Here is a 230,686-nt window from a genome sequence, read left to right as displayed (position 1 = left end):
GCGGGTGGTGATTGAGGACGAGGGATTCCAGCGCGTTTTGCCACAGGTGCCGCTGTTCCAGCCGCAACAACACGAATGGCCAGACTTGCCAACCACAGAAATCGGGGCGCGTATCGCTGAGTTGCGCGAAGCGATGCTGGCTGCTCCGGCGGATTACCAGCGCTGGCCGCTTTTTGCCGCAGCCACTATTTTCGCGGCAGGGCAAATCCGCCTGCTATTGTCGATTGAGCTTATCCTGGTGGATTCAGCCAGCCTTTATCTGCTGGTGGATGAACTGGAGCAACTGCTGTTTTCGCCCGGAACGCTGCTGCCTGCGCCCTCGTTGGGTTTCCGTGACTACGTGATTGCCCGGCGCGCAGCGCGCCAGGGCGCACGCTACCGCAAGGCGCAGCAATACTGGCGGGAGCGCATCCCTGAACTCCCCAATGCTCCGGACTTGCCAGTTAGCGTCTCCGCTCAGAAAGCCACATTTGTCCGTCGCCATCTGCGCTTGTCCCATCCACAGCGTCACCGGCTGAATCAGCTGGCTGCGAAAGCGCAGGTGACGCTGAACGCGCTGCTGCTGGGGGCGTTCTCACAGGTGATGGGGTTCTACAGCGACAGCCGTCACTTTACGCTCAACCTGCCCATTTTCCGCCGTGAGGGGCAGCATCGTGACCTTGAACGGGTGGTCGGGGATTTCACGTCTGTCACGCTGCTGGAGGTCGATCTGCGCGGGGATGAAGCGTTTGCCCAACAGTTGCTGACCCTCAATCAGCGCCTGTTTGCCGATCTCGACCATAGCGCGTTCTCTGGCCTTGAGGTGTTGAGTGAACTGTCGCGCCATCATGGTGAGGCGGTGCTGATGCCCGTGGTGTTTACCAGCACGCTTGGCCAGGGGGAGCGGCAGGAGGCGCCGGCGCACTATCGTATCGAGCAGGGTTTAACCCAAACCCCGCAGGTGGTGATTGACTGCCAGGTTACCGCCCAGCCCGATGGCATGATGCTGGCGTGGGACTCACGCGAGGGGCTATTTCCCGAGCAGTTTATTGAACATGCATTTAATGCCTTCAGCGGGTTAATCCAGCGGCTGCTGGAGGACGGTGAGTCTTGTCTTAACCAGCGTCAACTGCTGACGCTGCCAGCGGCACAAGCCGCCATTCGCCAACAAACTAACGAGGATAGTCAGCCAGATTTCACCCAACTGCTACATCAGGGATTCCTGGACATGGCGGAGCGGCAGCCGGATGACATTGCGCTGTGGGACGATGAAGGAAGCATGACTTACGGCGAACTGGCCGCCCGGGCTTACGGACTGGCGGCGGATTTGCAGCGGGCGGGGCATCGTCCAGGCGAAGCCGTCGCGGTGATGTGCGGGAAAGGGCGCGCCCAGGCGCTCGCCCCACTTGCCATCCTGCTAAACGGCGGGTGTTATGTACCGGTTGATGCGCAACAGCCCGCCCGTCGCCGAGAGGCGATTTTGCGTAACGCCGGGGTGCGCCGGGTAATCTGTGACGATCCTGCACAATTGCCTGAGGACGTAGATCCGGTCGCCTGGCATACAGAGACGCCCGCTGGTGATTTCCAGCCGCTGAGAATCGGTCTCCATCAGCCCGCCTATATTATCTATACCTCCGGCTCGACTGGCGAACCGAAAGGCGTGGTTATCAACCATCATGCCGCCTGGAATACGATTGCCGATATCAACCGCCGCTTTGCGGTGAGCGCCCGGGATCGGGTTCTGGCAGTTGCTAACCTGAGTTTCGACCTGTCTGTGTACGATCTGTTTGGCGTGCTGGCGGCGGGAGGCGTCCTGGTCTATCCGCAGGAAGCGAGAAAAGCTGACCCTTCACACTGGGCTGAATGCATCACTCAATATGGCGTCACGCTATGGAACAGCGTGCCGGCCCAGCTACAGATGCTGGCCGATACGCAACAACCCCTACCGACGCTACGGCTGGCGCTGGTATCGGGAGACTGGGTTCCACTCAATCTGCTGGAACAATTGCAGGCCATCTCAGCTAATGGCCAACTGATAGCACTGGGGGGCGCGACTGAAGCGGCAATCTGGTCGGTATTCCATCCGGTCACGCACGTTGCTCCGGCCTGGCAGAGCATTCCGTATGGCAAGCCGTTGGCCAATCAGCAATTGCATATTGTTGATGAGAGCCTGCACGATCGCCCTGACTGGGTCAGCGGCGAGATCGCCATCAGCGGTGACGGGCTGGCGGATTGTTACTGGATGGACAGGGAGAAGACCGCCGCGCGTTTTGTGACCCGCGATGACGGACTGCGCCTGTACCTGACCGGAGATCGGGGGCGCTACTGGCCGGATGGCAACATCGAGTTTCTGGGGCGGGTCGATAACCAGGTCAAAATCCGCGGACACCGCGTTGAGCTGGGGGAAATCGCCGCGGCGATGCGGCAACATCCGGCCGTCGCCGATGCTGCCGTATGCCTGACGGAAGGTCATGGCACCACCAGTAATCTGCTGGGATTCGCAGAACTGGTGGCGGACGAACAGCCCAGCAGTCGGCCGGCGATGGAAAGCGCCCGGCAGCGTGCGCGGCATATTGAACAGCAGATTGATGGTGACGCTTTCGAGGCGTTAATGGCGGGAGCAGATCGCGTGGCGATTCTCGCGATGTCCTATCGCCTGCGCCAGGATGGCCTGTTCGCCACGACCGCCACCCGCCACTCGCTGGAGGAGATCTATCATGCGACCGGGGTGGCGGAGGTGCATCAGCGATTGTTGCGCCGCTGGCTGGCCGGATTGGTCAGCGTCGGGGCGCTTACGCAGGATGCGCAGGGATGCTACGCAGACCTGATCCCCTGCGATGCGGCCACTTTGCAGCAGGGCTGGGACGAGGTGGAACAGCTCGAGCAGCGTGCCGGGTATGGCAGCCAGACGTTGCACTATATCCGTGTTTGCAGCGATTGCCTGAGCGGGCTGCTGCGTGGCGAAACCGATGTCCGCGGTATTCTGTTCCCGGAAGGCGAGCTGTCGACCGCCCACGCGGCCTACCGGGATAACCTGGTCAGTCAGAGCATGAACGCGATTGTGATTGCGGCTATTTCGGCGCTGGCGGCGTCCAGTACCGGCCCGTTGCGGGTGCTGGAAGTGGGGGCCGGCGTGGCGGGGACCGCCAGTGATTTGGTGCCCGCTCTGGCGCCCTGGCAGCCTGAATACTGGTTTACCGATCTGTCAGAGTTCTTCCTCGTTGAAGCGCGTAAGCTTTTCGCCCCTTATCCCTGGATGCACTACGGCATTTTTGACATGAACGAAGATGCGGGGCGGCAGGGGATGGCGGCGAATAGCTTTGATGTGATTCTGTGCGCCAACGTGCTGCATAACGCCCGCAACGCAGGTGACGTGCTGGCGCAGTTCTCCTCGTTGCTGGCGCCCGGCGGCACGCTGGTGTTTATCGAACCTTTCCGTCGTCATAACTACCCGCTGCTGGTTTCGATGGAGTTTTTCCCGGAACTGACGGGCTTTACAGACCTGCGCGCCAACACCGATCAAACGTTCTTCACCCGCGAGCAGTGGCTTGACCTGCTGGCGCAGGCGGGGGCGACGATATCCGATTGCGCCCCGCTGGCGGAAAGCGCGCTGTCCAGCTCCGGGCAAGGGGTATTTATCGCCCAGTTCAAAACGGACCGCGCCAGCCTCCGCCGCGATGAGCTGCGGGATTTTCTGCGAGACCGGTTGCCGGGCTATATGGTGCCTGCGCATCTACATCTGCTGGATCGTCTGCCGCGTACGGCTAACGGTAAAACCGATCGTAAGCGGCTGCTGAGCGCCGCGCCGCAACAGCTGGCCAGGGTGGAGCAGGCTGGGAGCGGGAACGCCCCGCGCGATGCGCTGGAACAACAGATTGCCGCCGTCTGGGCGGAAGTATTGGGGTTGGCGGACGTGCAGCGCGATGCTGATTTCTATGCGCTGGGCGGCGATTCCCTGCTGTTATCACGCATGATCGGACGTCTGCGCACCCGGGTCGCGGCAGCAGCCCATTTCGAATGGGAAACCCTGCTGCGCCATCTGCTGCGTGAATCCACGGTGATGGCGCTGGCGGATTTGCTACGCAGCAGCGCAACGCAGAGCGAACAGCAACAGCGGACTAGCGCTCAGTTGGTTCCGTTATGGGGCCAACAGGATTATGACCGCCACTGCTGCGTCCTGCTTCACGCCGGGACGGGTAATCTCCAGCCGTATCAGCATCTGCTGGCGAGCCTGGACAAGTCGCTATTTGCCCGCGGTGTCGGTATCGAACTGCCTAGCCAGCAGACGTTTATGGCGCTGGCGCCGCATGAGGCGTTAGCCACGCTGGCCGGTCACTATGCCGATGCCCTGTCAGAGCAGGGGGAAAGCTTCACTTTACTGGGGTATTGCCTCGGTGGCTTGCTGGCTGCGGAAATTGCCCGCCAGCTCAGCGAGCGCGGCAAGAACGTGCGCGAGCTGGTGGTTATCAGCGCGTATCAGCCGCCGCAGGTGGATGACGCGCGGCTGGTGGATTACGTGTTTGCCCGCGCGATCGGGGCCGACCTGGAGAAACTGGGGCTGCCGCAGGAGCCGGCGCTGGCCGCTGCCGTGAGCGCTATCCTGCAACGGACCCCGCAGCGTATCGCCGAAGACGCATTTGATTGCCTCGACGGCCATCCGCAGGTCGCGCAGGCGCTGACGCGCTGGTTCGAGCAGCCGCTGGCCGTTCGCCTGCAAGCATTACAAACGGCCGGCATGGCCCAGGGAGCCTACCATCAGGAGGATGAAGCCAGCGCGTTGTTTGCGAGTCGTTACGCTCTGTTCGGACACAGCATGGCGTCAGTGGGGCAATATCGCCCCGATCCCTGGTTTGGTAAAACCATTCTGGTGCGTAACAGCGAGAGCGATCCTCTCTTGCCCGGTACGCCGGGCGACGTCCACGCTTACTGGCGCCGTCTCTGCCTGGGGGAACTCATTGTGGAAGACACCCCCGGCGACCATTTTAGCTGCCTGGCTCGTCAGCATGCGCCCACTCTGGCTGCGCTGATAGCGCGCCACACCGCGCCGGGAGAAGCCTGATGAACGACAACATCATCGCGGTACTCGGCGCCACCGGCGGCGCAGGGTGTAATGTCAGCCGCTGGCTGGCTCAGGCAGGATTTGCATTGCGGCTCGGCGGTCGCCGTCGCGATCCCTTACAGCAGCTGGCGACACGCCTGGATGCGGAAGCTCGGCCGGTGGATCTATGGCAGGAGGATGAACTTCGCGAGTTTTGCCGGGGTTGTGTCGCGGTGGTGAACTGCGCCGGTCCCTCCTATCAGGTGCTCGATCGGGTGGCGCGGGCCGCCGCCTCGGCGCAGGCGCATTATGTGGATGTCTCTGGCGATGGCCCGGCATGGCATCTGTTACAGCGGCAACCTGCCGGCGATGAGCACTGGACTGCGGTGCTCTCCGCCGGGATGTTGCCCGGGCTGGCGAATCTGGTGCCGGGCTGGATGAGCCAAAGTACTGGCGGCGAACTGACTGTCTACAGCGGCGGTATTGAGCGGGTGAGCGGCGCGGCCGCCGCCGATCTGGTGCTGTCGTTAAATGAACAATGCAATGCGTTGCAGGGCAGCGATTACTGGTACGGAGAAGCCGGTGCCGGCTGGCGGCTCGGACGTCGCGCCCGCCATGTTCTGTCAACGCAGCAGACGGATACGCTGGCGCATTTCGCCGGTCACGTTACGTTACTGCCCTGGCTGAGCGCCGATGCCGAGCGGCTGGCGCAGCGCCATCATCTCTCCGCTCTGAGCTGGTACAACGTTTTCAGTGGTCAATGCCTGCGGGAAACCCTGACCGGGCTGCGTGGCAAGCTGGATGGCACATCGCAGAGTCTCTCTATTGCCCGGGCAGCGGTGGAGAAGGCCAGTGAAATTGATCTGGCGGGCTACGCCCCTTATTACCAAATGGTGTTTGACTGGCAGAAGGAGGGGGAATGGCGTCGGCGCGTCGTGGTGCGCACGGACAGCAGCCTGGCGCTCACCGCTGCTACCGCCGTCAGTACCGTTCTGAGCCTGATGCGCGGTGAGATTGCGCCGGGAGTGCATTTTGCAGATCGTGTCCTGAACCCGGCAACCGTGCTGGCTGATATCACGCGGCTGCATGCGGGCACCCACATCAGCCAGTATCTGCCGGATATGCAGCCAGAACAGGGGGTGATATGACTCCAGCCTCAACACACCGCTGCCGTGCGATTGTATGTGGTACCAGCTTTGGCCGCTTTTATCTGCGCGCGCTGGCCAACAATCCGGCGATTGAACTGGTTGGGATCCTTTCCAGCGGCTCTGCCGTGTCCGCAGGTTACGCGCGTGAGCTGAATATTGCGCACTACACCTCGGCAGCAAGTCTGCCGGCCGATATAGACCTTGCCTGCGTGGTGGTGAGGGCGGCCGTCTCCGGCGGCAAGGGCGCAGAAATCGCCTGCAAGTTGTTAACGCGAGGTATCCATGTATTGCAGGAGCATCCGCTTCATCCTGACGAGCTGGCCGATTGCCTGCGCACGGCGCACCAGCATCATGTCCGCTTTGGCATCAATGCATTCTATCCCTTCGTTGCCCCCATACGTCGCTTTCTCGAGGCGGCCGAGATTCTGCGCCAGCACCAGCCGGTGCAATACATTGAAGGCGTCTGCGGCGCACAGATTCTTTACCCGCTGCTGGATGTGATTGCGCGCGCGCTGGGAAAATTGCGCCCGGCGCAGCTGGAACTGATGCAGCCCCGCCAGGTGGGGCCTTATACCTGCCTGCACGGCAGTATCGGCGGCGTACCGCTCACGCTGCGTGTTCAGAACCAAATCCACCCGGCAGACGCGGACAACCACGCGCTGTTGCTACACCGCCTGACCATTACCGCCGAAAGCGGCGTACTGGCACTCGCCGATACCCACGGCCCGGCGATCTGGAGCCCCAGATTACATACCCACCGTGATGAAACTCATCGCCTGGTGCTGGAGGGAGAGGGGACAGAACGTTTATTGGCGGCCAGCAGTACCCTTTTGCCTGGCAGCGAAGCCGTCAGCTTCAGCGAGATTTTCGAACAAATGTGGCCACAGGCTATTAATTGCGCGGTGGAGGATTTTCGGCGCTCCATCGATGCTCCTGCGCTGGCGCAGCAGCAGGTGCAATGGGCGCTGGGGGTGACCGGATTCTGGCATCGGGTGTCATCGGTGCTGGGGCCGCCAGAACTGATTTATCCCGACACGCCGGCCATTCTGCCGCTTATTGATAGGTTAACTGAGGAGGCCCCGCGATGAGCCAGCATTTTTTACGCTTTTACCAGCCCGCACCCGATGCGCCGCTGTTGCTGGTTTGCTTACCCCATGCCGGCGGGGCGGCCAGTACGTTTCGCCCGTGGCCCTACCTGTTCGATGCGTCTGAGGCGGAGCTCGCCGTGGTGCAGTATCCGGGGCGCGAGGACCGCTTCGCTGAGCCCTTCATCGATAATATGCCCGAGCTGTTGACCGCCTTGCAGGCGGAGCTGTTGCCGCATCTGGCGGAACGCCGCTTTGCCCTGCTCGGACACAGTATGGGCGGTGCCATCGCCCATGAGCTGGCGCAGTCACTGGCCGCCCACGGCCTGCATCCAGAAATGCTGATCATCTCAGGCCGCCAGCCGCCGAATTTTCATCCGCTGGATAGCGGCATTCATCTGGGGAGCGATCGGCAAATTATCGAGGAACTGCTGCGCCTCAGCGACGATAACCAGACGCTGCGCGAACAACCAGAGCTGGCAGAGTTGCTGCTACCGGCAATCCGCAATGACTACCGACTGATTGAGAATTACCGCCCGCAGCCTGCGCGTTTGCTCACCTGCCCGATAGTGGTGCTGAGCGGCGAAGGCGATAGTGAACTGCCTCTGTCGCAAGCCGAGGCATGGGCGGAATACACCTCAGCTGAAAGTATCGTGCATCGTTTTCCCGGCGATCACTTCTTTATTGCCAGCCAGCGTGCCGCCGTGGTGGCTTGCGTGCGGCAGGCATTACGCCAGTTCTCACCCTTGTTCAGTGAAGGATAATCTATGGAAGACTTCTACTCACCGGTCGCTGAGTTTTACGATCTGGTTGGTCGCGCGCACTCCGCGGGTGAAACCGCGCTGCGTGAGCGGCTATCGGCATTTACCGATATTGACGACCCGGTGCTGGATATTGGTGCTGGCACCGGACGAACTGTGCTGGCGATAGCCGAAACCGTGCCGCGGGTGGATATTCTGGCGGTGGAGCCAGCCCCGGCCATGCGTGCGGTATTGACTCATTGCGTGGTGCAAAGGCCGGAGTTGCGGCAGCGCGTCACGATTATCCCGGACACGGTGGACAAGCTGCAGCTACCCGAGCGGCTGGGCGCGGTCGTGGCCTTCGGGGTGCTGGGGCATCTGACGACAGAGGCGCGTCAGGCGCTGTGGTCAATACTGCTGCCGCGGCTTGCCCCTGGGGCGCCGGTGTTTGTGGAACTGCTGCCGGTCGAAAAACCGATGGTACTGCCGACGATGACGTTGGCCAGTGAAACAATTGGTCAGCGTCACTATCACGCGACCCTCGAGGGTGAGCCTGGACCCAACGACACCATGTTGCTGACTTCATGCTGGACGGTTAGCGGCGGCCCCTGCGCCACGCAGGTGATCCGTAACCGGAGCGTCTGGCACACCTTTGGCCTGGACGATCTTGCCCGTGAAACCGGGCTGCGTGCTGAACGCCTGACTGCGCAGGCGGGGGTGCTTTATGTCTGAACCGATTGCATCCCCCGATAGTCGTATCCTGCCGGAGGAGATGCGCTGGCCGGTAGCGTTGGCCGAGCGTTATACGCAGCGCGGCTACTGGCAGCCGGAAACGCTCGGTCAGTTGATTCTGCAATGGCGGCAGCACGGTGACCGCCCCGCCCTGATTGAACCGGGCCGCAGCTGGAGTTATCACCAGTTAATCACCCAGGCATGTCGTTTCGCCGGTGAACTCAGGCAGCGAGGGATGCAGAGCGGGGAGACGGTCGTTATTCAGTTGCCCAACGGGGCCGATTTTGTGGTGGCCTTGTTCGCGGCGATCCTTACCGGGGCGGTGCCGGTACTGATGTTACCGGCTCATCGCCAACGTGAAATTCTGCATGTGGTGGAGCTGGCGCAGGCGCGCTGGTTCCTGAGTGACGCAGAACAGGCGGGAATCGAGGCGCAGAGCCTGCGAGCTAAGGCACCTCACTGTCATAGCCTGTTTTCAACGGAGAAGCAGCGTTTTGCCGCCAGCCAGGCTCCGGCGATGGAGGGGTTGCCCTCTGGGGATGCGTCCCGGCATATTGCTTTGCTGCTGCTTTCCGGCGGCACAACCGGCTTACCCAAGCTGATCCCCCGTACCCATGCCGATTATCACTACAACTTTCGCGCCAGCGCCGCGCTGTGCAATGTCCAGCCGGATGACCGTTATCTGGCCGTGCTTTCAATGGCGCATAACTTTCCACTTGCCTGTCCGGGCATCCTCGGGATCTTTTCCCGCGGAGGCTGCGTGGTGGTCCCGGCCACTGCCGCCGCTGAAGATGCGTTTGACGCGATTCATCAGCACCGCGTGACGCTCACGGCGCTGGTCCCTTCGCTGGCAACGTTATGGCTGGAAGCGGCGGAGTGGGAACAACCAGACCTTAGTTCACTGAGGCTGGTTCAGGTGGGGGGCGCGAGGCTGGGAGCCGATGCTGCCCGCCAGCTGTTGGCTCGGTGGGGATGCCAGTTGCAACAGGTATTTGGCATGGCGGAAGGGCTGTTGAACTACACGCGGCTGGATGATTCACCTGAGCTGATTACTACCACGCAGGGCCGACCGCTATGCGACGATGATGAGATTCGGGTGGTTGACGAGCAGGGACTGCCGGTGATTAGCGGACAGGCCGGGGAATTGCTGGTTCGCGGGCCTTACACCATCCGCGGCTACTATCGCGCGCCGGAACACAATCGTCAGGCGTTTACCGCCGAGGGATTTTACCGCAGCGGCGACCGGGTACGGCAGTTGCCCGGCGGTGAACTGCTGGTGGAGGGGCGAACCCGCGACACTATCAACCGCCACGGAGAGTCGGTTGCCGCCGATGAAATCGAGGAGTGCCTGCGGGCGCATCCACTGGTACGCGACGTGGCGGTGCTGGCGGATGTAACCGGAGAGCAGCAGGCAGCGATCCATGCGGTCGTTATCGCCCATTCCCCTCTTACGCTTGCCGAGATGCGGGCGTTTCTTGAACAGCAGCAGGTCGCGCCATTTAAATGGCCAGATCGACTTACGCTGATTGATGCTTTCCCACTGACGCCGATTGGCAAAATCAATAAACAAGCGCTGGCAGCCCGGCTGGCGGTTTAACTTTCAGGAGTCAACATGACGGATACACGCACCGAACTTCGACTCAACCTGCCTGCAGATCGGACGCTGGCCGCGATTGTCAGCCTTATCAGGCAGAATCCGACAGAGGATTACTACGTCTATGAGCGACCACCATGCTGGTATGTGGGGCTGGGTAAACGGGCGAGTTTAACCCTTTCACCTGATGGCTCGCAGGCAATAACCGAAAGCGAAGAGGGCTGCCAGACAGTCCCCGTCACCGCATCGCTGGCCCATTACGCCCGTCAGTTTCGTGCGCAACATGCCAGCACGGGGCAACGTGTCTTCGGTATGGTCGGATTTAATTACGCGGCTTGCATTCGTGGGATCGCATTTCCGGCCGGAGAGTGGCCGCTGCTGTCTCTCCTGGTGCCGCGCGATGAACTGGTTTTTGACGCCGGGGAAGTGACGATCCTGGCGCAGAGTGATGACCAATGCCAGCGCCTCGCCCGGCAATTACAGGACATCACCCCGGCACCGGCTGGCAGCGCGCTCCTGGCCGACCTGACCGCGCAGGGTAAAGATTACCAGCAGCAGGTGACACGCGCGCTTGAAGAGATTGCCGCCGGTGAATACACCAAGGTGATTGTGTCGCGTGCTCTGACGCTTGCAGAACGCATCGACATGCCCGCTACCCTCTGGTGCGGCAGAATGTCCAATACCCCGGCACGCAGTTTCTTGTTGCAGCAGGGAGCGTATGCCGCAACCGGTTTTAGCCCGGAGATGGTGGTGACGGTAGAACAGGACATCGTCACCAGCGAACCTCTGGCAGGCACCCGCGCGCTATCCGGTTCGGCAAGTGAAGATGCTTACAATCGGGCCGAGCTGCAAAGCGATAGCAAAGAGATTGTGGAACACGTTATCTCGGTCAAAGCGGCAATTGGAGAGCTGGAAACGCTGTGCGTGCGTGACTCCGTGACGGTCACTGACCTGATGTCGGTACGCGAACGGGGAAGTGTGCAACATCTGGGGTCTCAGGTATGCGGCAAACTGGCGTCGGGGCGCGATGCCTGGGATGCTTTTGATGTGCTGTTCCCGGCGATCACCGCATCCGGTATTCCCAAGATCCCGGCACTGGCTGCAATCCTCCGCCTGGAAGCGGTGCCGCGTGAACTTTACTCCGGCGCGATACTGATGCTGGAAGGCGATCGATCCTTCGAAGCGGCACTTGTTCTGCGCAGCGCATTTCAGGATGCGCAGAGAAGCTGGATCCAGGCCGGAGCCGGAGTGATTGCTCAGTCGAATGCATTACGCGAACTGACAGAGACCTGCGAAAAACTTTCCAGCGTGGCGCCTTACCTGGTGGTTTCGCCAGCGAAATAAGAGATGGTAGCTGACTCAACTGTACGAGGTCTGTTGGTACTTTCTGGTTAATTAACCTGTTGCGGATGCGCTCTCTTCGGCCGAGGAGGGCGCATCTGCAATGAGGCTATCATAGAGTCTGACCCATTTTTTTGTTGCGTGGAGAGAGTGCCGGGAAAGATTTGTTAACTGATAATGATTATTATTTACATATCTGTAAACCCCAGTATGATGATTCCCTGAGTTTCGTTTCGGGAACTAAGCACCTGGCGAGTTCGCCAGCCGGGTACTTACAAAAGAGGGTTTTTTATGCAATCCACTCACCAGTTACATTCTCTGCAACAGTTAACCGATATGGCGCACAAATGGGGCTACGACTACGAGCTGGCAAATACCAACTGCTCGGTTCGTCAGTCTGGCGAGTTTGAAGGGACAATCAAAACGGTCACGCTGCCCTATGGCGTCAACCTCTGCCTCAATGAGCTGACCGCCAACGGGGACGACCATCGCAGCGGCACGCTTCACCATTGTTTGACTATTTTACTGACGCTCGGCGGCGATGAACCCAATTATCATCTTGATGACGGCAGCCCGTTGCCGGCGGAAAGGGGTATGGCGAAAGTGATTGCCACCAAAGACCGTATGCGCCTGTGGTGCCGCAATCCACGCGGACATCATTGCCGCAGCCTGGTGATTCAGGCGGCACCGGACCGGATTAATGATAAAGAGCTGGCGGAGCAGGTCGAACGTATTTTGCAGCGTAACCATGTCTTCAGCTTAATTATCCCGCAGTACACCATCGATAGGGCCAATGAGCTGTTTGGCTTTTGCGATAACTGCGTGATTGGCCGGCTACAGACCCATAGCTGCGTACTGGATCTGATGGCCCAGGTGCTGCGCGCGGCGAATCCGGATTTACCTCAGATGGGGGTGATGGCGCCACATCGCGATGTAACGCGGATGCTGAAAGTGCGGGATAAGCTGGTCACCGAACTGGACTGCAACCATTGCCTGTGTGACCTGGCGCGTGATGTTGGTATCAGCGTCAGCGCACTGAAAAGTAAGTTCCAGGCAGTCATGGGGCAGTCGGTTTTCGCCTTTCTGCGCGACCAGCGCCTGACCCGTGCCCGTCAGGGATTAGAGTCAGAAGGGTGGACGGTAAAACAGGCCGCCTACTATGTTGGCTATCAGCATCCAAGTAACTTTTCTACTGCCTATCGGCGTAAATTTGGTATGCCCCCGCGCGACTCTCTCAGCCTCTGACTGGCTGAAAACATAACTCATTTAGCTTTGCTCATAGCTGAGTTATCTAGGGTGTCCCATGACCACCCCCATATAATTGAGACAAATATAAAATTATTTTTTTGTTTCTGTTTCAGCACCATGGAGATGGTCATGCGCACCAGTTCACACCAGCTTAGCTTAAAACAAAATCTGCCTGTCGCCATTAAACCGCTCTGTCTTCTGTGCGGTCTGGCGATTTCAACCCCGGCTTTTACCGCGGAACAAACCACCGATAGCAAAAAAGAAGAAACCCTGGTGGTGACGGCCCGTAAAGTGAAAGAGGATCCGCTGAAAGTCCCGGTCAGCATGACCTTGTTCGATCGTCAGACGCTGGACGATCGCCGCATTGATGATGTGGGGCACTTAATCCGCGACGTGCCAAACATCAGCTTCAGCTCACTGGGGGATATGCGCTCAACGTATATGTCTATTCGTGGGGTCGGGCCGATGGCCCAGCCGCTCGGCTTTGATGATACATCGGTCGTGACCTATATCGACGGCGTGCCGCAACCGGCTTTCGGTTCGGATCTGCGTTTCCTGGATGTTGAACGGATTGAAGTCTTGCGCGGCCCGCAGGGCACGGTGTTTGGACGCAATGCGCAGGCGGGAGCGATTAACATTACCACCCGCCAGCCTGGCGATACCTTTGAAGGCATATTGCGTGCGGAAGCGGGCCTGAACAGTAAATCCGAGAACGTGGGCCAGTTGACGGTTTCCGGGCCGCTGATTGATGACCGCCTGGGCGGGCGCTTCTCCGCAGCCTATTCCAACCTGGGCGCTGATGTGGATAACAATACGCCGGGTGGCAAGCTGGGCAAGATGGAAACCGGGGTGTTCCGTGGTTCGTTGGTCTTTACCCCCGACGACCTTACCCGCTTTGTGCTGACCGGCAACTACGAGCGGAACAACAACACGCCGTCAAACTTCATTCTCAAGAAAGGCCCGAACTTCCCCACGGTAAAGCTGGATCCTAAAGGCTGGGTCGATCGCGAAGTTTCCGGTCTGTCATTAACCGCCAGTCGTCAGCTTGATGGTATGCAGTTTACCTCTGTATCCGCAGTGAACCATTACGATTTTAAAAACCTGACCAATAACTCTGAGGCGCTGACCTTTAGCAAAGTGTTCGGTAGGCCGGCGTCGGCATTTATTCCAGCCACCGACTGGAGTACTTATGACGAAAGCCAGAACAGCCTGTATCAGGAACTGCGCCTGAGTAGCCTCGACGACGCGAATATTGTCTGGGTCGGCGGCATCAACTATCTGCATGACAGCTACAGGCTGACTACCAAATATGATTCTGCGTTCTTCGCTTCCACCAACGGTACGCGTAATGGGGATTTCACTACCAACAGCTATGCCGCTTTTGGCGAGGTGACGGTCCCGCTGTTTGGTTCAGAGAAACTGAAAGGTACGTTAGGCGGCCGCTACACCCATGACCGTAAAACTTATGAATCGGTGTATCGTTCCAATGGTTTCCCCGGGACGGTGGCCTACTTCAATCAAAGTGGGGTGCTGAATTACGACATGGTGACAGGCCGCGCGGCGCTGAGTTATGACCTGACCGACGACTCGACAATCTATACCAGCGTCACACGCGGCGCGAAAAGCGGTGGTTTCCCTAATTATACCAACAACGCACCCAGCGGCTTGAAGGATACGCCTTATAAGGATTCCTCCTCCTGGAGCTACGAGATCGGCAGCAAAAACCGTTTCCTGAACGGGCGTGCCGAACTGAATGCCTCATTGTTCTATAACGTCGTAAAAGATGAAAACCTGTTCGCGATGGATTCCGCGTCATTCACCTTTGTGCCAAAACCGATTGATACCCGTAACTATGGCATGGAGCTGGAAGGCTCGCTGCAACTGACCGAGCACTGGAAGTTCAGCGGCGGGGCGGGTTACACCCATACGGCATTACGTAATGTTTCGGATGATGTCGCGGCCTCATCCGGCGCACGCTCTGGCAACCGGGTACCGGCGGTACCGAAATTCAACACCAACCTGACGCTGCAATATTACGATTCTGCCGCCTGGCTGGGACTGCCGGAAGCCAATATTTTCGCCCTGGCACAGCATCAGTATGTCGGCAGTCGTGAAGCGGATGTCGGCAGCCACTTCAAGCTTGATGCCTACCAACTCTACAACGCCAAAGTGGGCCTAGAGTTCTCCTCCTTCGATGTCTATGTCTTTGGTCAAAACCTGACGAATGAACGCCCGCAGTACATTGGTTTGTATTACGGCCCAGGCAGCGAGGCGGTCACCGTTGGGCATGGACGTGTGTTGGGCGTCGGTACGCAAATAAAATTCTGATTACGCGCCGCGCCTGGATTGGTTTCCGGGCGCATGATTCAGTTTACCCGGATGCAAATATGATGAAATTACGACTGCCAGGGTGGCTGTTCCTGGGGGTGGCAATGGCTCTGCCCGCCGCGCAGGCTGCAGGTGACCGTACTCTCCGGGTGGTGATGTTGGGTAGCCAGAGTGAAACGCTCGATTACGGGCGAGCGCAAACCTATTACCCCTGGGTGGTGACCGGCAATGTCTGCGATGTGCTGGTGGCGTATAAACAGGGCAATCTCGACTATCAGTTGAGTCGGGCCATTACCTCCAATCAGGATGCCACGCGCTGGACTGTTTCACTGCGCTCAGGGGTGCGCTTTTCCGATGGATCGCCGCTGACCGCAGATGATGTGCTGGCTAGCCTGCGCTTTCTGGCCGCCTCTCCCGGTTTTGCCGGATTCTTCAGCGATGTCGATATGCAGGCCAGCCATGTTGTGAATGCCGAAGAGCTGGAGCTGGTTCTTACCCGTCCACGAGCCGATCTGGTCACCACCGTGCTGACCGCCGCCAGTATGGTATGGAAACAGGGACGGGGGGATGTGGCGATCCCGATATGCAGCGGCCCGTATCAAGTCACCTCCTTCAATGCGCAGAACGGGGCGTTGCTCAGCCGCAACCCCTACGCATGGCATCCAGCGGCGTGGTTTGATCGTATTGAAATTCGCCCGCTGGCGGATGCCACGGCGCGGGTAAATGCGCTGCTGAGCGGGACGGCAGACTATGCCTTTGATATTCCGGTTAGCAGCGCCCGCAGCGTAGAAGGACGTCAGGGCTGGCAAATCATCCGCAGCGGTGTGGAAAATGCCAGTGGTTATTACTTTGCCATGAATACCAGGGTAAAACCGTTTGACGACGTTGAGGTTCGGCAGGCGCTGAAAACGCTGGTGAACCGTCAGCAACTGCTTGATGTGGTCCTCGGGGGCTATGGTTACCGGGGGAATGATGTTTTCGGCCAGGGGCTCAGTGGTTTTGACAACCAGCTCCCTCAGCGCCAGACCGATGCTGCTCTGGCGCAGGCGCTGCTGCGGAAAAAAAATATCACGCAGCTAACCTTGCTGACCGCCGACCTGACTCCCGGGCTGAACGACGCGGCAGAACTATTACGCCAGCAGCTGGCCGACGTGGGCATTACCCTCAGGATTGAGACGGTGGCTGCGGCCGATTATCTGGGTGATATTTCACGTCTCCATCAGGCGCAGATGCTGTCGATGTACGCGCTAAATCGCCCATTCCTGGCGGCGATCCCGATGCTGTTCGGCGATGACAACCCCTATAACTATGGCGGGTGGTATCCGGACGATTTTGCGGCAGGGGTAGAGCAGGCGCGTAAAACGCTCGATCCACAGCGCCAACAGCAGCAGCTCAACCAGTTGCAACAACAGTTGTGGCAACAGGGGCCGTATTTGCTCTGGGGGTATCGCGATCAGCTTTCGGCGGCGGTGACGGCTTTGCAGGGCGTTGAGCTCAACCAGGGGATCCCTCTGTTCCGCAGCGCCCGGATAGCGGGCGGCCAATGATGGCCAGATTTGTCCTCTGGCGTCTGCTTAGCGCACTGCTGTTGCTGTGGCTGGCGAGCATGTTGATCTTCTTCACTCTGACGCTGGCACCCGGAGATGCCGCAGTGCAGGCATTGGGTGAACACGCCACCCCGCAGGCGTTGCAGACGCTACGGCATCAGTTCGGTCTCGATAGGCCCGTCGCCGCAAGGTACTGGCAGTGGCTTAACGGTATTCTGCGCGGCGATCCCGGCATCTCTTTAACCAGCCAACAACCGGTAGTCGATATTATCGCTCCCGCCGCTCGGCGGAGTGCGCTGCTGGCGCTGCTGGCCGCCTGCGGGATGTTGCTGCTGGGGGGCACCGGCGGTGTACTGGCGGCGATGCATCGGGATCGCTGGCAGGATCGGCTGCTGTCATTTATCGCGATGAGTGGATTAAGCACCCCGGAATTTATTGTTGCCACGCTGATGATCCTGCTGTTGGCGGTTGGGGCGGGGTGGTTCCCGGCGGTATCCCTGTTGCCGGCTTCCGGCAATATCAGCGACCAGTGGTCTATTCTGGTTCTCCCCGCGTTGACTCTGGCGCTGATCGGCGGCTGTTATTTGCTGCGTATGATACGCGCCTCGTTGATAAGGCTGACTGACGCGCCCAACATTCTCAGCGCCCGCCTTAACGGTGTTCGCGGGCTGACGCTGGTGGCCCGCCATTTGCTGCCCCAGGCCGCGGGGCCGCTGGCCCAATTATTTGCCGCCAGTTTACCCTACCTGATTGGCGGTGCCGTGGTGGTAGAACGCGTATTTGGCTTTCCCGGCCTCGGCGAGCTGCTGCTGACGGCGCTGAATACCCGTGATGCCATTTTGCTTCAGGGGGTGGCGATGCTGCTGGCGCTGATTACCGCCCTGTGTTGGTTCGCGGCGGATGTCCTGGCGGTCTGGCTCGATCCCTGGCGGAGGCGCTCGTGAGAATCATCGCTTTATTGATGATTGCCCTGATTATCTGTAGCCCGTGGCTGGCACCCTATAACCCACAGCGTAGCCTCGGCCTGGCCTGGCAACTGCCGGATGAAACCCTGTGGCTGGGCAGCGATGGCCTGGGGCGGGATGTCTTGAGCCGGCTGCTGAGCGGTGGTCGCAATATTCTGCTTTTCCCCCTGTTGTGCGCATTGTGCTCCTCATTTTTAGGCAGCCTGTGCGCGCTGCTGCTGGTTGCTTTGCCCGATCGCGGCAGAAGGCTGGTGGTGTTACTGGATCCGCTCCTGTACATGCCCCCGCTGCTGGTACTGATTGGGGTTATCTATGCCTTTGGCAACGGGCTGGTCGCGCTGTTGATCGGGATTACGTTACTCAATATCCCTTTTACCCTGCGCTATATACGTTCGCTGGCGGATCCGGTCCTCGATACCGGTTATGTCGAGGTGGCGCGTGCGGCAGGCGATGCGCTGCCGGTACTGTTATGGCGCGAAGTCCTGCCGGTGATTGTTCCCGGTATCCTGGCTGATGGGACTACCCGTTTAGTCGCTGCGATTTACCTGCTCGCCTCGGCCAGTTTTCTCGGTATTGCCAGCCCCGGCGGGATCGACTGGGCATCAATGGTGCGCGACGGGTTACCCGGGCTGATGCTCAATCCCTGGGCGGCGCTGTTACCTGCGCTTGGTATCGCGCTGGTGGTGGTGGCGATGAGTTTGCAGACTGACCGCTGGAGCAAGAGCTGATGCGTTGGGTGGTGCAGGTTTCCGGCCTGACGATCCGCAACCCACAGGGTGATGCGGTGCTGCAGGATATTAATTTTGAGCTGGCCGCGGGGGATTCGCTGGCGGTGATTGGCAGCAGCGGGGCAGGGAAAAGTACCCTTGGGCGTGCGCTGCTGGGGGACTTGGCCTCCGGGCAGCGCCACGCCGGCGGGCAGATTATCTGCTGCGGATGCGAGGTATTGCAGGCCACGCCTCGCCAGCTCCGTCAGCTCAGATTCAGGCACACCGCCTGGCTTGGCCAGGACCCGGCACAGGAACTGACGCCAGGTATGTCAGTGCGGCGTCAGCTTAATGAATTTCATCATGGTGATGCCAGCGCCATTAGCGAGATGCTGGCTTCTCTCGGATTGCCGCAGGATAACGCTTTCCTGCAACGTTTCCCCCACCAGCTTTCCGGCGGACAGCGTCGCCGGGTCGCACTCGCTCGGGTGCTATTGAAGCGCCCACAGCTACTTATTCTCGATGAGCCCTTCGCCGGATTAGATCGCCGACATCGTGAGCAGATGATGGCGGAGCTGCACCAGCTACAGCGGCAACATCGGTTTGCCCTGTTGCTGATTGGTCACGAACTCAACGCCGTGGCGGAGATAGCGCAACGGATGCTGGTCCTGCATAACGGGCAGCAGCTGGAATATGGCTGCACCCGGCAGCTTTTTGCCACCCCCAAAAGCCCACTGCTGCGCGCGTGGTTGTCCCCTGTGACCTGGTCGCGACCGGTCACCACTCAAGGTGAGCCACTGCTGCGGGTTTCCCGCTGGCATCCGGGGCATTCCCGACAGACTGCGTTGCCAGCGCTGAGTTTCGCGCTGCATCCGGGGCAGTGCCTTGCGGTCACCGGGCCATCAGGCATTGGCAAAAGCACTCTCGCGCGATCGCTGGCGGGTTTAAATCCATCCCATCAGGGCGCTATCACCCTTGGCGATCGACCGCTGGCGAGCGATGTGCGCCGGCGCTCGGGTGAACAGCAGCGCGCCATCGCGCTGGTGCCCCAGGACCCAGCCCATTCACTGCACCCGTTACGCAGCGTTGGACAGCAGCTACAACAGGCGCTCGATAGGTACCGATTAACCCACCCAGGCAGCGTGGCCGCTCTGCTGCAGCAGGTCGGACTGCCTGGCGATTATGCCCGCCGCCTGCCACGAGAACTTTCTGGCGGCGAACAACAGCGCGTGGCGCTGGCGCGGGCGCTGGCAGGTCAGCCCTGTGTGCTTATCTGCGATGAAGTCACCTCGGCTCTGGATGTGCTCAGCACCCGCATGATTCTGCAACTGCTGAATCAGCTACTGACGCAGGGCATGGCAGTGCTTTTTATTACCCATGATTTACCGGCAGCCAGACAGATTTGCACCGCAGAGCTGCATCTCAGCAGCGGTGAGGCTGATTCAGGCGCTGTGTTTGATAAGGAGATTTGTGATGACTTCAACATGCGAGACTGAACCTCAGCCGGTCGGGCTATTACGACCGGTTCGCGGCTGGATTGCGCTGGCCGTGGTACTTCAGGTGGGCTCATCGGCGCTGGTACTGGCCCCGCTGATTGGTCTGACTGAACTGGCGCGGGTGCTGATGAGCGCGCAGGCAGACCGTGCGGCCCTGGCCTGGCATATCGTGAAAATATCCGCTTTCTGCCTGGGGGGAGGACTGGCGTTGCGGGGGCTGGCCGACCTCACGACGCACCTCGCTGATAATGCATTCTCCTTGTGGCTGCGCCGCCAGTTAGCGCGTCGTATGGCGCACGCGCCGCTCAGCTGGTTCAGCGCCAACAGCAGCGGCAGAATTAAGCAGGGTATGCAGGATGACGTGACGGCGATTCATCATCTGGTGGCGCACTCCTATCTGAATCTGGCAAACGCTGCCGCCACTCTTGTGTGCGTCTACGGCTACCTGTTGTTCATCGATTGGCGGATGACGCTGATCACCCTGATTCCGCTCCCGTTCTTTTTTCTGCTCTATCGCCAGATTATGCGTGCCAGTCAGGCCAAAATGGTGGAATACGGCCAGGAGCTGGAGCAGGTCAATCGCTCGGTCGTGGAGTTTGTCCAGGGCATACCGGTGGTGAAAACCTTCGGCCAGCCGGGCATTGCTCATCAGGCATATCGCCGGGCGGTAGACAGCTTTCGCGATTTCTTTCTCGACTGGGTGCGTCCGCTTATCAAACCGGAAAGTCTTTCAGGGGTGATTATCGCGCCGCTCACCTTATTGCTGTTGGTGCTGGTTGGCGGCGTCACCTTTATTCATCTCGGCTGGATGGATATCTGGCAACTCCTGCCGTTTGCGGTGTTGGGGCTGGGTATCTCGGTGCCAATTGGCACGTTAAGCAGCAGCGCACAGTCACTGCAGATGGCGAAGGGGGCTTTTACACGCCTGGCAGGGTTACTGGCGATCCCTCAACAAAAGGAGCCGGAGCGGGTGATGCTCAATACGGGCAACCAGGTGTGTTTTGATCGCGTCAGCTTCAGCTACGGACCCGATCGCCAGATTTTGCATGACATATCGCTGAGGCTGGAACCCGGTACGGTAACGGCGCTGGTTGGAGCATCCGGGGCGGGCAAGTCAACGCTGGCGAAGTTACTTCTGCGCTTTGCCGAACCCGATGCTGGCCGGATTATGCTGGGAGGGGTCGATCTGGCCAATATCACGACCGACCATCTCTATCGTCAGATTGGCTGCGTCTTTCAGGAAGTACGACTGCTGCGACTCAGTATCAGAGACAACATTGCCCTGGGTTATCCGCAGGCAACCGATCGGCAAGTGATTGCCGCGGCGCAGGCAGCCAATATCCATCAACGCATTATGCAATTGCCGCGTGGCTATCAGTCGGTTTATGGCGAAGATGCTTGCCTGTCGGGTGGGGAAGCGCAGCGCCTGAGTATTGCCAGAGCGCTACTCAAAGAGCCGCAGTTGCTGGTGCTGGATGAAGCGACGGCCCAGGCTGATGCGGAATCAGAAGCCGCCATTCAGGACACGCTCTCCCGGCTCATTTCTCAACAGGGTAACCGCTCGCTGCTGGTGGTGGCTCACCGCCTGGCGACGGTGGTTAACGCCGATAATATCGTGGTGCTGGCGCAGGGACGTATTGCGGAACAGGGAACGCATAGCCAACTGCTGGCTAACAAGGGTGAATACGCGCGTCTGTGGCAGGCTCAGTTCTCACCCTCAAAGGAGGATGTATGCTGCTGACCCGTCTCTCGTCACTGCTGGGCAAAGATAACGCGAAGGTTCTGCAACGTTACCTGAGCCTGATGGTGCTTTTCTGCCTGGTGCAGGGGATCGCTTTTGCGATGGTCGTGCCGATAGTCCAGGCGCTTTTGCAGGATGATATCACGCAGGCGACATGGTGGTTGTTGCCGCTCACGCTCTGTACGTTGCTCGCCTGGTATCTTAACTACGTTGCCTCGTTGGGCGGCTTCAAGGTGGCCATAGCGCTACTGAATACCTTACGTCACCGCATTGGCGACCACGTGGTGACTCTGCCGCTGGGATGGTTCAGTCCCGCCAATACCAGCCAGCTTGGCGTGCTGCTCAGCCAGGGGGTGATGGAAATCCTGGGGCTGCCCGCACACCAATTAAGCCCGTTAATGCGTGCCACCTTGACACCGCTGGTGGTGGTGGCGATTACCTTTTTCTTCGACTGGCGTATCGCGCTGATCGCGATGGTTATTTTTCCGCTGGTGGCGCTGGTTTATTGGTGGGCGGGCAGGCTGGGGCGCGCCGCAGATGAAGCCGTTCACCATGCTACGGCAGAAGCCAGCGAACGTATGCTTGAGTTTGCACAAAACCAAATGGTGTTGCGCACTCACGGCTGCGGCGAACAGGGACATGCCAATTTTGATCTGGCCTTAGTGGCACAACATCGGGCCAGTAAACGCCAGCTGTGGCTGGTGCTGCCGCCGTTACTGGCTAACTCCTGGCTGGCGCAGCTCAGTTTCCTGACGTTGATGGCAAGCGTCACCTGGCTGGGGTTGAGCGATAACGATCCGCAGCAGCTGGTCACGCTGCTGGCGCTGCTGGTGCTCATTAACCGGGTGATTGACCCCCTTACCGAAGTGGCCGCCTATGGAGCCGGGATCCGCATGGCTTCTGCCCAAATGGATGCGGTGGAGCGTGTACTGGCCGAGCAACCGCTGCCGCAGGCCGACGATCCTCAGCCATACAGCGGCGAGGCCAGCATTCAGTTGCATAACGTGACCTTTGGCTATCAACCCGAGCGGCCTATCCTGGAAAATGTGTCGGTTACGCTGCCCGCCAATACCACCACGGCGCTGGTGGGCCTCTCTGGCGCGGGTAAAACCACCCTTATGCGTTTGATCGCACGTTTCTTTGACCCTGACAGCGGCAGCATTACGCTGGGAGGCACCGACCTGCGACAGTTAAGCAGTCGGGAGCACATGTCACTGATCGCGCCAGTCTTTCAGGACAATTATCTGTTCAGCGGCACCCTGCGGGAAAACGTATTGATTGGCAATCCGCACGCCGACGCGCAGGAAATTGAGCAGGTAGTCAGGCTGGCACGGCTGGACGAGCTGCTGCAACGCCTACCGGATGGCTGGCAAAGCCAGGTTGGTGAGGGCGGCGGCCTGCTTTCTGGCGGTGAACGCCAGCGTGTCGCCATCGCTCGCGCATTGTTGAAAAACGCGCCGATATTGCTGCTGGATGAGGCCACCGGCGCTCTGGACGCAGAGAATCAGTCCGCGATTGCCGCCGGATTACAGTCTCTACACCATCGCTGTACGTTGCTGGTCATTGCCCATCAGCTCTCGACCATCCAAAACGCTGACCAGATTCTGGTGCTGGATCGGCAGCACATTGTTGAACAAGGCAACCACCAGCAATTACTGGCCGCAGGCGGTCGCTATGCTGATTTCTGGCAGGCGCGTAACCATGCTGAAGGCTGGCGTCTGCAATAAACCGGGGAGGTAATGATGTCCGAAGCGATTATCAACAGTGAACAGGCTGCGCAGTCTTGGCCCCTGCCTGACGTGGATCTGACCAATCTGGATCTGTTCAGCCGCGGGTTTCCACATCAGGTATTCACCGACCTGCGTAGCCACCACGGCGCATTGTTCCATCCCCGGACGGCGCTCACGCCCGATGGCGAAGGATTTTGGGTGTTTACGCGCTATCACGACATTGCGGCCATCGCGAAAGATAACGACACCTTCTCCTCCGCCGGCGGCGGCGATCGGCAGGGCGGCGGCACTATGATTGAGGATTTGCCCCGGGAAATGGGGCCAGGATCGGTAATCAATATGATGGACGATCCTCGCCATAAGGCGCTACGCAGATTGATTGGCCCGGCCCTCACCAATGCCCGCGTGGCGGCGATGGAGGATATTCTTTTTGCCGCAGCAGAGTCTGCCGTACAGGCCGCGCTCCAGCAGGAACGTGTCGATTTCGTCTCTGCCATCGCAGCAGAGCTACCGCTGTTTGCTATCGCCAGTCTGGTCGGTATCCCACAAGACGATCGCCATCAGATTTTTGCGTGGATTAACGCCGTCCTGGACTATTCGGACCGCCAGTTGGGTGAAACCAGCATCAGTAGCCAGCAGGGGATGAAAAACTTCATGGCCTACGGGCATAAGTTTGTCGAAGAGAAACGCCAGAACCCAGGCAGCGATATTGTGTCTCTGGCCGTGACGGGCGAACTCCCCAAAGGGCTGGGAAAACTTACGCCGCTGGAACAGTTGATGGTGTTCAGCGTGGTCATGGTGGCGGGGCTGGAGACCACGCGTAACGCGATTGCCGGTGGTATTCTGGCATTTATTCACCATCCAGAGCAGTGGCTGCGCCTGCAGCAGGACGGCGGCCTGATGAATTCAGCGCTCGACGAAATACTGCGTTGGACTTCCCCGACCCCCTATAACCGTCGCACGGCAACGCGCGATGTGATTATCGGCGACAGGCTTATTCGCCGCGGGGAGAAAGTCACGTTGTGGTGGGCGTCAGCCAACAGGGATGATGCTTATTATGAGCAACCTTTTACGTTCGATATTGGCCGCCAGAAAAATCTCCATTTGGCATTTGGGGGCGGGGGACATAGCTGTCTTGGCGCGCAGTTGGCGAGGCTTGAAATGCGCGTTATTTTGCACCATCTGCTGGAGCAGGTGCATAGCTTCAGTCTGGATGGCGAAGTTAATTGGGTGCGCAGCAATAAGCATACCGGGATTCGCAGTATGCCCGTGCGTTTTGTGAAGCGTGACTGAGAAATATCTCTGCGGAAAAGAGAAGGGAATTCCACATAGCGCGTAATCGGGCGGCTGGCAACGGGAAGACAGCCGGGGATTTATAAAAGCAAAAAGCCCGCTTAAGTTTCCTTAAGCGGGCTTCTCAAATATGGCTCCTCTGACTGGACTCGAACCAGTGACATACGGATTAACAGTCCGCCGTTCTACCGACTGAACTACAGAGGAATTGTTTCAACGGGGCGCATGTTATCGTTAGCCATAAAACCTGTCAACAGTAAAAGTAACGCATTAATTCATATGGTTAAATTTACGCCTCGTTGCTGGTTTAATGCACCGTATTTCCGGCGCTGCCGGGGGTGTTTTCTCGATCAACCAGACGCTGGAACGGATCTTGCCCGTAGAACTGGCAAAAGCGCTGATAAAGCGACGCGAAGCGCGGCGTAAAGAGCTGCGGTGCGCTAAAGAAATATTCGGAAAGCACGGCAAAACATTCTGCCGGATCGGTGGCGGCATAGGCGTCAATGCTGGCGGCATTTTCGCCAACCATATCGATTTCATCCTGAATGCTGTCCATCGCGGCGTGGAGATCGTGTTCCCAGCCGGCCACATCCCGCAAAGCAATTAAAGGCACGCCGCTGGCGCGGTCACCGTTGCGGCTGTCCAGTTTGTGGGCAACTTCATGAATAATCAGGTTGAATCCGGAGGCGTCGAAGGAGTCCTGCACGTCCAGCCAGTTCAGAACAATGGGGCCCTGTTGCCAGCTCTGCCCGGATTGCACCACGCGCTGGCTGTGCACCAGGCCGAAGTCGTCCTGCCATTCATCATCCACAATAAACGGTGCGGGGTAGAGTAAGATTTCATGGAAACCATCCAGCCATTCAATGCCCAGTTCCAGCACCGGCAGGCAAAACAGGAGTGCAATGCGGGCACACTTCAGGTCATCCAGCTCAAAACCCTGCAGCGGAACCAGCCGCTTTTGCTGTAAAAAACGATCCGCAAGGCCAATTAATTTCTGCTGCTCGGTTTCACTGAGTGATGCCAGCACGGGGATGGCTAATGCCTGCTCCCACGGGAACGCGGGGGCGGCGCTTGAATCAGTTGCTTTCCAGGGCCACTTAATCATGTTACTTGCTCGCAAAGTCATCGTTTGAACTGAAACGAAAGAACCCAGACTGTTAAAATGCCGCATAACCTGGCATGATGGCAACCACCAGAACGGAGAGATGCCGGAGCGGCTGAACGGACTAGTCTCGAAAACTAGAGTAGGGGCAACTCTACCGGGGGTTCAAATCCCCCTCTCTCCGCCAGTTCTTCTGCCCGGCTTGGGTCTCCATCCTTTTTCTCTGAAGCGTTATCATCGCGGCGGCTTATGCCTGCCCAGAGACCGTCCGACACGTTATCACCTGACTCGCCTCCTTGGGTAGCGCTTTGCGACTATCTCATTAATTTTGTGAACTAAGTCGTAGCATTGGCACCGACAATATCACCCCCGGTAAAAAGATTTTCTGCGAAAGAATGGCCATCATGCGTGCCCGATAGGGGCTGATTTCGGATAAGTGATATTTCAGACGGGACGTGAATTTCTTGTCCTGTATTAAATTAACGTGACGATGGGGTGACAGCCTCCTCTCCAAAAGCGGGCTCCTGAAGAATGATTCTGGCTGTCGGGCTTATGAGAAAATGTCATTGAGTCAAGGCCGGGTGGAATATTTCAAGCCTACTAATTTTGGTGGGGCGTGAGTCACGAGTGTGTCATTGGAGATAATATTTTCCGTTACATAGAAGTCAAATTCCCGGCCTCTGAAGTTAACTTGCGCTATTAATTAAAATTCAATTAAATCAGTATATTATGTCGATTGTTGGCAGGCGGGCGATCCTGTGACATTTCTATTGTTCATATATTAAATCCGAAAAATAGAATGTGTCACATTGTCCCGGCTGAGTTATGGATATTTACATTTAAATACTACAGATGCTCTCAGGAAAGAGTCCGCATGGTCGATAAATATTTAGAAAACCCGGCGAGTACATTTAAATGAGGAAAATGTTTCGTCGAACAAATTAACCTAAATTATTGCCATTAAGCGCATTTTAATGATAATGAGAAAAATAAAACTATATTTCATATTTCATCAGGGAAGGTGATATGCCGTCAGTGCATTCATTGCTTTTTAATTCGTTAGCCGTCCTTTGCGCAGGCAGTGTATTTCAGGCTCTGGCTGCTCCCGACAGCACCCGGCTTTTCGATCATCAACAGCAGCACCAGCAGGCTCAACAGGAGGCCCGTGAGGCGCAGCTCGCCCCCCAGACACCAGGTGTGCGTCTGGATGCTGACACTGTGCCAGAGGTGAATGGCCCATTTCCGTCCGAAACGCCCTGTTTCCCAATTACTTCTGTTGTACTGAGCGGCAAGCAGGCGTTCCCTCATTGGGTGCCGCTCTCCCGCATCGCCAACGGCGGCGTCGGGCACTGCCTGGGCATAAAAGGCATCAACCAGCTCATTAGCCGCCTGCAAAACAATCTGATTGAGCACGGCTGGGTTACCAGCCGGGTGCTGGCGCCTGAACAGGATTTACGCTCCGGCACATTGCAGCTAACCCTCTTTCCGGGGAAAGTCCGGGCGGTGCGCTATAAAGAGGGGGCCGACAGTCGGGCAATTATCACCACGGCCATGCCGGTGAAAGAAGGCGATCTGCTGGATCTGCGCGATATTGAGCAAGGGCTGGAAAACCTGCAGCGTTTACCCACTGTAGAAGCCAGTATGGAGCTGGTGCCCGGTGACCTGCCGGGAGAGAGTGACATTGTGATTGCCCGGAAACAATCCCGCCTGTGGCATACCAGCGTCTGGGTGGACGACTCCGGCACAAAAAGCACCGGGCGTACCCAGGGCGGCGTGATGCTGGCGCTGGATAACCCGCTGGCGCTGAGCGACCTGTTTTACATTTCGGCCGGGCACGATCTCGGTTTCCAGGGCAAAAAACAGAGCACCAGCCTGAATGCGCATTATTCGTTGCCGTGGGGCTACTGGCTGTTTGATATGACCGGCGGGCGCTCTAATTATGTCCAGTCCATTGCGGGCCTTAACGGTGATATCCGCTATTCCGGGCAAAGCAAAAATCTGAATACTGGCCTTAGCCGGGTGATTCAGCGAGGTAGCAACAGCAAAACCACGCTGCGCTATGGCGTGCTGTACCGCGAAACGCGCAACTACATTAACGACACTGAGCTGGATATACAGCGTCGGCGGACCAGCGCCTGGCAACTGGGGCTGAGCCATCGTCACTATCTGGGGGCGGCGACGCTGGACGCGGGCGTGAGCTATCAGCGCGGTACGCGCTGGTTTGGCGCGATGCCGGCCTGGGAAGAGCAAAATCCTGAAGGCGACTACGCGACAGCGCTGAGCAAAATCCTCACCTGGAATGCTTCTTTAAACCTGCCTTTTGCCCTCGCGAATCAACAATTCCGCTACCAGATGAGCTGGCTGCGGCAGACCAGCTCTACGCCTCTTACGCCACAGGATCAGTTCTCTATCGGTAACCGCTGGACGGTCCGCGGCTTCGACGGGGAGCGTTCCCTGAGCGCCAATCACGGCTGGTATGTGCAGAACACCCTGGCGTGGCAAACGCCGCTGCCTCAGCAGGAGTTCTACCTGGGGGCTGATTATGGCGAAGTTGGCGGGCGCGCGGACGGGTTTGCGCTGCTTGGGCGTCACCTGGCCGGCGCGGTAAGCGGGCTTCGAGGCAACATCAGCCGAACGGGGATTGGCTATGACCTGTTTGCCGGCATACCGCTCTCAAAGCCATCGGGTTTTCGCACCGATCCGGTGACCCTGGGCTTCAGCGTTAACTGGCAATATTAATTCAACATGGACTGCCTGAGGCAGAATGACGGGAAGTTATTGTTATGAACAAGCTGTGCTACCGCATCGTCTTTAACCGCGCCCGCCAGATGCTGGTGGTGGTTTCAGAATTAGCTCGTGCCTACGGCGGAGAGTCGACGCGCGGCACCGGGGCCACGCCTGGAGCCTGCCTCCGGCTCTCGGCGCTAACCTTCTCGTTATGGCTTGCCGGGGGAATTATTGCTCCCACCGCCTGGGCGGACGGCATTGTGGCGGATGGTTCCGCTGCCGGTCGCCAGCAGCCGACGGTGGTCAACACGTCCAACGGCCTGCCTCAGGTCAATATTCAGGCGCCGAATGAAAACGGCCTGTCACACAACCGTTACAGCCAGTTTGATGTGGGCGAACGCGGTGCGGTGCTCAACAACAGCCGGGTTAACAGTCAGACGCAGTTGGCCGGGGCGGTGGCGGGTAACCCGTGGCTCGCCAACGGCGAAGCCAAAGTCATTCTCAACGAAGTGAACAGCCGCAACCCCAGCCAGCTCAACGGCTTTATTGAAGTGGCCGGGAAGCGCGCGGATGTGATTATTGCCAACCCGGCGGGCATTACCTGTAGCGGCTGCGGTTTTATCAACGCCAATACCTCCACGCTGGCGGCGGGTAAAGCGCGGATTGAAAATGGCCGCCTTCAGGGATTTGACGTGGACAATGGCCGGATCCGCATCGAAGGTAAGGGGCTTAACGATGGGCAGAGTGATTACACCCGCCTGATTGCCCGCTCGGTTGACGTCAACGCCCAGTTACAGGCAAAAAATTTACAGCTGACGACCGGGCGTAACCAGACCGATGCCCAGGGCAATGTGTTGTCCACCAGGCCGGACAGCGCGGGAGATAAGCCCGAATTTGCGCTGGACGTGGCGGCGCTGGGCGGCATGTATGCCAATAAAATTAAACTGGTGGGCACCGAGCGAGGCGTCGGGGTACGTAACGCCGGGGAGATTGGCGCGTCAGCGGGAGAACTGTCGCTCAGCGCCGACGGCAAGCTCACAAACAACGGGCTAATGAGCTCGACGCAGGCGGTACACGTCGTAGCCGGTGATATTGATAATAGCGGCAATATTCGCTCGGATGGGCACGTTCAGCTTGATGCCCGCAACCAGACCACTCAGCGCGGTACGGTGCTGGCGGCAGGAAATGTGCAGGTGACGGCGGCCTCAATCGACGCGCAGCAGAACAGCGTCACTGCCGCAGGCGTGGATGAGAAAGGCAACCTGACGCGGCCTGGCTCGATGACGCTAACCGCAGGCGGCAAACTTCAGGCTCAGGGGCAACTCCAGGCCGGTGAACGGCTTGCGGCCAGCGGTCAGGCGCTGGATTTACAGGGCGCAAAGCTGAAGGCGAAAGACCTGTCCCTCACCGCCACTCAAGGGGACATTGACACCCGCAGCGCCACGCTGGCGGCGGATCGTAGCCTTAGCGCCAGCACCCAGGGTCAGATTCGCAATGATAAAGGCCATCTCAGCGCAGAAACCCTCCATCTTGAAGCGGACGAAATCAGCAACCGCGAAGGGCAACTGGCGCAAACCGGGGCCCAGGCTTTAGCGCTGAAAACCCGCTCCGTCGATAACACGCAGGGGTCGATCACCGCGGCGCGCGGTCTGGCGGTTGAGGCTGAGACGCTGAACAACACCCAGGGGCAGCTCGGCAGTTTTGATGGTGGCGTCACCCTTCAGGCAGCGCGCATCGACAACCAGCAGGGGCGTTTGATAGCGCAGAAGACTGGCGGGCTGGCCGTAACCAGTCAGGATTTCATCGGCGACAAGGGCGACATGCTCAGTGAGGATTTCCTGAGTCTGAACAGCGCTCGCCTGTCCCTGAACGGGGCCAGGACCGAGGGCCAGCGGCTGCAGCTTGAGGGGAATAGCCTGTTGCACCGCGGTGGCTCGTTGCTGCAGCGGGGGCCGGGAGAAGCCTCGCTCACGTTCAGCGGCGAAATCGATAACAGCGGCGGGCAAATTGCCAGCCAGAGCGGGGTGCGCATAACGGCGGGAGCGCTGAATAACCAGCAGGGAACGCTCAGCGGCGACGGAGATTTTAGCCTTAGCTACCGTGCCGGGCTGAACAACCAGCAGGGCAGCATCAGTGCGGCATCCATGACCCTTGCCGGGCAGGGGCTGGATAACACGGCGGGGCTGATTCAGGCCAGAGGCGACTTGTCGGTGAATACTCAGGGCCAGCAGTTGAATAACGCCCAGACCCTGGGCAACAAAACCGGCATTCGAGCCGGGGGCACGTTGACGCTGCACGCCGGGGAGGTGAATAACCAGTCCGGCCTGATCGCGGCAGATAAAGTTCACGCCGAAGGGAAAGGCTGGGATAACCGGCGCGGTGAAACCAGCGGCGCGAGCGAGCTGACGCTGGGTACGGAAGGGCTTGATAACAGCCATGGCCTGCTCAGTAGCCGCGACGGGCAGTTAAAACTGAACGCCAGCGAGTCCGTAAACAACCAAAGCGGCACCATTCAAAGCGGTAGCGGCCTCACCCTGGCCGGTGATGCGCTGGACAACCGGGCCGGAACCCTGATGGCAGCCAACGGCGCCGCCAATATCTCACTGGCACGGGGCCTGGATAACCGCGACGGGCGGCTGGTCGGGCAGCAGGGCATTGCGCTCAATGCCTCAGACTTGAATAACCAGACGGGGCGAATCAGTACGCCGCAGGGGGCGGTGAACCTGCTGATCTCCGGGGCAATCGATAACGGTCAGGGCACCCTTGAAAGCTTGCGCGCGCTGGGGCTTCGTGCCGGCAGCCTGAACAACGCCGGCGGGCTGATCCAGTCTGCGGCTGACGACGCCAGCCTGACGCTGGACGGGGCCTTGCTCAACGGTGACGGGCGCATTGCCGCCCGGCAGGCGCTGGCTCTCCACGGTGGCCAGGTGAACAACCAGCGAGGCAGACTGACCGGCAGCCAGCTGACGCTGACCAGCGAAGGGCTGGATAACACGGGCGGCCTGATCCAGGCGACCGGCGATCTTACCCTTGATACCCAGGGGGCGAGGCTTAACAACGCAGACACCCGCGGTGATACCACCGGCATTCGTTCGGGCGGTAAGTTGACTCTGCGCAGCGGGAATGTAGACAACCGCGCTGGCCTGTTGGCAGCGGGGCAACTGGACGGCAAAGGCGGGCAGTGGGATAACCTGGGCGGGCAGATTAGCTCGCTGGGGGATGCATCACTCACCGGTACGGCGTTTAACAACCAGACCGGCCAGATACAGGCCGGCGGGGCTATGCACCTGGACGCGCAACAGGGCGTGTTCAACAACCCGCAGGGCCAGATCCTGGCTAACCAGACGCTCACTCTGCTGAGCGGGCTGCTGAATAATCAGGGCGGAACGCTGCAGGGCAACACCATGCTGTCGTTGTTCAGCGGGCAAATCGATAACCAGAGCGGCAAACTGCTGTCGGGCGGTGGCCTGGCGCTCAGCGCCGACACGCTGAATAACCAGCAGGGCAAAGTTTTTGCCTGGAAAGACGGCGAGCTGAAGGTTAATCAAGATCTCAATAACAGCCAGGGCTTTATTAAAGCTAACGGGACGCTCACGCTCGCGGCAGACAGCCTGGATAACCACAACACGCGCACCAGCGGGCAGGGCATTGAGGCGGGCAACCTGCAGCTCACTGCGCGTGCGGTCAATAACCAGCAGGGAGCGCTGAGGGCGGCGAATCAACTTGCCGCCGATATTCAGGCGGCGCTGGACAACCGCGGCGGTTTGCTCTCTTCCCAACAACAGCTGGACATTGCACCGGTGAACGCCGGCGCGCTGGTGATGAGCAACCAGGGCGGGGAGCTGGTTTCGCAGGGCAACATGACCGTGCAGCTTCGTCAGCTGGATGGCGTGGGGCGCATCACGGCCGAGCAGGCGCTCAACCTGACAACGCTGGTGCATCTGTTACAGGACGGCACCCTCGCCAGCAACGGCGACCTGACCCTTGACGCTCGCGGGGGGCTGACCAATGCGGGCTTACTGACGGCGCTCAGAACGCTGGCCATTACCACGCCTGCGCTGAACAATAGCGGCAGCGGCGAAATCAAGGGCAGCACGGTCGCTGTCCGCGCCGGGCAAATGACCAACACGGGGCTGGTGGACGGCACAAATAGCCATCTTATCGCCGACACGCTGCATAACAGCGGCCCGGGGCGGATCTACGGCGATAACCTGCTGATTGACGCCCGCAGGCTAATCAACGACAAAGATGCGCCGCAGAATAAAGCCGCAACGATTGCGGCCCGCCAGCGGCTGATCGTCGCGACAGACAACCTGACCAACAGAGATCACGCCCTGATTTACAGCGACGGTGATATGGCGATTGGCGGGCAGATGAGCCCGGACGGCACCCTTTCCGGGCTGGCGCAAAAAGTGGAAAACTTTAGCGCCGATATCGAAGCCATGGGGGCTATGCACCTGGCGGCACAGCAAATCGACAACCGGGATATTCACCTGTTACTGAGCGATGCGCCGGGGCTGGTGTCGTCCTCAGGCGAAGTGAGTGAGTTCCAGTTCTGCACCGGCGATGGCGACGGTGCCTGTTTTGGCGGCGACGGGAAACGCTATCGTCTCGGGCCGTGGGAAGGTCGCTTCCGTTACGCCATTGATGAGAACGGCAACCGCATCCCGGGTGTTAGTCTGCAAAAAGAGCCGGGGAGCAATAACCGACTGCGCTTCTTTATCCCCGGCGGCGTGACGAAACACTTCTATGAATACCGCTACACCCGGCAGGTCTGGCAAACGCAGGTGGTGCACAAAGATCCGTCGACAATTCGCAGCGGCAGGGATCTGACGGTTGAAGGTGGCACCCTCACCAACCAGGACAGCCGCATCATCGCCGGAGGGGACCTGGTCACCCGCACGGGGCAGGTCTTCAACAATGAAACCCAGGGCGTGCAGCGGATTGTTGAGCAAGGCCAGACCATCTCTAACTACAAGGGCGGCGGCAAGTGGAAAACCCGGCAGTCCGTCTATGCCTATGCGGGGAATAACAGCGAAACGCCGCTGGCGATGGGGCTGATGCAGGTGGCCACGCGCGCCGGGCAAGGAGCGGGGCAGCTCATTGGGCCGCAAAATAATTCAGGGACAAAAATTGTTGCCGACGGCGTGACGCAAGAGGCGGCGGCAGGGGGCCGTGCCAGCGGCAGCGGGACGGTAGACGTGACGCTCAATAACCCGGCGGACCTTGACGCGCTGGCGGCCTCACAGCCGGGGGGGATCCTCGACCTGCCGTTGCAGCAAAACGGCCAGGCGAGCGAGCTGGTTGTGCGGGTCGTGCCGCCGGTGCTCCGTCTTCCGGAAAGCAGCCTGTTCGTGCTGCATCCGGGGAACAACAACCATTACCTGATTGAAACCGACAGCCGCTTTACCAGCGGTAAGGCTTTGTTCAGCAGCGCAGATGTCTGGGGCGACCGCCTGCAGAAGCGTCTCGGCGACGGTTTTTACGAGCAAAAACTGGTGCGTGACCAGGTTGCTCAGGCGACCGGGCAGCGCTTCCTGACGGGAATGAGCGACGACAATGAGCAGTACAAATGGCTGCTGAACAACGGCAAAACCTTTGCGGAACAGTACCAGCTTAAGCCCGGCGTGGCGCTGAGCGCTGAGCAGGCGGCGTTGCTCACCAGCGACATGGTGTGGATGGTGAATAAAACCGTCACCCTGCCGGACGGCAGCACTGAAGTGGTCAGCGTGCCGCAGCTTTATGTCCGGGTGAAACCGGACGATGTGACCGGCAGCGGCGCGCTGCTGGCAGGCAACCGAGTCCTGATGAATACCCAGGGCGATGTCACCAACAGCGGCACGGTGAAAGGCCGCGAGCTGACGCAAATCAGCGCGGAAAACCTGAGCAACGCAGGCTTCATTCAGGGTGACAAGCTCACGGTACTGGCGAAAAACGATATTACCAACACCGGCGGCAAACTGATGGCGGGCGACAGCCTGACGCTGGCGGCCGGGCATGACATCGTCAGCCAGACCCAGGGCGGCCGCCAGGGCACAGAAGCGTGGCTGGAACGTACGGCCGGGATCTACGTTGAAAACGACCAGGGGAAACTGATTCTTCAAGCCGGCAACGATATTCGCCTGACCGCCAGCGAGCTGGTCAACCGGGGCAAAGAGAGCGACACGCGGCTGACGGCGGGGCGGGATCTGACCCTGGATACGCGGCAGCTCAGCCACGGCACCGACTACACGCGGGATGCCAAACACTTCGACCGCACGCTGCAAACCAGCGAGGCGGGCAGCCGCATCGACGCCGGAGGCAACCTCCAGCTTTCCGCCGGTCGGGACATTAACGCCCGGGCGGCAGACATCACTGCGCAGGACGGTTTAATCGCCCAGGCGGGGAATGACATCAACCTGACCAGCGGCGAATCGACCTTTGACCATGAAGGCCGCAGCCAGTGGACGAAGAAAGGCTTCCTGTCGAAAACGACCTATGATTTTTACGGCAACACCAGCGAGCGCGACGCGCAGAGCACCACGCTCAGCGGCAACAGCGTGCAGATGCGCGCGGGGAACGATCTCACGGTGCAGGGCAGTAATGTGGTTGGCACGCAGGATGTGGCGCTTGCGGCAGGCAACAACCTGACGCTGACCACCGCCGATGAATCAATGCATGACACCCAGGTCACACAGAAGAAAAAATCTGGCCTGATGGGCACCGGCGGCATTGGCTTTACGGTGGGCTCGGCCAGCCAAAAGGTGACCACCGAGAGCGACAGCAACGTCAAAAAAGGCAGTACCGTGGGCAGCAGCGCCGGGAACGTCAGCCTGACGGCGGGCAACGCGGCGACAGTGCACGGCAGCGACGTGGTGGCCGGGCAGGATCTCAGCATTATCGGGCGTGAGGTCGCCATTACGGCGGCACAGAACAGCCACACAGAACTGACGAAAACCGAACAGAAGTCCAGCGGCTTCACGCTGGCGCTTTCCGGCACGGCGGGCAGCGCGGTGAACACCGCGGTGCAGCAGGCGAAGTCGGCCCACAACGAAAGCGACGGGCGACTGGCGGCGCTGAAGGGCACCCAGGCGGCATTGACCGGCGTCAGCGCCGCGCAGGCGGTGGCGAAAGATGAGGCCACCGGCGACGTGAAGGGGAACGACAACACCGTTGGTATTAGTCTCAGCTACGGCAGCCAGTCGTCAACCTCCGAGCGTAAACTGGACCAGCAGACGGCTTCGGGCAGCAAGCTGAACGCCGGACGTGATATCCATATTCAGGCCACCGGCGGGGATATTGCGGTGGTGGGCAGCCAGTTACAGGCCGGGCGAGATACGACGCTGGATGCCTCACGTGATATTCTGCTGTCTTCGGCGTCGAACACCGAAACGGTCAGTGGCAGCAACAGCAGCCACGGCGGTAGCGTGGGCGTTGGGATAGGCTATGGCTCTGGCGGCGCGGGGATCAACGTGTCGGCCAGCGTGAACGCCGGAAAAGGCAAAGAGAACGGCAGTACGGTCGCGCGCAGCGAAACCACGGTGGAAAGCGGGAACCGCGTGGCCCTGACCAGCGGGCGGGACACCACGCTGCAGGGCGCGCAGGTCAGCGGCAACAGCATTGTGGCTGACGTGGGGCGCAACCTGACCCTGACCTCAGAGCAGGACAGCGACCGCTACGACAGCAAACAGCAGAACGCCAGCGCGGGCGGGAGCTTTAGCTTTGGCTCGATGTCGGGGTCGGCAAGCGTGAACGTCAGCCGGGACAAAATGCACAGCAACTACGACTCGGTGAAAGAGCAGACCGGGCTGTTTGCGGGCAAGGGCGGGTTTGACGTGACGGTGGGGGAGCACACCCAGCTTAACGGGGCGGTGATTGGCTCCACGGCATCGGCAGACAAAAACCGTCTGGATACCGGCACGCTGGGGTGGGAGGATATCCACAACCAGGCCGATTACAAGGTGGAACACCAGAGCGCAGGGTTCAGCACCGGCGGTAACATTGGTGGCCAGTTCGTGGGGAACCTGGCGAACACGCTGCTGACCGGGGTCAACAAAGAGGGGCATGACAGCTCCACGACCCGGTCGGCGGTGTCGGCGGGCACCATCACGGTACGTGATACAGACAAGCAGCAGCAGGATGTGGCTAATCTGAGCCGCGATGCGGAGCATGCGAACCAGACGCTGAGTCCTGTCTTCGACAAAGAGAAAGAGCAGAAGCGGCTGCAGGCAGCGCAGCTTATCTCGGAGATTGGGAACCAGGCGGCGGATATCGCGCGGACGCAGGGTGAGATTGCGGGCCTGAAGGCGAAAAAAGACCCGGCGGCGCTGGAGGCGGCGAGAGCGGAACTGATTGCCAAAGGGAATAAAAAGCCCACGGCCGAACAGATAGCCGATAAAGCCTACCACACCGCGATGGCGCCTTACGGCACCGGGAGCGCCATTCAGCAGGGCATCCAGGCGGCGACGGCGGCAATACAGGGGCTGGCGGGTGGCGACCTGTCGAAGGCGATAGCCGGCGGCGCGGCGCCGTATCTGGCGGAAATAATCCATAAAAAGACCACTGACCCGATAACGGGCGAGGTGAACACCGAAGCAAACCTGATGGCCCATGCGGTGCTGGGCGCCGTGGTGGCGAAGATACAGGGTAATAATGCGCTGTCAGGCGCGGCGGGGGCGACCACTGCGGAATTCATCGCGCAGCAGATGTACCCGGGGATAAAGCGGGATGACCTGAGCGAAGAGCAGAAGCAGACCATCAGCGCGCTGAGCACGCTGGCGGCAGGGTTGGCGGGTGGTCTGACAGGCAACAGCCCGGCGGATGTGGTGGCAGGTGCGCAGGCCGGGAAGAATGCGGTTGAGAATAATGCTTTTAACTTAGCAGGAAGAACGCATAAAGAAATTGAATCCAGTATTCAAAAACAGGCTGAAGGTGTCGATCTTGATGATATTTATGGAAATGACCAAAGTAAAAAAGATGCTTTTAAAAAAGGTCGAGAACAAGGTGTTAAGGATGGTTTAAAAGACGGAGTATCAGAAAGCTTAGAAGGAGCCATCAACACTATTCTACATCCTATGGATACCATTGCTGACCTCGCAAGTGCCATTTGGAACTATGATAAAACCTATGATGCAATTAAAATCTCTATTGCTGAGTGGAATCAGCTATATGACTATGCGTTAGTGAATAACCCAGAACTTGCAGGACAAATGGTTGGATCTTTGCAAGGGAAAGTGTTGGGGAATATCGGCGGTAATACTATTGTATCTGGAGCGACGGTAAAAATAATTCAAAAAGTTGCTCGGATGGAAAGCGGTATTCAGATGTTGCCTGATGCAAATGGTAAAAACCATCTTACTGCTGTTAGAAATGACATTCATATACCTGTGGATAAGGTAGAAATATGGCTGCGTGGTGGAGCTTCTGGCGACTTAAATGCATCGAAAGCACGTTTGGAAGTTTTAAGAACAGAACAAATGGCAGACCAACGTGCTTTTGAAAAATCAGGTAAAAAGGCGGAAGTAAACGCGCTAAAGAATGATATCAGAAGAATCGAAAAGTCTCGTACAATGGGGGAGAACTTATCAAGGGCTGGTATCGATAATGAATCTAATATAAATAATAGTATTATTATTGAAAAGCTATTCGACTCGGCTAAAGAATTGACATTGGAAAACAGAATGAGTTCTGTTGTTTTAAAAGGACCTACTGGATCTGTTCGGCTTAATGCTGCATGGACGATACAGCCTGATGGAACAAAAAGATTGTCCACGGTAACTAGTCAACTCTTTGATGTGAAAGGGAGTGGTAAATAATGAAAAAATCAAAAGAGCAAATTATTTTAGAACTAAATAATTATTTGCATTATGGTTATACCAATGCTGATTCGTATGATGATTCTCGAGATGAAGTTGCCATCTTGCTTACAAGCTTACATTTTATCGACCCACAGGAGTGTGAGATTTTTTGCAAGAAAATAATAGGTTCAAAAGAAAATAGTGATGATTATTTAGACAGCTCTTGCCTTTCTCATCTTTTTGATCTTAATAAAGAGTATGCTTTGCAGTATGTTGAGCAGCATATAACAAATATGTCGACACCTATTTTAGATGAAACGATGGATGGGTTTATTAAATACAGCAAGACATCCTTTAGAATGAAATTTTCAGATGATTTAATCTCAAAAGTTTATACTAGATATAAAGAAATTTCTGCTGATCCATTTTATGCGGAAATGCTGGAGGCAACTTACAGATTTTTTAGTGAAGAGTATCCAGAAAATAATGCTAACTCACAGCGATAACCACTAATAACAATACAAGGCAATAATGCGCTATCAGGCACAGCGGGGGCGACCACTGCAGAGTTTATCGCGCAGCAGATGTACCCGGGGATAAAACGAGAAGACCTGAGCGAAGAGCAGAAGCAGACCATCAGCGCGCTGAGCGCGCTGAGCACGCTGGCGGCAGGGCTGGTAGGGGGCCTGACTGGCAACAGCACGGCGGATGTGGTGGCAGGCCGGGAAGAATGCGGTTGAGAATAATAATATACTGACAGTTGCAGCCAGAGGTTGCGCTATGGCATCACCCTGCCGGACGAAAGTTGCAGAGCAGTTACTGGAGCTGGGTGCAAAATTGGGAATAGCGGGTCTTGCAGGAGCAGCCATCAAGGACGTTTCCGACAAGATGACGCCTGATGAGTTAGAGCATTTTGGCATGCTGGAAATGCTGGGTAATGATGAGATTACCAGGAAATATTTTGGCCTGCTTCAGGACAAGTATGGCTCTGAAAATGCTTCGAATCCTAATGTTGCTAAAGACCTGACGGATGCACAGAAAGTCGAATTTGGTGGTACAGGGTCAGGAACACCGGGCGGCTGGGGGCCTCAGGATGAGGAGAATGCGCGGAATAATGGAGCAATTTCTCAGCAAAGCAAAGTTAATTTTGATGCTGCTAAAGATCGCTATCCTAAACAGTATGATCAATACAACAAACTCCCAGATAAAAATCTGGAAAAAGCTATTTCCAAACATGAAAAGCAGATAGCGGAACATCAGGGGTATTTGAATGATCCCGCAAAACGTCTGGAACATGTACCTGATTGGGAAAATCTAAGTCCACAGCACCAGGAAAACCTGCTGCATCACTGGCAACAAGATGTAAATAGGCATGAATCATATAAAGCTATTGCTGAAGGTATTCTAAAGGGTAGAAATAATGGAATTTAATGAATATGAAGCACTTGCTGTTACTTTAGGTGAAGCTTTAAGAGAGCTTGCTGAAGAGGCTAAAACCAAGAAAATTGCAGCATTAGGGACAGATAATGAAAACTTCCAAACTGGCTATCTATCAGCTTTCCACCGGGTCATAACTTTAATTCAGCAGCAAGCTGACGTATACGATGTTCCATTAGAAAAGCTAAGCTTGGACAAAATAAAAGAAACTGATCTTATTTAGCCAAATCCCTGCCATTTGACTCTGGTTTTACTTTATAAACCAGTTAGTTATCCTCAGTGCGCTGAATGCCTCACGTGATATTCTGCTGTCTTCGGCGTCGAACACCGAAACGGTCAGTGGCAAAAGCATTGTGGCTGATGTAGGGCGCAACCTGACCCTGACCTCAGAGCAGGACAGCGACCGCTACGACAGCAAACAGCAGAACGCCAGCGCGGGCGGGAGCTTTAGCTTTGGCTCGATGTCGGGGTCGGCAAGCGTGAACGTCAGCCGGGACAAAATGCACAGCAACTACGACTCGGTGAAAGAGCAGACCGGGCTGTTTGCGGGCAAGGGCGGGTTTGACGTGACGGTGGGGGAGCACACCCAGCTTAACGGGGCGGTGATTGGCTCCACGGCATCGGCAGACAACAACCGTCTGGATACCGGCACGCTGGGGTGAGGGGATATCCACAACCAGGCCGATTACAAGGTGGAACACCAGAGCGCAGGGTTCAGCACCGACGGTAACATTGGCGGCCAGTTCGTGGGGAACTATTGGTCAAAAAGACAAACGGCACAAGAAATTGAAAGTGCACTTAAAAATTCAACAAATATACCAAATACAGAAAGATGGACTGGATATTCGGATAGCGGTGTTAAGATAGAAGCTTATTATGGTAAGCCTGATGGTTCAGGTGCGACTGCATGGCCCGTATTTAATAGTAGGGATACCAATGCTAAATGATAGAATAAATTTCTGGTGGAATAATAATAGTAAAGATTTCACACCAGTAGGTAATAAATTTGGGTTATCAACAGATAAAACCACTTTAGGCTATGGTTCTCGAGAGTTAGCAGGTTGGTTATCTGATGATATTCAATATTCCCTAAATTCCATTGAGATTTGGATTGATAATTTAACCAACCTAGAATCCAGCAGGGCACCAGATGGCTTTTATGGTATAGGTAATGCTCATTGGGTAATGGTAACAAATAATTTAGTTTTTATTGCTTGTGAATACGTTAAAGAACAAAGAGTTATTCTTGTGATAGAACAGCTGGTTTATATTCTTGAGCAATATAAAGAATTCTTACAAGGAGATTTTAATAATCCAAACGTACCTCCTGAGCCCATTGATGTAGAGTACATAGCAGAAGGAGAAGAAGCGATGAATATTTATGCCTCTCTAGAAGGTTCTCATGGGGTGTATTATTTAGAAGAGTAATTTTCTTACCCTTGATTGTAGGTTGAGAATAATAATCTGGTAGCCTTAGCGCGTTTTGGAGCCACAGCATGCGCTAAGATCGCTTCATGCCGTAACTTGGTAGTGGAGAAAGGGCAGGGGGCGTTGCTGGGCATCGGCGTGGCGAAAACGGCGATGGACAATGTCTCAAATGCAGACCGCACAATGATACTGGCAGCGGCTATGACAAATAAAGCCGATGCAATAGAGCGGCTCACCCCGGAGCAGCAGGCAGCGTATAAGGAAATGGTCGAGGGGCAGAAAGGCACACTGCTTCCCTTACCGGCGCTTGATCGGCCGCTGGTTGACAGTACGCTGACGAACCCTGTCCCGGAGCAGAACAGAGGCACGACGCTGACCACGTCGGGTCAACACGATCAGAATGGCAGCAGCCATACCGGGAATACAGGTGGTAACCAGACTGTAGCGCAAGCACCTAATAACACAGGTAATACAGAAGGTGCGCCTGATTTACCGACGAACTGCGAGAGTAGTAATAAAATCACGCAAGGCCAGCCTGCGGAGATCCGAAATAGTGAGGGGCGTCCGGTTGGCGCTGTTATTAATGATGTACAGCAATCACGACCAGCAGACATTTTGCTTCAAGAAGATGGCAGTTGGATCGTTAAAGGTAGTGGTGCGAATATCCACGTCATTGATCCTAATGGGGAAGTTGTCACTTCATTCAAGAACTCTGACAAGAACACAGCGCAACGTTTAAATGATGGTCGATGGAGCAGGCCCGATAGCAGTCAACTATATGAATTTAAGAATAAATTATCTGACTATGTAAGGTGGTAATGATGGATGTTCTCAAGGTTGATTACATTCCAGGGGTAAACGTCACTTTGTTTGATGTTCGTCTCTCTGAGTCTGAAGTTGTAGTTTTTTCAGACTGTGTAAACTATGTTTTGAAAAATTGCTCAGACGAACAAATAGAGAAGTTAACTGAGTGTTCAGGCAAAGAAGAGCTATCTTGGTTTTTGGCTGATCTTTTAGATCTGATGAAATCTATGGAACATAAGGAATATATACCTGAGAGATATAAAAATCTGGATTAATATATAAATCAGGATCTTTATAAATATCTATGCCTCTAATCCCGGCCAACTGGACGGGATCTTTGCTTCTAAGCCCTGAAACCTTCTTTTTTACGCCGACGTAGCTGGATTAGGAGCTTGGGTGGGGGGGATATCCACAACCAGGCCGATTACAAGGTGGAACACCAGAGCGGAGGGTTCAGCACCGGCGGTAACATTGGTGGCCAGTTCGTGGGGAACCTGGCGAACACGCTGCTGACCGGGGTCAACAAAGAGGGGCACGACAGCTCCACGACCCGGTCGGCAGTGTCGGCGGGCACCATCACGGTACGTGATACAGACAAGCAGCAGCAGGATGTGGCTAATCTCAGCCGCGATGCGGAGCACGCCAGCCAGACGCTGAGTCCTGTCTTCGATAAAGAGAAAGAGCAGAAGCAGACCATCAGCGTGCTGGGCACCCTGGCAGCGGGTCTGGCAGGAGGCGTGGTCGGTAACGGTACAGCGGACGCGGTGGCCGGGGCGCAGGCGGGTAAGTTGTCGGCCGAGCACAACTTCCTGAGCGTGCAGAAAGCCGAAACACTGAATAAATCCATTAAGGATCAGAAAGCCGGTAAAAACCTGTTAGAAGCTTCACAGAATATTGTCAGACTGACGAATGAAGATCGAGCCAGCAATGTGTTGCTGCAACAGTTCCAATCAGGCCAACCACTGACAGAAGGCCAGAAGCAAGAGCTAGCTGGATTGCTTAACCAGTATGGTTATGAACTTCAGTCTATGTACGGATATACCCCACAGCAAGCGGCTGACGCTGTTCAGTCACTGGTTGCAGGAAAAGCATTTGTTGCCTCAACAGGAGATACCAAAGCATACAATGAGGCGCTGAGTTATCTGAAAGGGTATAGCGTGCAATCCGGCCAGGCTGCATTAGGAACCGATGCTTTACTCGCTTTGCCGGGTGCTCCGGGAATTATTGCACGTTCAACGCTGGCAGCAGGTGGGGGTTATCAAGCCGGTACTGGGATCGGCCAGATCGTTGATGGCAACCATGGTGAAGGTGCACTGAATATAGGCTTAGGGACAGCGGCAATTTTTGGTGGTGTTGCTGGAAATAATGTTATAGGTAAGACAGATGGCGCAATAGCGTCACCGGGTAACTCTACTATATGGCAAACCGGTTCTATCGGTAATGTGATTACGAAGTCTGAGGGGGCTTTAACAGGGCCTGTCACTAAGATAGAACCAGGTATGACGAAGGAGAATATTCGCTCCCTAAACCGAGAAAATGAGAGTGCTAAAATTCTCTCACAATCAGGGTTTTATGTAGAACAAAACCCTTCTGTAGCTGGAAACAAAAATCCAGATTACCGGATTAATGGTGAGATTTTTGATCACTATGCGCAAAAATCTAGTAGCGTTAGAAATATTTGGACTGAAGTAAAAGGAAAGATTGATGAGGGACAAACTACTAATGTCGTAATCAATATTTCTGATACTAAGGTGAGTATGAAAGCGTTACAAAACCAGTTCAGTCAATGGCCAGTGTTGGGCATGGATAAGTTAATTATTATCGATAAATCCGGTAATGCGATTAGGGTAAAGTGAGTAAATATGTCAATAAGTATAAGGTGTTACACTAAATTTTCAGTTTATGAGCTACAACCTCAGTTGGATCGTCTTTTATCAAGTAATCCAAAGGTATTCCCCCAACATTACATTTTGTATAAAGCAAGAACGTTGGGACCTTTTGACAAAGAGATATCTAATGAATTTGGTTTCGACCCTGAATCATATTTTTACATTGATGTGAACAATAAAGCATTAGAAATATCGACTGACGAAATGGCCGATATGGTTAGAAATGAGCTTGGTAAGGAAAATGTCATTGTACTGTTAAATGGTGAAGATCTGATCTGAGCCTGGTAGTAACCAGTCAACTTGAGGGGATTTTACTTTATACACCAGTCGGTTACCGCCTCACCGCTGCGGTTTGCCGATCACTTCGATCAGCTCCGTGACCTGCCGCTGCTTGCGGGCGGAGAACTTACAGACCCTGCGCAGCGTCTGTAAGTTCTCCGGCTCGGGCGGCGGAGGCGGCGGTGCCTCATTTGAGCATTTGCCGGATACAACGAATCAGTTAGTTAAGAACATAGATGGTATTTACGAAGTAAAAGTTAATGTCACACCACTTGAAGGGCATGGCCGACTTAATACTAAAGATGCATTAGGCAACGGAAAATATAATCCAGCAGAGGCGGCTGCAGCTGCAAGATTGGAAACCTCATTGGGAAAAATGGAAAGGCTACCAGAAGGAACCGTTGGTACAGCAAATGCAGATTTTGTTATCACAACTGGGGCGAATAAAGGCAAAACAGTTGATTTAATGTATACAGCAAAAAATCTAAAACAAGTGGAAATAGATGGTATTAACAAGTTCTATGAAACAAAACATGACGATTTCGAGAGAAGTCGGGGCGTTTCCTCCTGGTCAAGATCAAATCATTAAACATTTAAATAAGGCAGATATAGTTCCGGTTGATTTCAGTGTGTTAACGCCTGGGAATCAACTGATATTTATGTGTTATGTTAAAATACTTCCAAAATAACACCAGGATAAAATTATTATATTGAGGTGATTATGGGTTCATATATTGGTATTGGCTATGGTAAAAATAGTGGCGATAATTTAAGTGTTGTGTTAAATAGAAGTGCATCAGGAGCTTTGGAAGTATTATTTGATAAGGCATTAAATGCAAAGTATCCCGCGCTTTATGAAACAGTAATGGAAGTTTATGTTCTTGATCAAATTAATTTTTATGATCTGGAGAAAAAAGATTTCAACATAGCAATAAAGGCAGTTCGTAATTATTTAACAGAAATAATCGAGCCGACAGAAGCACAATTATTTCAAAAGGTAGTATGGAACAACGAAATTGAGCCTTTAATAAAACAAGATAAGCGTTACGAGGATCCTAATGCCTAGTTGAGGTGTCTCTTAGTCGTCTTACCTCCTCAGTTAGTTAGAATAGCAAATGTTTGGCTCGGCGAGTGAGGAGGTAGTTACTGCCTGCCTGAAATCTACTAATGCCATGAATAATACAAAGTAACAGCTAATTGCGGTGGGAATTTACAGTCACAACAAGTGCAGGTGTTAAATATGGCACAACAGGCAAAGTGAAACTGATTCATTAGCTCCTACAGAGATTAAAGAAATTCCTGGTGGCCGAGTGGGTAAACTTCCTGATGGTCGAACTGTTATTGTTCGTGAGCACTGATGGAAGACCAACATTAGAAATCCAGTCGGGCAAAAACAGGATCAAATTTAGATATGACGAATGATCTTATATGACTGAAAAATTGATGTATATCACCTGTGGTGAAAATTATGCTAAGATAAATCAATTGGTTGATCTTAGATATTTATCTGGAACTTTGGAACTGATTTTAGCTTCAGGTCATGCAGATGAAACGAAAAAAAGCCGTGTTGCATTTGATTGGGTACATTCTTTCCGTGTTACCGATGAAGGTGAACTGTTAAAAATGCAAGATGACTTGAATGGTCAAATGGTTATAGGGATCTATACAGTAGAAGGATCCCGATATCTAACATGGTTTAACGAACAAAGCGTCAATACTCATGACGGAGATAATATAACTCATTACTTGATAGTTACAGATAATGATGTGATTGATGTTCTATCTTCCGTTAGCCCAATAATATCATTCTGTTGAAAGAATCGTGGCCATCTTGCATATGCCGAGGGCAACAGCGCAGCGGCGGGCGGGGCAGGTGCAGGCAGCGCAGCTTATCTCGGAGATTGGGAACCAGGCGGCGGATATAGCGCGGACGCAGGGTGAGATTGCGGGCCTGAAGGCGGAAAAGGATCCGTCGCGCGGCGCCGTATCTGGCGGAAATAATCCATAAAAAGACCACTGACCCGATAACGGGCGAGGTGAACACCGAAGCAAACCTGATGGCCCATGTGGTGCTGGGCGCGGTGGTGGCGAAGATACAAGGGAATAATGCACTGTCAGGCGCCGCGGGGCGACCACTGCGGAATTCATCGCGCAGCAGATGTACCCGGGGATAAAGCGGGATGACCTGAACGAAGAGCAGAAGCAGACCATCAGCGCGCTGAGTACGCTGGCGGCAGGGCTGGTCGGGGGCGTGACAGGCAACAGCCTGGCGGATGTGCAGGCCGGGAAGAATGCAGTTGAGAATAATTATCTGAAGGTTGTTGCGGAAGGTTGTGCTATCGCTGCCCCATGTCGTAGCAAGGTTGCAGAGCAACTGCTAGAGATCGGAGCCAAGGCGGGTATAGTCGGTATCGTAGGGGCAGCTATCAAGGATGTTGCGGACAAGATGACGTCTGATGAGCTAGAGCATGTTGTCACGTTGTAGATGATGGGTAACGATGAGATCACCGGAAAGTATCTGAATTCACTTCAGCTCCTGCTCATAAAGGTGGTGACCAGATAGCTGGACCAGGCCCAATCAATACGGGCGGAAACTAACTACCAGATCAGGGTGTAAACCATACTTGAAATAATACAGGGCAAGCTGATGCGGGTCCCAGTAATACAGATGGTAACCAGACTGTAGATCAACCACCAAACAATACAGGTAATACCGAGGCCGTACCTGACTTGCCAAATCATATGGTAAGTGACGGGCACGATAATGGAGCGGAAAAGCCGTCTAATATAAAATGGCGGATGATAAAAATTTAAAAAATAATGACGTAGATGCTCATGCTTTGAAGGGGGATTTTTTGGGTGATGGGAAAAATACTAACTATGACATTTATGTAGAAAGAGATTCTGGGCAACTGTGGATCTTTAAGAAAGATGGTAAGTGGGATGGTATACCGACAGGCGAGTACATTAAATAGGGTATTATTATGGATAAAACAACTGTAATGGCATATTTTTCTATTTATGGTGACTCTTTTGACGTTGATGATGTTACCCGGAAACTTTGCCTTCAGCCTGATGAAGTAAGAATAAAGGGATGTATCCCTGACGGCCAAAAAAAACCAAGCATTGAGACGCGTTGAAAATTATCTACGGGTGATGAGGTGTCTTATGATATTAACGAACAGCTAGATAAGATAATTTCATTGCTTTATGGTAAGGAAAGTGACTTACAGTACGTTAAAATTAAACATAGCGTAAATTTTATTTTTACATTTGTCGTTAAGATTGAGAATGGTGAAAAGCCAGGAATGAGTTTTAATACGGAAAAACTGGCTTTTATAAGCAATATTGGGGCTGAGCTAGATATTGATTTATACATTTATAGTTAAAAGTGATATGACTTAGTTGTACGAGATTCCGGCCAATTGGTCGAGATCTTTGCTTCTACACCTTGAGGTGGTCTCATTGGCGAAAATCATCCATAAAAAGACCACTGACCCGATAACGGATGTCAAATGATATTTGTGGTTACGTATTTCCCCCTGTCGTTCACGAGACAAAAATAAACTTGGAAGAATATATGTCTAGTAGGGAAGTCGGTATCAGTAAGATAACTGAAGAGCAGTTATATAACTTTCCTGTGGAATTCATTCCATCAGATGATGTTTTTATTTTTATTATAGGGGATCGACCTGGTTATCCTAATGCAACATATCTAATTGATTATGATGAGTATGATCCAGAGACATCAGATATTGGTTTCCCGCCAGGAGCTAAAGCTCGTCTTGAGATACTACTTGATACCCTGGCTGATATGTACAGGATTACAAATGCAGAAAAAATGATAGTCGCATTGACTGAGTGCAACCAGATCGAAATTATAACGAAAATAAAATTATCTGAACTATATAATGTAATACATACGGATTTCGAAGCGTATCTGTCGCCACCTGATACACTCTACGAAATCACTGTGTAAAAATATGCTGGCCACTATGCCGGAATTTTATTCGATAAGGCAATCAGTTAGCGTTTTAACGCTGCGAAATGCCGGTGACCTCGAGCCGCTTCTTAAGTTGTTTTTGTTTACGGCAGGAGAACTTACAGACCCTTAGTCGGTCTTTAAGTGTTCCGGCTCGTGCTGCGCGATTTTCTAAGAGGTCACTATCAGATAATCCTGCATCATCCGCACCTTAAACTAAGTCCCGACCTTAAAGGCGGTGTATTCCAACCAGTTGTCGGTAGGTAGATTGTCTGCATAATTTCTGGATCTGACTGTGTGTAACGCCTTCTATTCCACCAGAAAATGAAGATTTTTTTGCATGCTAACTACCGAGGTTAGATGCAATCTAAAAAATGAATTATATGTAAAAATGTTAGGGCTTGTATTTCCCTACATACGAAATCTACGACTTCTGGAAGTGAAATTATATTGACTTTACCGTAAGGTTTATACCAATGGTAAGTATGTTTGCGATCCAAGATTGTCATTAAAACCGATCCCTAAGGGGGACTGGGAAAAGCATATCAAATCTATAAATTAAGGAATATGACGCTCTCCGAAAAATTACAGAGGTTAAAACAATGTTTCAGATAGGTAAGAAAGAAACCGTATTATTGGATTTTATCGAATCTTTAGGTGCTCTCGAGTGGCGTCGTTATCAGAGTCGGATTCAGGATGAATGGGTAAATGACCATTTTGAAAAGGTTGATCGTTCTAAGTATCCTCCTTACACCAGTTTTCGCTTCAAAGAAGAGAATCCGGAAGTTGTTGTGTTATTAGAAGAGGCCATTAAGTCTTATAAAGGAGAAGTACAGTGGTCTATGATTAGTCAAAAAAAAGAATATGGTTCAGGAGTTAATAGATGTATCTTGCCTAAATATATTGAAGAGCTTGGTAAGAAGATGGAGTCAGTTACACATGTAATAAACGAGTATGTTAGTGATTATTGTCCAGATTTTGGCCCGATGGCTTATGACGATCTTCATAGCCTTACTAAACATGTGCGTTCAGTGTTCAAAAATGCCGGATATGACGTATAAATTTGGTTTGAGTGCTCTTTAATAGTAGATTGGATTTGTAGCTACAATGTAGTGTTCTCCATCGAGATGGTAGGATACCGGGCATAAAATGTCTATGCCTGATGGCCTGGCCAGGAGTCAATACCTAAGGTTAAGGAAGGAAAATCTAAAGATACTCAAATCTGGACAGAGGCGAAGAAAAAAGAGCCTGTACCATAATATTTATGGATGTAAGTATCCCTGCAAAATGAACCATTCAATTTTAAAGATCTTCCGACATACTGAATATGTCCTTTAAGGAGATTACCATGCGTAAAGCCCGATTTACTGAGTACCACTGGCGACGCCGCAAGCGTTAAACCAGAGCTGGTCCATCGATTTTATGCACGATGCGCTGGTCTGCGGCAGACACTTTCGGACCTTCAATGTGGTGGATGATTTTAACCGCGAAGTACTGGCGATAGAAATCGACCTGAATATCCCGGCACAGCGGCTCGTGAGAGTGCTGGACAGGATAGTGGCAAACCGTGGATATCCGTTGAAAATGCGGATGGATAATAGCCCGGAACTTGTATCTCTGACGCTTGCGCAATGGGCTGAAGACCATGGTGTGGAGCTGGAATTTATCAAGCCGGGTAAGCCAACACAGAATGCGTTTATTGAGCGGTTCAACCGGACGTACCGGACAGAAATCCTGGATTTTTACCTGTTCAGGACACTGAATGAAGCACGAGAAATCACTGGGCGTTGGTTGGTTGAATATAACAGCGAACGGCCTCATGAATCCCTGAATAACATGACGCCGGAAGAGTACCGACTGATGGCTGAAAAACCGGAACTCTCAAAAAGTGTGTGGAACTAAAACGGGGGTGCTTACAAGATCGCTTCATGCCGTAACTTGGTAGTGGAGAAAAGGCTGGGGCGTTGCTGGGCATCAGCGTGGCGAAAACGGCGATGGGCAATATCTCGGATGCAGACCGCACAATGATACTGGCAGCGGCTATGACGGGTAAAGCCGATGCAATAGAGCAGCTCACCCCGGAGCAGCAGGCAGCGTATAAGGAAATGGTCGAGGGTCAGAAGGCACACTGGTTCCCTTACCGGCGCTTGATCGGCCGCTGGTTGACAGTACGCTGCCGAACCCTGTCCCGGAGCAGAACAGAGGCACGATGCTGACCACGCCGGATCAACGCGATCAGAATGGCAGCAGCCATACCGGGAATACCAGCGGTGTGCCGGATACAGGCGGCAACACCACGGTAACACCAATCCCGGATGGGGTGAATAAAGATGACTTGGCTTACCTTGATAAACCGGTCTCCCGAAGGGGCTGCGAGATCGGGGGCATTTAATAAGTCTAAAAGACGTTCTGGTATTCCTGTAAGTCAAAGCCCGAGCAAAGTGTATCCAAATGTTGATAGGCGACAAAAACTCAGCCTGGCTATATATATGAGTTTGAGATACCTAATCTGGTGGTGGAACTCAGAAAGTATATATTCGAGATGATGCTGATGGTCATTCTTTACAGATGATTCAAGCCAGAATCGAGACCCATATTTTAATGATGAAAAGGATAATCATTATGAATGTTAACTATGTTAAGCGTTATGCTAAAGATATCAATGTCAAAAATGACATTTGTAAGTTCGATGGTATACTTCCTTCAGAAGTTGGTGTTTCAGCTGTTAGTTGGGAATGGCACGGATATTCACGAAGAGAGTATGGAGGTGAGTTATTAAAAGAAATGTTTGCTGTTTTGACTGATAATAACAACGATAAAATTCATTTAATGGTTCAGTTGGTACCTGAGCAACCTAATACCGCGATTGTAAACTATAAAAAAACATGGGGATTAATAGAATCTTCAGGAGTAAAAATAGATGGTTTTTTGGATAAGAAATCATTTATTGATAAAGGAAGTGAAGGGTTGGTGTTAACAGGGTATTGTTGTACTATTAGTTCCCTTGTTAGTGATGTCCAGAGATTAATAAATGCAGAGGAAAGAATTTATTTTTCTAATTGCCCTCCAGATTTAAGTGATGTTGATACCCCCCCGGAGGGACGGATAATAAAATGGATTAAGGATATATTGCATAACGATGGGGTTATCTTTTTTCTCTTAGGTAGATTTGATGAAAGTGACTCAGAGGTTGTTGCCATAGGTAAAGAATTACCTTTGAGAAAAATCATATAATCAATTTATTTTTTAACAATGCCCTAATGATGGGCCAGGCCAGGGTGATTTGTCTTATTTGGTCCTTAAAGGAAAGAAGCTGAGAAGGTTGTAAAAAATCGTTTTTGGTCCACGGAACCCTTCACCTAAAGTTTCATTTAACTCATATGGCCAACTGGCATTCTTGAATGAAAAGGTTTATATTGTTCCAGATATAGATAGCCATAATGTCATTAATAGCTGGAAGATGTCAGGCCGAATTAGTAATCAATGAGTGAAAGACCTATCTACTACAGCAGGTCAGATTTTTGAATGGAAGAGTTACTCAAAAAAAGGTGCTATGTCTATGGAAAATAAAATTGCTTTCTATCAGGAAGTGAAAATATCTCCTGACAGCAAAGGAAAAAATAATAAGTATGCGGGGAAAAAAGGTGGTGTTATGGGAATAAGTGAAGAAGATGGAGTTCTCTATGGGTATTCAATAAAACTTTATGATGAAGAATATCTTTTATCTTTTGACAAAGATGAAGTTATCCCGACGGGTAAGCAGCTCACACAAGATGATTTTTTCAACTAGTAAAAACTAATCCTGGCCACTATGTCGAGATTTTACTTTATTTACCACCTAACGCGATGGCTTACACGATCACCTCGAACAACTCTGTAACCAGCTGTTGCTTGCGGACGTATTGGTAAAAAAAGTACGGTTGTAGATTTTCAGAAAAGGTGGGAAAGGTGAAGGTATCCCGACTGGCGAATTTATTAATAAGTAGGCTAATTACATGGATAAAACAATAGTAAAAGCAGAGTTTTCCATTTGCGGAGATGTCTTTGATCCCAATGAGATAACTGCTTTACTACAGATAGAGCCTATGGAGGTTCAGCTTAAAGATCTCATCAGTGGAACGAAAAAAAGACCGAGTACAGAGACTAGTTGGTCAATCTATACAGAGAAAGAAGAGTCCTGTGATGTAGATATGCAAACAAAAAAATTATTATCTTTGCTGAGATGTAAAATTGATGTCTTGAACGAAATAAAAGAGAAATATGGTGTTACGTTCTATTTTTCTCTTTTAATAGAAATAGAGAATGGGGAAAAGCCAGCCATCTATTGGTCAGCAGAGACGAATCGGTTTTTGGGTAGTATTGGTGCTGAAAGCTCTATTGATTTATATATTTATAGTTAAGCTCATATAGATTAATGACATAAGAACCCAGCCAATTGGCCCGGTTCTTTACTTCTACGCCTTGAGATGGCCTTATTGGTCCCAGGTCAGCGGCAACAGCCCGGCGGACGTGGTGGCAGGTGCGCAGGCCGGGAAAAATGCGGTTGAGAATAATAATATACTGACAGTTGCAGCCAGAGGTTGCGCTATAGCATCACCCTGCCGGCCGAAAGTTGCAGAGCAGCTACTGGAGCTGCGTATAAAACTGGGAATCGCGGGTCTTGCAGGCACAGCCATCAAGGACGTTGCTGACAAGATGACGGCTGATGAGTTAGAGCATTTTGGCATGCTGGAACTGGTGGGTTATGATGAGATTACCAGGAAGTATTTTGGCTTGCTTAGGGACAAGTTTGGTTCTGAAAATGCTTTGAATCCGAATATTGCTACAAATCTGACGGATGCACAGAAAGCCGAATTTGGTGGGACAGGGTCAGGAACACCGTGCGGCTGAGGACCACAGGATGAGGAGAATGCGAGAGATCATCAGTCCAAAAATATAGCCAAAAAAGATGTTGAAAATTTGGGGTATGACACTAATAAAGTATCTCATATTTTTGCTGATAAGCATCAGATGAACAGACTTGTAAAAGAATTTGATGTGCCTGAAGCTGCTCACAAAGACGGCGAGTATGTTTATGATCCTGGATTATCGTTAAAGCCCAATCCAAACTGGATTGGGAAAACACATGAAATCAATTAACCCTAATGGTATAACCATTATTGATAAATATAAGGGGTTGAAGTGATGAATACATCAAACGGCAAAGAGCTTTATGATGTTATCAGTAAGCTTGGGGATATTGAATGGAGAAGAATTCCATCAAGATATCCCGCCTTTAAATTTAAAAACACTCCTGAGTTTAGCGAAGATCGTTCATCCCGGCCCCCAGCGACAAGTTTTAGGTTTTCAAACGAAAATGACGAAATAATAGATCTTCTGGAAAAGTCAGTTAATTCATATAATGGATTGTTGAAATGGATATTAATAAGTCAAAAAAAAGAGTTTGGCAAGGGTGTTAATAGATGCATATTGCCAGAGTATGTTAATGACAAAAGAAATATTGCATGGTCTGAATGTCAACTTGCAGCTGATAAGTATATGGAAAAATATGAGCCGGATTTCGGGCCAAAAGCTTATGAGGATCTTGTTGGATTAGCCAGGCATGTGCGTTCAGTGTTCAAAAATGCTGGATATGACATATAAATTTAGTCTGAGTGTTCTTTAACAATGGATTGGATTTGTAGCTATGCTTGGTGTTCTCCACTGAGGCGGTAGAGTGCCGGGGGCCAAAAACGTGCATCCCTGATGGGCCAGGCAAGATAGAATCATCACTTTGAGGTAATTGATATGGGGGCAAGTTTTTTTTCGTAGAGATGTGACTATTGAAAATTCTGAAAATAGACTGACATCTGCGTTTATACATAGCAGTTACTGGTATGCATTTGGCGATCTACTGGATGATGTTTTTTTGCCTGGTCATCCCAGACGGCATGAAATAATAAAGTCTGAAGGAGGCGAGTATCTGAAATTTTATTCGTTTGTTGAGTTAGATAAGGCTGGTTTTAATCGGGCTGTTAGGCTAATCTGCAATTATATTGCAAAGCTGCAAAAACCTACTGAATGGCCAAACATGGCGAAGATTGTGTGGGAAAATGTCGCAGTACCTTACATTATTCAAGATGAACGTTATGACGTTAACCCTGAGTAAAATAATGCTCGGTCAAACGTTGCCACTCAGGCGTGATGTAGAGCATGCGAACCAGACCATTATCTGGCAGGCAGCAGCCCGATAGACAGGCTAGTACCTCATGAAAGGCAATGAATGCTGTTAATAAATTCAAATCAACAAAAATGACAGGGTATATGACAACATTTAGAGAGCTATTATTGAATAATCATGTTAATTATGAGAAGAACCGTCGTTCTTCTTTGGATGAATGGTTTGGCAATATTCTGGATGTACCGCTCTCAACGCTAGAAGCAGGAGACATTGCCAGGGCCATAAGGCAATCTCTTTTTTTGTCGGAAGTTTTGCCAGTAGCAGAGGAGTTATTAAAGCAAGATCCTTTGGCTGGAGAGAAGTATGATGGCGAGTTAATATCTTCCATAGCCTCTTTGAGCCGTGGCGAAATAGAGAGCGTGTTACCAACTCTTCGAAATATTAGTTCCTTCTTACATCGGGTAGATAAAAAAGATTTCGAAAGTAGTGTTATTGCGGATGTGGAAAAAATAGCCGCTTTTATTGTTGTTGAATAATAAGTAGGTCATCAATATGGTTTTTACATTAAACAGAAGTGTTTAGTCGTTGCACTTAGCCATAGCTTGTTTGCTCCTCACGGAAAGTGTCATTCATAAAAATAGTATTTGCTCTCGGCTCTGGAATTTCAACATAGTAATAAATCTATATAATTTTCTCCGTTCAGGAGTGATACTCAACAAATGACACCTACAGTTTCAGTTTCCTGATAGACAGGTGGCTAAGCCTACTAGTTTCGTCAGTTTTATTTATTCCGGGGATGGGAGGGAGAATACATGATTAATTTTGACAATGCAGTGAAAAAAGCGGAGGAATATTTAAAATATACAGATATTCCAGTTGTTATTACTGTTCAAAACCGTTTCGCTGAAGGCTGGTTTTTTTGTTTTCAATCCAGAGAATATCTCGAAACGGGAGAGTTTTCTTCTCAACTTGCAGGTAATTCACCATTTATAGTAGATAAGGATACCGGTGAAATACATGAGCTTGGTACGGCATATCCTATTGAAAAATATTTACAAGATTATGAGTGGAAAAAAAACAATGATTTTTAATGAAGAATATCCGGAGAATAAGACTAGCTCACAGCAACTAATTGATTCTAATGAATATTTAAATTTATCAATGGTCCTGCATCATATGATACAGCTGAGGTTTTTTTCGCCAGATTAGATCCATTGATTGCTAGTACCGATGAGTTATTAAAGTCCATCTATTATTTGCTGTGGTTTCCTGGGTACTTTGGTTTTAACTGGAATGCATTGGCAGATTGTTTGAGTGATTATAGTTGGATAGGCGAAGAAAAAATAATAATAGCCCATGATAACTTGCCTGATATTCCAGGTGACGACCTGAAAGTATATATAGAAGTATTGCGGGACGCCGTTGCGAGTTGGGTGAATGATGAACGGCACATATTGGAAGTTATATTCCAGGAAAAAGATCTAGGTTGTATAAAAAGAATACTATTTTCATAGTGTTATATATTTAATGGTTTGTAGTAATTTGCTTATATCCTGCCACCCAGGCCCTAACCCCGGGCCGCCATCACATCTCTGGCCTGAACGTCTTCTCCCGCCAGCGCCGCCAGTTTTCCTTCAGCGCGGTTGCCGCTAGCGGGATTTGCTCTTCCAGCACGGTTAACGCCTCAATACGGTCGGCGCGGAAGTGACGAAAGTCATTCCTGGCCTCGCACCAGGCAATCAGCAGGCAGCGCTCAAGGTCATAGCCCAGCACAACCGGCCACACCACACGGGTTGAAACCTCATCCTTGGTCGCCCGGTAGCGTAGCCGTAGCTTTTTGCCTTGCCGGATGGCGGCTCTGATTAGGCGGGTATCGGGCTGCTGCTCTGGCACGATATCCGGCCTGATCGCCACCGCAGAGCTCGTCACGGCGCGCGCCAGCCTGTCCGGCAGGGCCGACAGGATTTTCGTCAGCGCATCCTGGGCGTTATTGGCGAGCGTCGCATCCGGCAGCCTGCGAACGAGATCCGCCCCTAACAGCAGGGCTTCCAGCTCATCGGGGGTAAACATCAGGGCGGGCATATCGTAGTCCGCGCTGAGGGTGTACCCACTCCCGGCTTCTCCTTCCACAGGCACCCGCTGCCCTGCCAGGTCGGCAATATCCCGGTAAACCGTGCGTTTCGATACCTCCAGCTCTTCGGCCAGGCGCGCGGCGGTGACGGGACGAGAGGCTCGCCTGAGGATCTGGATCAGTTGAAATAATCTGTCTGTTCGCCGCATTTTTTTATCCTGTTGCCACCACGCTGGCAGCATGCCTGAGGGATGATGCCGCCAGGGCCGCGCTGTTCGCTGCCTAAAAGGAGATCATCTATGAAATTCGTGTCTGTCCGTCTGATTGTGCAGAACATGCAGCTAATGGTGCCGTTTTATGAGCATCTGACCGGCGCACGCGCCGACTGGCTGGCCCCGGTTTTCGCCGAAATTATCACGCCAGTAGGGGTTATCGCCATAGGGAGTGCGCAGACCGTCCCGCTATTTAAAGCCGGGAGCGCGGAGCCCGCCTGCAACCGCTCGGTCATTCTGGAATTTAGGGTGGAAGATGTGGACGCGGAATTTGCCCGTTTAAGCGGCTACGTCGAGATGGTACATGAGCCCAAAGAGATGCCGTGGGGCAACCGCACGATGCAGTTTCGTGACCCGGAAGGCACGCTGATTGCGCTATACACGCCGGTGACTGAGGCCGCGAAACAGCGGTTTGCGCGCTAAATACAAGCGCGCTTTTTAGAAATCAGGCGCTCATCCACTGGCGCAGGTTCTCCAGCATCGCCATGCAATTATGCAACTGATCTTCGGCGACAAACTCATCGGGCTTGTGTCCCTGCGCCATGCTGCCGGGGCCACAAATCAGCGTGGCTATCCCGGCCTCATCAAAGAGCCCGCCCTCGGTGCCAAATGCCACGGTGCTGTAATCATCGCTGCCGCACCACTGCGCCAGCCACCGGGCAAATTCGGACTGGGCGTCCGTCAGGAGGCCAGGGTAGTGTCCGAGCGGAGTAAACCGGATGGCGCTTGCCGGGGAAACGCTTTGCATGGCGGGCTCCAGGCTTTGCCGCGCATAGCGTTGAATGTCGTCGATGACCGCCGTGGCCTCGATGCCCGGCAGGTAGCGGATTTCAAAATCAAACTGGCATTCTTGCGGGACAATGTTCAGCGCACTGCCGCCCTGAATGGTGCCGACCTGGAGCGTACTGAACGGGGGATCGAAGCGGGCATCTGTTTTCTGGGTTAGCGCCTCGCGAGCCTCGCCCAGCTTGCTGATAAGCCGGGCGGCATATTCAATGGCGTTCACGCCCTCTGGGGCATAGGCGGAGTGGCAGGCGTGACCGTGCACCTCGCAGCGCATGGCGATTTTTCCTTTGTGCCCGTAAACCGGGCGCATTTCGGTTGGCTCTCCAACAATGCAAAGCGCGGGTTTCTCTTTTGATGCACGGAGGTGCTCCACCAGACTGCGCACGCCGAGGCAGCCGACTTCCTCGTCGTAGGAGAAGGCGAGGTGCAGGGGCATTCTCAGCGGCTGGGCAAGAAACGCCGGGACGGAGGCCAGCACGCAGGCGATAAAGCCCTTCATGTCCGCCGCGCCGCGCCCATAATAGCGGCCATCCCGGTAAGTCATATCGAATGGGGGAACGCTCCACTGCTGCCCGTCCACCGGCACTACGTCCGTATGGCCGGACAGCATCACACCGCCGCCGCCTGCCGGGCCAAGCACCGCGTAAAGATTGGCTTTACGCCCGTCTGCACTGTGAAACAGCTCCGCGCTGATACCCCATTCGGCGAGATAATCATGAATATCCTGGATCAGCGCCAGGTTAGACTCGCGGCTGGTGGTATCCCGAGCCAGTAACTTCTGCAATAAAAGAATCAGTTGGCTATTCATCGCCTGGCACACCGTAGCTGGGGGCTTCGCGCGGATCGAGCGCACGGATCAGGTAATCCTGCATTTGCGGTTTATAGGCCAGCCAGAGGGAATGCAGCGCGGCGATCGGATTGTCATCTGCCCAGTCCACGCGCAGGTCGACAACCGGCCAGGCGACGGTGTCCACCACTTTTAATGCCGCCGAATGCACCGGCCCGGCTTCGCCCCCTTTTTCCAGCGCCGCTTCAAGGGCGGCCATCAGCCTGTCAGCCAGCGGGCCGGGGCTTTGTTCGAAACGTTCGACCATGGCGTTAATCACTGATTTATCGGCCAGCATATTGCCCGCCGCCACGCAGTTATCTCCCTCCACGGCGTGGTAAATGCCCAGAGAATTAACCCCGCTGTGGAAGGCCGTTTTACCATTACTGTCTATGGCCGTGACCTGGCGGTAATCGCTATGCAGATGCTCTCCGACGACAAGCTTGAGGGCTGCCTCTGGAACAATGCCTTCGCCCAGCTTCGACAGCACCATCGGGCCCAGCGCGGGCAGGGTGATGTTCTGACTCGACACCGCGCCAACGCCCGGCACCAGCCACGGGCAGCGCGCGCCGACCGCGATGCTGGAGGAGCTAATGGCGATGCCAAGCTGGCCGGTTTCCCGGCAGCGTGCGGCAATGGAAAAGGTCATTTTTCCCCCTGAGTATCGTCCGGGATCACCGCGATAACGTCGATTTCCATCAGCCACTGCGGCTGGCCGAGGGCGGAAACCACCAATCCGGTAGAAATGGGAAAGACGCCTCTCAGCCATTTGCCGACTTCCTGATACACCGGCTCGCGGTAGCGTGGGTCGATAATGTAAGTCGTGGTTTTGACGATGTGGGAAAGATCGCTCCCGGCTTCCTCCAGCAACTGCTTAACGTTTTTCATCGCCTGCTCAGCCTGCGCCTGCGGGTCGCCCAGCCCAATCAAATTCCCTTCAAAATCTGTCCCGACCTGGCCGCGTACATAGACGGTGTTCCCGGCGCGCACCGCCTGGCAGAGGTCGTTGTTCAGCGACTGGTTCGGGTAAGTCTCTTTGGTGTTAAACATGCGAATACGGGTATGCGTTGGCATTGGTTAATTCCTTGTTGGCAATAAGATTAGCGCTGGGAAGCGTCGAGGTAGCGGCTGTATTTGCGCTGGGTTTCAATGTGGTCGGCGACGTATTTCGCGTCATGCCACACGCCCCAGATAAACGTCGAGCCCCGGCGGGAAAGCCACGGCAGGCCGAGGAAATAGACGCCCGGCTCACTGGAGACGCCGCGCTGGTGGCGGGGTTTGCCCTGCACATCAAAAGCATCCACCTGCAGCCAGCCGTAGTCCGGGGCGTATCCGGTCGCCCAGATAATCGACGTAATGCCCGCTTCGGCCAGGTTCAATTCAAGCGTGGGGCGGGTAACGCAAAGGGGATCTGTCGGGAAGATACGGGCCTGCGGCTCCTCGGGCAGATCGAGCCCGTTGCGGGCCAGCCACGCATCGGCGGCGTCCAGCAGCGCCAGGTAGCTTTCGTCGCCCTGGCGGATATTGTGGGCAAGGTTATCTTCAAAAAAGACTTTCCCTTCGGCAAAGCGTTGGGTCAGCCCGACGAGGTGAATACCCTGGTGTGCGAGGGCGCGAAAATCAACGGTGTGGCCGCCGCGAGCGCCGCTCACGGCGATGGTGACGTGCTCTTTGCCGGGCTGGTTGGCCGATGCATCCCACAGCCCAAGCACACCCAGCCACCAGCAAAAGTCCCGGTTACGGTAGGCGCGGGGAGGGCGGTCGTGGGCGCCCACGGACAGGTAAACCTGTTTACCTGCTCGCTGAAGTTCATCGGCGATTTGCACCCCGGATGAACCGGCACCCACCACAAGCACCGCGCCGGCCGGAAGCTGGGCCGGATTTTTGTAAGCCGCAGAATGAATCTGGTGCAGCCCGTCATCTGCCGGAGCAATAGCCGGCACGATGGGGCGCTGGAAAGGCCCGGTGGCGGCCACGATATGCTTTGCTTCGACAATGCCTTCGCTGGTTACTACCGTGAATCCCGGCCTGCCGTGGTTGCGCGTCACGCTTTTCACTTCCACGCCCGTTTTTACCGGGGCTTCAAATTTACGGGCGTAGTTTTCGAAGTAGTTCGCCACCTCGTCCTTGGGGATAAAACTGTCCGGGTCGGCGGCGTCAAATTCAAGCCCTGGAAAGCGGTCGTGCCAGGCCGGGCCATTCGCCACCAGCGAATCCCAGCGGCCGCTGCGCCAGGCTTCGGCAATGCGGTTTTTCTCCAGCACCAGGTGGGGAATACCGAGGCGTGTCAGGTGCTCACTCATGGCGATCCCGGCCTGGCCGGCGCCAATCACAAGGGTATCTGTCTGTGTTTTTATTTCGGTCATGTCTGTTTCCTTGGTGCTCGGGAAATAAGATTCAGCGCAGCTTCGCTATGGCACAAGGTTATTAAGCGGCAGACATTCCGTAAAATATTATAAATCTAGGGATAAGGTATAAATAAAGTAGCCTCAATCTACAGGCTATGAATTTCCTGTATTTTAAGGCAGTGCATCATGTCTTTTTAATCTTCTGCCAGGGCTTCCGGCATCAGCTCAAACGTACGGCAGTAATCCATAAATAAACGCGTCGGTCGGGTCGGTTCGTTATTGCGTAAATAAGCCATCACCAGCGTGGAAGCCGCCATGTCATCGATGATTTCAACCTGCTTAACGCGCTGGCCGTCATAGGTTACGTCGGTGCAGGGGCGGGTAACCAGCACCGAAAAGCCCATGCCCTGGCCGACCATGCAGCGCACCATTTCAATCGACGGTGAACTGTAGGCCACTTCCGGGTGCAGATCTTTGTCGGTAAAAATATTCATGAAGTAGCTTTTGCTGGGAATGACATCCAGCAGGATCATCGGTTCACGGCTGAGTTCTTCGAGCGTGACGAACGCTTTCCCCGCCAGCGGATGGGCCGCAGGCAGCAGGGCGTAAGGCTTTTGCGGGGCATTCAGTTTTTCGGTGTGCAGCGTGCTCTCTAACTCCAGGTTGTACATAAAGGCGAGGTCGAAACGCCCGCGGTGCAGCCCGTGGGTCAACTCATTTTGTTCGCCGTCGTACAGCCGGATGGTAATTTCTGGGTATAGCTTGCGAAAGCCGGCGATAAGCCGCGGCAGATAAAGCGGGGCTGCGGACTCGAAGCAGCCGATGGCGATGGTGCCGGAAACCAGGTCGTTATCCGCTTTGGCATTTTGCTCAAACTGGTAAGAAAGCCGCAGCAGCTCGCGGGCTTTTTCATAAAACCTCAGCCCGCCCGGCGTGAGAGAAACGCCCTGGGCGTGATGGCGAATAAAAAACTGCTGCTCAAAGGTGTCTTCCAGGTTTTTGATGGCAATGGAAACGGAAGGCTGGGCGATATGCAACTGCCTTGACGCCTCGGCGATGCTCTGCGCCTCCACGACGGTGACAAAATACTTGAGTTGCTTGAGCGTGAAATGTGTCATGGCGCTAACCCCGCTTTTTTATTGTCAATGCAGCCTGCAAGAAAGTTTCAGACTATCCAGTCAATCTGTAGCAAAGCCCATGCCAGATGCTACCGGGTCAGTGACATCCCCAAAAAGCGTGTGGGAGAGGCGAGATTTTAGCAAAGGGAGCTTTTGAGTCTGAAAATCTCACTGGGAAAAAATATTTTTGTTTTTCGCTGGCATTTATTATCCCCAAAAAGTAGCAATGAAAAATTAAGCTGCACTTTTTTGGTGCGGGTGAATATTTAAAAGTTCAATTATCTGCCTGAAATATGTCTTTATTGGCTTTCTTTCGGGAAATTAACGCCTTGTGCTTCATTGGTGCAAAAAAATAACCATTGCATTAAAACAATTTTTTATAGAGGTAAGGAATATTTTTCGTCCTTTATCCCGACGCGCTTCTCCTGCAGCATGGCCCCATCGCAAACGCTCATCGAGTGATTATCGTCCTGGCGAATATATTGCAAGGCATTCCCCGGCGCGAAAATCATACGTTGTTTAAGGTGCCTGCGTTTTGGCATCCATAAAAATGATTAACCACCTGCACTGGAGTCATCGCATGTTTACATCTTCACATAGCAAAGCGTTATTTATCTGCATGGCGGCGGCGCTGCCTTTACTGCTTAGCGGCGGGGCTCAGGCCGCCGTGATGACCCCCGGGCAGCTTACGGTGGGCAGCGATATTACCTTCCCGCCTTACGAATACCTCGACGGCAAAACCCCGGCGGGCTTCGATATTGAATTTATCAACGGCGTGGCCGAAGCGATGAAGCTGAAGCCCAATTACGTGGATACCCGTTTCACCAGCCTGATCCCCGGTCTGCAGGCGAAGCGCTTCGAGCTGATTGCCTCCGCGCTGTTTATCACCCCTGAGCGCCAGAAAGTGATCGACATGGTGCCGTACCTGAAAACCGGCGAGTCGCTGCTGACGCTCAGCAACGCCAGCTTCAAGCCAACCAAACCGGAAGAGCTTTGTGGGCATAAAGTAGGATCAATGCAGGGTACCTACTGGCTGGAAAAACTGCACACGCTGTCTGCGGACTACTGCGTGAAGCAGGGACTGAAGCCGATTACGGTAAGCGAATTCTCAACCGACCCGCAAACCACGCAGGCGCTGCTTTCCCACGCGGTTGAAGTACAGATGACCGACGCCGCCGTGGCAAGCCAGGTGGTGGACAAAATGAAAGGGCGACTGGCGGTGACCTCGACGGAACTGCTGTACCCGGTACTGGTGGGGCTGGGGGTGAGCAAAACAAACCCGGAGCTTAAAAAAGCGCTGAACGACGGCATTGCGGCCTTTAAAGCCAGCGGGAAATACTCGGCCTTAGTGAAAAAATACCACCTGGCGGAGCCGTCCGAAGCTGAAATTCAGGCCAGTAGTTTGTAATCATCACCGCCGGGGAGTACGGATATGTCTTTTGACTGGAACTATTTATTCAGCCTGTTTAGCAACGCTGATTTTTGGCAGGCAACCTGGACCGTGATTAAGCTGAGCCTGCTTAGCTGGATTATCAGCATTGGGTTTGGTTTTCTTCTGGCGCTGGGCAAACAGGCGGCGTCTCCCTGGCTTTCTTTACCGGCGCGGGCTTATATCTGGCTGTTTCGCAGCCTGCCGCTGCTGGTGCTGTTGATTTTTGTCTACAACCTGCCCCAGGCGCTGCCCGGCAGTTCGGCTTTGCTGAGCGATCCTTTCTGGGCCGGTCTTATCGCGCTGGTGCTGAGCGAAACGGCCTATATTGCCGAGATTCACCGCGGTGGCCTGCTGGCCATCCCGCGCGGGCAGCGTGAAGCCGCCCATGCCCTGGGGCTGCGCTACGCCGGTATTCAGTGGCTGGTCATTGTGCCGCAGGCGCTGCGGGTGGCGCTGCCGTCGCTGGCGAACGAATACATCTCCATCGTGAAATTAAGCTCGCTGGTGTCCGTGATTTCGCTGACCGAGATCCTGATGGTCGGACAGCGGCTCTACTCGCAAAACTTCCTGGTAATGGAAACCATGGCGGCGGTGGCTTTCTATTATGTGTTTATCGTCACGGTCTTTGATTTCCTGCTGAAGCTGCTGGAAAAACGGCTGGATGTCACCCAGCGTAAAACGGCCCGTCTGCCGGAAGCTGAGCTGGAGGCGATGGCGGCGCAGGAAAGCGGGTTGGTTGCTCGCCCGGCGCTGGCCGCGAATACTCCCGCGCTGCAGGCCCGTAAGCTGCACAAAGCCTATAACAATGTGGAGGTGCTCGGCGCGGTGAACCTGGAGATCAAGCCCGGGGAAGTGGTGTCTGTTATTGGCCCGTCCGGCTCCGGAAAAACCACGCTTATCCGTCTGCTGAATGGCCTGGAACAGCTGGATAACGGCGAGATCCTGATCAACGGCCAGCCGTTTATTCGCCTGGAGAAACAGGGGGCTCAGAAGCCGCAGTACGTGGAAAACGCCGCGCACCGGTTAAATATCGGCATGGTGTTCCAGGGCTTTAACCTGTTCCCGCACTTAACGGTGATGAAAAACCTGATGCTGGCCCCGCACTACCACCGCCTGGCGACGGATGCAGAGCTGAAGCGTGAGGCCTGCGTGTTGCTGCGTAAAGTTGGTATGCTGGAGCACGCCCACAAATACCCGCATCAGCTTTCCGGCGGGCAGCAACAAAGGGTGGCGATTGCTCGGGCTTTAATGATGCGCCCGCAAATCATGCTGTTTGATGAGCCTACCTCAGCGCTGGATCCTGAAAAGGTGAATGAGGTGCTACAGGTGATAGAAAACCTGGCCGGCGAGGGTATTACGATGGTGATCGTCACCCACGAGATGAACTTTGCGTTTAGCGTGTCGGACAGAATTGTGTTTATGGAAAAAGGGCGGGTGGTCTGCGATGACTCGCCGCAGGCGTTGCGCAGCGGAGAAAACCCGCGCATTACCGAATTCCTGAAAGACGTTAACCTGGCGCCTGTGGCGGCCTGAAAAAGCGGGCTGCGGTAACATAAACCTGCCGCAGCCCGTCGGATTAAATCTCGATCACCTTCACGCCAGAATTGCGTGCCATTTTTATGCACTCCGCCGTATCTTCTCCCCCAGGGAAAGCCAGCAGCACGTCGGGGCGGCTGTCCTCCAGCATAAACAGATTGCGGCGGATTTCCGCGTATTTGCCGTGTAGCGCCCAATTGGCCGGGTAGCGGATGACGTGCACGTCGGTGCCGCGGGCCCAGGTTTCAATGGTGCCGCCGAGCGACTGATGCCCCCCGTGGATCAGCACATCTATTGTCTGCGTGCTGGTATATAAATCCAGCACGCGGGTGAGGGTGTGGGTGTCGGCATAAAATCGACCTGCGCAGATTAAAACTCTCACTTTTCTGTACCTTAAAGTTGCTTTCCTTGAAAAGATGCTTCGTCCACCTCGCGGCGGTTATTGTTTTTTAAGCGTCCGGCGGCGTTTCGATAAAGCGCAGCGACTTATCGCCCAGGCGGTCAATCACCGGGTAGGCCACGGCCGCGATGTGGTGATGCACGCGGCGGTAGTCCCGCAGCACTCGCTGGAAAATGTCGCCGGATTCCGCCCAGGCATTTTTGTCCTCTCGCAGTTTTTTAAAGTGCTCGCGGCTGGCGGAAGCCTCGAGCTGACGAATGGTTTCCTTGCGCTGTACCAGCTGATGGGCTGCGGATAAATCTTCATGCATAAACGCGGCTATACCGAGACGCAGGCTGGTAAGGATCTCCGCATGCAGCAGGCGGATGTTGTGTAACTCAAAGTCGCTGAACAGTTCGCCCCGACGCGCGCGGCGCGTAGCCAACTGGGTCAGGTTGCTGGAGAGAATGTCGCCCGCGTGCTCAAAGTTGATGATGAACATCAGGATCTCCTGGGCGCGATCGGCATCCGCGTCATTCAGCCCGTCGTGGCCGATGTCGGCCAGGTAGGCACGCACCGCCGCGCTGAGCAGATCCACCGATTGATCGAGCTGCCGAATCTCATCGGCGGCCTGCTTTTCCTGGGTAACAAACAGCACCAGCAGACGGTCCAGCATGATGGTAAGCATGTCGGCGGCGCGCAGTGATTCCCGGACTGAGTTAGACAGGCCGATATAAGCCACTTCGAGGCCAGCATCGTCCAGATACATCGGCATGCCCGGGTCGCCCACGCGCTCTTCTTCCGGGAACAGTCGCTCGAGGAAACGAGCCATCGGCGCGGTCAGGCCGATGAACAGCAGCGCGAGCACGACGCTAAACGCCGTGTGGAACCACACCACCAGCTGCGGCGTGCTCAGCCCGGACTTCTGCGCGATATCCGTCAGCAGCGGGAGCAGCATTAACGCCAGCGCACAGCCGGCCAGGCGAACAATCAGGTTGCCCACCGGCAGGCGACGAGCCACGGCCGAACCGGCGTTTAGCACCGGCGGCAGCGCGCTGCCGATATTTGCCCCCATGACCAGGATCAGCGCCGTTTCAGGCCCCATCGCGCCGGTGGCGGCGAGGGAGGCTATCAGCAAAATAATCGCCACGCTGGAGTGGCACAGCAGGGTCAGGATCGCAGCCACCAGCAGAGCGATTAAGACGTCCCCCTGCAGCCCCTGCATCACGGCGTGAAATACCGGCGTGACTTCGATCTCCGCCAGCGTGCCGCTCAGCAAATGCAGAGCAAGCAGCATCAGGCCGAGGCCAATCAGGGCACAGCCCACGCTCTCAAAGTTGGAATGGTCGCGCAGCTTAAAGACCACAAATCCGGCCAGCAGAAGCAGAGGAATGGCCATTTCCATGTTGAAGCTCATTAGCTGTACCACCAGCGTGGAGCCGATGTTGGCGCCGAGCATCACCGCCAGGGCAGGGGCAAGGCTCAGCGTGCCGGCGGCGGTAAACGACGTCGCCATCATGCTCACCGCAGTGCTGCTTTGCAGTACGCCGGTAATGCCGATACCGGCGAGCAGAGCTGTCCAGCGGTTGGTGAGGTGGCGCCCCATCCAGTTGCGCAGCGGCGTGCCGAAGCCGCGCTGCAGCGCGGTTGAAATCATATGGCTGCCCCAGAGCAGCAAAGCGATGGCGCCAGCCAGGTTAATTAACAGAGTAGTTCCGGACATAATTAATTCCCCCTCTTCAGGGCGGGTGGTGTAACAAAACGCAGTAACCTGATCGAAAAACGATGTATGGCGCTGGCGAGGTTCAGTAAGGCTTTCGCATGTCGGTAGTTGATTTTCCCTCCGGCGAACCAGGCCAGGGCGTGGACGCGAAGGGTGCGGGTTATTTTCATTAAAAATAAGACAACCAGTGCGATGGTCTTATTTTTAATCAGGAAAATAATGGAATGTTGCTTTTCCATAATGCTTTCCAGCTTGTGTTACTTGCCTGAAAGATGCCGCCGAAGCGGCACCCTCAAACGGCAGACCAACCTCTGGCGAAAGAAGAAATGCCAGATGGCTCTTTTAAAAAAACAGGAAAATCAATTCGTTGATTTTCGACTGCTCACTACAAAGAGGGAAAAACCACGCTTTTTTCCTCTTTGTCTGCAATAAGATGCCGCCGAAGCGGCACCTTATTGCTGTTTTTAACGCAGCGTTAGTGCCACTGCTTGAAGCGACGCATGTAGAACGTCTTCATGCCCTGAGCCACACAGCAGTAGGCGAGCAGGGTAGCCACCAGCCACGGGAAGTACTGCCACGGCAGCGCCTGCAGCCCAACCAGCGGCCCGAGCGGAGAGAACGGCACGTAAATCCCAATCGCCATAATCAGCCCGGTCATCATCATCACCGGCCAGGCGGCGGTGCTCTGAATGAACGGAATTTTCTGGGTACGCAGCATGTGCACGACCAGCGTCTGCGACAGCAGGCCTTCGACGAACCAGCCGGACTGGAACAGGGTCTGCATGTGCTCGCTGTTGGCGCTGAACACAAACCACATCAGCGCGAAGGTGGTCATGTCAAAAATGGACGACGTCGGGCCAATCCAGACCATGAAGCGGCCGATGTTTTTGGCATCCCACTTACGCGGCTTGCTCAGGAACTCTTTATCCGTTTTGTCCCACGGCAGCGCGAGCTGGGAGATGTCGTACATCAGGTTTTGCAGCAGCAACTGGATCGCAAGCATCGGCAGGAACGGGATGAATGCACTGGCGACCAGCACCGAGAACACGTTGCCGAAGTTGGAGCTGGCGGTCATGTTCAGGTACTTCATGATGTTGCCAAAGGTCTCGCGGCCCTTGATCACGCCTTCTTCCAGCACCATCAGGCTCTTTTCCAGCAGAATGATGTCGGCGGACTCCTTGGCGATATCGGTGCCGCTGTCGACCGAGATACCTACGTCGGCATCGCGCAGGGCAGGAGCATCGTTAATCCCGTCCCCGAGGAAGCCTACGGTGTGGCCGTTGGCCTGCAGCGCTTTCAGCACGCGAGACTTCTGCAGCGGCGTCAGCTTGGCAAACACGGTGCGCTCTTCCACTAATTGCTGCAGAGACGCATCGCTCAGTTGCTCAATCTGCGGGCCGAGTACCGGCTCGCCTGGCTCCAGCCCGACCTGGCGGCAGATGCGGGTAGTGACAATGGCGTTATCGCCGGTCAGCACTTTTACCGCCACGCCAATGTCCATCAGGGCGGCGATAGCCGGGCCTGCGCTCTCCTTCGGTGGGTCGAGGAAGGTGAGGAACCCGCGGATGATCAGATCGTGCTCATCGTCGGTGCCGTACTGTTTTTTCGCCTCGGCTTTAGGGATGTCGCGAGTGGCCACCACGAGGACGCGGAAGCCGTCTTTGTTGTAGTCATTGGTCATTGCCAGCATGGCGTCACGACGCTGGTTGTCCAGCGCGACAACCTTGCCGTTCTCTTCCATATGGGTGGCAATGCTCAGCATCTCTTCCACGGCGCCTTTGCACACCAGCAGGTGATTGCTCTGGCTGTCCTTCACCACAATCGACAGGCGGCGGCGGACGAAGTCGAACGGCATCTCATCGACCTTGCTGTAGCCCTGTGGTTTGACGAAGTTTGGCTCATTGTCAGAGAAGTAAATGACGGCCTGGTCCATCAGGTTTTTGATACCGCTTTGGTGGTGGCTGTTGAGCCAGGCCAGCCCCAGCACGGACTCGTTTTTCTGGCCGTTGGTGCCAACGTGGTGCTCGAGGATTATTTTATCCTGCGTCAGTGTTCCGGTTTTGTCGGTGCACAGCACGTCCATTGCGCCCAGGTTCTGGATAGCGTTCAGACGCTTAACCACCACTTTGCGCTTCGCCATCGCCACCGCGCCTTTGGCGAGGTTGGCGCTGACGATCATCGGCAGCATTTCCGGCGTCAGGCCCACGGCCACCGCCAGGGCAAACAGCAGGGCATCCCACCATTCGCCTTTCAGCAGGCCGTTAATCAGGAACACCACCGGCACCATCACCAGCATAAAGCGGATCAGCAGCCAGCTGACGCTGTTCACGCCGCGGTCGAAGGCCGTTTGTGCCCGGCTCCCGACAATCGCTTTAGCCAGCGAGCCAAAGTATGTCCGTGGCCCGGTCGCGACCACCACAGCCTGCGCGGTACCGCTGACCACGTTGGTGCCCATAAAGCAGATGTTAGGGATATCCAGCAGGTTTTCGCTGTCGATCGCCTTATCGTGCGCAGACTTTTGCGCCACGTCGCCCAGGGTGTCGTATTTCTCAATCGGTAGCGCTTCACCGGTCAGCACGGCCTGGCTGATAAACAGGTCGCGAGACTCTATGAGGCGCACGTCTGCCGGGATCATATCCCCCGCATAGAGTTGCACGATGTCGCCCACGACCAGTTCACGCATCGGGATTTCACGCGGGGTTCCTTTTTGCCCCGCATGTTCGCGACGAACCACCGTGGCGGTAGTGCGAACCATCGCTTTCAGCGCCTCGGCAGACTTCGCCGAGCGGTGCTCCTGCCAGAAACGCACCAGGCCGCTGAGCGCCACCATGGTGCCGATGATAATCACCGTTGTCAGGTCGCCGTCTTCGCCTTGGCTGGTGGGCAGCCAGTAATCGGTAAAGAAGCTGATCCCGGCGAGAATACCGAGCACGTAGATAAACGGGTTATTAAATGCCATCAGCAGCTGAAGTAGCGCGTGAGGCGGTTTGTCATGGGCAACCTCATTCAGGCCATCCCGCTCCAGCCGTGCGCTGGCGTGGGCCTCCTGCAGCCCTTCCCGGGTGGTATTCAGGTTGACCAGGGTTTCTGCGATGCCATTTTTGGCTTCCTGGGCGGCACGCATAGACAGCGTGCTTTTTTTATTACGATTCTTGGTTTGTACAGTCATGGTGGTGCTCCTGTCGCCGGGCGGCAGCAGACTTTTTTACGGCGAACGCCAGATTTAAGGCGGCCGAAAATAGTCCGATGTCGCATGAGCGATCGGTTTTAAATTAATTTCGCACAGGGTTTCTCGCTATTTATTTATTAAAATAAATAGGTGAGAAATTTATATTTTCTTTTCTTTGGACGTGCTTATACCTGCTGATAAATATGCCGAAAGGCATCAGCGAATAAACAGGTGCCAACAGTGACGTAACTCAGCATGACGCACGAAAGCGGGCTGCGGCATAGCGCGCAGACACGCCAGGCGGCGTAACGGCTGAATCAGGCTACGAAGGGTCGACTTTGTGGGTCTTCGCTGTCAGAGAAGCTGCAGCGACGCTCCAGCTGGCCGGTGACAGGACTGACACGCCAGTTGGTGATGCGCTGATTCAACTCACTGATTTTCGAAGAGAAAATTGAGTTTGACTGTTTTTTACGTGCGGACAACACCCGATCGCGGGGCGGCCGGACACGCAGCGTTGATGTCACTGTTTTGACACCAGGAAAAAGGGTAGATTTGAAGTTCATAACACACCTCGGGACCGTGAAAACCCTGGTCGAGGTGGGACAACACGAGAGCATCAGGCTCCGGCGAGACACACCAAAACGAAGAAGTGATCACAATCGATTTCATGTTTACTTTCCCGAACCGCCATTAAGGCCATGTTCGGGCAGCTACTAAATTCAGTATCCATTAGTCTCTTATGTCAGGTTAGGAAAGGCCGCAACTTCGGCCCGTGAAATCTACCCATGGCTAATACTATTGTCAACCCGCGAGTGGAAATTAAATTTGTTCGTTTATATTTCAGTGAGGGAATATTGAGGGAGAGAATAAAGGGTATTTTCTATCTCTCTCCCTGAGTTGCGTTTTTTCTCTAAGCAAGAGACTGCCTCTTGGTTAAAAATACCGGGTTTTTTGTCGGTTCGGTAAAGGTTACGTTCAGTTTCAGTTCCCGCTCCCAGGCTTGTAAACGGCTCGGGGAATCATCGTCATTTCCTGATACCCGGTTCTCTCGTTTTTTACCCTCACCCTAACCCTCTCCCTGGAAGGGAGAGGGAACAGATTGCGTACTCCTGGAAGGGAGAGGGAACAGATTGCGTACTCCTGGAAGAGAGAGGGAACAGATTGCGTACTCCTGGAAGGGAGAGGGAACAGATTACGTACTCCAGGAAGGGAGAGAGAACAAATTGCGTACTCCTGGAAGGGAGAGAGAACAAATTGCGTACTCCAGGAAGGGAGAGGGAACAAATTGTGTGCGCCTGGAAGAGAGAGGGAACAGATTGCGTACTCCTGGAAGGGAGAGGGAACAGATTGCGTGCTCCTGGAAGGGAGAGGGAACAGATTGCGTACTCCAGGAAGGGAGAGGGAACAAATTGTGTGCGCCTGGAAGAGAGAGGGAACAGATAGCCTACTCTTCTGACCTGTTGTTTTCCCCTCTCCCCTTTGGGGAGAGGGCCAGGGTGAGGGGAAGATTTGTTCCTGGTACTTGTTTGGGAGAGAGCCGCCGCTCGCGATTAAGAACTTTCCTTAAGCTAAATCAAAACCTGCTGCCAAAGCCTATTTATGCCCCATAAGCTTTGATTTGAAACAAAATTTAACGCTTAAGACGGTTCATCTGCTACGTTAGTGTGATAAAAATCACATTAAGACGGCCGGGGATCTGCCGTCGACAACCCGTTTTTGTTCCAGTTGAAAAAGTTAGGTCGAACGTTATGGATGCGAAACCAACTCGCAGCCCCGGCGGCAAAATTGCGCTGTGGCTGTTTTATGCTTTTTGTTTGTACATCGTTTGGGCGATGATTCGCTATTTTTGGGTGGTCAGCGGGGTGACCAGCGGTGATTTGGGCACCTTTAGCGGAAAATTGCTTGGCGCATTAATGGGGCTGCTGGTACTCGGGTCCGTTGCGGCAGTGCTGGGCTGGGTAGCCTGGTATACCCGGCCGCGTGCGTATCCCGTTCGAGCCAGAGAAAACCGACTGCGTTAGAGCCAGATTTCCCAATGAGCCACCTGCATTTGAGTGGCTCAGGATGTATCCCTTCCTGTTTGACACTTTTCGTTGGTCTGCCGCCGTATTTATCTCATTCTCTTCCCTGACAGCATTAAATTTTTCGATACGCCTCAGATTATTTTTCCCTCATTAAAAGGAGGGTTTTTGTATTTATATAACTGTGCGTAAAGTCACGTTTGTTATTTTTCGAACTGTCTACACTGCGGAAAGATTTATGGGAGAAACCATGCACGCTTATATTGTTCGAATCATAACGCTGAGCCGCTTTATGTTGCTGATGTTTGGCAGCAAGGCACGCGTTTGGTTGAATAACAGCTGCTGGTTAAATACCGTGAGCGAACTGGAAAAAGACGACTCAGTTTATTCTGATTCACTGGATAATGCCTGCACCGTTAATTGGTCCCGGCTCTGGTGCCGCGCCGGAGATCTCTATCATTCACTTCGCTATCCCTATTCTCCGTCATTAAGAACGGGGCATACCGTTGCGCGTCCGCGCCGTCTGGCCGTTCGCAAACGCTATGAGCTTTCGTTCCTGTGCCGTATTTCCAGCCTGCATCAGTTGATGATGTGTCTCCACGCGGGCGGTGATGCCGGAGACGCCGCGATGCTGGCCCTTGTTCGTCCCCAAAGCACAATGCGCTTTTCAGCCATTGTGCTTTTTTTATTGCCTCTCTTCAGCCAGATAAGGAGTTGTTATGTATATCGTTTGTGTTGCAGCTTGCCCTACGGGCGTCGCCCATACCTATATGGCTGCGGAGGCGCTGGCCCTGGTTGGTCAGCGGCGCGGTCATGAGGTGAAAGTCGAAACTCAGGGCAGCATGGGGGTCGAAAACGAAATTACCGCCGACGACCTTGCCCGGGCCGACGCGGTTATTCTTGCCGCTGATGTGGCAATTACCGGCCAGGAACGTTTTGACGGCATGATGAAACTGGAATGCAGCGTGGCCGATCCTATCAAGTTTGGCGAGGCGGTGTTTGAGGCGATAGAGACGGAGATAGCAAATGGCTAAATTCAAGGCGGAGACGGGGATATCCCCCGGCAAAGAGGTCAAAAATGCCATTATGACCGGGGTGTCATGGATGCTGCCGTTTGTCATTGCCGGGGCGGTGATCATGGGTATCGCGCGCATCGGCGCTTCGCTCTATGGCATTGATAATATATGGGATGCCAGCCATGCCCAGGCGGCGAGCATCATTGTGCAGATGCTGCATAAATTTGACGGGTTTGGCGGCCTGGCGCTGTCGCTGATGCTGCCGGTCGTCGCCGGGTATATCAGCTTTGCCATTGCCAATAAACCTGGCCTGGCGCCGGGGATGGTGGGTGGCCTGCTGGCCAGCAGCCTTGGGACAGGATTTCTTGGGGCGCTTGCCGCCGGTTTTGTCGCGGGCTACATCGTTCGGGCGCTGGCAGCCTGGATCAAACTGCCTGCGGCACTGGCCTCTGCCGGGCCTATTTTTATTCTGCCCGTCGGCGGCACGCTGCTGACCTGCATGGTGATGGCGTTTATTATTGGTGGCCCACTGGCGGCGCTGAACCACGGGATGGAAACCTGGCTGCTGGCGATGTCCGGGACGAACAAAATCATTCTCGCCGCGGTCGTGGGCGGGATGGTGGGCTTTGACCTGGGCGGCCCGGTGAACAAGGCGGCGGTCACCACCGCGATGGCGCTGCTGGCCTCGGGAATTTACGACCCCAATACCGCCGCGCAGGTGGCGATTATCGTCCCGCCGATTGGTCTTGGCATTGCGACGCTTATCTGGGCTAAACGCTTCCCGATTTCGCTGCGTGAAGCGGGGAAGGCCTCGACGCTGATGGGTCTGATTGGCGTGTCTGAAGGCGCTATTCCCTTCGCGCTGGCAAACCCCAAAATTATCATTATCAACGTGGCGGGCTCGGCTACCGGGGCCGCGCTGGCGGTTGGGCTGGGGGCGGTAAACCATGCGCCGATTTCAGGTTTTTACGGCTGGCTGGCGGTGGATAAATGGCCCATCTATGTGCTGTCTATTGCCGTCGGCGCGGGGATCATTGCCGTAGGATCGTTATTAGTGTTTCGCGGTGAAAGCGTCGTTGAAAATAAACCTTCGGCGGCCGTGCCTAAATTTAAAGTGGGCCGTTAGCGATCGGCTAATTTATTTCAGGCTGTCTGGCGTGTGTATTTTGCGGTATTTCATGCCGGGGACGGTTACGCCGTTAATTCACAGTTTCAGCCTTCAATAAGGTGACGTTATGAAGATTGTGCATTTGATTCAGCACACGCACTGGGACAGAGAGTGGTATTTCACCGAGAACGATTCAAAGGTCGTGCTTTATTATTTTATGCTGGATTTAATCACCCGGCTGGAGCAGGACGAAGCGCTGGGGCCGTTTATTTTAGATGGTCAAACGGTGATGCTGGAGGATTTTTTACAGGTGGCACCAGAGCACCAATCGCGCCTGCAAAAATTGATTACCGAGGGGCGCGTACTGATTGGCCCATGGTACACGCAAAGCGACTTTCTGGTGGTGGGGGCAGAGTCAATTACCCGCAATTTGCTGCTTGGGCTGGCGGACTGTAAAGCCTGGGGGAGCTATATGCCGGTCGGCTATGTGCCTGACTCTTTCGGGCAAAGCGCGCAACTGCCGATGTTTTTAAGCGAGTTTGCCATCGACAGCGCGGTGCTCTGGCGCGGGTGGTGTGAGCATGACGTCCCGACCAGTGAATTTTGCTGGCAGGCGCAGGGCGGGCAGCAGGTGCTTGCCGCCGTGCTGCCCTGGGGTTACGGCTGCGCAAAGTGGCTACCAACGGCTGCGCTGGAACTGGCTGAAAAATTACCGCCGATTCTGGAAAAACAGGCTCGGTTTTCTGCCACAAATCATCTTTTGCTCCCCAATGGGAACGATCAATCGCCCTTCGAATATGCGGTGCCCGGCGCGCTGGAAAAGTTGAATGCCATCCAGAGTGAATACTCTTTCAGGCGCAGCAGCTTCAGTGATTTCTTCGCCGCGCTGCGCGATGATCAACACACTTTGCCTGTCTGGCGCGGCGAGCTGCTCAGCCCCAAATACATGCGTATCCATCGCGGGATTTTCTCAACCCGGGCGGATATTAAGCAGCTCAATGCCTCGCTGGAACAGTTTGTCAGCCAGACGCTGGAACCCTTACTGGCGCTGAACTGGCGGCTGGGGCTGCCTTATCCGCAGCAGACGGTGGAGCAGATCTGGCGGGATGCCATGCAATCTCACGCCCACGACAGCATCGGCGGCTGCAATTCAGACCGGGTGAACCAGATGGTGAAGGGGCGTTTACTGTCCGGCAAAGAGAGTGCCGCCCAGTTATTTGATCTGAATATGAAAATGTTGGCGGAAGGGATCGAGGCGAGCCAGCACGGGAAAAAAATCGTGGTCTTTAACCCGCTGCCTGCGCAGCGAGATACCCAGGTTAGCCTCACGCTGTATACGCCGGAAGAGGATTTTCGCATCGTGGATAGCGGGGGTAATCCTTGCCGCTGGCAGATGCTGCACGAAGAGCCGCAGGATATGTCGCTGGTTGTGCAGGAGCTTTCCAACAGCACGACAACCACCTGGTTCCGTAAATGCCATATTTTGCTGGAGGCGCGGGCGCTGCCCGCCTGTGGCTATAAAACCTTTTACCTGCAGGAAGGGGAAGCCGCTGGGTTTAAGACCCCTGCCAGGGAGAGCGATTGCCTGGAGAACGCCTGGCTGCGGCTGGAGAACAACGCCGGAGAGCTTACGCTGACCGATAAGCGAACCGGCGAGGTATACCCGCACATTCTGCGGCTGGTCGACGGCGAAGACGCAGGGGACAACTATAACTACTCCCCGCCGGCGGTTGACTGGAAGATTGGCAGTGAAGGCTGCCTGCAGCGGGCCATTCTTACTCGCGGCGTACTTAAAGACAGCCTGCAGCTCAGGCTACAAATCCCTGCACCGGCGGATGCAGATTCACGCCGTGCAAGGCGGCTTGATGCGCGGCTTGACGCGGTGATGACGCTCTCCCTGCCGCACGACAGCGCCTGGCTGGATGTTGAGCTTGAAGTGAACAACACGCTGCGCGATCACCGTTTGCAGGTTGAGCTGCCGACCGGCGTGCATCAGGCCACCCATTTTGCCGATCAGCCTTTTGGCCTGATCGAACGTGAAAATATTCCTCGCACGCTCGCGGTCTGGCAGCAGGAAAACTGGACGGAAGCACCCGCCTCGCTGTGGCCGATGCAAAGTCTGGTGATGATGCATCACGCGCAGCGTGGTCTTGGGGTAGTAACTGCCGGGATGCGGGAATACGAAATTCCCGTCGGGCAGCCGGACACGCTGGCTATTACCCTGTTCCGCAGCGTGGGTTGGCTGGGGCGCCCCGCGCTGGAATGGCGGCCCGGCAGGGCATCGGGCATGGTGCTGCCTTCGCCTGATTCACAAATTCCCGGTCGTCACGCGTTCCACTTTGCCGTGATGCCGATGGACAACGGGCAAAGCCCGGCCTTCTGGCAGACGGTGGAGCAGTGGCGCTCGCCGGCTGCTGGCTACCTGGATTCTGGCTGGTCGCGTTTTCGCACCAATCCTCACGGGAAAGCCTTTCCGTCGTACTTCAGCGTATTGAGCTGGGAGAGCGGCCTGCATTTCAGCACCCTGAAAAAAGCGCAAAACGAAGAGGCGCTGGTGCTCAGGGGCTGGAACCCAGGCCTGACCGTGCAGGAAAACCTTCCCCCGAAAACCAGCGGTACGCCGCAGCAGGTCACGCTGGCGGAAATACCGGCCACGCCAACGAGCTCGGTCGAAGCAGGCACTCCGGTTTCCTGGCTAATTCGCTCATTTGAATAAGGGGCTATCCACATGCAGACATTGTTATTTCGTTGCCCGCTCGTGAACGGGCTTCACGCCAGGCCGGCCAGCGCGCTTGAGCGGCAGGCCTCACGCTTTATTTCCTCGGTTACGCTGGTAAACCAGACTAAATCACGCCGGGGCGACGCAAAGCGCGTTCTGGCCCTGGTGGGCGCGGATGTTGCCCGGGACGACGAGTGTCAGTTGCTGATAGAGGGCCCTGACGAGCAGGCGGCCCGGCAGGCGCTCGGCCATTTTATTGAGCATGAATTCGCGCAGAGTGACACGCCGCTGGCGGTCTCCGTGGAAGAAGATCGGCCGCTGCCGGTGTTTCTTTCCCGAAGTGGATCCCCCGTCTGGCAAGGGAAGGGCGTGAGCCCCGGGGCTGCGCTGGCAAAGGCCGTCTTTTTTGCCCAGGTCGATCTCCACGCGCTGGCGTGGCGCTACGATGAGGAATCTTCTTCCATTCAGCAACAGCATCTGACCGCCGCCCTGCGGGCAGCGCGACAGCATTTACGGGAAGATATCCGCCATCAAGCGGACGAGGCGGCGCAGATCCTGGAGGCGCAAAGTCAGCTCCTGGAGGATGAAACCGTTGAGGAGTGCCTGCTCCACGGGGGAGATGCCCGCAATGCGCTGGCCGCGCTCGCTAAAGCGGTGGACTTACTGCGTGAGCCCTTCCGGCAAAGCGGCAGTGAATACTTGCGTCAGCGGGAGCTGGATGTTTTTGATTTGGGCCTGCGGGTTGCGGCCGAACTGACCGGTGACCCGCGGCTGGGGCTGCCGCAACTGGATGAAGCCGCGCTGGTCATTGGCGATGACGTACTAACGCCAGGTCAGCTATTACTGCTGCGCGGACCATTCCTGCGGGGCATTGTGATGCCGACGGGCGGCGAAACATCCCATACCGCTATACTCGCTCGGGTATTTTCGACGCCGTTATTATGCCTGGACTCGACGAAACCGCTTTTTGCCGCTGGGGCAGGGCAGTACTTGCTTGGCGCCGGGCACGGTTTTGTGCTGGCGGCACCTGATGGCGTGGCGCATCGCTGGTACGAGCTGGAGTGCAAAAAACTCACTGCTGTGGTCACCAACGAAGATGAGGGCATGGTCAGCCCTGCGCTGGTGTTTATGGATGAAAAACTTCGTGATAAGCACGAGGTGATTAAACGGCTGACGGATAATCTTGAGGTTCAGCGGCGGGCGGCCTCCGCGACGCTTGCCGAGCAGGCTATCTGGCAGCGTGAGGCGGTCTTTACCACCGCGCTGGGCTTTTCCATTGCCATTCCACACTGCAAGTCTGCCGCGATCTCCCGCAGCAGTATTTCTGTCCTGCGGCTGGCAGACCCGCTGGACTGGGGAGATGACGTGGAGGTACAACTGGTGATTATGCTGACGCTCAGCGACCAGGAGCAGGCGCAGCATATGCGGATTTTCTCAGTTTTAGCCCGGCAGCTGATGCATGAATCCTTCCGCGAGAAGTTGCTGAGCGCGGCGACGGCACAAAGCGTGGCGGATGTGCTCCGCGAGCAGGTCATAATATTGTCATAAATCTGGTTATACTCAGACTGGCGCTTTTCACGAGAACGGGAGTACGTGTATGCCGATTGCCCGCTGGCAGCAGCAGTTTGAGCAGTATCTGATTGAGAACTGGGCGCAGGATGACAAAGCCCATGACGTGGCGCATTTCCGGCGCGTATGGAAAACCGCCCAGCATATTATGGAAGGGACGGAGGCGGACAGGCTGGTGGTGCTGACCGCCTGCTATTTCCACGACATTGTTAACTTGCCAAAGAACCACCCGGAGCGCCACCTGGCCTCCACAAAGGCCGCGCAGGAAACGCTGCGCATTCTTGAAACGCATTTCCCGGATTTCCCCCGCGAGCGGTATGACGACGTAGCCCATGCGGTGCGGGCCCATAGTTTTAGCGCGGCTATCGCGCCGCAGACGCTGGAAGCCAAAGTGGTGCAGGATGCGGACAGGCTGGAGTCGCTGGGGGCGATAGGCCTGGCGCGGGTGTTTTATGTGTCCGGCGCGCTGGGGCGCCCGTTGTTCGACAGCGACGATCCGCTCGCCGAGCGCCGGGAACTGGACGACACCTTGTATTCGGTGGACCATTTCCAGAAAAAGCTCCTGCGCCTGCCGGAGTCAATGCAAACCGAAGCCGGGCGTGCGCTGGCGCGGCACAATGCGGATTTTCTCGTCGGCTATATGGCAAAACTGTGCGCCGAGCTGAAAGGCGACTATCTGCAGGTGGACGAACGGGTTCTGCAGCGTTTTAAATCACAGGCTTAAACCTTCCGGCCCGCGTTTGTGCGGGCTGTTTCCATTCTTTCTGGGTCAAATCGGTGATACAGTTTCACTCCCTTTTCCCATTTTTGGTTCACGATGAACGATCTTGACGCGATAGCAGAACACCTCTCCCTTCAGGCGCAGCGCCACAAACAAACTCAGCAAGAAGAAGATCATGCGCTGGTCAGCCGCTTACTGGAAATCTACGATCAAAAAACCGTTGCCCTGCGCCTGCGCCAGGTCGGGGGCGACTGGACGCGTGAGTCCCTGAACCGCTGGTATAACGGCAAGTCTGCTCCCCGCGGTTTAACCGACGTGGAAGTGCAGATGCTGCAAAGTATGCTGCCGTCGCCGCCGGCGCATCATGGCCGCTATGCTTTTCGCTTTATTGACCTGTTTGCCGGGATAGGTGGGATCCGCAGCGGATTTGAGGCGATTGGCGGGCAGTGTGTGTTTACCAGCGAATGGAACAAGTACGCGGTGAGGACGTATAAAGCAAACTGGTACTGTGACCCGGCACAACACCAGTTCAATGAAGATATTCGCGACGTGACGCTCAGCAACCGTGGCGACGTCACGGACGAACAGGCGACGGCCCATATTCAGGCCACGCTGCCGGATCATGATGTGTTGCTGGCCGGTTTCCCCTGCCAGCCATTTTCTCTGGCCGGCGTCTCGAAGAAAAACGCCCTCGGGCGCGCGCACGGTTTTGCCTGTGAAACGCAGGGCACATTGTTCTTCGATGTGGCGCGGATCATTGCCGCCAAGCGTCCCCCGGTTTTTGTGCTGGAGAACGTTAAAAACCTGAAGAGCCACGATAAAGGCAATACGTTCCGTATTATCATGCAGACGCTGGACGAGCTGGGTTACGACGTGGCCGATGCCGCGGTTTCCGGGCGGGACGATCCGAAAATTGTCGACGGTAAAAATTTCCTGCCGCAGCACCGCGAACGCATCGTGCTGGTGGGTACGCGTCGTGACCTGAACCTGGATCCCGCCGTAACGCTAACGACGCTCAGTCATTTCTATCCGACTCGCCGCCCGACCTTTGGCGAGCTGCTGGATGAAGATGTCGATGCAAAATATGTACTGACTCCTACGCTGTGGAAATACCTCTATAACTACGCGAAGAAGCACCAGGCTAAGGGCAATTGCTTTGGTTACGGACTGGTTGACCCAACCAACCCGGCCAGCGTGGCCAGAACGCTGTCGGCCCGTTATTTTAAGGATGGGGCGGAAATCCTGGTCGATCGCGGCTGGGACAAGGCGTTGGGCGAGGCTGATTTTAACCATCCTGATAACCAGCAGAACAGGCCGCGACGCCTGACGCCGCGGGAATGCGCCAGGCTGATGGGCTTTGAAGCTCCGAAAGGGAAAGCGTTCCGTATTCCGGTGTCAGACACTCAGGCTTATCGCCAGTTCGGTAACTCCGTGGTCGTGCCTGCGTTTGCCGCGGTGGCAAAGCTGCTGGAGCCGGTGATTAAACAAGCGGTGAAAAAGCGCTAAGCGGAGAAGTTATGGCGGACGTACACAGCAAAGCAATACGCAGTAAAAACATGCGAGCGATTGCCACGCGCGACACCGCCATTGAAAAACGCCTTGCCGGGCTGCTGGCAGAGTGCGGGTTTAGCTTTCGCGTGCAGGATGCCGCACTGCCCGGTAAGCCCGACTTTGTGGTGGCCGAGTACCGCTGCGTGATCTTTACCCACGGCTGTTTCTGGCATCATCACGACTGTTATCTGTTTAAAGTCCCGGCCACGCGAACCGACTTTTGGCTGGAAAAGATAGGGCGCAACGTTGTGCGGGATAAGCGAGATACGTCGCTTTTGCTGGCACAGGGCTGGCGGGTGCTGGTGGTTTGGGAATGCGCGCTGCGTGGCCGTGAGAAAATGCCCGACCGGGCGCTGTGTGAACGTTTAGAAGAGTGGATTTGCAGCGGCGGGCATAGCGCGGAAATCAACGTGACCGGGATCCATCAACGAAACGACAGCGGCCAGCAGACGCTGGCCGCAGAGTAGCTATTTTTCCATTTCACAAGTCTCGATAACCGGTTTAGCGGGGAACAAATATTTACCCAGGGTGACCAGCACCACGGCAAAAATAATGATCCCCAGCGCCAGCCATTCAGTCCCCGAAAGGTTTTCACCGGCAAAGGTGGTGCCCAGCAGTACGGCCACAACCGGGTTGACGTAGGCATAGCTGGTGGCCACCGCCGGGGAGACATTACGAATCAGGTACATATAGGCACTGATGGAAATCATGGAGCCAAACAGCGCGAGGTAGCCCAGCGCCAGCCAGCCGGAGGTGTCCGGCATCGTTGTCAGCCGCTCGCCGGTAAGCGCCGCGAGGCTGAGGGCGACAATTCCCGCCGCCAGCATTTCAACCGCGCCGGCCATCATACCTTCGGGCAATTCAATGCGCGACCCGTAAACCGAGCCAAACGCCCAGCTCAGGGAGCCAATCAGAATTAAAACAGCGCCGGAAGGGTTGCCGCTGAGATTGCCGCCGCTGTTCAGCAACACAATGCCCGCGAGGCCGATGGCTATCCCGAGCCACTCCAGCTTTCGCGTTTTAATGCCAAACAGGCGGCTAAAGCAGAGGGTAAACAGTGGCACGGTAGCGACCATGACGGCGGCAATGCCGGAAGGCACATGCTGATGTTCCGCCACCGTAACGCAGCCGTTGCCCACGGCCAACAGCAGCACGCCGATAAGGGCGGCGTTAAGCGTCGGGCGAAGTTTTGGCAGCTTGTGGCCGCGAAGCAGCAGGATGCCCATCAGCAGCGAGCCTGCCAGCATAAAGCGCGTCCCGGCGAGGATAAACGGCGGCCAGGTTTTCACCCCGATAGCCAGCGCTAAATAGGTTGAACCCCAGATAATGTACAACGCAAACAGCGCCGCTATCAGCGGCACTAATTGACCAGAACGAGCTCGCATAATCCCTCACCAGACATCAATTTCAGGCCGACAGTTAACGCCAAAAGTCTGCGGATAGCGAGCATTATACTTGTTGATATAATGTTAATTTTTATTGACAAGGACGGCGATTTTTCGCGGCGAGATTTTTGCTTCATACTCTTGGGTAACGACATCAATAAGGACAGATATTTTGGCTGGAAGTAGCTTACTCACATTGCTCGACGACATCGCCACGCTGCTGGACGACATTTCCGTTATGGGCAAACTCGCGGCAAAAAAAACCGCTGGCGTGCTGGGGGATGATCTCTCATTGAATGCTCAGCAGGTTTCTGGCCTGCGTGCGAATCGGGAACTGCCCGTTGTCTGGAGCGTGGCAAAAGGATCTTTTCTCAATAAGCTGATTCTGGTGCCGCTGGCGCTGGTTATCAGCGCGTTTGCGCCGTGGGCAATCACGCCGCTGCTGATGGTGGGCGGGGCGTTTTTGTGTTTTGAAGGCGTCGAAAAAGTGCTGCATAGCGTAAAGGCGAGCAGGCACAAAGAAAGCGCGGAGGAAAAACAGGCGAGGCTGGAGGCCATAGCCGCTCAGGATCCACTGGCCTTCGAAAAAGATAAGGTGAAAGGGGCGGTGCGTACCGATTTTATTCTTTCGGCGGAGATAGTCGCCATCACGCTCGGCATTGTGGCGGAGGCGCCGTTGTTAAACCAAGTGTTAATCCTGGCCGGCATAGCCATTCTGGTGACCATTGGCGTGTACGGGCTGGTTGGGATGATCGTGAAAATTGACGATTTGGGATACTGGCTGGCGGATAAACGCGCGGCGCTGGCTAAGGCGGTGGGAAAAGGGCTGCTGATCCTGGCGCCGTGGCTCATGAAAGCGCTTACGGTTGTCGGGACGCTGGCGATGTTCCTTGTCGGTGGCGGTATTTTGGTGCACGGCGTGCCGGTGCTTCACCACGGCATTGAGCAATGGGTGGGACAATATGGCGGCGCGGTTGCGCTTATCGGGCCAACGCTTGCCAATCTGGTGCTCGGCTTTATTGCCGGTGGAATTGTGCTGTTGGTTGTTAACGGCATAAATCACCTCCGGGGCAGCGCTTCGCATTAAGGCTGGAAAGAAAATTGTGCCTTTGGCCAGGAAAAAACGCTGACCATTGACTATAACTTTAGAGGTTTTCACCCCTAATGCCGGAGGCGGCTATGGTTTATGTGGTCAGCGATGAAGTCCGGCGTAAAAACGGTGGTCCCCGCATGATTGTCACGGGTTATTCCAGTGGCATGGTGGAGTGCCGTTGGTACGACGGGTACGGTGTAAAGCGTGAGGCGTTCCGTGAGGATGACCTTGCGCCAGTTGAAATCAGAGAGCATCAGCAGGTGTGAAGCCTTTGGTTTTTTCTAACGAAACCCGGCTTTGCCGGGTTTTTTTATGCCGCCGTGCTGTGGGCCAGCTTCGACAAAGCGCCGTCGCGGTGGCAAAATTAGCAAAGACTTCATTCTTCCAGGGGTTTTCGGAAGGAACTGATAACCGCGGCCCGGGTCGCCCGCCAGGGAGAATCCCCTTGATCGGTAATGCATTTGAACGGTTTTTAAGCCGTTATAAACGACCGCAGCGGGTGGTAAACCTCTGTTTTATCGTCGTGTTTCTTTGCTCAACGCTGCTTACCTGGCGTGAAGTGGCGGTGCTGGAATCGGCCTACATTTCTAATCAGCGAAACAGTCTCGATAACATCGCCACCGCGCTGGACCGGCAGCTGCAGCACAGCATTGATAACCTGCTGTTTTACCGCAACACCATGCATTATGCGCTACAGTCGCCTATTTCTACTGATATTTCCCGTCAGGCGCTGGCGGATTTCTCCGTACAGCGAACGCAGCCTTACTGGCAATTGCGGCTGGATCTGAATCGCGGCATGCCGATTAATGGCGTTTCCGACGAGTTTGTCAGCCACGGTCACGTACTCGACCGGGATGAATCCTGGCTTTACCCTGAGCTGGAAGCGGCGCTGGAATTCAGCTACATCATGCAGCTTGCCGACGATAAGCGCGACCTGCAAAGGCGTGTGTTTTATGCCTCTCGAGCAGGATTCTTCCTTTCCAGTACGCCGCCGGAAAACGATCCGACCATCGTTTCGCTCTATTACCGCCTGATTGCCCAGCCCTATTTTGGCGCCCAGTCCCCGGAAAATAACCCGGGACGAGGTCTTCAGTGGACGCATACCTATAACCCGAGCAGCTTAAATGGCCAGATCATTACTGCCTCCGTGCCGCTGGATCTGAATCAGCGCTGGTACGGCGTGCTGGCGATGGATTTTCCTGTCAGCGGCATGCATGAATTTCTTCAGGGGCTTTCCCACGATCGTTATGAAGGCACGGTGATGCTGTTTGACAGGCAATTTTCGCTCATTGCAACCGCGGCTAACAGCCTGCCGCTGTCGCCGGTCTTTAACGCCAAACAGCAGGCGGAAATTGCCCGCTCCATGGAAAGCGGAGAAGAGGGCGAACTGCGAATGGACAGCCGCTTTGTGACGTGGGCGAAACTGATGAACTTTGACGGCGTGTTGATCAAAGTTCATACCCTGAGCGAGGGCGTACAGGGGGAATTTGGCCGGATAAGCATTGTGCTGACGGTGCTCTGGCTGCTCTTTACGCTGATGTTGTTCATCTCCTGGCGCATCATCCGGCGGCTGGTCAGCAATATGCTGACGCTGCAGCAGACGCTAAGCTGGCGCGCAAATTACGATACCCTGACCCGACTCTATAATCGTGGGGCCTTCTTCGATATCGCCCACGGCCTGGCGCAGGACTGCCAGCGCGAAGATAAACCTTTCTCTGTTATTCAGATGGATCTCGATTTCTTTAAAGGCATTAACGATCGTTTCGGGCATCACGCTGGCGATAAAGTGCTCTCCCACGCGGCAGCGCTGCTTGCCTCCTCCCTTCGGGAAGGGGATGTGGCAGGGCGCGTGGGTGGGGAAGAGTTCTGCGTGCTGTTGCCCGGCACCAGGCTTCCGGAAGCGGCGGCAATAGCCGAGCGAATCCGGCTCCGCATCAATACTAAAGAGCTGTTTTTACAGGCCGGGCAGACCCTAAAAATCAGCGCTTCGTTCGGGGTTAGCTGCGCGCACGAGCGGCATGATTATGATTTTGAGCATCTGCAGTCCATCGCTGACCGTCGGTTGTATAAGGCGAAACAGCATGGCCGCAATCAGGTTTGCATGCAGGACTGAGTCATCCGACGGGTATGGCCGCTATATCATATAAGCATTGTTGATGTTTTGGCCGGGTTGTTGATGGGCGCTATTGCTAAAGACTGCGTAATGTTTTGCCGAGTGTTTGGCGAGGCTGGTGCGGATTTATTTTATATTCGCCCCTGCACGGCATATGAAAACAGGTGATTCAATTTAGGATAAATCTTAATTTTTTCAGTGCTTAAATCCCCTTTTTATACGGGGCTCAGGTTTAAAAAAACGATTTAACAAGGCATTGGAATCAAATTCCCGGCGTCAATAGGTCTGCCGTCAGGCATTCTTGAAAAGAATATATCCTTGTATTCAATAAAATTTAAGGTAATGTGGTCAACACATCAGATTTCCTGATGTAACGAATTTCAAGTGCTTCTTGCTTCAGCAAGTTTTCATCCCGGCTCCCCGGCCGGGATGCTTTTCTTAGCGGTTAATTTCATTCACGCTGAAATCCCGAATATCCAGTTCAAAAGCATCCGCCAGTTCCTTGTAGCTATGCCACTCTCGGCCATCCACGCTCACTCGCTGCGGATGTTCATCGCTGTTGGCGTGGCGGATATCGCTTTCGCTAATTTCATTGATCGCGGCAAGCAGTGCGTCAACATCAACTTCCGTTGTTTGATGCGCCGCGCTGCCGCTGATTTTCACGGTCTTCATCACTTTGCCCTCGCTGACTACCACCCTTAAGTATAGTCGTTTCAGATAATGCGCCAGTCTGCCCGGAGTAAGGGCGCTCAGGGGGTTTTTGATCTACAATGGCAAGCAATATCTTTGGAGGAAATAACCATGAAAATCAATGATCGGGTGACCGTGAAGACCGATGGCGGCCCGCGACGTTCGGGCGTAGTTCTGGCGGTAGAGCCGTTTAACGAGGGGACGATGTATCTCGTCTCGCTGGAGGATTATCCGCTGGGGATCTGGTTCTTTAATGAGTCCGGTCACCCGGACGGGATTTTTGTCGAGAGCGAAGAGTAGGCTTTTGAGGCTGAGACTTGCTCTGGACAGTCCCCTCTCCTGTTTGGGGAGAGGGGCAATCTTCTACACCACGCTTGGTACGATAATCGCCGCAAAAATCAGCGTGATCGCCGAATACTTCATCGCGTAATACACCTTCCGATTGCGTTTCTTCAGATTTTGCCCGCTGTCGCGCAGCGCGTGAACGTACTTAAATACGCGGTTCAGGGCGCCGGTACGGTCGCTGTCGCTGTTTGGCGAGCTGGCGGCAGACATCAGGGTGGTGCCTACCCAATGGTTCACGGCCTGCGCCCAGCGCCATTTCATCGGCCGCTCAATATCGCAGAACAGAATGATTCGGGTCTGTTCGCTCTTATTTTCGGCCCAGTGCACATAGGTTTCATCAAAAATAACCGCCTCGCCGTCACGCCAGCTATGGCGTTGCCGATCGACCTCAATAAAGCAACGATCGTCGTTTGGCGTGGCCAGGCCCAGGTGGTAGCGCACCGATCCGGCATAGGGATCGCGGTGCTTACCCAGGTAAGCGCCCGCCGGTAGTTCGGCAAACATTGCCGCTTTCACGGATGGGATCTCACTGACCAGCTTTGTCGTGACCGGACAAAGCTCGTGCGCGGAAGGGTGCGCATCGCTATACCACTTAAGATAAAAGCGTTTCCATCCACGCTTAAAGAAGGTGTTAAAACCGGCATCGTTGTGGCTTTCTGCCGCTTTGATATGACCCTGCAGACGCAGCGCTTCTTCACGAATGACTTCCCAGTTATCCGTCAGCTTTTGTAGTTCCGGGAAGTCACTGGTCGGGAAATAAGGCTGTTCAGGCGGCAGGCGCGAGAAACGCGTCATGAACATATTGACCGGAGCCATAAAGGTCGAGTGGTCAAAAAGCTGGCGTGAAAACTTTTGTTTTTCGACGCCGCGGGAGTGGGCGTAGAAGACGCTGATAATGAAAATGCCAAGAATAATAACGGCTACCATAGCGACAAATCTCTCCATGTATACTGGTAGGGCGTAAGTCTAGAGAGATTTTTCTGTTTTTTTTGGCAAGTGTTGCTGTTTTGTTACCGAAGAGTATGTCGTTTAACTTGTATTTAATCTCTGACGGGCGTCAGAGATTAAATACTGCGGCCATAGCGGCGTAGGGATGCAGCGTAAGTAAGCTACCGGAGGTTAACAAAAATACCGTTGGTGACGTTGTCGGTGAGGCGGACTACATGATATATCACCTGCTTGTTGTGGGTCTTGATTTTGCGTTTAATATTCCCTTTATGCGACGAAACGGTTTTTGCCTTGATGTTCATTTGATCGGAAATTTGAATCGTTCCCTGTCCTGACATCCACATTTTTAGCATGCTGGACTCTGTGCGACTAAGAGAAAGTGTCGGCAAATTAATATGTCCAATACATTGTGCATTTTTTGCTAAGTATTCCGCTAAAATATCGTCTAACGATTCTGGTTTGATGGATTTCGAACTGATCAGCAAGTTTTCCCTGACCAGAAGATATTCATCAAAGTGAATATTAGCAATCGCCATAAAGACTAAAAATAGCGTCCCTGGATGTTGATTAATGATCTGCTTAATTCGTTGGCTACTGTCCGGATCGTGAATAAAACAGTCTTCATTTATAAACACCACGCTGGGCGTCTGCGACTGGCATGCCTGTGCCAGCTGTTCTACCGTTTCTACATCTGTAATATGCCGTTTTCTAACCCCGCGGCTGGCTAAGTAGCCGACAAGCCCCAGCCGGGTATAGCTGCATAAGTCCATAATAATCGTTGACATAGCAAACCCTCACTAAGCGCGTTATACCCGTAATAATCAGGAGCGCAGATTGAAAGCTGTACTGGTATGGCCGTGAGTGACAATGTCAGTCCCAGGGGCAAAGCCAGTCCGCCGCATTTTCCGCAGTTCTAATTATTTATGGGTAACCATTATTAATAATTTAAAAGGCGAAATCACTATCCCGGAAAGTTGCCTATAATTTGCCAGGAATGTTCTTAAAGTAAAGTGAATGTTGCGTATTGTGAGCAAGGTAAAAACTTATATTCCGCGCCAGATATATCGTGGCGGATGTTATTAACATTTTTTTTTAGGAATATCCTCAGAGAGACAGCATAAAAAATATGGATATTAATTTGCCGGGATTTCGCTGACTATATCCGCGAGGAGATCAAAAATCTCGCCGAATAAATGCTCGGTAAAAGGGGCGATAAGCGGCATCATCACCATAAAAATGAGCATGCCGATAGACAGGGTGACCGGGAAACCGATAACAAATACTGATAGCTGCGGAGCCATGCGGTTTAACAGACCCAGCGCGATGTTAAGCGTCAGTAACAAAGTGATTAACGGCAGCGCCAGCATCAGGCCATTAAGAAAGATCAGTCCACCCGCTCGGGTCAGAGCCATAAAGGCGTTGCTGTTGATCGGGTCGCCCCCGATGGGCAAAGTATGAAAAGTATCAACCAGCATCGAAATCAGCCATAAATGGCCGTTAAAGGTGAGAAACAGCAGCATGGCCAGAATATCAAGGAAGCGCGCCAGCACCGGCATATTGAGGCGGCTACCGGGGTCGAAGAAGGTCGCAAACGAGAGTCCCATTTGCAGGCCGACAATTTCTCCGGCGGTGCGCACGGCGGCAAAAGCAAATTGCATCGTGAAACCCAGGGCCACACCGATAAGAATTTGTTGTATTGCCAGCCAAAAACCGGCGGCAGAAAAAATCGTTACCCCGGTTGCGGGTAAAGAGGGCGCGATGATAAAGGTGATCATCAGCCCGAGACCAAGCTTAACTCGCTTGGGAATCGAGCGCTCGCTCAGAATAGGGGCCGTCATGATCAGCGCCAGCACGCGCAGTAGCGGCCAAAAATAAAGGCTTAGCCAGTGAAGCCACTGGGTGCTGTCAACGTGGATCATCCAATGGTGTTCGGCAGATTGGTCAGCAGGGTACGCATGTAGTCCAGCAGCAGGTTAAGCATCCACGGCCCGGCGATGACGATAGTCACGAACACGGCCAGAATTTTTGGAATAAACGACAGCGTCATTTCGTTTATCTGCGTTGCCGCCTGCAGCAGGCTAATGACCAGGCCGCTTATCAGCGCAACCAAAAGCAGCGGGGCCGCAAGGGCAAGGGCTACCTTCATCGCTTCGGTGCCCATCATCATGACCGATTCTGGCGTCATTTTCTTCCTCCGCTAGCTGTAAAAACTTTGCGCCAATGAACCCACCAACAGCTGCCAGCCGTCGACCAACACAAAAAGCATCAGCTTAAAGGGCAGGGCAATTGTCGCGGGAGGAACCATCATCATCCCGAGCGCCATCAGGACGCTGGCGATCACGAGGTCGATTATCAGGAACGGGATAAACACGGTAAAGCCAATCTGGAATGCAGTTTTTAGCTCGCTGGTGACATAAGCGGGTAGCAGAATACGCATCGGCACGGCTTCCGGCCCCTGCAGCGGCTGAGTATTCGCGAGGCGGGCAAACAGCGCCAAATCGGCTTCACGGGTCTGGCGCAGCATAAACTCGCGCAGCGGCTGAGCGCCTTTATCCATTGCCACTTCCATCGATATTTTGTCTTCGCTGAAGGGCTGATAGGCGTCGGTATAAATCTTATCGAACACCGGCGACATAATAAAAAAGGTCAAGAACAACGCCAGGCCGACCAGCACCTGGTTAGGCGGCGCGGAGGGCGTGCCGAGGGCATTACGCAGCAGACCAAAAACGATAATGATGCGCGTGAAGCTGGTCATCATCAGCAAAATAGCCGGCAGGAAGGTCAGGGAAGTAATAAAGACCAGCGTCTGCACCGGTAAAGACCAGCTCTGACCGCCGTTGGCGAGGGGCTGGCTTATCAGGCCGGGTAATTGCGCAAAGGCGGCCCCAGGGATGAGCAAAAATAGGCCCGGTAACGAGAGCGCGAGCAAACGTTTCATCAATCTTTCCCGTTACGTTTAAGCAGGTTCTTCATCAGTTTCTGGAAATCGGCAGGGGCGGGAGCTTTTTCCACAATGTCCGTGACCGGTGCAGGGGGCAGCGTGTGCAGATGCGTGATTTGGCTGGCGGTGACGCCGAGGACCAGGCGAGCATCCTCGACGTCAACCACCACGACGCGCTCTCGCGGGCCTACGCTCACGCTGGCGCTAATGTTCAGCGACTTTTTTGCGCCGACGCCCGCGCCGTGAAATCCAAAACGCTTGGCCAGCCACGCGGCCACCAGAATAAAAATAACAATGCCGGCCAATGCTCCGCTCACCTGAACTAACGGTGAGCTGGCATTGACGCTGGGCTGAGTGACGGTGGCCTGGGTTGTCATTTAGCGGCTCAGGCGACGCATACGTTCTGATGGGGTGATGATGTCGGTAATACGCACGCCGTATTTGTCGGCGACGACAACCACTTCACCCTGGGCAATCAGGTAACCGTTGATCAGAATATCGAGCGGTTCACCGGCCAGCCCGTCAAGTGCTACCACGGAACCCTGCGTCAGGCGCAGCAGTTCTTTGATGGTCATGCGGGTACGGCCCAGCTCGACGGTCAGCTTGACCGGAATATCCATGATAAGGTCGATATCCTGCACGTTGCCGGCAATATCGTTGCCTTCCAGCGCGCGGAATACGTTATCCGCAGTACTTTTCCCGGAACTTTTCTGCTCGTTTAACGCATCAGCCCACAGATCGTCCACTGAGCCTGCATTGTCATCGGACGGTTGATTAATATCACTCATTTGGGCTGTTCCTCATTCAGCGAATTCAATATCGGGTTGATCAAATGTTCTACGCGCAGGGCATACTGGCCGTTGATCGTACCGTACTGACTGGTCAGAACCGGTACGCCATCCACGTGCGCGATAATGCGATCTGGCTTTTCGATGGGCAGCACATCGCCAGGTTTCAGTTTTAGGATTTGGGACAACCGCAGCGGAATATCGGCGAAGTTAGCCACTAATTCCAGCTCGGAATGCTGCACCTGGCGCACCAGGGTGTCGCGCCAGCTTTGATCTTCCTGACGGGAGTTCTCCAGCGGAGGGTTCACCAGCAGCTCGCGCAGCGGCTCAATCATGCTGAACGGCAGACAGATGTTGAACTCACCGGTCAGGTTGCCAATTTCGACGTGGAACGGGGTGTTAACCACGATGTCGTTAGGCGACGTGGTGATATTGGTAAATTTGACCTGCATTTCCGAACGAACGTATTCCACGTCCAGCGGATAAATCGCTTTCCACGCGTCGCTATAGGACTCCAGCGCCAGTTTCAGCATGCGGTTGATCACGCGCTGCTCGGTATGGGTAAACTCCCGGCCTTCCACTTTTGTCGGGAAGCGGCCATCCCCACCAAACAGGTTGTCTACCGCAATAAACACAAGGCTTGGTGAAAAGACAAACAGCCCGGTGCCGCGGAGCGGTTTCAGATGAATCAGGTTCAGGTTAGTCGGCACCGGCAGGTTGCGGGCAAACTCATGGTACGGCTGGATACGGATAGCCCCGACGGTGATGTCCGGGCTACGACGCAGCAGGTTAAACAGCCCCATACGGAACTGACGAGAAAAACGCTCGTTAATAATTTCCAGCGCCTGCAGGCGCTCGCGCACTACGCGACGCTGGGTATTAGGGTCATAGGGACGAATATCGGATTCGCCCGGCGCCCTGGCCTTTGGCTCGTCGTTATTCTCACTGTCGCCGTTTAACAGCGCATCGATTTCGGCCTGAGAAAGAATACTGTCGCCCATGGACTTACCGCAAAATAAAGGCGGTATACAGCACGTCGCTGACTACCTGTTGAGGTTGCCCGGCGACCAGAGGCGGCGCCAGAGTAGTTTTAATCGCTTCCACCAGCTTCTGCTTGCCGGCATCAGTGGCAAGTTGGTTGGCGTCCTGGCGAGAGAACAGCAGCAACAGACGGCTGCGGACTTCCGGCAGGAATTCGCTCAGACGCTGACGGGTCGCTTCATCTTTTAAACGCAGCGTGACGCCGATGTACAGCACGCGATCCGCATCACCCAGGTTCACGGTAAACGTATCCAGAGCGAAGAACACTGGTGCAGGCGGTGGCTCAGGCGCTTTTGCCTGGGCTGTGGCTGGCGTTTGCTGCATGCGCCAGTAGCTGTAGCCTGCGGTCGCGCACGCGGCGAGTGTGATAAGAACCAGTATCGGCACCCAGATGGCGCGCTTACGGCCTTTCGTGATAGCGGTATCAGTCATTGAACGCTTTATTCCTGTATCGGTACTGCTGAATAGCAATTATCCCGTGTCTCCGGGCGGTCAAAGCCCGGAAAACACACGTTTATTGTCGCTAGCTCTGGCGTTTACCCCTTCATGGGGCTCAGGCGAAGATATCCACCGCGCCGTTGCTGCTTGCCAGGCGCTGGAGGCTCTCGGCCACCGGCAGCGGTTCCGCGTCGTTACCGCTTAGGGAGAAACGCTCTCCGCCGCGGGCGCTTTGCTGCTGTTGTTGCTGGCCGGACTGCTGCTGGGCGAAGCTTTCGCTGCTGATATTGCTCTGGCCAAGCTGGATACCGCTTTCAGCCAGGGCAGTACGTAGTGAAGGCAGCGCCGCTTCAAGCGCAGCACGCACGTGACTGTGCGGCGACATCATTTGCAACTGTGCCTGGTTATCTTCTAGTTTTAGACTAATTTGCACCTGTCCGAGATCTTCCGGATGCAATCTCAGCTCGGCGCTGTGCTGGCCCTGACGGGTAAACAGCGTAACGTGCTGAGAAATCTGCTGTTGCCATTCATGGCTGCCCAATTGAGCGCTGATCATCGGCGCCGTTGGGGTGGCGATGTGCGTCGTGGTTGGAGTGGCGATAGTTGCGCTGCTGATGGCTGGGGTGACCTGCGCCGTGACAGGGGTGGTGTTATTTGCCTGCGGAGTTGCGTTGTCACGCGCGTCAGGATTGTTGTTGGCTACCAGCTGAGCTTTGTCATCCCCATGCGGCTGGGCCGCTGCCGTGGCGCTGGCTGCTGCAGATTTATTGTCTGCGAGCGTTGCGCCCAACGGGGCCGCTTTCTTCGCGCTGCCGTCAGCAGGCAGCAGGCTGTCCGCAGTATTTTTACCTGTGGTATTGCCGGCCGCAGAGGTGAGGGCAGACAGCGATGCCGGATCGGTAGCGGTTTTAGGCAGCGTCACGGGCTGTGTGGCGGTGACAGGCTGCGGCAGCATGGCAAACAGTGCGCTTAGCGTCTGCAGTTCGGCGTCGCTCAGCGGTTTGTCGGTTTTGGCGTCTTTCTGCGCCACATCGGGCTTGTCACCGGCGTCGATTTTGCCGAGGGAGGTGAGCAGGGCAGAAAGCGCTTCCGGCTGCTCCGGCGAGTTCAGCAGTTCAGTCAGGGCTGCCTGGCCGTCTTTGGCATCCCCTTTTGCCGCATTGGCCGCGGCAACTTTACTTAATGCCGCACCTAAAGGCAGTGATTTACCGTCGTCCAGGGCGACGTTACCCGGCAGGGCTTTACCAAGCAGCGCCAGGAAGTCTTCCCCGAAGCCTTTCCCGTCCGCGCCTTTTGCATCCCCGGCTGCAGCGGTGTCGGCCCCGTTGTTTAACAGAATTTTTGGCAATGTGATCATTCGCCTTTCCTCAAAGTGGCCCGCTGGGCGTATTCATCCATCTGTTTCTGATCGAGCTTGTTCTGAGCCAGCAACAGCTCCGCTGCCTTTCTGTCCTGCAGGGTTTGCCATGCCTGCAGGCGCTTTTGTTTTTCCTGCCACGCACCCAATGCCTGGTCAACTTTATTGGTCCACTGCATCAGTTGCTGGCGGTGTTGTTCGATAGCCTTTTCCAGCGTGCGTATAAACTGCTGGTAGTTCTGCCAGCGCGTACTGGCAATCCCCTGGCTCATGTTGTCATTCAGGCTGTTGCTGTACTCAAACTGATAGTTAATCAGCATGTTGAGCTGCTCTTCAGCCTGCTGGCAACCCCGGCGCATCTCCCCTAAACGAATCGCCGCTTTTTCCACTTCCTGGGCGGCGAGCTCACGCAAAGTATCCAGTGCGCTGTTTTGGTTCATGGTCACCTCTCATCAAACCGCGGGAAAAAGCGTCTCCAGTGCGAGGCTGGCTTCTTCCCAGTTTGCGCGTTCAAAAATGCCTTGTTGCAGGAAGGCTTCAAGATGCGGCCACAGTTCAATGGCCTTATCGAGCATCGGATCGCTGCCTTTGGCGTAAGCCCCCACGCTCACCAAATCACGGTTGCGCTGGAAGCTGGATAACAACTGTTTAAAACGACGTACCCGGGCGTAATGCTGCTCGGTAATCAACGATGTCATGGCCCGGCTGATAGAAGCTTCGATGTCGATGGCCGGGTAGTGGCCCGCTTCTGCCAGGCGGCGCGACAGCACAATGTGGCCGTCAAGAATGGCTCGCGCGGAGTCGGCAATCGGGTCTTGCTGATCGTCGCCTTCGGTGAGTACGGTATAAAACGCGGTAATTGAGCCCCCGCCGTGAATGCCGTTCCCCGCGCGCTCGACCAGCGCCGGGAGCTTGGCAAACACCGAAGGCGGATAGCCTTTGGTGGCCGGCGGTTCGCCGATGGCGAGGGCGATTTCACGCTGGGCCATCGCGTAACGCGTGAGTGAATCCATAATCAGCAGGACGTGCTGGCCGCGATCGCGGAAGTCCTCGGCAATTCTTGTTGCGTAGGCGGCACCCTGCATACGCAGCAGCGGCGAAACGTCCGCCGGGGCGGCAATTACTACCGAACGTGCCCGGCCTTCGGCACCGAGAATGTTCTCGATAAAGTCTTTTACTTCCCGACCACGCTCGCCTATCAGGCCCACGACAATCACATCGGCCTGGGTGTAACGCGCCATCATGCCAAGCAGGACGCTTTTACCTACGCCTGACCCGGCAAACAGGCCCATACGCTGGCCGCGGCCCACGGTAAGCAGGGCGTTAATCGGGCGTACACCCACATCGAGGACATGCTCAATTGGCGTGCGCTGAAGCGGGTTAAACGGTGCCGCGCCCAGTGCACCCGTCAGGCCGGTGTCCGGCGAAGGCAGGCCATCAAGCGGGCGTCCACTGCCGTCAAGCACGCGGCCCAGCAGGGCCGGGCCAAGCGGCAACTTTTTACCGCTGTGCAGGCCTTCTGATGTTGCGGAGCGGGCATAAACCCGGGCCCCGGGCAGAATGCCTTCAACTTCTTCCAGCGGCATCAGGAACAGTTTATGGCCGTTGAAGCCCACGACTTCACATTCAACTTCCCGGTCATGCTGTTCAATGATGCAGGTCGCGCCGAGCGCCAGCTGCAGGCCGGTGGCTTCCAGAACCAGGCCAGTGGCACGCGTCAGGCGACCATAGCGGCGAACGGACGGCAGTTCGCCCATCCGCGCTTCAAAATTATCGAGCGTGTTCAGCCAGCGGGTCAGGCGCGCGGTCATCAGAGCACTCCCGGGGCGGCCAGCCGGCACAGCTCTTGCCAGCGGGTGGCTACGCTGGCATCAAGGTCGCCTTCATCGGCGGAGACTTTGCAGCCGCCCTGGTGCAGACTTGGGTCACCGCGCAAACGCCAGCCGTGCAGGCTCAGCGTCGCGCCCAGCATCTCCTCTACCCGCTGTAGGTCATCCGGGTGGACGCGCAGCTGCGGTTTGCCGCTAAACAGTGGTTCCTGCATGAGCAACCCCTGAATCTGTTTGATCAGCGCGTTGTTATCCACGGCTGGCGTCTGGCCAATGACCTGACGTGCGGCTTCCAGCGCCATTTGCATCAGGCGGGAAGCGATCACGCTGTCCAGCGCATCAAGCGTGTACTGGAATTCGCTGACCAATTGCTGCATCCGGGCGTGAACCGGTGCTTGCTGCTGGCGGGCTTCATTGATGCCCTGTTCAAGCCCCTGCTGGAAGCCCGCTTTACGGCCTTCTTCCACGCCCTGATCGTGCCCGGCGGCAAAACCCGCGCTGTGGCCTTGCTCACGGGCCTGAGCCTGCATCATCGCCAGCGTCTGCTGGCGATCCGGCTCGCTTTCCGGCTCTTCCTGCTCGGCTGCCGCTTCCGGCATCACAATCTCTTCGAAAACCGGCGTAGGGAAGGCGAGGTCTTCAGGCGTCCAGCGTTTCCATGGCAGCGTATTAGACATAGGTATCCTCGCTGGTGCCGATCACCATCTCGCCGGTTTCCGCCAGGCGACGCACGATAAGCAGGATAGCTTTCTGTTCGTTTTCCACCTGCGACAGACGAACCGGACCACGGTTGGCAAGGTCGTCGCGCAGGATGTCCGCAGCACGCTGGGACATGTTGCGCAGGAACTTCTCGCGCAGCGCCTGTTCTGCACCTTTGAGGGCGATAAGCAGAGACTCGGACTCCACTTCCTGCAGAAGACGCTGGATGCTGCGGTCGTCCACGGCCACGAGGTTTTCGAACAGGAACATCTCGTCGATAATTTTCTGTGCCAGCTCGCCGTCGAAGTCGCGCACGGCGGTAATAACGGCTTCTTCCTGCTGGGTTTTCATCAGGTTGATAATTTCCGCTGCCGTCCTCACGCCGCCCATTTTGCTGCGCTTGAGATTCTGGCCGTCGAGCAGGTTGTTCAGGACTTCGGTCAGCTCAGCCAGCGCGGCCGGCTGGACACCACCAAAGGTGGCGATACGCAGCATCACGTCGTTGCGCAGGCGTTCGTCGAACAGCGCCAGAATATCTGCCGCCTGACCACGCTTGAGGTGAACCAGGATGGTGGCGATGATCTGCGGGTGTTCGTCGCGAATAAGATCGGCGGCGCTCTGTGGCTCCATAAAGTTGAGCGTTTCGATGCCGCTGGTGGTATCGCGGGTTTCGAGAATATCTTCCAGCAGGCTGGAGGCACGCTCTTCGCCCAGCGCTTTGATCAATACGGTACGCAGATAGTCGTTGGCATTGATGCTCAGCGCGGCGAACTGTTCGGCTTCTTGTTCAAACTCGGCCAACACTTCGGTCAGCAGTTTGTTTGAAATTTGATGGGTGTTAGCCATCGCCGCACTTAAATGCTGTACTTCACGCGGGCTGAGGTGCTTGAACACCTCAGCGGCGCGGTCTTCGCCAATGGTCATCAGCAGGATGGCGCTCTTTTCTGTTCCGGTAATACTCATATTTCAGTACTCATCCATTGGCGGATCACCAGCGCAACTACGCGAGGATCGTTGTCGGACATATCACGAATACGCTGACTCATGACTTCGGCGCTCAGGCGCTGGTTAGCCTTACGCTGCTGCTGCTGTTCATCGCGGCTAAGCGTAACGGCGACGGCTTCTTCTTCGGCTTTACGGCTCTCTTTCGCTTCGCTGGCAGCTTTCAGAATTTCCGCGCGACGGGTGAGCTGTGGACGAATCGCTTTACGCCACAGTACCCAGCCTACAATCAGCACAATCAGCCAGCGACCTGCGGAGAGCAGCATGTCGAAGAAGGCCGGAGACTTCCAGAATGGCAGGCTGCTGCCGATGTCGTCGTCGGTAGCGGTAAACTGCGAGTTAACCACGTTCAGGGTGTCCCCGCGGGCTTCGGAATACCCCATGGCTTCACGCGTCAGGTTTTCAATCTGCTTCATCTGGTCGGCAGTGAGCGGCAGAGGTTTACCGTCGGCCAACTGGCGGTAGTTCACCACCACGGCAACGGACAGACGCTGAATATCCCCCACGTTCAGCTTGGTGTGACGGATGGTGCGGTCCACTTCATAGTTGGTGGTTTCGTCACGCGACGTGTTGCTGCTGCCGTTCTGGCTGGTGGTGGAAGTCTGGTTCTGCTGGCCGTTATTGGCCTGCTGATTGTTCTGGTTGTTTTGTGGTGGCGTAGAAATCGGCGCCGTGTTTGCCGGAGCCGGCTGGTTGGAGAGCGCCCCGGGCACGCCGCCCGGGAACTGGCCGTTGACCTGAGAGGTCTGGTTCAGCTGACGAGAACGGATCGCGGTCTGGGCCGGGTCGCCATTAGGGCGATACTGCTCTTCGGTTTGTTCTTTGTTGGCAAAATCAATCTGGGCGGTGACCTGGGCATGCACATTGCCGTTGCCGACAATCGGGCCAAGGATAGATTCAATGCGGCGCTGGTAGCGGCTCTCTACGTCAGTGGCGTATTTGAGCTGGGCGTCGTTAAGGTCGCGTCCGGCGTTGTTCGACTGGGTCAGCAGGTGGCCACCCTGATCGACCAGCGTAACGTTACCCGGCGGCAAGCCAGCCACCGCGCTGGAAACCATATGCACCACGGCATTGATTTGCCCTTCATCCAGTGCGCGGCCAGGCTCAAGGCTCAGAGTAACGGACGCGGAAGGGGATTTTTGCTCACGAACAAACAGGGAAGGTTTTGGCATGGCGAGATGTACGCGGGCATTCTTCACCGGGCCAAGGGTTTCAATGGTGCGGGCCAGTTCGCCTTCCAGCGCACGCTGGTAGTTCACTTGCTCACTAAACTGACTGATACCAAATTTTTCCTGATCCAGAAGCTCGAAGCCGACGGCACCGCCCTTAGGCAGGCCCTGCTGAGCCAGACGCAGACGCAGATCGTAAACGTTGTCTGCCGGGACCATGATGGCGCTACCGTTGTCTGAGAAACGGTAGGGAATATTCATTTGCTGAAGCTGGGTAACAATCGCGCCTCCGTCCTGATCGGCGAGGTTGCTGTAAAGCACGCGGTAATCGGGAGATTTTGCCCAAAGCACCAGGGCCACCAGCACGGCAACGGCGGCGGCACCGCCCATCATCAGCGGGATCCTTGGATTCGCGCGAAGGCGATTTAACCACTCAAGAGTCTTGTTTTGCGGCGTTTGTGCCTGAGCAGCAGTGGTCATTCCGCACCTCGCGGCTTAGCGTTGACAAAAAATTCTAAGTAAAGAGTGAACAAGACAGACTCCCGGGTCGACAAACACGACAAAAGTTCCATATGGATGGCAGTGTCATTATTTTCGTTTCAGGAAATTTCGATGGCTGAATTAGCTCTATTTTTTACGTCTATTTAACGCCTTTATCCTATTGACAAGGTGATAATCTTCACCGGCTTAATACAAATGGGGCGTAAACATGGCTATTCAGGGTATCGAGGGCGTACTGCAACAACTTCAGGCGACCGCGCTGTCGGCGACCAATCCTGCGGCATCGGCTACCTCCGCGCCAACGGTAAGTTTTGCCGGCGAGCTGCAGGCCGCTTTAGGACGGATAAGCGAAACCTCCAACACCGCGCGTGTCCAGGCGGAGAAATTTGCTCTCGGTACGCCGGGCGTCGCGCTGAACGATGTCATGGTGGATCTGCAGAAATCTTCCGTTTCGCTGGCAATGGGTATTCAGGTGCGCAACAAACTGGTTGCTGCCTACCAGGAAGTGATGAACATGCAGGTTTAATGCATGGGCTGATTTGCTTACTGATTTCAGGCCGGAGCAAAACGTTTTTGCTCCAGTTTGACGTAGCGAATGACTTCCTCACCCAGATAGTCACTTTTTAAGAGTAGACATGATGAAGTGTTATGAAATTCCTTTAGAAGGGAATGATTACTACTACAATGGACTTCGAGCTAATTTATTGGCGCTTTGTACTTCGCTGGCCGGCGTGTCAATTTATTCCATAGTTAAATCCTCACCGGATGGAATATTTTCAAACACTCCAGGGTGGGTGGCTATTATCATTTTGATGCTGGTGAGCTTGTTTATTTTTTTTAGTACAAAGTTCATGCCGAACAGATTTTATGTCTTTGAGTTTTCCAGGAAACCAACGCATCGGAAAAAGATTGCGATGTTCTGGTATGCTTCGCTTCAGCTCTCTGTTGGCGTTTTTTGTTCTTTTTTCTTTGATTACATGTTCTCGGCGTTTACGTTAAGACTTTTTGCCACCACTATGATTTTTTTATTGATTTATTTTATTGGTATGAATGAGTTTGCCAAAAATGCGGTTGAAAAAAGCGTTTTGATAAAATAAATCAGGTGATACAAAAAATTAAGAGCAGGTATTTTTTAGCTGCCATCGCTGATTTATTTTTCTTTAATTCTTGGCTCTGTTCTTCAGTCATAAGCATTTTCCTGAAAGTTCCCTATAGTATGTCCTGCTGCGCGGAGCCGTTGTGTCACGGCCGCTATTTAGTTGAGTAATGCCTCTTTTTTATACGCAATCTCCGTGCGGTATGTGCATTTATTTGACGAATAAAGTCATTTCACTGCACTATCAGGACGATACCTTCACGATGCCGGAAGGGATTTCCGGTTTAAATGGGAGCGTCCTGTCAGCCTATGACCCCACAACAAAATCTAGAAGCACATTACGAGACATTAACCCCCGAACTGCAGCGGGCCGCAGAGTTGATTCTGCATAACGCGAAGGACTTAATTGCGCTTTCAATGCGTGCTTTTGCATCACGCATCGGCGTCAAGCCCGCCACGCTGCTGCGCCTGGCTCAGCGTCTGGGCTATATCGGCTGGGGAGAGTTCAAAGCCGCGTTTATTCAGGAACTGGGCCTGAGCCATGAAACACATCAGGCAAGGGCGGAAAAGCTGGTGGATAAGGGCAGATCGACCTCACTCTATCAGGAAGTATTTGACGCCCATGGGGTGAATCTTTCCCACACCGAGGCTGAAAACCCGCAGGCAATGGAAGAGGCGGTTAATGTTCTGGATGCCGCCGAGCATGTCTATGTGTGTGGTTTCCGGGCCAGCTATTCCGTAGCCTATACGCTGTTTTATATCTATCGGCTGTTTAATAAGAACGTGTCGCTTATCGATGGACAGGCGAGCAATTACGAAATTTTTACCCGTGAACTGACGCCAAGGGATGTCGTGCTGATGATAGGGTTTGCGCCATACTCGCGTGAATCGCTTGATGTGTTGGGTGCGGCGAGGCAGGCCGGGAGCAAAATCGTTGCGCTGACGGATTCCCCTCTTTCCCCGCTCGCGGAGCACGCCACCAGCACGCTCTATTTCTCCGCGCACAGCCCGTCGTTCTTTCCTTCCGTAGTGTCGGCCATGGGGATTGCCGAGTGTTTGCTGGCGATGCTGGTGGCTAAGCATGGGGACAGGGCGGTGCAGAAGATTGCCAGCGCAGAGCGTTTTCTGCTGGACTCCGGGGCATGGGTGAAGCCGGTTCGTTAGTCACAGGGGCAAGGATCTGCCCCTTTCATGATTAACGCTGAATAAGATAGCGAATAGTTGGGCCATCCTGCTGAATATCCAGCACCGTATAGCCGTGGTTTTTGGCGTCCAGCGGGATGTTATTGATAGACTGCGGGCAGTCGCTCACCACTTCCAGAATCTCGCCTTTTTTCAGCTGTGGCATCGCCTCAAGCGTGGCAACGGCCGGGTAAGGGCAAGGCTCACCCACCATGTCCAGTCGGTAATCAGGGACGATAGTCTGGCTCATGCGGTTTCTCCTGTTGTAGTGGTGATAGCCTGGTTTTTACGGCGGAAAAAGCGTTTTTCCCAGCCGACAATCAGCAGGTAAGCGGCGAGCAGCATCAGGTAGGTCATCAGCAGCCCGCCAAGTGGCCCAAAGGTGTCCAGCAGGTTGACCTTATCCCAGCTGGTGGCCAGCGCAGGGGAGATGTCATCCCAGAACCAGGCCAGCAGCGTTGAGCCGATAACGTTGCCGAGACCAACCCACCAGTAATGCACCTGGCCTTCAACTGCGCGATACATCCAGCCGGTTTCACAGCCGCCTGCCAGCACAATGCCAAAGCCAAACAGCAGGCCGCCGATAACCGCGTTCGGCCCCGCCCACATAATTTTGGCTTCCACGCCAAGCTGCACGTAGCTGAAGATGCCAATGGCACTGACCGCCATGCCCAGAATAATCGCTTTCGCCATGTGGGTGCGCCCGGTGATCCACATGTCGCGGAAGGCAGAGGTGAAACAAATTTGGGCGCGTTCAATTAGTAGCCCAAAGCCGACGCCAAACAGCATGGCGAGGCCGAGTTTCGGCTGGTTTATGGCGGTCAAGCCGCCCCAGCCGAGCATGCCGATAAACACCAGCATCCCGATGCGGAAGCGGCGCTTAGCGCGTCCTGGCTGCTGCGTGAGCGGGGAGGCGGCAGACACTTTTTGCAGCTTGACCGGGATGCGGAACATCGGCAGCAGCGTGAAGCGCGCGCCAAACCAGCAGCCGATGGCGGTCGCGAGGGCGAAAAACCAGGCGTGCAGCGAGAACTGAGGGATCCCGGTAAAGAACGCGGCAAGGTTGCAGCCCATCGCCAGCCTCGCGCCGAAGCCGGCAATGATCCCGCCGAGCACGGCCTGAATGATACGGATACGGTGCTGGGGCAGGCGGAGTTTAACGTTATTGGCCCATAGCGCGGCGGCGAAACAGCCGCCAAACATGCCGATGATCATCATGCCGTCGATACGGGTCAGCGGACTGCCGTCGAGGTGAATTAGCTTGTAGTAACCCCATTCTTCGGCGTGAATGCCCATCAGTTGCAGGAGCTGGCCGCCCCAGCGGGTGAACTCCCCGGTGACGGCCCAGAAGGTGCCGGTGATGCCGAAGTAATAGGTGGAGAGGATCCCGGCCGCTACCACGGCGGGCATCGGTTTCCAGAAGGTAACCAGGTATTGGTGTTTAAAGGAGTGCCAGGTCATTGTTTTCGCCTCTGAACTCAGAAGAACGTGCCGCTGCGGGCAAAAGAGGATGCAATAATACGCGCATCTTTTGGGCTTAACAGGCTGAAAAGATGAAAAAACAATCTGGATCAATTTTTATTCCTCGGGAGGAATCGCTGGCAGGCCCCGGGCTTTAATGCCAGAATTATTTTTTCTCCGCAGTCAGGATAGACGATGAAGAAGCTTTTAGTATTGGCGGCGCTGGTAACACTGAGCGGCTGCGCCGAGGTTAGAGATTATAAGCAGGTGGTGCGCACTGAAGCCCCGGCCGGAATGGCTGGCTACTGGCAGTCCAGCGGGCCACAGAGCAAGTTGGTTAGCCCCGAAGCGATTGCCTCCCTGGTCGTCACGCCGCAGGGTGATACCCTGGACTGCCGCCAGTGGCAGCGGGTGATTGGGGTGCCGGGCAAGTTGACGTATCTGTCTGGCGATCTGCGCAACGTTACCGTCAAGCGTGAAATTTACGCCATCGAGCGTAGCGGTGACACGCTGGAGTACGCCGGGATGACGTTGAAGCGCGTTGATCGTTTGACGCCGGAATGCGCTGATTTCCTGGCTAAAAATCCTCTGGATAGCAAACTGTCGAAATAATAAGACATCCCCTCACCCCGGCCCTCTCCCCAAAGGGGCGAGGGAGAAACAGGTGCTGTGAACACGGTTTATTCCCTCTCCCTTTTAGGGAGAGGGCTAGGGTGAGGGTAAGAAGCGACGCTGCGTTTTAAGTCAGCGCTAAACATAAAGCGAGGCACGGTTCCGGCTTAAATCGCCTCCGTTTTCTCTCCGACTGGCCAGGGTCCGGCCGTCGGGAACGGCCGGAGGTTGAGAGCGTCGGGAACGCATCTCAGCCGACCCAGGACTGGGAGATAAAACGGAGGTCTGCCGCTTCAGCGGTCGATTTATTTGGCCGGGAGTCCGGGTTCTTAGGGGAGTGACGGTGACTCCCCTAAGACGTTCATCGGTACAGGAGCTACAGATAAAACAGGGCTGGAAGTGAACGGAACTTTTATCCAGCGTCACAGGGTATTGACTACTGCCGGGCGGTGCGTTGAACGAAGCTAACTCACAGCACATCCTCCAGCACCCAAACGCTGACGCTGCCGCCGTGGCAGGTAAAGGTTGCGCTGCCGGCTGCATCGGTGCGCACCGTCTCCTCACGATTGCCGAGATAATCACGCCAGTTCTTCTCACCGAAATTTTCGCCTAGGGTGACGTGCTTCTCGCCCTCATCGCCGTTGGACATGATGACCACGCAGCCCGGGGCTTCCGCCGTGCCGCTGCGGCTGAAGGCGATGCAGTTGGGGTGATCAAACCACAGGGTTTGCACGCCGTGGGCAAAGCGCTCCCGGGCATGAATCAGGTCATCCAGTTGTTCAATGACCGGCATATCAATGTGGTAGTTCTGGCCGTCGCCGCCGGCATCGTCGTAGCTTGCGCCAAAAAGATCGGGGTAGAACACCGACGGTACGCCGTTTTCTCGCAGCAGAATTAGCGCATAGGCCAGCGGTTTAAACCAGGCCTCCACGGGGGCTTCAAGCGCCTGCAGCGGCTGAGTGTCGTGGTTAGCCACCAGCGTGACGGCGTGGAACGGGTCGGCCTCAACCAGCGTGCCGGTGAAAATCTGGCTCATGTCGTAGTCGCGCCCAAGCCGGGACGCCTCATGGAATTTCATCTGCAGAGGGGCGTCAAACAGCATGGTTTTGCCTGCTACCTGGGCAATATATTCCTGCAGCTTGTCCACTTCATGGGACCAGTATTCCGCCACGATAAACAGCGGCGTGTCCGCCACTTCCTGGACGTGCTCAATCCACGCTTTGTAAAACCAGGCCGGGATGTGTTTGACGGCATCAAGCCGGAAGCCGTTGCAGTGCGTCTGGGCCATCACCCAGCGCGCCCAGTATTTAAGCTCTTCGGTCACCGCATGGTTACGGAAGTCGATATTGGCGCCCATCAGATAATCGAAATTCCCCAGCTCGTCGTCCACCTGGTCGTTCCAGCCTTCGCCGGTGTAGTCATTGACGATTTTGAAGATGCCGTCTTCATTGGGGTTTTCAATATGATCCACGCCGCTAAAGCATTTGTAGTCCCAGATGAACTCTGAGTATTGCCCGGCGCGGGCTGGGAAGGTGTAGCGGGTCCAGGCCTCGCAGTCGATAACCTCAGGCGAGATCTCGTTGCGGTTATCGGCATTCACCCGGTTGACGCGGATGTGTTCTTTTTCGTCGGCGCCCATTTTATGGTTCACGACCACATCCAGCAGCACCGAAACGCCGTTGTTCCGCAGCGCCTCTATTGCCGCCAGCAGCTGCGTTTTATCCCCGTACTTGGTGGCGACGCTGCCTTTCTGGTCAAACTCACCGAGGTCAAAGAGATCGTAACTGTCGTAGCCCACTGAATAACCGCCCGCGCTGCCTTTATAAGCCGGGGGAAGCCAAACCATGTTGATGCCGATGTCGCTGAGGCTGGCCGCCCGGTCCGCAACTTCTGACCACAGCGTTCCGTTGCCGGGAGTGTACCAGTGGAAAAACTGTAACAGGGTGGGGTTCGTCATCTTGTCCGCGCTCCAGAAGTCATTTAGCTGACCTCTGGAGTATGGTGCAAATCATCGCAGGCGTAGGGCTATTGATTAAAATCCAGTGGGAAAAGCACATTCCCTGACAGTTCGCCATAGGTGTTGGTGAGTGATTTTTGCTTGCCGGATTGGTCTATCAGCCCTCGCAGTTCTTCCATTCTTCCCTTAAGGAGATCTTTAAGTTCTGCCTCGTTCGCCAGAATACTGGAGAGGATCTCTTTCGCCTTATCCTGATAGTAGGTATTGCCGGGCGAAAGAGGATGGCGCGCAATCTCTTCCACCAGCGTGACGTACTTAATTTCCTGTTCAATCAGCTCATCCCATTTCCCTGAGTGAGCCAGGTTGAGCATTGTATAACTTAGCGCCTGCAGCGCCTGCCAGTGATTAAGGGATGAGATGAAATCATTCATCAGAAAGAATCCTGCGTGGGTGAGGTTCCTGGGCCGATTTGCTTCCAGGCGCTTGCGATATTGTTCAGCAGGGCCTCAACTTCGGCGATGATGCTGACATCGTTATAGAGATTCGCCTCAAGCAAACGCTTGACCATATACTCATAAAGTGCCGACAGGTTGTGTGGAAGATCGCCACCCACGTCCATGTTAAGTCCAGCCTTTAGCCCATTATCGATAATATTAATCGCTCTGGTGATGGCCTGCCCTTTGGCCGCAGTGTCATTTTGCTCGATGAAGAGGCGGGCCCGTACAAGGGAACTGAGTGCCCCATCGAAAAGAATGACCACCAGCTGATGTGGACTGGCGCTCAGGACTGCCGTTTCAAGCCCTACGCTTTGGTAGGCCTGAACACCAGTGTTGTTATACATACCAGCTCCTTAGCTGCTCTTATTAAATTGTTGAGTCAGATAGGTTGACGTGTTGTTCAACGAGCTGACTAACGTGTTCAGACTGGTAAACTGCGCCTTGTAGCGAGCCATCGTGGCATCAATAGAGGCAGACATCTTGTCGTAGTTATCGCTCAGGGTTTTCAGCGTACTGTTGATCCCGTCTTTTGCATTCTGAATAACGCCGCTGCTGCCTGAGGTGGTGCTTAACATGGAGGTCAACGTATTATTCATTTGAGTTGCAAAGCCGGTGGTTTTTCCGTCACCGATGAAATAGGCCTGCACTGCCTGAGGGTTATCCGACAACATTTTTGTTAATGCCGCGTCGTCGACTTTCAGGTTGCCCAGCGTACCGTCTGCTCCCGTCACCGTGTCCTGGTTTACGCCAATCTGGGCCATGATGGCAATGGCGCCGCTTTGCACGTTGGTCAACTGGCTGCGAAGCTGAGATTGTACGGAACGAACCGTACTGTCGCCCAACAGCGCACCGTTGTTGGATGACTGGTCGCTGCCTGCATCAACCTTGACGTACTTAGTCAGGCTGGTAATGGTTGACTGCAACGAGTTGTAGGCCGTCACCCAGTTATTAATGGCTTTTTTGTTTGCGTCCGTTGCGCGATCGACGGTCAGCGTTTCATCCGCAGTGCTTTGCGACTTCAGGGTAAAGGTCATACCAGGGAAGGCGTCAGAAATCGTGTTTGACTGACGTTCAATCTTGATATTGTTTACCGTTACCACGGCATTCTGTGAATTGGTTAAGACGTTCAGCGCGCCAGTTTTGCTGGTAGAGTCGTAGCCAATTTTGCCTTGAAGGGTATCGTCCCCGGTGACTTTCACCGTCATGTCGCTGCTGAGACCTGTTGTCTTCGAGGTCAGCATCAGACGGTAATCGCCGTCGCTTGCTTTTACCACGCTTGCGGTGACGTTGCCGTTTGCCTTATTAATGGCGCCCGCGATGCCATTCAGGGAGGTATCTCCATCGGCAAGGTTTACCGTCAGCGGGGTGGTTGTGCCCGGTTGCGTAATGGTCAGGGTGCGCGTACCGCCGGTCGTGCTGCCCAGAAGCTCGGTGCCTGTGGCATAGCTGCCTGAGGTCAATACCTGTGCTTTGGCGACCTGATTTACGTTGACGATAAAGTTCCCCGGCGTCGCGGTACTGTCAGTAGTGACGCTGAACGCGGTGTTTGTGCTGCTGACGTTTGTTGAACTCCATGTGTCTTTGTTGCCCAGAGCAGCCGTTGCCGTCTGCAGGTTTTGTAGCGCACTCTGTAACTTGCCAAAAGCGCTCAGTTGGGCATTGTAGGTCGCTTGCTGATTGGTAATTGTTGTCAGTTTAGTTTTTTCAGCAGTTTCCAATTTGTCATAGAGATCGGACAATCCCAGACTGTTCCCTGCGTTGAGATTACTGATGCCAGCCATACATGTCTTCCTCAAAGTCGATGGGTAGTTTCAGTCAGTTATCGGCGAGCAGTGGGAAAAGTTTACTGTGAAATGAAAAAAATAATCAGCGGAATAGGCTGGTGGGATTGGGGCTTATAGAGCGATTGCGTCATATGCTTGCCTTAATATATGTCTACCTTGTCCCGTTGGGTAAAATATATTCTTACTGAAATTTCGTTCGCAGTCTGTTTTTAATATTAAATCCACGTAAATCAAGATGTTTTTGAAGTTTTAATTCATTTTAAATCAATTGGTTAGTATTTTTTTTATGATTAATTCTAAAGTTGGAACGGGGGGCGTCGATAACCTTGTTGACGGTGAGAGACGCCGTGAGTGTTAGGCACCGAACCTAAACCCCAAATTTTTAAGGAATTAAAACTATGTCAGTTATCAATACTAACCTGCTGTCCCTGAGCACTCAGAACAACCTGAACAAATCTCAGTCTGCGCTGGGTACCGCTATCGAGCGTCTGTCTTCCGGTCTGAAAATCAACAGCGCGAAAGACGATGCTGCTGGCCAGGCGATTGCCAACCGTATGACCGCTCAGATTAAAGGGATGACTCAGGCTGCCAGCAACACCAACGACGGTATCTCTCTGATTCAGACTACCGAAGGTAACCTGAACGAAATCAACACCAACTTACAGCGTATCCGTGAACTGTCTGTTAAAGCAGCGAACGGCACCAACCAGAAGAGCGACCTGGATTCCATCAACACTGAAATCAACCAGCGTCTGCAGGAGATTAACCGTATCTCTGGTTCCGCTAACTTTAACGGCAAAAACCTGCTGGACGGTACTGCTTCTGGCGGCGTGAACATCCAGGTTGGCGCGAACACTTCTACAAACGACACCATCAAAATCGGTAGCGATTCCCTGATCAACGCAAGCGCAAGCGGCCTGGCTTCCGGCACTGTTCTGAGCGGTACTGTTACCATCGCTACCTCCGGCGGCGCGAGCGATGTTACCAAAGCTGTTGATACCGCACTGACCGCAGTGAACAACGCTCGTTCTAACCTGGGTGCGCTGCAGAACCGCTTCGAATCTACCGTTAATAACTTGAGCAACTCCATCACCAACCTGTCTGCTGCACAGTCCCGTATTCAGGATGCTGACTACGCGACCGAAGTTTCCAACATGAGCCGTGCGCAGATCCTGCAGCAGGCTGGTACTTCCGTGCTGTCTCAGGCAAACCAGGTTCCACAGGCGATGTTGTCCCTGCTGCGTTAATTTTAGCGTCAGATTCAGTTTTAAGAAAAAACCCGGCAACCGCCGGGTTTTTGTTTCACACTAGCGACATCGCTTCTCTGATTAAAAACGGAAACTATGAAAAGCATCCTGATTTGCATTGATAAATTCGAACATTTTAATCAAATCGAGACGACGTTTTGCGATGTTATCGAGTACTTCCTGCAGCAAAACTGGCAGGTCGATGTGGTCGCCAATAAGGTGGGGCGCTATTGGCTGACGCGTCTGGAAAACCACGCCCAGCATCAACATGTCCGCTTTGTACCGCCTTCAGAACATGAACTGCGCGCTGAATATGAGCTTATCTGGATTTTCCAGGGTTATGTCAGCGAACAGCTTAATTTTGCCCTGCAAAAACAGGCAATCAAAGGTAATGTAATCTTTCAACACTTTGATTATTATGCAGATGTAGATTTACCCTACGGTGCCGAACTGGAAAATCGCCTGGCCTGGCAAAGCCTTTATTTTTCCGCGCAAATGCACTTTGTGCTGGCCGATAAAGGCATTAATTCAAATAGGCTCAGGCCGCTACCGCTTTCGTTTTCACCCGAGTTTTCAGCTAATAGTGATGTTCCATCCCGCGATGGCGCATTAAAAACCGCCCTGGTTATCCACTCCGGGAACATTCCTGACAGCGAACGTCAGAGCGAGGCTTTTAAGGCCTTGGGCATTGAGCTGCATTACTATAACCTGGACTTTGCCGTTGAGCCCGTTAGCGCTGAACTGATGGCAAGCTACCCGTTAATTATCACTACCGGCAGATTCGCCGTGCAGGCGATGAGCCTGGGTATTCCGGTTGTGCTGTCGAATGGGTATTCGACCTCGGGTTACCTTAATCAGACTAATTATGCCAGGTTTGCTGAAGTAGCCTTTAGCGTCCGTAACGGTATTGCGGTCAGCGATCCTGTCGAATGGGCTCGTTCCGTTATAGACGGTTACGCTCGCGCGAAGAAATGGGCGCGGGAGTTACAAAAGCTGGTTAGTCAACAGTGCAACCTTGAGCGCTTGCTCGGTGGCATTGTGGCGGGACTTCCGCCGGCAGAAACGCTGTCCATTAATGATGAAGAAAGCCGCAGCCTGGAATTACACAGAAAGGTGATGGAAGGGCTGGATCATGAAAACATCTCTGTACAAAGCTGGCTGGCTGACAGAAAACCTTCCCCGACCCGCATGGCAATTCTTCACTCATTTATTCAGTCATACCCGGAGTTTGGGCAGATAGCCGTTGCGGTCATTGATACGGACGGTGATGCAGACAAGCTGACACACACGCTGCAATCATTAAGTGCTCAACATCTGGCCGCGCAGAGCGTGACCGTGATTAGTCAACGTCCTCTGCTTGATGTCGAGGGAATCAACTTTATCAGTGATAAAGACGGCGTCAGCCAGGCGCTTAACCAGCTAGCCAACGTTACGGATGCTCGCGGAATTTTAATGCTGACTGCGGGAGCCAGACTTGAGCCACACGCCTTATTACTTTACGCAGAATACGGCCTGCGAGAGCCGAAGGTAGGGGCCTGGTATTGCGATGAATATGTTATCGACGAGCACGGAGAGCCTCAGCTTTCTTTGAAGCCGGACTGCGATATCGATTTGCTGCGTAGCGTGCCCTACATCGGCAGTACGCTGTTCATTACCGTCGACAGCTGGCGAGAGCACGGGGGGCTGTCTGCGTCATATTCGCTGTTTGCTGGCTTAGATTTCTGTTGGCAACTGATTGAAAAGCATGGTCCTGTGAGCCTTGGGCACGTTAATGATGTGCTGGTAAATGTCCCACACAGGCTAGAAAGCCTGATCAAACAACCGGACATAAGCGCTGAGCTTGCGCAGGTGACGAACGCCCATTTCCAGCGCTGTGGTCTTGCTGCTCAGGCTGAGGCCAACGGCTACAATGGTGCGCTGCGGGTTGTATACCCACTGCCCGTTGAACCTCTGGTTTCTATCATTATTCCGACCCGGGATCAGTTGCCGCTACTCCGACAGTGTATTGAGTCATTGGTTGAAGTGACGCGTTACCCGCATTATGAAATTATTCTGGTTGATAATGACTCGCAGGATGAAAACTGCCGGGATTATCTCGATCAACTGGCCGGTTTCTCACCTGACAGCATTCGAGTTTTCCGCTGGGATAAACCGTTTAACTTCTCTGCAATAAATAACCTGGCGGCAGCGCAGGCGCGTGGCCAGGTGCTGGTGTTCTTAAATAACGATACTCACTTGGTAGATGCCGACTGGCTTACCAGCCTGCTTCGCCACGCTTTACGCCCCGAGGTCGGCGCGGTAGGGGCACGTTTGGAATACCCTGATGGGCGGGTTGAACATGGCGGGTTTATCAACGGTCTTGGACTGGGAACTCAGGTTGCCAACCAGGGGGCAGGGGCCGAAGATGCCGGGTTCCTGTTGCGGCTTCAAACGACTCGCGGCGCAGCGGCCGTAAGCGCAGCTTGCATGATGGTGCGCGCCGATGTGTTTGCCGAGGTTGGCGGGTTCGATGAGCAAAACTTCCCCGTCTATTTAGCCGATGTTGATTTTTGTTTGCGCCTGCGTGAACTGCACTATTTAACCGTCTGGACACCAGACTCTCGCGTGAAGCATTTGGGCGGCGCGACGCGTCTGTTCACGGAAAAATTTGGCATTGCGGCGCACCCCGATGACGACATATTCGTTCGTCTGCAGGGTAAATGGGGGAAAACGCTGGCCAAAGATCCGTTTTACAGCGGTCATCTGGCGCGCGTTGGGTCACTTTTCCGGCTGGGAACACGCACGGCGCGTATTCAGCCTCCGCTGCCGGGCAACCCCTTACCGGTGGTGATGGCATCACACGTTAACTGGACCGGCTGCGGCAACTATCGGGTGATGAAGCCCTGGCAGGCGCTGGAACGCGCATTATGCCTTGAGGGCGGCGTGATACATGGCTTCCCTTCAGTGATGGAAGTCGCCAGCGTTCAGCCTGATATATTGCTGCTGGAGCTTCCGCTTGACGATCGTATGTCAGAGATGATGCAGCAGTACCGCAAGGTGAGTTCGGCCAGTCTGGTGATTGAGTATGATGATAACTACCTGAATATCTCCGCGAAAAATGCTATGGCCTCGAGCTTGCCGAAAGACATGCAGCGCCGGCTGCAGCTGCTTTCTGAGCAAGCTGACTGGATGGTGGTTTCAACGGAACCGCTGGCTCATGCATATCGTGAGTTCCACAGCGATATTCGGGTGGCACAAAACCGCCTCAACGTTGAGCAGTGGGCACACCTGAAAAGCCGCAAGCGTGAAGGTAAAAAACCGCGAGTAGGCTGGGCCGGTGGCAGTAGCCATACGGGCGATCTCGAACTACTTCTGCCGCTCATGAAAGCGCTTGAGGACGAGGTAGACTGGGTCTTTATGGGCATGAAGCCGGAAGGGGTTCGCTGTGAATTCCATCTGGCGGTGCCGTTTGAGCTTTACCCGGAAAAGCTCAGTACCCTGGACCTGGACCTTGCTTTGGTGCCGCTGGAGAATAACGTATTTAACGAATGCAAAAGCAACCTTCGCCTGCTGGAACTGGGCGCCTGCGGCGTGCCGATTATCTGTACCGACATTGAGCCTTACCGCGGCGATTTACCGGTCACCCGGCTGCCGAACCGTTTTGCCACATGGTTAAGTGCTATTCGGGAGCAACTTGCTGACCGGCAGGCGTTAAGCCAGCGCGGTGATGAGCTGCGAGCGGCTATCCACAAGGACTGGCTGCTGCAGGATGAAGGGCTCAACGACTGGAAGCAGGCTTGGTTAAGCTAACGTTTAATGATTGACTGCTTGCCCTGCGGGGCAAGCGTTAATGACCGGATATAGCCCCCGATCCCTTCGGTTATTCTTCCCTTAGTTAATCCCGCCTGAGTCAAAATACAAGTAATACTGCGCCTGTGAGCCGCTTATCTTACCTGTCCGGTGGCTGAATCCCAGCCATAGCCGTTCGGTATTTCAGGAAATGAACATGTCATTACAGCTTGAGTTCCCCTACCTGTTGTTAGCCCCGGACTACCGTGAGTCTTCTCTCGGCATTCAGGTTATGCACCGGCTTTGCCATATCATTAATGAGGCGGGGGGAAAGGCGTGGATGGTGGGCGGCACGGTTAACCCGCAGTGGAATACGCCAGCATTAACGGATGAAGAGTATCAGGCGCTCATATCGGGTTTCCAGCCATGGATTGCCGTTTACCCCGAGGTGGTTTCGGGGAATCCACTTTCGGCACCAGTTAGCGTTCGCTATATGCTTAATCGTGAAAGCGTGATTGCGGGGAACACAATTGATGCCGGCCCGGACGATCTCTTTTTCTGGTATCGCGATGAGTTTGCCGACAAAGAGCCCAACGTCAATTTGCTGTCTATCGAGTGCTACGATTTTTCGCTGTTTCAGGATGATAATCCGGTTAAAGACCGTGATTTTCTCTACCTGAACAGGGTACCCGAGTCAGTGGTGGATTATTCCGTCTTGCCGGAAAACATCACCGTGCTGTCGATGAGAAATCCCCTGCCTTTATCTGAACTGGCTTTGATGCTTAAACGGGGCCGCGTGCTCTATACCTTCGAGGCCTCAGGAACCTGCGTACTGGCAAACTTATGCGGTTGCCCGGTGGTTGCTATGCGGGCACTGGGCTATGAACATTACTCCCTGAATGAGCAAACCTTTAAAGATATGGGAGGCGCAGGGTTTGGTTATTTTGACTCCCCTCAGGCGCTGGACGAGATTCGTGCAGGGTTACCGCGAGTTCGTGAACACATGCTAAAAGAGCGTCATCTCCAGGCGCTGCAGATGGATAATTTCCTGCAAATGACGCAGCAGAAAGCCAGAGCGCAGGATGAAGCTCGTTTTCTGACTACGTTTGGCGGCTGGCTTCAAAATCGTACATTCCCAGTTCCGCAAAACCCCGCCGCGGTGGCTATCCTACATGTTATTTTCTGCCGTGAAGCGTTTGAGCACGAGATTGTTCTTTCCCTGAACTCGTTAATAGAGCAGGGCGTGGCGGAGAAATCAGTGCTGCTGGTCGTGGGGGATGCGGCCGCTGAAAGCCAGACGTTGGCTTTCGGGATTGTGGATGAAAATGCGTGGATTGAGCGGGTGATGGAGCTTGCGGAAGCGCGCCATTTTGACTGGTTACACTGTATTGATGCCGGGACAGAATACGCTCCTGCCAGTATTGCCATGATGAATCGAGTGCTCTCTCAGGCGGGTGAGTGTCGGGCAATTTTTACCGATGAAGCTCTTCGTCATGAGAACGGCGAGGTCACAAGCGTACGTAAGCCTGATTTTAACCTCGATTTATTTCTCTCTTCACCGCACCGTTACCTGAAGCGGGTGTGGTTCCGACGGGACGCCTGGATAGAAGCCGGTGGCTTTAGCCCTGAGGCAGGCCGAGCCTTCGAATTCGAGTTTTTGGTGAATGATATTCTGCAAAGAGAGAGTGGTGGTATTGGTCATATCGCTGATATTACGACAATTGTTCCGGTTTCCCAGTTTAATCAGGCTAATGTGCATGAAGAAGAGCAGGTTCTCCGGAGCTATCTACAACGCCGCAAATATAATGAGGGGCGGGTCGAAAGGCAAAATAACGCCTCCTGGCGTCTGATTTATGATGCACCGAAAACGCAGATTGTCAGCATTTTGATAGATGCCGGAGAAGAACCTGAGCGGCTTGTTCGCTGCCTTGAGAGTTTGATTAATAACACAGAGTGGCCCTATAGGGAGGTATTACTGGCGGTACGGGAGAATGCCGGAGAAGCCATGCTGCAGGTTGTCCAGCAGTTACAGGAGGCCTTACTTCTTAAGGCTGTTATCTGCGAGGCGGAAAGCAGCTACGCCAGCCGTATGACGCTCCTTGAGCAGGAAGCCTCAGGCGAGTATTTGCTGTTGCTGAATGTGCATACTCTCTTTGTCCTGAAGCAATGGCTAACGGTGTTGGTTAGTCATGCTCAACGTCCAGAAATCGGCTGTGTAGGGCCAAAGATCATCACGCTCGATCAGCGTTTACTTAGCGCCGGGATGATTGTCGGGGCAAACGGCTGGTTCGGCCACATTGGTCAGGGAGAGTCCTGGCAATCAGAAGGTTATCTGGGACGCTACCAGTCGGAGCAAAACTACTCGGCCATTAGCGGAAACTGCCTGTTAATTCGCCGTGAATTGTGGCAGCAGGCTGGTGGGATCCCGGAGGGTTATACCGATGAAGGCGTTATAGAGGTTATCGCTTCCCTGACGTTCCGGGTGGCCGGGTTTATGAACGTCTGGACTCCGTTCAGCGTTGTGGCTTCGGATAATGCCAGGCTGGTGAATTCGAATCTCCAGGGGGTTAACGAGCAACGCAGCGCGTTACTTGCCTCGATCCCAGAGTTTTTTGCCGAGGATCCAGCCTATAATGTCAATCTGATGCTTCAGACGCCGTTGTTCTCTGCTGACAAGGCGCCTTTTCTCTGGCAGTACAGTTTTAGCGATAACCTGCCGCGCGTGTTGCTGATTGAAAACATTGAAGAGAATGAATATTCGCTACGCATAGGTAACCTTCTGCAAGTGCTCTCCAGCGAGGGGCTTATTGTACTCGAGCGGGGGCGTGAGTTACCTCTCATTCCGGAACTGATGCGTCGGGCCCCTGCCGCTATTGTATTGACTGGAGCACCCGATGAGAATCTGGCATCCCGTCTTGCCGTGACCCTGGCGGTCTTGCCGGTTAACGTTTATGCGCTTGCCGATGCTCCGGGAAGTGACATTCAGTGGCAGAGCGCGGTGATAACAAAATGGCTTACCTGGTCAGCCGGGAGAGAGGCTCAACTGACCCGGCGCAAAATACCCGTGGTCAGATTACCCATTGTTTTGATGCCGGAGAAGCAGGATGAAATCAGAAAGACAACAGGACGTCAGCGCGTCGTTTGTATGCCTGGTGACGCGTCAGAAAGTGAGCTGGCTTTCATCGAACGAATGATTGTTGCCACTAGTCCCTCTGTTGACTGGATTATCGCCGGTAGTTGGCCTAAACGGTGGGTGCCTTTGGTGGCAGAAACCGTTCGTTTTAGTGAGAAACGAATCACGCAACGGGCGTTAAGCCAGCTTAAGGCTGATAAGGCAATTGTTTTCCGTCATCAGGGGGAACACAACCGGTTTAAAGATGAATACCTCGCGATCCAGCTTGCCGTCAGCGGTATCGATGTTATTGCCAGTGATGTTGACTCTCTTAGCCAGGCTATTTCATCTCACTGTCTGAGAGCAGATCTGCAGGTATGGCAACAGGCCATTCTGACTCCTCTCAGGGAGGGCGTGCCGAAGGAAAAACTCAGCCAGTTTATCTGGGATCGTGACGCCGTGCCGGAATCTATTCATGAACTGTTCCTTTAACCACGGGAAATAACCAGCCACGGCAAGGGATTAGTCGTTCAGGTAAATGCCCGTAGAAAAGCGCTTTGTTTTGGCGATAAGGCCAGGGACGGTTTTGCTACCATTGACTATCTCTTTTCTCACCCACAGGTTTAGTTATGGGCAACAACGTCTTTGTCACCAGCCCGCTTTTGCCGCCGCTGGAAGAGTTTCTCCCTTACATGGAGAAAATCTGGAAAAACCGAATTTTGACCAACGGCGGAGAGTTCCACCAGCAGCTCGAACAGGCTCTGGCAGAATACCTGGGGGTAAAATATGTTTGCCTGTTTTCAAACGGCACCCTGGCTTTATTGACCGCATTGCAGGCTCTCCGCGTAACGGGGGAGGTTATCACCACGCCTTATTCGTTTGTGGCGACTTCCCACACCTTACTGTGGAACAGGCTGACTCCGGTATTTGCCGATATTGATCCAAAAACATTTAATATTAATCCGGATCGGGTTGAGGAGCTGATTACCCCGCAAACGACGGCGATTATGCCCGTACATTGCTACGGTATTCCTTGTGAGGTTGACAAGCTCCAGCAGATTGCCGATATCTACGGATTAAAAGTTATCTATGATGCGGCCCATGCGTTTGGCGTTAGACAAAACGGCATGAGCATTTTGAACCACGGTGACCTATCCGTACTAAGCTTCCACGCCACAAAAGTGTTTAACACGTTTGAAGGTGGCGCGATTATCTGTCACGACGAACGTACCAAGCAACGTATCGACTATCTGAAAAACTTTGGTTTTGCCGGTGAAACGCGAGTCGTTGCCCCGGGCATTAACGCTAAGATGAACGAAATGGAAGCGGCATTTGGGCTGCTGCAGCTGCAGCATATTGATAACGCTCTGGCCGCTCGCGCAGCTATCTACCAAAGGTATTGTGAGAAATTAACAGGCGTACCTGGGTTGACATACTTTGATCCTAAGGGCGGATTTGAGTGGAATAACGCTTATTTCCCTCTGCTGGTGGAGAAAGAATATCCGCTAAGTCGCGATGAACTCTATGACTCACTCAAGGAAGAGGGAATTTATTCACGCCGCTACTTTTATCCTCTTATTAGCTCTTTTGCTATGTACCGACATCTTCCAACGGCGGAGGCAACGCACTTGCCTTATGCTAATGAAATTGCTGAGAAAATACTCTGTTTACCTATTTATCCAGATTTGCAGCTTGAAGATCAGATGCGTGTAATAGACACGATCATTAAATTCGCGGATAAAAATCAGTCGCGACACGTAGCCTGATGAGTCTTGAAATTGAGAAAACGTCGGCCACTTCTAAGTGTGAGAATAGAATAAATATGCAGGATAAGGATCTTTGACAGTGAAAATTGCGGTAATGCAGCCCTATTTTTTCCCCTACATTGGCTATTTTCAGCTAATGGCCGCGGTGGACCGCTTTGTGCTGTTCGATAACGTACAATATGTCAGACAGGGCTGGATTAACCGCAATCGTATTCTCCTTGATGGCCAACCAGGCACGTTTACCTTACCGCTAAAAAAAGCGTCACGCTTTCTCAACATTAATTGCCGGACGCTTTCAGAGGAGCCGTTCAGAACCCGACTACTCAACCAGCTACACGCCGCCTATCGCCATGCGCCTTATGCAAATGATATTTTTCCGGTACTGGAAGAGATTGTTGAGTTTGAAAGTTCTGATTTGTTTGCTTACTTACATCACTCTCTGAAGGTTCTCAAGAGGGTATTATCCCTGAAATGTGAGTTGCTGATTTCTTCCGAGATTGATATCGATCCCACTTTACGTGCGCAGGACAAAATTCTCGAGATATGCCGTAGCCAGCGTGCTGATACCTATATCAACTTACCCGGAGGAAGAGCGCTTTATTCGGCTGAAGCTTTTGCACAACAGGGGATGACGCTGCATTTTATTCAGCCAGATGATTTTCATTATCCTCAGTACGGAGAGGCTTTTGTCCCCTGGTTGTCAATTATTGATGTCATGATGTTTAATTCAAAAAACGCGGTTATAGGGCTATGTCAGGAAAAATGGAGCCTGAATTAACCATGCTGCTAAAATACAATACAGCCTGCGTTCAGGATATTATCCTGCACTTGAAAGGCGGCGAGCCAGGCTTTGTGAAACAGCTAACTGCCAGAGTTGACATTGAAGGCTATGCCAGGAAGATTAAAACCCATGCGCACTGTTTTGAAGCTTGGGAGCAGGATACGTTAATTGGCCTTGTTGCGGCTTATCTTAATGCTGAATTACGCTTTGGTTACATCACCAATGTGTCTGTTTTACCCGGCTTTCAGTCGCGCGGCATCGCGAACTTACTGTTAAATAAATGTATTAATCAGTTCGGTATTTCTGGCATAAACACCCTTGAACTGGAAGTTTATAAAGACAATGAGAGGGCGCAGCGACTTTATTTAACACACGGATTTGTTGTAAAAAATAGTGAATCTGACTTTCTTAAAATGGTGCGTTGCGGTGTGGAATAAAAATTGATAATGCGAGTTCATTTGTCTTTTTTTGCATCTTTTCGTCTCTAAATATGTAACTGATATCCCAGGCGCCGTGCGGTAACCTCCAAATAACCCCCCATTTCACCCACTATTCATCCGATTAAAACCCCTGTAGAAACGGATAATCATGCCGATAACTCAACTAACGCAGGGCTGTTTATCGTGAATTCACTGTATACCGCTGAAGGTGTAATGGATAAACACTCGCTGTGGCAGCGTTATGTACCGCTTGTGCGTCACGAAGCATTGCGCCTGCAGGTACGTCTGCCGGCGAGTGTGGAGCTCGACGATCTGCTACAGGCAGGCGGCATCGGGTTGTTGAATGCAGTCGAACGTTACGATGCCCTGCAGGGAACGGCATTTACTACCTACGCGGTGCAGCGCATCCGTGGGGCGATGCTTGATGAGTTGCGCAGCCGTGATTGGGTGCCGCGAAGCGTCAGGCGTAACGCTCGCGGTGTGGCACAGGCGATTGGTCAACTGGAGCAAGAGCTGGGGCGTAACGCTACCGAGACGGAAGTCGCGGAGCGACTGGACATCCCGCTCGAAGAGTATCGCCAGATGTTGCTCGACACTAATAACAGCCAACTCTTCTCTTACGATGAGTGGCGGGAAGAGCATGGCGATAGCATTGAACTGGTCACCGAGGAGCACCAGCAGGCAAACCCGCTACAGCAATTACTGGACAGCAATCTACGCCAGCGCGTGATGGAAGCGATTGAAGCTTTGCCGGAACGCGAACAACTGGTGTTGACGCTTTATTACCAGGAAGAGCTGAATCTCAAAGAGATTGGTGCGGTGCTTGATGTGGGTGAGTCCCGGGTTAGCCAGTTGCATAGCCAGGCGATCAAGCGTTTGCGCACCAAACTGGGTAAGTTGTAGGGAGTGCCGCACAATTATCTGACGACCTGGGAATTATCATGACGGTGCAGCAGTCAAAAAGACGGCCATTAAGCCGCTATCTCAAAGATTTCAAACACACCCAGACACATTGTGCACATTGCAGTAAGCTGCTCGACCGCATCACGCTCACGCGCAGCGGGGTGATCATCAATAAAGCCACCATTGCTCAACTTGATACGCTTATTGATGAGGCCACCTGGCTTATCGAGCAGAAAGAGTGGATGGCGCTGTGTCGTTTTTGCGGTGATTTGCACTGCAAAGAACAAAACAACTACTTCGATATTATTGGCTTTAAACAGTATCTGTTTGAGCAGACTGAAATGAGCCACGGGACGATTCGTGAATATGTGGTTCGTCTGCGCCGCCTGGGTAACCATCTGAGCGAACATAAAGTCCCACTTCCCGGCTCGCTGCAAGGCCTGCTGGACGAGACGCTGGACGCCTGGCTGCCCCGTACCAGCACCAATAATTACCGCATTGCATTACGCAAATACTGGCAATTCCAGGTACAGGGCCATGCGATCCCGCGCCAGGAAATTAGCGCAACCTCCGATATATACTAAATTTGCATAAGTTGTAGCGGACTGGTTTTGATATATCCCGAAGCCGCCCGCTACACTACAAAAAAATGTAAATAATCGGGGTAAACATGAAATTAAAAATGATCGGGCGTCAGGCACTGATGGGCGTCATGGCCGTTGCTCTGGTGGCTGGCGCAAGCGTGAAAACTTTCGCGGCTGAAAACCTTCTGAATAAAGTAAAAGAACGCGGCACGCTGCTGGTGGGGCTGGAAGGCACTTATCCGCCGTTCAGCTTCCAGGGAGATGACGGCAAGCTGACCGGCTTTGAAGTGGAATTTGCCGAACAGTTGGCTCAGCACCTTGGCGTGAAAGCAGCCCTGAAGCCGACCAAATGGGACGGCATGCTGGCGTCTTTAGATTCTAAACGCATTGACGTGGTGATTAACCAGGTCACCATTTCCGACGAACGTAAGAAAAAATACGACTTCTCCACCCCATACACCATTTCCGGTATTCAGGCCCTGGTGAAAAAAGGCAACGAAGGCGGGATTAAAACTGCGGCAGACCTGAAGGGCAAAAAAGTCGGCGTGGGTCTCGGGACTAACTATGAGCAGTGGCTGCGTGAAAATGTTCCTGGCGTAGATATCCGTACCTATGATGATGACCCTACCAAATATCAGGATCTGCGCGTGGGCCGTATTGACGCGATTCTGGTCGACCGCCTCGCCGCGCTTGATCTGGTGAAGAAAACCAACAATACGCTGGCGGTAGCGGGGGATGCGTTTTCTCGTCAGGAAGCTGGCGTTGCCGTGCGTAAAGGTAATGAAGATCTGCTGAAAGCCATCGACGCGGCCATCGCCGAGATGCAGAAAGACGGTTCTCTGGCTAAGCTGTCCGATAAATGGTTCGGGGCGGACGTTACTAAGTAACGCGGTATCACAGTGAAAAGGTGCTGATTTCAGCACCTTTTTTTATTTACCGCAGAGAGGAAACCCATCTCTCTGGTGCATAATGAAACTGGATATCGATATCGGCTCAGGAGGCCCTATGTCACTGCATCACCTAACGCGTTTTCCTCGTCTGGAATTTATTGGTGCGCCCACGCCGCTGGAGTATTTACCGCGCTTTTCGGACTATCTTGGCCGTGAAATCTATATTAAACGTGATGACGTGACGCCGATGGCGATGGGCGGCAACAAACTGCGCAAGCTTGAGTTTTTAGCCGCGGATGCGCTGCGGGAAGGGGCCGATACGCTGGTCACCGCCGGGGCGATTCAGTCCAACCACGTTCGTCAGACTGCGGCGGTGGCGGCCAGGCTTGGGCTGCATTGTGTGGCGCTGCTGGAAAACCCTATCGGAACGCAAGCCGAAAACTACCTGACTAACGGCAACCGCCTGCTGCTGGATCTCTTTAACGTCGAGGTCGAGATGTGCGAGGCGCTAAATGCCCCGGATAAACAGCTGGAAGCGGTGGCTACGCGGCTGGAAGCCCAGGGATTCAGGCCTTATGTTATTCCGGTCGGCGGCTCTAATGCACTTGGCGCCCTGGGCTACGTTGAAAGCGCGCTGGAAATTGCCCAGCAGTGCGAGGATGCCGTCAGCCTGTCTTCCGTGGTTGTGGCCTCCGGCAGCGCGGGGACACATGCCGGCCTGGCGGTTGGTCTTGAACAACTGATGCCGGACGTGGAGCTGATTGGCGTTACCGTTTCCAGAACTGTGGCGCAGCAAAAGCCTAAAGTTGTTGCCCTGCAGCAGGCCGTGGCGCAGTCCCTTGAGGTTAGCGCGACCAGCGACATCATCCTGTGGGATGACTACTTCGCGCCGGGATATGGCACGCCGAATGAAGAAGGTATGGAAGCGGTAAAACTGCTGGCCAGACTTGAAGGTATTTTGCTTGACCCGGTTTACACCGGCAAAGCGATGGCCGGCCTTATCGACGGCGTGGCGCAAAAACGATTTAAGGATCAGGGGCCAATTGCCTTTATTCATACCGGCGGGGCACCGGCGCTATTTGCCTACCATCCGCATCTGTAAGACGCGGGCCAGGTTTTAATCATCGGGAATCACCATGCAAGAAAGTTTGCAACTGGTGCTGGACTCAGCACCGTATCTGCTTAAAGGGGCGGTATTCACCCTCCAGCTGAGTATTGGCGGGATGTTTTTTGGCCTGATCCTCGGTTTTATGCTGGCGCTAATGCGCCTGTCGGCGTTTTGGCCCTTTTCGCTGTTGTCGCGTTTTTATGTTTCCATTTTTCGCGGCACGCCGCTCATCGCCCAGCTGTTTATGATTTATTACGGGCTGCCTCAGTTTGGCATTGAGCTGGACCCGATCCCCTCGGCGATGATCGGCCTGTCGTTGAACACGGCGGCCTATGCGTCCGAAACCCTGCGGGCAGCGATTTCCTCTATCGATAAAGGGCAATGGGAAGCGGCGGCGAGTATCGGCATGACTCGCTGGCAAACGCTGCGCCGTGCGATTCTGCCGCAGTCGGCCCGCGTGGCGCTGCCGCCGCTCGGAAACAGCTTTATCAGCCTGGTGAAGGACACCTCGCTGGCGGCCACCATTCAGGTGCCGGAGCTGTTCCGCCAGGCGCAGCTGATCACCTCCCGCACGCTGGAAGTGTTTACCATGTATCTCGCTGCGTCCCTGGTTTACTGGGTGATGGCGACGGTGCTCTCCACTCTGCAGAACTATTTTGAAAACCAGCTTAATCGCCAGGACAGGGAGCCGAAATGAGCGCCATTGACGTAAAAAAACTGGTGAAAAAATTCCACGGGCAGACGGTGCTGCACGGTATTGATCTGGACGTTAAGCCCGGCGAAGTGGTGGCTATCATCGGCCCGAGTGGCTCGGGAAAAACCACGCTGTTGCGCAGTATTAACCTGCTGGAAGAACCGGACAGCGGCACCATTCAGGTGGGTGATATCACGATTGATGCCGGGCAGTCGCTGGCCAGGCAGAAAGAGAACATTCGTGCGCTGCGTCAGCAGGTGGGGTTTGTGTTTCAGAACTTCAATCTTTTTCCACATCGCACGGTGCTGGAAAACATAATTGAAGGCCCGGTCATCGTTAAGGGAGAGCCTAAAGCCGAAGCCGTTGCTCGGGCGCGCGAACTGTTGGAGAAGGTGGGATTAAGCGGGAAAGAGAACAGCTACCCGCGCCGTTTGTCGGGTGGGCAACAGCAGCGAGTGGCGATTGCCCGTGCGTTGGCGATGCGCCCGGAAGTCATCCTGTTTGACGAGCCAACCTCGGCGCTTGACCCGGAACTGGTAGGGGAAGTGCTGAACACTATCCGTCAACTGGCGGACGAGAAACGCACAATGGTGATTGTAACTCACGAAATGAGCTTCGCCCGTGACGTGGCCGACCGCGCAATATTCATGGATCAGGGCAAGATTGTGGAGCAGGGGCCGGCAAAAGCGCTTTTCGCCAGCCCACAGCAGCCGCGTACCCGGCAGTTCCTGGAGAAGTTTCTGACCCAGTAACGCACAGTAAGGTCCGGCCTCACCCCCAGGCGGCTGTCGCCGAGCCGAGAGGCGCCGGAGGTGTGGCCCAGGTTACCGGCGTGCCTGCCAGCATCAGCGGGAATTTCAACCGGTTTCTCAGCCCAAAGGCAGACCATTCCATCATCGGCTGGAAATCATGCGGGCCGATAGCGGCCAGCTCAGCCTGATCTCCTGCCCGGTGCGACATTAACAAGGCGGCCGTTCGGGCGAGCGACAGGCGTGCGCTGTAGCCCTGATGCTGCTCATGCCGGACTTTTAGACCTCTGAGCACCGCTGCCGCCATCAGATAACCCGTGGCGTGATCCAGTGCCTGAACGGGGAGTGGGTGAGGCCGCCCGGTTTGTTTCCAGCGCATTCCCGCGTCGGCGATGCCGCTGGACATCTGGACCAGGCTGTCGAAACCTCTGCGGTTACGCCACGGCCCGTGCCATCCCCAGGCGTTAAGCGAAACGTCGACCAGCCCCGGGGAGATAGCCTGTCGGATTTCGGCCCCAAATCCCAGTGATTCCAGCGCGTCGGCGCGGTAGCCGTGAACCAGAACATCCGTATCGGCAAGCAGGGTTTTGAACTGCTCTCTGCCTTCGGCAGACCTGAGGTCGAGCCTGGCGCATTTTTTCCCGAGTGTGACCTCCTCGACAAGGGTAGGTTCTTCCCAGCCGGGCGGATCGAGGCGTAGCACCTGCGCCCCAAGCCCGGCCAGGAATCGGGTGGCAACCGGGCCGGCAATGATGCGGGTGAGATCCAGAACCCGCAGGCCAGCGAGCGGGCGGGCAGGCGACAGGGCTAATGCTGTACGAGGGGCTTCGGCATGGCACTGCTGCCAGAACAAGGGCTCTGCCGCGACGGTTTTCCCGTGCGGATGTTTTAACCATTCATCGTGGGTTAACATTGCTGCCGCGCATCCACCCGCAACCACGATTGCCTCTTCAAGCTCGGTTTTTCCCCACGTAATCACTTTCTGGGCGAGGGCCGCTTTATCTTTGCTTACGCCGAGCACGGACTCCATCGCCTGCCGGTGATGAAGGGCGTTGGTATGCAGCCGGATCCAGCCGTCCCGGGTGGCGTAATCCCCGGCAAATTGATCCCATAGCGCGGCGGGAGAGCGATTAACGGGAAAATGGCTGGTCGAAAACCAGTATGAGGCCAGCCGCTGATCTATATAAAGCGGCGTATCCGGGCGAGAGAGCAGCGCACTCAGGGCGCAACCTGCCGTCGCGAGGCTGGCGGCGGCGAATTCGGTCACAGGAAAATGGGAGGCGAGCTCGCCTTTACCCACCCTGGCCACTGACGGCAGGGCCGTTTCCAGCCCCAGCTCATGGGTCATTGCGCTGAAAAGAAGGGAAAACGAAGATTTAACCATACTGAGCTCCAGTAAATTTTTCCTGACATATGTAAAAACCGAAGAATTGTGGCGGAAAAACAATAAATCACATTAATTACTTTAATAAATGTGTTAGCTTATTACATTCTATTAATGAAATACTTTTTAGCGCCAGGAGAGACGCCAGATATAATGCTGGAACGTGACTTTTTTAGCTGGCGACGGGAAGCACTCGAACTTTTCCTGTCAATTACTCATGCCAGCGAATTACAAACTTTAGTTCAACAACAAACTCAACGCCTGGGCTTTGATTATTTTTCGCTGTGTGTTCGGCACCCGGTGCCTTTTACACGGCCTAAATTATCATTGCAGAGTTCTTACCCACAAAAATGGTTAGAGTGGTATGTCACAGAAAACTATTTTGCTATTGACCCGGTATTGAAACAGTCTAATTTCATGCGCGGTGAAATAATCTGGAGCGATGCCTTGTTTGCTGAGTCTCGTGAGCTGTGGGATGCCGCGCGCGATCACGGTCTCGCATCCGGGCGAACGCATTGCGTCATGGCGCCTAACCGCACGGCAGGGTTCCTCTCCGTTTCGCGCTCAAATGTTCGCACGGAAATTCTTTCGGAAGATGAGCTTGGGCTGCGGCTGAGTTACCTTGCCGAGCTGAGTATGGCGACGTTAAACCGCCTGGAAGACCCGTCGGTCGAAATGCTCGACATGAAGCTGAGTAAGCGCGAAAGAGAGATTCTCCAGTGGACGGGAGAAGGTAAAACGTCGGCAGAAATTGCGATTATTCTGTCCATTTCTGAGAATACGGTGAACTTCCATCAGAAGAATATGCAGAAGAAATTCAATGCCCCAAACAAGACGCAGATAGCCTGCTATGCGGCGGCTATGGGGATCATCTGAGCCTGAAGGGCGGGTGTTGCGTTTGGCGCTGACGGCTGGCGAACCCGGATTCTGCCAGCCGCCCCCGGCTTATTGACGGTAAGCCTGTTTAATTTGCTTAACGGTGTTACTGAATACTTCGGCCTGAGTTGGGTCTTCCAGTTGCGCGATCTGCTTTTCCATTTTCAGGATAACGCGGCCCGCATCAGCCTGGCCCATAGCCTGCAGCATCAGGGTTAACAGCGTCTTCAGACAGGTGACTTCTTGTGCCAGTTCACGGGTATTTTCGGCGGTGGAAAAATCTGGAGTACTCATTTACTTTCCTCAATGCTTAGTTAGTACGCTGCCATTATGCACAGTGATATTCATAAGGCGGCGGAGTATACCATAACATTCACCAGAGTTATTCATGTTCGGCGGGTGAGAATGCACCTGAATGTTTACGGTAATAAACAATATCGCCAGAGGGTTATTCGTGGGGTAGCTGGAAGAATTAAAAACAAATTGTTTCGCTCTCGTTTAGCTAACGTTAAATAAAACGAGAGAATAAGGTTTTTATTCTTGATGATCGTCGCATTTTGATAATTAGCCGTTTTTTGGTCAGAGAATAATAGCGTCCGTGCCGATGGTTGAAACTTGATGTGCGCCGCAGAAACAGACCTGAAAGTAAAGATATATTCTTCGTTAGTGTTAACAGAATGTGCTGACAGCAATTTGGATTTTAATGTTGTCGGAAAAACGTTAATATATGACTAATTAGCTATCAGCAGCGTTATCCCTTTCTGGAGAATAGCCCTTTGATCAACGTTCTTCTTGTTGATGACCACGAACTGGTGCGCGCAGGGATACGACGCATTCTGGAAGAGATTAAAGGCATCAAAGTCTCGGGTGAAGTGAACTGCGGCGAGGATGCCATCAAATGGTGCCGCAGTAACCCGGTTGATGTCGTGTTAATGGATATGAATATGCCGGGGATCGGCGGGCTGGAAGCCACCCGTAAAATTGCCCGCTACTCTTCAGATATCAAAGTTATCATGTTGACTATCCATACAGAGAACCCGCTGCCTGCGAAAGTGATGCAGGCCGGCGCGGCAGGGTATTTAAGCAAGGGCGCGGCGCCTCAGGACGTGGTGAACGCCATCCGTTCCGTCAATGCGGGTCAGCGTTACATCGCCTCTGATATTGCTCAACAAATGGCCTTAAGCCAGATAGCGCCAGAGGCGGAATCCCCGTTTGCCAGTTTGTCTGAGCGAGAATTACAGATTATGCTGATGATCACCAAAGGCCAGAAGGTCAATGAGATCTCTGAGCAGCTTAATCTCAGCCCTAAAACGGTGAACAGCTACCGCTACCGCATGTTTAGTAAACTGAATATCAGCGGGGACGTGGAGCTGACCCACCTGGCTATTCGCCACGGGTTATTCAATGCGGAGACGTTAATCAGTAGTGAGTGATACTTTTGATTCCCGGGCTTTTCTCAAGACGGTAACCAGCCAGCCCGGCGTCTACCGCATGTACGATGCCGGCGGCACGGTTATCTATGTCGGCAAAGCTAAAGACCTGAAAAAACGCCTCTCCAGCTACTTCCGCACGAATCTGGCCAGCCGCAAAACCGAAGCGCTGGTGGCGTTGATCCAGCATATTGATGTCACGGTGACCCACACGGAAACCGAGGCTCTGCTGCTTGAGCACAACTACATCAAGCTCTACCAGCCGCGCTACAACGTGCTGCTGCGAGACGATAAATCTTATCCCTTTATTTTTCTGAGCGCCGATAGCCACCCGCGGCTGGCGATGCACCGCGGGGCGAAGCACGCGAAGGGCGAATACTTTGGCCCGTTTCCTAACGGTTATGCGGTGCGAGAAACGCTGGCGCTGCTGCAGAAAGTCTTTCCTGTTCGCCAGTGTGAAAACAGCGTATACCGCAACCGCTCGCGGCCTTGCCTCCAGTATCAAATCGGGCGTTGCCTTGGCCCCTGTGTATCCGGCCTGGTTACCGAAGAGGACTATGCCCGGCAGGTGGACTATGTGCGTCTGTTTTTAGCGGGGAAGGACGATCAGGTGCTGACGCAGCTTATTTCCCGCATGGAAGTGGCGAGCAAAAATCTTGAATTTGAAGAAGCCGCGAGGATCCGCGATCAAATTCAGGCTGTCCGGCGTATTACCGAGAAACAGTTTGTCTCCAACTCCGGCGACGATCTTGACGTCATTGGCGTCTCGTTTGATGCGGGCCTGGCCTGCATGCACGTACTGTTTATTCGCCAGGGTAAAGTCCTTGGCAGCCGCAGCTACTTCCCGAAAGTTCCGGCAGGAACTGAGCTGAGCGAAGTCGTGGAGACGTTTGTCGGGCAGTTCTACCTGCAGGGGAGTCAGATGCGCACGCTGCCTTCTGAAATCCTGCTCGACTTCGCGTTGGCGGACAAATCTCTGCTGGCGGACTCTTTGAGTGAGCTGGCCGGGCGTAAGGTGAATGTCCAGACCAAGCCTCGCGGCGACCGGGCTCGTTACCTGAAGCTCGCCCGTACCAACGCCGCAACGGCGCTGGTGACAAAGCTTTCCCAACAGTCCACCATTCAGCAGCGCCTGAAAGCGCTGGCCGAAGTGCTAAAACTTCCGGAAGTGAAGCGGATGGAATGTTTTGATATCAGCCATACGATGGGGGAGCAAACTGTCGCGTCCTGTGTGGTTTTTGACAGTAACGGCCCGCTTCGGGCGGAATACCGTCGCTACAATATTACCGGCATTACGCCGGGCGATGATTATGCGGCCATGAACCAGGTGCTGCGCCGCCGCTACGGTAAGGCAATAGAAGAAAGCAAAATCCCGGACGTGATTCTGATAGACGGCGGGAAGGGGCAACTGGGGCAGGCAAAGGCGGTATTTGCTGAACTGGACGTGCCCTGGGATAAACACCATCCTTTATTGCTGGGCGTAGCCAAAGGCAGTGACCGCAAAGCAGGGCTGGAAACTTTGTTCTTTGAACCCGAAGGTGAGGGGTTCTCTTTGCCGCCGGACTCTCCGGCGCTGCATGTGATCCAGCATATTCGCGATGATTCACACGATCATGCTATCTCCGGGCACCGTAAAAAACGTGCGAAAGTGAAAAGTACCAGCTCACTGGAGACCATTGAAGGCATCGGACCAAAGCGCCGCCAGATGTTGCTGAAGTATATGGGCGGATTGCAACCGTTAATCAATGCCTCTATCGAGGAGATCGCAAAAGTGCCGGGCATCTCGCAGGCATTGGCAGAAAAGATCTACTACTCGTTGAAACATTAAGGGCTCTGTAGCAACATAGAGACAATTTCCACTTATGACAGATAGTTAACTGGCACTATGCGATTCAATATCCCAACACTGCTCACGCTGTTTCGTGTCATCCTTATCCCGTTCTTTGTGCTGGCGTTTTATCTGCCGTTCAACTGGGCACCTTTCCTTTGCGCCTTCATTTTTTGGCTGGCGGCCATAACCGACTGGTTTGATGGTTTTCTGGCGCGTCGCTGGAACCAAAGTACCCGTTTCGGCGCGTTCCTCGATCCGGTTGCCGATAAGGTGATGGTGGTTGTGGCGCTGGTGCTGGTGGCGGAACACTATCATGCCTGGTGGGTGACCCTGCCGGCGGCCACGATGATCGCTCGCGAAATTATTATCTCGGCGCTGCGTGAATGGATGGCGGAAATCGGCAAACGTAGCCGCGTGGCGGTTTCCTGGATAGGTAAAACCAAAACGATGGCGCAAATGCTGGCGCTGATCGGTATGCTGTGGCGCCCGAATATGTGGATTGAGTACACCGGCATCGCGCTTTTCTTCGTCGCAGCGGTACTGACGTTCTGGTCAATGTTCCAATATTTGGCTGCTGCACGCGGCGATTTGCTCGAACCGTGATCTATCCGGCGCAAAATTCAGCAAACGATTCGTGGTGTTAGAAAATTTCATTGACTCATTGCGTCAGGTAAGTAGAATGCAACGCATCGAAAGGCAGCAACGTTAGCCGGAAGATAATAAAATCAAGTGATTAGCTTAACAGCCACCAACACTCACTTGTACAAAAAGCGGGAATAGCTCAGTTGGTAGAGCACGACCTTGCCAAGGTCGGGGTCGCGAGTTCGAGTCTCGTTTCCCGCTCCAAATTTAGGTAATAGAATTTCTGTTACCGCCTGAAAAGGCAAAAGATTTTGGCGCGTTAGCAAAGCGGTTATGTAGCGGATTGCAAATCCGTCTAGTCCGGTTCGACTCCGGAACGCGCCTCCAATTTCTTCCCGAGCCCGGATGGTGAAATCGGTAGACACAAGGGATTTAAAATCCCTCGGCTTATGGCTGTGCGGGTTCAAGTCCCGCTCCGGGTACCATGGGAATAAAAAGAATAAAATCAATGATAAGCAGTGTCGTGTAAACCACCTTCGGGTGGTTTTTTATTGCCTGCGATTTGCCATTCTGAAAATTATCCTGCCTGTTCCGGTAAAAGAATGCCATGCTAAACCATTCCCTGGCATTCCATCCGGCAACCATGAACACTTTTTCACGACACGGTTTTGACGTCCCTTTTCAGGGCCACAGGCTCAGGGCTGACAGTATTTTCGGCAGTAAAGGCCACATCCTGATGATCCACGGAGGGTCAAAAGACCGTGAGGCAGGGCTTCGCTACCGGCTCCTGCTGGCGGAGCTGGGGTTTGGAAGTACGGCTTTTGATTGCATCGGCCACGGGGAAACCGGCGGAGAGCTCTCTCAATCTTCTTTACTGAGCCGCACTGAACAGGCTTTGGCGATAGCCGCACAGCAAGGTTCCCGACTGACCGGCTGTATGGGCGTAAGCATGGGGGCGTACAACGCCCTGCAACTGAGCAAATCTCTGCCATTGCGCTCCCTTATCCTGATGGTGCCGGGCGTGTATCACCCTTCGGCATACCGGGTAAATTTTGGGCCTGAATTCTCCGCCATTATTCGCCAACCTGGAAGCTGGAGGGAAAGCGATGCCTGGCAGACCCTGGCTGAATTTAGCGGTAATGTCCTGGTGATTGCCGCGGCTGAGGATCGGGTTATTCCGGCAGAGATCCCGCGGCGGCTTTATGATTCGGCATCGGGGCGGGGCAGGCAAGCTTTGCTGACCGTGCCGGATGCCGACCACAACAGCGTCTGGCAGGTGCTGAATCGCAGCCCGTCGCTGTTCGACAAAACCCGCCAATTGTTGGTGGAATGCCTGACTAAAGCGGAATGAAAATGACTCGCCGCGCGCGGAGCGGGTACACTACGCAAAATTTTATTCAAACGTAAGACGAGGAACCCAAAGATGACTCAGGGACCGCTGACCGAAGACGAAATTATCTGGCTGGATGACATCCTGCTGAAGTATGGCACCGCACATTCGGTGATTGATGTGGCCGAGCTGGACGGGCTGCTCACGGCACTGTTATCTGGGCCGGAAATAACTGAACCGACCACCGTGCTGCGTGCGGTATGGGGCGGTGATGTTGAGCCAGAATGGGAAAGCAAAGAAGAACTGACCCGCTTTGGTGTCCTGGTATTCCAGCATATGAATGATATTGCTGAACGTCTGGCGGAGTATCCGGGGCAGTTTGAGCCGCTGTTTGGCACCAGCGAAGTGGATAACCGCGAAATCACCATCGTGGAAGAGTGGTGCTACGGCTACATGCGCGGCGTGGCGCTGGAAAGCTGGCCTGCGCTGCCGGCGGAGCTTCAGCCGGAGCTGGATGCCATTGCCTTACACGGGCTTGAGGAGAGTGAAGCTGAGTTTGAAAACCTGACGCCAGAAGCATTCCTGGCAAGCATTGAGGCGATTAAACCTGCGGCACTGGCGCTTTATGGCTACTGGCACAGCCAGCGAAACGGCGGGGCGCTGCACTAAAGCGAAAATAGCAGGCCATAGTGGCCTGCTACTTCACGGCAATTAAGCCTGAGCGTCCAGCGTGGCCAGCTCTTTATCGACAAAGTACAGGCCTTCACCGCTTTTGCCCACCAGGCTGAGTTTATCCAGCACGGATTTAAACAGTTTTTCTTCTTCATGTTGCTCGGCAACATACCACTGCAGGAAATTAAAGGTTGGATAATCCTGAGAGGTCATGGCGGAGTGGGCCAGGGCATTAATCTGACGAGTAATTAACTGCTCGTGCTCGTAAGTAGCTTTAAATAATTCATCCAGTGAAGCGTATTCTAAATAAGGGGACTGAATGGCGTTAATACGCGGCATGCTCCCGGTATCATTCAAATATGCAAACAGACGCTGCATGTGCTCCATCTCTTCCTGAGCGTGGCGGCGCAGGAACGCGGCAGCCCCTTCGAAGCTGTGATAGCTGCACCAGGCGCTCATCTGCTGATAAAGCAGGGAAGAGTAGAGTTCAAGGTTCATCTGCTCGTTCAGTTTTTCAATCATTTCCGTCTTCAGCATCACAGGCTCCATATTTTTTGAGGGGCGTTAATATGGCGCTACTTTAATTATTAATTTTCCATAATGCAAAGAAATTGTTAATTATATTAGTGTAATGAGAATGGTTGTTACTATTATTTTATTTATGAAAAAGTGAATTAATAATGAGAATTAATCTTGTTCCGCTTCGCTATTTTATTACCGCTTCAGGTGTAATAAATCAGTCATATTTAGTCGAATAAAATGATAACCATGCTAAGAGTAAGTCTATGTTGTCATTGGAAAATCTTATGGCTAAATATTCTTATGACCACCATTTACCTGACGCAGGAGCTGTGGCTAAATACGTTTCTTTCAAAATTAGACTGCACATGAACATTCTTCATTTTCTTCTCGCACTTTTTGTCATCATGGGACTGGCGTGGCTGGTGAGCTTCGATCGTAAAACCATCCGTATCCGCTATTTGTTACAACTTGTCGTTATTGAAGGCCTGCTGGCGTTCTTCTTCCTGCACTCCGACAGTGGTTTGTGGGTGATTAACGGCGTGTCCGGTTTCTTTGGCCACCTTCTGACCTTCGCCGGGCAGGGTAGTGATTTCGTCTTTGGTGGGATGAGCAAAGCGGGCCTGGCCTTTATCTTCCTCGGCGTACTGTGCCCGATAATCTTTATCTCTGCGCTGATCGGTATCCTGCAGCATTTCCGTATCCTGCCGATTGTTATTCGCATTGTCGGGACACTGCTTTCAAAAGTGAACGGCATGGGCAAGCTGGAGTCGTTTAACGCCGTCAGCTCGTTGATTTTGGGTCAGTCAGAAAACTTCATCGCCTACAAGGGCGTGCTGGGCGACCTGAGCTCTCGCCGCCTGTTCACCATGGCCGCGACGGCGATGTCCACCGTTTCTCTGTCTATCGTCGGGGCTTACATGACGATGCTGGAGCCGAAGTATGTGGTCGCGGCGCTGATCCTGAATATGTTCAGCACCTTCATCATCCTGTCTATCATTAACCCGACTCGCCCTGGGGCTGAGCCTGAAATCAAACTTGAGAAGCTGCACGAATCCCAAAGTTTCTTTGAAATGCTGGGAGAGTACATCCTCGCGGGCTTCAAAGTAGCGATGATTATTCTGGCGATGCTGATCGGTTTTATCGCGCTGATCAGCGCCATCAATGCGCTGTTCGCGACGGTCTTCGGCCTGAGCTTCCAGCAAATTCTGGGCTACGTCTTCTATCCGTTTGCCTGGCTGGTCGGTATTCCTCAGGCGGATGCGCTGAAAGCGGCCGGGATTATGGCGACCAAGCTGGTGGCTAACGAATTTGTCGCAATGATTGAGCTGCAGAAGATCATGGCGACGCTGTCACCGCGCGGACTGGGGATCCTGTCGGTCTTCCTGGTTTCGTTCGCTAACTTTGCTTCCATCGGGATTGTGGCCGGCGCCATCAAGGGGCTGAATGAAAAGCAGGGGAACGTGGTTTCTCGCTTTGGCCTTCGCCTGGTGTACGGTGCGACGCTGGTCAGCCTGCTGTCCGCGGCGTTTGCCGGGCTGGTGTTGTAAAAGCAAAAACGGCGGGGTTCCCCGCCGTTTCTCTAGCGCACAATGATCAGAACGCGGCGCAGACCGGCTGGTCAACGCGCATTACGGATTCCTGCGCAAAGCGGGTTTTATAGATAGAGCGCAGTTCGTCGACCTTTTTGCTGCTCTCCGCATCGCTGCCGCGAATCAGCATAATTGCTTTGCTCGGCTCGTGGGTCACTTCGCCCTTAGCATTCAGCCACTGCCCTTTGGCGTCATATTCAGTCAGCCCTTCGCGGAAGCGCGGGGTCACGTCTTTGTCCACAAAGCTACGCCATTCATTGGCGGTAATCTCCGCCCCGGATGGGCGGCTAATGCCGAAATAGAGCGTGGTTTGCGTCATTGCATCGCCGACCTGGCACTGCTTAGCCGGAGCGGTGACCGCCGATGTGGTTTTCGCTGGCGCGACACAGCCCGCCAGAGCCAGAGCTAATGCCCCTGCAAGTGTTGCTTTATAAAATACCATTATCCACCTGTCTTACTGTCATCATCATTATTAAAATTAAATGCGGAATTATTCCGCCGCGATATCAAATTACAATTCCGTACTTTTCGCAAGTCACCGAGCATTAACAGGGCAAGAATAATCCCGCAGATACCGCTGCCGGGCAGGACCCACTGCGTGGGGACATATCCGGCAATCACCCCCGTTGCCAGCGGGGCGACAAGCGTAATGCCGAGCTGCAGCCGCCAGCTTGCCGCCATTGCCGCGCCGACCTGTCGACCGGGGAAGCTGTCCATCACGTTAAGCGTGGCGACCAGATAGAACCAGTTACTGAACAAATGCGCGATAACGATCAGCGGCACGGCCAGCCACAAAGTGCCCGAGTACGCCACTGCGAAATAACACAAAGTAAAAAGCAGGAGTGCCAGCATCAGCGGGAGACTGTTACCCGCCCGGTAGCGCACCTGTCTCTCACTCAGCAGGAGCGGGGCCAGAAGTTGCCCCACGCTGCGGGCAAACAGCAGCGCCAGGCCATTGTCCGTTTCATTCCCCGGCAATTCTGGGGCGAGAGCAGGGAGCAAAGCCATCACGGGCGCGCCCACAAGGGCAAGGCTGGGCAACAGCAGCAGGCTACGTTTTTGCACCGGGGAGACGGTACGCCAGCTAAACTCTTCGCTTTCCTCGGGGGCGCAGTTATCTTCACTCTCCACAACAAAAACGGCGGAGGCGTGCCAGAGTAGCCCTATTGCAAAAATGAAGCTGAGCGCATCCAGAAACAGCATTAGCCAGAGGCTGACATGACCGTACAGTAGCGTCCCCAGCCCCACGCCAAAGATAACGTTGGCGGCAAACACCAGCGTTTCAATACCTGCGGCGGCGGGCATTAGCGCTTTGGATAAGCCTTGTTTGAAGAGCTGGCTCAGCACCGGAACCGTCAGGCCGGTGCTAAAGGAGGCCGCGGCCTGGCTCAACAACAGCATGGCCGGGTGGTCACTCAGCAGTGCGAGGCCGGGCAAAACCAGACCGATAAGGCCTGATACTTCACCGAGAAGCAGGACGGAAAATGCTGGCCAGCGTTTTAACAACCACACGCCAACAAAGCTGGCAGGTAAACCGGGCGCCAGCGAGAGAACATAAGCGAGAGAAAGCCAGGCGGGCGTAGCGTGGCTGTTTAACAGTTGGCTAAAGACCAGAACGTAAGTCAGGCCGTTGCCAATAGACGAAAACAAAAGCGCGAGCCCGAGCCGCGTGAACCAGCGGTGCTGGCGCAGGGCGCGGAGTAGTAAAAGAAGCATGTTAAGTTCCTGATGAAAAAATAGAGTCAAGCCGCCGTGGGAAAACGGCAGCGCGAGATATTTATCGTCAGGAACGGCTTACATTGGCGTCAGGCTTCTCTTTGAACAGATGTCACTAAAAATAGAGGAATATTCGAAAATTACCAGTTACTGGTGACGCCCGCATATTGCGGCCCGGTCACGCCGCGACACTGATACTCCAGCACAACCTGCGTGTTCAGGCAAAGGGTACCGCTGTAGGTGGTGCAGGTTTTGATGTCGCTGCCGTAAGGGATGGCGCTGGCATAGCCCCACTGTTGGCACTGGCGTGAAGCCGTGGACTGTGCGAGGAATTTATCCACTTTGGCCGTCTGCAGCGGCGGCAGGTTATAGGCGAGGCGAACAACCCCGGCAGGCTCATTGGTATTGAGCGGCTCAGGTGTTTTGCTTACGGTGCACCCGCCCAGTAACAGGGCGGCAACGGCCAGATAAATGCGCTTCATCTTTCTTTATTCCTCATACTTAACCGTCTTCATGGTAGCACGCGGGGCGGGCTGAAAACCCTGTTCGATTAAGAGGGCAGTAAATTCCATAAATTTCAAATTTTAAAGAACCCTTAATTCAAATTACAAAATAAAAAAGCCTTTCTTAAAGTAAATTCCCCATAAAATGCACGGCGATTTTTTGATCAAATACGCGTCAAGTTTTGCCGCTCCGTGCCGACAATAGCGCTATGGCGCGATTTAATTTCACTTATGCAGATATACAAGGGAATAAATCAGGACGAGCGTCACCAAAGCCGCACAGGAAGTGCATTTTATTTTTGACCGGGGAACCAAGAAATGAACATTATTCGCAATATTAAAATTCGCGCGATGGTGGTGCTGATACAAGTCTTTTCAACGCTGGCATGGATATGCGTGGCGGGCGCAACGCTATGGCTATTACACAACCTCAAACAACAGCTTGCGCTCAACCCGGATCAACTGACGTGGATTAACACGGCTCAACTGATGCTGACGATCTCAATCGCCATCAGTATCGCTATCGTCATTTTTACCGAACGCTACCTGTGGTTTTGCCTGGTTAAGCCGGTCAATACTATCCGCCACCACATGCATGTCCTGGCGCAGGGCGAACTGGCTGCCGCACTGCCGGACTTAGGGCGTAACTGCATTGGGTTGATGGTGCAGCCTATTCAAAAGATGCAGGAAAACTGGCAAAAGGCGGTTAGCCGGATCCGGGACAGCGCCGAAGCTATTCGCTCCAATGCCACCGAAGTTTCCGGCGTGAATACCGACTTATCTTCCCGCTCGGAGCAGCAGGCCGCCGCGCTGGAGCAGACCAGCGCCAGCATGGCACAGCTGAACAGCACGGTGAAACTGAACGCCGACAATGCGAATCACGCCAGCCATCTCGCTCAGAATGCCACCAATGCGGCGGTAAACGGGGGGGATTCGGTGAAGCAGGTGGTGAAGACAATGGACGTGATCGCCAGCAGCGCGAACAAAATTGTCGATATCACGACGGTGATTAACAGCATCGCGTTCCAGACTAACATTCTGGCGCTAAATGCTGCAGTAGAGGCGGCAAGGGCGGGGGAGCAGGGCAAAGGCTTTGCGGTCGTCGCCAGCGAAGTACGTAATCTGGCCAGCCGGAGCGCCGGAGCCGCAAAAGAGATTGAAACGCTGCTCAACGACTCGGTCAGCAATATTCACACCGGGTCGCAGCAGGTGCGAAAAGCTGGAGAGGCGATGGATGAGATCCTCCGCGCCGTGAAGCAGGTGAATGACATCATGGGAGAGATTGCCAGCGCTTCCCTGGAACAAAGTCAGGGGATCGGGCAGGTGGGGATCGCCGTGCGGGAAATGGACAGCGTGACGCAGCAAAACGTGAACCTTGTTCAGAAGTCGGTACTTTCTTCCGTGGAGCTGGAGAAGCAGGCACACCACCTCCATGACGCGGTGGCGATGTTCCGTCTCAACGTAGTCTGAAAACAACAGCGTGTTTCAAACTCAGGCAGCCTTCGGGCTGCTTTTTTTATGCCTCCCACGGGCTTGATAAAGAAAATTATGTGACGCAGGCGGGTTAAATACTATTCCTCGTCAGTGCTGGCCCCAGACACCATGCGGATAGTTAAATTTCGGCTAAGCTTATGCTTTTTAGGCACATTTACAAGCGATAGCGAGTGTCGCACTATGCGGGCTCTTATTGAGCAAGGAGTTTCTGAAGCAATGCGTAAACCTCTGGTATTGTCGGCGCTAGTCGCCGCGCTGGCCCTGGCCTTGAGCGGCTGTGATGACGCTAAAAAAGAGACCGCGGCGGCGCCTGCCCCGGCAAAAGAAGCGCAGCAGGGCGGCAGCCTGATAATCGGCATCACCTCCGGCGATCCGCTGGCCATGAACCCGCTGTATGCCAGCGATCGGACTACGCTCACCATTATGCAGGCGCTTTACTCGCCGCTGTACAGTTACAGCGGCGACAAGATCGAATGGGGCCTGGCGGAAAGCCTGACGCCTTCAGCCGATAATCTCACCTGGACGCTGAAGCTGAAGCCCGGTCTGAAATGGCAGGATGGACGGCCGATTACCGCCGATGACGTGGTGTTCACCTTTAATAAACTGCTGGATGAAAAGCAGCATAGCTTCTTCCGCAGCATGTTTGTTTATGGCAACAAGCCCCTCAGCGTAAGCAAAGTGGATCCTCTCACGGTGAAATTTACGCTCCCGCAGGTGAGCGCCGCCTTCGCCGGTACGCTGGTGCAAATTTTCCCGATCCCACAGCATATCTTCGGTAGCGAAGCGGGCGATCTGGAAAAGAGCACGCGCAATGAAGCGCCAGTCGGCTCCGGCCCGTTCAAGTTTAAAGAGTACCGCGCGGGCCAGTACTACGCGCTGACGCGGTTCGATGATTACTGGAACGGTAAACCGAAACTCGATTCGGTGACCTACCGCTTCGCGAAGGACGCAAACTCGGCTAACCTCGCGCTGCAGAACGGTGAAATCAATCTCAAGATGGTGGACCCGCAGGATGTTTCACGCCTGAAAGCCACCGGCAAGTTTGATTTTGTCATTTACCCGGAAGGGCGTCTGGCCTACATGACGTTCAACCAGAACGTTGACAGCATGAAGAACAAAGCCCTGCGTCAGGCAATCGCGTACGCGCTGAACAAAGATGACCTGGTGCAAACGGCGTTCACCTCCCTCGATTACGCGAAACCGGCGGCTTCCATTCTCACGCCGGATACCCTGTACCAGACCAGCGATGTGGAACCGTACACGTTCGATCCCGATAAAGCCAAAGCGCTGTTTAAAGCGTCCGGGCAGCCGGAAGGTCTGAAGCTGCGCCTGGCCTACATCAACAGTAATAAAACCCAGGAAAGCATGGGGCTCTATATCCAGCAGCAGCTGAAGGCGATAGGTATCAACGTTGAATTATTGCCTCTGGATGCAAACGCGATGTCTCAGCGCAGTCAGGACATGAAAAACACCGCCTGGGAGCTAAGCCTGGGAGGATACATCATGGGCTCTGAGCCGGACGGCTATAAGTCACTGTATATGAGCAACGAAGCCTATAACTACGCGCACTATAAAAACCCGGCGTTTGATGCGTTGTGGGAGCAGGGCGCGACGGAAACGGATGCGGCGAAGCGCGCGGCTATTTACAAGCAGATCCAACAAACCGTCGCCAACGATATGGCCTGGTACCCGATTGCCTACACCAACGCGGTTGTGGCGGTGGACAAACGTTTTGGCGGGACGAAAGAGGCGGAGCCTAAGCCCGTTTATATGTTCCAGGATTTGTCGAAGATTTATCAACAATAACAATGAGTGACCTTCCGCCCGGCACGTCTGCACAGGCCGGGCGGAGGCAGGCGAAAATATGAATAACCTTCTTTTCCGGCGCTTACTGCAGTTATTCCCGATGCTGCTTTTTATCTCGCTGGTCTCCTTTTTACTGGTAAAGCTGGCCCCCGGCGACCCCGTGCAGGCGTATATTACGCCGCGCATGAGCCCGGATGATATCGAGCGGATCCGCCAAAGCATGGGGCTGGATAAGCCGCTGCCGGTGCAATACCTGCTGTGGCTGAAAAATTTGCTACAGGGTGACCTCGGCTACTCTTTGATTTATCACCGTCCGGTGCTGACGATGATCGCCGAGCGCATCCCGGCCACGCTTGGCCTGATGGGAGTATCCCTGCTGTTGGCTATCCTGCTGGCGATTCCGCTGGGGCTGCTGGCGGGGGCGTTCAAACACCGCTGGCTCGACCATGCCCTGAACATGTTCGCTTATGTGGGGATCTCGGTGCCGATATTTTGGTTTGGCATACTGCTGATTACCGTGTTTTCTGTGCAGCTTAACTGGCTGCCGAGCATGGGGATGCGGACCATCGGCGTGGAGGATGCCTGGCTCGATGTGGTTCGTCACGGCATTCTGCCCTGCATCGCGCTGACGTTTTACAACCTCTCCAGCTATGTGCGCTATATCCGTTCGAACACCATCAGCCAGCTGTCCGCCGACTATGTGCAAACTCAGCTGGCCTATGGGGCAACCCGCAGTACCATCCTGTTTCGGCATGTGCTGAAGAACGTGCTGCTGCCGGTCATCACGCTGTTTGGCCTCTCTTTTGGCGAGCTGGTGGTGGGCGCCTACGTGACGGAAAGCGTGTTTTCCTGGCCGGGCATGGGGCTGCTGGGGATCCAGGCCATAACCTCCCTCGACTACCCGCTTATCATGGCCATTATTCTGCTCTCAGCGTTGATGCTGATGGTGGGGAATTTGCTGGCCGACCTTCTGTATCGCGTGGCGGATCCGCGCATTAAGGCGCTGAGGTAACCATGAGCAGAAGATGGATGCAGGTTAAACAAGGTCTGAAGCACAGCCGCCCGGCGCAGTTTTCTCTGGCGGTGCTGGTGATTTTTGCTCTGGCGTCATTATCGGCTTTTTTAAGTCCGTGGGACCCCAATCAGATGTCGCTTCAGGGAAGAATGCTGCCGCCTGATGTAAGCCACTGGTTTGGCACGGATGAATATGGCCGGGACTATTTCACCCGCGCGCTTTACGGCGGGAAAATCTCCCTGATGGTCGGGTTTTTAGCCATGCTGTTTTCCACGCTGATTGGTACGCTGGTAGGCACCGTCAGCGGCTACTTTGGCGGAAAAATTGACAATCTGCTGATGAGGCTGGTGGACATCTTAATGTCAATCCCGGCTTTTTTCCTGCTGCTGGTGCTCAATGCCTACCTGAAGCCCGGAATCGCTAACATCATTTTGATTATCAGCGCGCTGACCTGGATGAATATGTCGCGGCTGGTGCGGGCTGAAACGTTGACGTTAAAAGAGCGGGAGTACGTGATTTATGCCCGGACCTCCGGGGAACATCCGCTGATAATTATTACCCGGCATATCATCCCGAATATTTTGCCGACGATTATTGTGGCGGCCACCCTGAATATCGCCTCCGCGATCCTCCTGGAGTCCACATTGAGTTTTCTTGGTCTTGGCGTGCAGCAGCCTGATGCCTCCTGGGGAAGCATGTTGAATAACGCCCAGTCATATATCGGCGAAGCTTCCTGGCTGGCGATGTTCCCGGGCGTGCTGATCCTGCTGACGGTGTTGAGTTTTAACGTGCTGGGCGATGTGTTCCGCACAGCTTTTGAGCCGGGGGCAAACCGCGATGCGTAATCTGCTGGAAATCGATAATCTGAAAACCTCTTTCTTCACCCGCGACGGAGAGGTTCAGGCGGTGCGCGGCGTTACCTTCAGCGTGCAGCGGGGGGAAGTTGTGGGCATTGTGGGCGAGTCTGGCTGTGGCAAAAGCGTCACCTGCAAATCGGTTATCAATTTGCTCGGCAGTCACGGCAAAGTTGTGGGAGGGCATATCCGTTTTCAGGGGGAAGACCTGGCGCGTAAAACGGCGGAGCAGATGCGTCATCTCCGCGGCAGCGAAATCGCGATGATTTTCCAGGATCCGATGACGGCGTTAAACCCGGTGTTGACCATCGGTAGGCAGATGAGCGAAATCCTTATTCGCCATCAGAATCTGAGCAAAAAAGTGGCCAAAGAGAAGGCGATAGTGATGCTCGGGCAGGTGGGCCTCAGCCAGCCGGAAAAACGCTACGACCAGTATCCGCATGAATTTAGCGGCGGGATGCGCCAGCGGGTGATGATCGCCCTCGCGCTGTCGTGCCATCCGTCATTGCTGATTGCCGACGAGCCGACGACCGCACTGGATGTGACGATTCAGGCGCAAATCCTGCGCCTGCTGAAACATCTCCAGCAGCTGACGGACACCGCCATTTTATTGATAACTCATGACCTGGGCGTGGTGGCGCAGGTCTGCTCCCGGGTAGTGGTGATGTACGGCGGGCTGGTGATGGAGCAGGGGAGTGTCGAGGCGATTTTTTATCGGCCGGCCCATCCCTACACGCGAGGGCTGCTGGCCTCTCTGCCTCGCCCCGACGGCAGCGAAGAGCGTTTATCACCGATTGAGGGCAGCCCGCCAGGTCTGCTGCATCCGCCGCCAGGCTGTCCTTTTGCCGCTCGTTGCCCACAGCGCATGGCTATCTGCGACACCCCGGCGCCCAAACACACGTTTGCCGACGGCCATCAGGTCAACTGCTGGCTGTGGGAAAAAGAGGCCGCTCATGCCTGACATTACTCCTTTAATTCGCGTGCGTAATCTGCACAAACATTTCATTGCGAACCGGAGCTGGTTCGGGCCGAACACGACTGTAAAGGCCGTGGATGGCGTGAGCTTCGATATTTTTCCGGGGGAAACTTACGGCCTTGTAGGGGAGTCCGGCTGCGGTAAATCGACGCTCGGGCGAAGCTTATTGCGGTTGTTCGAGTTAACCGACGGCACAATAGAGTTCGATGGGCAAAACATTGCGGCGCTTAATGAGCGTCAGCTAAAGCCCATCCGCCGCCGGATGCAGGCTGTTTTCCAGGATCCTTATTCGTCGCTAAATCCTGGCCTGACGGTGGCGCAGCTAATCGCGGAGCCGATGCGTATTCACGGTTATGATGCGCCCCGGCGGAAAGCCCGTACTCTGGAACTGCTTGGGCAGGTGGGGTTAAACCTGGAGCATCTTGACCGTTTTCCCCATGAGTTCAGCGGCGGGCAACGGCAGCGGATCGGCATTGCCCGGGCGCTGTCGGTGAATCCAGAATTTATTCTTTGCGATGAGCCGCTGTCTGCCCTCGATGTCTCCGTCCAGGCACAGGTTGTAAATATTCTGCAGGATTTGCAGCAGGCTTTCGGGCTGACTTACCTGTTTATCGCCCATGATTTGTCGATGGTTCGCCACATTTCAGACCGAATTGGGGTGATGTATCTAGGGTCGCTGGTGGAGGAAGCTCCTGCGCAAACGCTGTATAGCCAGCCCGCTCATCCCTATACCCGGGCGCTTCTGGCTTCTATTCCCGTCGCCGATCCGCATGTTCAGATGCTGGAGCAGGGCGGGTTAAAGGGCGAAATGGGCAGTGAGGCGGGGGAAAACCCAGGCTGTAAGTTTGCCAGCCGCTGCCCGCGGGCCATGGGGCAGTGCCACGAGCAACCGCCTCGAATGCAGGAGATCTCGCCGGGCCACCGGGTGGCCTGCTGGCAGTTCGAAAAATGAGTCGGCGGGGGCATTTTGCTCTCGCTTCCCTTTCTTCCGGCGAATACGCTGTTGCCTCGTGCAGAGGCGCGCAGGTAGACTGTCGCGCAAATAAAACAGGAGATTAAAATGGCCGAACAACTCTCTGCCGATCAGGAACTGGTTTCCGATGTCGTGGCGTGCCAGTTAGTGATTAAACAAATTCTCGACGTGATTGATGTGATTGCCCCCGTTGAAGTCCGTGACAAGATGGCTGAACAGCTGAAAACCATCGATTTTACCACCCATCCAGCGGCCGTTGACCCGGTCACGCGCCGGGCGATTCAAAAAGCAATTGCCCTGATTGAGCTGAAATTCACGCAGCAGAAAGACGCACACTGAGGCTGTTTTAAGCTGCCATAAAGAAGCTCCGCGATTCGCGGGGCTTCTTTATCTGAGCCGAACAGCTCAATGACAGCCGTGTTCGACGAAGCTGAGCACGCGCCTGTCGGTCTGGCTCATACACAGGCCCGCTTTTTTGGCATTGCGCACCTCTTCAAGAACCGTTTGCAGCCGCTCTCCCTCGCGATCCTGTTCTAATTCCAGCGCCATTAAAAAACTCACAATCTTACCGGCATTGACGGCTTTAGCTTCTTCCTTAAGCATGGTCAGCGTTTCATGTCTCAGGTGATGGTCATCCAGCGTTTGTTGGAAAAGTTCTTCCAGCGTCAGGCTGTGGCAGTCAGGCGGAGAGATGGTGCCGACGCTAGGCATGCCGCCGGACTGCTTCATAAAATTGAAGACCCGCATCATGTGGGTGACGTTGTTTTGTGCCTGGCTGCGTAAAAAATTCGCACTCCCTGTCAGGCTGTTTTTGGCACACCAGGCGCTCAGGTGCAGACACAGGTGGGACGCGTAGAACTCACGATTAATTTGCGCATTAAGTTTCTGGATCATGCTGGCCGCGGGCATATAAATATCCTTATTTCCATGAGCAATTTTACGAAGGGATGAAATAAACATACGCTGCTATCAAGGATGAGAAAAGTCCTGATTAGCGCTATTTTTGATTTCTTTCATCTTATTAAAGATAAAAGCAGGCTGATTTGTTCTTTTTTCTTAACTTATGTAACCTACTGTATTTGATATAAAATATATCCTCCATGTTAATGGGGTGTCATCCTTTTGGTGTCACGTCAAAAGTGTGGCTGGCTGAATTTTTCAATTGTTTATAATGTGAATCATTTTTTATTTTTCTGCTCTTTTTTAAATTGACGGCTTAAGCGCATAGAGATCATGTTTGTATCATTTACCTCTCAGTCAGGGATTTAATCATCCGGGTTTCAAACAAAACACTCGCTCTGTGGGGCGAACGATTGTCGGGCGAACGCGATCCGGGGTTGCACCTGAACAGGCTGCGGGGATAAAAAACGAGCAATTCCGGGAAGGGTAATAGGGCCGAATCCGCTGATACGGCTAATGAATTGTTTTTTTCTATCTATCGTAAAAAAGTATGCCCAGGTGGGGTGATTGGGTTGCTAAAGGGAAGCAGTATCCTGCCGGCGAAGTATCCCCGAGGAATACGGTGCGGCAGGCGTTATGACGAAACCCGAAAACCCTGCCGTTTATTTGAGCGTTATCTTTCTGTATTAAGACCGTGGCGAAAGCACAGGACAAAAACGTGAGTTTTTATAAATTGACGTGATTAGTCGCTGTGGAATAACTGAAAAAGCAGCGGAGTTGAGGCTAAAAAAGCCGAGTAGGCTCCGCTTCCTGTTGGAGGGGCGTTAAAGCGGGACCAGCAGCACATCGACCTGGCTAGAAGCCACGACAGCCTTGGCTGAGCACATGACTTTGCCGAAGAAACTCTGATTATGATTACCGCAAAGTACTAAATCGACATCGTGCTTTTGACAGATATCCAAAATGTGCTCGCTTAGTTCCCCTGTGGAAATAATTACCTTTTCAACAGGATATTGCGCTTTCTCTTTTAACTCATCGAGAAAAAGATGGGTTTCTTCCAGCATCAGATCGCGCAGGTTTTCCATCATAGGGGCGGCAAGCTGGTTATACAGTTCAGGATCTGATGCGAGCGTGACGAGGGAAATTTTTCCGTTGACGGGTTTGACGATGGAGACGGCCTTTTGTACCAGACGATGGCTTTCAGGCGTGATAGCAACGGCAACCAGCACATGACGATAGCTCATATAACCCCTCCACATTTAGCGTGAATTGTTAACATTTTCTTACACCAGTTGTGCCCCAGGTGCAACGCTTGTCGCGATACGAAATGTGAGGCCACTCATAGAAATTGTTTAGTTATTCTTATGAAACGAATTTGCAACATTGTTTCGTAGACGAAATGTGAAATTTTTCCATCAGACGAACGGATTAATTTGAGAACCTGGATCGCGCGATAACTTTCGGTAACTGACGCTTTTGAAATCATAACGGTCGGTTAAAATCACGCTATAATTTGACTTAAGTCCATGAATAACAGCAGATTACTCTTTATGGCTTTCTTAAAGTGTGATCGCCCAGGCATTCCTGGCCGCCGGTATCGGATAAAAAGCAATGGCAACTCATGGAGTTGTGATCTTTCAGTGTCACTATTCGTCTACCGGCTTCGGTTAAATTCTCAATTAGATTAAAAAGTAAGCAAATGAAAAGCGATTCTGATGCTTTTCACTCCGAAGGATGATGTATTTATGTGATCTGCGTCACATAAATTCCAAAATCGCAGGTGGCTGCATTGTATGTGCCAGGGGCTGCGAGTAGAGTTTGCCCGAATTAGGAAAAATCTTAGTTTTTTGTAATAAAATGATGAACGACAACATACGTTCGGGCTCTGTCAGGGAAAAGGCTTCTTCTGTGGGATGTGAAGGAGGCTGAGTCGGAGCTAAAGATCTATCCGTGCATTTTGGCCGTAACGATTGTTTTAATTTAACCGGGGCGACCCGGCGACATCGCGGGGTGCGGTAAAAACCCCCTAATAGTTCAGAAAACAGTAGTAGCGCGGTAAATGCGCTTCGGTTTCTTACAATTGTAAGTTTCTGGAGAATTTACACACGCTGAAACGTTACTGTCATCCGAGATATTTAGGCTGGGCCGCATACAATAATAGTTGGTTATTCGGGATGGAAAAAATGCATACTTCCGAGTTGCTAAAACATATTTACGACATCAATTTGTCGTACTTATTGCTTGCACAGCGTCTTATTAGTCAGGACAAAGCTTCGGCTATGTTTCGATTAGGTATCGCTGAGGATATGGCAAATACGCTAGGGGAACTTACGTTGCCCCAAATGGTGAAACTGGCAGAAACTAACCAATTAGTTTGTCAGTTCCGTTTTAGCGAAAGTCAGGCAATTACTCGTTTAACACAAGACTCCCGTGTGGATGATTTACAACAAATCCATACCGGTATTTTGTTATCTACCCGTTTATTGAATGAGGTGTCGACGCCTGCCGAGGCACCTAAGAAAAAAAGGGCATAACAAATGAGCGAGAAAAGTATTGTCCAGGAAGCTCGCGATATTCAGCTTGCTATGGAGCTGATAACACTGGGTGCCCGACTGCAAATGCTGGAAAGCGAAACGCAGTTGAGCCGTGGTCGCCTGATCAAACTCTACAAAGAACTCCGTGGAAGTCCTCCTCCAAAAGGGATGCTGCCTTTCTCTACTGATTGGTTTATGACCTGGGAGCAAAACATTCATGCTTCCATGTTCTGTAATGCCTGGCAGTTTTTACTTCGTAGTGGGCTATGCACTGGCGTTGATGCGGTGATTAAAGCCTATCGACTCTATCTTGAACAATGTCCTTCCCAGTCTGACGGTCCGCTTCTGGCACTGACTCGCGCCTGGACGCTGGTTCGTTTCGTTGAGAGCGGTATGCTCCAGTTGAGCCAGTGTAACTGCTGTGGGGGCAATTTTATCACCCACGCACACCAGCCGGTCGGCAGCTTTGCCTGCAGTCTGTGCCAGCCGCCATCAAGGGCGGTAAAAAGACGTAAACTTTCCCAGAATGCTGCCGATATTATTCCACAACTGCTGGATGACCAGGTGGAACAGGCTGTTTAACAGATTCTGTGTTTGCGTATTCCAGCAGCGGTGAGAGATTACCGCTGCTTTTTTTATGGCCAAACACGACGCTGCATCTGCCTCCTGGGCATCCTCGCTACACTCAACGGCGTAAGGATGATCTCGTGCTGATTTTAATAGGTTACCTGGTTGTTTTAGGGACAGTGTTCGGCGGTTACATGTTGACCGGCGGCCACCTTGGCGCACTTTATCAACCTGCTGAATTTGTGATCATTGGTGGGGCGGGTATTGGGGCGTTTATTGTAGGGAATAACGGCAAGGCGATTAAGGGGACTTTAAAAGCGCTGCCGCTGCTCTTCAGACGTTCAAAATATACCAAAAGCATGTATATGGATTTGATGGCATTGCTTTATCGTCTGATGGCTAAGTCGCGTCAGCAGGGTATGTTTTCACTCGAAAGAGACATTGAAAACCCTAAAGAAAGCGAAATCTTCGCCAGCTACCCGCGTATTTTAGCGGACACCATGATGCTTGATTTTATTGTCGATTATTTGCGTTTAATCATCAGCGGAAATATGAATACATTCGAAATTGAAGCGCTGATGGATGAAGAAATCGAGACCCATGAAAGCGAAGCGGAAATACCTGCCAACAGCCTTGCGTTAATGGGAGATTCATTACCTGCCTTCGGTATCGTTGCTGCGGTAATGGGGGTTGTGCACGCTCTTGCATCTGCCGATCGTCCCGCTGCGGAATTAGGCGCATTAATTGCGCACGCAATGGTGGGAACTTTCCTCGGTATTTTACTGGCTTACGGTTTTATTTCCCCATTAGCGAGCGTGCTGCGCCAAAAAAGCGCTGAAACCACCAAAATGATGCAGTGCGTGAAGGTCACTTTACTGTCCAGTCTCAACGGTTATGCGCCGCCAATTGCGGTGGAATTTGGCCGTAAAACGCTGTACTCCAGCGAGCGTCCATCGTTCATTGAGCTGGAAGAGCATGTCAGAGCGGTACGTTCCCCGAACGCGCAGCGCGCGACGGAAGAAGAAGTATGAAAAATCAGGCCCATCCCATCGTTGTCGTAAAGCGCCGCAAGCACAAGGCACACGGCGGGGCGGCACACGGCTCCTGGAAAATTGCCTACGCGGACTTTATGACCGCGATGATGGCTTTCTTCCTCGTTATGTGGCTGATTTCCATCTCCAGCCCGAAAGAGCTGGCGCAAATTGCTGACTATTTCCGCACCCCGCTGGCGCAGGCCATTACCGGCGGCCAGCGCATTGCCGACAGCGAAAGTCCCATTCCTGGTGGGGGCGACGACGTCACCCAGCAGCAGGGAGAAGTGAAAAAACAGCCCAACATCGAAGAGCTGCGCAAGCGTATGGAGGCCAACCGCCTGAAACGCATCAAGGGGGATCTGGACCAGCTTATTGAATCCGACCCTAAACTGCGCGCGCTGCGCCCGCACCTGCAAATCGATCTGGTTCAGGAAGGGCTGCGTATTCAGATTATCGACAGCCAAAACCGCCCGATGTTTAAAAACGGCAGCGCGGAAGTGGAACCTTACATGCGTGACATCCTGCGCAAAATCGCGCCGGTGCTGAACGGTATCCCTAACAAGATAAGCTTGTCCGGTCATACCGATGACCTGCCTTATGCCAACGGCGAGCGCGGCTACAGCAACTGGGAGCTTTCCGCCGACCGCGCGAACGCGTCCCGCCGTGAGCTGGTAGCCGGTGGTCTCGACGATGGCAAAGTGCTGCGCGTGATCGGGATGTCCTCCACGATGAGTCTCTCCAAACGCGGAGGCGGTGACGCCATTAACCGTCGCATCAGTTTGCTGGTGCTTAATAAACAGACCGAAGACGCCATCATGCACGAGAACTCCGAGAGCGATAACCAACCTCTTGGCGTTCTGCAGCAGGATCCTACGGCGGCTCCGGCGAATAACACAGTTGCGCCACAACCAGCTACGAGGTGATAGCGTGAGCATGGATATTAGCGATTTTTACCAGACATTTTTTGACGAAGCCGACGAACTGTTGGCTGATATGGAGCAGCATCTCCTGGATTTGGTGCCCGAGGCGCCGGATTCTGAACAGTTGAACGCTATTTTCCGTGCGGCTCACTCCATCAAGGGTGGCGCCGGCACGTTTGGCTTCTCCATCCTGCAGGAAACGACCCACCTGATGGAGAACCTGCTCGACGAAGCGCGGCGCGGTGAGATGCAGCTCAACACCGATATCATCAACCTGTTTTTGGAAACCAAGGATATTATGCAGGAACAGTTGGACGCCTATAAAAACTCTGAAGAGCCGGATGCCGCAAGCTTCGATTATATCTGCAAAGCGCTGCGTCAACTGGCCCTGGAAGCCAAAGGCGAGGCTCCGTCGGCGCCGGCCAAACTCTCCGTGGTAGAAACGGAGCAGCCTGCGTCCGCACCAGCCGACAACGGCGGCAAACTGCGGGTGGTGATTGATGGGTTGAAAGAGGCTGAACGTGACCTGATGCTCGAAGAGCTGGGGAACCTGGGCACCCTGAGCGATGTGGTTAAAGACGCCGCTTCCGTGACGGCCACGCTGGAAACCAGCGTCAGCGAAGATGATATTACCGCCGTACTTTGCTTCGTAATTGAGCCCGAGCAAATCAGCTTTGTGCCCGTTGCCGCAACAAGTGCGCCAGCGGTGGCAGAAACCACTTCGGTGGCGGTGCCTGAAGCTGCTGCGCAAACGGCAGTCGCGGTGCAAAAAGCCGGCCTGCCGGAGCCGTTAACGCCAGCCACAGGGCGCGTTGAGCGCGATAAGCCTGCCGCTCGCGCATCCGAATCTACCAGTATCCGCGTGGCGGTAGAGAAGGTTGACCAACTCATTAACCTGGTCGGTGAACTGGTTATTACCCAGTCAATGCTGGCCCAGCGCTCTAACGAACTCGACCCGGTCAACCACGGCGATTTGATCACCAGCATGGGGCAGTTGCAGCGTAATGCGCGCGACCTCCAGGAGTCGGTGATGTCTATCCGTATGATGCCGATGGAATACGTCTTCAGCCGCTTCCCGCGTCTGGTCCGTGACCTGGCCGGGAAACTGAACAAGCAGGTGGAACTGACGCTGATGGGCAGCTCCACGGAGCTGGATAAGAGCCTGATCGAGCGTATTATTGACCCGTTAACGCACCTGGTGCGTAACAGCCTGGATCATGGCATCGAGTCGCCGGAAAAACGCCGCGCGGCAGGGAAGTCCGAAGTTGGCAACCTGATTCTGTCTGCGGAACACCAGGGCGGCAATATCTGTATCGAAGTGACCGATGACGGCGCAGGGCTTAACCGCGAACGTATTCTGGCGAAGGCTATTTCCCAGGGAATGCCGGTCAGCGAAAGCATGACCGATGACGAAGTGGGAATGCTGATCTTCGCACCGGGCTTCTCTACTGCCGAGCAGGTGACCGATGTTTCTGGCCGCGGCGTGGGCATGGACGTGGTGAAACGTAACATCCAGGAGATGGGCGGCCACGTCGAAATTCAATCGAAAGCCGGGGCAGGGACGACCATTCGTATCCTGCTGCCGCTGACCCTCGCCATTCTGGACGGCATGTCGGTCAAGGTGAGTGACGAAGTATTTATTCTTCCGCTGAACGCGGTGATGGAATCTCTGCAGCCGCAGGAAGAAGATTTGCACCCGCTGGCGGGCGGCGAGCGTGTACTGGAAGTACGCGGGGAGTATCTGCCGCTGGTTGAGCTGTGGAAAGTCTTTGACGTTCAAGGCGCAAAAACCGAAGCCACGCAGGGCATCGTTGTGATCCTGCAAAGCGCCGGGCGTCGCTATGCGCTGCTGGTCGATCAGTTGATTGGCCAGCACCAGGTTGTAGTGAAAAACCTTGAAAGCAACTACCGCAAGGTGCCGGGCATTTCTGCGGCCACCATTTTGGGGGACGGCAGCGTGGCGCTGATCGTCGATGTTTCTGCGCTGCAGGGGCTAAACCGTGAACAACGTCTGGCGCTAACCGTCGCCTGATTAACCGCTTAAAAGAATAGGTACGCAAATGACTGCACTAACAAATGTGACAAAACTGACCGGAGAAAACGTAGGCCAGGAGTTTCTGGTGTTCACTCTCGGCGCTGAAGAGTACGGCATTGATATCCTGAAGGTGCAGGAGATCCGCGGTTACGATCAGGTGACGCGCATCGCGAACACGCCAGCTTTTATCAAGGGCGTAACCAACCTGCGCGGCGTGATTGTGCCGATCATCGACCTGCGCCTGAAGTTCGAGCAGGACGGCGTGGAATATAACGACAACACCGTGGTTATCGTGCTGAACCTGGAAAAACGCGTGGTCGGGATTGTGGTTGATGGCGTGTCCGATGTGCTGTCGCTGACGGCCGATCAGATTCGTCCTGCGCCTGAGTTTGCCGTTACGCTGTCGACTGAATACCTGACAGGCCTGGGGGCGTTGGGCGAACGTATGCTGATTCTGGTGAACATCGAGAAGCTGCTGAACAGCGAAGAGATGGAACTGCTGGATTCTGCGGTTGCCTGACCAGACTTGATAGAAAGAAGAAAGGCTACCCGAGGGTAGCCTTTTTTTATGCCTGAACTTCTTCCCCCGGCACGGAGCCGGTTTCTTCCAGCATCCCTTCGTTCTTGGACAGCATCGCGGTAGCCACGCCGTTGCCCAGCACGTTGATGGCCGAGCGGCCCATATCCAGGAAGTGGTCAATGCCCATCAGCAGCAGGATACCCGCTACCGGAATATTGAAACTTGGAATCGTCGCTGCCAGCACAACCAGCGCGGAGCGCGGCACGCCGGCAATGCCTTTGGACGCCAGCATCAGCGTCAGCATCAGAACGGCAATCTCAGAGAAGGAGAGGTGCACGTTGTAAGCCTGGGCAATAAACATGGAAGCGAAGGAGCAGTAGACCATCGAGCCGACCAGGTTAAAGGAGTAACCGATGGGCAGCACAAACGAGGCGATGTTGCGGGAGCATCCGAAGCGGGTCAGCTGATCCAGCGTTTTCGGGTAGGCCGCTTCGGAGCTGCTGGTAGTAAAGGCGACCAGAACAGGATCTTTCAGCATCGCCAGCAGGCGGAACACATCCCGCTTCAGCACCATGTAGCCGACGCTAATCAGTACCACGCAGGTCAGCACGATAGCCACATAGTAGCCGCCGATGAACGACGCGTAGTTCAGCAGAATGCCCAGGCCCTGGGTTGCAATCACCGAAGAGATGGCGGCGAAAATGGCCAACGGCGCCACATACATCACATAGCCGGTCACTTTTAGCATGATGTGGGACACAACGTCCAGGGCGCTGACCAGCGGGGCGTTAAATTTCTCGCCCAAAGAGGCACCGGCAATACCAAAGAACATCGAGAACACCACAATCTGCAGGATCTCGTTGTCCGACATCGCCCCGGCAATGCTGGTTGGGATCGTATGGGATATAAAGGCTTTCAGCGTCATCCCGCTAACGGCAAGGCCGGTCTGTACGGTTTCGGCCGGAACTTCCAGGTTCATGCCCGCGCCCGGATGCTCCAGGGTGACAATAAACAGGCCGACCAGAATCGACAGCACGGAAGAAGAGACAAACCAGACCATTGCTTTACCGCCTACGCGGCCAATGGTAGAGGTTTCGCCCAGCTTCATGATGCCGACCGTCAGGGTGCTAAAGACCAAAGGTGCAATCACCATTTTGATCAGACGCAGGAAGATATCGGTAAACAGCGTGATGTTATCGGCGTAGCCTTTGATGACGTCGGCGGCGGCGTATTCGTGGATGGCCGCACCGGTGAAGATCCCCGCTATCATGAACAGAATGATGAATAGCGTGAGTTTGTTTGAACTTGCCACTGACTTAGTAACCCCGTAGTTGACTGTAGTTAATGTGTGTTTTTTTGTAACTTACTGACCCCTATATAATTATTGTTTCCGGGCCGTAAATGTGCGGAGCATAAATTGAATCAAACTGCGCCGATATACAACTCTTTTTTATAAATTCTGTTAATTGTTAATTAAGCAGCACTTAATCATTATTTGTGATTGTTGTCACAAAACAGTGGATATATTCTTTTCACGTTGCAGAATGTTGAGGGGTGTTGCGGTTAACGGTTTGTTTTTATTGGTAATAGTGTGTCAATCCACCGCTGAGGTGAATTTTTTGACGTGGTCTGGTTATTTCCCATTCTCTAAACTAAATTTCAACTAAGTGATGACGTAACGTACTGATTTTTTTCTTACCAGGCGGTCTATGAAAGTTGCGAACAGAAACCGTTTTGCCTGCTTGTAAATTGAACGATTAGGCTTAATGTGTGGGCGGAATTATGTTTCCTGCAGCATGAGCGGTATTTAAGAGGCTGGTCTTTGGCTTCATGACGAATTATATAAACGACAAGTTATGGTGTCCGCCGTCTTTATTAAAGCGGAATATAGACTAACGTTAAATCATCCCGTGCCGCTTCGCTGTATATTCACGAAGCATGATTGAATCATTTGAATGAGGGTAAGGATATGAATTCAGCCACTGCAGCACGCTTAATTCTCTCTTGTACTGCGTTTGCGGTTATTCCATCGGCTAATGCGGCGGTGGCAAACGGTACATTTCAGGTCCTCATCACGATTACAAAATCCTGTGCAGTGACGGCTGGCACGGGCTCGAATATTAACCTTGGGTCGGTGGCAGCTAGCGCAGTAAACACCTCGCAAAGTAATACGTTCACCGTTAACTGCTCAAAGGCAACGCCTTATTTTATCGGACTTGCACCTTCTGCGGCCAACGGCGGAACCACCACCGGTTCGGGGGCGATGTCGTCCGTGCTTAACGCTGCAACCAACACCGACAAAGTTCCTTATCAGTTGAACCAAACCTCGGCTACCGGGCCGGTTTGGGGTAACACCGCCACCACAACGACAGTGGGTAACGGCGTGGCGGGCTTAGGCACAGGACTGGCTATAACGTATACGGTTTATGCCACTGCGGCGAGCGCCAACTACACGCCAGACAGCTATGCGGATACAGTGACCGTCAACGTTAACTACTGATTTCAGGACAACGGATGAAAATGAAATTAGGCGGACGCCCTGCCTGCGCGTGCCTGTTGCTGGCGCTGGCCGTGGGACAAAACGCGTTAGCCGGTGGCCTGCAGATATCGCCGGTTAACCTGACGTTGAGCGCCACACAAAATGCGGACGGTATATGGTTAAGTAATGAAGGGACTGCGCCGCTCAACGCACAGGTACGGGTTTTCAACTGGCAGCAAAGCGGCAATGCCGACAGGCTGTCAACCTCTCAGGGGCTGGTCATTAGCCCACCTATCGTGACGCTGCCCGCCGGGGAGCGCCAGCTTGTCCGCGTGATCCGCACGACGCCTGCCACCAATCAGGTAGAGCAGGCCTATCGTTTGTTTATTGATGAACTGCCGCCTGCTAAAGTGCAGAAAAATACCCTTCAATTTGTCATGCGCTATTCTGTGCCGGTGTTTTTGCAGCCTGTGGGGCAGGCTGAAAACACCGCGAAACTTAAATGGGCATTAGTGCAAACCGATGGCAAAACATTTATCGATGTGAGTAATCATGGAAACAGCCACGCCCAGCTTTCTGCCATGACATTTATTCAGGCTAATGGTGCACGAAAAACGATTACTCCAGGCCTGTTAGGCTATGTTCTTCCCGGTTCAACTATGCGGTGGATAATATCTTCGTCTGCCAGTGATGCTTATCACAGTGGAAAGGTTGAAGTCACTATCAATGGTCAAAAAACAGAACAAAATCTATGACTGGCCATATTCTTTGGTAAATATTGTATTGCTTAATGGTTTATTTTTCTCAGGCATGACAGCAGCACAAAATACTAATAATGACTTACCTCAGAATGCGGCCAGTAATGATACAGCTCAGCCTGTAGGCGTGGATTTATATCTGGACACGACGGTGAACGGGAATGCCGTGGGTCTGGTTCATCTTGGCTACGCGCAGGGAAAACTCTACGGCGACGCAATGGCCCTGCGTCAGTTGGGATTTCACCTGCCGGAAAAAGCGCAGCCGCCGTTTTACCTGAATGACATTGCCCAGGTCACGGTTGACTATAACGTTCAGCAACAAACCCTGGCGCTAACCGCACCGCTGAGCCTGTTAGATCTGAAGACCACCCAGCTCAACCAGTCTGAAATGGCCTCGCCGAAGGCTGCCAACGCCTTTGGGGCATTGCTCAATTACGACCTCTACGGGGACAGCGGGAAGAATAGCAACTTCAACACATTCAGTGAGTTCCGGGCATTTAATTCGGCAGGCGTGCTGAGTTCGACCCAGCTTACCCGTTACAGCACGGAGCAGAATAACAACCAGTCCTTTAGCCGTCTGGACACCAGCTGGCGCTCATCCTTTCCAGATAAAATGCTGGCGGTGACCCTCGGCGACACGCTTACCAGCTCGCTTTCATGGTCTCGTCAGACCCGCATTGCCGGGGTGAAAATCGGCACGGATTTTGGGCTCAACCCTTACATGCCAACGACGCCGCTTCCGGCGTTTCTGGGCTCAGCAACGCTGCCTTCCAGCGTTGAGCTGTATGTCAACGGGGTTAAATACTACAACGGCGAGGTTCCGGCGGGCAGTTTCCAGTTAAATACGCTGCCAAATATCACCGGCGCAGGGAATGCTCAGGTGATGATGACCGATGCCCTGGGCAGAACCAGCGTGCAGAACTTCTCTTTTTACAACGATCAGCTTTTGCTCAGGGAAGGACTGACGGACTGGTCTCTTGAGCTGGGCGTGGTCCGAAAAAACTACGGCTATTCCTCCTTCGACTATGCCAGCGAACCCGCGCTCAGCGGCACCTGGCGGCGGGGCTTCAGTAACAGCCTGACCGCCGGCGGCCATATGGAAGCCAGCGACAGCCTGGTCAACGGCGGAGTCAGCAGCGACTGGATCCCCTGGAGTCAGTCCGGGACGATTTCAACCGCGCTGGCGGCAAGCTCTGATGCCGGGGAGAACGGCTATTTATATGGCCTGGGCTACCGCTGGTCCGGCGGGCGCTTCAACTTTAGCTCCAGCGTCACGGCTACGTCCGGGGATTATCACGATGTGGCGACTCGGTATGGCGCCCCGCCGCCTGCCTTAAGCGGCAGCGCGGTGGTGGGGTATAACTTCGGCGTGGGGGGGAATCTCAGCCTGAGTTACCTGCAGTTTCGCTACCCTGACCAAAGCGCTATCCGCTACGCCAACGCCAGCTGGTTTAAATCCATCACCGAAAACGTCTCCTTAAGCGCCAGCTTTAACCAAAATATTGATAACACCCGCGACCGCAGCGTTTATCTGATGCTGACCGTCAGTACCAGCAATAGCCTGACTGCCGGGGCGACGGTGCAGCGTACCGGCGACAAGATGGGTTACCAGCTCAATGCCAGCCAGAGCCCGCCGTCCGAAGGCGGGGTCGGCTGGAACGTGGCCGCCAGCCAGCAGAGTTCACAGCAAACCGGGCAGGGCGAAGTGGGTTACCTGGGACGCTATGGCCGCGTATATACCGGCTTCCGCAGCATTCCAGACAACAATTACGGTTATGCAGGGGCGACGGGTTCTCTGGTGATGATGGGCGGCGGCGTGTTTGCCGCCCGGGAGATCAACAACGGTTTTGCCGTGGTTTCTACGGACGGGATCCCGGATGTACCGGTCAAGCTGCAGCATAACCTGGTAGGCAATAGTGATAGCAGTGGCCTGCTGCTGGTGACGCCGCTTAACAGCTACCAGAACAACCTGATCAGTATCGATCCTATGAACCTGCCGGCCAATATGCGGATCCGCAGCGTCAGCCTGAACGCTACCCCGGCCGACCGCTCCGGTACGCTGGTGAATTTTGATATCAAGCCGGTGCGCGCCGCTCAGGTGAACCTGGTTGATACCAAAGGCAAGGCCATCGCCGAAGGCAGCCCGGTCAGGCTAATGTCAGGCATCGGGCAGAATAGCGTTGTCGGGTTTGATGGTTTGACCTATTTCGATGCCCTTGAACTGCACAATCAGCTCAGGGTGACAACAGAGAACGGTATTTGCGTGGCTGAGTTTGACTACCCAGAAAATCAGAAAAGCGTACCCACGATTGGCCCGATCGTGTGTCGATAGCGTATCCGGGGCAGGTTAATACAGGAGTTACCCGCATGAGATTAAAACAATTGCTGCTGCTGGCGGTACTCCTGCTTTCCCCCGGGATTAGCCATGCGGTCGTTTGCTCGGTGAGCAACGTTCAAACCGTTAACTTTGGCACCATCAACCCGCTGGCGACAGGCACGCCCAATACGTCGATGACCTTCGATTACAGCTGCTCCAAACAACTGGGCGATCTGCTGGCCGGGGTAACGCTCTGCTTTAATATTGACGGAACCGGGGTAGGGAACCACAAAATGTCTTTTGCCGGGCCGCCAGCCAGTACGCTGCCCTATGAGCTTTATCAGGGCACATTAAGCGGGGGGGCGTGGGGGAGCCAGTTCCAGTCGGGAACGACCTATCCGGTGGTGCAGCTCAATTTGCTTAATTTGACGCCCGTCACCGGCAGCCTGACGGTCTACGCTCAAATGTCGCTGCCGCAAACGTCCGCGGCGCCTGGGGGCTATCAGGATATTTACACCAGCGGCATGACCACCGTCACAATGAATACCGGCCTGCTGGCCCCGCCCGCTAACTGCGGTACGGGTGTGGCAACTAACTTTCCCTTCAACGTGGTGGCAACCGTGAGCAAGCAGTGCAACGTCAGCTACGCCAATAACGTGAGCTTTGGGCAGGTGGCGGCCATGCAAACCAATCTGGCGTCGAATAACACCATCGGTATTGCCTGCACCAACGGCACGCTCTACACCGTCGGCCTGACGCCATCGAATAGCAATACGGGCGGCACCGGGGCGTTAAAAGGGACTGGCGCTAACACCGACCAGGTGCCCTATCAGCTAAGGCAGGCCACCGGGACATCCGGGGCCGTGTGGGGCAACACGGCGCAGAACATGCCGTCCAGTACCGGCACCGGGGCTACGCAGCAGTTCCCGGTCTATGTCACTATTCCGAGCACTAACTACACGCCGGATGACTATGCCGATACGGTGACCATTACCGTAACCTATTGATCGTTCCCCTTCCTGACAGATGGCCGGCTGCCATGGCGCAACCGGTTAATTTCCCTGTGACTTAACGTAAAGTTCCCGCCGGCCGTGCCGATAACCTCGGGAACAAGTCGTTAAAAGGGCGTCCTATGTTAAAGCGTATTCGCGTTGTCACCATGCTGATGATGGTGCTGGTGGTGTTCGCGCTGCTGCAAATCATTTCCGGTGGAATGTTCTTTAATTCGTTAAAAAACAACAATGATAACTTCAAAGTCTCCCGTGAATTGCGGGTGCAGCAGGCCGAATTAAATCAGGCCTGGATCCTGATGTTACACACGCGCATTAACCTTAGCCGCTCTGCCGCGCGCATGATGATGGATCCGGCCAACAGCCAGAGCGCAGCCAAAACCGATCTGCTGAACAATGCGAAGAAATCTCTTGCCAGCGCCGAGCAGCACTACAACAACTTTAAACAGGTTGCGCCCATTTCCGCTGAAATGAACACCGTGGTGAAAGACATCGACGGTGATTACCAGACCTACCATCAGGCGCTGGCGGAACTGATTGGATACCTGGAAAGCGGCAACATGGATGCCTATTTCGGCCAGTCAACCCAGGGCATGCAGAATGCGCTCGAAAAAGCCTACGATGGCTATCTGGCGCTGAACGATCGCATGTATGAAGCCTCTTACGTCGACAGCCGCGACGGTTACACCTTTGCCATCTGGCAGCTTGGCATTTTAGCCCTGGCGCTGGCCGCAGTCATTCTACTGGTCTGGGTCGGTATGCGTCAGATTCTGCTTAAGCCGCTGAACGTTGTGATTGGCCACATTCGCGAGATTGCCGCCGGTAACCTGACGGAAAAAATTAACGTGGAAGGGAAAAACGAGCTGACCCAGCTTGCCTCCAGCGTACAGCACATGCAGCAGGAGTTGATCACCACGGTCAGCAGCGTGCGCGAAGGGTCGGATGCCATCTACAGCGGCACCACCGAAATTGCCGCCGGTAACAACGATCTTTCATCCCGTACCGAGCAGCAGGCGGCCTCCCTGGAAGAAACCGCCGCCAGCATGGAGCAGCTCACCGCCACCGTGAAGCAGAACGCCGAAAACGCACGTCAGGCTTCACAGCTGGCGCTGAATGCGTCTGAAACCGCGCAGCGCGGCGGTAAGGTTGTGGATGGCGTAGTGAAAACCATGCATGACATCGCCGGCTCCTCGAAGAAAATTGCCGACATCATCAGCGTGATTGACGGCATAGCTTTCCAGACCAACATTCTGGCGCTCAACGCGGCGGTAGAGGCCGCTCGTGCCGGTGAACAGGGGCGCGGTTTCGCGGTCGTCGCCGGGGAAGTACGTAACTTAGCCAGCCGCAGCGCCCAGGCGGCGAAAGAAATTAAGCTGCTGATTGAAGATTCCGTTTCGCGCGTGGATACGGGTTCCGTACTGGTTGAAAGCGCAGGAGAAACCATGAGCGATATCGTGAACGCCGTTACGCGGGTCACGGACATCATGGGAGAAATTGCCTCCGCCTCCGACGAGCAAAGCCGGGGAATAGACCAGGTCGCCCTGGCCGTGTCGGAGATGGACAGAGTGACGCAGCAGAACGCCTCGCTGGTGGAAGAGTCTGCTGCCGCGGCCGCTGCGCTGGAGGAGCAGGCCAGTCGCCTGACTCAATCGGTAGCGACGTTCCGTTTGCAAGGGAATGCGGGTAGTAAAAAACCTGCAGCGGCCGCGCCGGTAGCGCAAAGCCCTGTGGTTCATGCCCCGCGTACTCCGGCCAGGGCCGGGGGTGACGATAACTGGGAAACTTTCTGAACAGATGAATACCGGCCTGCAGGCCGGTAGAGGGAAGCTTTGATGTTAAACCGTATCCGGATCTCGACCACGCTTTTCCTGATTTTGATTGTCTGCGGCGTATTGCAGATTGGCAGTAATGGTTTGTCTTTCTGGGCTTTTCGTGACGATTTCCAGAACCTAAAAAGGGTCGAGGTTAGCAACCAGCAGCGCGATGCGTTAACGCAAAGCCGGGCCGCATTACTGCAGGCCAGCAACGCCTTAAACCGGGCTGGCACGCTGACGGCGCTCAGCTATCCGCCGGACGATATCAAGCGTCTGATGGCGGATGCCCGCAGCAGCCTGAAGCAGGCGGATATGCTGTTTAATCAGTTCCTCGAGATCCCGCAGAAAGAGGGCGAGGCCGAGAAAATGCTGGCGTCGACGAAAGAGAGCTATGCGGCGTTTCGGGACGATCTCCAGCACCAGGCTACGTGGCTTGAGAACAACCAGCTGTCTGACTTTATGAGCGCGCCGGTACAAAAATCGCAGGGCGTTTTTGATGCGAACTTCAATGCCTGGCAGCAGAGCATCAATCAGATTGTGCTGGAGGCCAGCGGCGACAGTCAGAAAAATTACCATATCTCTGCGGTGATTTTCACCGTGGTGACAATTATCGCCGTCGTGCTGTTACTCGGTTCCCTGGCCTGGTCGCGCAAGATGATTGTTCAGCCGCTGGCCATTGTGCGTAGCCACTTTGACAGCATCGCCGCCGGCGACCTGGCGAAGCCCATTTCGGTCTTCGGGCGCAATGAGATCTCGGAGATATTCGCCAGCCTGAAAAACATGCAAACGGCGTTAAAGGAGACGGTCAGTCAGGTACGCAGCGGTACCCGCTCAATGCACGCCGGTATCGGTGAGATTGCCGCAGGCAATAGCGACCTGTCTGCGCGCACCGAACAGCAGGCGGCTTCACTGGCCGAAACGGCGGCAAGCATGGAGCAACTCACGGCCACGGTAGGGCAGAACGCCGATAACGCCCGCCAGGCGGCACAGCTTTCCCGCAGCGCGGCTGACACCGCGAAGCAGGGCGGTCAGCAGGCCGCGAACGTGGCAAATACCATGCGCGACATCGCGGGCAGTTCGCAGAAAATTAGCGATATTACCAGCGTGATCGACGGTATTGCGTTCCAGACTAATATCCTCGCCCTGAATGCAGCGGTAGAAGCGGCGCGAGCCGGGGAGCAGGGCCGCGGCTTTGCGGTGGTTGCAGGGGAAGTTCGCAACCTGGCCAGCCGCAGCGCGCAGGCGGCCAAAGAGATCAAAGTCTTAATTGAAGAGTCCGTTGACCGTGTGCAACAGGGGTCAAAGCTTGTAGATACGGCGGCGACAACGATGGCTGAAATTGTCCGTTCGGTCACGCAGGTTAACGACATTATGGGCGAAATTGCCTCGGCGTCAGATGAACAGCGCCGTGGGATTGAGCAGGTCGCCCAGGCGGTCAGCCAGATGGATCAGGTCACGCAGCAAAACGCCGCGCTGGTTGAAGAAGCCGCCAGCGCCACCGACGCGCTGGCGGGCCAGGCCGAATATCTTTCCGGCGTGGTGGCGGTATTTAACCTGAGCGGCACCGATGCTGATCCTGTCGCCAGCGAGTTCGTCGCCACAGGGGAATGGGTAACATCTTGAATGGAATGAAGAAGGCGCTATGACATCATCGACGCCCACCGGGCAACAGTCATTAATGCTACAGATGACACAGCGTCTGCCGCTGTCCGACGCGCATTTTCGCCGGATATGCCAGTTGATCTATCAGCGCGCGGGTATTGTGCTGGCCGACCATAAACGGGACATGGTGTATAACCGCCTGGTTCGTCGCCTGCGTCTGCTGGGTCTGGATGATTTTGGCCGCTATTTAGGCATGCTGGAGGCTAATTCCAGCAGCGCCGAATGGCAGGCTTTTATCAACTCGCTGACCACTAACCTGACCGCTTTTTTTCGCGAAGGACATCATTTCCCAATCCTTGCGGAACACGCCCGTAAGCGCGCCGGAGATTATAAAGTCTGGAGCGCAGCGGCTTCGACCGGAGAGGAGCCGTATTCCATCGCCATTACTCTGGCGGATGTGCTGGGGGGCGGGGCTGGTCGCTGGAAGGTTTTTGCCAGCGATATCGACACGCAGGTGCTGGAGAAAGCCCAGAGCGGCGTTTATCGCCAGGAGGAGCTGAAAACGCTTTCGCCGGTACAGATGCAGCGCTATTTCATGCGAGGCACAGGGCCGCATGAGGGGCTTGTCCGGGTGCGGAGCGAACTGTCGAATCATATTGATTTTGCGCCGATTAACCTGCTGGACAAGCAGGCGCCGGTGCCAGGGCCATTTGACGCCATTTTTTGCCGCAATGTGATGATTTATTTTGATAAACCCACACAGCAGGCGATTTTGCAGCGCTTTGTTCCGCTGCTGAAACCCGGTGGTTTGCTGTTTGCCGGGCATTCGGAGAACTTCAGTAACCTCAGCCGTGACTTCTGGCTGCGTGGCCAGACGGTCTATGGCCTGAGTAAGGAAAGAACATGACGAAAATACGTGTCTTATCGGTCGATGACTCTGCGCTGATGCGGCAGATAATGACGGAAATTATCAACAGTCATAGCGATATGGAAATGGTTGCTACCGCACCGGACCCGCTGGTGGCGCGCGATCTGATTAAAAAGTTCAATCCGGATGTATTAACGCTGGATGTCGAAATGCCCCGTATGGACGGCCTCGACTTCCTGGAGAAGCTGATGCGCCTGCGGCCTATGCCGGTGGTGATGGTTTCTTCGCTGACTGGAAAAGGGTCTGAGGTGACACTGCGGGCGCTGGAATTGGGCGCCATCGACTTTGTGACCAAGCCGCAGCTCGGCATCCGCGAAGGGATGCTGGCCTACAGCGAAATGATTGCTGAAAAAGTGCGTACCGCTGCCAGGGCGAAGATTGCCGCACATGCGCCAACCGCCGTGCCTGCGACCCTGAAGGCCGGGCCGCTGCTGAGTTCGGAAAAATTGATTGCGATTGGGGCGTCAACCGGTGGCACCGAAGCGATTCGACATGTGCTGCAGCCGCTGCCGCTGTCCAGCCCGGCGCTGTTGATTACCCAGCATATGCCGCCGGGCTTCACTCGTTCGTTCGCCGAGCGGCTGAATAAGCTGTGCCAGATCAGCGTGAAAGAGGCCGAAGACGGCGAGCGCGTGCTGCCGGGGCATGCCTATATCGCCCCGGGGGATAAGCACATGGAGCTGGCGCGCAGCGGCGCAAACTATCAAATCAAATTACATGACGGCCCACCCGTGAACCGGCATCGCCCGGCCGTGGATGTGCTGTTCCATTCGGTGGCGAAACACGCGGGGCGTAACGCCGTGGGCGTGATCCTCACCGGGATGGGTAATGACGGTGCCGCCGGGATGCTGGCGATGCACCAGGCAGGGGCGTGGACCATCGCCCAAAACGAAGCAAGTTGTGTGGTGTTCGGCATGCCGCGTGAGGCCATCAATTCTGGTGGCGTCAGCGAAGTGGTCGATTTAAGCCAGGTTAGCCAGCAGATGCTGGCGAAAATTAGAGCCGGACAGGCAATACGTATTTAACTGAAGGAGCCCGGATTTTATGGCGGACAAAGAACTCAAGTTTCTGGTCGTAGACAACTTTTCAACCATGCGCCGTATCGTGCGTAACCTGCTTAAAGAGCTGGGTTTTAATAACGTTGAAGAAGCGGAAGACGGCGTAGATGCGCTGAACAAACTGCAGGCCGGTGGTTTTGGCTTTGTGATCTCTGACTGGAACATGCCGAACATGGACGGCCTGGAACTGCTGAAAACGATTCGTGCCGACGGCGCGATGTCAGCGATGCCGGTGCTGATGGTTACGGCGGAAGCCAAGAAAGAAAACATTATTGCAGCCGCACAGGCCGGGGCAAGCGGCTACGTCGTTAAGCCATTCACGGCGGCAACACTGGAAGAGAAACTGGGCAAAATTTTCGAAAAGCTCGGCATGTAAGGAGGCGCAAATGCACTCATCAACAAACCCGGCAACAGAGATACACGAGCATTCACCGACCGATATCATTGCACGTATCGGTAGCCTGACCCGCATGCTGCGCGACAGCCTGCGTGAACTGGGGCTCGACCAGGCCATTGCTGAGGCGGCTGAAGCCATTCCTGACGCCCGCGATCGCCTGGACTATGTCGTGCAAATGACCGCGCAGGCGGCAGAGCGCGCGTTGAACTGCGTGGAGCTGTCTCAGCCCCACCAGAACCAGCTGGAAAGTGAAGCCAAAGCGCTGAGTGGCCGCTGGGATGCATGGTTTGAAAACCCGATCGAGCTGAAAGATGCGCGCGAACTGGTGACCGATACCCGCAGCTACCTGTCAGGCGTCCCGGAGCACACCAGCTTCACTAACGCACAGCTGCTGGAAATCATGATGGCACAGGATTTCCAGGACCTTACCGGTCAGGTTATCAAGCGCATGATGGACGTTATCCAGGAGATCGAACGCCAGCTGTTGATGGTGCTGCTGGAAAATATGCCAGAGCCGGACGCGCGCGCCAGGCGCGTGAACGAAGGCTTGCTGAATGGCCCACAGCTTGATGCTACCGCCGCCGGCGTGGTGGCAAGCCAGGATCAGGTTGATGATTTGCTGGACAGCTTAGGGTTTTAACATACCGGCGGCCGCTCTCGCGTGCGTGGGGGAGGCCGCCGCTTAACGTCAAAATAAACGTACAAAAACGTTTGTAATTCCTCTATTAGCCCAACCGTGCTCTGTCATGCTGTCCTTGAAAATGCGGCCACGAGATTGTTGCGGTGTCTGAAGATAGCGATCAGGAAAAAACAGAAGCCCCCACGGCCCACCGACTAGAAAAGGCGCGTGAAGAGGGGCAGATCCCGCGTTCCCGAGAACTGACTTCCCTGCTGATGCTGCTGGTGGGGCTGTGCATTATCTGGATGGGAGGCGCGTCGCTGGGCAAGATGCTCGGCGCGATGCTGTCTGATGGCCTGCACTTTGACCATAAAATCATCAACGATCCCAGCCTGATTGTGAATCAGATTAGCCATTTGATTAAGCTTGCCGTGATGGCCCTGCTGCCGCTGATCTCAGGCCTGGTCATTGTCGCAATAGCTGCGCCGATGCTGCTGGGGGGCGTGAACTTCAGCGCGAAATCCATCAAGTTTAACCTCGGCAAACTTAACCCGATTGCCGGCATTAAGCGGATGTTTTCCATGCAGACAGCGGCGGAGTTGCTCAAAGCGCTGCTGAAAGCGGTTCTGGTGGGCTGCGTGGCCGCCTGGTATTTGTGGCACAACTGGCCGGCGATGATGCGCTTGATGAGTGAGTCTCCGGTGACCGCGCTTGCCAGTGCACTAAACATGGTGGCGCTTTGCGCTCTGCTGGTGATTCTGGGCCTCATTCCTATGGTGGGATTTGACGTCTTCTTCCAGATCTACAGCCACATTAAAAAGTTACGCATGACCCGTCAGGATATTCGGGACGAGTACAAACAGAACGAGGGCGACCCGCACATTAAAGGGCGTATTCGTCAGCAGCAGAGAGCGATTGCCCGCCGTCGCATGATGGCCGATGTGCCAAAAGCAGATGTTATCGTTACGAACCCGACCCACTATGCGGTGGCTCTGCAGTACGACGAAAACAAAATGAGCGCGCCCAAAGTCCTGGCTAAAGGAGCCGGACTTATCGCTCAGCGCATTAAAGAAATTGGTAATGAAAACCGCATCCCGATGCTGGAAGCCCCTCCGCTGGCGCGCGCGCTGTACCGCCATGCAGAAATTGGGCAGCAGATCCCCGGCCAGCTTTATTCTGCCGTGGCGGAAGTGCTGGCCTGGGTCTGGCAGCTGCGCCGCTGGCGCGTGGCGGGCGGCTTAATTCCTAAGAAACCTGAAAATCTGCCGGTGCCTGAGGCGCTGGACTTTGCAAACGAGAAGGACTCCGATGGCTAATCTGGCTGCGATGTTGCGCCTGCCGGGCAACATGAAATCTGGGCAATGGCAAATTCTTGCGGGACCGGTACTGATCCTGCTGATTCTGTCGATGATGGTGCTGCCGCTGCCGCCGTTTGTCCTCGACCTGCTGTTTACCTTTAACATCGCGCTGTCGATCATGGTGTTGCTGGTGGCTATGTTCACCCAACGCACGCTGGACTTCGCGGCTTTTCCAACCATTCTGCTGTTTACGACCTTGCTGCGCCTCGCGCTGAACGTCGCTTCTACACGTATCATCCTGCTGGAAGGACATACCGGTGCCGCGGCGGCGGGTAAAGTGGTTGAAGCATTTGGCCACTTCCTGGTGGGCGGTAACTTCGCCATCGGTATCGTGGTGTTTATCATCCTCGTTATCATCAACTTTATGGTTATCACCAAAGGGGCAGGGCGTATCGCCGAAGTGGGCGCGCGTTTTGTGCTGGACGGGATGCCGGGTAAACAGATGGCAATCGATGCCGACCTGAACGCCGGGATCATTGGTGAAGAGGAAGCGAAAAAGCGCCGCTCTGAGGTGACCCAGGAAGCTGACTTTTACGGTTCAATGGACGGGGCAAGTAAGTTTGTTCGCGGCGATGCCGTGGCCGGGCTTATCATCATGGTGATTAACGTGGTGGGCGGCCTGATGGTCGGCGTTATCCAGCACGATATGGCGATGGGTGCGGCGGCGCAAAGCTATACCTTGCTAACCATCGGTGACGGCCTGGTGGCTCAGATCCCGGCGCTGGTGATTTCCACCGCTGCGGGCGTGATCGTTACCCGCGTAGCGACCGATCAGGACGTCGGCGAACAGATGGTGACCCAGCTGTTCAATAACCCACGCGTGATGCTGTTGGCCGCTGGCGTACTCGGGCTGCTCGGGATGGTGCCGGGCATGCCAAACTTTGTTTTCCTGCTGTTTACCGCCGCATTACTGGGCTTAGCCTGGTGGATGCGTGGCCGCCAGATGGCCGCGCCAGAAGCGCCTCAGCCGGTGAAAATGCCGGAAAATACCCAGGCCGTGGAGGCCACCTGGAATGATGTGCAGCTGGAAGATCCGCTGGGCATGGAAGTGGGCTATCGCCTGATTCCGATGGTGGATTTCCAGCAGGACGGCGAGCTGCTCGGACGTATTCGCAGTATTCGTAAAAAATTCGCTCAGGAAATGGGGTTCCTGCCGCCGGTGGTGCATATCCGCGACAATATGGATCTGCCCCCGGCGCGTTACCGGATCCTGATGAAGGGCGTAGAAATTGGGAGCGGCGATGCCTACCCTGGCCGCTGGCTGGCGATTAACCCCGGCACGGCCGCAGGGACATTGCCGGGCGAGGCGACCATTGATCCGGCCTTTGGTCTTGCCGCCATCTGGATTGAAAGCGCCCTGAAAGAGCAGGCGCAGATTCAGGGCTTCACCGTGGTTGAAGCGAGTACCGTGGTGGCAACGCACCTGAACCACCTTATCGGGCAGTTTGCACCAGAGCTGTTTGGCCGCCAGGAAGCGCAGCAGCTGCTGGATCGCGTGACGCAGGAAATGCCTAAGCTGACCGAAGATCTCATCCCGGCGGTGGTGACGCTGACGACGCTGCATAAAGTGCTGCAAAACCTGCTTGAAGAGAAGGTGCCGATCCGCGATATGCGTACCATTCTGGAAACGCTGGCGGAACATGCACCTATTCAGAGCGATCCGCATGAGCTGACCGCCGTGGTTCGCGTGGCGCTGGGCAGGGCCATCACGCAGCAATGGTTCCCTGGCACCGGCGAAGTGCAGGTTATTGGGCTGGATGCGTCCCTGGAACGTCTGCTGCTGCAGGCTCTGCAGGGCGGGGGCGGCCTCGAGCCGGGACTGGCCGACCGCCTGCTGGAACAGACTCAGGATGCCTTGCAGCGCCAGGAGATGCTGGGCGCGCCGCCGGTGCTGTTGGTGAACCACGCTCTGCGCCCTCTGCTGGCCCGTTTCTTACGCAGAACGTTACCGCAGCTGGTGGTGCTCTCGAGCCTGGAGCTGTCTGACAACCGCAACATCCGCATGACGGCGACGATCGGAGCGAAATAAATGAAAGCATTACTTTTGATGTTGCTGGTGCCGTTTGGTGCGCTGGCGTTAGGTGAGGGCTCCTGGCAGGACAGCGGCATCGGCGTGACCCTGAGCAATCGGGGGGTGTCTGCCTCGTCCCGCCCGTTGAAACCGATGCAGCCCGTCAGCGGCAGAATGACGCTGATTGCCTGGACCTATGTGCTGGATGGCCCCACGCCTGCGGGGCTGGCGGTGAAACTTTGTTCGCCCACGAATTGTACCCCGCTTGAAGGTGAAAATGGCACCACGCGCGGGCTGACTAACACCGATGCAAATCAGCCATTGCGCTTTGTTTGGGAAGTGCCGGGCGGCGGGGCGATGTACCCACCGCTGCGGGTGCGCAGTAATCAGGTTATTGTTAACTATGTTCAGTAAGCCCTTTGGTTGACTAGCAGGCTGTCTGAGCGTCAACGGGCTATTTCCCTGCCATTTCTGATTGGCCTGAAAAACAAAACCCGGCTCACTGGCCGGGTTTTTTGTCTGTATAGCTCTAGGCTTACATACGTTCTACGGTGTTGATACCCAGCGTATCCAGACCCAGCTTCAGGGTTTTCGCAGTGAGCAGCGCCAGCTTCAGGCGGCTATTGCGGGTCGCTTCATCGGCGGCGCTCAGAATAGGACAGTGCTCGTAGAAGCCGGAGAACAGGCCCGCAACATCGTACAGATAGGCACACATAACGTGCGGCGTCCCGTCGCGAGCAACGACGTTCAGCGTTTCTTCAAACTGCAGCAGACGGGCGGCCAGCTGAGCTTCACGATCTTCGGTAATGACGACCTTCGCTTTCAGCAGTTCGGCTTCGTCGAGGTCGGCTTTACGGAACACGGACAATACGCGGGTGTAGGCGTACTGCATGTATGGCGCGGTATTCCCTTCGAAGGCCAACATGTTGTCCCAGTCGAAGATGTAGTCGGTGGTACGGCTCTTGGACAGGTCGGCGTATTTTACCGCGCCAATGCCGACGGCTTTCGCCAGATTTTCCAGTTCGTCCGCAGGCATATCCGGGTTCTTCGCCGCGACCAGGCCACGGGCGCGTTCCATTGCCTCATCCAGCAGGTCGGTTAGCTTCACGGTGCCGCCGGAGCGGGTTTTGAACGGCTTGCCGTCTTTGCCCAGCATCATGCCGAACATCTGGTGTTCCAGAGTAACGGATTCCGGCACGTAGCCGGCTTTACGCACGATGGTCCAGGCCTGCATCAGGTGCTGGTGCTGGCGGGAGTCAATGAAGTAGAGCACGCGGTCTGCGTGCAGGGTCTCGTAGCGGTATTTCGCGCAGGCGATGTCGGTGGTGGTGTACAGGTAACCGCCATCCTTTTTCTGAATGATCACGCCCATAGGGTCGCCGTCTTTGTTCTTGAACTCATCCAGGAACACTACGGTCGCGCCTTCACTTTCTACCGCCAGGCCTTTCTCTTTCAGGTCGGCCACAATGCCAGGCAGCATTGGGTTGTAGAGGCTTTCACCCATCACGTCATCACGGGTCAGGGTCACGTTGAGGCGTTCGTAGGTTTTTTGGTTCTGCGTCATGGTGATGTCGACCAGCTTGCGCCACATCTCACGGCAATATTCATCGCCGCCCTGGAGCTTAACCACGTAACCACGGGCGCGTTCGGCAAAGACTTCGTCTTCGTCGTAGTGTTTTTTGGCCGCACGGTAAAACTCTTCCAGGTCGGCCAGCGCCATTTCGCCGGCGTTCTCCTGCTGCTGTTTTTCCAGGAACGCGATGAGCATGCCGAACTGAGTGCCCCAGTCGCCAACGTGGTTGGCGCGAATGACTTTGTGGCCGAGGAACTCGAGGGTACGCACGGCCGCGTCACCGATGATGGTGGAACGAATGTGGCCCACGTGCATTTCTTTAGCAACGTTTGGCGCAGAGTAGTCGACCACGATGGTTTGTGGTTCAGACAGGCTCACCCCCGCACGATCGGACGCTACGGCTTGATCAACGTTTTTCGCCAGAAATGCCGGGTCGAGGAATATGTTGATAAAGCCCGGGCCGGCGATCTCGACTTTGCTGGCGATCCCGGTCAGATCGAGATTAGCGATGACCTTCTCTGCAACCTGTCGCGGCGGCATGCCCAGCGTTTTAGCAACGGACATCACGCCATTGGCCTGATAGTCGCCGAACTGGACTTTTGCTGACTGACGAACCTGCGGTTCGCAGTCCGCTGGCGCACCAGCAGCAATCAGCGCCTGGCTGATTTTTTCTGAGAGAAGAGACTGAATATTCACCGGGATACCTTACAATTTGTACTGGGCCGCCGAATCATGGCTGCCTAAAAATGGGGAAAGAAACAGGGCGAGAGTATAACGTTATTTGCGCTCTGACGTCAGCAAAAGCCTTGCTTGCGGGCGGCGCAATTATTATTAACGGTGCAATGAATAACCATTCATCAGCATTTGGCCCTGGCGGAGAGTTGGCGGCCCGCCAGGAACAGGGTAGATTACGCGCTTTCTAAGAAAGAGGATGGCGGTATGGCACACTGGCAGGCGGTAGATGAACTGCATGATATTTCGGCAGATCTGCCGAGATTTACGAAAGCGTTAACAGAACTTGCCACCCGGCTCGGGCTGGAAATTGCGCCCCTGGATGCCGATCACATTTCTTTGCGTTGCCACCAGAACGCGACGGCCGAACGCTGGCGCGCAGGGCTGGAAAAATGCGGCACCTTGCTGAGTGAAAATATTATCAATGGTCGCCCAATCTGTTTATTCAGGCTGGATGAGCCGGTGTGCGTTGCGCACTGGCGATTTACGGTTGTGGAGCTGCCCTGGCCCGGTGAAAAACGTTACCCGCACGAAGGCTGGGAACACGTTGAGATAGTGCTGCCGGGCGAACCAGAAACGCTTAACGCGCGGGCGCTGGATTTGTTGTCTGACGCCGGGCTGCGTGAAACGGGTATTTCGGTGAAAACCAGCTCGCCGCAAGGGGAGCGTGAAAGATTGCCCAACCCAACGCTTGCGGTTACCGACGGTAAAGTGACAATCAAATTCCATCCCTGGAGTATTGAGCAGATTGTTGCCAGCGAACAGGCCGACTGATTAGCGCTGCTGAGCGGCGTTTTGCAGGCGGCTGATGGCTTCATCAAGGACAGCCGCCGTACAGCCAAAGTTGATTCGCACGAACTGTTTTTCGCCAAAATCTGTGCCGGGAGAGACGCCCAGCCCGGCGTTGAGGAAGAATTCTGCCGGGTTCTCTACGCCTAAGCCGCTGGCGTCAATCCAGCCGAGATAAGTGGCCTCCGGCGATACCATCGTTAAGCCCGGAGTGGCATTCACCGCTTGTATCAGCTTATCCCGGTTAACGCGCAGATAAACCAGTAGCGCCTGCAGCCACGCCTCGCCGTCTCGCCATGCAGCTTCCGCCGCCGCCAGGGCCAGAATATCCACTTCCGGAACAATACCTGCCCGCGCGGCTTTGAATTTACGGCGCAGTTCAGGATTGGGAATAACGGCCACCGAGGCACCAAGCCCGGCAATATTAAAGGTTTTGGACGGGGAGATTAGCGTCACTGAACGCTGCGCCGCATCTTCACTTAATGTCGCGAAAGGAATATGCGTTACGCCAGGTTCAAGCAATAAGTCACAGTGAATTTCGTCGGAACAGACAATTAGCTCATTCCGCTGCGCAAAGGCCAGATGCTGCTCAAGCTCGTCCCGGCGGTAAACTGTGCCGCCGGGGTTCTGCGGATTACAAAGCATCAATAGTTTTTCTTTGCCCGTCAGGCCGGTCGCTAACGCTTCAGGCTCGATAATCCAGCGTTTTTCTTTCAGCCTGAGCGGCATATTAATCTGCGTGCGCTGGGCAAGTTCGGAAGCTCTACGAAACGGCGGGTATATCGGCGTCGGGGCTATCGTCGATTCCGAGGCGGCGGTAAAGGCTCGAACGCAGAGATTCAGGCCGGAAACAACGCCAGGCAAAAAGACCAGCCATTCTGGTTTGATGCGCCACTGATAGCGGCTGGCGAGCCTTTCGGTGAGGATTTCTATCAGTTCATCCGGCCGTTTGCCGTAGCCAAATACGCCGTGCCGGACGCGCGCCTGTAGCGCATCGAGGATGCAGGGCGGTGAGCGAAAATCCATATCAGCAACCCACATGGGCAGCACGTTTTCAGAAAATTTATTCCACTTCGAACTGTCGCTGTGACGCCTGTCGATCCATTCATCAAAATTGAATGCCATAGTACGCTACCTTTTTGTGGATCTCTTTTCAGATTATCATTCCGTGACGGGGACACAACCGGCGAACTGCAGGTTTTAATAGGAGTAATCAATGGCTTTGCTTGAAATATGCTGTTATGGAATAGATTGTGCTGTTACTGCAGAACAAGCCGGCGCGGACAGAATTGAACTCTGCTCCGCGCCTAAAGAAGGCGGGCTGACGCCATCCGCTGGCGTGTTGCGCCAAGTGAGACAGAAAGTGTCGATTCCGGTGCATCCGATTATTCGCCCGCGCGGCGGTGATTTTTGCTACACCGACGGCGAATTTGCCACCATGCTCGAAGATATCGCTTTTGTGCGTGAACTCGGTTTCCCGGGGTTTGTTATTGGTATGCTTGATGAAGACGGCAATATTGATTTGCCGCGAATGGAGCAGGTGATGCAGGCCGCCGAAGGGATGGCCGTGACGTTCCACCGGGCGTTTGATATGTGCCATCATCCGCTGCAGGCGTTTGAGCAACTGGCTGCGTTAGGCGTCGCGAGGATACTGACTTCAGGGCAGCAGCAAACGGCCGAAACGGGAATCTCACTTCTTCGGGAACTAAAACAGCATTCCCGTGCTCCAATTATTATGGCTGGCGCAGGCGTGCGTTTGAGCAACGTGAGTAAGTTTGTGGCAAACGGCATTGAGGAGCTTCACAGCTCGGCGGGGCGGTCGGTACCTTCCCCGATGCGCTATCGCAAAGCTGGAGTTTCGATGAGCGCCGATGCTGAAGCCGATGAATTTAATCGTTACTGTGTGGATGCAGACACAGTGGCGGCCATGAAAAACGCACTGGCGGGATGAAACCCGCCGCACTGAAAAGATTTCTACCGCGCATCATGTCGCCCAATATGATGCTTGCTCGTACCAGGCCCCGGCGTATTGCTGGGGCTTTTTTTATCCATATCAATCAATTATGTTGTTTTGGGGGGCTCTTGGGGCTGGACCAGGCAAATAAAAAAACTGATAAGTTGTGACAACCTAAAAAGGGCTCTTTTTTGCTGGGGGGGTATTCAGTTGGCTTTCATCTTTTCAAACAGTTCCTGCCCTATATGTCAGGGTGAAATTACGCGTGATAAACAACTTGAATATGTCCGTTGTGGCGCAATACGTTTTCTAAGAATGTATGATGAACAATATTATTACGACTTGCTCGTTAAATAATATTTAAAATAACGCTACAGTTACCGCCTTCGGGCGGTTTTTTATGAGTACAGCATGGAAAACGACGCATCTCGGGGAGTAAGGGCGGGGGCTCCTCTCCACGTACACCCGTTGAACAACCCGATGAACTCCAGTCCGTCGCCAAAGCAAAACTATTGCTGGCACAGGGTCAAGATAGATCAACCGGCTTATAATCAGTAGGTCACCAGTTTTATTCCGGTAGTCGGCACCAGAGCGCGCCATCGTATATTGGCTATTACCAAAGCCTTCCGGGCTGATGGTACGAATTCGATCCTCGTTTTACGCTCCAACAAAACTTTTCAATTCGTGAGAAAGCTATACATGGGCGTGGCTTGACAAGAATGCACAACATTTGGTTGTTTATAACTGGCACACGGTTCCCTGGCGTTTAGTCATGTTCAAAATTAAAGGATTTGATTATGAATAGTTTTCTTCTTGTCTTGTTTCTGTGTTTTTGTCTTATGGTGACGGTGACGCTTTATCATTCTATATTCTCCACAATGACATCTGAGTGTGACAGTAAATGCCACATCTATGAGTTGTTCTAACGTTCTGATACTTTAACCAATGGCCTGACAGGCAGAAAATGTAAACCTCATTCGCATGAGCGCTTAGCTGCTGCTGCACAATCAGCAGCATCGCACCAGTACTCAGCCGAATGTACTTAAACCAAACTGACTACTTATTCAATAGGCATTAACCGAAAAAATACGGTCATCGTATAATGGCTATTACCTCAACTTTCCACCTCTAAAATGAGTTGATGATCTGGATTCGATTCTCGCTGGCCGTTTCAACGAAACTTTTCAATTCGTTAAAAAGCTATACATGGATGCGACTTGACAGGAATGTACTAAGTTTGTTTATTGATTGTACGTATTTTCATGGAGTTTAGTTGTATTCAAAATTAAAGGATTTGATTATGAATAGCTTTCTTCTTGTTTCGTTTTTGTTCTGTTATCTTATTGGAATAGCAGCTTTATCTTGTTTATTTATCGCCAAAATAAACTCTCCGTTTGATAATCGATGTTGTATCTATAATTTATTTTAACTTGCCTGGGCTTTCACTGTCGGTTTGGTAAAGCGAAAAGGTAAATCATTTTCCGCATAAGCACTGGGTGTTTAACTGGCATGCTGGCATGAAATTAATGGGCAGCGTAATTTTGTCAATGTATTCCATGGTGGTGAGGGTCTTCCATTTGGACTCATTCCTGCGTCAATGAGTGACGATGAGGAAAGAGTCACGAGATGTTGATTAGGTTTCATATCAGGGCATTAAATTGAGAATCAGCTAGTCGCTAAAAAGTGACTGAACAAAACTTAATCCCTTTAAACCCTGGCTAACCTCAGGGTTTTTTATTTGTAAGCGGCGAAGCGTTGTGTAACCAGTTCTGCATTTTTTGCACACATTGTTTAACATCGTTTGCCAGTCACTTACGTTATAAAACACCCCATTGTGAATAATCCTCTCTGACAACTATCAATGTTAGAGGGAATTAAAAATGAAAAAAATAACTGCAACCGTAATCCTGGCTCTGTCATCCGTTTTTGCATCTACCGCTTTTGCCGCCCCACTCCCGCAAGTGCTTAACGGCAGCACTGCTGGTGAGGAGCAGATTGGCGTAGTGTCCATCCGAGGCGTGTCCGGTAGCACCGATGACGCCGTCAATCAGCTCCAGGTAAAGGCCGAGAAAATCGGCGGCAGCAAAATTAACGTTACTGGCCTGGCCACCCCGGGCGACTCCAGCCTGTGGAGCGGAACCGCACAGGTGTTTCGCTAAAAGATAGCGAAGATAAAAAACCCGGCAATCAGCGCCGGGTTTTTTGTTTGAGGATTATGGCTTACGGGCCACCAGAACGGCGCGAAGCGGGGCAGGGTAACCTTCAATGGTTTTGCGGCTGTCGTTCGGATCGAGGAAGTCTCCCAGCGACTCGGTGATCATCCACGAAGTGCGGCGCTGTTCTTCCTGGGTGGTGAGGCAGTGATCGACAATCTTCACGTCGACAAAACCGCATTTCTCCAGCCAGTTTTTCAGCGCCAGCGCGGACGGAATGTAGTAAACGTTGCGCATTTGCGCGTAGCGCTCGCCCGGCACTAATACGGTATTTTCATCGCCTTCCACCACCAGCGTTTCCAGCACCAGTTCACCCTCTTTGACCAACTGGTTTTTCAACTGCCAGAGGTGATCCAGCGGCGAGCGGCGATGGTAAAGTACGCCCATCGAGAACACGGTATCAAAGGCGTTCAGTTCCGGAAGTTGCTCAATACCCAGCGGTAGAACGTGTGCGCGCTGATCGTTCCCGAGCAGTTTGCGCACTGCCTCGAACTGGCAAATAAACAGCTGCATTGGGTCAATACCAACCGCAAGCTGTGCGCCTGCGCCAATCATCCGCCACAGGTGATAGCCACTGCCGCAGCCGACGTCGAGAATGGTTCGCCCGGCAAGCGGGGAAATGTGCGGCAAGACGCGATCCCATTTAAGATCTGAGCGCCATTCGGTGTCGATATCTACGCCATACAGCGAGTAAGGCCCTTTCCGCCACGGCATCAGGTTACGCAGCAGTTTTTCAATGCCAAGCTGCTGGCCCTCGCTTAGCGGGGCGGCGGACTCTGCGGTTACGCTGTGCAGCAGATCGAGACGATGAGGTGTCATCTCCGGCAGGTAGTTCACCGTGTTGTACCAGTGTTTGAACTGGCCGTGCAGGGATTCACGCTGCCAGCTGGCAATTTGCGCGGGCAGGGTTTCCAGCCACGGGGCCAGGTGGTTTTTTGCAATCAGCTGATAAAAATTACCGAAATCAATCACGCGACTTCTCCGGATTTGACGGCTACCAGAGAGCCAAAGTTAAAGCACTGGAACCACAGTTCGGCGTGCTCAAAGCCTGCCTGCCGGAGGCGTTTTTTATGGGTTTCGACCGAGTCGGTCAGCATCACGTTTTCCAGCATGCTGCGTTTCTGGCTGATTTCCAGTTCGCTGTAGCCGTTGGCGCGCTTAAAGTCGTGGTGCATGTTAAACAGCAGCTCGCCGACCTCGGCATCTTCAAAGCTGAATTTCTCCGAAAGCACCAGCGCACCCCCCGGCTTCAGGCCTTGCCAGATGTTGTTCAACAGCCGCTGACGGTCATCGGGCTCGAGGAATTGCAGCGTAAAGTTCAGTACCACCATTGAAGCATTTTCAATGGCGATATGGCGGATATCGCCTTCGATGACCTCGACGGGCGTCTGCGCTTTAAAGGCGTCCAGATGGCGACGGCAGCGTTCGACCATGGCCGGTGAGTTGTCGACGGCGATAATTTTGCAGCCATCGTGGTGGATGTTGCGTCGTACCGATAATGTTGCCGCGCCCAAAGAGCAGCCAAGATCGTAGACCTGGCTGTGAGGCTGCACGAAGCGCTCCGCCAGCATGCCAATCATGGAGATGATATTGGAGTAACCTGGCACCGAGCGCTGGATCATATCGGGGAAGACTTCAGCTACCCGTTCATCAAAGGTCCAGTCGCCCAGTTTGGCTATCGGGGCGGAAAACAGCGTATCGCGGTCAGACATAACGTTAAATCCGGAAATTCGAAAGGGGCGTATTTTGCGTTAACGGAGCGAGAAAACCAACTCCCACGGCATATACCATAAGTTGGCCAGCACCATCAGCAGCAGAGAACACCATGTGGCACCCATGCCGGAACGGCGCCAGCGAATAAGACGATGATGGTATCCATAATAATGCAGCAGGCGTCCGGCCAACAGCATAATACCGCAAATATGTACCATCCAGATTTCGGCACCGTCCATCTCCATCAGCAATAACAGCAGAAGGGAAATGGGAATATATTCCACCGCATTGCCGTGAATACGAATGGCGCTTTGGAGTTCACTAAAACCACCGTCGCCGTAGGATACTCTGTACTGCATGCGCAGGCGAACAACGTCGAACGAAAACTTAATTAACAGCAGAGCAGCCAGCACCGCATACAGCGCGCTTACCATATTAACTCCATGTCGAAATAGTTACGGCTTCCGCTATGATAGCTCGCAACAGGAGTGCTGTCGCTAGTGGTCAGAAAAGTGTGGCCTGTTGCGGGATAGCTGGCGGGGCACCTAATTCAGGGAAAGCGTGCTGTAGCGCGGGCCACAGCGTATGAACCAGCTCCGGGGCCTGGGCAATGTCCGGGGTGTGAAGAAACAGGTAGGGCGTCGCTTTTGTCGCCCATTCAGGCAGTTTTTTTAACCAGACGTCGAACAGTGCGGCGTTTTGCTCCATGTTATCGCTGCCGATAAACCGCACTAACGGGTGGCTGGCCGTGACAATGGCATGCACCGGAACTTTAGGTTTTTTTCGCTGGGCTTCCCGCACCGCCTCATTATGCGGCACGGCGCTGTGAATAGGGCGGCTGTCGAGAATCGCACGATTCACTTTGCGGTCGTGAAGGCCACGGTTCAGCGCCTGCTCATCGGCGCCTTTATCGAAAAAGGCCGGGTGCCGTACTTCTACGCCATAGGTAAAGTCAGCGGGCAACGTATCGAGGAAATTCCATAACGCCGGGAGGTCACCTGGCCCGAAGGTGGCCGGCAATTGCAGCCAGTATTGGCCTATCCTGCCCGCCAGCGGCGACATGCGGTCGAAAAACTCGGCGGTGAGATCGCCACAGTTGCGAAGGGCGGCGGTATGGGAAATGGTGGCGGGAAATTTAAAACAGAAGCGAAAACTGTCGCCTGTCATTTCCCGCCAGCGCTGTACGATTTCTGCTTTTGGCAGAGCGTACAGCGTGGTGTTGCCTTCCACACAGTTGAAGTGGCGGGCATAATCTTCCAGCGAAGTGATGCCCAGCCGGTTCCATTTCGGGTGCTGCCACTGTGGAAGGCCGATATAAATCATAGTGAGGCGATTATCTCGTCGGTGCTGCGAATGCGGGCAATACGCGGGAAGATAAACTTCAGGCTGTGATTATGCTGTTCGGCGCTGGCTGCGCTGCAGGCATCCTCAGCCAGAACCAACGAGAAGCCCATTTCCCAGGCGTTGCGGGCGGTAGATTCAACGCCAATATTGGTTGAGATCCCGCAAAGGACGATGGTGTCGATACCGCGACGGCGCAGCTGTAACTCCAGATCGGTGCCGTAAAACGCACCCCACTGGCGTTTGGTCACTTCAAGGTCTCCGTCTTTTTTACCGAGTGCGGCAGGGTAGCTCCACCAGTTCTCCGGCAGGGCATGGCCCGGCGGTGCGGCATCAACAGGTTGTTTCAGGGCTTCAGCGTAATCGGCCGACCAGCCTACGCGCACCATGACCACCGGCGAACCGTTGGCCCGGAATTTCTCAGCCAGGCGCGCTGCACGAGCCACGACGTCGTTGGCGCTGTGGGGGCCGCCCGCGAACGGTAAAATACCGTCCTGCAGGTCAATCACCACCAGGGCAGTACGAGATGCGTTCAATTGTGTCATTGTGACTCCGATTAACATTGGGGTTAAGGGTCAATACCTTACGCTGGAAGCCAGGTTGCTGAGTTTACAAATTTTGTTAATTTTTGTGAGAATCTGCAATACCGGCGCTGTGATTCGCGCCAGTCGGCGGTTTCGGGGTTATCGCCAGCCATTATTTCCAGTATAATAGCCCCCTTTTTTCATCCAGTTGTGACAGTCGAAATAGCTGCCACCAAAGCGCCTGCCGTCGCAGGTGGCGGGTCGCGTGCAGCTAATTAAGGGATATCTCATGCGTACAGTATATTGCGGGCAGCTCAATCAATCCCATGTGGGACAGCAAGTAACGCTTAGTGGGTGGGTCAATCGTCGCCGCGACCTCGGTAGCCTTATCTTTATTGATATGCGCGATCGTGAAGGCATCGTGCAGGTGTTTTTCGACCCGGACCGTCAGGAAGCGTTTCAGCTCGCCTCTGAACTGCGTAATGAGTTCTGTATTCAGGTTGTTGGCACCGTGCGTGCTCGCGACGAGCGCAACGTTAATAAAGATATGGCCACCGGCGAAGTGGAAGTATTTGCCACCGAACTGACCATCATCAACCGCTCTGACGTGCTGCCGCTGGACTCCAACCACGTTAATACTGAAGAAGCGCGCCTGAAGTATCGTTACCTGGATCTCCGTCGTCCAGAAATGGCTCAGCGCCTGAAAACTCGCGCAAAAATTACCAGCTTCGTGCGCCGCTTTATGGACGATCACGGTTTCCTCGATATTGAAACCCCGATGCTGACTAAAGCCACGCCTGAAGGTGCTCGTGACTATCTGGTGCCTTCCCGCGTACATAAAGGCAAGTTCTACGCACTGCCACAGTCTCCGCAGCTGTTCAAACAGCTGCTGATGATGTCCGGCTTTGACCGCTACTACCAGATCGTTAAATGTTTCCGCGACGAAGATCTGCGCGCCGATCGTCAGCCAGAATTTACCCAGATCGACGTCGAAACTTCCTTTATGACCGCACCGCAGGTGCGTGAAGTGATGGAAGACCTGGTGCGCAAACTGTGGATTAACACCATTAACGTTGACCTGGGCGACTTCCCGGTGATGACTTTCGCCGAAGCTGAACGCCGCTACGGTTCCGACAAACCGGACCTGCGTAACCCGCTGGAGCTGGTGGATGTAGCTGACCTGGTCAAAGACGTTGAGTTTAAAGTCTTCTCCGGCCCGGCAAACGATGCGAAAGGCCGCGTTGCCGCGCTGCGTGTGCCGGGTGGCGCACAGATCAGCCGTAAACAGATTGACGACTACGGCAAGTTCATTGAAATTTACGGCGCTCGTGGCCTGGCGTACATCAAGGTTAACGAGCGTGCGAAAGGCATCGAAGGGGTAACCAGCCCGGTAGCCAAATTCCTGAATGCGGATATCGTAGAAACTATCCTGGCACGTACCGGTGCGGCCGACGGCGACATGATCTTCTTCGGTGCGGACAGCAAAAAAGTGGTTGCCGATGCGCTGGGCGCGCTGCGTCTGAAAATCGGTAAAGACCTGCAGTTAACCGATGAGAAAAAATGGGCGCCGCTGTGGGTGGTTGACTTCCCAATGTTTGAAGAGGACGGTGAAGGCGGCCTGACCGCGATGCACCATCCGTTCACCGCGCCAAAAGATATGACGCCGGAAGAACTGGCTGCCCAGCCGGAAACCGCCATTGCAAACGCCTACGATATGGTTATCAACGGCTATGAAGTGGGCGGCGGCTCCGTGCGTATTCACAACGGCCAGATGCAGCAGACCGTGTTCGGCATTCTGGGCATTAACGAGCAGGAACAGCGCGAGAAATTCGGCTTCCTGCTGGACGCGCTGAAGTACGGTACTCCGCCTCATGCAGGCCTGGCGTTTGGTCTGGATCGCCTGACCATGCTGCTGACCGGTACCGACAACATCCGTGACGTTATCGCCTTCCCGAAAACCACGGCTGCCGCCTGTCTGATGACCGAAGCGCCAAGTTTCGCTAACCCTGCTTCGCTTGCCGAACTGGGGATTGAAGTCATTAAAAAGGCAGAGAAAAACTGATGCCTTATAAGCGTCCCGTCTCGGTTCTGGTGGTCATTTACGCAGAAGATACGAAGCGGGTGCTGATGTTACAGCGGCGCGACGATCCTGATTTTTGGCAGTCGGTCACCGGCAGCCTTGAGGAAGGGGAAAGCGCGCTGCATGCCGCCCGGCGTGAAGTAAAGGAAGAGGTCGCTATCGATGTGCTCAATGAGCCGCTGCCGTTAGTTGACTGCCAGCGCCGGGTGGAGTTTGAGATATTCACTCATTTGCGTCATCGCTATGCGCCGGGGATCACGCGTAATACGGAATCGTGGTTCTGTCTTGCGCTGCCTCATGAACGCCAGATTACTATTACGGAACATCTGGCCTGGAAATGGGTGCCCGCCGAAGAGGCGGCCCTGATGACCAAGTCATGGAGCAACCGGCAGGCGATTGAAGAGTTTGTAATTGATGCCGCCTGATACAGGCGCTTTTGGAGATTGTTATGGCAGGTCATAGTAAGTGGGCCAACACGAAACACCGCAAAGCGGCACAGGATGCCAAGCGCGGTAAGATTTTCACCAAAATTATTCGCGAGCTGGTCACGGCTGCCCGTCTGGGCGGCGGCGATGCAGGGTCTAACCCGCGTCTGCGCGCAGCTATCGATAAAGCGCTGTCTAACAACATGACGCGTGATACCCTGAACCGTGCGATTGCGCGCGGCGTGGGCGGCGATGATGATGCGAACATGGAAACCATCATTTATGAAGGTTACGGCCCAGGCGGTTCTGCCGTGATGGTTGAATGCCTGAGCGACAACCGCAACCGTACCGTTGCCGAAGTGCGCCACGCGTTCAACAAATGCGGCGGCAACCTGGGCACCGACGGCTCCGTAGCCTACCTGTTCAGCAAGAAAGGGGTTATCTCCTTCGAAGCGGGTGACGAAGATCAGATCATGGAAGCGGCGCTGGAAGCGGGTGCTGAAGACGTCGTGACCTTCGACGATGGTGCCATCGACGTTTACACCGCGTGGGAAGAAATGGGCGCGGTGAAAGATGCTCTGGAAGCTGCGGGTCTGAAGGCGGACAACGCGGAAGTTTCAATGATCCCTTCCACCAAAGCAGACATGGACGCGGACACCGCGCCTAAGCTGATGCGTCTGATCGACATGCTGGAAGACTGTGATGACGTGCAGGAGGTTTACCACAACGGTGAGATCTCCGACGAGGTGGCGGCGACCCTTTAATACCCGTCATTTTTCAGCCCACAGATGCGTTGGCTCTCCTCGCTTACCCCAGCACGTAGTTTATCTACGCTCTGGGGGATGCGCTGCGTAGCCGCCTTTCTGTGAGCTGAAATATTTAGGGTATCGTCTCTACCTGATTGAGAGGTTTAATGGCGATTATTCTCGGCATCGACCCGGGGTCACGCGTCACCGGTTATGGTGTAATTCGCCAGACCGGGCGGCAGTTGACCTATCTGGGCAGCGGCTGTATTCGAACGCAGGTTGCCGACTTGCCCTCGCGTCTGAAGCTTATCTACGCGGGAGTGAGCGAAATCATTACCCAGTTTCAGCCTGAATATTTCGCCATTGAGCAAGTATTTATGGCGAAGAACGCGGATTCCGCGCTTAAGCTGGGGCAGGCGCGCGGCGCGGCCATTGTGGCTGCAGTGAATGCTGATCTGCCGGTGTTTGAGTACGCGGCACGCCAGGTAAAGCAAACCGTGGTGGGCATGGGCAGCGCGGAGAAAAGCCAGGTGCAGCACATGGTGCGTACGCTGCTTAAGCTCCCGGCTAATCCCCAGGCGGATGCGGCGGATGCGCTGGCTATCGCTATTACGCATTGCCACGTAACGCAAAACGCGGCCCAGATGAGCGAATCGCGGCTCAACCTGGCGCGGGGGCGATTAAAATAATTAAGGCTGGATATCTATCCAGCCTTTTTTATATCATAGCGTTACTTTTTCGCGCATCAACGTAAATACGCAGGAGCACAATGTGATAGGTCGACTCAGAGGCACCGTTCTGGAAAAGCAGCCCCCATTGGTATTGCTGGAAACCAACGGCGTGGGTTACGAAGTGTATATGCCGATGACCTGCTTCTATGAGCTGCCGGACATTGGTAAAGAAGCGGTAGTGTTCACTCAGTTCGTGGTGCGTGAAGACGCTCAGCTGCTCTACGGGTTTAACAATAAGCAGGAACGTACGCTGTTCCGCGAGCTGATTAAAGTGAACGGCGTGGGGCCAAAACTGGCGCTGGCTATTCTCTCCGGGATGTCGGCTCAGCAGTTCGTTAATGCCGTCGAGCGCGAAGAAATTGGCTCCCTCATCAAGCTGCCGGGCGTCGGGAAGAAAACTGCCGAGCGCCTGATTGTTGAGATGAAAGACCGCTTCAAAGGCATGCATGGCGATCTGTTCACCCCGGCTGCGGATCTGGTGCTAACCTCCCCGGATAACGGCCAGGCGGACGACGCGGAGCAGGAAGCCGTTGCTGCCCTCGTTTCTCTGGGCTATAAACCACAGGAAGCCAGCCGCATGGTCAGCAAAGTAGGCCGTGCCGGTGCCGACAGCGAAACCCTGATCCGCGAAGCGCTCCGCGCGGCGCTATGAGGTAGAGGATGATTGAAGCAGACCGCCTGGTATCCCCAGGAAACATCACCCAGGACGAGTTAATCGATCGTGCAATCCGCCCTAAACTGCTCGAAGAGTATGTCGGGCAGCCGCACGTCCGCTCGCAGATGGAAATTTTCATTCAGGCGGCAAAGCTGCGCGGCGATGCGCTCGATCATCTGCTGATTTTCGGCCCGCCAGGGTTGGGGAAAACCACGCTGGCTAACATTGTGGCCAACGAGATGGGCGTGAATTTGCGTACCACCTCCGGCCCGGTGTTGGAAAAAGCCGGCGATTTGGCGGCAATGCTGACCAATCTTGAGCCTCACGATGTGCTGTTTATCGATGAGATTCACCGCCTTTCCCCGGTGGTGGAAGAGGTACTGTATCCGGCGATGGAAGACTATCAGTTGGATATCATGATTGGCGAAGGCCCGGCCGCGCGTTCGATTAAAATCGATCTTCCGCCATTTACTTTGATTGGCGCGACCACGCGCGCTGGTTCTCTGACCTCGCCGTTGCGCGACCGTTTCGGCATTGTGCAGCGGCTGGAGTTTTACCAGGTGGCCGATTTGCAGCATATTGTCGGGCGCAGCGCCAGCGTACTCGGGCTGGAGATGAGCGAGGATGGTGCCCTGGAAGTTGCCCGTCGCGCTCGGGGTACACCCCGGATAGCTAACCGCTTACTGCGCCGCGTGCGTGACTTTGCCGAAGTGAAGCATGACGGGGCGATTACCGCCGAGGTGGCTGCGCAGGCGCTGGATATGCTGAATGTGGATAGCGAAGGCTTTGACTACATGGACCGCAAGCTGCTGCTGGCGGTGATTGACAAGTTTCTCGGTGGCCCGGTTGGGCTGGATAACCTTGCCGCTGCTATCGGCGAAGAGAGAGAAACCATTGAGGACGTGCTTGAACCGTTCCTGATTCAGCAGGGCTTCCTGCAGCGAACGCCGCGTGGACGTATTGCCACCCCGCGAGCCTGGACACATTTTGGGATTGTCCCTCCGGCCCAGCCGTGAGTATTCCGCAATAAAAAAGGCGCCCTGGGGCGCCTTTTTCGTTTCACGGCCAGTCTTAAGCTGGCTGTTTTTTTGCCATGCTAAGAATAAACAGCCCGGCGGCGGCCAGCACGACGGATGGGCCGGCCGGCGTGTCGTACAGCGCCGAGAAAGCAAGCCCACCGGTGACGGCAACCATACCAATCAGGACAGCAAAGCCCGCCATCTGCTCCGGCGTCCGGGCGAAGCGCCGTGCGGTTGCGGCGGGGATTATCAGCAGCGAGGTAATGATCAGCGCCCCGACGAACTTCATTGCAACGCCAATGGTGAGGGCGGTAACCAGCATCAACAGCATTTTCACGCGCTGAAGATTGACGCCATCAACGTGGGCCAGGTCCGGGCTGATGGTCATCGCCAGCAGGCTACGCCACTGCCAGGCGAGTACGCCAAGCACGACGGCAACGCCTGCGGCAATGGAGATAATGTCCGGCGGCGTGACCGAGAGTAGATCCCCGAACAGGTAGGCCATCAGATCGACGCGCACGTTGGACATCAGGCTGACCACTACCAGGCCGAGGGACAGGGCGCTGTGCGCCATAATGCCAAGCAGGGTATCAATGGCGAGGTGAGGGCGTTTCTCGAGCCAGACCAGGCCAATGGCAAGCAGCAGCGTCACCGCGATAACGGCATAAAAGGGGTTCACGTTGAGCAGCAGACCAAATGCTACGCCCAGCAATGAGGCGTGTGCCAGCGTATCGCCGAAGTAGGACATCCGACGCCAGACCACAAAAGAGCCCAGTGGCCCCGCCGCACAGGCGAGCAAAACCCCGGCCAGCCAGCCGGGCAACAACAATTCAAGCATTACTGTCCATTCCCTCTGCGCAGAACGATGCGACCCTGCAGATCGTGACGATGGTTATGATGGTGGCGATAAATACCTAACTGTTCGGCACCGATTGGCCCAAACATTGAGATAAATTCAGGATGGGTGGAGACGACTTCAGGCGTGCCGGAGCAGCAGATGTGGTGGTTCAGGCACAGCACTTCATCAGTTTTGGCCATCACGAGGTGAAGGTCGTGCGAAACCATCAGTACCGCGCAGTTCAGCTCGTGGCGAAGCTGGTCAATCAGATTGTACAGCGCCAGCTGACCGTTGACGTCCACGCCCTGGGTGGGTTCATCCAGCACCAGCAGATGAGGTTTATTGAGCAGCGCACGCGCCAACAGGACACGCTGATTTTCACCGCCAGACAGTTTTTGCATCGGCGCATCAATCAAATGGGCGGCCTGCACACGCTTAAGCGCCGGGAGAATGTCTGCTTTTTTAACGCCCGGACGCAGCCGCAGGAAGCGGCTCACCGTCAGCGGCAGCGTGGCGTCCAAATGCAGTTTTTGCGGCACATAGCCAATGCGCAGATGCTGGTCGCGCTTGATAACGCCCTGGTCGGGCGTGACCAGCCCGAGCACGACGCGCACTAAGGTGGATTTACCGGCGCCGTTTGGCCCCAACAGCGTAAGAATACGGCCGGGTTTGAGCGCAAGTGAGATATCGGCCAGCACGCGTAGCTGGCCGAAAGAGACCGAGATATTTTTCAGTTCAACCAAATTTGTCATGACAATTTCAAGGGTTGCATAAGTTAGCGAATGTTATAATATCACATTCACTCTGGTTATCACGATGATAAGTTGCATTATGTTACATAAAAAGACACTTCTTTTCGCTGCATTTTCCGCTGCCCTTTGGGGCTCTGCCACCACCGGCGCCAATGCTGCCGTTGTGGCATCCATTAAACCGCTGGGTTTTATTGCCTCCGCCATTGCTGACGGGGTGACTGACACTGAAGTATTACTGCCCGATGGCGCCTCTGAACACGATTATGCTTTGCGCCCGTCAGATGTAAAACGCTTACAGGGCGCGGACTTAGTGGTTTGGGTTGGGCCTGAGATGGAAGCTTTCATGCAGAAATCAGTGCGCCAACTTCCCGCGCAAAAACAGCTTGAGCTGGGGGCGCTCGCCGGCGTGAAACCGCTGTTGATGAAAGGCGGTGACGACGACGACCACGAGCACGGTGATGCACACGATCATGGCGCAAAGAGTGACGCAGATCACCATCACGGTGAATACAACTTGCACATTTGGCTCTCCCCAGACGTGGCGCGGCTGTCGGCGGTTGCAATCCACGATAAATTAGTGGAACTTATGCCCGAAAATCGAGCCAAACTTGACGCCAACCTGAAAGATTTCGAGTCAGGCTTAGCCGACGCCGATAAACAGGTGGGTTCCGTGCTGGCACCGCTGAAAGGAAAAGGGTATTTCGTTTTTCATGACGCCTATGGCTACTTTGAAAAGCACTACGGTTTAACGCCGCTTGGCCATTTTACCGTTAACCCTGAAATACAGCCTGGTGCGCAGCGTTTACATGAAATCAGAACACAGTTGGTTGAGCATAAAGCGGTTTGCGTTTTTGCTGAGCCACAATTCAGGCCAGCGGTAATTAACGCCGTTGCCAGAGGCACTAATGTTCGCTCCGGCACCTTAGATCCTCTGGGAATTGAAGTCGCATTGGGTAAAAACAGCTATATGCAGTTTATGACCAGCCTTGCGAACCAGTATGCGAGCTGCCTGAAAGGAGATTAACGAGGAAGTGAATACGTGCAACAGATAGCCCGCTCTGTCGCCATGGCATTTGACAATCTATCACGACCCCATCGCGTTATGCTGGGGTCGCTTACGGTTCTCACTCTGGCGGTCGCGGTATGGCGACCGTCCATTTACCATCCGCAGTCCAGTCCGATAATCAAGACCATCGAACTTCAAAAAAGCGAAATACATTCGCTGCTGCCGGAAGCCAGCGAACCTCTTGACCAGTCCCCGGACGCCGAAGATGACACCCTGCCTCAGGATGAGCTGGATGATAAAACCTCCGGTGAAGCGGGCGTTCATGAATATGTTGTTTCCACCGGTGATACGCTAAGCAGCATTCTGAATCAGTACGGCATCGATATGGGCGACATTAGTCAGCTTGCATCGGTGGACAAAGATCTGCGCAACCTGAAAATTGGCCAGCAGCTCTCCTGGACGCTGACCGCCGATGGCGATCTGCAGCGGCTGACGTGGGAAATGTCACGTCGCGAAACGCGTACCTATGACCGCACTGAAAACGCTTTCAAAATGAGCAGCGAAACACAGCAGGGCGATTGGATTAACAGCGTGCTGAAGGGCACGGTGGGCGCAAGTTTTGTCTCCAGCGCGCGTGATGCCGGGTTGACCAGCGCAGAAATCAGCTCGGTTATCAAGGCAATGCAGTGGCAGATGGACTTCCGCAAGCTGAAGAAGGGCGATGAGTTCTCCGTGTTGATGTCTCGCGAAATGCTAAACGGCAAGCGCGAGCAAAGCCAACTGGTCGGTGTGCGCCTGCGCAGCGATGGCAAAGATTACTACGCCATCCGTGCGGAAGACGGCAAGTTCTACGATCGTAACGGCTCTGGTCTGGCCAAAGGCTTTATGCGTTTCCCAACCGTGAAACAGTTCCGCGTTTCGTCTAACTTCAATCCACGTCGCCTTAACCCGGTTACTGGCCGCGTGGCGCCGCATAAAGGCGTTGATTTTGCGATGCCGCAGGGGACGCCTGTGCTGGCCGTCGGGGATGGTGAAGTGGTCATGGCGAAACGCAGCGGTGCGGCTGGTTTCTTTGTTGCTATCCGCCATGGCCGCACTTATACCACCCGTTACATGCACCTCAAGAAACTGCTGGTGAAACCTGGTCAGAAAGTGAAGCGCGGTGACCGTATTGCGCTGTCGGGTAATACCGGGCGTTCTACCGGCCCGCACCTGCACTATGAAGTGTGGATCAACCAGCAGGCGGTTAACCCGCTGACGGCCAAACTGCCGCGTTCTGAAGGCCTGACCGGCTCCGATCGCAGTGATTACCTGGCACAGGTTAAAGAGGTTCTGCCGCAACTGCGCATCGACTGATTGCGCCCTTTGACGAAAAGCCGGTTCTTGTGACCGGCTTTTTCTTTTGTCTGCCGGCCGCTGCCCCGCTAAAATAACGATAAATTCGTCTCGCCAGTCTGCTGGCGAACTACTGAGAGCCGCATGGAAAAAGCAAAAAAAAACCACAGTGAGTTTATCCCTGAATTTCAAAAAGCCTTTTTGCACCCGCGTTACTGGGGAGCATGGCTTGGCGTTGGCGCCTTCGCCGGGCTGGCGCTTCTTCCGCCGGGGCTCCGGGATCCTTTGCTGGGTAAAATTGGACGCTTAGCGGGACGCCTGGGCAAAAGCGCCCGGCGCCGGGCGCAAATTAACCTGCTGTACTGCTTCCCGGATATGCCGGAGGCTCAGCGGGAGGCCGTCATCGACCATATGTTCGCCACCGCGCCGCAGGCAATGGTGCTGATGGCGGAATTGGGGCTGCGCGATCCGAAGAAGGTCATGGCCCGGGTGGACTGGCACGGCAAAGAGAGCGTGGACGAGATCCGTGCGAAAGGGGAGAACGTGATTTTCCTGGTGCCGCACGGCTGGGCCGTGGATATCCCGGCCATGCTGATGGCCTCTGAGGGCCAGAAAATGGCGGCGATGTTCCATAACCAGGGTAACCAGCTGTTCGATTATGTCTGGAATACGGTGCGTCGCCGTTTTGGGGGCCGGATGCATGCCCGCAACGATGGGATTAAACCCTTCATCAGTTCCGTTCGTCAGGGCTACTGGGGCTACTATCTTCCCGACCAGGATCACGGGCCAGAACACAGCGAATTTGTCGATTTCTTCGCGACCTACAAGGCAACGCTGCCGGCCATTGGCCGCCTGATGAAAGTGTGCCGTGCACGCGTGATCCCGCTTTTCCCGGTGTATAACAGCGAAACGCATCGGCTGGATATTTTTATCCGCCCGCCGATGGATGACCTGCTTGAGGCCGATGACCATACCATCGCCCGCCGAATGAACGAGGAAGTGGAATTGCTGGTGGGCCCGCATCCTGAGCAATATACCTGGATCCTCAAGCTCCTGAAGACCCGCAAAGAGGGCGAGATAGAGCCATACTGCCGGGATGAACTGTTCCCGAAAAAGAAAAAATAGCGTATCCCGCACCATCGAAAACCGCGCCACTGTGTTTCACCGGCGCGGTTTTTTTTCAGCCTTTCACCAGCACAGGATCTTTGTTCCACAGCGCCGGGAAAAGCTGTTTAAGCTGCTCAACTTTTGGGATGTCGTTGATAGCAATGTAAGGGTAGTTTGGGTTGTCGTTCAGGAAGTTCTGGTGATATTTTTCCGCCGGGTAGAATTGGGCATGTTCTTCAACCGTGGTAACCAGCGGCGCACTAAACTTATGGCTGGCGTTAAGCTGCGTGATATACGCCCGGGCCACCTTTGCCTGCGATTCGCTGAGCGGGAAAACGGTAGAACGATATTGTGTCCCGTAATCCGGCCCCTGGCGGTTTAGCTCCGTTGGGTTGTGCGCGACGGAAAAGAAGACCTGCAATAGCTGACCATAGGTCACCCTGGTGGGATCAAAAATAACCTGCACGGATTCGGCGTGCCCGGTCATCCCCATGCTTACCGTCTCATAATTTGCCGTCCGTGCTTTACCGCCCGTGTAGCCAGATATTGCGCTGGTCACGCCTTTCACATGCTGAAAAACGCCCTGAACACCCCAGAAACAGCCCCCGGCAAAGACCGCGGTTTCAAGCTGTGTGCTGGCGGGGGCTTCGTCCTGCAGTGGGGCAGGAATAGCCACCGCGCGCTCAGCTTCGGCCCAGGCCGTATTCTGAAAGACTAGCGCCGCGATGATAAGCGCGGGAGCGCTGAACAATACTCCCCGGCGTTTGGTGGAAGAAAATAGTGTCGTTTTCATCCTGGTACTCTCCCGATTAACCGAACGTAAAGGCATAGGCGTTCACGCCTGCATCTTCAAACTCAATACTGAATGTGTGTTCACCGCTGCCGCTCGACTGGCGAATCAGCTGGTACAGCCGCTGTTCAGTCACCGTGCCGCTACCGTCCGGGGCAACATCTGAGCCGTGGACGCTGCCGGGTGCCTGACCGTCGATGGTGACTTTAAAGCGCACCGGTTTCCCTTCAGGGCCCGGGCCGAGGACAAGGTGCAAATCGCGGGCATGGAACTGGTAAACAATGCTGCCATTTGGCCGGTTAAGGGTGATGTTCTCGCCGGCAACGGTCCAGTTGCCTGCCAGTCCCCAGCTGTCCAGCGGCAGCGCGGAGGGCTTGTTGTAGTCCGCTGGTTTATCGCCGGTTACTTCGCCGGAGGCAAAGTTTTGCGCCCGCATATAGCCGAGATAGGTTTCTGGCGAGATGTCATTCTGGCCACTGGCCGCCTGTTCTACGCCGCTGGCAGTAACGGTACTGATGCCGCTGTTAACATCCCTGGCTCCCGCCTGGCGCAGCAGTTCCTGTATAACGCGTTCGGATTGTGCATAGTCGCCTTCGCCAAAGTGCTCATAGCGAATGCGGCCGCTGGCATCGATGAAGTAGTGCGCTGGCCAGTACTGGTTATTGAACGCCCGCCATATGCTGTAATCGTTATCAATGGCGATGGGATAAGTTACGCCCAGTTTTTTCGCCTCTTTGGTGACGTTGTTGACGTCGCGCTCAAAGGCAAACTCCGGCGCATGGACGCCAATCACCACCAGTCCCTGGTCGCGGTATTTTTCAGCCCAGGCTTTCACGTAAGGCAGTGAACGCAGGCAGTTAATGCAGGAGTAAGTCCAGAAGTCGACCAAAACGACTTTGCCTTTCAGGGCTTCGGCAGTCAGCGGTGGGGAGTTAAGCCACTGCGTTGCGCCGCTCAGCGAGGGCATTTCGCCAGCATCGGTTAGCGTTGGAATGGTGTCGTCATCAGAGGTTTTCACCACCGAAGCGGGCGATGGGGCATTGGATGTGGTGCTGTCCGGAGAGAGGCGTTTGACCAATGCTTGTTCTATGCCGCCGGTCGAGGCGGTGGACAGCCGGGCTAATACCCCGGTATCCAGGCCAAAGGCAATAGCGACGACGCCAAGTAACATACCGGCGCCGAGAATACGACGGATCCATTCCCCCACGCCCAGAGAACGTTTCATGGCGCTAAAGACTTTGCCGCCGATCAGAAGCGCCAGCGCCAGTGAGGTGGCCGCGCCGGCGGCATAAGCCAACAGCAGCAGCGTAGAGCCTACATTTGCTCCCTGCAGGGCTGCGCCGGTCAGTACCAGCCCCAGGATCGGGCCGGCGCAGGGGGCCCAAAGCAGACCGGTTGCAATGCCCAGTAAAAATGAAGCGCCTGGACCCGCCGGCTGCCCCGGTGCTACACGGTTAGACAGTGAGTTGCCCGCGTTAACCAGAGGGTGCATCACGCGCTCGGCCAGGCGAGGGAACAGGAGCGTAATACCAAACACCGCCATCAACACTAATGCAACGCCGCGGCCATATTGGTTAGCCGCGACGACCCAGCCACCGCCCACGGCCGCAAGGGTTGCAAACAGCGTAAAGGTTAATGCCATCCCGACGAGTAGCGGCAGCCCGGTGCTGACAAACGGCCGATCGGAACGGGCAAATACAAACGGTAGCACCGGCAGGATGCAAGGGCTGGCAATGGTTAGCAGGCCGCCCAGATAAGCAAGGATAATTACCAGCATCGTCAATGTCCCAGTGAGGGTGAGTGAGCGTAAAGCCGGGTGAAATTGACCAGGCTCTGCATGAACATATGCCTGCACTTTATAAAGAGAATACTCACTAAATCCTCTTCAAGAGTTAACAATTTCGTGACAACTTTCAGGGCGTCAGCAGTGCGGAGGGGGAAAGCGCAGTCAGGCCGGAGTCTTCCTGCGCGGGGAATTAAGGATGTGGGCGACGGCGAAGAGCGAGGAAAAATACCGGCACGCCGATAAGCGCCGTGATGACGCCGGGAGGCAGCTCTCTGGGGGCAAATAGCGTCCGCGCCAGGGTATCGGACACTAGCGTCAGCATCGCACCGCAGAGAATGCTGGCAGGCAAAGTCCATTGATGACCATTGCCGATTATCATTTTTGCCAGATGGGGGACGGTCAGGCCGACAAATCCAATTGCTCCACAAAACGAGACCAGGATTGCGGTGAGAAGCGTGATGGCCAGGTAGAGTGATATTTGCAGGGCGAAAACATTAACGCCCAGGCTCCTGGCGGCTAAATTTCCCAGCGCCATAACATTCAATGTTGGGGACAGCGCCAGGCAAAGTGTCCCCACAAAGAATAGCGCGGCGGCACAGATAGCCACCTGTGACCATGTTGCTTGCCCAAACGCACCCAGAAGCCAGAAGGTAAAGCCGCGCGAGGTCGTCGCATCGGTTTGCCAGAAGACGATTAATGAGGTTAATGCGCTAAGCAATTGCCCAATGCCGACGCCCGAGAGCATAAACCGGGCTGGCTGCATAATGGTTCGTCCGGCGAGGAGCAAAACCAGCCCGAAAGCGGCCAGTGCCCCGAGAAAAGCCCCGCCGGGCATTGCCGTTAGCAGCGGTTGAACGCCGAGCGCAATGATGGTGACCGCACCCAGGCCCGCCCCGGAAGAAATACCCAGAAGCCACGGGTCGGCCAGCGGGTTTCGGGTTAGGGTCTGAAGCACGGCGCCAGCCAGCGCCAGCCCGCCGCCGCAGACCATCGCCAGCAGCGCTCTGGGTAAGCGTAGTGACCAGACAATCTTCTGGTATAGCGCCAGGCGGGGGTCTTCAACGGGAGCCGAATGCAGTAGCTGAATGACTTCACTCAGGGACAACGTCACGGCCCCAAAGCGCAGGCTGTAAATCAGCACAAGCAGCGAGGCAATGCCGCACAGCAGCAGGCGCAATGGCAGCACGCGCTTATTTCCACCCGGCAATCAGGTAATCGTCCATGAGCTGCCACAGCGTACCTGTTTCGCTGAAACCGGCCTGACTGAGGCTTGCCAACTGGAAAGCCAGCGTCGTTGAGGGAGGTACCGGGCGGCCAGAGAAAACGGCTTCACGGGCAGGCGTCAAGTTGGCAATCTCCGGTATTTCTTTAGCAAGGGTGAACCACTTGTCCCAGTCAACGACGCCTTTATCCCACGCCTGTTGTTGCGTTCGGGCATCATGACGTTCGCTGATGGCTTTTTTATTGCTATCTATCGGGGTAAAACGCTGGTGGTCGGCATTGAGAAATATGCCTTTATCGGCAAGTAATTTCAGGATCTCAACGTGCAGGCTGTGCTGCCTGTCAGGCATCAGCCAGTGCAGGGCAGTACTCGAGACGATGGCATCCGGGCGGAGGCCGATTATTTTTTCCTGCCAGGCCGGTGTCGCCAGGTCGGCAGAAAGAATACGTACTCGAGCGCCCCAGGCGGCAAGCGTTTCTCGGGCGATGGCCAACATCACGGGATCAACATCCATGGCGGTAATCTGTGCTGCAGGAAACCTTTCAAGAAGGCGTTTTGTAAGGGAACCCGGCCCACAGCCAAGCTCGAGCAGCGAGAACTCCCCATTGAACTGCAAGGCGAGAGTGTCCATCAGGGCGTCGAAGCGAGCTTCCCTGCTGGCAATATAAGCGCTTTGCTGCTGGTCCCAGAGGGTTACGAGAGTGTGCCATGTCATGTCAGTCATGATTTTCCTTGGTAGAAAGTGAGGTGATAAGCCTGTCCAGCGCATCCACTGAGCGGATGGAGGGATCCATGTCATAGCCTGACAGGATGATGAATTTTTTTTCTTTCACGGCACGAAGGCCCGAGGTCAGGGGAAAGTGTTCGAGGAAGGTGATTTTATCTTTCGCGCTGTCGCCGGTGCCGCCCCGTGGCAAATCGGCCAGCACCAGAATATCCGGGTCCCGACGGGCTATCTCCTCCCAGGCAATGTTTGGCCATAGCGCCGAGATGTCCGAGAAAATATTGTGGTTGCCGCTTTCTTTGCTCAGCATGTCCGGAACGCCACAGCAGCCGGCGACAAACGGCGAGTCGGTGCCGGAATACCACCAGAGCAGGCGAGCCGGAGCCAATTTGGCTGCGCGTTGGCGAAGGGCTGCAAGGTGTTTTTCTTCCCGGTTAACCAGCGCCTGTCCCCGAGCCTCAATATGCATAATTTTCGCCAGATCCTGGATTTCTCGAAAAAGGGCGGCGAAGCTGATTTTCTCCTTCGGTACGCTCTGCTGGCCGCTACAGGCGCCGGGGGAGAGCCAGCTTGATATTCCCCAGCTCGTGATTTGATCCCGGCTTGCCCCTTCCGGTGACCAAAACCAGTACCAGCTTGACGAGTAGATCATTTCGGGACGCAGCATCAGCAGCGCCTCGGCGGAAATAAGCCCAGTCCTGGCCACGACGGGCAATGAAAGGGCATTCCGGGCAGAAAATCCCATAGGATCTCTGGACGGGTCATAGCCCACGATGGCAACAATTTCCTGGCGTATGCCCAGTGCCAGAAGGTTTTCCAGCGCTGGGTTACCATAAACGACGATGCGCGTTGGGACGGAAGTTATTGTTTGTGGCACACCGCAATTGGTCACCGTGACGGCGGAAGAACCAGAGGAAAAAAGCAGGCCAGCCGCCGCAAACATAAAAATCCTGAGCCTCAGAACCATACCGTTATCCAGCCTTCCCATGTGCGGGCAGGGGCGATCAGAGCCTGGCCGTCGTAGGTGCGCTGATAGGAATAGAGCGTATCGGTCAGGTTGCGAACCCGCGCGCCCAGGCTAACTTTGGGCGTCAGTTTGTATTCTGCTGACAGATCCAGGGTGATGTAGTCGTCCATCTTTTTAGTATTGCGGCTGTCGTTGTAGCTGCTCCCGACATAGCGCAAATCACTCCTCAAGCTGAGAGGAGCGCTGGGATGCCAGGTCAGCGCCAGATTGCTGGTCCAGGTCGGGATATAAGCGGGTTGATTGCCGTTAAGGTTTTCTGGTGGAGAGCCTGCACTAAAGCTATCGAATCTTGCATGGGTCCATGCAAGGTTGCCCGCCACCTCCCAGCGATCGGTGGGCCGGGCCGTGGCCGACAGCTCAATACCCCGTGAAGTTTGCTGCCCTACGGCGAGGAGTTCACCCGGCGTTGTGGCTGAAGGGGTAAAAAGGTTATTTTTGCGCAGCTGGTAGAGGGCAAGATTAACGGATGCTCTGTTATCCCAGAACCGACTCTTAATGCCGGTTTCCCATTGTTGCGACTCGGTGAGCGGGAGGTGAGTTTGATCGGCACCGAGGAAGAAAATGTCGCCGCCTGCTTCCTTGCCGTTTGTGTAGCTGGCATAGAGCGTTGTGCCGTCACTGATATCCCAGTTCAGGCCGATACCGGCGTTAAGGAAGCTGCGATTTTGACTTTCGCGGCGAGCCGGAGCGAAGTAATGCCAGTCCATATCCAGTCTTGTAAATCGCAGCTGGTTGAGCAGGCTGAGGCTGTCAGTGAGTTGCAGACTGTCCTCTATAAAGGCCGCATACTGGCGCTGGGTGACCCTGCTCCATGGCGCGCGGGTAATATTGGTTTCGGCGCTGAATGGCTCACGCGGCGGGTTGAGCAACGGGATATCCTGCGCGCCGGGAAATCCGTTTTTTTGGTAGTCGAAGCGGCTGGTTTGCAGCTCAATTCCGGTGACCATACGGTTATCAAGGCCCAGTAAGGTGTGGTCTATTGAGACGCTTGAGCGGTTGGCCAGCAGCGTATTTTTATGGCTTAAGTCACTCCAGGAGTCACGATTGATCGTATCCGGAGTGGCTGCACTGTAGCGATAGCGCTCCACGCTATGCCAGTAGCGATAGCCATTGTAATACCAGGTGTGGTTATTAAAGGCGATTCCCGGGGCGAGGGTTGTGTCGAGAACAGCCTGCAGTGCGGTGGCATGGCTGGCAATCCTGGCATCGGTCAAATTGTTATAGTTAATACCGCGCAGCCGCGACTGCACCTTGCCTTCAATGAGCGGCGTTCCGAAGTATGGGTTGTCGCTGCTGTTGTTCATTTTGTCGCCATATAGCGTCAGGGTGGTTTCGTCGGTAAGGCGAAACAGCAGCGAGCCGCTGACTCTGGACTGCCTGTTGCGCTCGTGCTGAACCTGACTGTTCCCTTGACTACCGGAAGCATCAAGGCGCCAGGCTACCTTGTCCTCTACCAGCGTTCCCCCGGCTCCGCTTTGCAATGAGTGGGTGCTGTAACTTCCCAGCTGATAGCGAAGCATCACGGGGGCGTCAATAAAGCTGGGCTGACGTGAAACCAGGTTGGCGCTGCCGGCGGTGGCGCTCAGGCCATTAAGCGCGGAGCCAGGACCGTGCAAAATATCCACCTGCTGATAGTGAGCCGGATTGCCAAGCTGCAGCGTACTGCCGGGCATTTCCAGCCCGTCCAGCAGCCAACTTACCGGCATAAAACCCCGCAGAGAAAAACTGTTGGAAAGCGTAGGGGAGGCAACCCCGGACATGCCGGTTGCATGACTGACCGTGTCGGCAAGCGTACGGTCACCCTGCGAGATGATCTGTTTTTGTGAAAAGGTTTCCACATACCGCGGCGTTTCTTTGTCAGTCAGGCCCAAACGTGAGGCCGTGCCGCTGGCGGGCGGAAGCTCTGCAGGCGTTTGGCTGACTACCGTGATGTTTTCTTCACAGGATAGCCTGTTGCAGTCTGCGGCAAAAAGCAGGGGGGAGAAAAACGTAAAAAATACGCCGGGATATAATAGGTTGCGTTTGATTTTCATAGTGTCTGTGGGTACTCAAAATGAACGTGCCTGTTCAAAAATCGACGGCATGGAGCCTGAATGTCGTCACAAGTCGTTACGTTATAACATATCAATTTAATTGACTATAAATTTAAAACGATGAATTCAGTGTGGATTTGCTGACGGGAGCCGGGGCGGAAAAAAAAAGCCGCAACGGAATGTTGCGGCTTTAGCGGGGTGACCCGGTTATGGCGTGGGTGAATTATTCAACGCACAGGATGCGGGTCGTGTTGGTGGTGCCGATGGTGCTCATCACGTCGCCCTGGGTCACGATGACCAGGTCGCCGGAAATCAGATAGCCTTTATCACGCAGAAGGTTTACCGCATCATTCGCGGCGGCAACGCCTTCACTCGCGCTATCAAAGTAAACCGGCGTCACGCCGCGATACAGTGAAGTCAGGTTCAGCGTGCGCTCATGGCGCGAGAGCGCAAAAATAGGCAGGCCGGAACTGATGCGAGACGTCATCAGCGCGGTACGCCCGGACTCGGTCATTGAAATGATGGCGGTAACCCCTTTGAGGTGGTTAGCGGCATACATCGCGGACATCGCGATGGCTTCTTCAACGTTATCGAACTGCACGTCGAGACGGTGTTTGGAGACGTTAATGCTGGGGATTTTTTCCGCACCCAGGCAAACGCGCGCCATGGCCGCGACCGTTTCTGCCGGGTACTGACCTGCCGCTGTTTCTGCAGAGAGCATCACCGCATCGGTACCGTCCAGTACGGCGTTTGCCACGTCCATGACTTCCGCACGGGTTGGCATTGGGTTGGTGATCATCGACTCCATCATCTGGGTGGCGGTGATCACGGCACGATTCAGCTTACGAGCACGACGAATCAGGGTTTTCTGGATGCCAACCAGCTCCGGGTCGCCAATTTCTACGCCCAGGTCACCTCGGGCGACCATTACCACGTCAGACGCGAGAATAATGTCGTCCATGGCGGCTTCGTCGCAGACGGCTTCCGCACGTTCTACTTTCGCCACAATTTTCGCATCACAGCCCGCATCACGCGCCAGGCGACGTGCGTAGTTCAAATCTTCGCCGCAGCGTGGGAATGAGACGGCCAGGTAATCCACGCCGATTTTGGCAGCGGTCACGATATCGGCTTTGTCTTTATCGGTCAGCGCTTCAGCAGACAGACCCCCGCCCAGCTTGTTGATCCCTTTGTTGTTGGACAGCGGGCCGCCTACTGTCACTTCGGTAAATACTTTCAGGCCCTGAACTTCCAGTACTTTGAGCTGTACGCGGCCATCGTCGAGCAGCAGGATGTCGCCAGGTACAACGTCGGCCGGCAGACCCTTATAGTCGATGCCCACTTTCTCTTTGTCGCCTTCGCCTTTCCCGAGGTTGGCGTCCAGCAGGAATTTGTCGCCAAGGTTGAGGAATACTTTGCCTTCTTTGAAGGTAGAGACGCGAATTTTAGGGCCCTGCAAATCACCGAGGATCGCTACATGGCGCCCCAGTTTTGCGGCAATCTCACGCACTTTATCTGCACGCAGCTGGTGATCTTCAGCTGAACCGTGGGAGAAGTTCATTCGTACCACGTTAGCGCCGGCGGCAATAATTTTTTCTAAATTATTATCGCGGTCGGTAGCCGGGCCTAAGGTGGTAACGATTTTGGTTCTACGTAGCCGTCTGGACATGTATTACTCCGTTGACTGAAACAACTTGGTGTTGCGTGAACAAAAACTCGGTAGGTCAGGGCGTGCTGTGAACACCCATGACAACGTAACCGAACAGACTAATAAGTTACAACTTTGTTATCAAAAATTAACGTTCATCGCCTGAGAGAAGACGTTCTTTATCAAAGCGCGATTCTTTGAGCGCTTCCTTGACTCGCTTCAAGTTATCCCTGAATTTTGCCCCTCTGCGCAAAGTAAAGCCCGTCGCCAGTACGTCAATGACGGTAAGCTGCGCCAGTCGAGACACCATTGGCATATAAATATCAGTATCTTCTGGTACATCCAGCAGCAGTGAAAGCGTCGCTTCACGGGCAAGCGGACTGCCTTCCGATGTGATGGCGAGCACAATGGCATCGTTTTCACGGGCTAGCTGAGCCAACTCAACCAGGTTTTTAGTTCGACCGGTGTGAGAGATAAGCACCACCACATCTTGCTCGGTACAATTCATACAGCTCATACGTTGCATAACGACGTCATCGGAGTAAATCACCGGGACATTGAAGCGGAAGAATTTATTGGTGGCGTCGTGGGCGACGGCGGCTGATGACCCGAGACCAAAGAAGGCAATTTTCTTTGCCTGGGTAAGCAAATCGACGGCCCGGTTAACCGCAGACATATCCAGCGACTGACGAACCCGGTCAAGGCTCGCCATGGCGGACTCAAATATCTTACCGGTATAGGACTCGACGCTATCATCTTCATCAACATTCCGGTTTACATAAGGTGTGCCATTCGCCAGACTCTGAGCTAAGTGCAGTTTAAAATCAGGGAAGCCCTTGGTTTCCAGGCGACGGCAGAAGCGGTTCACGGTGGGCTCGCTGACGTCAGCGCTGCGGGCAAGCGTCGCTATACTGGAGTGAATGGCGTCCTGAGGTGTAGCAAGAATCACTTCTGCGACTTTGCGTTCCGATTTGCTAAGGTGTTCCAGCTGTAACTGGATTTTTTCCAGCATATTCATAAAGGCGGGCACTCATGGGTTTTAGCGATTTCAGCAAAAGAAGAAATCGTGGGCCGATTTAGCAAGAATATACTCTTGCTAAAATGTGATAGGGCGAGTCGCCGGAGTAATGTTGTTGTTTTTTTTCATTACATGATCGGTGTCTAACTTTGGCAACGGTTACATCGCACAAAAAAACGCCATTAAATGACGCTTTAGTGCGGCATTGTGGGAAAAGTTAGCAATTGAGGCGGTCAAACCGGGGTTAACGGTTGTCCTCAATTCAGCAAAAGCAGTACATTGCAGCGTAATAAAATTACAAGACGTGCCTGGCTTAATGCTATCCGCGCCCCAGAGGGCCGGTAAAAGCCGGGATATCCGAAACGAGGAGACAAACATGGCGGTAACGCAAACAGCCCAGGCGTGCGATCTGGTCATTTTCGGTGCAAAAGGCGACCTGGCGCGCCGGAAACTGTTGCCATCCCTGTATCAGCTGGAAAAAGCAGGTCAAATCCACCCGGAGACCCGTATTCTGGGTGTTGGCCGCGCAGAGTGGGATAAAGAGGCATACACCAAAGTTGTACGCGAAGCCCTCGAAACCTTCATGAAAGAGAAGATTGACGAGAGCCTGTGGGACAAACTGAGCGGTCGTCTGGATTTCTGTAACCTGGACGTCAACGACACCTCTGCTTTTACTAAGCTTGGCAAAATGCTCGACCAGCAGAACCGGGTCACTATCAACTATTTCGCCATGCCGCCAAGCACCTTTGGCGCTATCTGCAAAGGGTTAGGTAAAGCGAAGCTTAACGCCAAACCTGCTCGGGTCGTCATGGAAAAGCCGCTGGGGACTTCTCTCGAAACCTCCCAGCAGATCAACGATCAGGTGGGCGAGTTCTTTGAAGAGTGCCAGGTTTACCGTATCGACCACTACCTGGGTAAAGAAACCGTTCTTAACCTGCTGGCGCTGCGTTTTGCCAACTCCTTGTTCGCGAACAACTGGGACAACCGCACTATCGATCATGTAGAAATCACCGTGGCCGAAGAAGTGGGGATTGAAGGCCGCTGGGGTTACTTCGATCAGGCCGGGCAGATGCGCGACATGATCCAAAACCACCTGCTGCAGATCCTGTGCATGATTGCCATGTCACCACCGTCTGATTTGACCGCGGACCACATCCGCGATGAGAAAGTGAAGGTTCTGCAGTCGCTGCGCCGCATTGACCGCACTAACGTGCGTGTTAAAACCGTGCGCGGGCAGTACACCGCGGGCTTTGCGCAGGGCAAGAAAGTGCCGGGCTACCTGGAAGAAGAAGGCGCGAATAAATCCAGCGCTACCGAAACCTTCGTGGCTATCCGCGTAGATATCGACAACTGGCGCTGGGCCGGCGTGCCGTTCTACCTGCGTACCGGTAAACGTCTGCCAACCAAATGTTCTGAAGTCGTGGTTTACTTCAAAAACCCTGCGCTGAATCTGTTTAAAGATTCCTGGCAGGAATTGCCCCAGAACAAACTGACTATTCGTCTGCAGCCGGACGAAGGCGTGGATATCCAGATCCTGAACAAAGTCCCGGGCCTTGAGCACAAGCATAACCTGCAAACCACCAAGCTGGATCTGAGCTACTCCGAGACCTTCAACGAGTCTCACCTGGCGGATGCCTATGAACGTCTGCTGCTGGAAACCATGCGGGGCATTCAGGCGCTGTTTGTTCGTCGTGATGAAGTGGAAGAGGCCTGGAAATGGGTAGACTCCATTACCGAAGCCTGGGCTGCGGATAACGATGCGCCGAAACCATACCAGGCCGGAACCTGGGGGCCGGTGGCTTCCGTGGCAATGATTACTCGTGACGGCCACTCATGGAACGAATTTGAGTAACAGGTCGTGAACATAACCGGTAAAACGTCGCTAACAAATGCTCCTCATTTTACCGGTAACATGATCTAACACAGAAGTGGCATAGTTTTTTATGAATAATAGCCCCGCGTGGATTCACCCGCGGGGCTTTTTTATTTACACTAGCTGAAGCGTTTTTGCTCCCGACATCAAGTTTTATGGGCTACCAGGGTACTGTCAGTAGCTCCGAACATGACGATATCAATGCGGGAGAACAGCCACTTTCTGAGGAACTTCTATGCATCCAAATTTGTTACGGGTAACATCGCGTATTATCGAACGCTCCCGCCCAACGCGCGAAGCCTACCTGGCACGCATTGAGAAAGCCAGGAGCAACACGGTTCACCGCTCGGAACTTGCCTGCGGTAACCTCGCGCATGGTTTCGCTGCCTGCCAGCCGGACGATAAGGCGGCGCTGAAAAGCATGTTGCGTAACAATATTGCGATCATCACCTCCTATAACGACATGCTCTCTGCCCATCAGCCGTATGAGCATTATCCTGAGCAAATCCGCAAGGCGCTGCACTCCGTGGGCGCAGTGGGGCAGGTGGCAGGCGGTGTACCTGCTATGTGCGATGGAGTGACTCAGGGCCAGGATGGTATGGAACTTTCGCTGCTGAGCCGCGAAGTTATTGCCATGTCTACCGCCGTTGGCCTCTCCCATAATATGTTTGACGGTGCGCTCTACCTTGGCGTGTGCGACAAAATCGTACCGGGGCTGACGATGGCCGCCCTGTCGTTCGGGCATTTACCTGCGCTCTTCGTGCCATCAGGCCCGATGGCAAGCGGTTTGCCAAATAAAGAGAAGGTTCGCATTCGCCAGCTTTATGCGGAAGGTAAAGTCGACCGTCTCGCGCTGCTGGAAGCGGAAGCCGCCTCTTATCACGCACCGGGGACCTGTACCTTCTACGGCACGGCGAACACCAACCAGATGGTGGTTGAGTTTATGGGCATGCAGCTGCCGGGCTCTTCTTTTGTCCAGCCCGATGCTGAATTGCGTGGCGCACTAACGGATGCCGCCGCACGCCAGGTCACTCGCCTGACCGGCAACGGCAACGAATGGATGCCTCTCGGTAAAATGATCGACGAGAAAGTGGTTGTGAACGGCATTGTTGCACTGCTGGCGACCGGCGGGTCGACTAACCACACCATGCACCTTGTCGCAATGGCTCGCGCCGCAGGGATCATTATCAATTGGGATGATTTCTCTGACATCTCCGAAATTGTACCGCTGCTGGCGCGTTTGTACCCGAATGGCCCTGCGGATATTAACCACTTCCAGGCCGCGGGCGGTGTGCCCGTGCTGATGCGTGAGCTGCTTAAAGGCGGCCTGTTGCACGAAGATGTTAACACCGTGGCCGGTTTTGGCCTGCACCACTACACCATGGAGCCGTGGCTAGACAACGGCCAGCTTGCCTGGCGTGAAGGCGCCAGCCAGCCGCTGGACAGCGACGTTATTGCCACCATGGAAAAACCGTTCTCCCGTCACGGCGGAACCAAAGTGCTGAGCGGGAATCTTGGCCGGGCGGTGATGAAAACTTCAGCGGTGCCGGTAGAAAACCAGGTGATTGAAGCGCCAGCGGTTATTTTCGAAAGCCAGCATGATGTATTACCGGCCTTTGAAGCCGGCAAACTGGACCGTGATTGCGTTGTTGTGGTGCGCCATCAGGGGCCAAAAGCGAACGGCATGCCAGAATTGCATAAACTTATGCCGCCGCTTGGAGTATTATTGGACCGCTGTTTCAAAATTGCTCTGGTGACAGATGGAAGACTGTCCGGTGCCTCAGGGAAGGTGCCTTCCGCAATCCATGTTACCCCGGAAGCGTATGACGGCGGGCTGCTGGCGAAGGTGCAGGATGGCGACATGATTCGCGTCAACGGCCAAACGGGCGAGCTAACGTTGCTGGTCGATGAAGCCGTACTTGCGGCGCGCACTGCTTATCACCCGGATCTCAGCGCCGAGCGCGTAGGGACCGGTCGAGAGTTATTCGGCGCGTTGCGCGAACAGCTTTCGGGCGCTGAACAAGGCGCAACCTGTATTAAATTTTAAACCCGTGGCAGCAATGCCCCGGAAACAGATTAACAGTGGCTAAGAGGCGCTCAGATGAAAAATTGGAAAACTACAGCAGAACAGATCCTGAAAACCGGTCCGGTTGTGCCGGTTATTGTTGTTAACAAGCTGGAGCATGCTGTGCCGATGGCGAAAGCGCTGGTGGCCGGTGGCGTCCGCGTGCTGGAAGTCACTCTGCGTACGGCCTGTGCTATCGACGCTATTCGCGCGATTGCGAAAGAGGTGCCGGAAGCTATCATTGGCGCGGGTACCGTGCTGAACCCACAACAGCTTGCAGAAGTGACCGAAGCAGGCGCGCAGTTTGCCATCAGCCCGGGCCTGACCGAGCCGCTGCTGAAAGCCGCGACCGAAGGCACCATTCCTTTGATCCCGGGTATCAGCACCGTTTCAGAACTGATGCTGGGAATGGACTACGGCCTGAAAGAGTTTAAATTCTTCCCGGCGGAAGCCAACGGTGGCACAAAAGCGCTGCAGGCCATTGCCGGGCCGTTCTCTCAGGTGCGTTTCTGCCCAACCGGTGGCATCTCTCCGGCTAACTACCGCGATTACCTGGCGCTGAAAAGCGTGCTGTGCATCGGTGGCTCATGGCTGGTACCGGCGGATGCGCTGGAAGCGGGTGATTATGACCGCATCACTAAGCTTGCCCGCGAGGCGGTGGAAGGCGCTAAGCTGTAAGCCATAAAAAAGCCCCGTGCATTAACGGGGCTCCATGCATAAAACGCCTTCAACAGAAGGCGTTTTTTTATCCTTCCACCTTCACCTGTGCGGCCGATGCCACAGCTCTGGCAACCGCCTCGTCGACGCTGTTACCCGTTGCCAGCGCCACGCCCATGCGGCGTTTACCCGCAATCTCCGGCTTACCAAACAGGCGAACCTGTAAACCACCACCCAGCGCCGCTCCCACGTTACTGAACTTAACATTATCGCTGTGCAGCTCTGGCAGGACAACCGCCGAGGCCGCCGGGCCGTACTGGCGAATTTCACCGACTGGCAGGCCGAGGAAGGCGCGTACATGCAGGGCAAACTCAGAAAGATCCTGCGAAATCAACGTCACCATGCCGGTATCGTGCGGGCGAGGGGAAACCTCACTGAATATCACCTCATCGCCGCAGACAAACAGCTCAACGCCGAACAGGCCGTGGCCGCCCAGAGCGGTAACCACTTTTTCAGCGATCTCTTTCGATCTTGCCAGCGCAATATCGCTCATTTGCTGTGGCTGCCAGGACTCACGGTAGTCGCCATCTTCCTGGCGGTGTCCGATAGGCGCGCAGAAATGCACGCCATCAACGGCGCTGATGGTTAGCAGGGTGATTTCAAAATCAAAATTGACCACCCCTTCGACGATGACGCGTCCTTTGCCGGCCCGTCCGCCGAACTGGGCGTATTCCCATGCTTTCGCCAGCTGTTCGGCAGTACGGATGAAGCTCTGGCCTTTGCCCGAGGAGCTCATCACCGGTTTAACAATGCACGGCAAACCAATCTCCTGCACGGCCTGGCGGAAGGCGTCTTCACTGTCGGCGAAGCGGTAGCTGGAAGTGGGCAGTTGAAGTTCTTCTGCGGCCAGGCGGCGGATACCTTCGCGGTTCATGGTTAGCTGAGTTGCGCGGGCGCACGGCACCACACGCTGGCCCTGGGCTTCAAGCTCCAGCAGGGCATCGGTGGCTATAGCTTCAATTTCAGGAACGATAAAATCGGGCATTTCGGCGGCGACAAGCGCTTTTAGCGCCGCGGCATCCAGCATGTTAATCACATGGCTGCGGTGCGCGACGTGCATCGCCGGTGCGTTTGCATAGCGGTCGACGGCGATAACTTCTACCCCGAGGCGCTGACACTCAATGGCCACTTCTTTACCCAATTCACCGGAACCCAGCAGCATAACTCGCGTAGCTGCCGGGCGCAGAGCAGTTCCCAACGTTGACATGTGATTTAGCCTTAACAAAGAAAAAGACCCGGGAAGTATAAACGAAAACGTTTGCGTTGGCAGCGCCTTTCCGGCTTGTGTGTTAAAATGAATGGCGATATACTGGATAAATAAACAGGTAAAACGGAGCTGCAAAATGGCGGTCGAGATTAAATATGTTGTGGTGAGAGAGGGACAAGAAAAAATGGCCTTTGCCAGTAAAAAGGATGCTGACGCTTACGACAAAATGCTGGATCTGGCTGAAGTACTCGGCGAATGGCTGCAGCAAAGCCCGATTACGCTGGAGGAAGGGCAGAGCGACACCCTGGCGATGTGGATGGCGGAAAACAAAGATCTGCTGGCGGGCGTGTTGAAAAACGGCAAGCTGCCAGAAACTGAGTTAAACCAGTCTGCGCCAGACCCGGAGTCCTCGGCGGCTGAGCAATCGCCTGTGGCGGAAGACAACGTCAGTGAGCACCCTGGACGTAAACGTACCAAAGCCGCGTAATACGGTTCGGCAGTTAGCGCCGGGCAGCCGGCGCGATTCTTTTCCCATCTTTAGCGCTGTCCGACGTTTCTTGACGTCCTGTGGCCTACTCTCGACGAATTAAGTCAACAGAGGGTCTCCGTCATGAATAACTGGTTACAGCAGCTTCAGTCGCTACTGAGGCAATCCACTTCTTCTCAATCCTCACAGCCTGCAGCCGGTTATGGCCCTGAAGGGATCGGTAAACTTCTGGTACCGGGGGCGCTGGGTGGGCTCGCCGGGTTACTGCTGGCGAGTAAGTCCTCCCGCAAACTGTTAACAAAGTACGGCACCAGCGCTCTACTGGTCGGCGGCGGCGCCGTTGCCGGGAGCGTGTTATGGAACAAATACAAGGCACGCGTCCGCCAGAATCAGCCGACTGCAGTGGAGTATGGCAATCCGCACTCGTCGATAGATGTTCGTACCGAAAGATTAATCACCGCGCTGGTTTTTGCTGCGAAAAGCGACGGCCACATCGATGCAAAAGAGCGCCAGTTTATTGAGCAGCAATTGCGTGAAGTCGGTATCGACGGTGAAGGCAAGGCCCTCGTCGAACGAGCTATTGACCGGCCGTTAGATCCTCACCAGCTTGCGCAAGGCGTGAGAAACGAGGAGGAGGCGCTGGAGCTTTATTACCTCAGCTGCACGGCTATCGATATCGATCACTTTATGGAACGCAGCTATTTGAGCGCCCTGGGTGATGCACTACACATACCGCAGGATGTCCGTTCCGGTATTGAGCAAGATATTCAGCAGCAAAAACAACCGCTCCCGGTTTAATCCTCCTGCTATCAGGATATGCCGGGTATCTCCCGGCATTTTCTTTTATCTTTCATCTTCCGCTTGCAAGCTCGGCTGAATTTGCCACCCTTACAGGGTGTTAAACGGAAAATGATGAAAGTGATGCCGCCAAAAGCCAAAAAAATCCCTCACGCTATGACGCTGCATGGTGATACCCGCACGGATAACTATTACTGGCTGCGGGATGATGACCGCGCCGATCCGGATGTTCTGAAATACCTCGAGCAGGAAAATGCTTACGGTAAAAAGATCATGGAGAGCCAGCGATCGCTGCAGGATCAATTGCTAAAAGAGATGATCGCCCGCGTTCCGCCTCACGATGTATCCGCCCCGTATGTGAAGAACGGCTATCGCTACCGGCAGGTCTATGAAAAGGGAAACGAGTACGCGATTTATCAGCGGCAATCTGCGGTCAAAGAAGAGTGGGCCGAGTGGGACATTTTACTGGATGCCAACCAGCGCGCCGCCCACAGCGAGTTCTACACGATGGGCGGGTTTGCCATCACCCCGGATAACGCCGTTATGGCCCTGGCGGAGGACTATCTCTCTCGTCGTCAGTACGGTATTCGTCTGCGTAATTTGAAAACCGGAAACTGGTATCCGGAGCTGCTGGATAACGTCTCGTCCAGCTTTGTGTGGGCGAATGACTCCGTCACGCTTTACTACGTGCGCAAGCATCCCAAAACCTTATTGCCTTATCAGGTCTGGCGACACAGATTGGGCCACCCGGTGGCCGATGACCAACTGGTGTATGAGGAAAAAGATGACGCTTTTTACGTCAGCGTGCATAAAACGACCTCACGGCATTTTGTGGTCATCCATCTGGCGAGCGCGACGACAAGTGAGGCTTTGTTACTGGATGCAGAACTGGCAGATGCCGAGCCGCAAGCCTTTGCCCCGCGCAGAAAAGACCATGAATACACGGTCGATCACTACCAGCATGGTTTTTACATTCGTTCCAATAAAGACGGTAAAAATTTCGGGCTCTACCGCAGCGCCGTGCGGGAGGAAAAACAGTGGCAAACGCTGATTGCCGCACGGGAACAGGTCATGCTTGAAGACTTTACGCTATTTCGAGACTGGCTGGTGGTTGCTGAACGACAGCAGGGGCTGACCAGCCTGCGTCAGATTAATCGCCATACGCGTGAGTCCACGGGTATCGCTTTTGACGATCCAGCCTATGTTACCTGGCTTGGCTACAACCCTGAGCCGGAGACCTCGCTTTTGCGTTACGGTTATTCCTCCATGACAACGCCAGATACGCTATTTGAACTGGATATGGACAGCGGGGAGCGCCGGGTTATCAAGCAAACCCAGGTTGCCGGCTTTGACCCCGGCAATTACCGCAGTGAGCATTTGTGGGTGACCGCTCGGGATGGCGTTCAGGTGCCGGTGTCATTGGTTTATCACCGCAAGCACTTCCGCCGGGGTAAAAGCCCGCTGCTGGTCTATGGCTATGGTTCCTATGGCAGCAGCATGGATGCGGACTTTAGCAGTAGCCGTTTGAGTCTGCTTGACCGCGGCTTTGTGTACGCTATTGCCCACGTACGCGGGGGTGGGGAGCTGGGGCAGCAATGGTACGAAGATGGCAAGTACCTGAACAAAATGAATACCTTTAACGACTATCTGGACGTGTGCGACGAGCTGCTCAGGCTGGGATATGGCGATCCTAAATTACTTTATGGGATGGGAGGCAGCGCCGGTGGCATGCTGATGGGCGCGGCTATTAATCTGCGTCCTGAATTATTCCATGCCGTGGTGGCTCAGGTGCCGTTCGTCGATGTTGTGACGACGATGCTGGATGAGTCGATTCCGCTCACCACGGGGGAGTTTGAGGAGTGGGGGAACCCACAGGATGAAGAGTATTACCGATATATGAAGCAATACAGCCCTTACGATCAAGTGCGTGAACAGGCTTATCCCCACCTGTTAGTGACCACCGGTCTGCATGATTCGCAGGTACAGTACTGGGAGCCGGCTAAGTGGGTTGCTAAATTACGCGACTATAAGCGAGATGAGAGCTTGCTGCTGCTTTGTACGGACATGGATTCCGGGCACGGTGGCAAGTCGGGGCGCTTTAAATCCTACGAAGGCGTAGCGCTGGAGTTTGCTTTCCTGATTGCCCTGGCGCAGGGGATCTTGCCAGGGCGCGTGCATTAATCGGCCGCGCTGGCGGCCAGATAATGTCTTAAGGTCATGCGGAGATCCGGCGCCAGCTCCTTGATGTTGTTAAGCATCCAGCGAAGATAGCCCGGATCATCTTCGGCTATTTCCGCAATCCGTTTCCCCCGGTATTTGCCGAACATCATGGTGGTCACCAGCGCAGGACGCCCGGTGATCGTGACCATATCTTCCGCAGTCCATCCCGATACATCCATAATTCTCAACAGCAGAGCGGCAGTAATATAGCAGTCGAACAATGCGCGGTGATGATGCAGCCCGGCTGGCGTATCCACATGCAACTTTAGCGATTTATACAGCCCCATGTTGCTGTATTTGATGCCTGGCCATAGGCGGCGCGCCAGCTTCACGGTACAAATCCAGTCGCCCTGCATTTCCGGCAGCATGCGGCTGTCAAAACTGGCGTTGTGCGCAACGTAATAGGGGCTCCCGAGATAGCGAGGGATAACGTCTTCAATCCAGGGTTTATCGGCCACCATCTCTTCGGTAATTTTATGGATGGCCATCGCCTGGTAGCTTATCGGCCGATCGGGACGGACAAGATCGCTCATCGGGTTCACAATCTTACCGTCGATAATATCGACCGACGCAACTTCTACCACGCCCCCCTGTAATCCACAGGTTTCCGTATCAATTATGCGCAGCATCGCAGTCTCCGTTAACAGGCTTCAGGTGACTAGCGTAAAGGAATGACCTCGCCGTGCCAACCTCTCTCATCCCGACGGCCAATCGCCAGCAGTTCGCCCTGATCGGCTCTGACGACGAGTTGGCCTAAATTATCCCAACACGCGCTGCGGCCTGCGGAGCGAATTTCTGTCTCGGACCAGGCGTAATTAGCCTGCAAAATGTTGAGTCCATATTTGTGCGCCCAGCGTTGCATATACATTTCATCTTGCTGGTAGCTTAGTTCTGTCATCGCGGCGCCGGTCGCGTAAAGGTCTGCCCCGATGTCAGCGGCGCTTCTGGGCCAGGATTCATCATTGCTTTGGGCGCAAACGGCCAGCGCGATATTGCGAGAGCGTTGTCCCAAAAGTGGCGCAACTGGAGGCCGGGCGTTCGTCTCGACTGCTTCAGCAGGACGTTTACAGCAGGCGATACGTGACCCGTCGGGCAGAAACCCCACCATGCCGGCTACGCTATGCGTTCCGTCGCTGAGTGACATGCCGACGATCGCGGTCATATGATAGCGATGAGCAGCCTCAGCCAGTGGGTTGAACAGCGGATCGGTCAGCGCCGGAGGGTGGCTGTCGGGGCGTAAGCCGGATAAAGAGAGCTGGGGAAAAACCAGAAGTTCGATGCCTTGTTCGGCGGCACAGCGGATGAAATCGAGATGATGATCGATGTTGGCCTGATAATTCCCGGCAACAGCACCGTATTGCGCAGCGGCAACATTCCAGCGTGGCATAGGTTCTTCCTTAATCTTTCATCCAACGATTGCATCCTGCAATCGTGACGGATGAGCCAAAGCTTGTGGTCAACTGAACAGGGAAGAGAGTAGCACTAGTTTTGAATCAGCGAGATAGTTCTTAAGTTTTTATTTTTGCTTTGGTTCATAGGGCAAACGAGAAAGATTAACCGAGGCCAGGCGATAGGCAATCAGCTTTTCACGAAACCAGCTCCGCAGATGCTCCGGCTGTTCTCGCTCCACCATTTCAGCCACAACGGGCATGTTATAGCGTTCTTTAAATGCCACGCCGGCGGCGGCGAGATCCACGTTAACTTTATCCATTTCTTCCTGGGGTAAATCGGCGAGATTGTAGCTCATCATATCCTCCTGCAATGTCAGCGCAGAAGTTACTGTTTTGCGCTCCGGATGACAAGCAACAATAGCTTTTCCCGTCTCGACTTGGTATCGGCCCGGGGTTATCCTTGCCGCTTTATCACATAACAAAAAGGAATAGTTAATATGGCGTTCATCTCCTCCCGCATCGCAACCGTCGCGGCATTTGTCGCTGCTATGGCCGTTTCTCCAGCCGTTTTTGCGCATGCGCACCTTAAGCAGCAGTCTCCTGCGGCAGATTCTGCCGTAACAGCATCCCCGCAGGCGCTGACCCTAAGTTTCTCCGAAGGCGTTGAGCCGGGCTTCAGCGGTGTGACCGTCACCGGCCCGCAGAAATCAGCCGTGAAGACCGGGAAAGTGAAGGTGGCTGAGACCGACAACAAACAGCTTATTGTGCCGGTCGAAGAAACCTTGAAACCGGGTGATTATTCCGTGGACTGGCATGTTGTGTCGGTTGATGGGCACAAAACCAAGGGTAACTACCACTTCTCCGTGAAGTAATCGCCATGCTATCGGCGTTTTACATCGCGCTGCGTTTTATCCATTTCACTGCATTGATGGTGCTGCTGGGCAGCGCCATCTGCTGTTCGTTGCTTGCCCCGCAGCAGTTTAAGCCCGTGCTTGTGCGCCGCCTCAGAGCGCAGTGGCGGCCTGCCGTTTGGCTGTCGTTTTTTAGCGCCTGTTTGTTATTTATGGCTCAGGCCGGGCAGATGGGGGACGGCTGGAGCGATGTGATTTCGCCGGATGTCTGGCAGGCGGTGCTAACGACTCGCTTTGGTTCGGTATGGATATGGCAGCTATTGCTGGGCCTGGCCACGCTGGCCGCAGTGCTGATCGCTCCTCGGGCTATGCCGGGGTTATTGCTACTGTTAGCCGCGGCGCAGCTCATTATGCTGGCTGGCGTCGGGCACGCCGCCATGCACGACGGGGCGCTGGGTGCCTTCCAGCGGATCAACCACGCGATTCATCTTCTGAGCGCGGCCTGGTGGGTGGGGGGCCTGCTGCCTTTGCTGGTTTGTATGCACATGGCACACAAGCCGCGCTGGCGCACCCCGGCGCTCATGGCCATGATGCGTTTTTCTCGCTACGGGCATCTCGCCGTGGCTGCGGTATTGGTTACCGGCGTAGTGAATAGCTTGCTGATCCTGGGCTGGGCACTGCCGCTGGAAAGCGGCTACTTTCGGCTGTTGGTCCTCAAGGTTGGGCTGGTGCTCGGGATGGTAACGCTGGCATTGATCAACCGCTATATACTGGTGCCGCGCTTTGATGCCGCTCATGCCCATGCGCAGCACAGATTTATTCAGCTGACCTGGCTGGAAGTGATTTTATCGGTAGGGGTACTGCTGCTTGTCAGCCTATTTGCTACCTGGGAGCCGTTCTGACGGCACAAACTGGTTATATGAGAGACTCATGAAAAAGAGCATTTTGACTTTACTGCTGCTGGCCTGCGCGGGCTCTGCGCTGGCTGCCCCGCAAATTATCACCGTCAGCCGGTTTGAGGTGGGTAAAGACAAATGGGCGTTCAACCGCGAAGAGGTGATGTTGAGCTGCAGAACAGGGAATGCGCTGTTTGCCATTAACCCAAGCACGCTGATGCAGTACCCGCTGAACGCCATTGCCGAGCAGCAGATCAAGAGCGGTAAAACGAGCGGGCAGCCAATAAGCATCATTCAGGTCGACGATCCGCAGCATCCAGGCCAGAAAATGAGTCTTGAACCCTTCATTGAGCGTGCGCAAAAGCTCTGCGCTGAATAAAAAACACGCATTTTTTGCCATAAAAAAACAGCAATAACCTCAACGGGATATTGCTGTTTTTGCATAAATAGTCACCTTTGTTGCGGCTTTTTTCTGACCACTTTTGTTGTGGACTGGAAAACCTGCGCCGGTAATCTATTCTTAAGAGGCAAGGCGACTTAGCCTGCATTAATGCCAACTTTTAGCGCACGGCTCTCTCCCAAGAGCCATTTCCCTGGACCGAATACAGGAATCGTGTTCGGTCTTTTTTTTATCCGGGAACCCGTCAGCCTGCTTGCGCGTAAAGCGTTTCCCATAACGCTTTGGCTTGACCTGTGCGCTAAGACCATACCACACCTTGATAGCTTGCCGTCCAGCGTTTTTTACTCAATTTGTTAATTATTTGTTGCGCAAACAAAAGGGCTGGGCAGGCAGGGTATTTGGCCGAGTGATGCATATCACAAAAACTCGCATCGCTGTGGTGACAACGCTACAATTTCGGCCTCGCTGACCGCATTCCTTGAGAAATGCGGCGTTCATGACAATAGACCTGCATTCAACTATGACTAATCAAACTGAGCTTGCCGCTCAACATGCGCATGAGAATAGCCTGCGCGCCGTGCTTCGCTCTCCCCGGCTGATCCAGCGCGAAGTGCTTGCCGGGGTTGTCACCGCGCTGGCCCTGATCCCTGAAGTTATCTCCTTTTCTCTGATTGCGGGCGTTGACCCGAAAGTCAGCTTAATCGCGTCTATTGTGCTGTGTTTTGCTATGTCGATTCTGGGCGGCCGCCCGGCAATGGTTACCGCAGCAGCCGGGTCGGTGGCGCTGGTTATAGGGCCGATGGTTCATCAGTACGGTATTGGCTATATTTTGCCTGCGGTGGTGCTGGCGGGCGGGATTCAGATCCTGTTTGGCGTGAGCGGACTGGCGCGAATGATGCGTTACATCCCGCTGTCGGTGATGACCGGCTTTGTGAATGCGCTGGGTATTCTTATTTTCCTTGCTCAGGTGCCTCATGTCTGGGGGCAATCGCCTCTGGTATGGGGTCTGTTCGCGGTGACGCTCGCCGTCGTTTTATTGTTGCCGAAACTGCTTAAATCAGTGCCTTCACCGCTGGTGGCGATTGTCCTGGTGACCGGTCTGAGTATCGCCCTGGGATGGGGATTGCCCACGGTCGGTGACAGCGGGCCTATGAAGGCTGGTTTGCCTGGGTTAACAGAGCTGCTGGTGCCGCTTAACGTCGAGACGCTGCGCATTATCTGGCCCTGTGCGTTGAGTATCGCTTTTGTTGGCTTGATGGAATCTCTGCTCACCGCAAAGTTAGTGGACGAACTCACCGACACACCTTCCAGCAAGCGACGCGAATGCTGGGGGCTTGGCGTGTCTAATATCTTCGCCGGTTTTTATGGTGGCATTGCCGGCTGCGCTATGATCGGGCAAACCATCGTCAACGTTGAACTGGGAAGAGGGCGTACGCGGTTATCTACCGTGGCGGCTGCGCTGGTGCTATTGCTGCTGGTTACCGTGCTGAGTGAAGTGATGGCGAAAATTCCGATGGTGGTGCTGGCTGGGATCATGATGATTGTGGCGGTGAAAACGCTGAACTGGCATAGCATCTCTCCCGGCACGCTGCGCCGTATGCCGGTGCCGGAAACGCTGGTGATGCTCACGACCGTGGCGATAACGATCTACACCGATAACCTTGCGCTTGGTGTGTTGGGGGGAGCTATTTTCGCTATGATGCTGTTTGCCCGACGTATTGCGCATGTGGTGCGTGCCGAGCGGCAGTTAGCGGCGGACGGGAGCGAAGTGACTTACCGGGTTCGTGGGCCGCTATTCTTCGCCAGTAGCAACGACTTGGTCGAGCATTTTCACTATGCTGATGACCCGGCACGGGTGGTTATCGATCTGACTCAGGCACAAATTTGGGATGCCTCCACCGTTGCCGTGCTGGATGCCATTGAAACGCGTTATCAGCGTTATCAGACCCAGGTCGAAATTGTGGGTCTGGACACCCATAGCGCCGATTTTCATCAGCGCCTGAGCGGAAAGCTTTAGCCGTTTTGCCGGCGGCGTTCAGCCGCCGGTTCTCCCCAAACATTCCCAGCATGAAATGCCATTTTTTGAGCGGCAGGTCACAATTTCTCACTACTTTCCGCTGCCCGGCCGACGGTTTGAATGACAAGCTGGGGAAATAAACATTTCAGTAACATTTCCGTTGCCAGCCAATACGGAATAACTTATTGCTATTTAACCGCTTACTCAGCGTAAGCGGCCCCGCCTCCACTATAACGATAAATAACAGGATACTTTATGACGACAAACGATGCCGTCCGTGAGGACGCTGCGCGCGGTTTTTGGCCGACGGTCAAAACCTTCCCGGCCACGGTGATTGCGCTGCTATTTTTTACCCTGGTGATTCGCTTTAGCTACTTTATGGCCTGGCCGTTTATGACGGTGATCATGACCCGTAATTATCACCTTTCCCCGATCTCCGTGGGCGTGGCGATGACCAGCAGCGCGCTTTTGGCGGTTGTGCTAGGGATGTATGGCGGGCAGTTGTCGGATAAATTAGGCCGTCGGGGCGTGCTCTCCCTGGGCTGTGCGCTGTCGTTTGTCGGGTATGCGCTGCTTGGGCTGGCGACGGGAATGACTTTATTTATCATTGGGCTAATGATTGTTGGCGTCTGTTTTGCGTGGGTAGAGCCTCCCACGCGTGCCCTGATGAGCGACTTGCTGGGCGATCGCCGTCGTCGCGCTCTGGCGCTGCAGATTCGCTATTATTTGGTGAATGTGGCGGCGGTTACCGGGCCGCTGGTGGGCATAGCGTTTGGGCTGACTTCGCAGAAAGGCACCTTTGTGATAACTGCAGTGAGCTATTTACCGCTGCTGATTTATACCCTGTTGTTTATCCCTGCGGGAAAGCTGGTAGCAAAAGAAAGTGAACCCCAGGCCGGCGTGAGATTACGCGATGTTATGCTGATCATCGCCAGGGATAAATTGTTTGTCGCGGCGATGTTGTGCAGCACGTTGTGCGCCGTGGTTTTCGTGCATTATGAGTCCGTGGTACCGCTTTATTTGCTTACGCTGGACGCAGAGGCCGCGGTAAAACTGATTACGCTGATTCTGGTGTCTAACGCCTGTACGGTGCTTATCGCCCAGCTTTTCCTGGTTCGCTTTCTGGCCCAGGTGAGCCTGCCTAACCGCATTATGCTGGGGGGCGCTATCTTTGCGCTTTCGCAGCTTTTGTTCTGGTCCGTACGTACGCCGGATGCGCTGCTATGGGTGAGCGTGACGGTTATTTTCAGCATTGGTGAAGCAATTCTGATGCCGAACCTGAATATTTTGCTGGATCAGCTGGCACCGGATGAACATCGCGGTGCGTACCTGGGCGCATCCACCCTGACGACGTTAGGCATTGCGTTGGGGCCGCTGATTGGCGGCGTAATGCTGACCCTGACCGGGGCTGGCGTGTTTTTGGGTACCATGCTGTTTAGCCTGCTGCTGTGCGCTATTATTTACGGCTGCAAATCCGGCCTTAAACAACGACTACAAGAGTAATACTGAGCGGAGTCATGATGATTACTGAAGCCCCACGTCTTGAAACGGAACGCCTTATCCTGCGCCACTTCACGCTGGATGACTACGAGGCGCTGGTTGCGTGTTGGTCAGACCCGGAGATGGTGAAGTTTATCGGCGGCGGAAAACCGCAGGATGGCGAGATGAGCTGGGCAAGACTGATGCGTTATATCGGCCACTGGCAGGCGATGGGCTATGGTTACTGGGCTTTGTTCGAAAAACAAAACGGGAGATTTGTGGGTTCGTTTGGGTTCCAGGAAGCTAAACGGAATCTCACGCCCGCTTTGGAACACCCGGAGGCGGGCTGGTCGCTTATTCCTGCGGTGCACGGTCAAGGGTATGCAGCGGAAGCGCTCGGCGCGGTTTTAAGCTGGGCGGATGACAATTTCAGTGGGCCAGTATGCTGCATTATCGATGACGATAATCAGCGTTCTGTTGGCCTGGCAGAGCGCTTCGGTTTTACTTTCCAGCACTACGTTGAGTACCACGGGAAGCAGGTACGAATGCTGTTGCGCCCGCGCAGTAGCTAATCTGGTTTGGCCCTGCTCAGAAGTCGCTGTACTCCTGGGCAGGCCGCCAGAATCCATCGATAAACTCTTCCACCGGGTAACAGCCGCCGTGGCGCATACGCTGTTCTTTCATTGCACTCAGACACTGCTTTTCGCTGGTAAAGACTTCCAGCACCAGATCGTCACAGCCGCCGTCCAGGTAACAAACAAATAAAACCAAAGCAAACATTAGCGCCTCAGAACCGCTTCGTTTGGTTTAAGTGTAGGGGAGCATGGGGAAGTGGGGAAATAAATAATCCGTCCCGTGGACGGAGAAAGCGCTGGCAAAAATCATTGATTTAAAAACTGCACTTTTGGTCTGAGAAAAACAAGGAATGATGTTCTTTGGTTTACTCCAGACGGCTGAAAACCACGTTTTTCTGCTGTTTGTCATCTAAATAACCCGTCTCAGGGACGGGTTCATCTTGAATTATGCAAGGCGCATAACCCAGGCATCGCGCTGACGATCGTAGTGTTTTAGATAAAGTACGGAATGTTCGCCGTCCAGCACGGCGGGAATAGAGGTTGCACCATCCCAGGCATCCAGCTGCATGCACAGGTCAGGGTCGGACTTACAGGGAATGCTTAACGTTCGATCCCCCTGTTGCTCACCGTGTAATTCGGCATCATCGATCTCGAAGATGCCGATCCGGACATTGGTTTTTGTCATCTTTTGGCTCCTTGTTATCTGCGCAGGTGGTATGACCAGTGGGTCACCCCAATTTGAGACTAGTCAAGGCAGCACAAATTGCCAACTTAAAAAGTGCTTATTTTTTTAACCAGCCTGCGGGGCGGCGAAAAGCTTACCGTCGCGCACCAGCTCTCTTGGGTAGCTGTTCTTCAGGCGCGAGCCGACTTTACGCGCCAGGCCGAGCGGCTGGCCCTGAAAAGTGACAACCACCTCATCCCGTGACGGTGTCACTTCTGGATAGATATCCCGCCCACGATACCACTCTTCGGCTTCGGCCTCGCTCAGCGGGAAGCAAAGCGGGTTGTCACTTTTTACCAGAGAAACCACGGCTTCATGCTGCCAGCGGAAGCCCTTGTTGTGCTGTTCGGCAAGTTTCAGGCCGATGCGGGAAAAACGGACTTTACCGATAAGCGGCTCAATCTCTGCCGGGAACAGCCAGATCTCTTTGTCGCGCAACCACAGGCTAAGTTCATCGCCCCAGCTAAGGCCTGATTTTGCCGCAGCGGCGGTGAGTTCGGCCGCTGCTTTGCCCCTCATTGGCGCGAAGGGAAATTTCCCTACTTTATAGCCAGGCGCCGGCAGCGGCTCGATCGAGGCCGTTTTACGTAAACGCGCCACGAAAAAGCCCTCGCAGTCATAAATCTGAGGGAAGACGTGCAGGAATCCTTCCGGGGTCAGCGCACGACTGGCTTCCGGGAAAAGCTCACTCAGGGGGGCTATTTCCACTGCATCTGGCCAGGTATCCAGTAGCCACTGGCACACATCCTGGTTTTCCTGGCGATTCAGCGTGCAGGTCGAGTAGACCAGCGTGCCCCCCGGACGGAGCGCGTGAAAAGCGCTCTCAATCAATTCGCGCTGAGTGTGGGCAATCTCTGTTGTGCTTTCAGGAGACCAGTTACGGAGCGCATCGGGGTCTTTTCGCACCACGCCTTCGCCGGAGCAGGGCGCATCGAGGAGAATTGCGTCGAAGGATTCCGGCAGCGCGGCACCGAATACGCGACCATCAAAATGCGTCAGCGCCACGTTGCTGATACCGCAGCGGCTGATATTTGCGTGCAGGACTTTTACCCGGCTGGCGGAATATTCATTGGCCAGAATGGCGCCGGTGTTATTCATGCGGGCGGCAATCTGAGTGGTTTTTGAACCGGGGGCGGCGGCGACGTCCATTACGCGCTGCGGCTGATTACCGTCGGCAAACAGCGCGGCAACGGGCAGCATTGAGCTGGCCTCCTGAATATAGAACAGGCCGCCCAGATGTTCCGCGGTACTGCCCAGCGGCAGGGTGTCTTCATCTTCTCGTTCAATCCAGAAACCCTCCTCGCACCACGGCACCGGCGTTAAACGCCAGTTATAAGGCGCGACGAGCGTCAGGAAGTCAGCCACGGATATCTTCAGCGTATTGACGCGCAGGCTGCGACGCAGCGGCAACTGGCAGTATTCGATAAAGCTTTCCAGCGTCTGGTCCGCGGGAAGTGCGTCACGAATCGCATCGAGGAATGATTGCGGAAGATAAACGGCAGTAGATTGAGCCATGAAAAACGCCCCTGAAAAAATTAAGGGGCGCAGTTTAACACGGAATTGCCCGGGCGACGTACCGCCCGGGCTTATGGCTTAGCGCGGAAGGGCGGTTCCCCACTGGCGCCACTCTTTCGGCTCACTTTCCAGCAGCAGGAAGTGCTTCCCGGCTTCCGCTTTAGGCGAAAGCGGAATTCCCGGTGGGGTCGCAAACGCAATACCGCCGCGAATAAACTGGTTAAAGGTTCCGGTTTTAACCACGCCGCCGGTTAAGCCAAAGTCCAGGCTATAGCCGGAAGCCAGCCAGAAGACGGAATTTTCACGGACCAGATGCTGGTAACGTTTACTGATACGCAGGCCAACCATGACGCGATCGGAAAGGCTGCCGAGCGTCATGCCGGTCACCGTGCCGACTTCAATCCCGCGGAAAAGAACCGGCGTGCCGATGCTCAGTGAACCGGCTTCGGGCACTTCCAGCACGATGTTCAGCCCGTCTGAGTAACGGGAGTCGGTAATGGAGGCTTCCTGCAGTTCGAAGTCGCGGCGCGGGTCGCCTTTGCCCGGCTCAACGTTGATGTATGGCTGGAGGAGGGTATCCAGGTGATCGACGCCCGCGGCAGAAATCTGCGGTGTGACTACCGAGAAGCGAGTGCCGCCGCGCGCGAAGGTGGAAACATATTCCGGGTAAAGTACGGCTTTCGCTTCGACTTCGCTGCGCGATTGCGTCAGGTTCAGCGATTCGAGCTGGCCAATATCGATGCCCAGATAGCGGATTGGCATCCCGGCAGACAGTTTCCCGGCATCAAACGTGTGCAGCGTTATCTGGCTGCCTACCGCTCTGGCCGCTGTTTCAGAGGCATAAAGTACGCGTTTCTCACCTTTCACCTGGCCGACGCTTGCGCCGGTCATGTTGTCAAAGCTAATGGCTCCCTTAAGCGCACGAGAAAGCGGGGAGGCCTGAACCGTCAGCCCGCTGCCGTTGAGCTGAACTTTCGCGCCACCCTCGGCCCAAAACACGGTGTTTGGCGTCAGCAACTTGCGGTATTCCGGCTTAATGTGAACATCAATATCAAAGTTTTCTGCGCGAGGGCGGATGGTGATGATTTCCCCCACCTGGAATTTGCGGTACAGGACCACGGAGCCCGTCTGAATATCAGGCAGGCTGGATGCCGTCAGCGTTAGCGTGGTGGTCGGGATGTCGCTCAGGCTGTTTTCAATCGCTTTATCCATGTTGGCGTAAAGCGGATAGCTGCTTTTCATTTCGCCTTTGCTGCCCGGCAGCACGCGAATACCGCCGTTTACCCATTCGTTAGCGCTGGCCCCCAGGAACTCAACGCCGTCCATGCCGAGCTTCACATCAATGCGGCTATTGACCACGAATTTGCTGTCGCCCTGCAGCAGATGACGGTATTGCGGATCGATCGCCGCAGAGAATGTGACCCCTTTGGCCGAAAGTGTTCGCTCAACCACCTGGCCGATTTGTATCCCGTGCAGGATGATGGGCTGCCCGGCATCAATGCCATAGCTTTCAGGGGCCGTCAGCGAAAGCGTGAGTACGTTCGGTTGCTGAAGCGGCGTTTGGTCACTGGAGACCACGGTGAAGCGATCCTGTGGCTCACCGTCGCCTGGAACCAGTTCAAAGGTGCTGCCCGTCAGTAAGGTACTGATACTTGGGTTATCCAGCGAGATTTTAGGGCTGCGAAGTTCGATGCGCGTCCCGCTACGCATCAGGCTTACGACGCCAGGATCAACGGTCATTTCTCCGGTGACAGCGCCGCCCGGATTAAGGTTTAACTTGGTCAATGAACCCACTTCCAGCCCCTGGTACATTAACTTTGTTGACCCTGCCTTAAGGCCATCTCCGCTCGGGAGGTCGAGGTTAATGATGACGCCGCGTTGGCTGTGCGCCAGATCTTCGTACAGGCCGAATTCGTCATCTGCTTTGGCCGGTTCTGAATCGTCAGGGGAGTCGAAAGCGATGGCGCCATTGACCAGGGCCGCAAGGCTTTCCAACTGAACTTTGGCGCCGCTTAAGCCAACATCGGCTTTCACGCCGGACACGTTCCAGAAACGACTGCCTTTTTTCACCAGGCTCGTAAAGCGGCGATCGACCAACACGTCGATGGTCACGCCCTGCTTGTTTTGATTGATGGAATAGTCGTACACCCGGCCAACCGGGATTTTGCGAAAATAGACCAGCGACCCGCTGTTCAGAGAACCTAAATCCGGGGCATGCAGGTGAATCATGAGTTCGCCGTTATCAAGGCGATACTTAGGCTGGGTATCGAGCGCGGTAAAATGGTCGCGCGGCTCGCCTTTACCCGGCATCATGCCGATGTAGTTCCCGCCCACAAGGGCATCAAGCCCGGATACGCCGGCAAGGGAGGCCTTCGGCGTCACCAGCCAGAACTGCGTGTCTTCACGCAGCGCATCCTTCATATCGCTTTTGATGCTGACTTTGACTTCGATTTTACGCAGGTCATCGCTCAGACTGATGTTTTGCACGGTACCGACCTCAACGCCCTGGTAGCGCACCGGCGTGCGGCCCGCGACTATCCCGTCGGCGGAGATAAAGTCGATGGTCACGGTGTTGCCGCGCTCCTGGTAAGTCGTCCAGATCAACCAGCCGGCAATCAGTAACGCAATAACAGGCAGTAACCAGAAAGGTGAGATCCGGCGTTTCGTTTTAATTCTCGCTTCAGTCGGTGAAGCGGGCGTTTCCTGACTCATGTGCGTCCCAAAGTAGTCGGCTATCCAGCCATTCGACGGCAAGAATAGTTAATATAACCGCCGCGCCAAAGAAGAGCGCGGCGGGACCCATCGTAAAAGCTAGCAGCTGGTCACGGTTAACCAGTGACATCATCAAAGCGATGACAAACAGATCGAGCATAGACCAGCGGCCAATCCAGGTGACAAAGCGCAGCAACAATATGCGGGTCCTTAAACCCTGCTGGCATTTGAAATGAATGCTGATCAGTAGCGTAATCAATACAATAACTTTAGTAAACGGTACCAGGATACTGGCAATAAACACCACGGCGGCAACGGCGATGTTGCTGTGCGCCAGGGAAATAATGCCCGAAAGAATGGTGTCCTCCTGACGGGCTCCGTTCACGTAAATGATAGAAATTGGCAACAGGTTAGCCGGGAGCAGGAATACCAGGGAGGCAATCAGTGCCGCCCAGGATTTTTGTAAGCTTTGCTTACGGCGATGATACAGCGGAATATGGCAGCGAGGGCAGCGGCCCCTTTCGTCCGGAACACCGGTAAAATGGCACCCAAGGCAAACCCGCAGCTGCGCATTAAAGGCCCGAGCCGGGCGCTGAGGGTAAAAACGCTCCCATAGCTGCTCAATGTTCAGGTGGATCATGGTCAACAGGCTCAGGATAACCAGGGCAATAAACGCAATCAGCCCGGGACCAGGCTGTATAAAGGCGTACTCGCGAACCTTGATGCAGGCCACGCCGATACCTACCAGATAGATATCCAGCATCACCCACTCTTTAAGCTTGTCCAGCATCAGCAGCACCGGGCGAAGATTCATGCCGAGAATGTTGCCAAAACAGAGGTAGGCGATAGCCGCGACCAGCGTGGCCGGCGCGCCGACCACGCAGAAGAGCACTACGGCAGCGGTGAGCACGTCTCCCTGGCTTGCCATCTGCCAAATCCCCTGCATGACGTTGGCATCGATACTCGAGCCCAGAAGATAGATGCGCAACAGCGGATCGGAAAAGGCGACGGGCATGAGCACCAGCATCGCCACGGCCATTGCCCCCAGACGCGTCAATGACCAGTCACGACCGTGGTGCACTCTGGCATCACAGCAAGGGCAGTAGGCACTTTGTGTTGATTTAACCTGGGGCAGAGAGAAAAGGGTATCGCATTGGGGACAACGCTGATAACGTGCCTGAGGCAAAGCCTGACTGATGGCGTGAATTTTCATTGTGCGTCGTAAGCCGGGGGCGTTGTTATCTGAATGATGCATTTAGCCTATCGTAATTCATAAAATGATACACCTTGTGGCACCGTGCATTTAATGCTTATTTTAGTATGCTACAAAGTAAAGCAAGACAACATAACGGTTATTTAATGAACAAAGAACAATTTTACGCGGATTTGAATCGCGATTTTAGTGCGTTAATGGCAGGTGAAACCAGTTTCCTCGCAACGCTGGCGAATACCAGTGCTTTGCTCTTTGAGCGCCTCGACGGCGTGAACTGGGCGGGATTCTACCTTCTTGAAGCCCAAACGCTAGTTCTGGGGCCCTTCCAGGGTAAAATTGCCTGTGTGCGAATTCCCGTCGGTAAGGGCGTATGCGGTACAGCTGTCGCAACAAGCACGATTCAGCGTGTGGAAGATGTGCATGCTTTTGATGGGCATATTGCCTGCGATGCGGCCAGTAATTCGGAAATTGTGCTGCCGCTAACGGTGGATGGCCAGACGATTGGCGTCCTGGATATCGACAGCACCGAGTATGGCCGTTTTTCAGAAGAAGACGAAATGGGTTTAAAAACCTTGGTTTCGCGGCTTTCAGACGTGCTGAGCGGCACTGATTTTAAAAAATTCTTCCCTCGATAGCATGATAAGCAACGGATAACGTGGCATTTAGCGATGGCGTCATTATAATGTCGCCTGTTCATGCCTGCGACTTATTGGCAATTCCGTTGTAATCAGGAAATTTCATGGAAAATCAACCTAAGTTGAATAGCAGTAAAGAAGTTATCGCATTTTTGGCCGAGCGTTTCCCTCAATGTTTCAGCGCTGAAGGTGAAGCTCGTCCGTTGAAGATTGGTATCTTCCAGGATTTAGTCTCTCGTGTTGAAGGCGAAATGAGCCTCAGCAAAACTCAGCTTCGTTCAGCATTACGTCTTTATACGTCAAGCTGGCGCTACCTCTACGGCATCAAAGCCGGCGCGACTCGCGTCGATCTTGATGGTAACCCTTGCGGTGAGCTGGACGAACAGCATGTCGAACATGCTCGTCAGCAGTTGGATGAAGCAAAAGCCCGCGTTCAGGCGCAGCGCGCTGAGCAACAGGCGAAGAAACGTGAAGCCGCAGCAGCCGCAGGCGTAACGGAAGAGGCACCGCGTCGCGAACGTAAACCTCGCCCGGCCGCAGCACCGCGTCGTAAAGAAGGGGCAGAGCGTAAACCACGCGCTGAGAAACCGGCACCTAAGGCACCTCGTGAAGAGCGTCGTACGCCGGTGACCGATATTGCTGCCCTGCAGGTTGGACAGGCCATTAAAGTCAAAGCCGGTAACAACGCAATGGACGCTACCGTACTGGAAATTACCAAAGATGGCGTCCGTGTACAGCTGACTTCTGGTATGGCAATGATCGTACGCGCAGAACACTTGCAGTTCTGAAACGGAGGCCTGACTCAGGCATGAACAAACTCTTTAAGCTTACGGCTATCGCCAGCCTGCTGTTCCTGGCAGGCAGTGCCTCGGCCCTGGACAGCATTACCCGTGCCGATCAAATTCCTCAGTTAAAGGAAGAAGCTCAGCACGCAACGGTGAGTGAGCGCGTGACCTCTCGTTTTACGCGCTCCCATTACCGTCAGTTTGATCTGGATGCCAACTTCTCGGCAAAAATCTTCGACCGCTACCTGAACCTGCTGGACTACAGTCATAACGTGCTGTTAGCCAGCGACGTTGCACAGTTTGCCGCTAAGAAAGGGCAAATTGGCGATGAACTGCGCAGCGGTAAGCTCGATATTTTTTACGACCTCTATAATCTGGGTCAGAAGCGCCGTTTTGAACGCTACCAGTACGCCCTGAAGGTGTTAGCGAAGCCGATGGACTTTACCGGTAGCGACACCATCAATCTGGATCGCAGCAAGGCTCCGTGGCCAACGAGCATCGACGAGTTGGATAAGCTTTGGGATGCGAAAGTCAAATACGACGAGCTGAGCCTGAAGCTGACCGGCAAAACCGAGCAGGAAATTCGTGAAACGCTGACTAAACGTTACCAGTTTGCTATCCGTCGTCTGACGCAAAGCAACAGCGAAGACGTTTTCTCGCTGGCGATGACCGCGTTTGCCCATGAGATTGACCCGCATACCAACTATCTCTCTCCGCGCAGCACCGAGCAGTTCAACACCGAAATGAGCCTTTCTTTAGAGGGCATCGGCGCGGTACTGCAAATGGATGATGATTACACGCTGATCAACTCAATGGTTGCCGGTGGTCCGGCGGCGAAAAGCAAGGCTATTACCGTCGGCGATCGCATTGTGGGCGTAGGCCAAACGGGTAAACCGATGGTTGACGTTATTGGCTGGCGTCTGGACGACGTTGTGGCGCTGATTAAAGGGCCAAAAGGCAGCAAAGTTCGCCTTGAAATCCTGCCGGCGGGCAAAGGCACCAAGACTCGCACCGTAACGCTGACCCGCGAGCGGATTCGTCTTGAAGACCGCGCGGTCAAGATGTCTGTGAAGACAGTTGGCAAAGACAAAGTCGGCGTACTGGATATTCCAGGCTTCTACGTTGGCCTCACCGATGATGTGAAGGTTCAGCTGCAGAAACTGGAAAAACAGAACGTGAAGAGCGTGATTATCGATCTGCGCTCTAACGGCGGCGGGGCTCTGACCGAAGCGGTGTCGCTGTCCGGCCTGTTTATCCCAAGTGGTCCGGTGGTTCAGGTTCGCGACAACAACGGTAAAGTCCGTGAAGATAGCGACACTGACGGCGTGGTCTACTACAAGGGGCCGCTGGTGGTGCTGGTTGACCGCTTTAGCGCCTCGGCATCTGAAATCTTTGCTGCAGCAATGCAGGACTACGGCCGCGCGCTGATTGTCGGCGAGCCGACCTTCGGAAAAGGCACCGTGCAGCAGTACCGTTCGCTGAATCGCATTTACGATCAGATGCTGCGTCCGGAATGGCCTGCACTGGGTTCGGTTCAGTACACCATTCAGAAGTTCTACCGTATTAACGGCGGGAGTACTCAGCGTAAAGGTGTTACGCCGGACATCATGATGCCTACCGGGACCGAGCAAACTGAAACCGGCGAGAAGTTCGAAGACAATGCATTGCCGTGGGACAGCATCAACGCCGCGACCTACGTGAAAACCGGTGACCTTACGCCGTTCGAACCTGAATTGCTGAAGCTGCATCAGGATCGCATCGCTAAGGATCCGGAGTTCCAGTACATCGTGAAGGACATTGCCCGTTTCAATGCCCTGAAGGAAAAACGCAACGTTGTTTCTCTGAATTACGCGCAGCGTGAAAAAGAGAATCAGGAAGACGACGCGACGCGCCTGGCCAGAATCAACGACCGCTTCAAACGTGAAGGCAAAGCGCCGATTAAGAAACTCGACGATTTACCGAAGGACTATCAGGAGCCCGATCCCTATCTGGACGAGACGGTGCATATCGCCATCGATCTTGCCGGCATGGAGCAGGACAGGCCGGCCGAGCAGCCGGCGGCGGCGAAGTAACCTCCCGGATGGGCACCAAAGCGGTGCCCATTTTTTTGCCTTTCTTTCGTGATGTAAGATAAATGCATACAAAATGTAAAGTTATGTATTATTAATCACTTGGGCGGGGTTGATGCTTGAAAATAGGCGGCGCGCCCCTACGATGTGTGGGAGCGCAAAGAGCGTGTTTTTAACCGAGGTAAAAAGAAAATTATGATGCGTATCGGGCTTTTCCTGTTGACCAACCTTGCGGTAATGGTCGTTTTCGGGCTGGTGCTAAGCCTGACGGGGATCCAGTCGAGCAGCGTTCAGGGTCTGATGATCATGGCGGTGCTGTTTGGCTTTGGCGGCTCTTTTATTTCCCTGCTGATGTCAAAATGGATGGCATTACGTTCAGTAGGCGGTGAGGTGATTGAGCAACCTCGTAATGAAACGGAGCACTGGTTGATGGAAACCGTGCGCCAGCAGTCTCAGCAGGCGGGCATCGCCATGCCGCAGGTTGCGATTTATCATGCGCCAGACATCAATGCCTTTGCCACCGGAGCGCGACGTGACGCCTCTCTGGTTGCGGTCAGCACGGGTCTGCTGCAGAACATGAGTCGTGACGAAGCGGAAGCGGTAATCGCACACGAAATTAGCCACATCGCCAATGGCGACATGGTGACCATGACGCTGATTCAGGGCGTGGTGAACACCTTCGTTATCTTTATTTCCCGCATCATCGCACAGGTGGCTTCCGGCTTCCTGTCCGGGAACCGTGATGACAACGAAAGCAGCAACGGCAACCCGCTGATTTACTTCGCGGTGGCGACGGTGCTGGAGCTGGTGTTCGGTATTCTGGCGAGCATCATCACCATGTGGTTCTCACGCCATCGTGAATTCCATGCCGACGCGGGTTCCGCGAAGCTTGTGGGCCGCGAGAAGATGATTGCTGCGCTGCAGCGTCTGAAAACCAGCTATGAGCCGCAGGAAGCCAGCAGCATGATGGCGTTTTGCATCAACGGTAAGGCCAAGTCAATGAGCGAATTGTTCATGACTCACCCACCGCTGGACAAACGTATCGAAGCGCTGCGCAGCGGCGAATACCTGAAGTAACAGAAAGTTTGTAGTGAAAAAGCGTGCCCCGGTGGCACGCTTTTTTTATGTCCCGGCCCGGGGCTGGGAGATCCGCAGACCGCTGACGACGGCGGCAATGGTGGCGAATATCCCCGCCAGTATCAGCGAGGCATGCGTCCCGCTGGCGCCAAACAGGTTAAACATTAGCGCTACCAATGCGGCCCCACAGCTTTGGCCGAGCAGACGAGCGGTCCCAAGCATTCCGCTTGCGCCCCCGCTGCGATGGCGCGGCGCTGAGGAGATAATGGTGTGGTTATTCGGGGACTGGAAGAGGCCGAATCCTGCCCCACACAACACCATACGCCAGATAATATTCAGGTCGGACGGGGCCTGGGGCAGCATGGCCAAAGCAAACAACCCGCAGGCCATCACCAAAAGCCCGATGGCACCCATCAGCCCGGCATGAACCCGCTCGATAAGATAACCTGCCAGCGGTGCCATCACCATCGTTGCCAGCGGCCATGGCGTTAACAACAGCCCGGTTTCAACCTCACTGCGACCCAGGACGGTTTGCAAGAAAAAGGGCAGCGAAACCAACGCCAGCATCTGGGCACCAAACGAACATATTGATGTGCCGATAGACAGCGAAAAAATCGGGATCCGCAGCAGGTCAACCGGCAACAAAGGGAACGGCAAACGAAGCTGGCGGCGGATGAAGAAGTAGCCAATCACCACAAGTGCCACCAGTTCACCGATAACGATTGACCCCGGTTGGCCCTGCGCAAAGCCTCCGATCGCTGAAATCAGCAGCCCGAAGGTGAGGGCATTCATTACCGCGCTGGGGATATCAAAACGCTGCCCCTGGGACTTTTGCTGATTGGGGGGTAAATAGCGCAGCGCCAGAACCAGCGAAACAATGCCAATCGGGACGTTGATTAAAAACAGCCATTGCCAGGAGGCCACGGAAAGAATCGCGGCGGCGACGGTGGGGCCGGCGGCGGAGGAAACGGCGACGATAAACGAATTAACGCCCATCCCGCGGCCAAGAAAGCGTTGCGGATAAATGAGACGTATCAGGGCGGTATTCACACTCATTAATGCCGCGCCGCCGAAGCCCTGGAGCACGCGGGCAAAGGTCAGCATCGGGAGCGAAGTAGAAACGGCGCAAAACAGCGAGGTCAGGCAGAACAGCACCAAACCGCACTGGTAGATGCGGCGGTAGCCAAATATATCGCCGAGAAATGAGAGTGACAGCAGGGAGACAATTATCGCTATTTGATAAGCGTTAACCACCCAAATAGATTCCGCCGGACTGGCGTTTAAATCGTGCGCAATGGTTGGCAGGGCGACGTTAGCAATAGCGCCGTCCAGGACGGCCATCATGATGCCGAGCGCAATGGTGAAAATAGCACCATACCGCTGGGGCGTAGGTAAGCCGTCGGACACTGATTTATCCATAGATTAAATTAGGCTGTATGAAGTCGTTAGGAGGGTAATGATTTTATCATTAATTAATCTTGCCGATGCCGCAGATTTGTAACGAATCAGCAGGGTTTGATTGCGGCAGCCGGCGGGCGCAAATATACTAAAAAGCGGTTCCAATTTTTATAAAACAACAACGCCCGAGGTGATGTATGGCACTTTCAGACCCCGATAAGCAGCCTGATGCAGTCTCTTCCGTGCTGAAGGTTTTCGGCATCTTACAGGCCCTTGGTGAAGAAAAAGAGATTGGTATCACCGAACTGTCTCAGCGGGTCATGATGTCCAAAAGCACCGTGTATCGCTTTTTGCAAACGATGAAATCCCTCGGGTACGTGTCACAGGAAGAAGAGTCGGAAAAATATGCCCTGACGCTGAAGCTTTTTGAGCTGGGTAGCGGGGCGCTACAGAATGTCGACCTTATCCGCAGCGCAGATATACAGATGCGTGAACTTTCCCGGCGGACCAAAGAGGCGATTCACCTCGGTGCGCTGGAGGACAGCAGCATTGTCTATATCCATAAAATAGATTCGCTTTATAACCTGCGGATGTATTCCCGGGTCGGTCGTCGTAACCCGCTATACAGCACTGCGATAGGCAAGGTGTTGCTGGCGTGGCGGCCGCATGAAGAGATTCTGGACATTCTTTCGGATGTTGAATATGTCCGCAGCACAGAACGCACTATCGTCAGTACAGATGCACTTCTTCCTGTACTTGGGCAGGTGCGTACGCAGGGGTATGGCGAAGACAATGAGGAACAGGAAGAGGGGATCCGCTGTGTCGCGGTGCCAGTGTTCGATCGTTTCGGGATTGTGGTTGCGGGCATGAGCATTTCATTTCCAACACTCCGCTATTCGGAAGAAGGGCTGGCTGAATACGTGCGTCTCCTGCATCAGGCCGCTCGCACGCTGTCACAGCAGATGGGTTACCATCATTATCCTTTCTGACTCCGTAAAGCCAGGCCGCGCAGAACACGCGGCCACGTCGCTCTAGCCGTTATCAATCGGCGTGTCGACTTTTCGCAGGAGCGGGCAGTCGGTTAGGCCAATAATTCCGCTGTCTGTATGAATAAACTGGGCGGTCACGGTATTGCGTGCCGTCAGATACTTACACTGCAGTCCAAGGCCTGCCGCATTTTCTTTGCTACCCACCAATACACCATACCCGGAGAGCAACAAACCAATCCAAATGATGGCGATAACAACAATTGTACGAATGATCGCTCGCATACTGACCTCAAACATCAATCTAATCCTGCTTCAACCCTACTCTGAATAATTGGCATCACAATCTGATGATTCTGAAATGAAAAAGCAGGAAACGTTACTTATGGTTTAGTTGGATAGTGTTAAATTAGCGAAATTCTATGGTCAAGAGGTAGCGCTGTAGTGAGAAAGTACAGATGGGTGATTGTTTTGGTGATTATTGTTACCTGCCTGCTGCTATGGACTCAAACGATAAATGTGATGTGCGACCAGGATGTGCAATTTTTCAGCGGCATTTGTACCATTAATAAATTTATCCCCTGGTAGTGATTTTTCTCTCTCTGCCTCAGGTGTAGAATGCGTTTTTTTTGAGGTGGTAAGATGAACGAATTGGGTTTTAGTGCTTTGAGTTTCATACCACTGGCGATCTCGCTGGTGACGCTGATTGTCGGTCTCGTTCTGTGGTTTTTTGTCAACCGTTCCAGCAGCCGTGCAAACGACCAGATTGCGCT

General features: G+C 54.4%; 204 protein-coding genes, 5 tRNA genes and 7 pseudogenes (2 of these 216 running past the window's edge). 144 read left to right on the top strand and 72 right to left on the bottom strand.

The genetic code is table 11. From position 1 onward, the window contains the following. The 16 genes and pseudogenes from VW41_14180 to VW41_14105 form a co-directional block, all read left to right on the top strand. Window positions 1-5,038, top strand: the 3' portion of a protein-coding gene (locus VW41_14180) for a hypothetical protein (GenBank protein ID AJZ90088.1). The gene continues 380 nt to the left of window position 1, outside the view; only the last 5,038 of its 5,418 coding nucleotides appear in the window; its start codon lies beyond the left edge, outside the window; it ends in the stop codon at window positions 5,036-5,038. After that, window positions 5,038-6,165, top strand: a complete 1,128-nt coding sequence (locus VW41_14175; GenBank protein ID AJZ90087.1) for a hypothetical protein — start codon at window positions 5,038-5,040, stop codon at window positions 6,163-6,165. The genes VW41_14180 and VW41_14175 overlap by 1 nt, the downstream gene beginning before the upstream one ends. Beyond that, window positions 6,162-7,253, top strand: coding sequence for a thiazolinyl imide reductase (locus tag VW41_14170; protein AJZ90086.1), 1,092 nt, complete (start codon window positions 6,162-6,164; stop codon window positions 7,251-7,253). The genes VW41_14175 and VW41_14170 overlap by 4 nt, the downstream gene beginning before the upstream one ends. After that, window positions 7,250-8,014 (top strand): thioesterase, encoded by a 765-nt coding sequence (locus VW41_14165; protein AJZ90085.1) that lies wholly within the window; start codon window positions 7,250-7,252, stop codon window positions 8,012-8,014. The genes VW41_14170 and VW41_14165 overlap by 4 nt, the downstream gene beginning before the upstream one ends. A gap of 3 nt (window positions 8,015-8,017) precedes the next feature. Beyond that, a complete protein-coding gene (locus VW41_14160) occupies window positions 8,018-8,722 on the top strand; it encodes a methyltransferase type 12 (GenBank protein AJZ90084.1) in 705 nt (234 codons plus the stop codon). Continuing rightward, window positions 8,715-10,319 carry a hypothetical protein gene (locus VW41_14155; GenBank protein ID AJZ90083.1) on the top strand — a complete coding sequence of 535 codons (1,605 nt, stop codon included), beginning with the start codon at window positions 8,715-8,717 and terminating at the stop codon, window positions 10,317-10,319. The genes VW41_14160 and VW41_14155 overlap by 8 nt, the downstream gene beginning before the upstream one ends. A 15-nt stretch (window positions 10,320-10,334) precedes the next feature. Further along, complete coding sequence (locus VW41_14150) at window positions 10,335-11,660, top strand: salicylate synthase Irp9 (GenBank protein AJZ90082.1); 1,326 nt, start codon at window positions 10,335-10,337, stop codon at window positions 11,658-11,660. A 288-nt stretch (window positions 11,661-11,948) separates the two neighbouring features. Continuing rightward, window positions 11,949-12,902 carry an AraC family transcriptional regulator gene (locus tag VW41_14145; GenBank protein ID AJZ90081.1) on the top strand — a complete coding sequence of 318 codons (954 nt, stop codon included), beginning with the start codon at window positions 11,949-11,951 and terminating at the stop codon, window positions 12,900-12,902. A gap of 132 nt (window positions 12,903-13,034) precedes the next feature. Next, window positions 13,035-15,233: a TonB-dependent receptor gene (locus VW41_14140; GenBank protein AJZ90080.1), complete on the top strand. Its 2,199-nt coding sequence runs from the start codon at window positions 13,035-13,037 to the stop codon at window positions 15,231-15,233. A gap of 59 nt (window positions 15,234-15,292) precedes the next feature. Further along, window positions 15,293-16,780, top strand: a complete 1,488-nt coding sequence (locus VW41_14135) for a hypothetical protein (protein ID AJZ90079.1) — start codon at window positions 15,293-15,295, stop codon at window positions 16,778-16,780. Continuing rightward, window positions 16,780-17,724, top strand: a complete 945-nt coding sequence (locus tag VW41_14130) for an ABC transporter permease (GenBank protein AJZ91979.1) — start codon at window positions 16,780-16,782, stop codon at window positions 17,722-17,724. Before VW41_14135 ends, VW41_14130 begins: the two co-directional genes overlap by 1 nt. Further along, entirely contained in the window at window positions 17,721-18,473 is a 753-nt protein-coding gene (locus tag VW41_14125) for an ABC transporter permease (protein ID AJZ90078.1), read from the top strand. Before VW41_14130 ends, VW41_14125 begins: the two co-directional genes overlap by 4 nt. An 8-nt stretch (window positions 18,474-18,481) precedes the next feature. After that, window positions 18,482-19,837 (top strand): annotated as a pseudogene (locus VW41_14120) (hypothetical protein). 88 nt (window positions 19,838-19,925) lie between these two features. Continuing rightward, entirely contained in the window at window positions 19,926-21,689 is a 1,764-nt protein-coding gene (locus VW41_14115) for a hypothetical protein (GenBank protein AJZ90077.1), read from the top strand. After that, complete coding sequence (locus VW41_14110) at window positions 21,683-23,416, top strand: ABC transporter (GenBank protein AJZ91978.1); 1,734 nt, start codon at window positions 21,683-21,685, stop codon at window positions 23,414-23,416. Before VW41_14115 ends, VW41_14110 begins: the two co-directional genes overlap by 7 nt. Before the next feature lie 15 nt (window positions 23,417-23,431). Beyond that, window positions 23,432-24,712, top strand: coding sequence for a cytochrome P450 (locus VW41_14105; GenBank protein AJZ91977.1), 1,281 nt, complete (start codon window positions 23,432-23,434; stop codon window positions 24,710-24,712). A gap of 131 nt (window positions 24,713-24,843) precedes the next feature. Here the strand turns inward: VW41_14105 and VW41_14100 are convergent. Continuing rightward, window positions 24,844-24,919, bottom strand: a tRNA-Asn gene (locus VW41_14100). Between the two features lie 100 nt (window positions 24,920-25,019). Then, window positions 25,020-25,817 carry a DgsA anti-repressor MtfA gene (locus VW41_14095; protein AJZ90076.1) on the bottom strand — a complete coding sequence of 266 codons (798 nt, stop codon included), beginning with the start codon at window positions 25,815-25,817 and terminating at the stop codon, window positions 25,020-25,022. 94 nt (window positions 25,818-25,911) lie between these two features. Between VW41_14095 and VW41_14090 the strand changes: the two genes are divergently transcribed. The 31 genes and pseudogenes from VW41_14090 to VW41_13940 all read left to right on the top strand — a co-directional run bounded on the left by VW41_14090 (window position 25,912) and on the right by VW41_13940 (window position 55,387). Next, window positions 25,912-26,001, top strand: a tRNA-Ser gene (locus VW41_14090). Between the two features lie 839 nt (window positions 26,002-26,840). Beyond that, on the top strand, window positions 26,841-28,553 hold the full coding sequence (locus tag VW41_14085) for a ShlB/FhaC/HecB family hemolysin secretion/activation protein (GenBank protein ID AJZ90075.1): 1,713 nt from the start codon (window positions 26,841-26,843) through the stop codon (window positions 28,551-28,553). A 44-nt stretch (window positions 28,554-28,597) separates the two neighbouring features. Beyond that, window positions 28,598-37,633, top strand: a pseudogene (locus VW41_14080) (hypothetical protein). 701 nt (window positions 37,634-38,334) lie between these two features. Beyond that, complete coding sequence (locus VW41_14075) at window positions 38,335-38,823, top strand: hypothetical protein (protein ID AJZ90074.1); 489 nt, start codon at window positions 38,335-38,337, stop codon at window positions 38,821-38,823. A 247-nt stretch (window positions 38,824-39,070) separates the two neighbouring features. Beyond that, window positions 39,071-39,457: pseudogene (locus VW41_14070) on the top strand (hypothetical protein). A 280-nt stretch (window positions 39,458-39,737) separates the two neighbouring features. Next, window positions 39,738-39,977 (top strand): hypothetical protein, encoded by a 240-nt coding sequence (locus tag VW41_14065; protein AJZ90073.1) that lies wholly within the window; start codon window positions 39,738-39,740, stop codon window positions 39,975-39,977. 130 nt (window positions 39,978-40,107) lie between these two features. Next, window positions 40,108-40,416, top strand: coding sequence for a hypothetical protein (locus VW41_14060; GenBank protein ID AJZ90072.1), 309 nt, complete (start codon window positions 40,108-40,110; stop codon window positions 40,414-40,416). A gap of 214 nt (window positions 40,417-40,630) precedes the next feature. Beyond that, window positions 40,631-41,182 carry a hypothetical protein gene (locus VW41_14055; GenBank protein ID AJZ90071.1) on the top strand — a complete coding sequence of 184 codons (552 nt, stop codon included), beginning with the start codon at window positions 40,631-40,633 and terminating at the stop codon, window positions 41,180-41,182. Between the two features lie 96 nt (window positions 41,183-41,278). Further along, window positions 41,279-41,608, top strand: a pseudogene (locus VW41_14050) (hypothetical protein). A 93-nt stretch (window positions 41,609-41,701) separates the two neighbouring features. Continuing rightward, window positions 41,702-42,001, top strand: coding sequence for a hypothetical protein (locus VW41_14045; GenBank protein AJZ91976.1), 300 nt, complete (start codon window positions 41,702-41,704; stop codon window positions 41,999-42,001). A gap of 2 nt (window positions 42,002-42,003) precedes the next feature. Continuing rightward, window positions 42,004-42,261, top strand: coding sequence for a hypothetical protein (locus VW41_14040; GenBank protein AJZ90070.1), 258 nt, complete (start codon window positions 42,004-42,006; stop codon window positions 42,259-42,261). 117 nt (window positions 42,262-42,378) lie between these two features. After that, window positions 42,379-43,842, top strand: coding sequence for a hypothetical protein (locus tag VW41_14035; protein ID AJZ90069.1), 1,464 nt, complete (start codon window positions 42,379-42,381; stop codon window positions 43,840-43,842). A gap of 6 nt (window positions 43,843-43,848) precedes the next feature. Beyond that, window positions 43,849-44,154 carry a hypothetical protein gene (locus VW41_14030; GenBank protein AJZ90068.1) on the top strand — a complete coding sequence of 102 codons (306 nt, stop codon included), beginning with the start codon at window positions 43,849-43,851 and terminating at the stop codon, window positions 44,152-44,154. A gap of 841 nt (window positions 44,155-44,995) precedes the next feature. Continuing rightward, window positions 44,996-45,220: pseudogene (locus VW41_14025) on the top strand (hypothetical protein). 362 nt (window positions 45,221-45,582) lie between these two features. After that, window positions 45,583-45,969 (top strand): hypothetical protein, encoded by a 387-nt coding sequence (locus VW41_14020; protein AJZ90067.1) that lies wholly within the window; start codon window positions 45,583-45,585, stop codon window positions 45,967-45,969. Window positions 45,970-46,312: 343 nt separating this feature from the next. Then, the gene (locus VW41_14015) at window positions 46,313-46,639 is read left to right on the top strand and encodes a hypothetical protein (GenBank protein ID AJZ90066.1); all 327 of its coding nucleotides are present in this window, start codon (window positions 46,313-46,315) and stop codon (window positions 46,637-46,639) included. Window positions 46,640-46,946: 307 nt separating this feature from the next. Further along, complete coding sequence (locus VW41_14010) at window positions 46,947-47,129, top strand: hypothetical protein (protein ID AJZ90065.1); 183 nt, start codon at window positions 46,947-46,949, stop codon at window positions 47,127-47,129. 219 nt (window positions 47,130-47,348) lie between these two features. Next, complete coding sequence (locus VW41_14005) at window positions 47,349-47,543, top strand: hypothetical protein (protein AJZ91975.1); 195 nt, start codon at window positions 47,349-47,351, stop codon at window positions 47,541-47,543. Window positions 47,544-47,662: 119 nt separating this feature from the next. Beyond that, the gene (locus tag VW41_14000) at window positions 47,663-48,133 is read left to right on the top strand and encodes a hypothetical protein (GenBank protein AJZ90064.1); all 471 of its coding nucleotides are present in this window, start codon (window positions 47,663-47,665) and stop codon (window positions 48,131-48,133) included. Window positions 48,134-48,738: 605 nt separating this feature from the next. Beyond that, window positions 48,739-49,197 carry a hypothetical protein gene (locus VW41_13995; protein ID AJZ90063.1) on the top strand — a complete coding sequence of 153 codons (459 nt, stop codon included), beginning with the start codon at window positions 48,739-48,741 and terminating at the stop codon, window positions 49,195-49,197. Window positions 49,198-49,558: 361 nt separating this feature from the next. Then, the gene (locus VW41_13990) at window positions 49,559-50,038 is read left to right on the top strand and encodes a transposase (GenBank protein ID AJZ90062.1); all 480 of its coding nucleotides are present in this window, start codon (window positions 49,559-49,561) and stop codon (window positions 50,036-50,038) included. 62 nt (window positions 50,039-50,100) lie between these two features. Beyond that, window positions 50,101-50,352, top strand: coding sequence for a hypothetical protein (locus VW41_13985; protein AJZ90061.1), 252 nt, complete (start codon window positions 50,101-50,103; stop codon window positions 50,350-50,352). Beyond that, the gene (locus VW41_13980) at window positions 50,346-50,528 is read left to right on the top strand and encodes a hypothetical protein (GenBank protein AJZ90060.1); all 183 of its coding nucleotides are present in this window, start codon (window positions 50,346-50,348) and stop codon (window positions 50,526-50,528) included. The genes VW41_13985 and VW41_13980 overlap by 7 nt, the downstream gene beginning before the upstream one ends. 230 nt (window positions 50,529-50,758) lie before the next feature. Next, window positions 50,759-51,370 (top strand): hypothetical protein, encoded by a 612-nt coding sequence (locus tag VW41_13975; GenBank protein ID AJZ90059.1) that lies wholly within the window; start codon window positions 50,759-50,761, stop codon window positions 51,368-51,370. 325 nt (window positions 51,371-51,695) lie between these two features. Then, on the top strand, window positions 51,696-51,926 hold the full coding sequence (locus VW41_13970; GenBank protein ID AJZ90058.1) for a hypothetical protein: 231 nt from the start codon (window positions 51,696-51,698) through the stop codon (window positions 51,924-51,926). A gap of 205 nt (window positions 51,927-52,131) precedes the next feature. Next, on the top strand, window positions 52,132-52,536 hold the full coding sequence (locus VW41_13965; GenBank protein AJZ90057.1) for a hypothetical protein: 405 nt from the start codon (window positions 52,132-52,134) through the stop codon (window positions 52,534-52,536). Window positions 52,537-52,648: 112 nt separating this feature from the next. Then, a complete protein-coding gene (locus VW41_13960; GenBank protein ID AJZ90056.1) occupies window positions 52,649-53,026 on the top strand; it encodes a hypothetical protein in 378 nt (125 codons plus the stop codon). A 294-nt stretch (window positions 53,027-53,320) separates the two neighbouring features. Further along, entirely contained in the window at window positions 53,321-53,779 is a 459-nt protein-coding gene (locus VW41_13955; GenBank protein ID AJZ90055.1) for a hypothetical protein, read from the top strand. A gap of 139 nt (window positions 53,780-53,918) precedes the next feature. After that, window positions 53,919-54,284: a hypothetical protein gene (locus VW41_13950; GenBank protein ID AJZ90054.1), complete on the top strand. Its 366-nt coding sequence runs from the start codon at window positions 53,919-53,921 to the stop codon at window positions 54,282-54,284. Window positions 54,285-54,439: 155 nt separating this feature from the next. After that, window positions 54,440-54,712, top strand: a pseudogene (locus VW41_13945) (hypothetical protein). Between the two features lie 396 nt (window positions 54,713-55,108). Continuing rightward, entirely contained in the window at window positions 55,109-55,387 is a 279-nt protein-coding gene (locus tag VW41_13940) for a hypothetical protein (protein ID AJZ90053.1), read from the top strand. Between the two features lie 493 nt (window positions 55,388-55,880). Here VW41_13940 and VW41_13935 read toward each other — a convergent pair whose 3' ends face one another. Then, entirely contained in the window at window positions 55,881-56,576 is a 696-nt protein-coding gene (locus VW41_13935) for a DNA-binding protein (protein ID AJZ90052.1), read from the bottom strand. Window positions 56,577-56,666: 90 nt separating this feature from the next. Here VW41_13935 and VW41_13930 point away from each other — a divergent pair, with 90 nt between their 5' ends. Continuing rightward, window positions 56,667-57,062, top strand: coding sequence for a glyoxalase (locus VW41_13930; GenBank protein ID AJZ90051.1), 396 nt, complete (start codon window positions 56,667-56,669; stop codon window positions 57,060-57,062). A gap of 22 nt (window positions 57,063-57,084) precedes the next feature. On the opposite strand, the gene VW41_13925 is transcribed toward VW41_13930, so the two are convergent. The 5 genes from VW41_13925 to VW41_13905 all read right to left on the bottom strand — a co-directional run bounded on the left by VW41_13925 (window position 57,085) and on the right by VW41_13905 (window position 61,717). Beyond that, window positions 57,085-58,233: an acetylornithine deacetylase gene (locus tag VW41_13925; protein ID AJZ90050.1), complete on the bottom strand. Its 1,149-nt coding sequence runs from the start codon at window positions 58,231-58,233 to the stop codon at window positions 57,085-57,087. Next, the gene (locus VW41_13920) at window positions 58,226-58,900 is read right to left on the bottom strand and encodes a major pilin protein fimA (GenBank protein AJZ90049.1); all 675 of its coding nucleotides are present in this window, start codon (window positions 58,898-58,900) and stop codon (window positions 58,226-58,228) included. The genes VW41_13925 and VW41_13920 overlap by 8 nt, the downstream gene beginning before the upstream one ends. Continuing rightward, window positions 58,897-59,325 (bottom strand): endoribonuclease, encoded by a 429-nt coding sequence (locus VW41_13915; protein ID AJZ90048.1) that lies wholly within the window; start codon window positions 59,323-59,325, stop codon window positions 58,897-58,899. The genes VW41_13920 and VW41_13915 overlap by 4 nt, the downstream gene beginning before the upstream one ends. Before the next feature lie 26 nt (window positions 59,326-59,351). Next, window positions 59,352-60,617, bottom strand: a complete 1,266-nt coding sequence (locus VW41_13910) for an FAD-dependent oxidoreductase (protein ID AJZ90047.1) — start codon at window positions 60,615-60,617, stop codon at window positions 59,352-59,354. Between the two features lie 176 nt (window positions 60,618-60,793). Further along, window positions 60,794-61,717 (bottom strand): LysR family transcriptional regulator, encoded by a 924-nt coding sequence (locus VW41_13905; protein ID AJZ90046.1) that lies wholly within the window; start codon window positions 61,715-61,717, stop codon window positions 60,794-60,796. A gap of 619 nt (window positions 61,718-62,336) precedes the next feature. Here VW41_13905 and VW41_13900 point away from each other — a divergent pair. Both VW41_13900 and VW41_13895 read left to right on the top strand, forming a co-directional pair. After that, complete coding sequence (locus VW41_13900; protein AJZ91974.1) at window positions 62,337-63,125, top strand: ABC transporter substrate-binding protein; 789 nt, start codon at window positions 62,337-62,339, stop codon at window positions 63,123-63,125. A gap of 24 nt (window positions 63,126-63,149) precedes the next feature. Then, window positions 63,150-64,682 (top strand): amino acid ABC transporter ATPase, encoded by a 1,533-nt coding sequence (locus tag VW41_13895; protein AJZ90045.1) that lies wholly within the window; start codon window positions 63,150-63,152, stop codon window positions 64,680-64,682. Window positions 64,683-64,725: 43 nt separating this feature from the next. Here the strand turns inward: VW41_13895 and VW41_13890 are convergent, their stop codons facing one another. From VW41_13890 to VW41_13875, 4 genes are all read right to left on the bottom strand, one after another. Further along, a complete protein-coding gene (locus VW41_13890) occupies window positions 64,726-65,067 on the bottom strand; it encodes a hypothetical protein (GenBank protein AJZ90044.1) in 342 nt (113 codons plus the stop codon). A gap of 67 nt (window positions 65,068-65,134) precedes the next feature. Continuing rightward, window positions 65,135-66,787 carry a Na/Pi cotransporter gene (locus VW41_13885; protein ID AJZ90043.1) on the bottom strand — a complete coding sequence of 551 codons (1,653 nt, stop codon included), beginning with the start codon at window positions 66,785-66,787 and terminating at the stop codon, window positions 65,135-65,137. Between the two features lie 2 nt (window positions 66,788-66,789). Further along, window positions 66,790-67,026, bottom strand: a complete 237-nt coding sequence (locus VW41_13880; protein ID AJZ90042.1) for a hypothetical protein — start codon at window positions 67,024-67,026, stop codon at window positions 66,790-66,792. 236 nt (window positions 67,027-67,262) lie between these two features. Then, complete coding sequence (locus VW41_13875) at window positions 67,263-69,956, bottom strand: magnesium ABC transporter ATPase (GenBank protein ID AJZ90041.1); 2,694 nt, start codon at window positions 69,954-69,956, stop codon at window positions 67,263-67,265. A 1,748-nt stretch (window positions 69,957-71,704) separates the two neighbouring features. Between VW41_13875 and VW41_13870 the strand changes: the two genes are divergently transcribed. The 8 genes from VW41_13870 to VW41_13835 all read left to right on the top strand — a co-directional run bounded on the left by VW41_13870 (window position 71,705) and on the right by VW41_13835 (window position 81,128). Further along, entirely contained in the window at window positions 71,705-71,977 is a 273-nt protein-coding gene (locus VW41_13870) for a membrane protein (protein AJZ90040.1), read from the top strand. Window positions 71,978-72,696: 719 nt separating this feature from the next. Continuing rightward, window positions 72,697-73,011, top strand: coding sequence for a PTS sugar transporter subunit IIC (locus VW41_13865; protein ID AJZ90039.1), 315 nt, complete (start codon window positions 72,697-72,699; stop codon window positions 73,009-73,011). After that, a complete protein-coding gene (locus VW41_13860; GenBank protein ID AJZ90038.1) occupies window positions 73,004-74,119 on the top strand; it encodes a PTS mannose transporter subunit IIAB in 1,116 nt (371 codons plus the stop codon). Before VW41_13865 ends, VW41_13860 begins: the two co-directional genes overlap by 8 nt. Before the next feature lie 109 nt (window positions 74,120-74,228). Next, entirely contained in the window at window positions 74,229-76,817 is a 2,589-nt protein-coding gene (locus tag VW41_13855) for a sugar hydrolase (GenBank protein ID AJZ90037.1), read from the top strand. A 12-nt stretch (window positions 76,818-76,829) separates the two neighbouring features. Then, window positions 76,830-78,368, top strand: coding sequence for a PTS fructose transporter subunit IIA (locus VW41_13850; GenBank protein ID AJZ90036.1), 1,539 nt, complete (start codon window positions 76,830-76,832; stop codon window positions 78,366-78,368). A 49-nt stretch (window positions 78,369-78,417) separates the two neighbouring features. Further along, complete coding sequence (locus VW41_13845; GenBank protein AJZ90035.1) at window positions 78,418-79,113, top strand: hydrolase; 696 nt, start codon at window positions 78,418-78,420, stop codon at window positions 79,111-79,113. 93 nt (window positions 79,114-79,206) lie between these two features. Then, window positions 79,207-80,616 (top strand): DNA cytosine methylase, encoded by a 1,410-nt coding sequence (locus tag VW41_13840; GenBank protein AJZ90034.1) that lies wholly within the window; start codon window positions 79,207-79,209, stop codon window positions 80,614-80,616. A gap of 11 nt (window positions 80,617-80,627) precedes the next feature. After that, the gene (locus tag VW41_13835) at window positions 80,628-81,128 is read left to right on the top strand and encodes a very short patch repair endonuclease (GenBank protein ID AJZ90033.1); all 501 of its coding nucleotides are present in this window, start codon (window positions 80,628-80,630) and stop codon (window positions 81,126-81,128) included. Here the strand turns inward: VW41_13835 and VW41_13830 are convergent, their stop codons facing one another. Beyond that, a complete protein-coding gene (locus VW41_13830; protein AJZ90032.1) occupies window positions 81,129-82,046 on the bottom strand; it encodes a multidrug DMT transporter in 918 nt (305 codons plus the stop codon). Between the two features lie 172 nt (window positions 82,047-82,218). Here VW41_13830 and VW41_13825 point away from each other — a divergent pair, with 172 nt between their 5' ends. The 3 genes from VW41_13825 to VW41_13815 all read left to right on the top strand — a co-directional run bounded on the left by VW41_13825 (window position 82,219) and on the right by VW41_13815 (window position 85,252). Next, window positions 82,219-83,133: a hypothetical protein gene (locus tag VW41_13825; GenBank protein AJZ90031.1), complete on the top strand. Its 915-nt coding sequence runs from the start codon at window positions 82,219-82,221 to the stop codon at window positions 83,131-83,133. A gap of 92 nt (window positions 83,134-83,225) precedes the next feature. Further along, window positions 83,226-83,405, top strand: coding sequence for a hypothetical protein (locus VW41_13820; GenBank protein AJZ90030.1), 180 nt, complete (start codon window positions 83,226-83,228; stop codon window positions 83,403-83,405). A gap of 179 nt (window positions 83,406-83,584) precedes the next feature. Then, a complete protein-coding gene (locus VW41_13815) occupies window positions 83,585-85,252 on the top strand; it encodes a diguanylate cyclase (protein ID AJZ90029.1) in 1,668 nt (555 codons plus the stop codon). Window positions 85,253-85,690: 438 nt separating this feature from the next. Here VW41_13815 and VW41_13810 read toward each other — a convergent pair whose 3' ends face one another. Continuing rightward, window positions 85,691-85,924 carry a hypothetical protein gene (locus tag VW41_13810; protein ID AJZ90028.1) on the bottom strand — a complete coding sequence of 78 codons (234 nt, stop codon included), beginning with the start codon at window positions 85,922-85,924 and terminating at the stop codon, window positions 85,691-85,693. A gap of 129 nt (window positions 85,925-86,053) precedes the next feature. On the opposite strand from VW41_13810, the gene VW41_13805 reads away from it, so the two are divergent. After that, on the top strand, window positions 86,054-86,242 hold the full coding sequence (locus tag VW41_13805) for a hypothetical protein (protein AJZ90027.1): 189 nt from the start codon (window positions 86,054-86,056) through the stop codon (window positions 86,240-86,242). Between the two features lie 63 nt (window positions 86,243-86,305). Here VW41_13805 and VW41_13800 read toward each other — a convergent pair whose 3' ends face one another. From VW41_13800 to VW41_13730, 15 genes are all read right to left on the bottom strand, one after another. Continuing rightward, complete coding sequence (locus tag VW41_13800; GenBank protein AJZ90026.1) at window positions 86,306-87,214, bottom strand: aspartyl beta-hydroxylase; 909 nt, start codon at window positions 87,212-87,214, stop codon at window positions 86,306-86,308. Window positions 87,215-87,396: 182 nt separating this feature from the next. Next, window positions 87,397-88,020 (bottom strand): capsule biosynthesis protein CapA, encoded by a 624-nt coding sequence (rcsA, locus tag VW41_13795; protein AJZ90025.1) that lies wholly within the window; start codon window positions 88,018-88,020, stop codon window positions 87,397-87,399. A gap of 348 nt (window positions 88,021-88,368) precedes the next feature. Then, window positions 88,369-89,154: a flagellar biosynthesis protein FliR gene (fliR, locus tag VW41_13790; protein AJZ90024.1), complete on the bottom strand. Its 786-nt coding sequence runs from the start codon at window positions 89,152-89,154 to the stop codon at window positions 88,369-88,371. Beyond that, window positions 89,151-89,420, bottom strand: coding sequence for a flagellar biosynthesis protein FliQ (gene fliQ, locus VW41_13785; protein AJZ90023.1), 270 nt, complete (start codon window positions 89,418-89,420; stop codon window positions 89,151-89,153). The genes fliR and fliQ overlap by 4 nt, the downstream gene beginning before the upstream one ends. Window positions 89,421-89,432: 12 nt before the next feature. After that, window positions 89,433-90,173: a flagellar biosynthesis protein flip gene (gene fliP / locus VW41_13780; protein AJZ90022.1), complete on the bottom strand. Its 741-nt coding sequence runs from the start codon at window positions 90,171-90,173 to the stop codon at window positions 89,433-89,435. Then, the gene (locus tag VW41_13775; GenBank protein ID AJZ90021.1) at window positions 90,173-90,553 is read right to left on the bottom strand and encodes a flagellar biosynthesis protein FliO; all 381 of its coding nucleotides are present in this window, start codon (window positions 90,551-90,553) and stop codon (window positions 90,173-90,175) included. The genes fliP and VW41_13775 overlap by 1 nt, the downstream gene beginning before the upstream one ends. Further along, window positions 90,554-90,964, bottom strand: a complete 411-nt coding sequence (gene fliN, locus VW41_13770) for a flagellar motor switch protein FliN (GenBank protein ID AJZ90020.1) — start codon at window positions 90,962-90,964, stop codon at window positions 90,554-90,556. Further along, window positions 90,961-91,965 carry a flagellar motor switch protein FliM gene (gene fliM / locus VW41_13765; GenBank protein AJZ90019.1) on the bottom strand — a complete coding sequence of 335 codons (1,005 nt, stop codon included), beginning with the start codon at window positions 91,963-91,965 and terminating at the stop codon, window positions 90,961-90,963. The genes fliN and fliM overlap by 4 nt, the downstream gene beginning before the upstream one ends. 4 nt (window positions 91,966-91,969) lie before the next feature. Beyond that, a complete protein-coding gene (fliL, locus tag VW41_13760; protein AJZ90018.1) occupies window positions 91,970-92,437 on the bottom strand; it encodes a flagellar basal body-associated protein FliL in 468 nt (155 codons plus the stop codon). 121 nt (window positions 92,438-92,558) lie between these two features. Next, window positions 92,559-93,800, bottom strand: a complete 1,242-nt coding sequence (locus VW41_13755; protein ID AJZ90017.1) for a flagellar hook-length control protein — start codon at window positions 93,798-93,800, stop codon at window positions 92,559-92,561. Continuing rightward, window positions 93,797-94,240: a flagellar biosynthesis chaperone gene (fliJ, locus tag VW41_13750; GenBank protein AJZ90016.1), complete on the bottom strand. Its 444-nt coding sequence runs from the start codon at window positions 94,238-94,240 to the stop codon at window positions 93,797-93,799. The genes VW41_13755 and fliJ overlap by 4 nt, the downstream gene beginning before the upstream one ends. 12 nt (window positions 94,241-94,252) lie before the next feature. Next, on the bottom strand, window positions 94,253-95,611 hold the full coding sequence (fliI, locus tag VW41_13745; protein AJZ90015.1) for an ATP synthase: 1,359 nt from the start codon (window positions 95,609-95,611) through the stop codon (window positions 94,253-94,255). Further along, complete coding sequence (fliH, locus tag VW41_13740) at window positions 95,611-96,306, bottom strand: flagellar assembly protein H (GenBank protein ID AJZ90014.1); 696 nt, start codon at window positions 96,304-96,306, stop codon at window positions 95,611-95,613. Before fliH ends, fliI begins: the two co-directional genes overlap by 1 nt. Further along, a complete protein-coding gene (gene fliG / locus VW41_13735) occupies window positions 96,299-97,291 on the bottom strand; it encodes a flagellar motor switch protein G (protein AJZ90013.1) in 993 nt (330 codons plus the stop codon). The genes fliH and fliG overlap by 8 nt, the downstream gene beginning before the upstream one ends. After that, window positions 97,288-98,979, bottom strand: a complete 1,692-nt coding sequence (locus VW41_13730; GenBank protein ID AJZ90012.1) for a flagellar M-ring protein FliF — start codon at window positions 98,977-98,979, stop codon at window positions 97,288-97,290. The genes fliG and VW41_13730 overlap by 4 nt, the downstream gene beginning before the upstream one ends. Window positions 98,980-99,208: 229 nt before the next feature. Between VW41_13730 and VW41_13725 the strand changes: the two genes are divergently transcribed. From VW41_13725 to VW41_13715, 3 genes are all read left to right on the top strand, one after another. Further along, window positions 99,209-99,526, top strand: a complete 318-nt coding sequence (locus tag VW41_13725; protein ID AJZ90011.1) for a flagellar hook-basal body protein FliE — start codon at window positions 99,209-99,211, stop codon at window positions 99,524-99,526. Window positions 99,527-99,794: 268 nt separating this feature from the next. Next, on the top strand, window positions 99,795-100,097 hold the full coding sequence (locus VW41_13720) for a hypothetical protein (GenBank protein AJZ90010.1): 303 nt from the start codon (window positions 99,795-99,797) through the stop codon (window positions 100,095-100,097). A gap of 308 nt (window positions 100,098-100,405) precedes the next feature. Next, a complete protein-coding gene (locus tag VW41_13715) occupies window positions 100,406-101,260 on the top strand; it encodes a DNA-binding protein (GenBank protein AJZ90009.1) in 855 nt (284 codons plus the stop codon). A 31-nt stretch (window positions 101,261-101,291) separates the two neighbouring features. Here VW41_13715 and VW41_13710 read toward each other — a convergent pair whose 3' ends face one another. Both VW41_13710 and VW41_13705 read right to left on the bottom strand, forming a co-directional pair. After that, window positions 101,292-101,528 carry a hypothetical protein gene (locus VW41_13710; GenBank protein ID AJZ90008.1) on the bottom strand — a complete coding sequence of 79 codons (237 nt, stop codon included), beginning with the start codon at window positions 101,526-101,528 and terminating at the stop codon, window positions 101,292-101,294. After that, window positions 101,525-102,739 (bottom strand): hypothetical protein, encoded by a 1,215-nt coding sequence (locus VW41_13705; protein AJZ90007.1) that lies wholly within the window; start codon window positions 102,737-102,739, stop codon window positions 101,525-101,527. The genes VW41_13710 and VW41_13705 overlap by 4 nt, the downstream gene beginning before the upstream one ends. 195 nt (window positions 102,740-102,934) lie before the next feature. Here VW41_13705 and VW41_13700 point away from each other — a divergent pair, with 195 nt between their 5' ends. Then, on the top strand, window positions 102,935-103,351 hold the full coding sequence (locus VW41_13700; protein AJZ90006.1) for a lipoprotein: 417 nt from the start codon (window positions 102,935-102,937) through the stop codon (window positions 103,349-103,351). A 469-nt stretch (window positions 103,352-103,820) separates the two neighbouring features. Here VW41_13700 and VW41_13695 read toward each other — a convergent pair whose 3' ends face one another. The 4 genes from VW41_13695 to VW41_13680 all read right to left on the bottom strand — a co-directional run bounded on the left by VW41_13695 (window position 103,821) and on the right by VW41_13680 (window position 107,586). Continuing rightward, window positions 103,821-105,308: a cytoplasmic alpha-amylase gene (locus tag VW41_13695; protein ID AJZ90005.1), complete on the bottom strand. Its 1,488-nt coding sequence runs from the start codon at window positions 105,306-105,308 to the stop codon at window positions 103,821-103,823. A gap of 68 nt (window positions 105,309-105,376) precedes the next feature. After that, window positions 105,377-105,739, bottom strand: a complete 363-nt coding sequence (locus VW41_13690) for a flagellar biosynthesis protein FliT (protein ID AJZ90004.1) — start codon at window positions 105,737-105,739, stop codon at window positions 105,377-105,379. After that, entirely contained in the window at window positions 105,739-106,149 is a 411-nt protein-coding gene (gene fliS / locus VW41_13685; GenBank protein AJZ90003.1) for a flagellar protein FliS, read from the bottom strand. The genes VW41_13690 and fliS overlap by 1 nt, the downstream gene beginning before the upstream one ends. A 9-nt stretch (window positions 106,150-106,158) precedes the next feature. After that, a complete protein-coding gene (locus VW41_13680; protein AJZ90002.1) occupies window positions 106,159-107,586 on the bottom strand; it encodes a flagellar cap protein FliD in 1,428 nt (475 codons plus the stop codon). 401 nt (window positions 107,587-107,987) lie between these two features. Here VW41_13680 and VW41_13675 point away from each other — a divergent pair, with 401 nt between their 5' ends. The 12 genes from VW41_13675 (at window position 107,988) to VW41_13620 (ending at window position 123,634) form a co-directional block, all read left to right on the top strand. Further along, window positions 107,988-108,836: a flagellin gene (locus tag VW41_13675; protein ID AJZ90001.1), complete on the top strand. Its 849-nt coding sequence runs from the start codon at window positions 107,988-107,990 to the stop codon at window positions 108,834-108,836. A gap of 96 nt (window positions 108,837-108,932) precedes the next feature. Next, window positions 108,933-112,625, top strand: a complete 3,693-nt coding sequence (locus VW41_13670; protein AJZ90000.1) for a hypothetical protein — start codon at window positions 108,933-108,935, stop codon at window positions 112,623-112,625. A 196-nt stretch (window positions 112,626-112,821) separates the two neighbouring features. Then, complete coding sequence (locus VW41_13665; protein ID AJZ89999.1) at window positions 112,822-116,208, top strand: hypothetical protein; 3,387 nt, start codon at window positions 112,822-112,824, stop codon at window positions 116,206-116,208. A gap of 137 nt (window positions 116,209-116,345) precedes the next feature. Continuing rightward, window positions 116,346-117,482, top strand: coding sequence for an aminotransferase (locus VW41_13660; GenBank protein AJZ89998.1), 1,137 nt, complete (start codon window positions 116,346-116,348; stop codon window positions 117,480-117,482). Window positions 117,483-117,561: 79 nt separating this feature from the next. After that, a complete protein-coding gene (locus VW41_13655; protein AJZ89997.1) occupies window positions 117,562-118,260 on the top strand; it encodes a WbqC-like protein in 699 nt (232 codons plus the stop codon). Window positions 118,261-118,298: 38 nt separating this feature from the next. Next, entirely contained in the window at window positions 118,299-118,700 is a 402-nt protein-coding gene (locus VW41_13650; protein ID AJZ91973.1) for a hypothetical protein, read from the top strand. Between the two features lie 186 nt (window positions 118,701-118,886). After that, complete coding sequence (gene fliA, locus VW41_13645; protein AJZ89996.1) at window positions 118,887-119,606, top strand: flagellar biosynthesis sigma factor; 720 nt, start codon at window positions 118,887-118,889, stop codon at window positions 119,604-119,606. A 38-nt stretch (window positions 119,607-119,644) separates the two neighbouring features. Continuing rightward, on the top strand, window positions 119,645-120,190 hold the full coding sequence (locus VW41_13640; protein ID AJZ89995.1) for a flagella biosynthesis protein FliZ: 546 nt from the start codon (window positions 119,645-119,647) through the stop codon (window positions 120,188-120,190). A gap of 86 nt (window positions 120,191-120,276) precedes the next feature. Beyond that, a complete protein-coding gene (locus tag VW41_13635) occupies window positions 120,277-121,077 on the top strand; it encodes a cystine transporter subunit (protein AJZ89994.1) in 801 nt (266 codons plus the stop codon). 118 nt (window positions 121,078-121,195) lie between these two features. Continuing rightward, window positions 121,196-122,182: a cysteine desulfhydrase gene (locus VW41_13630; GenBank protein ID AJZ91972.1), complete on the top strand. Its 987-nt coding sequence runs from the start codon at window positions 121,196-121,198 to the stop codon at window positions 122,180-122,182. A gap of 34 nt (window positions 122,183-122,216) precedes the next feature. Further along, window positions 122,217-122,885: an amino acid ABC transporter permease gene (locus VW41_13625; GenBank protein ID AJZ89993.1), complete on the top strand. Its 669-nt coding sequence runs from the start codon at window positions 122,217-122,219 to the stop codon at window positions 122,883-122,885. After that, complete coding sequence (locus VW41_13620) at window positions 122,882-123,634, top strand: amino acid ABC transporter ATP-binding protein (GenBank protein ID AJZ89992.1); 753 nt, start codon at window positions 122,882-122,884, stop codon at window positions 123,632-123,634. The genes VW41_13625 and VW41_13620 overlap by 4 nt, the downstream gene beginning before the upstream one ends. A 19-nt stretch (window positions 123,635-123,653) precedes the next feature. Here the strand turns inward: VW41_13620 and VW41_13615 are convergent, their stop codons facing one another. Then, entirely contained in the window at window positions 123,654-124,979 is a 1,326-nt protein-coding gene (locus tag VW41_13615) for a CAIB/BAIF family CoA transferase (protein ID AJZ91971.1), read from the bottom strand. A gap of 189 nt (window positions 124,980-125,168) precedes the next feature. On the opposite strand from VW41_13615, the gene VW41_13610 reads away from it, so the two are divergent. After that, complete coding sequence (locus tag VW41_13610; protein AJZ89991.1) at window positions 125,169-125,891, top strand: LuxR family transcriptional regulator; 723 nt, start codon at window positions 125,169-125,171, stop codon at window positions 125,889-125,891. A gap of 69 nt (window positions 125,892-125,960) precedes the next feature. Here the strand turns inward: VW41_13610 and VW41_13605 are convergent, their stop codons facing one another. Beyond that, entirely contained in the window at window positions 125,961-126,185 is a 225-nt protein-coding gene (locus tag VW41_13605; GenBank protein ID AJZ89990.1) for a hypothetical protein, read from the bottom strand. Window positions 126,186-126,667: 482 nt separating this feature from the next. On the opposite strand from VW41_13605, the gene sirA reads away from it, so the two are divergent. The 8 genes and pseudogenes from sirA to VW41_13565 all read left to right on the top strand — a co-directional run bounded on the left by sirA (window position 126,668) and on the right by VW41_13565 (window position 131,709). Then, window positions 126,668-127,324, top strand: coding sequence for a response regulator (sirA, locus tag VW41_13600; GenBank protein ID AJZ89989.1), 657 nt, complete (start codon window positions 126,668-126,670; stop codon window positions 127,322-127,324). Further along, a complete protein-coding gene (gene uvrC / locus VW41_13595) occupies window positions 127,317-129,149 on the top strand; it encodes an excinuclease ABC subunit C (GenBank protein ID AJZ89988.1) in 1,833 nt (610 codons plus the stop codon). The genes sirA and uvrC overlap by 8 nt, the downstream gene beginning before the upstream one ends. A gap of 57 nt (window positions 129,150-129,206) precedes the next feature. Continuing rightward, the gene (locus tag VW41_13590; protein AJZ89987.1) at window positions 129,207-129,755 is read left to right on the top strand and encodes a phosphatidylglycerophosphate synthetase; all 549 of its coding nucleotides are present in this window, start codon (window positions 129,207-129,209) and stop codon (window positions 129,753-129,755) included. A gap of 167 nt (window positions 129,756-129,922) precedes the next feature. Beyond that, window positions 129,923-129,998: transfer RNA gene (locus tag VW41_13585), tRNA-Gly, on the top strand. A gap of 49 nt (window positions 129,999-130,047) precedes the next feature. Next, window positions 130,048-130,121: transfer RNA gene (locus tag VW41_13580), tRNA-Cys, on the top strand. A 12-nt stretch (window positions 130,122-130,133) separates the two neighbouring features. Next, window positions 130,134-130,219: transfer RNA gene (locus VW41_13575), tRNA-Leu, on the top strand. A gap of 158 nt (window positions 130,220-130,377) precedes the next feature. Next, window positions 130,378-131,085, top strand: coding sequence for a hypothetical protein (locus VW41_13570; protein ID AJZ91970.1), 708 nt, complete (start codon window positions 130,378-130,380; stop codon window positions 131,083-131,085). A gap of 72 nt (window positions 131,086-131,157) precedes the next feature. Continuing rightward, window positions 131,158-131,709: pseudogene (locus VW41_13565) on the top strand (hypothetical protein). A 66-nt stretch (window positions 131,710-131,775) separates the two neighbouring features. On the opposite strand, the gene VW41_13560 reads toward VW41_13565, so the two are convergent. Further along, window positions 131,776-132,273: a ferritin gene (locus tag VW41_13560; GenBank protein ID AJZ89986.1), complete on the bottom strand. Its 498-nt coding sequence runs from the start codon at window positions 132,271-132,273 to the stop codon at window positions 131,776-131,778. A 350-nt stretch (window positions 132,274-132,623) separates the two neighbouring features. Between VW41_13560 and VW41_13555 the strand changes: the two genes are divergently transcribed. After that, a complete protein-coding gene (locus VW41_13555) occupies window positions 132,624-133,805 on the top strand; it encodes a nucleoside permease (GenBank protein AJZ91969.1) in 1,182 nt (393 codons plus the stop codon). Between the two features lie 46 nt (window positions 133,806-133,851). On the opposite strand, the gene VW41_13550 is transcribed toward VW41_13555, so the two are convergent. From VW41_13550 to VW41_13540, 3 genes are all read right to left on the bottom strand, one after another. Beyond that, window positions 133,852-134,289, bottom strand: a complete 438-nt coding sequence (locus tag VW41_13550; GenBank protein ID AJZ89985.1) for a ribosomal protein S3 — start codon at window positions 134,287-134,289, stop codon at window positions 133,852-133,854. Beyond that, window positions 134,289-135,563, bottom strand: a complete 1,275-nt coding sequence (locus tag VW41_13545) for a hypothetical protein (GenBank protein AJZ89984.1) — start codon at window positions 135,561-135,563, stop codon at window positions 134,289-134,291. Before VW41_13545 ends, VW41_13550 begins: the two co-directional genes overlap by 1 nt. Window positions 135,564-135,703: 140 nt before the next feature. Beyond that, a complete protein-coding gene (locus tag VW41_13540) occupies window positions 135,704-136,045 on the bottom strand; it encodes an outer membrane lipoprotein (GenBank protein ID AJZ89983.1) in 342 nt (113 codons plus the stop codon). Between the two features lie 339 nt (window positions 136,046-136,384). On the opposite strand from VW41_13540, the gene VW41_13535 reads away from it, so the two are divergent. The 7 genes from VW41_13535 to VW41_13505 all read left to right on the top strand — a co-directional run bounded on the left by VW41_13535 (window position 136,385) and on the right by VW41_13505 (window position 143,523). Continuing rightward, window positions 136,385-137,536 (top strand): chemotaxis protein, encoded by a 1,152-nt coding sequence (locus VW41_13535; GenBank protein ID AJZ89982.1) that lies wholly within the window; start codon window positions 136,385-136,387, stop codon window positions 137,534-137,536. Between the two features lie 240 nt (window positions 137,537-137,776). Continuing rightward, window positions 137,777-139,366 (top strand): peptide ABC transporter substrate-binding protein, encoded by a 1,590-nt coding sequence (locus tag VW41_13530; GenBank protein AJZ89981.1) that lies wholly within the window; start codon window positions 137,777-137,779, stop codon window positions 139,364-139,366. Between the two features lie 58 nt (window positions 139,367-139,424). Continuing rightward, window positions 139,425-140,378, top strand: coding sequence for a peptide permease (locus VW41_13525; GenBank protein AJZ89980.1), 954 nt, complete (start codon window positions 139,425-139,427; stop codon window positions 140,376-140,378). A gap of 2 nt (window positions 140,379-140,380) precedes the next feature. Next, window positions 140,381-141,226, top strand: coding sequence for a peptide ABC transporter permease (locus tag VW41_13520; GenBank protein AJZ89979.1), 846 nt, complete (start codon window positions 140,381-140,383; stop codon window positions 141,224-141,226). Continuing rightward, window positions 141,219-142,196: a peptide ABC transporter ATP-binding protein gene (locus VW41_13515; GenBank protein ID AJZ89978.1), complete on the top strand. Its 978-nt coding sequence runs from the start codon at window positions 141,219-141,221 to the stop codon at window positions 142,194-142,196. Before VW41_13520 ends, VW41_13515 begins: the two co-directional genes overlap by 8 nt. Further along, window positions 142,189-143,163 (top strand): peptide ABC transporter substrate-binding protein, encoded by a 975-nt coding sequence (locus VW41_13510; GenBank protein ID AJZ89977.1) that lies wholly within the window; start codon window positions 142,189-142,191, stop codon window positions 143,161-143,163. The genes VW41_13515 and VW41_13510 overlap by 8 nt, the downstream gene beginning before the upstream one ends. 108 nt (window positions 143,164-143,271) lie before the next feature. Next, window positions 143,272-143,523 carry a hypothetical protein gene (locus tag VW41_13505; protein AJZ89976.1) on the top strand — a complete coding sequence of 84 codons (252 nt, stop codon included), beginning with the start codon at window positions 143,272-143,274 and terminating at the stop codon, window positions 143,521-143,523. Between the two features lie 66 nt (window positions 143,524-143,589). Here the strand turns inward: VW41_13505 and VW41_13500 are convergent, their stop codons facing one another. Together VW41_13500 and VW41_13495 are read right to left on the bottom strand one after the other, a co-directional pair. Next, on the bottom strand, window positions 143,590-144,093 hold the full coding sequence (locus tag VW41_13500; protein AJZ91968.1) for a ferritin: 504 nt from the start codon (window positions 144,091-144,093) through the stop codon (window positions 143,590-143,592). Between the two features lie 815 nt (window positions 144,094-144,908). Beyond that, window positions 144,909-145,328: a universal stress protein UspC gene (locus tag VW41_13495; GenBank protein AJZ89975.1), complete on the bottom strand. Its 420-nt coding sequence runs from the start codon at window positions 145,326-145,328 to the stop codon at window positions 144,909-144,911. A 939-nt stretch (window positions 145,329-146,267) separates the two neighbouring features. Here VW41_13495 and VW41_13490 point away from each other — a divergent pair. The 6 genes from VW41_13490 (at window position 146,268) to VW41_13465 (ending at window position 151,694) form a co-directional block, all read left to right on the top strand. Then, entirely contained in the window at window positions 146,268-146,618 is a 351-nt protein-coding gene (locus VW41_13490) for a transcriptional regulator (GenBank protein AJZ89974.1), read from the top strand. Between the two features lie 3 nt (window positions 146,619-146,621). Then, complete coding sequence (locus tag VW41_13485; protein ID AJZ89973.1) at window positions 146,622-147,200, top strand: transcriptional regulator; 579 nt, start codon at window positions 146,622-146,624, stop codon at window positions 147,198-147,200. 125 nt (window positions 147,201-147,325) lie between these two features. Beyond that, window positions 147,326-148,216, top strand: coding sequence for a flagellar motor protein MotA (locus VW41_13480; GenBank protein AJZ89972.1), 891 nt, complete (start codon window positions 147,326-147,328; stop codon window positions 148,214-148,216). Then, window positions 148,213-149,142, top strand: coding sequence for a flagellar motor protein MotB (motB, locus tag VW41_13475; GenBank protein AJZ89971.1), 930 nt, complete (start codon window positions 148,213-148,215; stop codon window positions 149,140-149,142). Before VW41_13480 ends, motB begins: the two co-directional genes overlap by 4 nt. A 10-nt stretch (window positions 149,143-149,152) precedes the next feature. After that, window positions 149,153-151,171 (top strand): chemotaxis protein CheA, encoded by a 2,019-nt coding sequence (locus tag VW41_13470; GenBank protein ID AJZ89970.1) that lies wholly within the window; start codon window positions 149,153-149,155, stop codon window positions 151,169-151,171. A 28-nt stretch (window positions 151,172-151,199) separates the two neighbouring features. Then, window positions 151,200-151,694: a chemotaxis protein CheW gene (locus VW41_13465; GenBank protein ID AJZ89969.1), complete on the top strand. Its 495-nt coding sequence runs from the start codon at window positions 151,200-151,202 to the stop codon at window positions 151,692-151,694. 46 nt (window positions 151,695-151,740) lie between these two features. On the opposite strand, the gene VW41_13460 is transcribed toward VW41_13465, so the two are convergent. Then, the gene (locus VW41_13460; GenBank protein AJZ89968.1) at window positions 151,741-153,006 is read right to left on the bottom strand and encodes a C4-dicarboxylate ABC transporter; all 1,266 of its coding nucleotides are present in this window, start codon (window positions 153,004-153,006) and stop codon (window positions 151,741-151,743) included. A gap of 657 nt (window positions 153,007-153,663) precedes the next feature. On the opposite strand from VW41_13460, the gene VW41_13455 reads away from it, so the two are divergent. The 13 genes from VW41_13455 (at window position 153,664) to VW41_13395 (ending at window position 168,459) form a co-directional block, all read left to right on the top strand. Beyond that, window positions 153,664-154,194: a Spore coat U domain-containing protein gene (locus tag VW41_13455; GenBank protein ID AJZ89967.1), complete on the top strand. Its 531-nt coding sequence runs from the start codon at window positions 153,664-153,666 to the stop codon at window positions 154,192-154,194. 14 nt (window positions 154,195-154,208) lie between these two features. Then, window positions 154,209-154,928, top strand: a complete 720-nt coding sequence (locus VW41_13450; GenBank protein ID AJZ89966.1) for a pilus assembly protein PapD — start codon at window positions 154,209-154,211, stop codon at window positions 154,926-154,928. A gap of 55 nt (window positions 154,929-154,983) precedes the next feature. Beyond that, complete coding sequence (locus VW41_13445) at window positions 154,984-157,263, top strand: fimbrial protein (protein ID AJZ91967.1); 2,280 nt, start codon at window positions 154,984-154,986, stop codon at window positions 157,261-157,263. A gap of 35 nt (window positions 157,264-157,298) precedes the next feature. Next, the gene (locus tag VW41_13440; GenBank protein AJZ89965.1) at window positions 157,299-158,255 is read left to right on the top strand and encodes a Spore coat protein U; all 957 of its coding nucleotides are present in this window, start codon (window positions 157,299-157,301) and stop codon (window positions 158,253-158,255) included. Window positions 158,256-158,380: 125 nt separating this feature from the next. Beyond that, complete coding sequence (locus VW41_13435; protein AJZ89964.1) at window positions 158,381-160,048, top strand: chemotaxis protein; 1,668 nt, start codon at window positions 158,381-158,383, stop codon at window positions 160,046-160,048. Window positions 160,049-160,090: 42 nt separating this feature from the next. Then, a complete protein-coding gene (locus VW41_13430) occupies window positions 160,091-161,695 on the top strand; it encodes a methyl-accepting protein IV (protein ID AJZ89963.1) in 1,605 nt (534 codons plus the stop codon). A 19-nt stretch (window positions 161,696-161,714) separates the two neighbouring features. Continuing rightward, a complete protein-coding gene (locus tag VW41_13425) occupies window positions 161,715-162,581 on the top strand; it encodes a chemotaxis protein CheR (GenBank protein ID AJZ89962.1) in 867 nt (288 codons plus the stop codon). After that, a complete protein-coding gene (locus tag VW41_13420) occupies window positions 162,578-163,627 on the top strand; it encodes a chemotaxis protein (protein ID AJZ89961.1) in 1,050 nt (349 codons plus the stop codon). Before VW41_13425 ends, VW41_13420 begins: the two co-directional genes overlap by 4 nt. A gap of 19 nt (window positions 163,628-163,646) precedes the next feature. Then, a complete protein-coding gene (locus VW41_13415) occupies window positions 163,647-164,036 on the top strand; it encodes a chemotaxis protein CheY (protein AJZ89960.1) in 390 nt (129 codons plus the stop codon). Between the two features lie 10 nt (window positions 164,037-164,046). Next, the gene (locus VW41_13410) at window positions 164,047-164,697 is read left to right on the top strand and encodes a chemotaxis protein CheZ (GenBank protein AJZ89959.1); all 651 of its coding nucleotides are present in this window, start codon (window positions 164,047-164,049) and stop codon (window positions 164,695-164,697) included. Between the two features lie 143 nt (window positions 164,698-164,840). Continuing rightward, window positions 164,841-165,992: a flagellar biosynthesis protein FlhB gene (flhB, locus tag VW41_13405; protein AJZ89958.1), complete on the top strand. Its 1,152-nt coding sequence runs from the start codon at window positions 164,841-164,843 to the stop codon at window positions 165,990-165,992. Further along, the gene (locus VW41_13400) at window positions 165,985-168,063 is read left to right on the top strand and encodes a flagellar biosynthesis protein FlhA (protein ID AJZ89957.1); all 2,079 of its coding nucleotides are present in this window, start codon (window positions 165,985-165,987) and stop codon (window positions 168,061-168,063) included. Before flhB ends, VW41_13400 begins: the two co-directional genes overlap by 8 nt. Then, window positions 168,064-168,459: a flagellar protein flhE gene (locus VW41_13395; GenBank protein AJZ89956.1), complete on the top strand. Its 396-nt coding sequence runs from the start codon at window positions 168,064-168,066 to the stop codon at window positions 168,457-168,459. It abuts the gene before it with no gap. 121 nt (window positions 168,460-168,580) lie between these two features. Here the strand turns inward: VW41_13395 and VW41_13390 are convergent, their stop codons facing one another. After that, on the bottom strand, window positions 168,581-170,314 hold the full coding sequence (locus VW41_13390; GenBank protein AJZ89955.1) for an arginyl-tRNA synthetase: 1,734 nt from the start codon (window positions 170,312-170,314) through the stop codon (window positions 168,581-168,583). A gap of 243 nt (window positions 170,315-170,557) precedes the next feature. Between VW41_13390 and VW41_13385 the strand changes: the two genes are divergently transcribed. After that, the gene (locus tag VW41_13385) at window positions 170,558-171,124 is read left to right on the top strand and encodes a hypothetical protein (protein ID AJZ89954.1); all 567 of its coding nucleotides are present in this window, start codon (window positions 170,558-170,560) and stop codon (window positions 171,122-171,124) included. On the opposite strand, the gene VW41_13380 is transcribed toward VW41_13385, so the two are convergent. After that, window positions 171,125-172,264: an aspartate aminotransferase gene (locus VW41_13380; protein ID AJZ89953.1), complete on the bottom strand. Its 1,140-nt coding sequence runs from the start codon at window positions 172,262-172,264 to the stop codon at window positions 171,125-171,127. It lies immediately after the preceding gene. Window positions 172,265-172,355: 91 nt separating this feature from the next. On the opposite strand from VW41_13380, the gene VW41_13375 reads away from it, so the two are divergent. Together VW41_13375 and VW41_13370 are read left to right on the top strand one after the other, a co-directional pair. Further along, complete coding sequence (locus VW41_13375; GenBank protein ID AJZ89952.1) at window positions 172,356-173,090, top strand: copper homeostasis protein CutC; 735 nt, start codon at window positions 172,356-172,358, stop codon at window positions 173,088-173,090. 1,883 nt (window positions 173,091-174,973) lie between these two features. Next, the gene (locus tag VW41_13370; protein AJZ89951.1) at window positions 174,974-175,252 is read left to right on the top strand and encodes a hypothetical protein; all 279 of its coding nucleotides are present in this window, start codon (window positions 174,974-174,976) and stop codon (window positions 175,250-175,252) included. Window positions 175,253-175,306: 54 nt separating this feature from the next. Here VW41_13370 and VW41_13365 read toward each other — a convergent pair whose 3' ends face one another. The 5 genes from VW41_13365 to VW41_13345 form a co-directional block, all read right to left on the bottom strand. Then, window positions 175,307-176,278, bottom strand: coding sequence for a tRNA methyltransferase (locus VW41_13365; GenBank protein AJZ89950.1), 972 nt, complete (start codon window positions 176,276-176,278; stop codon window positions 175,307-175,309). Beyond that, complete coding sequence (locus VW41_13360) at window positions 176,275-177,018, bottom strand: tRNA methyltransferase (protein AJZ89949.1); 744 nt, start codon at window positions 177,016-177,018, stop codon at window positions 176,275-176,277. Before VW41_13360 ends, VW41_13365 begins: the two co-directional genes overlap by 4 nt. 39 nt (window positions 177,019-177,057) lie before the next feature. Beyond that, entirely contained in the window at window positions 177,058-177,453 is a 396-nt protein-coding gene (locus VW41_13355; protein AJZ89948.1) for a membrane protein, read from the bottom strand. Window positions 177,454-177,523: 70 nt separating this feature from the next. Then, window positions 177,524-178,342, bottom strand: a complete 819-nt coding sequence (locus tag VW41_13350) for a hypothetical protein (protein ID AJZ89947.1) — start codon at window positions 178,340-178,342, stop codon at window positions 177,524-177,526. Beyond that, entirely contained in the window at window positions 178,339-178,905 is a 567-nt protein-coding gene (locus VW41_13345; GenBank protein ID AJZ89946.1) for a hydrolase, read from the bottom strand. Before VW41_13345 ends, VW41_13350 begins: the two co-directional genes overlap by 4 nt. Window positions 178,906-179,173: 268 nt before the next feature. Here VW41_13345 and VW41_13340 point away from each other — a divergent pair, with 268 nt between their 5' ends. The 6 genes from VW41_13340 to VW41_13315 all read left to right on the top strand — a co-directional run bounded on the left by VW41_13340 (window position 179,174) and on the right by VW41_13315 (window position 184,537). Further along, entirely contained in the window at window positions 179,174-180,946 is a 1,773-nt protein-coding gene (locus tag VW41_13340; GenBank protein ID AJZ89945.1) for an aspartyl-tRNA synthetase, read from the top strand. Further along, window positions 180,946-181,389 (top strand): dihydroneopterin triphosphate pyrophosphatase, encoded by a 444-nt coding sequence (gene nudB, locus VW41_13335; protein ID AJZ89944.1) that lies wholly within the window; start codon window positions 180,946-180,948, stop codon window positions 181,387-181,389. The genes VW41_13340 and nudB overlap by 1 nt, the downstream gene beginning before the upstream one ends. Before the next feature lie 23 nt (window positions 181,390-181,412). Next, a complete protein-coding gene (locus tag VW41_13330) occupies window positions 181,413-182,153 on the top strand; it encodes a hypothetical protein (GenBank protein ID AJZ89943.1) in 741 nt (246 codons plus the stop codon). Window positions 182,154-182,302: 149 nt separating this feature from the next. Further along, entirely contained in the window at window positions 182,303-182,824 is a 522-nt protein-coding gene (gene ruvC, locus VW41_13325) for a Holliday junction resolvase (GenBank protein ID AJZ89942.1), read from the top strand. Window positions 182,825-182,906: 82 nt separating this feature from the next. Continuing rightward, window positions 182,907-183,518 (top strand): ATP-dependent DNA helicase RuvA, encoded by a 612-nt coding sequence (gene ruvA, locus VW41_13320; protein ID AJZ89941.1) that lies wholly within the window; start codon window positions 182,907-182,909, stop codon window positions 183,516-183,518. Between the two features lie 8 nt (window positions 183,519-183,526). Next, window positions 183,527-184,537 (top strand): ATP-dependent DNA helicase RuvB, encoded by a 1,011-nt coding sequence (locus VW41_13315; protein ID AJZ89940.1) that lies wholly within the window; start codon window positions 183,527-183,529, stop codon window positions 184,535-184,537. Window positions 184,538-184,592: 55 nt separating this feature from the next. Here the strand turns inward: VW41_13315 and znuB are convergent, their stop codons facing one another. Both znuB and znuC read right to left on the bottom strand, forming a co-directional pair. Further along, complete coding sequence (gene znuB / locus VW41_13310) at window positions 184,593-185,378, bottom strand: high-affinity zinc transporter membrane component (protein AJZ89939.1); 786 nt, start codon at window positions 185,376-185,378, stop codon at window positions 184,593-184,595. Then, window positions 185,378-186,130, bottom strand: a complete 753-nt coding sequence (gene znuC / locus VW41_13305) for a zinc ABC transporter ATPase (GenBank protein ID AJZ89938.1) — start codon at window positions 186,128-186,130, stop codon at window positions 185,378-185,380. Before znuC ends, znuB begins: the two co-directional genes overlap by 1 nt. A 79-nt stretch (window positions 186,131-186,209) precedes the next feature. On the opposite strand from znuC, the gene znuA reads away from it, so the two are divergent. The 3 genes from znuA to VW41_13290 all read left to right on the top strand — a co-directional run bounded on the left by znuA (window position 186,210) and on the right by VW41_13290 (window position 189,596). Beyond that, on the top strand, window positions 186,210-187,154 hold the full coding sequence (znuA, locus tag VW41_13300; protein AJZ91966.1) for a zinc ABC transporter substrate-binding protein: 945 nt from the start codon (window positions 186,210-186,212) through the stop codon (window positions 187,152-187,154). A gap of 15 nt (window positions 187,155-187,169) precedes the next feature. Further along, entirely contained in the window at window positions 187,170-188,492 is a 1,323-nt protein-coding gene (locus tag VW41_13295; protein AJZ89937.1) for a peptidase, read from the top strand. Between the two features lie 123 nt (window positions 188,493-188,615). Then, a complete protein-coding gene (locus VW41_13290) occupies window positions 188,616-189,596 on the top strand; it encodes a lipid A biosynthesis (KDO)2-(lauroyl)-lipid IVA acyltransferase (GenBank protein ID AJZ89936.1) in 981 nt (326 codons plus the stop codon). Between the two features lie 55 nt (window positions 189,597-189,651). Here VW41_13290 and VW41_13285 read toward each other — a convergent pair whose 3' ends face one another. The 8 genes from VW41_13285 to VW41_13250 form a co-directional block, all read right to left on the bottom strand. Next, window positions 189,652-190,371 (bottom strand): methionine sulfoxide reductase A, encoded by a 720-nt coding sequence (locus VW41_13285; protein ID AJZ89935.1) that lies wholly within the window; start codon window positions 190,369-190,371, stop codon window positions 189,652-189,654. Window positions 190,372-190,387: 16 nt separating this feature from the next. Beyond that, window positions 190,388-192,145, bottom strand: coding sequence for a cytochrome C biogenesis protein (locus VW41_13280; GenBank protein AJZ89934.1), 1,758 nt, complete (start codon window positions 192,143-192,145; stop codon window positions 190,388-190,390). A 199-nt stretch (window positions 192,146-192,344) separates the two neighbouring features. Next, window positions 192,345-193,340: an iron ABC transporter permease gene (locus VW41_13275; protein ID AJZ89933.1), complete on the bottom strand. Its 996-nt coding sequence runs from the start codon at window positions 193,338-193,340 to the stop codon at window positions 192,345-192,347. Between the two features lie 4 nt (window positions 193,341-193,344). Further along, window positions 193,345-194,091, bottom strand: a complete 747-nt coding sequence (locus VW41_13270) for a methyltransferase type 12 (protein ID AJZ91965.1) — start codon at window positions 194,089-194,091, stop codon at window positions 193,345-193,347. Window position 194,092: 1 nt separating this feature from the next. Continuing rightward, on the bottom strand, window positions 194,093-195,043 hold the full coding sequence (locus VW41_13265; GenBank protein AJZ91964.1) for an ABC transporter substrate-binding protein: 951 nt from the start codon (window positions 195,041-195,043) through the stop codon (window positions 194,093-194,095). 14 nt (window positions 195,044-195,057) lie between these two features. Then, window positions 195,058-197,160 (bottom strand): TonB-dependent receptor, encoded by a 2,103-nt coding sequence (locus tag VW41_13260; GenBank protein AJZ89932.1) that lies wholly within the window; start codon window positions 197,158-197,160, stop codon window positions 195,058-195,060. Between the two features lie 223 nt (window positions 197,161-197,383). Beyond that, the gene (locus VW41_13255; protein AJZ89931.1) at window positions 197,384-198,826 is read right to left on the bottom strand and encodes a pyruvate kinase; all 1,443 of its coding nucleotides are present in this window, start codon (window positions 198,824-198,826) and stop codon (window positions 197,384-197,386) included. 127 nt (window positions 198,827-198,953) lie between these two features. Continuing rightward, on the bottom strand, window positions 198,954-199,823 hold the full coding sequence (locus tag VW41_13250; protein AJZ89930.1) for a transcriptional regulator: 870 nt from the start codon (window positions 199,821-199,823) through the stop codon (window positions 198,954-198,956). 376 nt (window positions 199,824-200,199) lie between these two features. On the opposite strand from VW41_13250, the gene VW41_13245 reads away from it, so the two are divergent. From VW41_13245 to VW41_13235, 3 genes are all read left to right on the top strand, one after another. After that, the gene (locus tag VW41_13245) at window positions 200,200-201,675 is read left to right on the top strand and encodes a glucose-6-phosphate dehydrogenase (GenBank protein ID AJZ89929.1); all 1,476 of its coding nucleotides are present in this window, start codon (window positions 200,200-200,202) and stop codon (window positions 201,673-201,675) included. 256 nt (window positions 201,676-201,931) lie between these two features. Then, on the top strand, window positions 201,932-203,743 hold the full coding sequence (locus VW41_13240; protein ID AJZ89928.1) for a phosphogluconate dehydratase: 1,812 nt from the start codon (window positions 201,932-201,934) through the stop codon (window positions 203,741-203,743). 54 nt (window positions 203,744-203,797) lie between these two features. Continuing rightward, window positions 203,798-204,439, top strand: a complete 642-nt coding sequence (locus tag VW41_13235) for a keto-deoxy-phosphogluconate aldolase (protein AJZ89927.1) — start codon at window positions 203,798-203,800, stop codon at window positions 204,437-204,439. Window positions 204,440-204,506: 67 nt separating this feature from the next. On the opposite strand, the gene VW41_13230 is transcribed toward VW41_13235, so the two are convergent. Then, window positions 204,507-205,685, bottom strand: coding sequence for a phosphoribosylglycinamide formyltransferase (locus VW41_13230; protein ID AJZ89926.1), 1,179 nt, complete (start codon window positions 205,683-205,685; stop codon window positions 204,507-204,509). A gap of 136 nt (window positions 205,686-205,821) precedes the next feature. On the opposite strand from VW41_13230, the gene VW41_13225 reads away from it, so the two are divergent. From VW41_13225 to VW41_13215, 3 genes are all read left to right on the top strand, one after another. Continuing rightward, window positions 205,822-206,172 carry a LexA family transcriptional regulator gene (locus tag VW41_13225; GenBank protein AJZ89925.1) on the top strand — a complete coding sequence of 117 codons (351 nt, stop codon included), beginning with the start codon at window positions 205,822-205,824 and terminating at the stop codon, window positions 206,170-206,172. A gap of 123 nt (window positions 206,173-206,295) precedes the next feature. After that, window positions 206,296-206,970, top strand: coding sequence for a membrane protein (locus VW41_13220; GenBank protein ID AJZ89924.1), 675 nt, complete (start codon window positions 206,296-206,298; stop codon window positions 206,968-206,970). 123 nt (window positions 206,971-207,093) lie between these two features. Further along, complete coding sequence (locus VW41_13215; protein ID AJZ91963.1) at window positions 207,094-209,151, top strand: protease 2; 2,058 nt, start codon at window positions 207,094-207,096, stop codon at window positions 209,149-209,151. Here the strand turns inward: VW41_13215 and VW41_13210 are convergent. The 3 genes from VW41_13210 to VW41_13200 form a co-directional block, all read right to left on the bottom strand. Next, entirely contained in the window at window positions 209,148-209,819 is a 672-nt protein-coding gene (locus VW41_13210; GenBank protein AJZ89923.1) for an exodeoxyribonuclease X, read from the bottom strand. The genes VW41_13215 and VW41_13210 overlap by 4 nt on opposite strands. A 29-nt stretch (window positions 209,820-209,848) precedes the next feature. Then, window positions 209,849-210,577, bottom strand: a complete 729-nt coding sequence (locus VW41_13205; GenBank protein ID AJZ89922.1) for a carbon-nitrogen hydrolase — start codon at window positions 210,575-210,577, stop codon at window positions 209,849-209,851. A gap of 129 nt (window positions 210,578-210,706) precedes the next feature. After that, the gene (locus VW41_13200; GenBank protein AJZ89921.1) at window positions 210,707-210,937 is read right to left on the bottom strand and encodes a DNA polymerase III subunit theta; all 231 of its coding nucleotides are present in this window, start codon (window positions 210,935-210,937) and stop codon (window positions 210,707-210,709) included. Window positions 210,938-211,078: 141 nt separating this feature from the next. Here VW41_13200 and VW41_13195 point away from each other — a divergent pair, with 141 nt between their 5' ends. From VW41_13195 to VW41_13170, 6 genes are all read left to right on the top strand, one after another. Further along, window positions 211,079-211,453, top strand: coding sequence for a hypothetical protein (locus tag VW41_13195; GenBank protein AJZ89920.1), 375 nt, complete (start codon window positions 211,079-211,081; stop codon window positions 211,451-211,453). Between the two features lie 5 nt (window positions 211,454-211,458). Next, window positions 211,459-212,334, top strand: a complete 876-nt coding sequence (locus VW41_13190) for a membrane protein (protein AJZ89919.1) — start codon at window positions 211,459-211,461, stop codon at window positions 212,332-212,334. Between the two features lie 28 nt (window positions 212,335-212,362). Beyond that, window positions 212,363-212,707: a hypothetical protein gene (locus VW41_13185; protein AJZ89918.1), complete on the top strand. Its 345-nt coding sequence runs from the start codon at window positions 212,363-212,365 to the stop codon at window positions 212,705-212,707. A gap of 541 nt (window positions 212,708-213,248) precedes the next feature. After that, complete coding sequence (locus tag VW41_13180) at window positions 213,249-214,745, top strand: transporter (GenBank protein AJZ89917.1); 1,497 nt, start codon at window positions 213,249-213,251, stop codon at window positions 214,743-214,745. A 255-nt stretch (window positions 214,746-215,000) separates the two neighbouring features. Beyond that, window positions 215,001-216,248: an MFS transporter gene (locus VW41_13175; protein AJZ89916.1), complete on the top strand. Its 1,248-nt coding sequence runs from the start codon at window positions 215,001-215,003 to the stop codon at window positions 216,246-216,248. 17 nt (window positions 216,249-216,265) lie between these two features. Beyond that, window positions 216,266-216,796, top strand: a complete 531-nt coding sequence (locus VW41_13170) for a GNAT family acetyltransferase (GenBank protein ID AJZ89915.1) — start codon at window positions 216,266-216,268, stop codon at window positions 216,794-216,796. A gap of 16 nt (window positions 216,797-216,812) precedes the next feature. Here VW41_13170 and VW41_13165 read toward each other — a convergent pair whose 3' ends face one another. The 5 genes from VW41_13165 to VW41_13145 form a co-directional block, all read right to left on the bottom strand. Then, a complete protein-coding gene (locus VW41_13165) occupies window positions 216,813-217,004 on the bottom strand; it encodes a hypothetical protein (GenBank protein AJZ89914.1) in 192 nt (63 codons plus the stop codon). 240 nt (window positions 217,005-217,244) lie between these two features. Then, window positions 217,245-217,484, bottom strand: a complete 240-nt coding sequence (locus VW41_13160) for a hypothetical protein (protein ID AJZ89913.1) — start codon at window positions 217,482-217,484, stop codon at window positions 217,245-217,247. A gap of 105 nt (window positions 217,485-217,589) precedes the next feature. Continuing rightward, window positions 217,590-219,038, bottom strand: a complete 1,449-nt coding sequence (yebU, locus tag VW41_13155) for an RNA methyltransferase RsmF (GenBank protein AJZ89912.1) — start codon at window positions 219,036-219,038, stop codon at window positions 217,590-217,592. Window positions 219,039-219,116: 78 nt separating this feature from the next. After that, window positions 219,117-221,750 carry a hypothetical protein gene (locus VW41_13150; GenBank protein ID AJZ89911.1) on the bottom strand — a complete coding sequence of 878 codons (2,634 nt, stop codon included), beginning with the start codon at window positions 221,748-221,750 and terminating at the stop codon, window positions 219,117-219,119. After that, on the bottom strand, window positions 221,719-223,005 hold the full coding sequence (locus VW41_13145; GenBank protein AJZ89910.1) for a membrane protein: 1,287 nt from the start codon (window positions 223,003-223,005) through the stop codon (window positions 221,719-221,721). Before VW41_13145 ends, VW41_13150 begins: the two co-directional genes overlap by 32 nt. Window positions 223,006-223,109: 104 nt before the next feature. On the opposite strand from VW41_13145, the gene VW41_13140 reads away from it, so the two are divergent. The 4 genes from VW41_13140 to VW41_13125 all read left to right on the top strand — a co-directional run bounded on the left by VW41_13140 (window position 223,110) and on the right by VW41_13125 (window position 227,529). Further along, the gene (locus tag VW41_13140) at window positions 223,110-223,598 is read left to right on the top strand and encodes a Free methionine-R-sulfoxide reductase (protein AJZ89909.1); all 489 of its coding nucleotides are present in this window, start codon (window positions 223,110-223,112) and stop codon (window positions 223,596-223,598) included. Window positions 223,599-223,702: 104 nt separating this feature from the next. After that, the gene (locus VW41_13135; protein ID AJZ89908.1) at window positions 223,703-224,386 is read left to right on the top strand and encodes a prop expression regulator; all 684 of its coding nucleotides are present in this window, start codon (window positions 223,703-223,705) and stop codon (window positions 224,384-224,386) included. A gap of 20 nt (window positions 224,387-224,406) precedes the next feature. Next, on the top strand, window positions 224,407-226,455 hold the full coding sequence (locus tag VW41_13130; protein AJZ89907.1) for a carboxy-terminal protease: 2,049 nt from the start codon (window positions 224,407-224,409) through the stop codon (window positions 226,453-226,455). 192 nt (window positions 226,456-226,647) lie between these two features. Further along, a complete protein-coding gene (locus VW41_13125) occupies window positions 226,648-227,529 on the top strand; it encodes a heat shock protein HtpX (protein AJZ91962.1) in 882 nt (293 codons plus the stop codon). A gap of 45 nt (window positions 227,530-227,574) precedes the next feature. On the opposite strand, the gene VW41_13120 is transcribed toward VW41_13125, so the two are convergent. Then, window positions 227,575-228,948 carry a multidrug MFS transporter gene (locus VW41_13120; GenBank protein ID AJZ89906.1) on the bottom strand — a complete coding sequence of 458 codons (1,374 nt, stop codon included), beginning with the start codon at window positions 228,946-228,948 and terminating at the stop codon, window positions 227,575-227,577. A 176-nt stretch (window positions 228,949-229,124) separates the two neighbouring features. On the opposite strand from VW41_13120, the gene VW41_13115 reads away from it, so the two are divergent. Then, the gene (locus tag VW41_13115; GenBank protein AJZ89905.1) at window positions 229,125-229,916 is read left to right on the top strand and encodes a transcriptional regulator; all 792 of its coding nucleotides are present in this window, start codon (window positions 229,125-229,127) and stop codon (window positions 229,914-229,916) included. 42 nt (window positions 229,917-229,958) lie between these two features. Here VW41_13115 and VW41_13110 read toward each other — a convergent pair whose 3' ends face one another. Then, a complete protein-coding gene (locus tag VW41_13110) occupies window positions 229,959-230,198 on the bottom strand; it encodes a membrane protein (protein ID AJZ91961.1) in 240 nt (79 codons plus the stop codon). Between the two features lie 357 nt (window positions 230,199-230,555). On the opposite strand from VW41_13110, the gene VW41_13105 reads away from it, so the two are divergent. Then, window positions 230,556-230,686, top strand: the 5' end (the start) of a protein-coding gene (locus tag VW41_13105) for a hypothetical protein (protein AJZ89904.1). The gene runs 151 nt beyond the window's last position; 131 of the gene's 282 nt are visible here — the first part of the coding sequence; it begins with the start codon at window positions 230,556-230,558; the stop codon falls past the right edge of the window.

It is taken from the genome of Klebsiella michiganensis (genome assembly GCA_000963575.1).
GTDB lineage: Bacteria > Pseudomonadota > Gammaproteobacteria > Enterobacterales > Enterobacteriaceae > Cedecea > Cedecea michiganensis_A.
Note: the sequence above shows the minus strand (reverse complement) of the source record. Positions and strands in the feature narration are given on the sequence as shown.

Coding starts and splice junctions, on each gene's coding strand:
- VW41_14175 (AJZ90087.1), top strand. CDS start 5,038: ATGAACGACAACATCATCGCGGTACTCGGCGCCACCGGCGGCGCAGGG.
- VW41_14170 (AJZ90086.1), top strand. CDS start 6,162: ATGACTCCAGCCTCAACACACCGCTGCCGTGCGATTGTATGTGGTACC.
- VW41_14165 (AJZ90085.1), top strand. CDS start 7,250: ATGAGCCAGCATTTTTTACGCTTTTACCAGCCCGCACCCGATGCGCCG.
- VW41_14160 (AJZ90084.1), top strand. CDS start 8,018: ATGGAAGACTTCTACTCACCGGTCGCTGAGTTTTACGATCTGGTTGGT.
- VW41_14155 (AJZ90083.1), top strand. CDS start 8,715: ATGTCTGAACCGATTGCATCCCCCGATAGTCGTATCCTGCCGGAGGAG.
- VW41_14150 (AJZ90082.1), top strand. CDS start 10,335: ATGACGGATACACGCACCGAACTTCGACTCAACCTGCCTGCAGATCGG.
- VW41_14145 (AJZ90081.1), top strand. CDS start 11,949: ATGCAATCCACTCACCAGTTACATTCTCTGCAACAGTTAACCGATATG.
- VW41_14140 (AJZ90080.1), top strand. CDS start 13,035: ATGCGCACCAGTTCACACCAGCTTAGCTTAAAACAAAATCTGCCTGTC.
- VW41_14135 (AJZ90079.1), top strand. CDS start 15,293: ATGATGAAATTACGACTGCCAGGGTGGCTGTTCCTGGGGGTGGCAATG.
- VW41_14130 (AJZ91979.1), top strand. CDS start 16,780: ATGGCCAGATTTGTCCTCTGGCGTCTGCTTAGCGCACTGCTGTTGCTG.
- VW41_14115 (AJZ90077.1), top strand. CDS start 19,926: ATGACTTCAACATGCGAGACTGAACCTCAGCCGGTCGGGCTATTACGA.
- VW41_14105 (AJZ91977.1), top strand. CDS start 23,432: ATGTCCGAAGCGATTATCAACAGTGAACAGGCTGCGCAGTCTTGGCCC.
- VW41_14095 (AJZ90076.1), bottom strand. CDS start 25,817: ATGATTAAGTGGCCCTGGAAAGCAACTGATTCAAGCGCCGCCCCCGCG.
- VW41_14085 (AJZ90075.1), top strand. CDS start 26,841: ATGCCGTCAGTGCATTCATTGCTTTTTAATTCGTTAGCCGTCCTTTGC.
- VW41_14075 (AJZ90074.1), top strand. CDS start 38,335: ATGAAAAAATCAAAAGAGCAAATTATTTTAGAACTAAATAATTATTTG.
- VW41_14065 (AJZ90073.1), top strand. CDS start 39,738: ATGGAATTTAATGAATATGAAGCACTTGCTGTTACTTTAGGTGAAGCT.
- VW41_14055 (AJZ90071.1), top strand. CDS start 40,631: ATGGTAAGCCTGATGGTTCAGGTGCGACTGCATGGCCCGTATTTAATA.
- VW41_14040 (AJZ90070.1), top strand. CDS start 42,004: ATGGATGTTCTCAAGGTTGATTACATTCCAGGGGTAAACGTCACTTTG.
- VW41_14030 (AJZ90068.1), top strand. CDS start 43,849: ATGTCAATAAGTATAAGGTGTTACACTAAATTTTCAGTTTATGAGCTA.
- VW41_14020 (AJZ90067.1), top strand. CDS start 45,583: ATGACTGAAAAATTGATGTATATCACCTGTGGTGAAAATTATGCTAAG.
- VW41_14015 (AJZ90066.1), top strand. CDS start 46,313: ATGTACCCGGGGATAAAGCGGGATGACCTGAACGAAGAGCAGAAGCAG.
- VW41_14010 (AJZ90065.1), top strand. CDS start 46,947: ATGGCGGATGATAAAAATTTAAAAAATAATGACGTAGATGCTCATGCT.
- VW41_14000 (AJZ90064.1), top strand. CDS start 47,663: ATGTCAAATGATATTTGTGGTTACGTATTTCCCCCTGTCGTTCACGAG.
- VW41_13995 (AJZ90063.1), top strand. CDS start 48,739: ATGTTTCAGATAGGTAAGAAAGAAACCGTATTATTGGATTTTATCGAA.
- VW41_13990 (AJZ90062.1), top strand. CDS start 49,559: ATGCACGATGCGCTGGTCTGCGGCAGACACTTTCGGACCTTCAATGTG.
- VW41_13980 (AJZ90060.1), top strand. CDS start 50,346: ATGCTGACCACGCCGGATCAACGCGATCAGAATGGCAGCAGCCATACC.
- VW41_13975 (AJZ90059.1), top strand. CDS start 50,759: ATGAATGTTAACTATGTTAAGCGTTATGCTAAAGATATCAATGTCAAA.
- VW41_13970 (AJZ90058.1), top strand. CDS start 51,696: ATGGAAAATAAAATTGCTTTCTATCAGGAAGTGAAAATATCTCCTGAC.
- VW41_13965 (AJZ90057.1), top strand. CDS start 52,132: ATGGATAAAACAATAGTAAAAGCAGAGTTTTCCATTTGCGGAGATGTC.
- VW41_13955 (AJZ90055.1), top strand. CDS start 53,321: ATGAATACATCAAACGGCAAAGAGCTTTATGATGTTATCAGTAAGCTT.
- VW41_13940 (AJZ90053.1), top strand. CDS start 55,109: ATGATTAATTTTGACAATGCAGTGAAAAAAGCGGAGGAATATTTAAAA.
- VW41_13935 (AJZ90052.1), bottom strand. CDS start 56,576: ATGCGGCGAACAGACAGATTATTTCAACTGATCCAGATCCTCAGGCGA.
- VW41_13930 (AJZ90051.1), top strand. CDS start 56,667: ATGAAATTCGTGTCTGTCCGTCTGATTGTGCAGAACATGCAGCTAATG.
- VW41_13925 (AJZ90050.1), bottom strand. CDS start 58,233: ATGAATAGCCAACTGATTCTTTTATTGCAGAAGTTACTGGCTCGGGAT.
- VW41_13920 (AJZ90049.1), bottom strand. CDS start 58,900: ATGACCTTTTCCATTGCCGCACGCTGCCGGGAAACCGGCCAGCTTGGC.
- VW41_13915 (AJZ90048.1), bottom strand. CDS start 59,325: ATGCCAACGCATACCCGTATTCGCATGTTTAACACCAAAGAGACTTAC.
- VW41_13910 (AJZ90047.1), bottom strand. CDS start 60,617: ATGACCGAAATAAAAACACAGACAGATACCCTTGTGATTGGCGCCGGC.
- VW41_13905 (AJZ90046.1), bottom strand. CDS start 61,717: ATGACACATTTCACGCTCAAGCAACTCAAGTATTTTGTCACCGTCGTG.
- VW41_13900 (AJZ91974.1), top strand. CDS start 62,337: ATGGCGGCGGCGCTGCCTTTACTGCTTAGCGGCGGGGCTCAGGCCGCC.
- VW41_13895 (AJZ90045.1), top strand. CDS start 63,150: ATGTCTTTTGACTGGAACTATTTATTCAGCCTGTTTAGCAACGCTGAT.
- VW41_13885 (AJZ90043.1), bottom strand. CDS start 66,787: ATGTCCGGAACTACTCTGTTAATTAACCTGGCTGGCGCCATCGCTTTG.
- VW41_13880 (AJZ90042.1), bottom strand. CDS start 67,026: ATGGAAAAGCAACATTCCATTATTTTCCTGATTAAAAATAAGACCATC.
- VW41_13875 (AJZ90041.1), bottom strand. CDS start 69,956: ATGACTGTACAAACCAAGAATCGTAATAAAAAAAGCACGCTGTCTATG.
- VW41_13870 (AJZ90040.1), top strand. CDS start 71,705: ATGGATGCGAAACCAACTCGCAGCCCCGGCGGCAAAATTGCGCTGTGG.
- VW41_13865 (AJZ90039.1), top strand. CDS start 72,697: ATGTATATCGTTTGTGTTGCAGCTTGCCCTACGGGCGTCGCCCATACC.
- VW41_13860 (AJZ90038.1), top strand. CDS start 73,004: ATGGCTAAATTCAAGGCGGAGACGGGGATATCCCCCGGCAAAGAGGTC.
- VW41_13855 (AJZ90037.1), top strand. CDS start 74,229: ATGAAGATTGTGCATTTGATTCAGCACACGCACTGGGACAGAGAGTGG.
- VW41_13850 (AJZ90036.1), top strand. CDS start 76,830: ATGCAGACATTGTTATTTCGTTGCCCGCTCGTGAACGGGCTTCACGCC.
- VW41_13845 (AJZ90035.1), top strand. CDS start 78,418: ATGCCGATTGCCCGCTGGCAGCAGCAGTTTGAGCAGTATCTGATTGAG.
- VW41_13840 (AJZ90034.1), top strand. CDS start 79,207: ATGAACGATCTTGACGCGATAGCAGAACACCTCTCCCTTCAGGCGCAG.
- VW41_13835 (AJZ90033.1), top strand. CDS start 80,628: ATGGCGGACGTACACAGCAAAGCAATACGCAGTAAAAACATGCGAGCG.
- VW41_13830 (AJZ90032.1), bottom strand. CDS start 82,046: ATGCGAGCTCGTTCTGGTCAATTAGTGCCGCTGATAGCGGCGCTGTTT.
- VW41_13820 (AJZ90030.1), top strand. CDS start 83,226: ATGGTTTATGTGGTCAGCGATGAAGTCCGGCGTAAAAACGGTGGTCCC.
- VW41_13810 (AJZ90028.1), bottom strand. CDS start 85,924: ATGAAGACCGTGAAAATCAGCGGCAGCGCGGCGCATCAAACAACGGAA.
- VW41_13805 (AJZ90027.1), top strand. CDS start 86,054: ATGAAAATCAATGATCGGGTGACCGTGAAGACCGATGGCGGCCCGCGA.
- VW41_13800 (AJZ90026.1), bottom strand. CDS start 87,214: ATGGTAGCCGTTATTATTCTTGGCATTTTCATTATCAGCGTCTTCTAC.
- rcsA (AJZ90025.1), bottom strand. CDS start 88,020: ATGTCAACGATTATTATGGACTTATGCAGCTATACCCGGCTGGGGCTT.
- fliR (AJZ90024.1), bottom strand. CDS start 89,154: ATGATCCACGTTGACAGCACCCAGTGGCTTCACTGGCTAAGCCTTTAT.
- fliQ (AJZ90023.1), bottom strand. CDS start 89,420: ATGACGCCAGAATCGGTCATGATGATGGGCACCGAAGCGATGAAGGTA.
- fliP (AJZ90022.1), bottom strand. CDS start 90,173: ATGAAACGTTTGCTCGCGCTCTCGTTACCGGGCCTATTTTTGCTCATC.
- VW41_13775 (AJZ90021.1), bottom strand. CDS start 90,553: ATGACAACCCAGGCCACCGTCACTCAGCCCAGCGTCAATGCCAGCTCA.
- fliN (AJZ90020.1), bottom strand. CDS start 90,964: ATGAGTGATATTAATCAACCGTCCGATGACAATGCAGGCTCAGTGGAC.
- fliM (AJZ90019.1), bottom strand. CDS start 91,965: ATGGGCGACAGTATTCTTTCTCAGGCCGAAATCGATGCGCTGTTAAAC.
- fliL (AJZ90018.1), bottom strand. CDS start 92,437: ATGACTGATACCGCTATCACGAAAGGCCGTAAGCGCGCCATCTGGGTG.
- VW41_13755 (AJZ90017.1), bottom strand. CDS start 93,800: ATGATCACATTGCCAAAAATTCTGTTAAACAACGGGGCCGACACCGCT.
- fliJ (AJZ90016.1), bottom strand. CDS start 94,240: ATGAACCAAAACAGCGCACTGGATACTTTGCGTGAGCTCGCCGCCCAG.
- fliI (AJZ90015.1), bottom strand. CDS start 95,611: ATGACCGCGCGCCTGACCCGCTGGCTGAACACGCTCGATAATTTTGAA.
- fliH (AJZ90014.1), bottom strand. CDS start 96,306: ATGTCTAATACGCTGCCATGGAAACGCTGGACGCCTGAAGACCTCGCC.
- fliG (AJZ90013.1), bottom strand. CDS start 97,291: ATGAGTATTACCGGAACAGAAAAGAGCGCCATCCTGCTGATGACCATT.
- VW41_13730 (AJZ90012.1), bottom strand. CDS start 98,979: ATGACCACTGCTGCTCAGGCACAAACGCCGCAAAACAAGACTCTTGAG.
- VW41_13725 (AJZ90011.1), top strand. CDS start 99,209: ATGGCTATTCAGGGTATCGAGGGCGTACTGCAACAACTTCAGGCGACC.
- VW41_13715 (AJZ90009.1), top strand. CDS start 100,406: ATGACCCCACAACAAAATCTAGAAGCACATTACGAGACATTAACCCCC.
- VW41_13710 (AJZ90008.1), bottom strand. CDS start 101,528: ATGAGCCAGACTATCGTCCCTGATTACCGACTGGACATGGTGGGTGAG.
- VW41_13705 (AJZ90007.1), bottom strand. CDS start 102,739: ATGACCTGGCACTCCTTTAAACACCAATACCTGGTTACCTTCTGGAAA.
- VW41_13700 (AJZ90006.1), top strand. CDS start 102,935: ATGAAGAAGCTTTTAGTATTGGCGGCGCTGGTAACACTGAGCGGCTGC.
- VW41_13695 (AJZ90005.1), bottom strand. CDS start 105,308: ATGACGAACCCCACCCTGTTACAGTTTTTCCACTGGTACACTCCCGGC.
- VW41_13690 (AJZ90004.1), bottom strand. CDS start 105,739: ATGAATGATTTCATCTCATCCCTTAATCACTGGCAGGCGCTGCAGGCG.
- fliS (AJZ90003.1), bottom strand. CDS start 106,149: ATGTATAACAACACTGGTGTTCAGGCCTACCAAAGCGTAGGGCTTGAA.
- VW41_13680 (AJZ90002.1), bottom strand. CDS start 107,586: ATGGCTGGCATCAGTAATCTCAACGCAGGGAACAGTCTGGGATTGTCC.
- VW41_13675 (AJZ90001.1), top strand. CDS start 107,988: ATGTCAGTTATCAATACTAACCTGCTGTCCCTGAGCACTCAGAACAAC.
- VW41_13670 (AJZ90000.1), top strand. CDS start 108,933: ATGAAAAGCATCCTGATTTGCATTGATAAATTCGAACATTTTAATCAA.
- VW41_13665 (AJZ89999.1), top strand. CDS start 112,822: ATGTCATTACAGCTTGAGTTCCCCTACCTGTTGTTAGCCCCGGACTAC.
- VW41_13660 (AJZ89998.1), top strand. CDS start 116,346: ATGGGCAACAACGTCTTTGTCACCAGCCCGCTTTTGCCGCCGCTGGAA.
- VW41_13640 (AJZ89995.1), top strand. CDS start 119,645: ATGACGGTGCAGCAGTCAAAAAGACGGCCATTAAGCCGCTATCTCAAA.
- VW41_13635 (AJZ89994.1), top strand. CDS start 120,277: ATGAAATTAAAAATGATCGGGCGTCAGGCACTGATGGGCGTCATGGCC.
- VW41_13630 (AJZ91972.1), top strand. CDS start 121,196: ATGTCACTGCATCACCTAACGCGTTTTCCTCGTCTGGAATTTATTGGT.
- VW41_13625 (AJZ89993.1), top strand. CDS start 122,217: ATGCAAGAAAGTTTGCAACTGGTGCTGGACTCAGCACCGTATCTGCTT.
- VW41_13620 (AJZ89992.1), top strand. CDS start 122,882: ATGAGCGCCATTGACGTAAAAAAACTGGTGAAAAAATTCCACGGGCAG.
- VW41_13615 (AJZ91971.1), bottom strand. CDS start 124,979: ATGACCCATGAGCTGGGGCTGGAAACGGCCCTGCCGTCAGTGGCCAGG.
- VW41_13610 (AJZ89991.1), top strand. CDS start 125,169: ATGCTGGAACGTGACTTTTTTAGCTGGCGACGGGAAGCACTCGAACTT.
- VW41_13605 (AJZ89990.1), bottom strand. CDS start 126,185: ATGAGTACTCCAGATTTTTCCACCGCCGAAAATACCCGTGAACTGGCA.
- VW41_13590 (AJZ89987.1), top strand. CDS start 129,207: ATGCGATTCAATATCCCAACACTGCTCACGCTGTTTCGTGTCATCCTT.
- VW41_13570 (AJZ91970.1), top strand. CDS start 130,378: ATGAACACTTTTTCACGACACGGTTTTGACGTCCCTTTTCAGGGCCAC.
- VW41_13560 (AJZ89986.1), bottom strand. CDS start 132,273: ATGCTGAAGACGGAAATGATTGAAAAACTGAACGAGCAGATGAACCTT.
- VW41_13555 (AJZ91969.1), top strand. CDS start 132,624: ATGAACATTCTTCATTTTCTTCTCGCACTTTTTGTCATCATGGGACTG.
- VW41_13550 (AJZ89985.1), bottom strand. CDS start 134,289: ATGGTATTTTATAAAGCAACACTTGCAGGGGCATTAGCTCTGGCTCTG.
- VW41_13545 (AJZ89984.1), bottom strand. CDS start 135,563: ATGCTTCTTTTACTACTCCGCGCCCTGCGCCAGCACCGCTGGTTCACG.
- VW41_13540 (AJZ89983.1), bottom strand. CDS start 136,045: ATGAAGCGCATTTATCTGGCCGTTGCCGCCCTGTTACTGGGCGGGTGC.
- VW41_13535 (AJZ89982.1), top strand. CDS start 136,385: ATGAACATTATTCGCAATATTAAAATTCGCGCGATGGTGGTGCTGATA.
- VW41_13530 (AJZ89981.1), top strand. CDS start 137,777: ATGCGTAAACCTCTGGTATTGTCGGCGCTAGTCGCCGCGCTGGCCCTG.
- VW41_13525 (AJZ89980.1), top strand. CDS start 139,425: ATGAATAACCTTCTTTTCCGGCGCTTACTGCAGTTATTCCCGATGCTG.
- VW41_13520 (AJZ89979.1), top strand. CDS start 140,381: ATGAGCAGAAGATGGATGCAGGTTAAACAAGGTCTGAAGCACAGCCGC.
- VW41_13515 (AJZ89978.1), top strand. CDS start 141,219: ATGCGTAATCTGCTGGAAATCGATAATCTGAAAACCTCTTTCTTCACC.
- VW41_13510 (AJZ89977.1), top strand. CDS start 142,189: ATGCCTGACATTACTCCTTTAATTCGCGTGCGTAATCTGCACAAACAT.
- VW41_13505 (AJZ89976.1), top strand. CDS start 143,272: ATGGCCGAACAACTCTCTGCCGATCAGGAACTGGTTTCCGATGTCGTG.
- VW41_13500 (AJZ91968.1), bottom strand. CDS start 144,093: ATGCCCGCGGCCAGCATGATCCAGAAACTTAATGCGCAAATTAATCGT.
- VW41_13495 (AJZ89975.1), bottom strand. CDS start 145,328: ATGAGCTATCGTCATGTGCTGGTTGCCGTTGCTATCACGCCTGAAAGC.
- VW41_13490 (AJZ89974.1), top strand. CDS start 146,268: ATGCATACTTCCGAGTTGCTAAAACATATTTACGACATCAATTTGTCG.
- VW41_13485 (AJZ89973.1), top strand. CDS start 146,622: ATGAGCGAGAAAAGTATTGTCCAGGAAGCTCGCGATATTCAGCTTGCT.
- motB (AJZ89971.1), top strand. CDS start 148,213: ATGAAAAATCAGGCCCATCCCATCGTTGTCGTAAAGCGCCGCAAGCAC.
- VW41_13470 (AJZ89970.1), top strand. CDS start 149,153: ATGGATATTAGCGATTTTTACCAGACATTTTTTGACGAAGCCGACGAA.
- VW41_13465 (AJZ89969.1), top strand. CDS start 151,200: ATGACTGCACTAACAAATGTGACAAAACTGACCGGAGAAAACGTAGGC.
- VW41_13455 (AJZ89967.1), top strand. CDS start 153,664: ATGAATTCAGCCACTGCAGCACGCTTAATTCTCTCTTGTACTGCGTTT.
- VW41_13450 (AJZ89966.1), top strand. CDS start 154,209: ATGAAAATGAAATTAGGCGGACGCCCTGCCTGCGCGTGCCTGTTGCTG.
- VW41_13445 (AJZ91967.1), top strand. CDS start 154,984: ATGACAGCAGCACAAAATACTAATAATGACTTACCTCAGAATGCGGCC.
- VW41_13440 (AJZ89965.1), top strand. CDS start 157,299: ATGAGATTAAAACAATTGCTGCTGCTGGCGGTACTCCTGCTTTCCCCC.
- VW41_13435 (AJZ89964.1), top strand. CDS start 158,381: ATGTTAAAGCGTATTCGCGTTGTCACCATGCTGATGATGGTGCTGGTG.
- VW41_13430 (AJZ89963.1), top strand. CDS start 160,091: ATGTTAAACCGTATCCGGATCTCGACCACGCTTTTCCTGATTTTGATT.
- VW41_13425 (AJZ89962.1), top strand. CDS start 161,715: ATGACATCATCGACGCCCACCGGGCAACAGTCATTAATGCTACAGATG.
- VW41_13420 (AJZ89961.1), top strand. CDS start 162,578: ATGACGAAAATACGTGTCTTATCGGTCGATGACTCTGCGCTGATGCGG.
- VW41_13415 (AJZ89960.1), top strand. CDS start 163,647: ATGGCGGACAAAGAACTCAAGTTTCTGGTCGTAGACAACTTTTCAACC.
- VW41_13410 (AJZ89959.1), top strand. CDS start 164,047: ATGCACTCATCAACAAACCCGGCAACAGAGATACACGAGCATTCACCG.
- VW41_13400 (AJZ89957.1), top strand. CDS start 165,985: ATGGCTAATCTGGCTGCGATGTTGCGCCTGCCGGGCAACATGAAATCT.
- VW41_13395 (AJZ89956.1), top strand. CDS start 168,064: ATGAAAGCATTACTTTTGATGTTGCTGGTGCCGTTTGGTGCGCTGGCG.
- VW41_13385 (AJZ89954.1), top strand. CDS start 170,558: ATGGCACACTGGCAGGCGGTAGATGAACTGCATGATATTTCGGCAGAT.
- VW41_13380 (AJZ89953.1), bottom strand. CDS start 172,264: ATGGCATTCAATTTTGATGAATGGATCGACAGGCGTCACAGCGACAGT.
- VW41_13375 (AJZ89952.1), top strand. CDS start 172,356: ATGGCTTTGCTTGAAATATGCTGTTATGGAATAGATTGTGCTGTTACT.
- VW41_13370 (AJZ89951.1), top strand. CDS start 174,974: ATGAAAAAAATAACTGCAACCGTAATCCTGGCTCTGTCATCCGTTTTT.
- VW41_13360 (AJZ89949.1), bottom strand. CDS start 177,018: ATGTCTGACCGCGATACGCTGTTTTCCGCCCCGATAGCCAAACTGGGC.
- VW41_13355 (AJZ89948.1), bottom strand. CDS start 177,453: ATGGTAAGCGCGCTGTATGCGGTGCTGGCTGCTCTGCTGTTAATTAAG.
- VW41_13350 (AJZ89947.1), bottom strand. CDS start 178,342: ATGATTTATATCGGCCTTCCACAGTGGCAGCACCCGAAATGGAACCGG.
- VW41_13345 (AJZ89946.1), bottom strand. CDS start 178,905: ATGACACAATTGAACGCATCTCGTACTGCCCTGGTGGTGATTGACCTG.
- VW41_13340 (AJZ89945.1), top strand. CDS start 179,174: ATGCGTACAGTATATTGCGGGCAGCTCAATCAATCCCATGTGGGACAG.
- nudB (AJZ89944.1), top strand. CDS start 180,946: ATGCCTTATAAGCGTCCCGTCTCGGTTCTGGTGGTCATTTACGCAGAA.
- VW41_13330 (AJZ89943.1), top strand. CDS start 181,413: ATGGCAGGTCATAGTAAGTGGGCCAACACGAAACACCGCAAAGCGGCA.
- ruvC (AJZ89942.1), top strand. CDS start 182,303: ATGGCGATTATTCTCGGCATCGACCCGGGGTCACGCGTCACCGGTTAT.
- VW41_13315 (AJZ89940.1), top strand. CDS start 183,527: ATGATTGAAGCAGACCGCCTGGTATCCCCAGGAAACATCACCCAGGAC.
- znuB (AJZ89939.1), bottom strand. CDS start 185,378: ATGCTTGAATTGTTGTTGCCCGGCTGGCTGGCCGGGGTTTTGCTCGCC.
- znuC (AJZ89938.1), bottom strand. CDS start 186,130: ATGACAAATTTGGTTGAACTGAAAAATATCTCGGTCTCTTTCGGCCAG.
- znuA (AJZ91966.1), top strand. CDS start 186,210: ATGTTACATAAAAAGACACTTCTTTTCGCTGCATTTTCCGCTGCCCTT.
- VW41_13290 (AJZ89936.1), top strand. CDS start 188,616: ATGGAAAAAGCAAAAAAAAACCACAGTGAGTTTATCCCTGAATTTCAA.
- VW41_13285 (AJZ89935.1), bottom strand. CDS start 190,371: ATGAAAACGACACTATTTTCTTCCACCAAACGCCGGGGAGTATTGTTC.
- VW41_13280 (AJZ89934.1), bottom strand. CDS start 192,145: ATGCTGGTAATTATCCTTGCTTATCTGGGCGGCCTGCTAACCATTGCC.
- VW41_13270 (AJZ91965.1), bottom strand. CDS start 194,091: ATGACATGGCACACTCTCGTAACCCTCTGGGACCAGCAGCAAAGCGCT.
- VW41_13265 (AJZ91964.1), bottom strand. CDS start 195,043: ATGTTTGCGGCGGCTGGCCTGCTTTTTTCCTCTGGTTCTTCCGCCGTC.
- VW41_13260 (AJZ89932.1), bottom strand. CDS start 197,160: ATGAAAATCAAACGCAACCTATTATATCCCGGCGTATTTTTTACGTTT.
- VW41_13255 (AJZ89931.1), bottom strand. CDS start 198,826: ATGTCCAGACGGCTACGTAGAACCAAAATCGTTACCACCTTAGGCCCG.
- VW41_13250 (AJZ89930.1), bottom strand. CDS start 199,823: ATGAATATGCTGGAAAAAATCCAGTTACAGCTGGAACACCTTAGCAAA.
- VW41_13245 (AJZ89929.1), top strand. CDS start 200,200: ATGGCGGTAACGCAAACAGCCCAGGCGTGCGATCTGGTCATTTTCGGT.
- VW41_13240 (AJZ89928.1), top strand. CDS start 201,932: ATGCATCCAAATTTGTTACGGGTAACATCGCGTATTATCGAACGCTCC.
- VW41_13235 (AJZ89927.1), top strand. CDS start 203,798: ATGAAAAATTGGAAAACTACAGCAGAACAGATCCTGAAAACCGGTCCG.
- VW41_13230 (AJZ89926.1), bottom strand. CDS start 205,685: ATGTCAACGTTGGGAACTGCTCTGCGCCCGGCAGCTACGCGAGTTATG.
- VW41_13225 (AJZ89925.1), top strand. CDS start 205,822: ATGGCGGTCGAGATTAAATATGTTGTGGTGAGAGAGGGACAAGAAAAA.
- VW41_13220 (AJZ89924.1), top strand. CDS start 206,296: ATGAATAACTGGTTACAGCAGCTTCAGTCGCTACTGAGGCAATCCACT.
- VW41_13215 (AJZ91963.1), top strand. CDS start 207,094: ATGCCGCCAAAAGCCAAAAAAATCCCTCACGCTATGACGCTGCATGGT.
- VW41_13210 (AJZ89923.1), bottom strand. CDS start 209,819: ATGCTGCGCATAATTGATACGGAAACCTGTGGATTACAGGGGGGCGTG.
- VW41_13205 (AJZ89922.1), bottom strand. CDS start 210,577: ATGCCACGCTGGAATGTTGCCGCTGCGCAATACGGTGCTGTTGCCGGG.
- VW41_13200 (AJZ89921.1), bottom strand. CDS start 210,937: ATGAGCTACAATCTCGCCGATTTACCCCAGGAAGAAATGGATAAAGTT.
- VW41_13195 (AJZ89920.1), top strand. CDS start 211,079: ATGGCGTTCATCTCCTCCCGCATCGCAACCGTCGCGGCATTTGTCGCT.
- VW41_13190 (AJZ89919.1), top strand. CDS start 211,459: ATGCTATCGGCGTTTTACATCGCGCTGCGTTTTATCCATTTCACTGCA.
- VW41_13185 (AJZ89918.1), top strand. CDS start 212,363: ATGAAAAAGAGCATTTTGACTTTACTGCTGCTGGCCTGCGCGGGCTCT.
- VW41_13180 (AJZ89917.1), top strand. CDS start 213,249: ATGACTAATCAAACTGAGCTTGCCGCTCAACATGCGCATGAGAATAGC.
- VW41_13175 (AJZ89916.1), top strand. CDS start 215,001: ATGACGACAAACGATGCCGTCCGTGAGGACGCTGCGCGCGGTTTTTGG.
- VW41_13170 (AJZ89915.1), top strand. CDS start 216,266: ATGATTACTGAAGCCCCACGTCTTGAAACGGAACGCCTTATCCTGCGC.
- VW41_13165 (AJZ89914.1), bottom strand. CDS start 217,004: ATGTTTGCTTTGGTTTTATTTGTTTGTTACCTGGACGGCGGCTGTGAC.
- VW41_13160 (AJZ89913.1), bottom strand. CDS start 217,484: ATGACAAAAACCAATGTCCGGATCGGCATCTTCGAGATCGATGATGCC.
- yebU (AJZ89912.1), bottom strand. CDS start 219,038: ATGGCTCAATCTACTGCCGTTTATCTTCCGCAATCATTCCTCGATGCG.
- VW41_13150 (AJZ89911.1), bottom strand. CDS start 221,750: ATGAGTCAGGAAACGCCCGCTTCACCGACTGAAGCGAGAATTAAAACG.
- VW41_13145 (AJZ89910.1), bottom strand. CDS start 223,005: ATGCATCATTCAGATAACAACGCCCCCGGCTTACGACGCACAATGAAA.
- VW41_13140 (AJZ89909.1), top strand. CDS start 223,110: ATGAACAAAGAACAATTTTACGCGGATTTGAATCGCGATTTTAGTGCG.
- VW41_13135 (AJZ89908.1), top strand. CDS start 223,703: ATGGAAAATCAACCTAAGTTGAATAGCAGTAAAGAAGTTATCGCATTT.
- VW41_13130 (AJZ89907.1), top strand. CDS start 224,407: ATGAACAAACTCTTTAAGCTTACGGCTATCGCCAGCCTGCTGTTCCTG.
- VW41_13125 (AJZ91962.1), top strand. CDS start 226,648: ATGATGCGTATCGGGCTTTTCCTGTTGACCAACCTTGCGGTAATGGTC.
- VW41_13120 (AJZ89906.1), bottom strand. CDS start 228,948: ATGGATAAATCAGTGTCCGACGGCTTACCTACGCCCCAGCGGTATGGT.
- VW41_13115 (AJZ89905.1), top strand. CDS start 229,125: ATGGCACTTTCAGACCCCGATAAGCAGCCTGATGCAGTCTCTTCCGTG.
- VW41_13110 (AJZ91961.1), bottom strand. CDS start 230,198: ATGCGAGCGATCATTCGTACAATTGTTGTTATCGCCATCATTTGGATT.